Source organism: Halomonas sp. 5021 (genome assembly GCF_036663435.1).
Lineage (GTDB): Bacteria > Pseudomonadota > Gammaproteobacteria > Pseudomonadales > Halomonadaceae > Vreelandella > Vreelandella janggokensis.
The window spans coordinates 1-228,805 of the sequence record NZ_JAXOVU010000004.1 but is presented as its reverse complement, the minus strand read 5'-3'; the positions used below and the strand labels follow the sequence as shown (position 1 = coordinate 228,805).

The window sequence follows — 228,805 nt, the reverse complement described above, 5'->3', positions numbered from 1 at the left end:
TTTCCGTGCGTGAAATCCGCCGAACGGTCAACAGCGCCCCTGCCGTTAACAAGGCGCTAAGCGCGCCCAGCGCATAGCCGGCCACCTGGCCATGCGCCCCATCCTTGCCCAACCCAGGCAGCACCAATACCGCCATTCCGCTGAGCGCTAATACAATCGCCCCTGCTCGATAGAGCGAAAACCGCTCACCCAGCAGCAATATCCCGCCTACCGCCATGAACACTGGTGTCAGTTGAGCGAGCAGCGTGGCCTCGGCAACCGGCAATATCGCGACCGCCGCAAAGGAGGCGAACATGGCCGCCGCTCCCAACCCCGAGCGCAGAGCATGACCCAGCGGACGACGCGTTGCCAGGCCACGAGGGAATTCATGGCGCAAGGCCAGAAACACCACGATCGGCAACAACGCAAACAGCGAGCGAAAAAACACCGACTGGCCGACCGGCACAGCATCGCTGACCGCCTTGATGCTTACCAGCATGCCGGTAAACAGAAGACCTGACAGGACCCTGAGCAAAATCCCTGTTACGGGCCTATCCTGAAGGTTATCCATGATGCGCAGCACTCCCCATACAGCAAAAACCCCCGGCGGACCGAGGGTTTTTGCGCTTAACAGCCGACGGTTGGCTATCTCCCCAACATTACGGCTTCATCTCTTCAAAAAACTTCTTCACGCTGTCGAAGAAGCCGGTTTTCTTGGGTGAATGGTGGCTGTTGCTTCCGTCCAGGCTTTCCTGGAACTGGCGCAGCAGGTTCTTTTGTTCCTCGCTGAGCTTGACGGGCGTTTCCACCACGACTTTGCACAGCAGGTCGCCAGGGACGCCGCCGCGAACCGGCTTGACGCCCTTGCCCTTGAGCCGGAACATCTTGCCGGTTTGGGTTTCCGGCGGAATCTTCAGCTTCACTCGACCATCGAGTGTCGGCACTTCCAGCTCACCGCCCAATGCTGCATCGACGAAATTGATCGGCACGTCACATTGCAGGTGCTTGCCATCACGCTGGAAGATATGGTGCGGCTTGATGGCCACCTGGACGTACAGGTCGCCTGGCGGGCCGCCATTGATGCCGCTTTCGCCTTCCGCGTTCAGGCGGATACGGTCGCCGGTATCCACACCCGGCGGGATTTTCACCGACAGTGTCCGGGTCTCGCGCACGCGCCCTTCGCCGTTACACTTGTGACACGGCACCTTGATGTGCTGGCCTGAGCCATGGCAGGTCGGGCAGGTTTGCTGAACCGCAAAAAAGCCCTGCTGCATACGCACCTGGCCGTGGCCATGGCAGGTGGGGCAGGTATCTTTGCTTGACCCCGGTTCAGCACCGCCGCCGTCACAACGGTCACATTCAATATGGCGCGGCACACGGATATCAACCGTGGTACCGGAGACCGCATTTTCCAGGTCCAACTCCAGGTTATAGCGCAGGTCAGAACCGCGCGCCGGGGCATTGGGACCACGACGACGCCCGCCGCCACCGCCGAAAATATCGCCAAACACATCGCCGAAAATGTCGCTGAAATCGCCAGCGCCACCGCCGCCGAAACCACCGCCACCAAAGCCACCGCCCTGGCCATCGACACCGGCATGACCAAACTGGTCGTAGGCCGCACGTTTTTCGCTATCGGTCAGGACTTCGTAGGCTTCTGACACTTCGCGGAATTTTTCCGCGGCAGTATCGTCTTCCGGGTTGCGGTCGGGGTGATATTTTTGCGCAAGGCGACGGTAGGCCTTCTTGATCTCTTTCTGATCGGCCCCTTTGTCGACACCCAGGATTTCATAATAATCGCGTTGGGACATGGGTCCTACGCCTCTTGGTTAGCTACGCATTCAACTGCACATTTAACTATGTGTTAACGACAGAGTATTTAAGACACAGTATTTAACGACACATTAAGCTTTTTGCGTCTTTGACGTGGAAACAGCAACGCGGGAGTTGCCTCCCGCGTCGCCGCCTACCTCGTCAGAAAGAGCGCTTACTGCTTTTTCTGATCGTCGTTGACTTCTTCATACTCGGCGTCGACCACGTCTTCATCGGGCTTGGCGTTGCCCTGCTCGGCACCTTCCTCACCCGGCTGCTCGGCGCCTTCAGCCTGCTCGGCGTACATCTTCTGTGCCAGCTGGCCAGACGCTTCAGTGAGTGCGTCGAGTTTCTGCTGGATCAGCTCCTGGTCATCGCCTTTGGTAGCTTCTTCCAGCTCGGTGATCGCGGTTTCGATGGATTGCTTCTCGTCATCGGTCGCCTTGTCACCAGCTTCTTCCAGCGTCTTGCGGGTGGCGTGGATCATGCCGTCCGCCTGATTACGCAACTGCACCAGCGCCTCGAACTTCTTGTCTTCGTCGGCGTGGGCTTCGGCGTCGCGTACCATCTGCTCGATCTCGTCTTCGGTCAGGCCGCTGGACGCCTTGATGACGATCGACTGTTCTTTGCCGGTCGCCTTGTCTTTCGCGGAGACGTTCAGGATACCGTTGGCATCCAGGTCGAAGGCCACTTCGATCTGCGGCACGCCGCGCGGCGCCGGCGGAATATCGGCAAGGTCGAAGCGACCCAGCGACTTGTTCTGCGACACTTGCTTGCGCTCACCCTGGACGGCGTGGATGGTCACTGCCGTCTGGTTGTCATCCGCCGTGGAGAAGGTTTGCGTCTTCTTGGTCGGGATGGTGGTGTTTTTCTCGATCAGCGGCGTCATCACGCCACCCAGGGTTTCGATGCCCAGGGTCAGCGGCGTTACATCGAGGAGCAGCACGTCTTTCACGTCGCCACCCAGAACGCCGCCCTGAATTGCGGCACCCACGGCCACGGCTTCGTCCGGGTTGACGTCTTTACGTGCATCCTTGCCGAAGAACTCAGCGGCTTTTTGCTGAACCAGCGGCATGCGCGTCTGACCACCGACCAGGATAACGTCGTCGATCTCGGAGGCCGACAGGCCGGCATCTTTCAGCGCCATCTTGCAGGGTTCCATCGAGCGCTGCACCAGATCGTCTACCAGCGACTCCAGCTTGGCGCGGGTCACTTTCACGTTCAGGTGCTTCGGACCGGTGTTATCGGCCGTGATATAGGGCAGATTGACATCAGTCTGCTGGGCGCTGGAAAGTTCGATTTTGGCCTTCTCGGCGGCTTCTTTCAGACGCTGCATGGCCAGGTTATCGCCTGACAGGTCAATACCGCTGTCCGACTTGAACTGGTCAACCAGATAGTTGATCAGCGCCAGATCGAAGTCTTCACCACCCAGGAAGGTGTCACCGTTGGTGGCCAACACTTCAAACTGGGTTTCGCCGTCGACATCGGCGACTTCGATGATCGAAATATCAAAGGTACCGCCGCCCAGGTCGTATACCGCGATGGTTTTATCACCGCGTGACTTGTCCATGCCATAGGCAAGCGCCGCTGCGGTCGGCTCGTTGATGATACGCTTGACATCCAGACCGGCGATGCGCCCTGCATCTTTAGTGGCTTGGCGCTGGCTGTCATTGAAGTAAGCCGGCACGGTGATGACCGCTTCGGTGACGGTTTCACCAAGGTAGTCTTCTGCCGTCTTCTTCATTTTCTTGAGCACTTCCGCGCTCACCTGCGGCGGTGCCATTTTCTGGCCTTTCACTTCTACCCAGGCATCACCGTTATCGGCTTCGGTGATCTTGTACGGCACCATCTTGATATCTTTCTGAACAACGTCGTCTTTGAAACGACGGCCAATCAGGCGCTTGATAGCGTAAAGCGTATTTTCAGGATTGGTCACCGCCTGGCGCTTGGCGGCCTGACCGACGAGCGTCTCACCGTCTTCGGTGTACGCAATGATGGACGGCGTCGTACGGCCGCCTTCTGCGTTTTCAATGACTTTTGCACTGTCGCCATCGAGCACCGATACACAGGAGTTTGTGGTGCCCAAATCAATACCAATAATGCGTCCCATAATAAGAACCTCGTATTCGGTTGTTTCAATACATCAAACTGGTTGCGGGATTTCCCGCGGGGTTGCCCCTTTATCTGGGGGCCACCTGAGACTTTTCAAGGCCCTTTTTAGGCCTTTACTGCGTTATGACTCACTCGCTTTCTGACTGACCACGACCATGGCCGGGCGGACCAGGCGTCCATTCAGCAAGTAACCCTTCTGCATGACCTCCATGACCGTATTTGGCTCCTGCTCAGGGTTCGGCACCATCGCCATGGCTTCGTGGACCTGTGGGTCAAACGGCTCGCCCTGGGGATCGATGCTTTCAACGCCAAACTTGCTCAGCACATCCAGCTGCATCTTCAGGGTCATCGAGACCCCTTCGCGATGAACCTCGGAGGCGTCTTCCTGCATCGACTCAAGCGCTTTTTCCAGGCTGTCGATGACCGGCAGAAGCTCTTTAACAAACTTCTCCAAGGCGAATTTGCGCGCCTTTTCAGCCTCATGCTCCGCCCGGCGGCGCACGTTTTGCGCTTCGGCGGCTTCTCTTAGCGACTGATCCTGGGCTTCTGCCAGACGCTGCTCCAGATCCTGCACCTTGGCGGCCAGCGCATCGACTTCAGCCTCATCCTCGACACGATCGACGACGGTTTCATCGTCATTGACAAGGCCTTCCAGTTCGCCTTCAACCAGGCGATCTTCAGCTTCTTGCTCCGGCGTCTCTGCTTCCTGCTCGTGGCGAGCCAGTTCGTCGTCCATCGGGGTTTGCGGTTCTTTTGCCATGCCTAGCTCCTGCAACGTTCGAGAGGCGTGCGATACGCCCAAATAATAAATAGCAACGTAAATTGGCTCTGCACCGTATATGGGGACCATAAAAGCCATCTCAAGTGGGCATTGAAGCGTGTTTTCGACTACTGTATAAAACAACAATATTCAGACGCATTGACTACGCTCGTTCCGCTGCGCCTCAGGAGGCCCTCATGTTGACTCAGCTTGCCATTCGAGATTACGCGATCGTTGAGCACCTGGAACTCGACCTGACCCATGGCATGACCGCCATTACCGGCGAGACCGGGGCCGGCAAATCGATTCTGCTCGGCGCACTGGGCCTTTGCCTGGGCGAACGCGCCGACGCAGGCAGCGTGCGCCATGGCAGCGAACGCACTGACCTCTCAGCGCGTTTTGATATTCAGCATTTGCCCGCGGCAAGCGAGTGGCTTAGCAGCCGCGAACTGCCCAGTGACGAATGCCTGTTAAGGCGGGTGGTAACGGCAAGCGGGCGCTCCAAAGCATGGATCAACGGACAACCGGCCACGATCAGCGACCTCAAAGCGCTTGGGGAACACCTGGTGCAGATTCACGGCCAGCACGCCCACCAGGCGCTGATGCGCGAAGAAACCCATCTCGCACTACTCGACGATTATGCGGGCCTTCGCGACACCGCCCAGCAGCTGGCTGAGACGTACCGTGACTGGCGCAGCGCCAACCGTCGCCTCAAGCAGCGCAAGGAAGCCGGCAGCGAGGTAGAAGCCAAGCGACAGCTGCTGCGCTATCAGGTGGAGGAGCTCGATCAGTTGGGCCTTGCTGAAGGCGAACTGCAAACCCTTGAAGAAGAACAACACTCCCTGGCCCACGCCGATGAAACACTCCGCGAAACGCAGTTTGCTGCTGACTGCTGCGCCAGCGACGAGGGCGGGGCACTATCGTTGCTCAACCAGGCTTATACACATTTAAGCGCCTTGCCGGGCAGCGATAAGGGCACGTTATTTAACACTCTGGCGATGCTCAGCGACGCGCGCATTCAGGTCGAAGAGGCCGCCAGCGAGCTCAACCGCCTCGCCAGCACCACCGAACTCGACCCCGAGCGCCTGGCGTGGGTGGAAGAGCGTTTAGCGGACGTGCACCGTATTGCCCGCAAGCACCATGTGGCACCCGAAGAGGTTTGTGCACTGCATGCGGAGTTGAGCCGGGAAGTGGCCGAACTGGATAACAGCGAGAACGACATCGAGGCCTTGGGTGCCCAGGTAGCGGAACTTCGCGAGCGCTATCGACGTGACGCCAAGCACCTGAGCGAGGGACGCCAGAAAGCCGCCGTCCGTTTGGGGAAGGAGGTCCAGCAGCAGCTAAGTTTCCTGGCCATGGGCAAGGCACGCTTTGAAGTGGAGGTCACGCCCAGGGATACACCGGCGGCGGAAGGCGTCGATCAGGTTCACTTTTTAATCAGCGCCAACCCCGGACAGCCCGCCAGACCGCTCACCAAAGTTGCCTCTGGCGGTGAGCTTTCGCGCATCAGCCTGGCTATCCAGGTCGTCGCCGCGTCTCACTCAACCATACCAAGCCTGGTGTTTGATGAAGTCGACGTCGGGGTTTCCGGTGCCACTGCAGAGATTGTCGGCCAGCTGCTCCGCAAGCTGGGCGAAAACGGCCAGGTAATGACGGTCACCCACCTGCCTCAGGTGGCCGCCCAGGCTCACCAGCACCTGCACATTGAGAAACACGCCCGGCGCGATACCACCCTGACGCACATGGCCCTGCTGGATGAACAGGGCAGAGTCAGCGAGCTGGCCCGCATGCTGGGCGGCATCAAACTCTCGGACCAAACCCTGGCCCATGCCCGTGAAATGCTCAATGCCAGCCAGCGCCAGCCCCACTGACGATGGCGGGTCGAAGGGCTGCTGGGCAACCGTGTATTTCAAGCGCGCAATAAAACGCCCCTAGGCCGCCTGGTATTTAAGCCAGGCAGCCTAGAGGCATTAGGGCGTGCATCAAAGCCTGAGCTAGGGTTAGCCCCTATTTCTTATTAGTCGGCCCGCTGTCCTGGCGTGTTACGTCCGATCCTCGGGGGCGCACGTATAACACCAACGCATGGTCAACTAATTCATAGCCGTGCTCTTCAGCGATTTCTTGCTGGCGTCGCTCAATGATCTCGTCAACGAACTCAACGATTTCACCGCTTTCCAGACACACCATGTGGTCATGGTGATCTTCTTGCGTCATCTCGAATACCGCGTGGCCGCCATCGAAATTATGACGAATAACGAGGCCCGCCGACTCGAACTGAGTCAGCACACGGTAGACAGTTGCCAGCCCCACATCTTCGCCCGCATCTATCAGTGTTTTATACACTTCTTCTGCGCTAAGGTGGTGCTGACCCGATGCAGTTTCGAGAATCTGCAGGATTTTGACGCGCGGCAGGGTCACTTTCAGCCCGGCTTTACGTAATTCATGGTTCTTATCGGCCATGGTTGCTCTTCGCAGTAACAGGTTAGGTCGGGTATGATCGACCGAAACCACGATAGTGAAGAATAGGCTCAAATGCAAAAATTGACTCGAATCATTACGCTTTCCGTCTCCATTGCCGTGATCAGCGGCTGTAGCTACGTTGGCGTGTATAAACGCGACATCCCGCAAGGCAACCTGGTCACCGAGGAAATGGTCGACCAACTGCAACCGGGGATGACCCAGGAACAGGTGACCTATGTGATGGGCCGCCCACTGCTTGAAGCGCCCTTTGATGCTCGCGAGTGGGATTACGTGTTCCGGCTCGACAAAGCTTACGCAGGGGTTGAACAGCGGCGTGTCACGCTGACATTTGATGACCAGGGGCGGCTTGCCAATATCGATCAGGAAGGCGATTTATCTGAGGACCTACCTCTGGAGGCCGACACCACTAGCGGGCCGGCACCGGACATCACCGATCCCACTGAAGCGATCCCTAACGAGCCGAGGCAAAACACAACGCCCAATACCACCAATTGATGACGCGAGTCGTCGTCTTAATCGGCGCTCCCGCTCGCCTGGCGTTTTGCACGTTCACGGCGAGCGGCCTTGGGGTCAATCAGCAATGGCCGGTAAACCTCAACCCGATCGCCAGGGGCGACTTCATACCGCGATGGATCGCGTAGCGCCTGACCGAAGATGCCCAACGGCGCGTTTGCAAACGTTTCAGGGGCCAGCTCGGGGAACAGGTGGGGCAAATCTGCCAGGGCGACAGCTTCACGCGCCGTCGTCCCCGGCGGCACGCTCAGTGCAACCAGGCGCTGCTTGTGCGGAAGACCAAACGCCACCTCGATGGCAACGGCGTCATCGGCCATGGATCTCGTCGGCGCGGCGGGTAAAAGCCTCCACTAACTGCCCGGCAATCTGCTGGAACAACCTGCCGAATGCCATGCCCAACAGTCGGTTGGCAAATTCGAATTCCATGTCCAGGCTCACCTTGCACGCACCATCACCCATCGGAATGAATTGCCAGCGCCCTTTCAAACGTTTGAAAGGACCGCTAACCAAGGACATTTCAATACGTTCGGGAGCAAATAGGTCGTTGCGGGTAGTGATCGATTGCTCAACGCCGGCGCGCCCCAGGGTCATTTCGCCGATCAAATGATCGGCGTCGTGCTCGAGCAGACGCGCACGCCGACAACCCGGCAAGAACTCTGGATAGCGTTCGAAGTCGTTGACCAGATCGAACATTTGTTTCGGGGTGTGCCGCACCAAGGCGGAACGATTGACGGTTGGCATTGACCTCTCCGCTGACTTCACAGTGCCCAAGGCGTATCATGGGACCATAGTTAAGACCTTGAATGGTATCATGCCTCCCCACATAACGAAGGGGGTGTCACAGACAGATCGAATATGAGGTTTCATGGCCACGAAAAAAGGTAAGAGCAAAGGCCCTACCAGCAACGTTATTGCCCAGAACAAGAAGGCACGCTTTGAGTATCATATCAATGAAACCTTCGAAGCGGGTTTATCGCTGGCAGGATGGGAAGTCAAAAGCCTTCGCGCAGGCAAAGGACAGTTAACAGACACGTATATTTTAATTCGCAATGGCGAAGCGTGGCTGCTGGGTAGCCATATCATGCCGCTGAACACCGCGAGCACCCATGAAATCGCCGACCCTACGCGGACGCGAAAATTGCTCCTGCATCGCAAAGAAATCGCCAAGATATTCTCTGTGACTCAGGATAAGGGCCACACCTGCGTCCCCCTGAAGCTTTACTGGAAGCGCAACAAGGTGAAGTGCGAACTCGCCCTGGTCACCGGCAAGAAAATCCACGACAAGCGGGCCACCGAGAAGGACCGCGACTGGAATCGTCAAAAAGGTAGAATCATGCGGGAACATAACAAGGCATAGCTGGTCAATTTCGGGTGAGCACGTTAGAATGCTCAGGTAACTAAGGGGGCGACATGGTTTCGACGCCGGTGACAAACCCTGCGGTGCATGCCGAGAGTGTGATGTATCTCGTAAATACCACATCACGAAAAATAGTCGCAAACGACGAAAACTATGCTCAGGGCGCGCTAGCAGCGTAAGCTGGTAGCTTCTTGTCCGGCCCCAAGGCGATGTGCCTGTCCATCGCTGAGGGGATACGAGCTAAAGCTGATAGGACCGCGGTTGGCGGTGTCTTCTCGTCAATCGTTAAACTTTAGAAGACTCGCAAGGCTGAATCCTGATCGTCGGAGTCAGCCGAGTTAAAGCAAAAGACGAAATCTAAGCATGTAGAGCCAATGGGCGAGTGCTGGCGGACGCGGGTTCAATTCCCGCCGCCTCCACCAGACACCCCTTCAAATCAAGCACCTACGGGTGCTTTTTTTGTGTCTGTACGCCTTGCATCACATCAACCCGTGTCATTAGCGTGGGCAGCTCAAGTCGCCTTCTTCGCAATGCGCATGCTCCCGTAGCCTCTCCGTGCGCCGCTTTGTCAGCGTGGCAAGGCATCCGTTACGGACCATGGGTTGTGCGCTGCCACCTTCTACGCCGCTGCTCTCGAGCGCGCATTCGGCATCGCGAAAGCTGATCCAGGCCCGCTGGGCTTTTCGCAGTTGTTCGAGCGTTGCTGGACTTGCCTCCAGTTTGCGGACAAGCGACTGATACGCGTCGTTAAGCTCATCATCGGCTGATTGATACGCCTGCGCAGAACATTCCGTTAGTGCTAACTGGGTGCTCGCGTTGTCGCACCCCGTATCTGCGGTTACCACACTACTCGAGGCCAAAAGCCCGACCCCCAGCAAGCGTGAAAATGAAGCCATTGCGATTGATAAAGGCCAATAGGGCGTCATGGGTCGACTCTTCACTGTTTTGTTTCACCCCATACAAGCAAAGCGCCGGCATTTCTGCCAGCGCTTTTTCACAATGCCGAACCTACCAGAAAGCAGGAGGTCCGTCTCGACCATCAATATCAGTGCGCCAGCATTTCATCGACGATCTCATCACCATCCAGCGCCGAAGGATAGTACGTCGGCCAGTTAGTGACCTCTTCCAGCAGCGCTTCGCGACCGTCGCCCCAGTAGAGGTGGAAATGGGACGCATCGGTGGGATAGATGCTGTGATCGCTAAACTGGATATATTGCGGCAGGTCATCAGATGCCTCTTCAAGCTCGAAGATAAAGCGGACACCCCGGTTGCCGGCCTCGTAGGTCAATATCTCATAGCCATCATATTGATATTCTCCCGTACGCTGCTCTCCGTCCTCATGGAAAGTGACGTTTTGCCCGTCGATCACGATACGGTTCACGTCCGTTTGATACCCCGTCTCATAATACGCCTTGTACTCTTCAGCCGTTTTATCGCCTTCCGAGGCTTTATAGGCAAATACCTCGTCCAACGTACCGTCTTCCAGGTATGGGTAGACGGACTGCCAGTCACCCTCCCAGTCTGAAAGAGGGCGAGCCTTTACTTGCTCGTCGTCAAAGTAGCCTGCATAGATATCGCTGTCATGGCTGTGGTCGTGGTCGTGGTCGTGGTCGTGGTCGTGGTCGTGGTCGTGGTCGTGGTCGTGGTCGTGGTCGTGGTCGTGAGCATGGTCATGATCGTGCGAATGGTCATGGTCATTGGCCTGCACACTTTGAACACCCGTAATCAGCAAAGCACTTAGCGCAACGGCACTCGCTTTTTGACGATATGTCATCAACATGTCGATATATTTCCTCTGCAAAATCACAAGACTGGAATGTCGAAACAAAAGATAAGTTATAACATAACAAACGTCAATGATCCGTACGACCTTGTCGCCCTCAAAAATGCTAGGCGGAAACCGATACTCTCCGCTATGTTATGCCAACGCCTGATGCTTGCGGGCCAACACCGAAGGGAAAACGCAACATGCTACATGCTTTAAGCTTATTGGTGGGTATAGGCTTTTTGACCCTGGGCGGAGAAGCCTTGATACGCGGTGCCGTGGCAGGCGCGCGACGAGTAGGCGTCTCTCCCCTTTTGACCGGGTTGGTGGTCGTGGGGTTTGGCACCTCAGCTCCCGAGTTGGTGGTATCGATACACGCGGCCATCAACCAACAGCCCGATATTGCCGTGGGCAATATCGTCGGCAGCAATATCGGTAATATCTTATTGATTCTGGGTTTATGTGCTGTCATTTGCCCGATGACCGTTCAACCCAAGGCGCTTAGCCGAGACGGGGTCGTAATGGTCGCGGCGAGCGTGTTGTTTATTGGCTTGGCGTGGGGGGGTGCCCTGGGACGCTTTGATGCCGCCCTTTTCCTGGCTGGATTGATCAGCTATCTCGTTTGGGCATACCTCAGCGAACAACAGCAGACAATTCCTGCTGCCCAGATGCACGCCTCAGAAGCGGATGAGCTGAACGCACTGCCCAGAACGTCTTTAGGGATTATCATTGCACTGATGCTGGGTCTTGGCTTACTGATCGGCGGTTCCCAGTTATTACTCTATGGTGCGATTGGGCTGGCCAACGCCATGGGCATTTCAGAAGCGGTGATTGGCTTGACCATTGTGGCCGTAGGCACATCGCTACCGGAAATGGCCGTGTCGGTTATCGCCGCTTTACGGCGTCATGCCGATGTTGCCGTAGGCAACATTCTGGGCAGCAATATCTTTAATATTCTCGGTATTTTAGGTATTTCGGCGTTTTTACAACCTCTGCCCATCGCAGCACGCGTGACCATGTTCGATCAGTGGGTGATGCTGGGCGCTGCGGGCTTATTGGTGTTTTTTCTGTATACCGGTATGCGGCTATCGCGTCTTGAGGGTGCTTTATTATTAGCAGGCTACATTATATATTTGGCTTTAAGCTTTACAATAATCAATGCTGTCTAATAAGCAAGATTCACCAAATGACCATTACCTAAAAGGTTAATTTGCTAAAAAATGATCTTTAACGGTTAAGCACCGTAATATTCATTCGCTTTTATTACATATTGCAATGCAGTACAGGCTGATAGACTAACGCGGCTTACAAATCCTCCTATAATCCTAATGAAAGGAAACGCGTCGTCATGCCTTTTTTTCGCCCCTCCTGCCAGCCACGATTCGATCGTCGCTGGCTTTTTTTGTTGGCAGCCCTGCTGCTGGTTTTTAGCCCCGCCGTTCTAGCCGTTACGGGTGAGCTGGACCTGACCCAATCGGTGGTCGGCTTTTTTGCATTGGGTATTTTTGTCCTGGCCTATGCATTGGTCATGGCAGAAGAAAAGATACACATGCGCAAGTCCAAACCCGTGCTGGTCGCCGCCGGTATTATCTGGAGCCTCATCGGCTGGGTGTATGTCCAAAACGGCATGTCGGAGGCATCTGAGCACGCCTTCCGCGTGACGCTCTTGGAGTTCACCGAGCTGATGCTGTTCTTGCTGGTGGCCATGACGTATATCAACGCCCTGGAAGAACGCCGGGTATTTGATGCGCTACGTTCCTGGATGCTGCGCAAAGGGTTCAATTACCGTTCGCTCTTCTGGTTAACGGGTGGACTTGCCTTCATTCTATCGCCGATTGCCGACAACCTGACCACGGCCCTGCTGATGTGTGCGGTGGTTACCAAAGTCGCCGAGGGTGATAAGCGCTTTATCAACGTTGCGTGTATCAATATCGTGGTGGCCGCCAACGCGGGGGGTGCCTTCAGTCCTTTCGGTGATATTACGACGCTAATGGTCTGGCAAGCGGGTATTGTGCCGTTCCAGGACTTCTTTATTCTGTTCGTTCCGGCGCTGGTCAATTTCCTGATTCCTGCCGTGATCATGAGTTTTTTCATTCCCAACAAGAAGCCGGAAAGCGTACAAGAAGACGTCTGGATGAAGCGCGGTGCCCGGCGCATTGTGGCGCTTTTCTTACTGACGATCACCACCGCCGTACTTTGCCATACGCTACTGCACCTGCCCCCGGTGCTGGGCATGATGACGGGTCTCGGCTATCTGCAGTTCTTTGGCTATTACCTGCGCCGCAGCCTGCCGCGCTCATTGGAGCGCAAGCGCGAGCGCTACAGCCGTCGTGGCGACAACAAGAAGCTGGAGCAGCTAGGTAGCGTCGTGCCGTTCGATGTCTTCAACCGGGTGGCGCGCGCCGAGTGGGATACGCTGCTGTTTTTCTACGGCGTGGTGATGTGTGTTGGCGGGCTGGGCTTTATGGGCTACCTCGGCTTGCTCTCGGAAGCGCTATATCTCGGCTGGAACCCCACAGCGGCCAATATTGTGCTCGGCATCGTCTCCGCCGTGGTCGATAATATTCCCGTGATGTTTGCCGTCCTGACCATGGAACCCGATATGTCACATGGGCACTGGTTGCTCATCACCCTCACCGCCGGGGTCGGCGGCAGCTTGTTATCGATTGGTTCCGCGGCAGGTGTGGCGGTCATGGGCCAGGCACGTGGCGCCTATACCTTCCTGGGCCACTTGAAGTGGTCGCCGGTCATTCTGCTGGGTTACGCTGCCAGTATCCTGGTTCATATGTGGCTGAATGCGGAGAGCTTTGCCTTGTTTGGCTAGCCCTACCAGGCGTTTTTGATTCATGCCCTGCCGCTCTTAGCGGCGGGGCTTTTTTTCATCAAACAGGTCATCAATGGGCTTGGGATGATCCAGCAAATAGCCTTGATAGCGATAGCAGCCATGGCCTTTTAACCAATCCAACTGTGCCTGGGTTTCCACGCCTTCGGCCACTACCACCAACCCCAAGCTGACAGCCAGAAGAATGATCGTATCGACAATCGCGGCGTCGGCCTTATCCGTCAGCAACTCACGGATAAACGATTGATCGATCTTTAGCTCATCGAGAGGCAGCCGCTTTAGATAGCTAAGGGACGAATACCCAGTACCAAAATCATCCAAGGCAAAGCGAACGCCCTGTTCTCGCAACTTGAGCATGGTGTGACGCACACGGGTCGGCTCGCGCATCAGTAGACTTTCGGTGACTTCCAACACCAATCGATTAGCAGGTGCTTGCGTCTGCTTGAGGCGATTTTCCACGAGATTGATAAAGTCGGGCTGCTGGAACTGAACCGAACTGACGTTGACCGAAATCGTCAGCGGTGCGTAGGCGGTTTGCCGCGACCACCGGGCAAGTTGCTGGCAAGCCTGGGTCAACACCCAGTCGCCAATCGGAATAATCAGGCCGCTTTCTTCAGCTAGCGGAATGAATTCGGCGGGCGAAACCCAGCCACGTGTCGGGTGATACCAGCGGAGTAACGCTTCGACGCCGGTCGTGACGCCCTTGTGGTTCACCTGAATCTGGTAATGCAGCTGTAGCTCATGGCGAGCCAGGGCATGGTGGAGGTCGGCTTCCAGATTCGCCCGCTCCAGCACGCTGGCCTGCATATCGGGGTTGAAAAAGCGCAGCGTATTGCCGCCCGACGCCTTGGCCTGCTGAAGCGCCATGTCCGCCTGCTGAAGGACGGCATCAAGCGAACTCGATTCGCCGCTAAAAAGTGCCAACCCTACGCTTGCGCTAATGGGCAATGAGCGGCTATTGCGTAATTCGTGAACTTTCATCATCAGCTGTCGCGCGATGCGCTCGGCCTTTGCGGCAGCCTCCTCCTGCTGGGGGTCCAACTGGTTGACCAGCACCACGAATTCATCACTACTGAAGCGCGCCAAAATGGCATCTTTTTCCAACGCCTGGCGGAGTTGTTCAGCCACATTGATCAACAGCTGGTCGCCGCTGGCGTGCCCTTGCAGATCGTTGACCAACCGGAAATTATCGAGGTCAACGACCATCAGCACACCGAACTGCTTGCTCTGCCCGTCTTCCTCTATGGTAGTGGCCAGGGACTCCATCAGCAGACGTCGGTTAGGCAGGCCCGTCAAGGCATCGTAATACGCCAGATAATGCGTATGGGACTGCATCTCCAGATACTCGGTCAATTCGGTCGAGATCCCACACAAGGAAGGTGGCTTACCCGGCGTTAACGTCAGCGGCATCTTGATCGACAAGAAGGTTCTTACCCGGTCGTCGTGCCTGAGGACATTGCTTTCTTCCAAGGTGACTTTTTCACCCGACGCCAATACGCGGCGGTCTACCTGGACAATTTCGGCAGCCGTCGCAGGGTCAAAAAAAACGTCGTCGCGCTGCCCTATCACTGCCTCTGCGGGACGACCAAAAAGCTCGCAAATGCGATGATTGACATACTGGTATGTCAGGTCAGGCGATTTGATGTAGATATACGCATCCACGGTATCCAGAATCGTGCTCAGCATGGCCTCATTGGTTGCCAGCCGTACCCGCTGCCTGGCCACACGCCGTTTCAATAAAAGGTTCACCAGCAGCGCCACGACCAGTGAACCAATCAATGCTGCCACTCCCCAGCGCAGCCACTTGGAGGTCTCGGGTGGACTGGGTGCTCCCGCCTGCCAGGCTTGAAGCGTGGCAAAATAAAACGAATCTGTATCCGCTTTCCAGCGCATCAGATAGTTATCAAGGCGCTCAATTACCGTTTGGGGAAGCGATGGTGACGCTGCAAAATAAAGCTGGACGGGCTGAAACATCAATGGGGTATCAACAAGTCCTGCCTCAGCCGCGCGCCACTCGCCAAACTGACGATTCGCTGCAGCGGCGTCAGCCTCACCGCTGGCAACTTTTGCAAAGCCTTCTTCAAAATTCGGAACGTTGATCCAGTCAACCGGTATATCAAAGCGTTGGGTAAGCGCTAATAGATGGTCTTGTTGAATTGACCCATCGACCACCGTCACGCGCTGTTCGGCTAAATCCACCACCGCCTCTATCGATAGCCCTTCCCGCTGGTAAATTTGTGACCAGCTGTGCAGTGCGGGTTCGCTATGAAAACTGAATCGTTCGGCCCTTGCCTCGCTCCATGCCACATCGGGTAACAGATCGATATCACCGCGTTCAAGAAGCGACAGGCAACGTTGCCATTCACAAGCAATCGGCTCGACCTGCCAGGCTTCACGCTCGGCAATGGCCGATAGCAGATCGCCAAAAATACCATCCAGGTCCTGCTGGTCATTCAGAAACAGTTTAGGCGGGTTGTGATAAACACCGACACGCAGAGACTCATCTGCCATTAGCGCAGAGGTTATCAGCAAGCTGCTAAGCGCGAGGACCGCTCGGCCGATGCAATAATCTCGTAACAGGCTCACGTTGGGGCCTAACCGGGTTGCCGTCAACGTTACCATGATGTTGCTTACGCCCCGGGCATGGTGAGCGGGCCTGCGCGCTCAACAACACGCTGCCAGGCTGAGTCAGCTTCAACGCGCTCGACGAAGCGTGCAATTGCCGGGTACGTCGACAAGGAATGTGTTGCTGCTACCGCCTGAAGGGGGAAGCTCATCTGCACATCCGCCCCACTCGGCCACGGGCTTGCAAAATGCTCGTGTGACGCCAGGTAGTCATCAATAAAGCGCAGGTGCTGATTGATTTGCGGATGCAAGAAAGTGCGGTTAACTGTCTGAGTAATGCCATTGGCGACCGGCTTGACCAACCATGGCGCGCGCTTGGGAAGTTGTCCGAACACCAATTGCATGACCAGCAGTGGCATCAAGGAGCCTTCGGCATAGTGCAACCAGTAACGATAATCGACCCAGTCATTGGCATTATCGCTATTTGGCTGGCAGCGGCCGTTGCCATAGCGCTGTAATAGATAATCGATGATCGCGCCGGACTCGGCAACCGTCAGCTCACCGTCTGTGATCACTGGCGACTTACCCAGCGGATGTACTTCCTTGAGCGATGCGGGGGCCTGCTGAGTGGAAGCGTCACGTTGATAAACGACGATCTCGTAGTCCAACCCAAGCGTTTCGAGGAGCCACAAAATACGGTGTGAGCGGGACTTTTCCAGATGGTGAACGTGGATCATAGTCACTCCATGGGCAATTGAGCACGCCAGCCATGGACTGGCGCCCGTCTTCCTTTCACTGTGCCCATTCAGCATAGCAGCGTTGGCCGCGTAGAAGAAAACCTCTCCATGACCCGGCAGCCAACGCTAACGTTAACTTAGGTAGTTCGTTCAGAAAGGCGCCGCAGGAGAACGTCCAATGGTGACACCTTACCTTCAAGCCAAGGCGCCAATAACCGCATCGAGAGTGGAATAAATACGAACACCATGATCGGCGTCAGCATCAGCGTGCTGACCATAACCCGTGGAAACATCGGCCAACTGGCGAACGTACTACCGAATAGCCAATGGAAAAGCAGCGACACAGGAAAAAAGGCGAGCCACACGGCCACGGCCTGCTTCCAGCGGGGCGGCGCTGGCGAGTTTGCCTGGAACCAGGCATCGAGACCAACAGCGCGATGCTCATGCGGGGCATCAAACAGGCCCTGGCCACGGGCCAGCCAGGCACGCCGGGAAGCCGAATGTTCCCAGGCAGCCAGTGTCTCGGCACTGCTGAAACGAAATATAATCTGATATTCATCATCGTCGGCGGGCGGTGCCAACACCCCGGACCCCAGATAACCGGGGAAGTCCGCGGCCAGATGGCGGCCTTCATTCAACCAGCGGGTGAAATGCGGATAACGCTCTTTGGCGACGCGACGCGCCACCATCAAGGTGACTGGTGAGGCAGACATGGTATATCTCCTGATAGCTCAGCAGCCGTCGCCGGATAGGCAGGCTGCCAACGTTCCCGGCGGGTAAGCCAGGACGTTCATTGAAGCGATCATTATAGCCTAGTCTGTTGCCTTTTGGTGGCCAGGACCCGCGGGGAGAACTTAACGGCTCGCCAGAGGGTGACGGCGTTCACCCCGCTGATACGCCCGCACATGCTGATAAATGTCAATGGCACTGCGCAACGCCTGTGCTTCATTGCGGTCAAGCTTCACCATCGAAGCTCCTTCACGGCCGTCGGTGCTCACCAGAGCCGCTACGTCCTCGCGGTGGCGCGTCAACACATGTTCAAGGTGCATGCGCACAAGACGGACTTCCAGACGGAAAGCGTCCTGCTGTTCTTTGCGCCGCATAATCTCCAATGGATCAGTGGCGGCCTCCATGATGCTTTCCAGGGTATTGTTGACCAGCTTTTCGGCCATATTGAGGTTGGGAACCACCTCGTAGACGACCTCATGTAGTGACACGTCAGATTTAGTATCGGGCATATGAACTCAACAGATACCAAGCGGATGAATACTTATAAATCGGCCTGTCTCAGAAAACTTTAGTCGATAGTGACCGTAAACGCCGTCGTGGGTCATGACACGACGCAGCGCTTCTGCCGGGAACACCACCCGTCGGCCGTCAAGGCTGTACGTATAGACCTGGGCTATGCGCCCCTCGTAGTGCGCCAGGCACGCCTCATAGGAGAGGTTAATCACCACATCAATCGTCTGCATCGCCTGTTTTCCTCGCCTCTGAGGCTCACTCGTCCAACGTTAACTTGCACGACCGACTTGCCTCACCGATACTTTACGATACTTCTTTATTTTCATGGAGCGCTTGCCATGACAATCGCCGTGCTGGGAGCTGCCTCTCTATCCGCTTGGGCATCACCCACGTTTAATGCAGGTTCGGCCAAGGTCACAACGGCTGAGCCCAAAGCGGCTAACGCGTCATCTGCAGAGCCAGAAGCCTCATCCGACGAAGTCTCATCCGACAATGCGACCAGCGGCGAGTCTGCGGGCCCAAAGCGCGCCGACGGTACGCCGATGGCCCCAGAAGAAATTGAACAGTTGGAGCAGCTCAAGCAGACCGACCGCGCCGTCAGGCAACACGAGATGGCTCACCAGACGGTTGGCGGTGCTTATGCGGGCGGGGCAAGCTACGATTACGAGGTAGGCCCTGACGGCCAGCGCTACGCTGTTGCTGGCGAGGTATCGATCAATTACGGCCCGGTGCCCAACGACCCCAAGGCCACCATCGAGAAAATGCAAACCGTGATTGCCGCCGCGCTGGCTCCCGCCGATCCTTCGCCAAAGGATTATCAGGTCGCCGCCCAGGCCAGGCAATACCTGCTTGAAGCCAAGCTTGAAGCGGCCATGCAGACAAGCGAAATGGCCCAGGCACGCGCCAGCGCCGAAGGTAAATCACCGACCAGCGATGCAATGACTGACAGTGCACTGAACCCCAGTAATGCGCCAAGCGCCGCTTAAGCCCTACGCCTGACTGTTAATGTATCTTTCCAAGCGCGTTCCAATCGGCTCGTCTCGGCCACGCGGCTAGCCATTGTGGCAATTCAGTCGCAGGCATGGGGCGTGCGATACCGTAACCTTGTGCCAACTCACAGCCCAGGGCGATCAGCGCTTTTGCATGCCCCAGCGTCTCAACCCCTTCCGCCAGCATCGGCCGCTGAAAGCGGTTTGCCATATAGATCACGCTTTCCACAATCGCCATGTCGTCCGCATCGCTTAACATATCGCGGACAAAGCTCTGGTCGATCTTGATCAGGTTCACCGGCAGTTGGCGCAAGTGGGTTAGTGATGAGAAGCCGGTACCAAAATCATCAATCGCAAAGTTGACCCCCAAGGCCTGGCATTTCGCCATGGTGTTCAACGCCGCTTGAATGTCATGCATCGCCGCGCTTTCAAGCACTTCGAGCTTGAGCATGGCCGGTGGCACACTGGGGTAACACGCTAACAACTCACCAAGGCGCTGGCTGAAGTTGTCCAGAAGCAAGTGCGAGGGGCTGATATTGACGTTGACGGGCAGCGAAATTCCCGCCGCTTTCCACTTCACCAGTTGGCGCATCGCCTCTTTCAACACCCACTCACCCAGGTCAACCTCAAGCGGCGTCGCCTCAATAGTGGGCAGAAACTGGCTGGGTGCCAGCAGTCCTCTTTCGGGGTGCTGCCATCGAATCAGGGCTTCCACCCCCACGACCTGCCCGGAACGCATATCGACTTGCGGCTGGTAATAAAGCCGCAGCTCATCGTTTGCCAATGCGTCCACAAAGCGCTGGCGTTGCTCGTGGCGGACCTGCAGCAGACGGTCATGGTTCGGATCAAAGACATGGAAGTTATCACGCCCCCGCTGCTTGGCCCGGTACATCGCCTGATGGGCATGGCGTAACAAGCCATCGCCCTGCGCCGGGTCGTTAGGATAAAACGTCACCCCCAGACTGACCGTCAGGTGGACCGTATGTCCTTCAATGAAAAGCGGTCTCCGAATGGAGGCCAGCAGCTTTTCGAGGAATACGTCGTCCACACCATGATGGAGCAGCAGCACAAACTCATCACCGCCTACCCGAGCCAGCACATCGTCGCCAAACAGCAGATGACTGATACGCTGCGCAAAGCTCGAGAGCAGCGCGTCGCCCACGCTGGAGCCAAGACGGTCGTTGATGGCTTTAAAAAGGTCGATATCCAGGGAACATACCGCCAGCGACTGCTGCTTGTTTTCAGCGTGCTGTATGGATTCCTGGATAAGCTGTGTCAGCAGTTGCAGGTTGGGCAGTCCCGTCAATGCATCAAAGTACACTTCCCGGTTAAGATGCCGCGCATGGGCAGGAATCGCGGATAGATCCGCCAGTACGATCACATGGTGATCAACGTTACCCTCGGCGTCGCGCACCCGATTGATCGACATCATGCCGGGATAAAACTGACCGTCGTGGCTACAGTAACTCACCTGACTTTTACTACGATCACGAAGATGAAGCTCTTCACGCATCAACCGGGTGGTGCGGCTATCGTCCAACGGCAGAATACTGAATGCCTCGGGCGTCTTGCCCTCCACAGCGTCCAGCATGCAGCCGGTCAGTTCACTGAAGGCCGGATTGACATCGATCACGCGGTTTTCTGCGTCGGTTATAATTATGGCCTCGTTGGCATGCAGGAAAGCCGCTTGGGCGGGTCCTAGGGCGGGCAGGCGAGTAGCGCCCGAGTCGTCGGGCTCATCGGCTTCGCCTGGGGATAGCGATAAAGCATGGGAATGAGGCAAAGACTGCGCCTTTGGCGTCGTGAAAGACTGGCTCATACGTCCCAGCGCTCCTCAATTTATAATAGTCGTCAATGTATTTTTAGCTGCGTCAGAGGCCTCCCCATACACAGCAGGTTCATTATATCATTACCTACTGTTAAACCCTGCGCGACACGACAATCGTCGCTAATCAACGCATTACAAAACGCCAGGCACTGTCCTTCAGTCACAGTTCATATCAAGAGGGCGCTCCAGTCAGCGCCCTCTATGGTTTATATCGGCCTAACTAAGCATAACTTGATGGCTGTCGCGCACCTGATACGTATTCATTCTTCGGGTCATATCATCAGCCTGCTCATCCAGCGAACGACTGGCCGCCGCGACTTCTTCCACCAAGGAAGCATTTTGCTGAGTGACGTCCTCCAGTTGAACCATGGCCCGATTAATTTCCTCAATGCCCGATGATTGCTCATGGGTCGCCGAGGCCATCTCATCCATCAAGCCCGCCATCTGCTTAACGCGCTGGGCGATACGTTCCAGCGTATTGTTGGTCGATGTTACCAGGGTTTCGCCCTCGGCAATCTTGTTCACGTTGTTATCGACCAGTTGACGAATCTGGCTCGCTTCGTCAGCGCTCCGGCTGGCCAGCTTGCGTACTTCATCGGCCACCACCGCGAAACCACGCCCATGTTCACCCGCTCGCGCGGCCTCAACCGAGGCATTCAGCGCCAGCAAGTTGGTCTGGAAAGCAATATTGTCAATCGTCGCGACAATGCTGGTGACTTGTTCATTGGCTTGCTGAATGAGCTGCATGGCTTGCTGGGCTTGCGACGCCACATGAGTCGCCTCTTTGGCTTCCTCGGCCACTTCGCCAGTCATCTTCTGAGCCTGTTGGGCGTTGTCAGAGCTCTGGCGGACCGTCGCTGTGATCTGCTCCATACTCGACGCGGTCTGTACCAGCGAAGCAGACTGCTCTTCCGTCCGCTGAGCAAGGTCCTGGTTTCCTTGCGCGATCTGATTGCTGGCCACCGCCACCGACTGTGCGTTGTGTTTGATCTCAGCCACCAGGTTCTCAGTTACCGCCGACGATTCATTGAAGGCGCGATACAGCTGCGATAATTCATCGCTACCCGGCACTTTCAAACGCTGGGTCAGATCGTTACCGCGCGTCTCAATGCTGGACAGTGCCAGATGCAGCGGTTGCGTAATTGCCCGTACAATCAATGCGGCAACGCCTATCGCCACCATACTGGCCACCAGCGCAATCCCCGCATATTGCCAGAGCGCCTGCTGAGCTTCCTGACGCAACGCGGCTGTTTGAGTCACTATCGAATCCGCCACCTGGTCTTCTAATGCCTTCAAACGGCCGATCTTCACTGTCTGCCATTCGAACCATTCCTCTGGGTCCACGCCGTAGCCGCCCTCGCTGGCTTGGCTGATGGCAAGTTCGCGCCGCTCCAGAAGTCGCTCGATCTCCGCACCGCTTAGCGCTTGAGCAAGCTGTTCGCGACTTGCTTCACTGGTCAGGACCCGAAAGCTATCCAAAAAGGCCTGTTCCTCGCCGAGCAGTGATAAAAAGCGTCGCAACATCTCGGCTGACATGCCATCCGCAGCAAACGCATTCGACAGCAGCGCCCGTTCGATACCGGCCAGGTCCTTGGCTTCCAATAGCTGATAATAAGCGCTCAGTTGGCGGGTGATATCACCTTCCTGAGTGAGATGCGCCAACGTACCTACAAACGCCATCAGTTGGCCGTTAATGCCGGTATAGTGACCAAGCGCCTCCCCCATCGTCACCTCCAGGTCATCAACGCGATCGCGAAGCGCCGGCTGGCGTTGCCAACGTTCATCAATCTCGCGCAGTTGCTGCTGGACGGAGAGCGTCAGCTGCGATTGATCCAGGGAAGCCCGCTCGTTATGAAACGCCTCGGCGGCCTCATCGGTATTGGGTCGCTGCTGGCGAAGCCGGTTGCCAAACGCGTCACCCTCGCTGCCTAAAAATCCAGCCGTCATCCCACGCTCTAACTGCATCTGATGAACAACATCACCGGCACGCTGAGCAAGCTCAGTCATTGCATGGAGGCGGTCAAACTCCTGCAGCGAAGTACGACGTTCCATGATCCCCTGAATGGCAAACCAGGCCAACGCGAGCAACGGCAATAGCAACACGCAGGCGAATTTGAGCCGCATCGGCATGCGGTTAACGATAGTTTTCATTGCTTAGCCTCAAACTGATAGCGTCGTTAGTGAGGTAAGCGGCATGCTCGCGTTTTTGTTATCGCGTCGTGTAACGCTTTGAACTGAGTGTGCCGCATCATGTCACGTAGTTAAATACGCTTAATGCTCATGGATTAGGTAGGTAGTCAAAACGAAGCATATTATAGGGAGCTGGAATGCACGCTAATTGACCCAGGTCATGAAACCAAAGAGTTATTAGACACGTTCAAACCTATCGTGGGGCGCTCACGGAGCGGGGCTTGCGGCACCCAGAAAGCGTTGCTGCCAGTAGTCGATATCCAGCGGCACGCTCACCACTTCACGGCCGCTGCCGGGGGCGTGAATCATCTGCCCCTGCCCGCGGTAAATGCCCACGTGAGTGGCTTTCTGGCGTGAACCAAAAAACAGCAGATCACCCGGGCGCGGAGCATTCGCCGTTGGCAGTTGGCGAAACTGCTGGTCGGCGGTACGAGGCACACGGATCCCCGCCGCTTGATAGACCATCTCGACCAGTCCGGAGCAGTCCAGACCGTCGGGTGAGTTACCGCCAAAGCGGTAGGGAGTGCCCAGCGCTTGCTGGGCATGGGAAAGAATCAACGCACGCTCCATGGACAAGCCCTCAGCCTCGTCAAGGCGTTCATTCAGGTCTGTCTTGTGACTGGCGCAGCCTGACACCATCATGAGGATTAAAAAACCTACAATAGGCACGCTGCGCGCGAAGGGCATGGAGGCATCTCTACTTTGACCGGTTAGTCTATAGCATGGCGCAAAGATCGAGACGCTGCCAAATCGATTAGATAATCGCGTGGCGTACCCGGGCAGATATCCACTCCGACACCAGTACGGTGGCAAAGATCATGACGAAAATCACGCTGACCTGATCCCAGGCAAGGCTGTTGATCGAAGCGTTCAACTGCAAACCGATACCGCCCGCCCCCACCAGGCCCAGCACAGTCGATTCGCGGATATTGATATCCCAACGGTAAACGCTGATACCGGCAAATGCTGGCATGACCTGGGGCAACACACCATAGTTCATTACCTGCATACGGCTCGCACCGGTCGCGCTGATCGCCTCGACCGGCGTGGGATGAATCTCTTCGATGGATTCGTAGAGCAGCTTACCCACAAAGCCGATGGAACGCAGAGCGATGGCAATAATCCCTGCCAGCACGCCGGGACCCAGGATGGTGACCAGCAACATTGCCCAGATCAGCGAGTTGATCGAGCGTGACGACACAATCACCACCAACGCGGCGCTGCGTATAAGCGGATGCGGTGTCGTATTGCGAGCCGCCAGAAACGCCACTGGAAAGGCCATGACAATGCCCAGCGCCGTGCCCAGGGTGGCAATGTTCAGGGTGTCCCACATGGGCTTCCATAGCACATTGGCATAGCCCCACTCGGGTGGGGTCATGCGGCTGATCAGATCGGCTCCCTGGCGGCCAGCGTCGTCGACGAACACCCACATGGTATTGTCGGAAATCAGCTTCCAGCAGAGCAGAAACAGGCTGACCCCTGCCAGCCAGGCCAGGTACTGGAGCCATTGCACGCGGGTCGTACGCCGCCGCCAGACCGGCTGACCCTGAGATGAGGTGGAAACGGGCATTCAACTACTCCACAAAGTATCGATTCAGAAAAGACTAATTCAGGGGTTACTGGGTCCAGCGACGGACATGACTAGAGGCGTACTCGCACAGCAATACGATGGCGATGATGATCAGCAGGATCGCCGCTGAGGTATCGTATTCGTAGCGGCTCAGCGAGGTGTTCAAGGTGGCGCCGATACCGCCTGCCCCGACAATCCCGATTACCGAAGATTCGCGGAAGTTGATATCCAGGCGGTACATGGAAAGCCCGATCAAACGTGGCATGACCTGGGGTTGAATCGCGTGATTCATGGTTTGCCACCAGTTGGCGCCCGTGGCGCGCACTGCCTCAACCTGACGCCAGTCCAGGTCCTCGATGTCTTCGGCCAGCAGCTTGGCCATGAAACCAATCGTCGCAAACGCCAGGGTGATCATGCCGGCAAAAGGCCCAAAGCCGAACATCACCACGAACAGGATGGCGATGATGACCTCCTGAAAAGTGCGCGACACCGCAATGATCGCCCGGCAGACTGTGTAAATCGGCAATGGCGCAATATTGCGCGCGCCCCCCAACCCGACGGGTATCGCCAGCAGCACCCCAATCACCGTGGAGGTCAGCGTCATGGTCAAGCTTTCCAGCAAACCCGCAACGATATCGTCGTAACGGCTGACAAAATCGGGCTGCATAAACGCGCCCAGAAAATTCACCGCACGGCCCGCCCCCTCAGCCACGCGCTCCCAGTCCACCTCTACCGAGGCGAGCGCCAACACAAGATACACCCCCACTCCGAGGACAATGCCCCAGCGCAATCGCGGGCTTGCGATCAGTGGAAGCCGGCGCCACTCGCCGCGGTGTGCCGCTTGCTGGCGCGCCGTCAACATCTCGGCCTGCTCGCTCATCGTGCGCCTCCGACGGCCATTGCGGGGGCCGCGCTGTACGAGGCTGTATCGGGCGGGTCATCGCTAACCTCGTCATCCATTGGTTCGGGCGTGGTATCCCAGTCCTCCTCGCCGTAGATCGTAGTGAGAATCTCGCTGGTGAGCTCACTGGGGTCACCGTCAAAGACGATTTCCCCCGCCCGCAGTCCGACGATGCGGTCGGCAAACTGCTTCGCCAGCGCCACATCATGGATATTGATAATCGCCGCCAGGTCACGCTCGGCACACAGCTCACGAATCAAGCGCATGATTTGGCGAGAGGTTTTCGGGTCAAGGCTGGCGGTGGGTTCATCGACCAACAGCAGCTTGGGGCTCTGCAACAGGGCCCGGGCGATCCCCACACGCTGACGCTGACCGCCCGATAGCGCATCGGCACGCTTATCGATGGCGTGCGTCAAGCCAACCCGCTCCAACAGCCGAAACGCTTCCACGACCGCTTCCTGAGGGTAGCGGCGCAGAAAGCTGCGCCAGAAACCCACGTAACCCAACTGACCTGAGAGCACGTTTTCCATCACGGTGAGTCGATCAACCAGGGCATACTCCTGGAAAATCATGCCCATGGAACGCCGCGCATGGCGCAGCTTGTGGCCGGAAAGCTTGGTAATTTCGGTATTTTCCAGGCGAATGCTGCCCTGGGTAGGCTCCACCAGCCGGTTAACACAGCGAATCAGGGTGCTTTTACCGGCGCCGGATGGCCCGATCAGCGCCATCACCTGTCCCTTGGGCAGGGTTAACTCTATATTGGCCAGCGCCCGATCGCCGGTGGGGTAGCGCTTGGCTACGCCGCTTAGTGTCAACATTTTCCACCTCAAACATATAAAGAAACGGCCAGAAAGGGGAGCCTTCCTGGCCGGTTAACAACGTCCACCTGGCGATCAGTCGCAGTCGTAGGTCACCCCATTGGCATCAGCGATGGTGCGAATCACTTCCCAGTTATCCTGATAGGTAATGGGGATAAACTGGGCTTCGCCGGAGTTGGAGAATTCTTCCTCCAGGGCGGTGCCTTCCCAGTCATAGCTGAAGAAGGCGTCCTGAATGTCCTGCGCCAGTTCGGGTGCCAGGTTATGGGCCGTACCGTAGGCAGTGGTCGGGAACGTTTGCGAGGTATAAATGACATCGTAATCACCTTCTTCCACGACGCCACGCGACAGCATCCGACGCGCTACCGAGTTGGCGATGGCCGCGGCCTCATAGTCTTCGTTGACCACGCCTAGAACAGAGTTGTCATGTGAACCCGAGAACGCTGTCTCAAAATCTTCTCCCGCTTCCATGCCGTATTCGGAACGCAGTAGCGCTGAAGGCGCACGGAAGCCCGAGTTGGACGTCTCGGAGGTGAATGCCAGTTGGCGGCCCTGCAAATCTTCAACGGACTCAATACCGCTACCCGGGTAGGTGATAATTTCCATTTCATAGCCAAAGCTGCCGTCCTCGGCGGCCATCATGGCAAACGGACGGAAACCACCGCAGTTGACCGCTACTGGCACACCACCCGTATTAAAACCGGCGACGTGCAAACGGCCCGCACGCATGGCTTCCTGCTGGGCAGCGTTGGACTGTACCGGGAAGAACTGCACCTCTTTACCTGTGGCGTCACTCAAATGATCCAGGAAGTCAGACCAGACATCGGCATAGACAGCGGGATCTTCGACCGGCGTATAGGCAAACACCAGCGTGTCCGGGTCTACCCACTGGGCGTCATCGCTGGGGACATCTGCCATCAGATCGCCGTCCGCATCCTGATAGCGGCTGGAAAGATCGGCCTGAACCGCCACGGCTGAAAAGGCAAAGGCACTGGCAACGGCGGCGCTAATGAGGGTACGAGGAAGAGATAACGTCTGCATGGATCACCTGATGCGTTGTTAGAAGACACAACGATACTGACGCGCTCAGATGACAGGGGCGGGACATTCAGATGACCCATTGGTGACGTTTTGACGACCGTAATGTGTCATTACGCTTTCAAGCTGGCAGCGTTGCGGCTACGTCGCTCGACAAACAGGCTGTTGCCAGGAATTTTTTTGGCCTGTTGCTTTAACTCCGAGAGTTCGGCAGCGACATCCAGGGCCTTACAGTCGGCGACGGGTGGAATCGGCTTGACGGCAATCGAGACGCTGACAAACGGAAAGAAGCTGATTGTCCCCTGCCGGTTTTCGATGTGGATTCCGCCACGCTTGCGGTCGTCCTCTTCATAAAATCCCGGCGCCATCAGCTCCATATGATGCAGGATCTGCTGGCAGGCTTTTTCCCAATGCGCCAACGGCAGTAGCAGCATGAAATCATCCCCGCCGATATGGCCGATGAAGCCACCGACGCTATCGGCCTGAGCCTCCAGCAGCCGGGATAACGCAATGATCATGTGATCGCCCCGGGCATAGCCGTAGGCGTCGTTAAAAGCCTTGAAATTATCCAGGTCGACGTAAGCAGCGGCCACCCCCTCACCGGCATTCAGGTAGCGGCCAAGGGTTTCATTGATCAGGATATTGCCCGGCAACCCGGTAAGCGGGTTGGCATGGCGCGCCTGGCGAACCTGGATGGCAGTAATTTCACGCAGCAAGTCGACAATATTGCCCATGCCCAGGTAGTGGCTATTTTCATCGACAATCACAAAGTCTTCCTGCTCGATATCGCGGCTATCCGTCAGTTGCTGACTCAATATATCCAGCGGGGTACTGGCATTAGTGATCAATGACTTGGTATCGGCGACATCCAGCACGCACCGCTTGGCATAAAGCGCATGGCTGTAGGGGTTGGTAAACAAGGTGAGAAACGCATTACGGCGCACCACGGCCACTGGCCTGCCGTCATCGACCACCGCTACGCAGCGAAGACTCGACTGCTGTCGAAAGCGCTCGGCCAGCGTAAGAACAGCACAGCTAGGGGTGACCGCTTCAATCGCCTGACAGATCGAACGGGCCGTTCGTCCCGCTGGGTTTGCCAGCGGTTTAGCGGCAGGCAGCCGCATATGTAGCTGAAGCGGAGGCTCCGCGCTGGGTCTGGCAAAATAAAACCCTTGCAGCAAGGCCAGGCCACGATCGAGCTCCCACAGGCACAGGTGCTCAGCGGCGGTTTCAACGCCCTCCGCTATCAATTGGCAGTCCAGACTACGCGCAACATCCAGAATAGAGCGTAGAAACTCGCGCTTGGCGGGCTCATGATCGATGCCCGAAATAAAGTGGCGATCCAGTTTGACGAAGTCCGGGCGCAGTTCCGACCAGTGGCGCAGGCTTGAGTGGCCCGCGCCGAGATCATCCAAGGCCACTTGAAAGCCCATGTCGCGATAGTGATCCACTGCCTGGCGCATCAACTGGTAATCATGAATGGGCACGTGCTCGGTGAGTTCGATCACTACGCGCTCTGGAGGAAGGCCGCTTTCGCGAATAAAGCCTAGCGTCAATCCTTCGCGAAAATCACGTTCCAGGATGGTGAGCGGCATGACGTTCAGAAATAGTAGACTAGGCAGCTCGAGTTCGGCAAAGCGTCGTATGGCCAAGCGACGGCAAAGCAGGTCCAACTCAACCAGAAGCCCTGCCTGAGTGGCGACTTCAAACAACCGCAGCGGCGAATAAAGCGGAGAAGAGCGAGGCCCACGAACCAGTGCCTCGTACCCATAGATGGCTTGCTGGCTGGCATCCACAATGGGCTGAAAAAGGACCTGCAAGTCTTCTGTATGAATGATGCGATTGAGCCATTGCGCTTCTTGTGCGGTCATTGCCTGTTCGTCACATTAAATAACAATCGGATATCCCTAGCGTTTTTATCCATGAGATAAGCTTGGGCCAATACCGTGACGAAATGATGACAGACGCTATAACTCCTAACGCGCCGGTATATCGGGCGGTGGAAAACAGGCTTCTCCTCCGCTGGCGTCCAACTGGCGAATGTCGACCGGGCAGCCGTGTTCGTCGAGGGTCACCAGCCCGATACCGCTGGCGTTCCAGAGGCGTTCACCAGCACTTGCACGGTCGGGATCACGGGGGTGAACACTCAGCTTGCGGCGCTTGGTAAACCAGTTGAGCGGTGACCAGGGGGCATACAGCCAGCGATTGAGCCGGTCAAAGGTGTCCAACAGCGAATCAGGAAAGGTATTTTTGACCCCGCTGGAAGTGATCTGCCATAGCCTGGGCGCATGCTTGCGGTGACGCACCACGATGTCGTAGGCAAAGGAGTAGTGCACATCGCCGGACAGGATCACGTAGTTGCCGGGCGTTTTGGAATGCTGCCAAATCTGCAATAGTACGTTCGCAGCCCCGCGATGCGCCATCCAGTTTTCGGCGTCGACCATCAGCGGTTTGCCAGCCAGGGTAAACAGCTTCTGGATACCTTCGATCAGCTTGACGCCAAACATCGGCGCGGGTGAAATGATCACTGCGCTGGGCGCCCCGATCAACGCCTGCTGCATTTCAATCAACGCCTCCCAGTCCATCAACCCGGAAGGACGCTGCGGGTGTCGCTCGTTACGCCAGCGGCGCGTACGGGTGTCCAGCACGATCAATGGCGGTTCGCCGGAGACCTGAAACGCCCACCCCTGAAACGCCAGCAGGCGGTCAATCAGGCCGTCTTGCGCCACGTTGGCGAGATAGCCGGTGCTGTCTACCGACTCGAGCATCGCCTTGGTCTCGTCAATCAGCGGGTTGAGCTTTTCAGGCGCGTTACCCCACCCCTGACAAAGCAGGTAAGCGATCAAGGCATTGCCGATAATCTGCTTCGAGAACGGGTGACCGTAGGCACTTTGCTCCCATTCAGCGGTCAGATTCCAGTCGTCGGTTACATCATGATCGTCGAAGATCATCAGACTGGGCAAATGCGCCATGGCGCGCGCACACTGAGGCAAACCCGCCACAAACGCCTCGATCACGCCCTGCTCCTGCTGATAAAGCGCGTCGTCCTTGTCACCCAGTGACGGCTGAGAGGGCGCAATAACCTGCCATGCCACGGGCGACCAAACCAGGCAATACATGGCCAACATTTCGCCCAGCGTCATCAGATGATTCTGCGCATTGGCCGAGGTAAAGACGGGCTTTTTCACGCCGCCAAAAAAGCGTTCGCGAAGCGCCACGTTGCTGGTGGTATCCGGTAGTAACTGGCTGCGCTGATAGTAGCTGTCGGGGGACGTATAGAGCGCCTGGCTGTCACTGATGGTCGCCCCTTCCAGATACTCATCGACCAACCCCAGGCGTTCCGTCAGGGCATGAATCGCGCGCAGCATCGGCCCTGCCACGTCATCCACATACACCTGATCGCCGGTCATCAGCAGCCAAGCGGGCCATTCGCCTGGCGTCGTCTGACGCTCGGCCAACCATTGGTCAGCACGCACCAGACCGTCGGCGCTATCATGGTGGGGCTTGCGGCAGGAGCCGTGCATCAAGCGATGATGGCGCGAGGCAATCACAAACCCCGGGTAGTCCTGGCCGTCGTAGCATAACCACGGCGCCCACTCAGGAAGTGACTGGTAACCACCATCGCGCTGCTGCACTTTCAGGTCATAGGCAATGCGCTCATCGCGGGGCAAGGGGCTCGCCAACGGCACGTCGATCAAATGGATAAACGCATGTTGCCCGACAGGCAGGCATTGCTGATAAGCCGCGAGCGGATACGTCTGTGCTCGCGGCCCGTCGGGATGCAGCACCAGGGACATGGTGAGCGGCCGCGACGTCAGGCACCACATCACCCACCGTGAAGGGGTGATGCGGCGCAGAATGGGGCCAACCAATACATCCGGGAGGACTGCCGCGTGGTGGTTCATGGATCGCTCCTTGCCTGTTCGGTGTTCGTGACGCGTTTTCAGCGCCTATCCGGGCGACGAATCACGACGACGGGTAGCGTGATGGTGACCGCCAACCCGCCCAAAGCGGCCCGCTCAAGTTGCATATCGCCACGATACAGAGCGACCAGATCAGCAACGATAGAAAGCCCCAAACCACTTCCCGAACGTTTCTCATCCAGCCGTTTGCCCCGCTGCAGCGCTGCCTGGCAATCAGCAGGGGACATTCCGGGGCCATCGTCGCTGACACACAGCTGGAGGTGTTCGCCGTGTGCCTCCAGGGTCAGAATAACCTCGCCCTTCGCCCAACGCAGAGCGTTATCCAGAATATTGCCGACAATCTCCTGGGCATCCTGGGCATCCATGTGCGCTTGCATATCGCGCGGCAGGGTATGCTCAAGGTGGATATCGCGGCGCTGGGCCAGCCTTGCCAGTCCGTTTATCAGCGGCGCCAGGGCTTCATTGAGCGACACGGGCGCCACCCTGCCGCCCTCACCGGCCGCCGAGGCGCGTGCCAGATGGTGGCGCACGGCGCTGTCGATGCGCGTCAACTCCGCTTCCCAGGCGCTCTGCTGCTCGGCCGGTGCCTGACGGGCCAGCAGACGCATCACACTGAGCGGCGTCTTCAGCGCGTGGGCCAGATTGCCAGCGGCATGGCGGCCACGTTCTATCAAGCGTTGGTCACGGGCCAGTACGGCGTTCATGGTGGAGGCCAGGCCGGCCAACTCATCGGGCAGCCGGGTATCCAACTGCTGCGCCTCGCCGTTTTCCACCTCGAGCAAGTTGGCTCGCATACGCCGCAACGGCGCCAACCCCCAGCGAATCTGTAGCGCCAGCACCGCCAACAGCAGCGTGCCCAAGCCGACTAAACCGCCCCATAACCACTGCTGAAACTGGCGCACATTGTCCATCAATGCCTGGTTTTCAGCCGCAACGCTGATATGCAGCGGCTGCTCGAGCGGTGCCAGCTGTATATCGCGCTCAACCAGGCGCAGCGAGCTTGCCCGGGGACCGTTCACGGTTCGGGCAATGAGCGTGTTGCCGTCATGGGTCGGCAGGCGCTGATCCCATAGCGAGCGCGAGGTGAGCGTGTGCTGCTGACCGCCGGTCATCTGCCAATACCAGCCGGAGTAAACCTGATCGAAACGCGGATCACCCAGATCGCGATCAAAGATCAGTCGCTGCTCGACACGGTCAAAGGCGACCCCGGCGATGACCACATTGAGCAAGGCTTCCAGGCGATCATCGAAGGCCTGCGTCGCCGACTCACGGTAGTGATGGGACAGCAAGAACCCCGCTAAAGGCAGCCCGACGATGACGATCACCAGGGTCGCCACTAATAGACGGCTGGCGATTGAGCGACGCGCAATGCGGCCCTGCCAATATGGCCAGGGCATCATCCCGCCGCCGGCTGCTCGGCCAACAGGCGGTAGCCCTGGCCGCGCTGGGTGACAATACGCCATGCGCCCAACTTGCGTCGTAATCGGCTGACCTGAACATCAATGACGTTGGAATCGGGTTCATGGTCACGGTCGTAGACGTGTTCGGACAGCTCGGTGCGGCTCACCACCCGGGGCGCGGCGTGCATCAAATAGCTCAACAGTCGCGTTTCCTGGGCGGTCAGCGATACGGGGCGGCCCGCTAGCGCCACGTGCTGGGTATGGGTATCCAGGCTTAACTCTCCCATCCTGAGCACCGGGTGCGCGTGCCCGTGGCTGCGACGAACCAGCGCACGCAGGCGAAACAGGACTTCAGCGGATTCAAACGGCTTGGTGACATAGTCGTCGGCGCCAGCGGAAAAACCGGCCGCTTTATCGGCCCAACGTTCACGCGCGGTTAAAATCAGTACCGGCAGATCAATGCCGTCTTCGCGCCATGCCGCCAGCCAACGGATGCCGTCACCGTCGGGCAGTCCAACGTCCAGAATCAAGCTGTCGTACGCTTCGGTGCGCACCAGAAAGTCGGCTTCCTGACCGTTGAACGCATGCTCTACCAGCCAGTCACCATCGCGTAATGCCTGGCCCAGTTCGCGGGCTAACGCCTGGTCATCCTCTACCAACAAACACTTCATCGGCTCACCACTGTTTCTGCCTTCTATTCCGTGCGGCGCATGTCGTTGATCCTGACGCCTTCCATCTCCATAAGCTGCCCGGTCTGACCATCAAATTCAAACTCTACCACCTGGTTTTGCGGACCCAGCAGCTTGATTTCATACTCGACGTAGCTACCTTCACGCTCGACCTCAACTTCCAGTACCTCGCCGATATAATGAGCCTCCAACCAGTCGAGAATGGTTTCCAGAGATACCACCTCACCCTCGCTGACCTCCCCGTGAAGCGTCTCCCACGAGGAATCAGAAGACGCCTGCCCCGTGACCAGGCCAAGCACCATTATCCCCACCAGCATCATGCGGCGCAGTGCAGGCGGCGTATCACGGCATGGCCGCGTTGTCAGGAGGGAGGTCACATGTTTCATTGTCACACCATGCCAAAGTCAACATGAACGCTAGGTGAACCGCTTTGTCAGCTTAAGGAAAGCATAGTGGGGGTATAACGTCACTGTCGCATTCGCCGAATGCCGTTTACCACCTCGAATGGAAAGAAGGAATTAACCATGAATACGATGAAAAAAATGCTGATCATCCCGGGCTCTGCGTTACTGCTTACAGCAGCGGTGGGCACAGCCCAGGCGGACTCTCTGGCGATGGACCGGATTGACGATGTGCTGACCCACGCCAATGATTATGGCTTTACGCATTTTGAAGAAGTCAGCATCAATAGTCGTGGCCGCGCAGAAGTCGAAGGCTGGCTCGACGATGAGTGGTACGCCGATGTCAGCTTTTCAATCGATGACGGCGAAACGCTGGAAGAAAAACGCGAACGGCTAATTACCGGTGCCTGGGGCATGAGCGAAGACGATATTCGCCAGGCGCTGAACGTCGCCAGCCAGGAAGGTATGGTCGAGTTTGAGGACATGGATATCGACGAAAGCGGCGTTATCGAGATTGAAGGGCGCGATGAAAACGGTCGTGAACTGGAAATCAGCGTGCGCCAGGGCTCCTACGATATCACCCAGATGGACCGCGACTGATCGTTAACTGTGTCGCTTCACGGGCTTCCAGCGGGGAGCCCGTTTGCGTTCTAGGCCCCTGCCACAGATTAATGCCTGATGACATACCTGCAGAGACGGCCTCTTCCATATCAGCAGTAAGCGTGTTACCAACGGCCGTGATAATGACGCTTTATACCCCCGCTTGCCCTGGGAATTCTGCCATGATCAGCCATTGCCTGAACGCCAGACCACGCCAGCCCGAGAACAACGCTTGAAGCCGCCTAACTACCTGGAAGGTGTGACGTCGGCACATAATGAGGCAATATTGCGTGACCTCGCCTGGCTGGTCGTGACACCGGATATCGTGGCGTTCCCGCCCTCCAGTCCATTTTCAGGCCGCCCTAGCCAGTCCGAGCTGGGGCTGAGTGACGCCCTGGAAGCCTGGCTGAATGGTTTGGCAATCCCTGAGCTGGCCCGCCATGGCCGCCAGTCGAGCCGCATGGGGCACTATCACGAACAGCTATGGCATTGGCTGCTGGACCGCGCGCCCAATACGCGCCTGCTGGCTCATAACGTGCGGATTACCCGCAAGCGCATTACCTTGGGCGAGCTGGACATGCTCTACCGCAGGCGGGATCAACCTGCTCCGGTGCATCTGGAAGTGGCGATCAAGTTTTATCTCGGGTTACCTGAAGGGCCTGGAGAAGCCACCAGCCAGAGCCGCTGGATAGGCCCGGGCGGTCTGGACAGCCTGGCTCTGAAATACTGCCATTTGCAGCGTCATCAGTTGCCACTTTCTTCCACAATACCCGCACAGGAAACACTCGGCCATTGGCTAGCCCCTCGGGATACAGGATATACAGAAACAGGCCTGGGCGGGCAGCTCACCCAGCGGCTGGCCATGCCGGGCGTGCTGTTTTATCCATGGCACGCGCCCATGCCATCGCCTGAGGGTGCCACTACTGCACACCGCAGAGGACGCTGGTGCCACGTCAGCGACTGGCCAGCGCTTGCCTCTACCCTACCCGCTGATTTTCTGGTGACCTGGCTCGAAAAACCGCACTGGTTGGCGCCGCCAACGTTTGACGCCTTCAAACCAGCGTCAGAATCACTGATACCGCTATTGGCGATGGCCCGGTATCAGCCGCAGCAGGTCATGATGTATCTGCCGTCAAACCAGCGCTGCGAGCGGCTGTTTATCGTGCCCGACAACTGGCCGCGTCAGGTACCTTTGCCACCGCGTTTGCAACCGCGTTAAACCACCACCAGATTATCGCGGTGAATCAACTCGTGAGCCTCCACGTAGCCAAGGATGGCTTCAATTTGATGGCTTGGTTTACCCGCTAGCTGACGGGCTTCGTCGGCTCCGTAGTTGACCAAGCCTTTCGCCACGGTTGTGCCTTGCTCATCGACACAGGCCACCATATCGCCGCGCTTGAAGCTGCCCTGGACGGTGCGCACGCCAACGGCCAGCAGGCTGGAGCCTTTATCGCGCAGTACCTTGACGGCGCCAGGGTCCAGCACCAGCGTGCCGCGCACCTGGAGTTGTCCCGCCAACCAGCGTTTACGTGCTGCGATGGGGGCTTGCTCCGGGCGCAGCAACGTGCCCAGCGCCTCGCCCGCCATAACCCGGGTAATGACATCGGGCTGCCGACCACTGGCGATTACCGTGACCGCACCGGATCGGGCCGCCAATTGAGCGGCGCGCACCTTGGTGGTCATGCCGCCCCGCCCCAGCGACCCGCCACTACCCGCAACGGCCGCCAGGCGCGGGTCGTCGGCCCGGGCCTCGCCAATCAGCTGTGCGGTGGGGACGTGGCGGGGATCAGCGTCGAACAAGCCTTCCTGGTCAGTCAGCAGCAGCAGGGCATCGGCTTCGAGCAGGTTGGCGACCAGGGCGCCCAGGGTGTCGTTATCGCCAAAGCGAATCTCATCGGTGACCACGGTGTCGTTTTCGTTCACCACCGGGACGACGCGCATTTCCACCAGGGTGCGCAATGCGGATAGAGCGTTCAGGTAGCGCTTGCGGTTGGAAAGGTCGTCGTGGGTCAGCAGGATCTGCGCGGTCAGCACACCGTGGCGGGCGAAGTGCTGCTCGTAACACTGGGTCAGACCGTTTTGCCCCACCGCCGCCGCGGCCTGGAGTTCGTGCACCGCGCTGGGGCGGGCCTGCCAGCCAAGGCGCACCATGCCCGCCGCGACGGCACCCGATGACACCAGGACGACCTCGATGCCCCGCTGGTGCAGGGCCGCAACTTGATCGACCCAACGGCCAATCGCCACTTCATCCAGGCCACGACCGTCATTGGTCAGCAGCGCGCTGCCCAGCTTGACCACGACGCGGCGAGCCCTGCTCAACGCCGCTCTACCCAGCACCGACTCATTGCTTGCCACGTCGCTCTTCTCCCTTTTGGCCAACCCTGCGCCTTTAGCCCTCAAGGCGCGTATTCGACATCCACATCGTAATCATCATCATCGAAGTCGTCGTCATCTTCGTCGTCGCGTTTGCGCTTGCGGCCGAGTCGCGCTTCGGTGCGGGCCACGGACTCTTCCTCCATGCGCCGACGCATTTCCTGCTCCCGGGCATGGGCTTCCTCGTCTTCGTGTTCCAGGCGCTGCTGTTCGGTGAGCCAACGATAGGCCGCCTGCACCAGTTTGTCGGTGCCGTCGCTGCTGATCGCCGAAATGCGGAACACCGGCCCTTGCCAGTTCAGCGCATCGATAATCGCCTGGGCGCGCGCCTCGCGCTCTTCTTCATGCAGCAGGTCGAACTTGTTCAGGACCAGCCAGCGGGGGCGCTCGGAAAGCGCCGGTGAGAACTGGCCCAGTTCGTGTACGATCGCTTTGGCCGCCTCGACCGGGTCAGATTCATCGAACGGCGCCACGTCGACCACATGAAACAGCAGCCTTGTACGGGTCAGGTGCTTCAAAAAGCGCAACCCAAGCCCCGCGCCATCGGACGCGCCTTCGATCAGGCCCGGCACGTCGGCCATGACGAAGTGCTCGTGCATGCCCAGCTTCACCACGCCCAGGTTGGGCACCAGGGTGGTAAAGGGGTAGTTGGCCACCTTGGGCTTGGCTGCCGATACGGAGCGAATCAGCGTCGACTTGCCCGCATTGGGCATGCCCAGCAACCCCACATCCGCCATGACTTTCATTTCAAAGCGCAGGTTGCGGCGATCCCCCTCGGTGCCCGGTGTGGTCCGCCGGGGCGCACGGTTGGTGGACGACTTGAAGTGGATATTACCCAACCCACGGCGACCGCCTTCGGCGACCAGCACGACCTGACCGATCTCGGTCACATCGGCAATCACTTCGAGGGTATCCTCGTCGATCACCGTCGTTCCCACGGGCACTTTGACGTGCAGGTCTTCACCGGCCTTGCCGCTCATCTGGCGGCCCATACCGCCCTGACCGTTTTCGGCTTTGTAGAAGCGCTGGTACTTGAAGTCGATCAGCGTATTCAGCGCATCGTCACCAATCAGGTAAACGCTGCCGCCGTGGCCGCCGTCGCCACCATCAGGGCCGCCTTTGGGCACGTATTTTTCGCGGCGAAAGCTGAGACAGCCATTGCCGCCTTTTCCCGCCTCAACAATGATGGAGGCTTCATCGACGAACTGCATTGGTTTCTCCCGGCCGCTTTCGCCGCCCTCATATGCGTTACGTTTTCCAATCTTTGATTCCACCAACATGATGGAAAAGTGTATTGGAAAAGGGGTTAACCGACAAAAAAGCCCCGCCATGGCGGGGCTTTTTTCTCGCAACGCTTTGTCGACGTTACGAGCGCAACGCTAGCCGTTTACTCAGAAACGATGCTAACAAACTTGCGGTTGTGCGGACCTTTGGTCTCGAACTTCACAAAGCCTTCGTTCAGAGCGAAGAGCGTGTGGTCACGACCCAGGCCAACGCCGGTGCCGGCGTGGAAACGCGTGCCGCGCTGACGAACAATGATGCTGCCTGCGCTCGCTGCCTGGCCACCAAAGAGTTTCACACCTAAGCGTTTGGACTCGGAATCGCGACCGTTACGCGTGGAGCCGGCTGCCTTTTTATGTGCCATTGCAAAATCCTCCTAAAGGGGAATTGGCCGCTTACGCGGAAATTCCGGTAATTTTGACTTCAGTAAACCACTGGCGGTGGCCCTGGCGCTTCATGCTGTGCTTACGGCGACGGAACTTGATGATCGTCACCTTATCACCGCGGCCGTGGGAAACCACCTCGGCAGACACTTTCGCACCGCCGACCAGCGGTGCGCCGACATTGACGTCGTCACCGTCGGCTACCAGCAGCACTTGGTCAAACTCGATCGTCTCGCCAGTGGCGACTTCGATCTTTTCAAGCTTGAGGGTCTGGCCTTCCTGAACGCGGTACTGCTTGCCACCGCTTTTAATAACTGCGTACATGTCTCTCTCCGGACGTCAATATTGCCGCTTTGATCACCGAAAACGGCGCTCATCAAAAATCGCTCTTGTCGACCTGCGGCGAGTGGCGCCCCTTTTGGCAGCCATCTGACAGGGAGCATGATGAGTGGGTCGCGGATTATAACGATGATTGCGTTTTGCTACAAGGCCTATTGCGCCATTACAGATGATAGGGTATCACACACCCGCAGGCGCCTTGACGCCTAACGGAGAGCCCCATAGCATGACCTCAACTTAGCGCGGCATATGCCGCCTCCATCTGCCGCGACGAACATTCCATGACCGCTAACGTCTCATCAGTCCAGCCTGCCAGCTCCACGCCCTCACCGCTGCACGCCGTGGTGGCGGATGACTTCGATGCCGTTAACCGGACCATCGTCGCCCAGCTCAATTCCAAGGTACCGCTGGTCGAAACCATCGGCCAGTACATCACCGAGAGTGGCGGCAAGCGCTTACGGCCACTGCTGGCGTTGCTGGCGGCACGCTCACTGGGTTACACCGGCGATAAGCATATCCCGCTGGCCACGCTGATCGAGTTCATGCACACCTCGACGCTGCTGCACGACGACGTGGTCGATGAGTCTCACATGCGGCGGGGCAAGAAAACCGCCAACGACGCCTGGGGCAATGCGCCATCCGTACTCGTTGGCGACTTCCTATACGCGCGCTCGTTTCAGATGATGGTCGACGTCGGCTCGATGCGCATCATGGCGATTCTTTCCGGTGCCACCTGCGTCATCGCCGAAGGCGAAGTTCAGCAGCTGACCAATATCGGCAATCCCAGCGTTTCAGAAGACGACTACTTCGATACGATTCTCGGCAAGACCGCCATGCTGTTCGAAGCCGCTTCCCACAGCGGCGCGGTGCTTGCTGAAGCGACCCCCGATCAGGAACAGGCGCTGCAGCACTACGGGCGTTATCTGGGATTGGCGTTTCAACTGATTGATGACCTGCTGGATTACCAGGGCGACGCCGAGGCCATGGGCAAGAATGTCGGCGACGACCTGGCCGAAGGCAAACCGACCCTGCCGCTGATCCGTGCCATGGAACAAGGCACCCCCGAACAGGCCAAGCTGATTCGCCAGGTCATCCGCCAGGGCGGGCTCGAGCAACTCGACGCGGTACTCGACATTGTTCACGCGACCGGCGCTCTGACCTACACCCGTACGCGGGCCGAAGAAATGGCCGATAAAGCCCTTTCCCAGCTTGACGCTCTGCCCCCCAGCCCCTATCGCGACACGATGGCAGAGCTCGCTCGCCTGGCGGTTGACCGGCAAACATAATTGCGTTTTCAGCCCTGGCAAGACTTGAAAAAAACCGCCTGGCTACGTATTATGCCTCTCCGTTGTCGCACCATACGGCAACGCATCGGAATATAGCTCAGCTTGGTAGAGCGCTGCCTTCGGGAGGCAGAGGTCGTAGGTTCGAATCCTGCTATTCCGACCAAATATGCTAGAAAAAACGGCCACTTAGCTCTTAGAGCAAGTGGCCGTTTTTTGTTTCTGGATTTCTAGGTAGCAAATAGGTAGCAAGCGACGGTATTGGAGCAAGCTATTCAGTCAGTCGCAACCATTAGCCCGACGAACCATGCTCAACACTGAGGACATTGAACTTGAAGGCGCCTTTCAATTAATCAACAAATTCGAGAGAAGGGCAGATCTTAAAGCCGGAAAGGAATTCATAGAACACCTGACTATCACCGCTACAGAATGTGCCTAATGTATGATAAGAATTTAGAAAAACGAAAAAGGCCCAAGGAACATACTTGGGCCTTTAAATTAGCAAATCTAAAACTTTTCTTCGAGCAGCTCTTTACGCTGTGCCTTGATGAAACGCTTAGTATCTTCACCAGCGCGACGGGCAGCGCTCAAGAACTCGCCAGTCGTGGCGCGCTTGGCGCGGCCATCAGGGCCGATCTCGACCACGCTGTCTGCAGATCGCACCGTCGCAACAGCTCTAGTCGTGGCTTCACCTGCCACCACACGGCCGGAACCTTTAACGACTCGTACCATGAGCACCTCTTTTTCTCGGGCTATCCTTAGAGAATGCCACGTGTTGCCGCAAGGGGGCACCACTTTCGATATCCATTAACATTCTCTGCCAGCATAGACGATAGAGCAACTGTAGGAAAGGCGTCAGCTCATGAAGAAACATTAGCGCCTTATCCTCATTCGCGATCATTCCTGGTTCATTGCACGAGATTGAAAGAACTGCGCTGATCTGGCTCGTGTCATGATGTGCCACGTCGGGCGCAAAATTTGGCCCTCTTAAGGGAATTGCCATCGAACATCGAAGCTCGGGATGCTCGACATAAAATTGTTTGATTTTATCTATGGCATCAGGAGGATAGGGAAGTTTTTGTGAATCCTGTACTGCATCCTCCACGAGGATCATCGCTTCGTACTGCACCGCCATCGGCACGCCAGGATGGTTATGTTTCCCGCCTTCTCCACTGTCGTCAAAATAGCCATAGCAAAGGGGATGAAGACCTACACCCTCAACCCGGTTACCTACTTCATTTGATGTCGTGGTCAGGTTAAGATCTTGAACCATAAGCCCCTGAACTGCGGAAAAGAAAGGTTTTGGCTGCTTAGTATGTGCAAGTTCCTTAGCTCCCTTCCAATAGAACTCCGGATCGGCCTGTCCTTTTTCTGAATTCACGACCCAATAAACTGTAGCCGTATAAAGCTGGTCTCTGCTATCCGGCGGCTGAAACAACAATACTAGATTTAGAATCGTATCAAGCAATCGTCGTGAGGCTTCATGAATAGCCTCACGCTGGTCGTCCAGAGAGGCATCTTCCTGTTGTACACCCTGGATACCGTATAGTAGCGGATCGACTTCATATGACATGCGTTCGTATAGCTTTGAAGCCCGGGCCAGAAAATTTTTCGGCGGCATTACAGAAACCATCTGGCGTAGATGCTCAATCCGAGTATTTAGTTCTCGCTTTGCTAGACTATCTGCGCGAAGCCTATGGAATTCTCGAATAAAAAGAATGAGCACAAAACATAGGAATGCCAACCAGAATGTGAGGGCATTGCGGTGCATGCTTTCGTAACCATCATCCCACGGAGCGTAGCCTGACGAAACTCCATTCCATGCCGTGACTGGCCACGACCCATGTATCTCTGCGTAGAAAACAGTTGCCATAAGACCGATGATGACGGTGCCGATCACGGTAATAGCGCTACCCATGGCGCCTGCCCAAAACTTGATCCATAAGCGAACAAAACAGGTACTAGCAACTTTACTGCCAGCGATCCTCAGTACATTTGTGATTCTGTCTGGTATGTCCACGCTTCACCTCATAAACAGGGGCAGCACAGTCCAATGTGCTTGGGGGCTGGCACATAGACGCGGATAAAAAGTGATTTAAATTTCGCAGATTGCCATTTGCCAAGAAATTCTTTTATGCCGAATAGCTAGCATTCACCACATCAAGTCTATCGTTCAGCGGCAGCACCAGACCTTCTAAAAGTCCTAAACAACGCACGCAATCCGTATAAAAAACCGATAAATAGGACGCTTGCCAAATAACGAATACAAAAATCAAAAATGGCGTATTTAGTGCCATTTAAAGCGATAAATACAGCCGTCCCTAACAAAGCACAATAAACAGAAAAAATTAAAATGTGCGATGGACGCCGCGAACGATAGAACCCTACGATTGCAGGAACTAAAAACTCAATTGAAAGCATTGTCCCTACCATTTGGCCAAGCAATGCTGCAAGCCCATGCATCAACTGAAAATTGGTCAAAATCTCCCCCTCCTATTTCCACATTATTTTGCAGTTCATAACTGTCGTTTATCGTTTACTGTACGATCACTCAAATATAATTATCCTCTTTGCCAAAACCACAAGGAGCATATAAATGAACCGAAAGCTCACCATAAAGCAAAATGCATTCGTAGCCTACGCATCCAAAGGTGTGTCCCGGACACAGGCCGCACGGCTCGCGGGATTTTCAGCACCGGCCGTTGAAGCGTTCCGACTAATGAAACTACCCCATGTCGTTAAAGCTTTACATGAGCAACGCGATGCTGCAATCAAAGGCGATCTTGCCTCAATGGCAGTACAGACCATGCGCGACCTCATGAACCCTGCAACGCCCGCCGCTACTCGCTTTAATGCGGCCCGCTGGATTTTGGATCAGGCAGGACACAAAGCGCAGGGAGCAGTCCCAGATGAAAGCCGGTCGCTGGAAGAAATGAGCTCTGAGGAATTGTCCCAAGCCGTAGCGAGCGGTATGCAAGCGCTTCGAGAATTAGCAGTTCAAATGGAAGGCCACTATATGGTGGATGGCCAAGCAAAGCCATTGTGCGACATTGGCCACAAGGTGCCGTATGAAGTGGAACCAGGCACCGACTTCCTTCAGTGATGGATGTGCAAAAGCTACCGATTTCGGCCATGCACGGTCGAACTGCGCTGCGAAACCCAAGTTGGGCTAGCTACAGCGCTGAACCACGTTAGGGGAAGGTATGAAACAAGTATGTAACATGCTGTTAGCTAGTAGAGTCTAGTAACACCCCTTTGGTTTTGTGTCTAGGCGGTGGGATCCGCCCCTGGGGGTAGGCCCGGCCATAGGCGCTAAACGTGAATCTAGGTACCACCATAAATTTTCCAATCAGAAACTCCATACCCTAGCTTTTGGTGTGGTCAGCCGACACGGCTATACTGCTAATGACTCCCCACCATGTAGGAGCCCCCATGAGGCGCATTGGAGACCGCTATCAATATGACCATCCCAGTCAGAAGGAGCCTTACCACTGGCTAACATACCTAGCAATGCTATTCGTTGCTTTTGCCCTGGCGGTCACCATGCCCTTCCCATGGAACCCATGGATTACTTTCTGGGCGATACTGGTTATAGGTGCGGTTGAGCGCCTTGTACTGCGCGGCAAAAGCCAATAGGGGCTCATTGAGGTGAGGCTCGACACTCATTCACAAGGTCGAATCTATGTGGTGTTCTGAAGGGACTAGCATCAGCCTGCGGAGGACCAAGGCTAACCTGCCCCTTGCGGTAGCCACGGTTGCTGGTTCGCGAAGTTCGGCGAGTATGTACGGGGAATTTTCGCTTGGGTCATCTTTACTTCGGTTCTCGCTGATACACTCGCCAAACCCCTGACAGTCCTCCATATGTGGTTCTCAGCTCAGCCAATCGTCATCCAGTAGATCCTCACTAAAGTGTTCAATCTGCACTCTGTTATCTGTGGCGTGCCTGACTAAGTTATCCGGGCGATTCAGCAGCCTCCCAGTCTTTACTTCCCCCAGGGGGTCGGATTTATCCGTCACACCGTCACAATCCCCGTTATGTTTGGCGTGGCGGCGATTCGTATCCGTCACACCTGGGTTTAGTGTGACGGATGGCTGCTCGCTAAAAACCGCGCGGTTAGTGGAATGTGACGGTGTGACGGCTGAAATGGGGGATTCTGAAGACAGATATCGTACGAAAGCGTCACGGAAATCAGCAAGTGTGTACCCCTTAGCGGTTTCATCTCCTATGCGGATACTCTTCGACTTGATGCCAAATTCAGCGAGCTTATTAGCCAGTTGGCGCGCGTCGATAGGCTTTCCTCGGCTCCACGTATTCCAAGGGGCCTCGCTCTGTTCCCATAGTGCCGGTAGCAGAACAGAAGTGAATAGGCGGTCGACATTCCGATCATCGAAAGCCGTCTTGATATCTTTCAACAGCTCAGTTGCGATGTCATATGTTTGCGCCTCGTTATCTGCAGGAGTTATCACAGTGGCCACCCGGTTGACTCGTTCGGGCCACTCACCGCCAATGGCCTCGGCCACCTGCTGCAAAGGCTCCCAGTTGTCTGCGGCACGATTGCTGAGACTAGGCACCGGCGCTGGGCGAGCGGCTGCCACCGTGGGCGCCAGATCCTCGTGTAGCCTGGCGAGCTGGCGTCGTAGCCGATCACGAAGTTCAGGCGGCATGAAGCGGAGGTTCGCAACCGTCTCTAGTGGTCTTTTTCGGCGTAACTCCATACGTATAGAACGGCTCGCTAGAGTGCTGGCGAGCGACCCAATCCCGCATAGCGCCTTGGCACCCCATGTGGAAAAGGGCGTTGGTTCGTAGTCATCGCCCACTACCCGAACAATTTGGCCGTTGCGGCGGTGTCCCGAATTAAGTACGCCACGGGCATCCTCGTTGTCGCGCAAGAAGCTGTCGACTTCGTCCACCAGCAAAGTAGGTCGCCACTTATCCATCGACCGGAACAATGCAGCAGCGCTAATACCGTCACACTTGAGCGGTTGGAAAGCATACATCTCGATGTACTCCAGCAGCGTGCTCTTGCCGCAGTTCGGAAGCGGCGCAGTGATGTTGGCGATTGGCGCCACGTGAACCTCCTCGATGAACCAAGTGAATGTGATCCACAGCGCGGCGGCATCGGCTGTCTCTGGCTCGCACACCACGTATTGCCGCAGGGTGTCGGATAACTCCCGCACCAGGGCGGCCCCGTCGACGGAATCGGGCCAGGGCTCGACAAGGGGGAACAAGGCATTGCCTTCCTCGCTCGCCTGATTACTGGTCAGCTTATCCAACTCGCCAATCTGAACTTTTGCCGCCTTCGCTGCGGCTCTGACACGCTGCCAATCGGCGGGACGTCCCTGACGAATGGCCATGATGTCGGTGAGGACATGCTTTTCAAACAGGGCGCCAGGGTCCTCCTTTGCCTTAGCAAGGGCGGACTCGACACGCTCCATGCGTTCCTCGCACTGAACAGCTCCGTAAGCTAAATCAGACTGAGGATCATTGTCGGGAAGCCCCCGAGCCTCAGCAGCTGTCCAGGCGCTGTTGAGCGTGTCGCGGATCTCGTTTAAGGGCAGACTTGCGCCCTTACCGGCACGTAAAAGCGCATCCCTGGCCTCCTGCTCTTCCAAAAGACCTCCTTTGACTAGCCCGAACACGCCATAAGCCTCTCGGTTGAGAGTGTGATTCCTCTCGCCTTGCGGGGCTGTCGTGCATGTGTAGACCGCGTGCTCAAGAGCGCGTAGAGCGTAAGGATGGGCGACAGGACTCCTTAGTTGTACTGGGGCGTCGGTTACGGACTCTATCTGCGCCAGGTGGGGCTTTAGGAAATCACGGATTGCATCACCCGAAAGACGCTTCCCCTCGTCGAGTACCCGAGTCGTGAACGGCTCACCCTTGCGATGGATGAAGCCCGGCAGTCGCATCACTCGGGGAAGGTCACAGACGTGAGTATCACTGCTCAGCAAGCGTGCAAGTCTTTGCTGGAGAGGCTTGAACTCGTCCATTGCCAGCTCGCCGGCTGCCCAAGTCAGCCAGTAGGCATGGTACTTACCGGGTGACGACTCGACCGTGATGGTCGGCTGGAAGTCCTCCGGCAGGGCGGCCAACTGGTGCTTAGGGTCCACCGCCGGGTCGTCGAAGTCGGCGAAAACCCCGCGAACGGCGGTCACATTGTTGGCCTTGCGGCCTAGGCCATCAGTGGCGTTTACACAGAGGAAAACGCCAGCACCCTCCTTGTTGAGCGCGACCAAACGATCGCCATACTCTTCGAGCGTGCCTTGGTAGACAGATATCAGATCAGAACGCTTGCGCTGACTGTCGTCAAAGGTCTGGAAAGTAGCGTTCGCCCCTGGTGCCAGAAGGTCGAGAAAACGGGCGGCCTCTGCCAAATCCACTTTATTAACGTCTGGTTTGGCAGTGGTAGCTTGATGGGTATGGATTATCCCTCTGGGTGCCTGCCTATCCCCCAGGATGGGCATTCTCATTTTCCTATCCATGCTATTTCCTCGCCTTAGCCGTTGCCTTCCTCGCTATTCGCCGGGCCTTGTCAGCCTGGCGGCGCAAGCGGCGATTTCCGCGGTGCAGCTCTCTCATAACGTGTACATCACTGATCGGGCGCTCACTCGGCCAGGTTTTCAACTCGGCTATTGCCGAGTCGCGGGTAGTTGCGGAGCTGCTCCGGCTTTTCCATCGACTCATGCCCGGACCTCCTTGGCAGTGGTATGCAAGAGGTGGCTACGCGCCATGGAGACCTCGGCGGTAGAGCCGAAGCGGTCAGCGTCGGCCATCCAATCCAGCACATCCTTCAAGCGATAGCGCACGGTGCGCCCCCGCTTGATGAAATGTGGCGCTGGTCGGCCGAGCAACTGACCCGTGCACCTGGCCTTTCTTCCGGTGGTGGGCTGGGCAGGGATCAAGTAAGGGAAGACTGCCATCTCAGGCAGTTCTATCAGGGCTGGATCGAAACCATTGCGGTAACGCGAAAGTGCATTGTCGAGGATGTTACTGGGATCATGTAGCTGGGTTGGCATCTGAGCGACTCCTTGTTGAAGGGTGTCGCATCAGGATGGTGAAAATCAGATCAGGATGGGTCCAATTGGGCTGGATCTCAGTCCGGGTTGGCTTTCTGGACTGACTGGAGTTGATCGAAAAGTGGACCCAGTGTGCTGCGGCTAGCTGGCGCCCTGATATTATTTATCTTGCAATCATCAAGCAACTCATCGGCCAGCGGGAAGGGCTGCTCTATTTCTCGACACCCATACTGCAAAGCCAACAGCGTCGCTATGATCTTTTGATAAGTGGCCTCACGTTTGGGATGAAGGTCCTCACCACCAAGTCCGCCATGCCCCTTTGTATATGTACGAATCTCTTCAGGGATGTCTTTATCGGTAATTCCAAGTTTGAGCAGCCAAGCACGCAGGTCGGACTTTTCTATCCATGCCTGAAATGGGCTGTCTAAGTCCACGCCAATTGGCGAAGCGCCGAGGATCATTCCGAGGCAAGCATCACAGTCTTCCGCTGACCAGTTATCTAGGTCCGTTGCCAGCCACTCATCGTAGGTCTTCGGCCAGCCATCTGGGATAGAGTTTTTTTCAGAAGGCATCGTCTCTTTTCGTGCAAGCAACTCGCCCGACGCTATTGCCAGCTTGATTTTCTGCCACCAGTTATCAAAGTCGGGGCTAAGGCTTTCATTGGATCGCATGGTGATTTCGTCCGGCCGAATACCGGCCAACAGAGCGGCTGCGTCTCTGCTCTCTAGCCAAGTTGAACCAAGCCAAGGTGATAGTGCCATGTGCTACTCCGTGCGTAATCCAGAAAATGGTGAAGGGTTGGCAGGTGTACGACCCTAGCCAGCCGAGTGGGTCAAGCCCACGGTTTTTTGCATTAACACTATCTGACCAATGTAAGCGGGGTGTGATTACTGGCTGTAGCGTCGTGACTTGGCCCCTGCTTGGCGAAGATTTCGACGGCGTCGCGCTTGTGGTCGGGGGCCAAATGGGCGTAGTGGGCAATTGTTGTCTGAATGTCTGAGTGAGCCATCAGCTTAGAGACGGTCAGTAGGTCGATGCCAGCCATCACAAGTTGGGATGCGAAGTTATGGCGTAGGGTGTAGAGCACCAAATCGTCGGGCAGTCCGCCCAGCTTGCGAACAGTCGCCCACGGCTTCTGCATTGCTGTCGGGCTCATTCGCTTGCCGTTGCGCGGTGACGGAAAAACCAGCCCGGTCTTTGGCTCGCCTTCCTGTCGGTGCCAAGCCTTGAGCACATCCACAGCAGCGCTAGACAGCGGAAAGGTCATCGGCTCGGTGTAGTGGTGCGCAGTCTTCTCAATCACCTTGCGGATGGTGCGGAATTCTAGATTAACGTTATCCCAGCGCAGACCGAATAAATCGCCTGGCCGGAAGCCAGTGAAGTACATCGTCAGAACCCAAGGCGCGACGTGATCCACATAGGCGACCCCATCCAGGTCGAAAAGGTGTGCCTTGCCATGGGCGCGACTGCTGCGACGCTGGGCTCGCTTGGCATCTTGATACGCCCCCAAACCGGCAAAAAGCGCTTCAACTTCATCGGTCTCTAAATAGCGCCGTTGCGACGCTTGCTCAGCCATCGCCTCCTCGCTCATGGCTGGCCTTTGTAGGCTGACACGCGTCAGGGGATTGGTAGGCACCACATTTCTGTCAGCAGCATGTGCCAGCATCGTCTTGAGTGCGCCGAGGTGGCGCTTGCTGGTGGTGTACGCCTCGCACCTGGCCTCACGTTCGCCCTGCCAGCGCTCAATGTCACCGCGAGTAATCTCACTCATCGGCTTTTGAAGCCAGCCTTCGAATGCGTGCTTGATACGCCGAATAGTGGCATCGCCATCTTTCTTTCGTCGCTGAGCCACAGCATAAGGACCATCCAGGTAAGCGCCGACGGTTTGCTGCTGCTGGCGCTCCTCCTCGGCCTTAGCCTCCTCCATTACTGCACGGGGGTCGCCACCTTGCGCAACGATAGCTAGCGCATTAGTGGCATCTTTGCGGGCCTGAGCGGCTGTCAACGGGGCGCCGTAGCGACCTAGCGTCAGAATACGCTGTTTACCGGTCTTAGTGCGGTAATAGAGACGAAAGGTAAGGCCACGCTTGCCGGGCCGAACATGGAAACCAGGTAGCTCGGTGTCGAAGATACTATCAGGCGGTGGCGTCTTGGATAGCTGCTCCATCGCCTTGGTTGTGAGCTTCAGCTTGCCATTTCCGGCCATGAAAGGCTCCGTTTTCTAGGTAGCAAATAGGTAGCAAATTCAGGATATAACAGGGGCAGGCGAGCAACAAGCAGCAAACCAAATAACTCCACTATCTTTATGTTTTTACTAATATAATTTGCGACCGGTGTTTCTGTTAATTTCTGCAGAAGTTTTAGGTTAACGCCTTCGGGAGGCAGAGGTCGTAGGTTCGAATCCTGCTATTCCGACCAAAGATTTCCATGAAAACGGCCACTTAGCTATTACAGCAAGTGGCCGTTTTTTGTTGGCGTGCAGGGTAGCGAACCGCCTATTTGGGGAGGTGCGCGTCACCCCGGCGGGTGAATCAACCCCACAACGCTGACCAGAATCAGCACGGCCCCCAACACACGAAAGAACAGCCCGGTGTCTGCTTTGAGCATATAGCGGTGGGCCTTCTCGCCGAGCAAATGGCCAATAAAAGCGCAGGGCAGCAGCCACAGCTGGTGAATCAGTTGCAGGTCGACGCCTGCGATGACGAACGACACCATCTTGATCACCACCAGGATAAACCACAGCACAAAGAGGGTATCCCGCAGCTGTTCCTTGGCGACGTGAGTAGCAAACACCGCCACGATCAGCGGCGCACCGATCAGTGAGGTACCGCTGACATAGCCGCCCAGCGCCAGCAGCACATAGTCCACATATTTGTTCTTGCTCTTGAACGGCTTGTTAAGCACGTAGCCAATGGCATAGATGATCACGATGCCGAAGATGATGCTGGTCATCACGTTAGCCGGCAGCGTCAACAGCCCCACCACCCCGATGAGCTTGGGGATAATCATGATCTTCAAGGCCTTGGCCAGGTAGCCCCAATCGATATTACTCTCCGGCGCGGTGCCTGCTGCCCCCTCTTGCTGCACTTGACGATGCCCACGCCAGGCGATCCAACTGGAGAAAATCAGCAGGTGAATGGCAATAATCGGCAGGAAGACCAGCGGCTCGTTCACCACCAAAAGCAGAAATGGCAGCGCCAGCACGGCACCGCCGAAACCCAGACTCGTCCTGACAAAACCGCTCCAGGCAAAAATTAGCCCGATCAATGCATACTGATACCAGAGTAGATCCGTCATGGGTTCGCCTAACCATCGTCGTTTTTGAAAGCCGTTATGGGGCATCGTTATTGAGAAAAGGTCTCCACCGTCCACCAGGAGGGCAGCAGCGCACGTACATTAGCTTGCGCGAAACGATCATCCATTAATACCACAACGCCTTCATCATCTGGACTGCGAATCACCCGGCCAGCGGCCTGCACCACTTTGATCATGCCGGGAATACGGTAGGTGTAGTCGTCACCCTGGCCAAAGCGCGCGCCCAAACGCGCTTTCAGCGCTTCGTTGAAGTCGTTAAACGGCGGCAGGCCCAGGGTCGCAATAAAGGCGCCAATCAGCCGGTCGCCGGGCAGGTCGATGCCCTCCGCGAAGGCACCGCCCAGCACCGCAAAGCCGATGCCTTTTCCACCGGGGGTAAAGCGCGCCAGAAACGCCTCGCGTTCGGCCTCAGGCATCCCGCGGGTTTGGCTAAACACGGGCACATCCGGGTGCGCTTCGCGAAAGCGTGCCAGCGCTGCCGCCAGGTAGGCAAAGCTGCTGAAGAACGCCAGGTAGTGGCCTGGCCTGCGCTGATACTGCTGCGCCATGGTGGCGACGATGGGCTCGATGGAGGCGTCCCGGTCACGAAAACGGGTGGAAATATCGCGTCTTATGCGTACCTCAAGCTGGCGGGCGGCAAACGGCGATGCCACTTCGCGCCAGACGGTCTTTTCCGGCAAGCCGAGAAGGTCTCGATAGTAGTGACCAGGGGTGAGCGTTGCCGAGAACAGCACCACTGAGTGCGCGGCGTTAAAGCGCGGGGCCAGAAAATCGGCAGGTATCAGGTTGCGGAGTCCCAGCACCGCCCGCCCTCGCCCATAGCGGGTAAGATCACACAGCGAGTGCTCGCCAAAACGCTCCGCAAGGCGGCAGAACGCCAGCGCTTCGAACAGCTGTTCCTGGAGTTCCAGACTGGCGTCTTCAGGGTGCTCACCCAGGTGATCGGTCACCGAAGCCCCCGCCTGCTGAGCGGCGGCCACCAGCTTGTCAGGCAGCGTCGTGAGCAGCCGATAGGCTGGCTTACCCAGTTCGCCTACCGCATCCAGCCCCGCATCTTTCAGTGACTTGTCATTAAGCGATGAGTCTTTAAACAATGCCTGCCACTGGCGGGCTAAACGATTCAAAGGCCGTGAAAGCGCTGTCGGCGCGGCACGGCGCAACCGGTTAAGGCGCTGCTGGTCGAGTTCGGCGCTGTACATGCCGCGGGCGCGCTCCACCAGGTTATGCGCTTCGTCGACCAGTACGCCCGTTCGCCAGTCGTTAGCCTGGGCCAGGCCGTGCAGCAGCGCGTGGCTGTCGAACCAGTGATTAACGTCGCCGACCACCACATCTGTCCAGCGCGCCAGTTCCTGGCCCAAGTAGTAGGGGCATACATCATGGGCCAGCGCCACTTCCCGCAGCGCGTCGCGATCCAGCCACGCTTGCTCGACTGCCGCTTGTCGCGCCGCAGGCAGGCGGTCGTAAAAGCCCGCCGCCAACGGGCACGACTCGCCGTGGCAGGCGCGGTCAGGGTATTCGCAGGCCTTGTCCCGGGCCACCAGTTCCAGGACCCGCAGCGGCTGGGCTTCCTCGCCCTGGCCAGCGCGCAGCGTGGCGAGCGCATCCAGCGCCAAACGGCGGCCGGGGGTCTTCATGGTCAGAAAGGCGATGCGGTCGAGTTGCTGACGCGGCATGGCCGAGAGCATGGGGAACAGCGTTGCCACGGTCTTGCCAATGCCCGTGGGTGCCTGAACGAGCAGGCAGCGCCCGGTGCCGGTGGCTTTATAGACGTCTTCAGCGAGCTCGCGCTGGCCGGGACGAAACGTGCTGTGAGGAAAACGTAGCGTTTGCAGGCGGCTGTCGCGGCGCTGGCGATGGTCGGCCTCCTGCTGCGCCCAGGCGAGAAAGCGTTGGCACTGGGCGGTAAAAAACGCCTGCAACTCGCTAGCGGACGCCTCCTGGTTAAGCAAGGTCTCCTGGCCACTGGCGATTTCCAGGTACACCAGCGTCAAGGTGATGTGCTCCAGGCCGCGCTCTTTGCAGAGCAGCGCGCCGTAGACTTTCACCTGCGCCCAGTGCAGCGCGCGCTGATTATCGGCCATGCGCTCCAGGCTGCCGCGGTGGGTTTTGACTTCTTCCAGGCGGTTGGCCGCAGGGTCAAAACCATCGGCGCGGCCTGTCACCGTCAGCCCCTCAAAGGTGCCTGACAGCGGCAGTTCGGCGATATAGTCGACCCCGCGGCGGCTGGCCACCAGCGTATGCCCTTGCATGCCTTCCTGGGCACTGGGCGCAGGGGTAAAGCGGTGGTCGAGATCGCCTTCGCGGGCGGTGAAATCGCAGAGCGCCCGCACCGCCACCCGATAGGTCGCGCTCATGGCATTGGCTCGGCGCTATCCGCCCAGCGGACGTAACATACCGCAACGGGGACCTCGTGACGGTGAAAGAAGGTCAGCCAGCGACGCTGATTATCCTGCAGCCGGTCGCCGGGGCCTTTGACTTCGATCATCCGGTAGCGCGGCGTGCCCGCGGGTGCATCGGGCATCAACTGAATCAGGTCAGGCAGCCCGGCGCGGTTGGCTTTTAAGTCACCCAGCAAGCGCTCGAAACAGGCCCGTAGATGCTCTGCGGGGATACACTCAAGCGCCAGCTCGACAAGCGCCTCATCGACAATTGGCCAGTGGACAAAGGGCGATGCCAGACCAAATTTCTCCCACCAGGTCGCCTGAATCACCTCGCGGTAGCCGCCATCTTCCAGCCGCGCCAGGCAGGCACCGAAGGCATCACGCCGCCGCGCCACAAAATCGTCGCGGTATAAATCCGCGGGGCCGTTATGAAAGGGATGAAAGAAGGCGCCGGGCAACGGTGCAAATATAGCGGACCAGCAGAGCAGGCCAAACAGCCCGGTGATCAGACTGTTTTCCACATAGTAGACCGGTGCCTGGGGCTCGCTAAGTGCTTGAGCCACAGCGCGCTCCACACCTTGTGGCCCGGGCAATACTAGATCCCAACGCTCATGGGCGGGCTCTGGCTCACTCGGTACAACAGGCATTTTAAGCCGCCGCTGCAAACGGGGCAGCAGCCGTGCCAGAGCTTGATGTTCGGTCTCGTTAGGGCTGCTATCCAACGCCTGGGTCGCCCGTTCAAAAGCCGCTTGATGTTCTCCCGCTCGCTCCAACACACGTAGCTGTCGAATGCGCGCTTCGCTACTGTCTGCATCGCCATAGAGTGTCAGCGCAAGCGCAGAGTCACCGCTGCGCTCAGCCTCGCGGCCCAGTTGCAGCAGTAACCGAGCACGCCGCGTGGCCAACCAGCGGTTATCCGAGGTCGATGGTACTTCACGGTAAAGATCAGCGGGCAATTCGCCCTCATCAAGACGTTGGCGCAAATGATGGAGCACCAGGTAGGTATCCACTTCATGACGCGATTGGAAAGCGCGGGAGTGTGACGTGAACGGCACAACCTCAAAATGCTGGAGGCCGAGCTCCGTCAACACGAACTCAGCCCAGTCCTGGCGCAGGTTACCAAAGAACATCAGCCGCAGACGGTCGCAGGTTTCCATGACCGTTAGCCGCAGAACTGTATCGTTTGCCCCGGGCCACCACTGGCATAACCGCTTGGGTTCATTGAACGCGCTTGCAAGCGTGTCGTAGAGCACGGTTTTGGCGCTAGAGACACTGACCCCGGCTGCGCGTATCTCCGCTGCCAACGCCTGGCGCAGTTCGGCCAAGCGTAGCTGGTGAAACACCTCATCGACACTAAGCGCCGGGTCGCTATCGACCCAACCTAGCGACATCAAGGGCGCCACCGCCGTTGCGCTGTCGCCGATCTCGGCATAGCTGAGTTTGCCAAGCCGGAACAGCTCGCCCTTGCGCATCACCATGCGCACCAGCAGCGCCTGGGATGATCGCGGCAAGTTCTCGAATTGAACCAGGAAATCGCGCTCATCTGCCGAAAGCAGGTCAGCATGGCGCTCCCCCACCCAATCCAGAACGAAGCAGAAGTTCGTCAGGTAGTAGAAAGGGTCATCGAGGGAGGCGGTCGGCGTCGCGAATGCACTGTTCATTCATCCATTGTAACAGCGCGGCGGTTTCGCCGTCATGGCGTATGGGAGCGTGTTTTACCCAACCCGGTGCTGCTTGAGCACGGTGAGGCTTCGCTCTTCTTCGCTTTGCGGTTGCGATGGTGCTTGGCGGGTGCCGACAAGCACATACCACTCCGCCTCACTCAGATAGCCTTCGCACCAGCGACCCAGATCGGCGGCACAATCCTCTCGAGTGAGCTCTCCCGCACGATAGTCATTGGCCAGGAGTAACAAGCTCTGGCGTGCCGCGCGCGCGCGTGCATCGCCACCGTGCACCTTGGAGAGCGGGCAGCGCCTATCGTAGGCAGCGTTGGTCAAGGCATTTAACCAACGCTCCAGCTCATGTGCTTGAATACCGCCGTAAACGGCCACGCGCGAACTCCCTGCCCTGTATAAAGGGCGATAGACTGCCCGAATTGGCCTCGAGTGTCATCTTTTGATGTCTTAACTTATTCCCTGTTTAAAGCCTTGTAGCACATTGACGACATTGATACCAATGTCGTCCACGGCATAGCCGCCTTCCATAAGCAACACCGTTGGCAGGCCAGCTTGTGTAAGTCGTTGTCCCAACAAGCTAAAGTCGCCGCTTGTGAAGGTAAAAGCGCTGATGGGATCACCTTCGAAGATATCCACGCCCAGCGAGACGATCAGCATGTCGCATTGTGCCTCCTTGATCCTGGCAAGGGCGTTATCCAGCGTGGCCATCCAGGTATCAACGGTCGTACCCGGCGGGAGGGGGTAATTGGTGTTGAAACCTTCCCCGCTGCCCCGCCCCGTTTCATCCGCATAGCCTGAATAGTAAGGAAAGGTTACCTCGGGGTCGCCGTGTAGTGAGATAAACAGCACGTCATCGCGCTCGTAGAAGATCTGCTGGGTGCCATTCCCGTGGTGAAAATCCACGTCCAGTATCGCGACGCGGCGCTTGCCCGATGCCAGCGCTCGCTGCGCGGCGATCGCGGCATTATTGAAAAAGCAGTAGCCGCCAAACTGGTCAAAAGCGGCATGGTGCCCCGGCGGCCGACACAGGCCAAAACTGGTCTCGCCCGTCGCCAGCGTCTGTTCAACAGCCCCCAGCGCCACATCTTTACTGGCCATCGCGGCTTCAAAGGTACCTTCGCTAATCGAGGTTTCCGCCGCCAGGGCGTAATAGCCCAGCTTGGCGCTTACCACCCGGGGTATACGGTCACCACGCAAGGTTCGCGCAGGCCAGATATTGGGAATTGCCTCCCCCTCGTGCCCGGCGGCTACCCATTCGTGCCAGCAGTCTGCCAGGAAATTGACGTAGTCAGCATCGTGCACTGCCAGCACCGGCTCCAGGCCGAAGGCGCGCGGCTCGAAAAGCTCGCCCACCGCCGCCTGCTGGAGTTGCTTCAACACCAGATCAACGCGCTCGGGGCATTCGAAGGGAGCGACCAGCACGCCATCATGAAGCTCCGTTCGCGCCTGTCTCAGGCGGGTCTTGTCTGAATAAAAAATATGCATGGTGTCTCCTGCCATCGGCAACGGGGCTGGGCTCGCCCAGGCTGATGCCCAGGCGCGCTTCTGCTGCGCCGACTGACGCTTGAGTTGGTATTCGGCACGGCTGGCGCTAGCCCGGTCGGGGAACGGCTGCGCGCCCAGCAGGGCCACGGGCGGGTTCGCACGGGTAAAGCGCGCACCTTTACCTGAGGCGTGGGCGCGGTAACGCTTGGCCAAATTATTGGTGATGCCCACGTAAGTGCCCCGCTGGCATTCAAGCAAGTAAAGATACCAACGGTCGCGCCCAGGCGCCGTCACGCTATTGACGGACTGGGTCACCGCTGGCTCCTGACGCTTGGCTGCTCGTTGAGCGAATCGATGAACGCGACCAAGCTCGTCAACGGCATGGGCCTCGCCAAGCCAAAGCCCTGAAAGACATCGCAATGATAGTCCAGCAGTTGGCGATGCTGATCAGACGTTTCAACACCTTCCGCAACGACGTCCAGCCCAAGGTGGTGGGCCATGGAAATAATGCCTTTAACAATGGCGCTGTCGGCCTCGCTTTGATGCAGTTCGTGTATAAAACTGCGGTCGATTTTCACCGTATTCACCGGCAGGTGCTTCAAGTAACTGAGGCTTGAAAAGCCTGTGCCAAAATCATCGATGGAGACCCGAATGTCCATATCGCGCAACGCACGCAAGGTATCGATGGCGACCTCGGTATTCTCCATCAGAATCCCTTCGGTGATCTCCAGCGCCAACTGCTGTGGCGGCAACCCGGTGTCCGAAAGCGTCTGTTGTAGCGTGGCGAGAAAATTTGAGCGCTGAAATTGGAGCGGCGATAAATTCACTGCCACCGCCAGATTCCCCCGCCCTTGCTGGGCCAGGGCTTGCATATCACGGCAGGCGCGGTTCAGCACCCACTCACTGATCGGCATGATCTGGCCGGTGGCTTCCGCCAATGGAATAAAACGCGCCGGCGAGATAAATCCTTTTGTCGGGTGCGGCCAACGCAGCAAGGCCTCAACGCTGACGAGCTGGCCGTTGCGGTTAAGCAGCGGCTGATAATACAGTTCAAACGCCTGGCTCTCGATGGCCTCCTGCAGCTCGTTGCGCAACACCAGTCGCTCGCTGGCGGTATCGTTAAATACCTCCGAAAACCATTGATACGCATTACGTCCCCGCTGTTTGGCTTTATACATCGCCATGTCGGCCCGCTGGATCAGCATTTGCGGCTCCAGCAAAGCCTCCTCACTGATGGCAATGCCCACGCTCGCGGTCAGATATAGCTCGTGCTCCTCGATATAATAAGGACGCGACAGCGCTACCAGCAGGTGCTCGGCAATCTCCACCACATCGGCTTCGTCGTGAACCCTTGGGTGCAGAATGACGAACTCATCGCCACCCAAGCGCGCTACCAGGTGGTGTTCGTCTACCGCACCGAGCAGTCGCTGGGCCACCTCTTCAAGCACCCTGTCGCCCACGGCGTGCCCCAGGTTGTCGTTGATCGGTTTGAAGTCATCCAGGTCGACAAACAGCACCGCAACGCGCTGTTGCTGCGATTGAGCTTTGGTAAAGGCATCACTCAGCGTTTCTTCAAACAGTGCTCGGTTGGGCAATTGGGTCAGGTCATCGTGGGTCGCGTGATAGGCCAGCCGCGCTTCGAAGGCCTTGTGTTTGGAGATGTCGTGCTGCACGCCCACGAAGTGGGTCAACTGTGCATCGGGGCTGCGTACCGGGGCGATGTAAAGATCATTCCAGAACAGGCTGCCGTCTTTGCGATAATTGCGTAGGGTCACATGGACATCACGCTGTTCGCTTAGCCGCTGACGGATTTTCTCAACAGCATCTGAGTCAGTACCCTCGCCTTGCAGAAAACGGCAGTTGCGGCCCAATATTTCCGCCTGCTCATAGCCCGTCATCTCGGTAAAGGCCTGATTAGCATAGACAATCGGCAGCCCCGGCTGCGTAGCATCGGCGATGACCACCCCATTAACGCTGGCTTCCACGCTGCGCTCGAGGGTGCGCAGCCGAGACTCCTGCTGCCGCTTATCGGTAACTTCCTGAGCAATCCCATAAAGCCCCTGAATGTCGCCGTCGACCACGATGGGCAGGTTGATCAGGTCCATGATATGCGGCTCGCCTGCGCGATCACGGATAACTAACTCATAGCGGATAATACTGCCCTGCATGACGGATTGGTAACGCTGGTTGACTGAATCGATATCCTCGTCGTAGATAAAACAGTTGAAGTGGCTACCGACAATCTCATCAACGGCGTAGCCACTAATCGTCGCGCAAGTGGCATTGGCCGTCGTAAAACGGCCTTGCTCATCAAGTGAGAAAACCGCATCCGGGTGGTGGGTGAACAATGAGCGGTAGCGCTGCTCGCTTTCCTCGAGCGAGCGCCGAACCTGAAAACGCTCAACCGCCAGCGCCATTAAGCCAGCCGCCTTGTCGATCAGCAAATTATCGTGCTCGGTAGGCACCCGCGGTCGGTGGGAATAGGTGGCAAACGTCCCCAGCAGTTGCCCATTGCTCCCCATCACCGGACTCGACCAACATGCGGCCAATCCCGCTTGTCGGGCAACATTGTGATACCCATTCCAATGCTGATCATTGGCAATGCACTCACTGATCACCTGGCGACGCTGGTAAGCCGCGCGACCGCATGCGCCCATCAAAGGGCCAATGGCCACCAGATTGACCGCTTCAAGGTATACGTCGGGCAACCGCTTACCCGCCGCCAGCGTCAGGTGAGTCTTCGCTTTATTCGCCAGCATGATCGAACATAACGAACCGGGCAGTTGGCGCTCAAGCAACTGGCAGAGGCTTTCCAGAATGTCCTCCAGAGGCGCTTCCTGGGCGATCATCCGCTGAATATGCTGCTGGTCCTCAAGGGTTTGACGTGCCTCCGCCAGCTCTTTTGCCCTGGCGATACTGGCGACCACCAAACCGATGCAAAAGGCCAACAAACCACTCAGCATCAGCCCCACCATGGCGACCACCACGGGGACAAAGCCCGCCAGATACCAGTTGTAATGGCTGCCCGACAACGCCTCAAGGCGCAGGTTGATCCCCCCGGGCAAGCCTGCATTGCGCTTCGCCAATATACGCCCTGGGTGTAGCGCGCTATCTGTCTGAGCGCCAGGCGGCTGTAGCATCAGCAGACGGGTACCGCTACGGCTCATGTTGACCTGAAAGGGGCCCAGCTCAAGACGCAAGTCATAATTGAACAGCACGGCCAGATCGAGGCTTGCCACAAGCCGCTGATCCCGCTGGGCGAGCGGCATCGCCACAAACGCCAGGCTCGGCGTGTATGGATCAGAGATCACCACCCAGGGCCGGTCGAAGGGCACCGATAACCACTCGGGCACCGATGGCTTGTTGAGCTGCTGCCGAAGCCACTTCTCGCTGCCGGATGTTCGGGAATGAAACCAGATGGGGTTCAAGCGCTCATCGACCAGGGCGATCGCCTGCAGGCTGGGGGTATCACGCAGATAGCTTTCACCGTCCAGCGTCAGCAGATCGCGATCAAAGTTGTCTGGCGCGGCGTTGATGCGCTCGGCCATACGCTGCAACAGCTGCAGCCGCGATTTGACCGCCTTTTCGGCGTTTAACTGCACATTATCCAGCAGATACCCGGCCTGCTGTTGCGTATCGTTGAACTGCTGCAGGCTGAGCATTCCCCAGGCCGCCGCACTGGCGGCTACTCCGGTCAGGCACGCCAGTGCGGTGGTGCGCGTCAGGTTGAGCGGCCCGGGCGAACGGCGCAGGTAAACCCCCACCATGGCGGTTCCCAGCAGGAGTGTGAATACCACTACCGCCACCGGGGACGACGAAAACATCGGATCGTCCAGCTCGATGCCCGCCCATAACCTGACCAGCATCAGCCCACCAAATAGCCACTGGCCAAGCCCACTGAATAACCAGAGTAACCGACGCCTGTCCGTTGACTGGCCGCACCACAGCGCCAACCCCACCACCAGCAACATCACCGCGCCAATACTGGTCATTCGCGCCTGACCGGTTAACCATGAAGGATCAACGGGGGAAGCAAGGACGTTATGGGCAAGGGTGTATAGCGCCAGCCCCGTTAGCGCCAGGGCGCAGAACCATCGCATGCGCTGCCACCCTTGCAGGATGGCGAACACGCCGACACTCGCCAGGGAGGTAGCGATCGCTGCATCGGGCACCAGTGCGACGGCAAACAATGAGTGGGATTCGGACAGCCCAAATAGGCTGCCGACCACGCCCATGAGCACCAGTGTGGCGACGGTCATTAACAGCAGCGTATCTAACGCAAGGGTCCGCGCGTTGATGGGCACGAAGGCAGTTTCTCCTGGTTAGTCTCTAATACCACTTCACACTGGCTAACGTGAGAAGGCTAGTTCCTCGGTCAACGATTGAATCCGTTCCTCAACAGCCTATACTGCCGCGTGCTGGCATGGATCAACTCACTTTCCTGTCAGTTATTACACTGTATCGACAGCATGCCGACTTACGTTAGGCGCTCTCCTTCAACGGTTAACCAACCACCGCTGCCGAGCAACGGAATTACCTCACGATGAACGGGGCGTAAGGTTAAGTGTACTTCATCACCCCCCCTTGTGGTCATCATGCGAAAGACGATATACGTTTTGTCTAGGGGATAGACGACAAATTAGGTATAGTGGTAGCGCACTAACATCAGACTGACGGAGTACGAATCACGATCGATCATTCTTTCCAAATTGCAGGAGGTTCTCCCTATGAAGGTTTACAAACCCGAGTGGCAGTGCACGTTTAGCGTAAACGAAGGCGCGGAAGAATCAGCTAGCTGGAAAGAGAGAATCGCGTGGCGTCTCAGAGGGGTTGCGGATCGGTTAGAGGGCGGCGGTCGTACGGTAAAGATTGACTATCGCGTGACGCCAGCCATTAGCCAGCACGAAGTTGATACCTGCATGGGTAAAGGCTTTGAAGTGACCCAGCGCTTGCTGTCCCAACTGGCACAACAACAAGCCTGCGAAGATGTAATGCGCCATGCCAAAGCTGAGCTATTCGTAGAAGATCACCAGCATTGATGCGGTAGTCATTGTCCCGCCCGATACCGGGTGGGACACTTGCCAATTTCACTCGTTACGCCCCGACGTTTGCCGCAACACCTCTGTCATTTTGTCCAAAAACACCGTGCACGCTTCCAACTGACTGCGCTCAACATACTCATCCGGTTGATGCGCCTGGGCAATGCTGCCTGGCCCCAGAATGATCGTCTGTAAGCCCTGCCCCTGAAATTGCCCGGCCTCGGTCGCATAGGCCACCGCGTGGTCGCAGCATCCTGCTGGCAAATGGTCTTTCGCCAAGCGTAGGACGCGGTCATTATCACGATCCGCCAACCCCGGGACTGTCACATTCAGCGCCTCGGTCGTGATCTCAACATGCTTCCCTCTGGCCTGCATTTGATCGCTTAACTGGGCGCAAAACGCCTCATAGCGAGCATATACCTCGTCGAACGTATCCGTCGGCAAATGGCGAATTTCCCACTCGAACTGGCACTCCCGGGCCATGATATTGATCGCTGTACCGCCTTTGATTTTACCGACGTGCAGACTGGTATGGGGCACGTTGAAGGCCTCATCGACACGGCCCTCTTCCACCAGCGCGGCCATGGTGTCTTCGATAAAGGTCACCAGTCTTGCCGCGACGTGAATCGCCGAGGTGCCCTGATTGACCTGGCTGCTGTGGGCCTCGCGCCCGGTAACGGTGGTGCGCAGGTTGGTCGCACCTTTTTGCGCCACGACCGGCTGCATGCTGGTCGGCTCGCCGACAATCACATGCGCGGTGGTCGAGTAATGCTCATAGAATCGCCGAATCAGATCCGGCGCGCCCACACAGCCGATTTCTTCATCGTAGGAAAACCCCAGATAAACTGGTTGCTTGAGTGGCGCGTTCACCCACTCGGGCACGTTGGCCAGGACGCAGGCAAGAAAGCCTTTCATGTCGCAGGTGCCACGCCCGTATAACCGGCCATCACCGCCATCGCGCAGGGTGAAAGGGTCACTCGACCAGGGCTGACCCGCCACCGGCACCACATCGGTATGCCCGGAAAGCATGACACCGCCCGGCGCATCAGGGCCGATACGGGCAATCAAGTTGGCTTTATTGCCACACGGGCTCATTACCCGCTCGGCTTCAACACCATGGGAAGCCAGGTAGTCTTCCACATAGCGGACCAGCGCCAGGTTGGATTCGCTCGAGGTGGTATCAAACGCCACCAACCTTGCTAACAGTCGCTCCGCGTCGCTCATTATTGCCCTTCCTGTCATTGGCCATCTTGTCTGCCAGACTATCACCCCGCCCACCGGCCGCCTACATCGGCAAGTTGTCATGGGGAGTTCATCTGGCGTTCACCTGAACGTCATCTGCACTTTCTACAGTCTAGGCATCCAGAAAACTATGTATCCAAAAAACCTTAACAAACGCAGGGTACTGCCTGATTCATTTCAGGCCCACAAGGAGCTTCTGTATGTCTCGTTTTACACTGCATGCGCTTGCCGTAGGGGTGGCAACGGCCAGCCTCAGCCTGTCTGCCCAGGCGGCAACAGAGATTAGCTGGTGGCACGCCATGGGCGGCCAACTGGGCGAAATTCTCGAAGAGATGACCCAGGACTTTAACGAGTCCCAGGATGATTATCATGTAACCCCCAGCTACCGTGGCACCTACACCGAAACGATGACGGGCGCTATCGCCGCCTTCCGCGCCAATGAGCAACCGCATATCCTGCAGGTCTTTGAAGTCGGTACCGGAACCATGATGAACGCCGAAGGCGCCATTTACCCAGTGTACGAGTTGATGGAAGCGCATGGCCGCGCTTTCGATAACGATGTCTTCCTGCCCGCGGTGGTGGGTTACTACACCGACACCAACGGCAATATGCTGTCGTTCCCGTTCAACTCCTCTACGCCCATCATGTACTACAACCGCGACATGTTTGAAGAAGCGGGCCTGGATCCCGAACAGCCCCCCCAAACATGGCAAGAAGTGGCCGACTTTTCACGTCAGATCGTCGACGCTGGTGCGGCCAGCTGCGGTTTTACCACCTCCTGGCCTAGCTGGGTAATGCTGGAAAACTTCTCCGCTTGGCATAATGTGCCGCTAGGTACGCTGGAAAACGGTTTTGGCGGCCTGGAAACCGAGCTTACCTTCAACAATGAGCTGGTTGCTCGTCATTGGGACAACCTCCACGACTGGCAGGAAGAAGGTGTCTTTAAATGGGGCGGCCCCAGTTCCGGCCCCGACTCGGAGCCGCTTTTCTACTCCCGGGACTGCGCGATTTTCTTCGGCTCTTCTGCTTCACGGGCAGATGTCGCCGCCAATTCAGAATTTGACGTCGGCTTTGGCATGCAGCCCTACTACGATGACGTAGACGGCGCACCACAAAACTCGATTATCGGTGGCGCAACGCTATGGGCACTGCAGGGCCACAGCGAAGAAGAATACGCAGCCGTTGCAGCTTTCTTTGAGTACCTATCCCAGCCAGAGGTGCAGGCAGACTGGCACCAGCAAACCGGTTACCTGCCGATCACGCAAGCAGCGTGGGATCTGAGTCAAGAGCAGGGCTATTACGAAGAGAACCCGGGGGCGGATATTTCGCTTGAGCAGATGACCCTCAACGAGCCGACCGAAAACTCCAAAGGCCTACGCTTTGGTAACTTTGTGCAGATTCGCGACATTATCTCCGAGGAAATGGAAGCCGTGATGACTGGCGATAAATCCGGCCAGGAAGCGGCGGACGATGCCGTGGAACGCGGCAATGTTCTGCTGCGGGACTTCGAAGCGGCCAACCAGTAACCAGGCACTAACCTCGCCGCTTACCCAAGGGTAGGCGGCGCTTTCGTTTCGGCTGTGTTCAAGAGCTTGCCATGCAAACAAAACGCATGACCTTTCCAGGGCGTTGGCTGCCTTTCGCCCTGCTGGCCCCCCAGGTGATCATCACGCTGATTTTCTTTATCTGGCCGGCGGGTCAGGCCCTGTATCAATCACTCCTGCGCGAAGATGCCTTTGGGTTACGCTCGACTTTTGTGGGGCTCGAAAATTTTGCCCGCCTGTTCCGCGACGGCAGCTATCTTAATTCGCTGTCGGTGACGGTGGTGTTCGCCGTGGGCACCACGCTGTTGTCCATGTCGGTAGCGCTGCTGCTGGCCAGCACCGTCAACCGGATGATTCGTTCGCGCAGCACCTATACCACGCTGTTGGTGTGGCCCTACGCCATTGCCCCCGCCCTGGCGGGCGTTTTGTGGTGGTTTATCTTCAACCCCTCCATCGGCATCGTGCCCTACATGCTGGAAATGGTCGGCTACCAGTGGAACCACCGCAACTCGGGCGGCGACGCCATGCTGCTGGTGATTCTCGCCGCCGCCTGGAAGCAGGTCTCCTATAACTTCCTGTTCTTCCTGGCGGGCATGCAGTCCATTCCGCAATCGCTGATCGAAGCAGCCGCCATTGACGGCGCAAGCCCTATCAAACGCTTCTGGACGATCATCTTCCCGCTGCTGTCGCCCACGACTTTCTTCCTGATGGTCGTCAACGTGGTGTATGCCATGTTCGACACCTTTGGGATTATCCACGCCACCACCGAAGGCGGGCCGGCACAGGCCACCAACATCCTGGTTTATAAAGTGTATGCCGACGGCTTCGTGGGGCTGAACCTGGGGTCTTCGGCCGCTCAGTCGGTGATTCTGATGGTCATTGTGGTCGCGCTGACCGTGATCCAGTTCCGCTTTATCGAGCGGCGCGTTAACTACTAACGGACGGCCTGCGAATCCGGCCTTGTTGGAGTCTTGTAATGGTTGAAAACCGACCCTGGGCCAATTGCTTTGCCCATACTGTGTTGATCATCGGCGTGGCACTGGTGGTTTTCCCCGTCTATATCGCCATTGTGGCATCGACCCAGGCACCTGATGAGCTACTGCGCGGCACCCTGCCGTTGCTACCTGGCAGCCATGGGATCGAAAACTATACCCAAATGTGGCAATCCGGCGTTTCGTCGACCAACTCTCCAACCGCCGCGCTGATGCTCTGGAACAGCTTTGTAATGGCCATGGCGATCACCGTGGGCAAGCTGTTTATTTCGCTTTTATCCGCTTTTGCCATCGTCTATTTCCGTTTCCGCTTCCGGATGTTTTTCTTCTGGCTGATCTTCGTCACCCTGATGCTGCCCGTGGAAGTACGCATTATTCCGACGTATCAGGTAGTGGCCGACCTCAGTATGCTCAACAGCTTCGCCGGCCTGTCGATTCCGCTGATTGCCTCGGCCACCGCAACCTTCCTGTTTCGCCAGTTCTTCATGACCGTTCCCGAAGAAATGCTCGAGGCCGCCCGGGTCGATGGCGCCGGGCCTATGAAGTTCTTCAAGGACATCCTGATGCCACTTTCGGTGACCAATATCGCTGCGCTGTTCGTGATCATGTTTATCTACGGCTGGAACCAGTACCTGTGGCCGCTACTGATCACCACTGACCCCGACTACACCACTATCGTCATGGGTATTCAGCGCATGACCTCGGAGGAGAACCCCCAGTGGCACTTGATAATGGCGGCGGTGGTCATGGCCGCGCTGCCGCCGGTGTTAGTCATTCTGTTTATGCAACGCCTGTTTGTGAAAGGCCTGACCGAGACGGAGAAGTAAGATGGCCAGCATTACCCTGGAAGGGCTGAAGAAAACCTATAGCGGCGATGTGCACGCCGTCAAAGGCATCGACCTACACATCGAAGATGGTGAATTTGTAGTGCTCGTGGGGCCCTCCGGCTGCGGCAAATCCACGCTGCTGCGCATGGTGGCGGGGCTTGAAACCATCACCGAGGGCACTCTCAAAATCGGCGAGCGAGTGGTGAACACGCTCGAACCCGCCGAACGCGACATCGCCATGGTGTTTCAGAACTACGCGCTCTACCCGCATATGACGGTGTACAACAACCTCGCCTACGGCCTGAAGAACCGGGGCTTTAAAAAAGACGACATAGAAAAACGCGTCTGGGTTGCCGCCCAAATGCTCGAGATCGAGGCGTTTCTGGATCGCAAACCACGCAAGCTATCCGGCGGCCAGCGCCAGCGGGTGGCAATGGGCCGCGCCCTGGTCCGCGACCCCGCCGCGTTCCTGTTCGACGAGCCACTCTCGAACCTGGACGCCAAGCTGCGCGTGCAGATGCGGGTGGAAATCAAGCAGCTCCAGCGGCGCCTCAAGACCACCAGCCTGTACGTGACCCACGACCAACTGGAAGCCATGACCCTGGGTGACCGCCTGGTGGTGCTGAACGCCGGGCAGATCGAGCAGGTGGGCACGCCCATGGAGATCTACGCCCGCCCCGCCACCATGTTTGTGGCCGGGTTTATCGGCTCCCCCGCCATGAACATGCTGCCGGTGGACTACCTGAAGGCTAAAGGTGGCAACGGCCTGCTGGATAACCTGCCAGAAGGCACCGATATCGTCGGCATTCGCCCGGATGATATGCACTTAACGCCGCCCACAGCGCCTCACCTAACCATCGACTCAACGCTTGCGCTGTTTGAGGCCGCCGGAGCCGAAAGCCACCTGTATGCGAACCTTGCCGACAGTGACCAGCCCATGGTCATCCGCGTCTCCGGCCAGCCGCCAGTGGCCGAGGGCGAAACCCTTCGGTTCTACGTGCCCCGCGACGCGCTGCACCCTTTTGACAGTGCCACGGGGCAGCGCACGTCATCACCAGGGGAGTGACTCGCCGTTGCTGTGCCAAAACCCGCCGCTGTTATCGAGGGTCAATTCCTCAATCCGCGCGGCAATACCCAGCGCGGCATCCTGCGGGCTGATAAACCCGCCAAAATTCACCATGCGCGTTTGCACATAGCCGGGGTGCAGTTGGGCCACGGCAATGCCGCGGGGTTTTAAATCCATCGCCAGCGATTTGCCAAAGGCGTTGAGCGCCGCCTTGGACGCACGGTACCCATAACGACCGCCCGAGTCGTTATCCGCGATGGAGCCCATGCGACTGGTGATATTGGCGATCTTGCTGCCCTGCTTGAGCAACGGCAGCAGCGCTTCGGCCACCCGCAGCGGCGCGTAGGCGTTGATTTCCATCTGCTCGCGGATACTGTCGAAATCAAGACTGCCCAGGGATTCATCGCGCAGCAACCCGGCATTGTTGATCAGCAAGTCCAGCGACTGGCCCTTCAGGGTCTCGGCAAGGCTTATGACATCATCAGTCTGAGTGACATCAGTCGACTCGATCACCTGATCCGCCACGCGGTCCAGCGCGTCGGATGACTGCCGGCAAACGCCGATAACGCGATAGTCTTCATCAAAATAGTGCTCTGCCAGCGCCAGCCCGACACCCCGGTTGGCCCCCGTGATTAACACCGTTGATTTCATCTGTAACTCCCCATTTTTGGAGCATGCATCACGGCTACATCGTACATCCTTGCACAACCCTTAGGCGGGCCTCCTTTAAACGCTGACAGACGCCTTGCTGTCATCGCTTATTCACCTGCCTGTCTTAGGCATGTCATCCCTGTCGTCCAAACTGCTCTGTAAATAGACAAGAGGGCGGATCGCACATGCGGCTTTGCATCGTCAGCGAAACATGGGCACCGGAAATCAATGGTGTCGCACACACCTTGAGTCGGCTTAGCCGCGAGCTTGACCGCCATCAGGTTCTTATTGATGTGATTCGGCCAAAGCCCCCGCTTGCCGCCAAGGCAACTCACGCACGGGCCGAGCTACAGGTACCGCGCTTTGCCATCCCGGGCTACCGCGACGTTCAGGTAGGCTTTTGTCGCCCCGCGACTTTGCGCAAGTTCTGGAAAGAGCAGCGCCCCGATGTGGTTTACCTGGCCACCCAAGGCCCGCTGGGCTGGTCGGCACGCTTGGCAGCACGGCAGATGGGCATTCCGCTGGTGGCGGGCTGGCACACCAATTTCGATCATTACTGTGGCGATTACGGCGTTCCCTGGCTCGCCTCGGCCACCCGCCGCTATTTGCGTTATTTCCATAACGGTTGCGGGTTAACCCTGGTGCCTACCCAACTGCAGGCCAGTCAACTTCGCCAGCAAGGCATCCACGACGTCGCGGTGATGTCACGCGGCATCGATGGTGAGCGTTTTTCCCCTGCCCACCGCGACCCTGAATTACGTCGTGCCTGGGGCGTTAACGACCATCAGCCGGTGGCGCTTTATGTCGGGCGGCTCGCCGCCGAAAAAAACCTCGCGTTGCTACAGGAAACCTATCACGCCATGCGCAACGTCCGCCCGGACATGGCCCACGTTATCGTGGGCGATGGCCCGGCAAAGGCCCAGCTTGAAAGCGCGCTCCCGGATGTCCATTTTACCGGTTTTATTGATCCCGACGCGCTTGCCCGGCATTACGCAAGCGCCGACCTGTTCATCTTCCCCTCGCTTTCCGAAACCTGGGGCAACGTGGTCAGTGAGGCCATGGCCAGCGGGCTCGCCGTGGTGGCCTATCGGCACGCGGCCAGCGCCGAGCTGATCCAGAGCGGCTACAACGGCATTACCGTGCCCATCAACGACTCGGCGGCCTTTAGTCAGGCGGCGGTGACCCTCTGCCAACACCCGGCGGACTATGCCAAGTACAGCCGCCTCGCCCGGCTGAAAGCCCTTGAGCAAAGCTGGGCGGGCATTGCCCGGCAGTTTCTTGATTATCTTCAAAAGGCCCAGGAGGCTTATCATGCGACCCCGCCCCCTCGTCGTATTCGATCGTCTTGATTTGCTGGAATGGCAGTTTTGCCAGCGCGTATCGCGCCTATCGCTCTACCGGCCCTGGCGCATGACACTCCAGGCTGCCAGCCGGTTGGGTGATTGGCCGGTCTGGGTGCTACTGATCCTAGCGCAACCCTGGCTGCAGCCTGACGGCGCCTGGCGAGTGCTGCAGTACACCCTGATTGCCAGCGTCGCCATCGCCATTTACCGGCTGGTGAAAACCCGCCTGTGCCGTGAGCGGCCGTATATCACTTATCGCAGCGGTATTCAGTGCAATGCACCGGCCCGGGATCGCTATAGCTTTCCCAGCGGGCATACCATGCACGCCGTGATGTTCAGCGTGCTGGTCGCCGCCCACACGCCGTGGTTACTGCCAGTGGTCATTCCCCTGTCGGTACTGATTGCGATATCCCGGGTGGGCCTGGGCCTGCACTACACAAGCGATGTGATTGCCGGCGCCGCCATGGGCTATGGCTTTGCGCTGCTCAGCCTTTACCTGATGGGCTAGTCGGGGAGCGATAAGGCATCGATTAGACGCAAAAAAACCACCTCGCCGGAACAAGGTGGTAATTTCGCATCGTCGTCATTCCATGACACTGATGTTTAGCGCCTCCTTATGCTAAAACGGAGAGTGCCCATTCCTTTGAATGTTCCATTCATTATCACTCGGGCTTCCTGCCTTCCTTTTACTGCCGTGACACTCCCCTGACCCGCTTTACCTTTCTACTGCTTACCTTTCTACTGCTTACCTCTCTGCTACTTTTCCTTCCAACCTATTACCTTTTGACTGACCAGCTTCCCATTACCTTCCAACACGAGATCAACCTTTCCTACGTAACGACTTTACCTGCATAACAACGTTTCTGAACCCAATGATTTGACCTTTGTGACCGTGACTTTAATCAATGCGAATAAACAAGCTTCCTTATCATTTCGCATACACACCTAATGAGGCAGGCATCAGGCCAACTTCGCTTAAAAAAATTAAAAAACCAATTAAAACAATATCTTAAATAAATGCCAAAGGGTTCATTTGCGGCGACGACGGCACACAAAAAATGTGGCGTAATGACACATGCGACAAAATAGCATGGTGATTAGGATAAAGAGGTACATACTGCCAGTGTCGCTAAATGGCTAACGTTTGCTAGTCTAGCTAATACCCCCTTGAAGGGGGTGACCACCTGAAAGGAAGCTTCTATGAAACGCATGACAGCTCTTGGCATTCTTAGCATCACCATCTTACTGTTAGTGAGCGGTTGCAATACCATTCGCGGGGCGGGTGAAGACATCGAGCAAGGTGGAGAAGCTATTCAACAATCAGCGAGTTAACGACATTATGCTAACGGTCTACCTATCACATGGCTTGGAAAGCGGCCCCGGCGCATTGAAAATGCAGGCGCTGAAAGGCATTGCCGAAAAGCTCGACGACTGCGAGGCCGTCGTGATGGATTATCGAGACCAACCCGACCCCCAGCAACGCCTAAAGCATCTTTTGGCGACGCTGTCGGCGCGGGGTGACAACCCTGAGTGCTGCGTCTTTGCCGGCTCAAGCCTGGGTGGCTGGCTAAGTGCAGCGGTCAGTTCACAGCAGCCCGTACTGGGCTGCTTTTTATTGGCCCCGGCCATTGGTCTACCGCATTATCCGGAAACCGCCCCCACGCTCCAAGCCAGTTGCACTCACGTGATTCACGGCTGGCAGGATGACGTGATTCCCCCTCGCCCGGTCATTGACTGGGCCGAACGGCAGCGCCTGTCGTTGCGCATGCTGGACGACGATCACCGCCTCCACGAAAGCCTTGACACCTTGCTCAGCGACTTTGACGCCTTCCTGATGCGATGCAGCGCCGTCCTGCACGCCAGTACAATCGCCTGTTCACGCCGCTAGCCGCTAAAGGTAAGGAGTAAAGGTGTCGCAGCATTAGACAAACACTCTCCAAGGGTGTACAAACAATGTACACACAGAAGGAGAGCGTCCATGTTTGGCCTTTTCAAGCGCGACCCCAAAAAGAAGCTACAGCAAGACTACGAACGCAAGCTGCAAGCCGCCATGGAGGCATCACGCAACGGTGACATGCGGGCAAATGCCACCTTGACGGAGGAAGCCGATGCGCTGCTCGCTGAAATAGAACGCCTGAAACAAGAAGGCAAGTAACGTAAGCTCATTGCGGCTTGCGCTACTCGTCCGCCGCCAGCGCAGGCAGCAGCGTTTTCAGTTTGCGGGTCAACGTATTGCGCCCCCAGCCCAGTAATTCTGCGGCCTCGCCCTTACGCCCGCCGGTGTGCTTGAGCGCGGTTTCTATCAAGATGCGTTCGAAATCCGGCACGGCCTCTTCCAGCAAATGGGTGTGGCCTTCTGCCAGGGCGTGATCCGCCCAATCGCGAAAAGCGCTCCGCCAGTCACCGTGGGCACTTGACTCAGAGGCGCTGGGTGCGCGCAATTCCGCGGGCAAATCTTCTACCAGCACTTCACGTCCCGAGGCCATCACCGTCAGCCAGCGGCAGATGTTTTCTAACTGGCGAACATTGCCCGGCCAGGGCAGGCGGGTCAGATGTGCTTCCGCTTCGGGGGTCAGCACTTTCACATCCGTGGACAACTCTTTGGCCGCCTCGGCCAGAAAGTGACTCGTCAGCCTGGGGATATCCTCACGGCGCTCGGCCAGCTTCGGCAAGTGGATGCGAATGACGTTCAGGCGATGAAACAAGTCTTCCCGGAAGCGCCCATCGTCGACCAGTGATTCAAGGTTCTGGTGGGTGGCCGCGATAATCCGCACGTCGACTTTTGTCGGCGTATGCCCCCCCACGCGATAGAACTCGCCGTCGGCCAGTACGCGCAGCAACCGCGTCTGGGTTTCAGCCGGCATATCGCCAATTTCATCCAGAAACAGCGTGCCGCCATTGGCCTGCTCAAAGCGCCCCTGACGCTGTGAAGTGGCACCGGTAAAGGCCCCTTTCTCATGGCCGAACAGCTCGGACTCGATCAAGTCCCGCGGAATCGCCGCCATGTTCAGCGCAATGAACGGCTTGCCCTGGCGCGGGCTGTGCTGATGTAGCGCCTCGGCAACACGTTCTTTACCGGTGCCCGACTCGCCATTGATCAGCACGGTAATATGCGAATGAGACAAACGCCCGATCGCCCGGAAAACCTCCTGCATGGCAGGGGCTTCACCGATAATTTCCGCGTTGAGTCCCTCCGGCACCGTGACCGGGCGCTGACGTTCGCGCGCATGGGCAATGGCACGACGCACCAGCGCCAGCGCCTCATCCACGTCAAACGGCTTGGGGAGATATTCGAAGGCGCCGCCTTGATAAGACGCCACGGCGCTGTCCAGGTCCGAATGCGCGGTCATCACGATCACCGGCAAATCGGGGTGGGCCTCGCGTACCCGGGCCATCAGGTCCAGGCCATCAATTCCCGGCATGCGAATATCGGTAACCAGGACATCCGGCGGACTCTCGAGCAAGCGGGAAAGGGCCGTGTCGGCACGCTCGATACATTCAACCTCGAGATCGGGTTGCGCCAGCGCACGTTCAAGTACCCAGCGAATCGCACGGTCATCGTCAACAATGACGACCCGCGCAACATCATTACGGGCAGGCTCTGTCATGACGCTTCTCCGGTGACATTAATAACCAAGGGAATCAATAAACGAAATTCGGTGCGCCCTGGGCGTGAGTCGCATTCGATCAGTCCTTGATGTTGGTGCAAAATTGATTGGGCGATCGACAGTCCAAGCCCGCTGCCTTCGGCACGGCCCGAGACCATCGGATAAAACAGGGTTTCTTGCAGGGAGCCGGGAATGCCGGGGCCATTGTCGATAATGCCCACCTCGCTGACCAGGCGGTGCCGCTCGGCGCCCAACGTAAACTGGCGGCGCGCACGGGTGCGCAGCGCCAGCGTCGGTGTCGGCGTCTCGGCATCGCCCATGGCCTGAACCGCATTGCGGGCCACATTCAGCACCGCCTGGATCATCTGCGCTTCATCGCCGAACAGGTCCGGCAGGCTGGGATCGTAATCCCGTTGAATATCGACCCACGGGTGCTCAGCGATCAGCAATGAACGCACACGTTCGAGCACCTTGTGAATATTGACCGGCTCGTGTTTGACGATGTAATTGGGCCCCAGCATGGAATCCACCATGTCCCGTAGCCGGTCAACTTCTTCGACGATGATATGGGTAAATTCACGCAGCGCCGGGTTATCCAGATCGCGTTCAAGCAACTGCGCCGCGCCACGAATACCACCCAACGGGTTTTTGACTTCGTGAGCAAGGCCGCGCGCCAGCACCTTGATAGTTTCCTGGCGGGTGGTGAGCGCCTCCTCGCGGGAAATCTGCATCAGCCGGTCGCGGGGCTCGACCTCCAGCAACAGTTCCGTGTCGGACAGGGGGGTTACCGTATAGTCGACGGTGAGCGGATCGCGATTCAGCGGCGTAATGCGCGCCTCACGCTGGGTAAAGGGATGAAACGCATCGCGGGCTTTGGCCAACACCTCATCGATGCTTTCATCACCGCCCAGCATCTCGTCCAGGCTCATTCCCCGCACACGGCTGAGGCTAACGGCAAACAACGCCTCTGCGGCAGGATTCATCCAGCACACATTGAGGCGGCCGTCCAGCAGCAGCACCGCCGTGGTGAGGTGTTCAAGTAAACGCTGGTGCATGGTGGTGTCTTGCAAAGTCGCCTCGTCCATTATCTTGGGTCAGCCTTCCGCTGGAAAGATGTAGAGAGAACTGCAAAAAGCGCGCCAAATGGGCCAGCGTGCTGATTTGCACGGCACTTGCGCCGTGTGGCGGTGCATGGCGAGTCGTTTTAGCGCAGGTCATCGACGCTTCCAGCGACCACATGCACCATAATGGCGCATTGGCGCTATTCTGCCACCACAATCGTCACCGTGTTTGTGCGGTGCTGCCGTCGCCCATGGCTATCCAATAGCTCAGCCTGAAGCCGATGCCGACCGGCGGGCAAGTTTGCCAACCAGAACACATCGCTGTGCAGCGCCGACTGGCTAAGCTTGCCATTCACCCGCAGCTGTACCCGATGATCATCACGTAACCGGGGGCTAATACTCAGCATTACCGGCGTGTCGGCACCCACCTCGGCGCCATCGCTTGGCGAGCGAATCTGGAAGCGGTCGTAAGGCATGAAGGGCTGGCCAGGTGAGGTGGCCGGTGGCTCATCGAACCTCTCGGCGTATTCGCTTGGCAATCCAGGCAACGGCGCCAGCTCAAGCGCTTCCCCACCCTCGCTCGGGGTGTCGGAAAAGGTGACATTGCCGTGTTCATCGACCACTCGATAGACGGTTGATGATGCAGCCGTAACATCCACCCATACGGCCAGCACCAGACCAAGGCCGATGCCCCAGCCTTTGGTCCGCGCCATTAACACCTTGCGCAACATGCGTCCCCCTCAACTAAAAAACCCCGCCGTGGCGGGGTTTAGGATCATCTGCACCACATAGGTGAGATTAGCCGCTGTTGTTAGCAGCTATAATACATATCAAACTCGACCGGATGCGTGGTCATGCGGATCCGCTCCACGTCTTCCATCTTGAGTTCGATGTAGGCATCGATCATTTCGTCGGTGAACACGCCACCTTCGGTCAGGAAGGCCCGGTCGGTGTCCAGCGCTTCCAGCGCCTGATCCAGGCTGCTTGCCACGGTGGGTACCGACTTGCCTTCTTCCGGCGGCAGGTCGTACAAGTTCTTGTCCATGGCGTCGCCAGGGTGAATCTTGTTCTTGATGCCGTCGATACCGGCCATCAGCATCGCCGCAAAAGCCAGGTACGGGTTGGCCGTCGGGTCAGGGAAGCGGGTTTCAACACGCTTGCCTTTCGGGCTGGCCGTGTACGGAATACGAATGGATGCCGAACGGTTACGGGCACTGTAAGCCAGCATGACCGGTGCCTCGAAACCCGGTACCAGGCGCTTGTACGAGTTGGTAGAAGCGTTGGTGAAGGCGTTCAGGGCACGGGCGTGCTTGATGATGCCGCCAATATAGTAAAGCGCCATTTCGGAGAGACCCGCGTACTCGTCGCCTGCGAACTGGTTGGTACCGTCCTTCCAGAACGACTGGTGAACGTGCATGCCCGAACCGTTATCACCCACCAGCGGCTTCGGCATGAAGGTTGCCGTTTTGCCGTAGGCATGCGCCACGTTGTGGATCACATACTTCATTTCCTGAACTTCGTCGGCTTTCTTCACCAGCGTGTTGAACTTCACACCGATTTCGTTCTGACCAGCGTTGGAAACTTCGTGGTGGTGAACTTCTACCGACTGGCCGATCGCTTCCAGGGTGTTACACATGGCACCACGGATATCGTGGAAGCTGTCGACCGGTGGAACCGGGAAGTAGCCGCCTTTAACACGCGGACGGTGGCCCAGATTGCCACCTTCTACCTGGCTGTCCGTGGCCCATGCACCTTCTTCAGACGTGATCTTGTACATGGCGCCCTGGATGTCGGATTTCCAGTGGACTTCGTCAAAGATGAAAAACTCGGGCTCAGGACCGAAGAAAGCCGTGTCGCCAAGACCGGTTGACTGCAGGTACGCCTCGGCGCGCTTGGCAATGGAGCGTGGGTCACGGTCATAGCCCTGCATGGTGGCCGGCTCGATAATGTCACAGCGCAATACCAGCGTGGCATCTTCAGTGAAGGGATCGAGATAGGCAGTGCCATCTTCGGGGCGCAGAATCATGTCGGATTCGTTGATGCCCTTCCAGCCGTTGATGGACGAACCATCAAACATCTGACCGTTTTCGAAAAACTCTTCGTCCACATCGCGGGCAGGCACGGTCACGTGCTGCTCTTTACCGCGGGTGTCGGTGAAACGCAGGTCTACCCACTTAACATCATGCTCTTCAATTAGCGCGAGAGTCTTGGCTGACATAGTGTCCTCCGGTATGAGCGTGGCTTAAAGCTAATGACAGTAAGCTACCAATAAATGTTGTTCGACATGTCGCGTGCATCATGGCACGCCTGCCTTGCTTATTCACTCAACGTTTGTCCGTTGCCATCAACAGAACGTCTAGCGATAGAAACCGGCTAATGTTGTAGCACGCCGCCAGGCGATTTGCCTATGACCTACTAGCCGCTACCGCAAATAATGCAGGTTGCGTGCCAATCTTGCACCAATATGGCATAAAATAATGGCAAATAGTTGTTTTTAAATGACTTTAAAAATCACTCTGGTGCCACTTCATGTTGCATATCAGGCATAAACGTCCATTCAAAACCCGATGCCGCCAACTATTGCACCACAAATAAGCAAGAACGGACTTAATTGCACCATAGAGGTGCACTCGATATTACAGCCAAATCCACCCGCTTAATTTACTTGCGCGCCAAACGGTAGAGACTATAGTAAACTTTTATACACAATCAGTTACAATAAGCAAAAACCAGACACATAGACCGGAGGGCAACCCATGAAGTCGGTCTGCTTTATTATCGACACCAGCGTAACGGGTGCCCAACTGCCCCGCCATTTACGCAACATTCACCTAGCAGCCGCCGACCATCCCGCTTTCACACTGCAGATAACCAGTTTGCTCCGTGACCCCCGGTTAACCCTGATGGAGCAACGCTTCGCTGCCCACTGCACCACCCTGCCGGGCACCGCGCTGGGTGCGCGGCTGAACCATGCGGCCGCCACCAGTCAGGCCGAATGGCTGGTGTTTGCCATCCACGCCAAGGCCCTGCCGGTGACCCTCTGGGTGGCAATGTTTCCCATGCTGGATAGCTACGGCGTGGATGCCGTCGCGCTCGGCCCCAGTGAGCCCACCTTTCCCGCACGCCTGTTACAACGCTTTTTAGCCTCAGCGCTACAATCGCCGCCCTACATAGCGGTTCGACGGACGTGGTTGGAGCGCCTGGGCGGCTTCGACCCCGACCTTGACCGCAGCGCCCTGCACGACTTCCTGCAACGACTGCATGCCTGCCCCACCCGCATTCATACGTTGACCAACGACAATGCCACCACCTCGCCAGGGGCTGCCTAGTGCAAGGCCACATTCAGTTTCTTGCCAAACATCATCGCCCCGATTCTGGATGTATTGACCACCTTGCTTAGCACGATACAACCCGTCATGCTCACCAACGCAAGCATTACGGCGTAAACCACGATGGGCAGCGATAAAGGCGCGATGATCAGGTCGGTGGCGATGAAAAACATCGGATGCGCCAGATAGATGCCAAACGAATACACATTGATCTGGCGGACCCAATTCGGTGCCGTATAGCCCTTGAGCTGACGTGTGGCGCAGAGCGTAAACAACACAAAGAACGGAATGACCCAGACCTCTTTTGATGTAAAGGCCGGCAGGTGGGCAAGTGTTGCCACACCAAGCCCAAGTACAAACAGGCCCAGGCAGGCCGGGTGGGCCAGATACTTCATCCACTGCGGTCGCTGGGCTTTGATGCCATTAGGGGCCAGCGGGTAGTAACGCACGAGCACCAACGCCAGGAAAAACAGGTAAAGCCAGCCCAGCGGCGCCACCCAGAGCAGATACCCCGGCGGATTGACGCCCTGCCAGTACGCCGTTCCCCAGTAGGCCATGCTGATCAGGCAGGATAGCCACAACCACGGTACCGGGTTGACTCGCCAGAGGCGCAAGCGGGTAAACAGCCAATAACCGACATAAAACTGCATCGCAATGATCAGGAAGTAACCGTGCCAGCCGGCATAAACAAAATACTCAACGGCATTGGCCCAGAAGTTGACCGGGTCACCTTCTGCCCCCCTTTTCGCCCACTCCGCCGTTGAATAGATAAATCCATAAACGAAATACGGCAGCATGACGTATTTGACCCGCTGGCGTATGAACCCTTCAGGCACCGCTTTATCGTAGCGAACGGCAAAGACGAACACCGAAATAAACAGGAAAATCGGCGTCCCCAATACCAGGGGGATACGCATGAAATCAGTAACGAGGTTGTCGACGTACTTGTTGACCTGGTCCATCAAGTGGAATAAAAAAACGGCTATACAGCCGTAAGCTCTAAGCCAAAAGATTTCTTCCACTTTCTGCATGAACCCTCCCGCCACGTTGTGTTGCGCGACGCCGACGCATTAGCGTCTTGAACATCCCACCCCGTGAGTTGTCCGACCCCGTTAGAACACGAGAATTCCCGACAGACGAGGTGCTCATGAGGAAACGCCCACTTTGGCGGCTCGGGTTCATCAGCCTGTTTGGTTTACTCGCGGGGCTGTTGGCGGCCACTTCAACCGCCCTCGCCAGCAGTGTGGAGCGACACCATTTCGATTCGCCGACGTTGGGCAACCCCTACCCCTACACGGTTTACCTGCCTGATGGCTATGCTGAAAACAGCAACACCGTCTACCCTGTGGTTTACCTCCTGCACGGCTCGTTTGGTAACGAACGCGACTGGCTGGCCAAGGGCAATTTGCAGCAGACCGCTGACCGGTTGATTCGTGCCGGGCACATTCCGCCCAGCGTCTTCATCATGCCCGGCAGCCGCAGCTGGTGGGTCGATGGCCATAACGAAGCGGCCCGCAGTGCCTTTTTCAACGACCTCATGCCCCATGTGGAAAACCACTACCGTGTAGGCGACGAGCGCTCGATGCGCGGCGTGGGTGGGCTCTCGGCCGGCGGTTTTGGCGCGATTAACTTCGCCCTGGAGCGCCCCGACCTTTTCGCGGCCGTCGCCGCGCTCAGTCCCGCGAGCTATGTGCCTTTTCCACCCAACAACTCCTCTGCCAACCGTCACCCTGCCTTTCTTGACGAGCAGGGCGAGTTCGACCGCCAGCTTTGGCAGCAGTTGAACTACACCGCGCACCTTGAAGATTACCGCATCAAAGTGACGCCTCGCCCCTTGGAAGAGCATAGCGACGTGCCCCACGTTCCCATGTATATCAGCGCAGGGCGCAGTGATGTATATGACGCCGAGTTTCACGCCCGGCAACTGCGCCAGGCCATGGAAAAGATTCAACCTACCTCAGTGCATATGGACCTTTACCCCGGCGGCCATACCTGGAGAGTCTGGCGGGCCAGTCTGCCCGCAGCGCTTAACTTCATGTTTCAACACGTCGGACAGCCTAACCAGGGCGAAAGTAGCGAATAAGTAAGCTACGCTAATATAACGATATTTATCTTTGTTGCTTGCAACGCACCACGAAGAAGGAGTTTTCTATGCATCGGCACATTGAATGGGATATGCCAGGCAGCGCCAGCGTTGCGCACCATTACGCCCAGGATCCCAACCACGACGCCAGACCGCATACCGGTGATATCATCTCCGCCCGCTACCAGGGCTGTTCGGTTCGAGTCGACGTGCAAAGCTACCAGGAAGACGAAGCGGTAAGCATCGGCCCGGTGGTAGCGATCATTGGCCCCCAGGGCCAGCGCCTGGACAGCCACGGCAAGCTCCACAAAGGCGACATCGTCCGCCTCCCTGACGACAAGCGTGCCATGGAGCCGAGTCCTGAGGAGTGAGTTTTATTCCTTGGTAGACTGCCTGGGCTGCAGCGAACGGTACGGTCGAGTCGATGGACCGCTTCTTCCATTTCTGAGCTGCCTGGGCGGCAGCTAACGAGTTGGGCTGTCGGGTCGACTGTTCAGTGAATTTCTGAGCTGCCTGCACGGCAGCGAACCCCTCATCATCGCCGAAGCGGCTGGTGCCCTCTTTCTGAGCTGCCTGCACGGCAGCGAACGATAACCGGCGACGATCCACCCGACACGCTCATTTCTGAGCTGCCTGCACGGCAGCGAACGTGATTTCGTAGAATCTCACCGTGTTAGTTGTTTTCTGATCTGCCTGCACGGCAGCGAACAAGAACCTGTCCCGCTCACCGGTTTTGATCTCTTTCTGAGCTGCCTGCACGGCAGCGAACCAAGCCGCCGCAGCCTTCTATAACCAGTTCCTTTTCTGAGCTGCCTGCACGGCAGCGAACCTCCAGTTGAACTGGCGACCTGCTTGGCGGAATTTCTGAGCTGCCTGCACGGCAGCGAACGTAGTGATACAGCGGCTCGTTCTTACCGACACTTTCTGAGCTGCCTGCACGGCAGCGAACCCGATGGTCGGCGCGCGATCCTGGTGCTACGTTTTCTGAGCTGCCTGCACGGCAGCGAACGACAACTCGGGCGATTACGTTGATCGCTTCGATTTCTGAGCTGCCTGCACGGCAGCGAACATATCGGGGTGTTGTGCCGAGATGCGCTCAAATTTCTGAGCTGCCTGCACGGCAGCGAACTTTTGTTAGTCCAGCACAGTGGGCGAGACTTCTTTTCTGAGCTGCCTGCACGGCAGCGAACCGTGGTGTCCTTGATATCGAAACCGGCAGCCTTTTCTGAGCTGCCTGCACGGCAGCGAACGTCCTCGCCATCGCCTCGCTGTTTTCTGCCTTTTTCTGAGCTGCCTGCACGGCAGCGAACGTCGCGGAAAAATTCGCTTTTGTGCTCGCTTATTTCTGAGCTGCCTGCACGACAGCGAACATTACGATTGGGCATGTCTCAAGAGGCTATTGTTTCTGAGCTGCCTGCACGGCAGCGAACTGGCAAGGCGGCTGCGGCGGCCGCCGGTAATGTTTCTGAGCTGCCTGCACGGCAGCGAACGACAAGCTGACCAGGTTTATCGATTACTTTGTTTTCTGAGCTGCCTGCACGGCAGCGAACGCTTCAAGCGCTGTCTGTAGCCCGCCGTTTTTGTTTCTGAGCTGCCTGCACGGCAGCGAACCCCAGCCGCTTCTAAAAACGCCAGCTGCTCCATTTCTGAGCTGCCTGCACGGCAGCGAACTTCACACCGTTATAGAGCTTAAAACGCCGTGGTTTCTGAGCTGCCTGCACGGCAGCGAACCGGCAAATTCCCAAGCCGCCTAGCGTCACAGATTTCTGAGCTGCCTGCACGGCAGCGAACAGCGGACACAAGCCACTGCTTCAACTCTATCTTTTCTGAGCTGCCTGCACGGCAGCGAACATTGCACTCTCACGTAGCAGTAACGAGCATGATTTCTGAGCTGCCTGCACGGCAGCGAACCAAGCCCCATACTGCCAAGGGCTTCTCATTCTTTTTCTGAGCTGCCTGCACGGCAGCGAACCGTTGCTGGAGAGCTATTACACGGCTGGCGCTTTTCTGAGCTGCCTGCACGGCAGCGAACTACGGCGTCGTACATGGCCAGCAGGTCATCGATTTCTGAGCTGCCTGCACGGCAGCGAACCACGGCGGTGACCATTTCGGCGACCATTTCGTTTTCTGAGCTGCCTGCACGGCAGCGAACCTTGAAAGTGGCAGCTATACCCTTTTCGTAATTTTCTGAGCTGCCTGCACGGCAGCGAACTGATTGCGAGTCGAACGTTTGCCATGCGCTGATTTCTGAGCTGCCTGCACGGCAGCGAACTCGATCAGCTTGGCGGTCATGCTGTTGTTGCTTTTCTGAGCTGCCTGCACGGCAGCGAACCAGATGCGCCACCATCAACTGATAGGCGTACTTTTCTGAGCTGCCTGCACGGCAGCGAACCCACTACTGACGTTGTTACGTTTCCGATTGAATTTCTGAGCTGCCTGCACGGCAGCGAACATCAGGCGGGCGACGTCGTGCTGCATGATGCTTTTCTGAGCTGCCTGCACGGCAGCGAACACCAGCTAGACGCATGGCGCGACGAAGCGCGCTTTCTGAGCTGCCTGCACGGCAGCGAACGAACTGGATAGACGAAATCGAGTATTGGGGATTTTCTGAGCTGCCTGCACGGCAGCGAACTTGTCGGCGGCGGCGGGTCAGGATCTTCGTATTTTCTGAGCTGCCTGCACGGCAGCGAACTGCTATACGACGGCACCGACGAGCTGCGCGAATTTCTGAGCTGCCTGCACGGCAGCGAACGAAGTCAGGGAGAAGCGAGGCCCGCAGGTGGATTTCTGAGCTGCCTGCACGGCAGCGAACTAATCGTAGACTGAGCGCGCAAACTTGCCCATTTTCTGAGCTGCCTGCACGGCAGCGAACGGTAGTTGATAACCAAGTCTCTGCTTGATCGATTTCTGAGCTGCCTGCACGGCAGCGAACGCCTCGGCGTAGAGCTTGAGTGGATCGACTTTTTTCTGAGCTGCCTGCACGGCAGCGAACGGTCAAAGCTACGAAACCCGCGACGCGCTCAGTTTCTGAGCTGCCTGCACGGCAGCGAACAGATCGGCGCACGCAGTCAACTGGAAGCCATCTTTCTGAGCTGCCTGGGCGGCAGCTAACAGGATGGGCTGCCCCCGGTGGGGATGGTGTGTTTTCTGAGCTGCCTGGGCGGCAGCTAACTGCCTGGGCGGCAGCTAACATAGCCCTCACCAATTAGCGCATGCTGATTCCTTTCTGAGCTGCCTGGGCGGCAGCTAACGAACGCCCGCCAGAACCGCTGGCTAGGCTCGGTTTCTGAGCTGCCTGGGCGGCAGCTAACATGATCGATGAGCTCCTGGTGCGCTTCCTTTTTTTCTGAGCTGCCTGGGCGGCAGCTAACCTGATCCCGGCGCTGGAACGCCAAGGCATGATTTTCTGAGCTGCCTGGGCGGCAGCTAACAGCTGGATACGGCTGGGCGCGACGGCGCAGGATTTCTGAGCTGCCTGGGCGGCAGCTAACATGGTCGGCGTCGATGAAATCAAAGGCCAGAATTTCTGAGCTGCCTGGGCGGCAGCTAACAGACGGGAAGCTTTGCCCGGATGGGCATTGGCTTTCTGAGCTGCCTGGGCGGCAGCTAACTCCTTCATCCACTCTTTAGGGATTGTCTTATCTTTCTGAGCTGCCTGGGCGGCAGCTAACCCGAAAGAGCCAGCGGACATTTACACGCTTATTTTCTGAGCTGCCTGGGCGGCAGCTAACTGTTCGAGCAGGCCGCCCAGCAAGCCGACGACTTTCTGAGCTGCCTGGGCGGCAGCTAACGGTCAGCTCATCGTTAATAACCATCTTCATTATTTCTGAGCTGCCTGGGCGGCAGCTAACGGAGGTGACCTATGGATAAGGCCGATATTGCATTTCTGAGCTGCCTGGGCGGCAGCTAACGTTGAGCTCAAAGGCAGCTACTGGGATTTGGCTTTCTGAGCTGCCTGGGCGGCAGCTAACGATAGCATTACGTCAATCGACAACGGTGTGGTTTTCTGAGCTGCCTGGGCGGCAGCTAACTGCTGTAGTAATCCGGCCATGAGGATCTCCTATTTCTGAGCTGCCTGGGCGGCAGCTAACGCCCTCAAGAAGCGCCCACGCGCGGCCATTGATTTCTGAGCTGCCTGGGCGGCAGCTAACCGCCCTGTGAAGACGTCGCATGTCCGCATCGTTTTCTGAGCTGCCTGGGCGGCAGCTAACCTGGAAATATGACCGTTACTGTAACGCTGGATTTTCTGAGCTGCCTGGGCGGCAGCTAACCGGAGACACGCTTATGGGAGCGCTTTGTGTATTTTCTGAGCTGCCTGGGCGGCAGCTAACGCGTTGGCCGTTTCGAGTGCGCGGCGCGTTTCTTTCTGAGCTGCCTGGGCGGCAGCTAACATTCGGCGCGTTTGCCGCCACACCGTGACGCTTTTCTGAGCTGCCTGGGCGGCAGCTAACCTGGGCATCTTTGCCGTGGGGCTTGCCGTGCTTTTCTGAGCTGCCTGGGCGGCAGCTAACGCTTCGTCATGCTCTTGCGTGGTCGCTTCTACTTTCTGAGCTGCCTGGGCGGCAGCTAACACTTATGGCGCGTCACCTTGGCATCGCTAGACTTTCTGAGCTGCCTGGGCGGCAGCTAACGTGGATTACAACGGTATCTATCAGCCGTTTGTTTTCTGAGCTGCCTGGGCGGCAGCTAACTGGTGGTGTGTCCGACATGTTAGACCCTGACTTTTCTGAGCTGCCTGGGCGGCAGCTAACGGGTGTGATCGGGGCATGATGTGGCTTTCGTATTTCTGAGCTGCCTGGGCGGCAGCTAACTTCCAGCCATTCAAGCAGGTCAGCCGCCTCACTTTCTGAGCTGCCTGGGCGGCAGCTAACGTACTGTCGGGCAATCGCACTGCATCATCCCTTTTCTGAGCTGCCTGGGCGGCAGCTAACTTTATGCTTTAGCAATTCGTGCATGTCATCGTTTTCTGAGCTGCCTGGGCGGCAGCTAACTTTCACGGCAATAAAAAAGACCCCTCGGCAAATTTCTGAGCTGCCTGGGCGGCAGCTAACGCCCTGATGACATCGTGCTGACGATTGCCGCTTTTCTGAGCTGCCTGGGCGGCAGCTAACTAGGGATATTTGAGTCAATCACTAACTACCCTTTTCTGAGCTGCCTGGGCGGCAGCTAACGTTGGATTGCTGCCCATGACGCGGCTCATCTGTTTCTGAGCTGCCTGGGCGGCAGCTAACTGGTCAAGACCGCTCAGCGGGTTCGCCCGCGTTTCTGAGCTGCCTGGGCAGCAGCTAACGTGCCGCTTGAGCCGGTAACGGAACGTTTTTTTTTCTGAGCTGCCTGGGCGGCAGCTAACTAGGCTTTGGCGTTGCCAGGGTTTCCCTTGATTTTCTGAGCTGCCTGGGCGGCAGCTAACTCAAAGCTGAGGCAGGCCCGCGAGCGCTTGCATTTCTGAGCTGCCTGGGCGGCAGCTAACTGGTTTTCACGGTGGTCATAGTCATGCTCCTGTTTCTGAGCTGCCTGGGCGGCAGCTAACTGAGCGGCTAGATGGATGCACTGTGTACGTGTTTTCTGAGCTGCCTGGGCGGCAGCTAACCTGATGCTCGTTTAGCTCTTCTACGGCCTTCTTTTCTGAGCTGCCTGGGCGGCAGCTAACGGCTTACGATCTCGAGTTTGGCGTCAGCTTCATTTCTGAGCTGCCTGGGCGGCAGCTAACAACGTGATGACGGCGTTCAAGCTGCAGGCGTCTTTCTGAGCTGCCTGGGCGGCAGCTAACCGACCCGTTTAGGATTGACGACTTCGCAGATGTTTCTGAGCTGCCTGGGCGGCAGCTAACTTCCCGCCCTTTTGCCAGTGCGACGCCTGCCATTTCTGAGCTGCCTGGGCGGCAGCTAACTCGAGGCTGGCGATGAGCCGGAACCGGAAGAATTTCTGAGCTGCCTGGGCGGCAGCTAACTGCCGTGCCTGATGAGGCCGCCGGCAGCGACTTTTCTGAGCTGCCTGGGCGGCAGCTAACCCTGTGCCTGTTATTTACGGCCGCGTGCGGGTTTTCTGAGCTGCCTGGGCGGCAGCTAACGGAACGGCTATGCTTTTAGTAGCGCTGTTAATTTTCTGAGCTGCCTGGGCGGCAGCTAACCTGACGCTGAGCTCGGCCCAAAAAAGCACGATTTTCTGAGCTGCCTGGGCGGCAGCTAACGCGCGGCTAATCCGCGAATGCACCCAGCGCTTTTTCTGAGCTGCCTGGGCGGCAGCTAACTTATGAAAATAACGCAACGCTTACGGCTTTGTTTTCTGAGCTGCCTGGGCGGCAGCTAACTCTTCCTTTCCACCATAATCCGCATGGCGAGGTTTCTGAGCTGCCTGGGCGGCAGCTAACCTGCCCAGGAATGAGCGTCACGCCCATGGCCTTTTCTGAGCTGCCTGGGCGGCAGCTAACTTCCCCTGTGACGGGTTGGTGTCACCCTCGCCTTTCTGAGCTGCCTGGGCGGCAGCTAACCCAAGGACTGCCCCATGACCAAGACTGCCAAGTTTCTGAGCTGCCTGGGCGGCAGCTAACAAGCCCAGCAGGCGGCTGAAATGGCCCAGCAGTTTCTGAGCTGCCTGGGCGGCAGCTAACAACACGCTGGGCAACAAAACGCAACAAATGGTTTTCTGAGCTGCCTGGGCGGCAGCTAACACAAACAAGAAGCAGATTCAGAAGTGGCTTGATTTCTGAGCTGCCTGGGCGGCAGCTAACTGGTAGCGTTGCCGCTTCGATTCCATGGGTCATTTCTGAGCTGCCTGGGCGGCAGCTAACGCGGCTACGTCAATCACTCGTCTGATCGTGGCTTTCTGAGCTGCCTGGGCGGCAGCTAACATCGGCAAGCACTACAAGATGTTCACGGACAATTTCTGAGCTGCCTGGGCGGCAGCTAACTAAGGGGATGGTGATGCGATATATCTCGGCAATTTCTGAGCTGCCTGGGCGGCAGCTAACTGCGAAAAGTCCAGTGAGGGCTCGTCTGTGGTTTTCTGAGCTGCCTGGGCGGCAGCTAACGAGATCAAGGCAGCGTCGGAGCGCACCCACGATTTCTGAGCTGCCTGGGCGGCAGCTAACATCGTCACCACAGAGCACCAGTTGCGCATTCGTTTCTGAGCTGCCTGGGCGGCAGCTAACGCCCAGTCTCGCACGTGGCCTCGCTTGATCTCTTTCTGAGCTGCCTGGGCGGCAGCTAACTAAGTAGTATTTCTTTCAATGTGTCGTCTTCTTTTCTGAGCTGCCTGGGCGGCAGCTAACCCAATGATGTATTTCTTCCGTCCGCGGCCGTATTTCTGAGCTGCCTGGGCGGCAGCTAACGTTTGTGCGCTGCTGCGCTGCGCTTGATTGCTTTTCTGAGCTGCCTGGGCGGCAGCTAACTATTGATTGACCTACTTATTGAGCGGTCAGAAGTTTCTGAGCTGCCTGGGCGGCAGCTAACTAGAGCTTATCAAAATTAATGTGCTGATTGTTAAAGAGCTTTGGCCGAAAAAAGCGGTATCACCCTTTTTTGAGCGATACCGCTAAGTGATTGATTATTGGTATCCTATTCTCATGGTGAAAAAAAGGGTCAAAACCAGGGCACCGTAGCGTTAGGACTTAATCCGTAATGGCTAAACGTGCCCTCCGTTGCAGAAGCGGCCGGTTTGCCATGTTCAATAAACAGGCTGAAACGCTGCTGAGTGGAGCGGCTATTGATCTGTACAAAAGGAAGCTCAATACGCTGTTCAGCCAACTTGGCGTAAATTTGCCGCGCTTCGTCTTCCGAGATGTCATGCCGCTTGGCGTAGCGTTTGGCTCGGCTTGGGCTTCCCGTATTGAACTGCTTACGCGCCACGTTGATATGCTTAGCACTAGCAGGCACCGTAAGCACGTCGCTAACCTGGGTGTGATCGCGCATGCCGATTAGCCAATTTGCACTCATTAGCTGCTGCAAACGCGCTTGCGTGCCATGCAAGCGAAGGTGATTACCCAGTGTGCGGGCGCGTACACCGTGCTTATGGTCAGGGAAGCTAACGCCTACATCTTCGGCCTGTAAATCAAACAGCGCCCGGTGCAGCTTGTTATAAAGCGCGCCCATTAACATTGCTGGAGCAAAGTCAGGGTCGGGCCTTAAACGAATGTCGATATAGTGATCCATGGTTTACCCCGCTTCGCCGAATACACCGCCGCGAATCAGGGTCGCCATTACAAAGTGCTGGTCTTCCTTCGTAGGCACTTTATCCTTGATCATCCAGTTATCTAACAGAGAGTAGAAATCGGCCTTCTGCTTAGGCTGGCGGTACGCTTTACCCTGGGTAGTCACCGAACCATAAGGTTCCACGGCAATAGGCCCAAGGTCCTCATCGTTCTCATTGGGGTACCAAGTATCAATGGTGCGAATGGCGTTACCTAGTTTCTGCGAGTGAATACCGGCAATCTTGCTGACATGATAAAGCGTTTTACTCTTATCCCCCCGACCCCGCTCGAGAATCAATTCTTGCGAAGGGAACACCTCCTGGCCGCTACCCACGCGCGCATAGGCGACCACTTCAAGCAGCAGGTGCTGTTCACCCGCCAACGCGGAGGCGATAACACCGGAGAGCTCTTTAAGCTCGGTGGTGTCTTCAAAGGCTCGCAACGAGAGCGAAAGAGCATCAAATGTCCACTCTTTGGTAGCTTTGCCCTTTTCCAGTTGGCGAACACTGACCTCTACCTGTTCTGCCCCCATGCGATTGCGCCACAGGAAGCGGCCATTGGCGAGGTTATTGGCATAGCGATGCGCCAGCTCGCCGAAGCCCTGTACTTGTTTATACTCGGCAACCGCCTGTTCCAGCTTGGCTTGGTACTCAGCGTTATTACAAGCAGAGGGCGTTCCGGCACCAGCCAAAACGCGCAGCGTAAAACGGGCGACCAAGGTGTCGGCATTGTGGGGCAGCGTGGCGACATCAACCGTTTGCAGGTTGGGATTTTCAATCTGAGCATCCAGCTTGGCCGGGTCTTGGTCTTTGGCTTTCAGGCGGTTGGAAATGGTGCCACGCACCGATTTTTCGCGTACTTCTACCGGCTGCCACTGCTGATTATCTTGCCTTTTTTCCCAATTGCTGGCGTAAAGCAGCGCATCGGAAGGGTCAAGTTTGCGCTCAAAGGCGAGGACGGAAGCGGTTTTAAGGGTATCGTTTTTAGCCATGATAAAGCTCCTTGTTTACTGTGCTGAGGCGCGAAGGTGGTAATCGTTATTGAGTCGGTAGAGTCCCGCTTCTTCGTCGTTGTCAACGTACCAAAGCAGGTCTTCAGGTTGCTTCATGCGGTGCGGGCTGACCCATTCACCAATGGAGTAAAGGCTTTCAACAAAGCGAAACGGAGTCTTGGCATCGCGAGCATTGGCCACTTCACCAGGATTAAAAAGATCGGAAATGGCGCCATAACCCACGGGGATAGGCACCAGCCAGCCGCGATAGGGGCGCTGCACCTGCCAAACAGACTTCTCGTTGGATTCACCTTCATTTTCCAGGGCGCAATAGTGGTTGAGCCGTGAAAGGTCTAACCACGCATCCATCAAACTGGCTTCCGGATTTTGCTGTTGCAGCGTTTGGTGATGTTCGATGAGGTAGTCATCGCGCAGGGTTAGCGCAAAGCCCGGCAGCCAGCGGCGCTTTAGGCGGGCGAACTGCTTTTGCCGTTTTTCTTCATCGTCATCAAGCGTGACACATTGTGGGCGTTGCTTGTGGCTTGGCACGGCGCGGTTAGGAATGACGCTGCCACCGGCAATACGCATACCCGCAACGATCTCACCGATTTGATGGGCAATATCTTCATGCTCACTTTCTGTAGCAGCACTATCCATTGAGAAGATCAGAGTGATATCAAGATGAACGCGCCCTTCCTCCACAATCGCTGCTGTACCACCCGATTTATCTACCGGGTTGCGGGTGAGATGAAAGCCCCGAATGTAACCGCCCTCAGTGGCTTGGGCTTCAAAGTCGTGGCAAATAACCCCAACACGGCCTAATGAAACGGGAAGACTCGAATCTGCTAACTTCCTCTCCAGAGCATGCATCAAACCTACAAAAGCACTCATGGCGGGAAAGCCCCAGGTCATTGGGCTGGAAATCGCGTTGGCGTTTTGCACCCGCAGGCGCGGCAGGACTAGGAAGTTTTTCACTTCACTCATCGTCATCACCTCCTGGCAGGTTGTGTAAGGCTTCCATTAGGCTTTCCATCCATCGACAGTCACGATCCTCCAGGCGTTGATGGGTAGCATCTTTCGCCAATGTTTTCTGCCAGTGACGAAATTCCACATCGCCTAATGGGAGCTTTTCACCCAACGCTGCGTTGAGCCAGTTAGCAAAACGGTGGCGAATCTCTTCTGCCCACTCCACGCTGTTTCGAGCTTCACGAAAAGGAATATCCTCTTCAGCGCGGCCAGGATCTAGCCAGAAGGCTTCTTCAGCGACCAATTCACATTTTTCATCGTCGCTCCAACCCGCAGGTAGGCTATGCATCTGCATGGCAAACAGCGCCAGCTCATCCATCAGCATGGCCGTGTAGTCATCGCGCAGGTCTCGGGTGTGCATATCCGTGGAGGGATCGGTCTCCAGAAAGCGCTTGAAGTCTTTAACAAGGGAGCGCACTTCTGACCGGCTGCCAAATACACCGGGGTGAGAAAACACAGAGGCTACTTTTAGCGGCGGGCGAATATCACGCACATTCCAGCTAGGCGGAAGCGATGCCAATAAATAGTTGTTACCACCCCGCTCGCTATTAAGTTGCGAGATATTTTGCGGCTTGGTGCCGCCCATTTTTTGTACGGCCAGGTCAGGGTAGCTGTGTACAGGTTGTTCAGCGTATTTGCCTTCCCGCTTGGCTTTACGTGCTTCTTTGGCGTCTTCGCTAAAGCGGTCATAGTTAATGGTTTGGAATACGCGATGGGCCAGCGAGGTGGCATAGAGCGGTGCTAGCAGATGGAAATTCTCAGCATCATTTTCCACGTCTGCGGCATCATCCCCCACCAGCCAATAGAGCTGTTTGCCCCGGGTATGTGAGGCGTGCTCACCGCGCGGCTCGGTAATCGCCGCAAAGGCGCTGATCCATGCATGGGCTTGTTCGGGATTGTCGTTTAACGCTTTGGCAAAATCGCTGTCATCTTCTAGCGCACGCTCAAGCAGCGACTTTCCCTCGAATTGCAGCTTCAAGAATTTATACACATCCAGGGCTGCGGCGTTCCCTACAACATCCCCCGCAAAATCGGCAGGTAGTACATGACTGCCAACAAGGTTGTGGGTATGTAGTGATTCAGGTGGAGCGTAAAGGTTGGAGCCTTTGGCATCGGGGTGAATAGGCTTGAGGGAGTGGGTAACGACTTGCAGTTGGCCTACGCGGCGTGCCGCATCGTTGATCCAGGTATCGAATTCGAACTGCTCAACCAGTGCATGGTATTTCGGATCATCGGGAGCTAGCTTTTCCGCCTTGGTATCGAAGCGCTCTCTTAAGAAGGCTTCAATCCCAGAGCGAATTTCCGCTGCTCTGCTATTATCTGCCATACGTTTTCCCTTTGGTTATCACACTCTTTTGGCATAAAACTGATGATAAATCACAGCGACCACATCTTTAGTATTCTTTGGTCTGAAGAAGATCAGCAATTTGTTGGCCTATGCTCTGATTTCCCCAGTCTTGCCTGGCTTGCGAATGACAGCGCTGAGGCTCTTGCTGGCATACAAGCACTTGCACGTGAAACGCTCGCAGATATTAACGAGCATGCTTAACGTCATTTGCTCCGCCAAAACCCCAACACCGGGTGATACCCCCACCGCTGATTTCTAGCCGAGGCCGTGACCGTGCCGAAGGTACGAGCAGCACGATCCAGGGAGATATCCAGGTCTTCAGCCAAGACAGCCAGTGCGGTTAAATAGTCGCTGGCGCCCCAGGGTTGAATTCGTTCACCCTGCTCTTTTGTCAGGTCTACCCGCACCAGCAGGCTCTCTTCTACCGGCACATAGAGCTTTTCACCCCGCCTTGCGCCATCGTCTACGCGGTGCAGTGTCCAGGTTTCGCCGCCCTCATCGGGCAGCAGCGCTAGGGTTATTTCAGGTTCGAGCTGCTGGCGAAATGGATCACGCTGAATCAATACCCCGGTTAAATGCAGTTGCGGCATCACATGCCAGCTATAGGCACCCAATGGCGGCGGCTTGGGTGCTTTACCAATTCTTATCTCTTTTTTAGTTAACGGCTCGGCGGGCTGTTCAATCATTAACTGGTGCAGCCGCTCATGCTCCAAATCGACGAGGCTTTCACTGGCGCGTAGCGTTCCCCGCGCCAGCACGCGGGGTCGCGCGTCGATGACCTTGTACTCATCTTCCGTTAACAACTCATTAAGTGAGTGGCTACTCAGCCGCCAATTGGCGTCTGTTTCAAAGCCAGGTTTATGGAATGCTGGTTTTCCAGGCTGCTCAAAATGTTTGAGATTAGTATCGAGCAGTAAAATATTAGGCGAGTCACATGCCTGTTCGCGGTGGCGGCGCACCCGGCCTGCGAGCTGGATGATTGAGCGCATGGAAGAAGGCTCGACTATCGCCCAATCGTAATCGTGGTCGCGGCCCACTTCAGTGACCGGCGAGCCGAGCACGATAAACAGGTGGTCTTGTTCGTCGCTGCTATCCAGCAGGCGGCGGATATCCGGCTGCTGGAAAATACGTTCGGGCACGGCCCGTTGCAGCGTTTTATCCAACCGGCGCTCGATCTCCGAACGCATCACCAGTGGGTGGCGGGAGTGGTAAACGCAGAGGTGAATGCGCACACCTTCTGGCGCCCCCTGCTGAAACAGCGCCCTGGCGACATCCACCAAGGGATCGATATTGGCCATTCGAACCAAGCCAAAACTCACGCGTTTGCTGGTGTGGGGGTCAACGGAATGATGCTGCTGGTGCAGCGCCAACGCGTGCTCGCGTAACAGCGCTGCAACTGCGGGCCTTATTTCTTCCGGCCGTTTGCCCAACGCTGGCAACGCTAAAATATCGCCACGGCGGCGCACCGGGCTAGTCGATAGGCGTTCTAACCGACGCTTGGCAAAAGCATGATGTGCGGTCTTGAAGGTCTCGCTACTGGCGCAGTTTTCATGCTGACGGTCGTGCTCGTCGAACCAGGCGCAGCAGATATCCACCGCCAACCCCGGCTCGCCTCGGTGGCGCTGAAAAGCTTCGCGGCCGCTTCGGTAGGCTTCATACAACCCTTCGACCAATGCGGGTGGCAAAGTGGCCGATGACAGCAGCACCCTCGATCCCAGCAGCCCCGCCCAATTTACCAATCGAGTAAGCGCAGGCAGGTCGTTGATATCAAAATCGTCGATCTCATCCAGCACTAAGTCGCTGCTCATTAGGCGCAGCATGGGCACGATTTGACGCCCGCCCCGGGTGCTCTCCGTGGCAGGCACAAGATGGTCTACGGTACATACCAAAATGGGGGCGGCGATCAGCGCGCGGGTGCCCGGCTCATCGCTCAAACGGCGCAGTACCGGGTGGCTATCAAAATTGCCGTCAAACACCACGTGGGCATCTTCTTCAATCAGTGCCTGTTTGGATGCTGAGCCGCTGGCTTCGACTTCTTGCTCGTAGTGCTCAAACAAGGCTTTATTGGCGCTGCCACCCACGCGCACGGCGAGTTCGTCTTCGCCCAGATGCAGACGGTCACGTAATGCTTGGCCAGTTTGCAGAGTGAGGGTGCGCAGCCCCAGTGCAATGCTAAAGCGCGCGCCCTGCTGTGGGTCGGCCAGCGCGTACATAATGCGGCCATTCGCTAAGGTTTTGCCGCAGCCAGTGGACGCCATATTGATGCCAAAAAAGCCCTGGCGCTGGCTACACTCCCTAAGTGATTGGGCCAGATCAAAGGCTTTATCCTGCCAGCGAAACCGTGGGTGGCTGCTGCGTTTTCGGAAGCCTTTATGGCGCGCTAGACGGGGTAAGTGACTGTCTACACTGGGCAGCGCACGGGCGACCGCGGCGGCATGTTTTTCAACCCCCAGAATATGCTCATCCAACGGCTGATTGGGCTTACCGGTTTTGCGCACGGTATTGGCAATTAGCGGGTAGTTGGGCTCGCCGCGAACGCGATGCTGAAGGTCTTCAAGGCTGGAGTAGTGGTGGTCGGCCAGCATTAAGCTAAGCCGGGCTAAGTGCATAACGTAGCGGCTTTCCAACAAGTGCCCGCCATTTTGCAGTCGCGCCTGTAACCGCGTGGCAAGCTTTTTGGCACGATCACGCCAACGTGGGGTGCTAACGGGCAATCCGGCCTTGAACCGCCAATAAGGCGCGATGCGTTTCGGGTCTTGCGTCTCAGGAATCTCGTTCCACTCGGCATGAATGGAAGCAAACAATCCTCCCAGTTGTTCCGCCTGAAGTGGTGCGTTTCCTCTGCCCCAGCGCCTTTCATTTTCGCCATCTTTCTCCGGCGGTTTTAAAGGTAGCCGGTGGTGGCTAAGCACTAGCCAACCCAGCGCGGCAGCCAGCGGGGGTAAGCGACTAAAAACCGCTGAGGTGGTGGCATCTATCCCGTCGCGCTCTAATCCTTCCAACCAGTCCTGCTCTTGGTAGTCACCTTCGACCAGACGCGCCAGCCAGGTAGCGTCGTCGTCACTTCCCACAAATGCTTGGAAAAGGCGAAGCGATATCCATTCATGGCGGTACAAGTTGCGGCCTTCCAGTTTGCCTTGAAGCCGCTGCTGAAAGGCGTCGCAAGCTTTGCCCAGGTCGTGCAGTAGCGCTGCCAGGGCGGTGAGCAGAAGAATGTCTTCACCGCTGTGCCAGTCATTTTCATCCCGGCTGCGCAGGATATCGCGGGCGGTGGTATTGGTCGGCACCGCACCATTGAGATTGAACTGGGCGGCATCCCCCACCACCCACATCAACTCACTATGATCGTGGCCACGAATCCAATGGCAGGCAACGGCGGTGTTCTTACGAGCGGTTTTGCGTAGCAGCTTACGCAGCGTCTCCAGCCCTGCCTGGGTGATCGGTGTTTGCCAGGTACGGTCGCCGCGGCGTTCGGCAAACTGATCAAGAACGCGCCGGGTTTGTTTGAGAGCATTTTTATTGCACTGGGAAATTAGCAGCACATTCATGCGTCGCCACTCCCTAACTCCTGGGCGACTTCCTTGAGCGTATCGATCATAAAGTCGAGAGACTCGGTGCGGGTTAAGCGCTCGATACAGGCTTGGCGAAACTCCTGCTCCTCATCACCGCGCATGGCGGAAATAAACGCCTGCGGCAGAATCACCGCGTCTTTCACTAAGTCCGCCACATCAAAAACTAGGCCGCCTCGGCGGGTTTTGCCGTGGAGTACCGCCAGGCCGTGAGGGATGCCCAACACCCAGGTGGCCGTCGCCGCGAGGCCATAGGCAAGATAGTTGCCGTGATCGAGAAAGCGGTTGGCAGGGTCGGTGCCGGTACCGCGTTTGGCTCGGGTGAACTCGCCATAGTCGACAGCGTTTACCGCTAGCTTAAACAACGTCTTGGTTAAACGCGCCTCCAGGGTCAGCAGGTCGATAGTGCTGGGAGCTTTGTTGATTGCTTCACGGTGGTGGCCCAGTGATCTATGCAGGTGCTCGGTGGCAATACTAAAGCCTGCGTCTTTCATCACGCGGCTTGTCCACAGCGCTTCGATACGGGCGAGTCGCGCCTGCTGAAACGCCCGGGCAGCATCCAGGCGTTTTACATCATCAAACCAGAAGCGTACCCAGTACTGAAGGTACTCAGTGGGCCGGTACTCGCTTTGCGGCGTTAACCAAGCGACATCCACGTCAACTTCATTGGCAGCAAATAGTGGCGTACCGCCGCCACCACAAAACCCGACGAGTACACCTGCTTTGGCCAGCTCGCGCATCGCCGCCTGGGTAATCGAGGTGCCGGTGCCAAGCAGTATCGAGGTGGTGTTGGCGATGGGGATATTCCAGTAGCGGGATTTGCTACCCTCATCGGTGACATATTCCACCCGACCTCCATTCACCAACACCCGGCAGTGCTGCAGGTAATAGAGGTTAGCGCGCTTGGAGTGAAGAATGGTTTTTAGGTCATTGGGCGACAAGTCATCCATGCGGCGCTCCTGATTCTCGTTTCATTCATCTAATCATTCTTTATAACGAAACACCATTGACCTTCGTCATGCATCGCTAACTCCAAATCCAGCCTCGCCTCATTTGATGGCATCGCGGCATGATTAGCGTTGCCCTGTGCCGCTGAGCGCGTAAAATAAATGGCAAATTTTTGGCTTTGCCATCGTTATGTTATAACCTATTCGATTATTTACGAGGTCGGCTTTAATGAGTGAGCATTCGCATCGCCACAACAGGGAAGGCCCTTGTCATTTTTCGCTGATGTCGCTGTCGGCGGTACGGCGGTTGCTGTCGGTAACGGTACCGCTGCTGGTGCTTTGGTTGATGGTGCTGTGGGCCAACGGGTGGACATCATGAGTCAGCGCTCACTATCACGCCTGCAACTACACAACCTGCATTTGGCTCAGGGGCACCGCACGGTGCTTGAGCATGTGGAAGGCGACTTTCAGCCTGGCGCGATTACTGCCTTGATTGGGGCTAATGGCTCGGGCAAAAGCACGCTGATTCAAGCCATCATGGGGGAGCTACGCCCGATCAGCGGCAAGGTGGTGTGCACCGTGCCGAAAGAACGCCGGGCCTGGCTGCCCCAGCAGCTGGCGTTGGATCTGACCTTTCCGATGAGCGTGGAAGAGCTGGTCATGACCGGCAGCTGGCCGAGCCATGGGGCGCTGAAAGGCTACTGTGCGTCGCATTACCGCAAGGGCCGCGAGATCATGGCGCGGCTGGGCATTTCTCATCTGGCGCACCGCCCGCTGGGCGAGCTTTCCGGCGGCCAGCGCCAGCGCGCCTTGATTGGCCGTACCCTGATGCAGGAAGCCGAGCTGTTACTACTCGACGAGCCGTTTGCCAACGTGGATAGCGAGACGGTGGATATCCTGATCCGCATTTTGCGCCAGATGGCCGATGACGGGGCCACCCTGATTCTGGTGCTGCACGATATGGACCACCTGCGCCGCCTGGCCGACGAGGTATTGATGCTCAATGGCGGTCACGGTCGCTGGGTATCGCCCGGCGCCCTGACGCACCAACACGCCCCGGCAGAAGTGGTGCCGTTCACCGTGGGAGGTCGACATGCTGGCTCTGCTTGATGCCTGGATTATCGCGCCTTTCGATTACGGCTTTATGCGCCGCGCGGTGGTCGGCGGTCTGGCGCTGTCACTGGCGGCACCTACGCTGGGGGTGTTCCTGGTACTACGTGGCATGAGCCTGATTGGCGATGCCATGGCCCACGCGATTCTGCCGGGGGTGGCGCTGGGCTTTCTGCTGGCCGGGTTTTCGCTGCCGGTGATGAGCATCGGCGGCGTGCTGTTTGGTGTCATGGTGGCATTGCTTGCCGGGGCCGTGTCCAAAATGGGCGGCCAGCGCGAAGACGCTGCCATGGCCAGCTTTTTCATTATTTCGCTGGCGGCGGGCGTTATGCTGATTTCGATCGGCGGTAGCAGTGTCGACCTCACCCACGTGCTGTTCGGCTCCATTCTGGCGATCAACTCCACCGCACTGCTACTGATCGCCGGGATGAGCACGCTGATCGTGCTGACTCTGGCGGTGATTTTCCGCGCCCTGGTAGTGGAATGCCTGGACCCGCTGTTCCTGCGCGGCCAGAGCCGCCGAAGCGGCTGGGTACACAGCGTGTTTCTGGGCCTGCTGGTGCTCAACCTGACCGCCGGGTTTCAGACCCTGGGGACACTGATGGCAGTAGGCTTGATGATGCTGCCCGCCACCTCGGCACGGTTTTGGAGCAAGCGCCTGGAGGGGTTGATCGGCATTGCCGTGTCGCTTGCCATGATTTCCAGTACCGGCGGGCTACTGCTGTCGTTCCATCTCGATATTCCGTCCGGGCCGAGCATCATTCTGCTGGCCGGCATTGGCTATCTGCTCTCTGCCCTTTTCGGTCGCTATCACAGCTTGGCAGCCCGCTGGCGGCGCAAAACCGCGCCCCTCTCGGCCGAGCCAAGCGCTTGATCATCGGGCCTTGCCCGTTCACCTTTACAAGGAGCCTTTATGTCGCCGTTACCTTTCTCCCGCTGGCTGGTTGGCGTGTCTGCGCTGCTGGCGCTACCCGCCGCCATGGCGTCTGAACGCGTGCAAGTGGTCACCAGCTTTTCGATTCTTGCCGACATGGTCGAGCAGGTCGGCGGCGAGCACGTGGACGTGACCTCGCTGGTCGGCCCAGACGGTGATGCGCACATGTATAGCCCGAGCCCGGGTGACGCGCGAGCGCTGGCCGATGCGGACCTGGTGGTGTTCAACGGGCTACTGTTTGAAGGCTGGATGGAGCGCTTGATCGACGCCAGCGATTACACCGGCGCGTTGGTCACCGCGACCCAAGGCATCAAGCCACTGGCCCAGGCAGGTCAAGATGATCACGACGAGCATGAGCACGATGAGCATGGCCACGACGAACATGGTCATGATGCTCAGGACCACGATGGCCCCGGCGAGAACGCCGAACACGCCCATGGCGATGACGACCCCCACGCCTGGCAGGATCTGGCCCGTGCGGAAACCTACGTCGAGAACATCCGCGATGGATTGATCGAAGCCGATGGCGACAATCGCGAGGCTTATCAGGCCAATGCCGAGCGCTATCTGACCGATATCCGAACGGCTGATGAAGAAATCCGCGCGCTGATCGAAGAAATTCCTGATTCTACCAGCGTGATTACCGGCCACGATTCGTTTGGCTACTTTGCCAATGCCTACGGCGTGCGTTTCCTGTCACCGGTAGGGCTGTCCACGGAAGCCGACCCGAGCGGCGCCAGCATGGCCGAGCTCATCGATGTTATTGAAGAAGAGAACGTCGAGGCGCTGTTCCACGAAAACATGACCAATCAGTCGGTACTTGATCAGTTAGCGGAAGAAACCGGTCTGAGCGTGGCTGGCACACTATACGCCGATGCGCTGAGCAGCGAGGGCGAAGCAAGTACTTACTTAGGCATGATGCGTCACAATGCCAAAACGCTCCACGATGCGTTAGCCAAACCCGGTCATGAAGAGACTGACCACGAAGATCACGGTCATTCTCACGACCACAGCGAGCATAGCCACTAATCGAGCCGGACCTAAAAGCGCTGCTCAGGCCTTGGCTGCCTTGAGCAGCCATGCTCGGAAACACGTCATGGCGTGGGTTTCGGTGCGTGTCTGCAGGCGCGTCAGCCAGTAGCCGCCCAAACTGACGGCGGTGTTAAACGGCTGTACCAGTGCGCCACTGCTCAGTTGACGGGGGAACATCAAGGGTGGCGCCAACGCCATTCCCGCCCCTTGCAAGGCCGCTTCCACCATGGCGATGGATGAGTCGAAAACGATGCTTTTCGACATCGGATAGCTGCTGGGCAACCCCGCCGCCAATAGCCACTCGGTCCACTCATCAGCGCGATAGGAACGTAGCCATGTCTCGCCCAGCACATCGGCTGGCGTGTTGAGCCGGGCAGCAATCTCTGGAATGCACATTACCGATAGCGACGCTGGCATCAAGGGCTGCGCGGCGGTACCGTGCCAAGCCCCGCTACCAAAGCGGATCGCAAAGTCGAGGCCCTCGGCGGCCAGCTCGGCGCGATTGTTATGAGTGGAAAGGCGCAGGTCGATAAACGGGTACTGCTGCTGAAAATCATCCAGACGTGGCAATAGCCAGCCGACGGCAAAGGTCCCCACTACGCCCACATGTATCACTTCCCGGTAACCGCTCTCGCCTATCCGGTCCAGGGTATGCCCCATCTGGTCAAAGGCACTGTTCAGCACCGGCAACAAGCGCTCGCCTTCTTGCGTCAACATCAGCCCTCGGGGCAGACGTTTAAATAGCGGTACCTTCAAATGACTTTCAAGCAGCTTGACCTGGTGGCTAACGGCCGCCTGGGTAACACAGAGCTCATCCGCTGCCTGGGTAAAACTCAAATGCCGCGCCGACGCCTCAAAGGCACGCAACGCGTTTAGCGGCAGATAAGAACGCGCCATCCAGACCCCCTAATTTTTCTAATGGCTTAGGCAAAATATCGCTGTTTGTCGTACTCACCCGCTCACCCTATATTAGCGACTTTCACGCTCGCACCGCCGGGCGATTGCGCCCGGCCAACTGACACTCACCTTGTTTCACCACTGCAACAGGAGCCATGTATGTGCAGGATGTTAGCAGCAAAAACCGGCCTTATCATGACAGGTTCTCTTCTGATTGGCAGCACTGCCTGGGCATTGGAAGACGCTGATAACGCAAACATCGAGGCGCTGGTCAACGACACGATCGCTCCGCTCATGGCCGAGTATCGTATTCCCGGGATGTCCGTTGCGCTGAGCATCAACGGCCAGCCGTATTACTTTAATTATGGCGTTGCCGACCTGGAAGCAGAAACGCCGGTCACCGAAGAGACGCTGTTCGAGCTTGGGTCCATCAGCAAGGTGTTCACCGCTACGCTTGCGGCTTATGCGGCATCCAATGGCGACCTGTCGCTTACTGATTCGGCCAGCCAGCACTTGCCGGCCCTTGAAGGCAGCGCTTTCGATGAGATCACCCTGCTGGAACTGGGTACCTACACGGCAGGTGAGCTGCCTCTCCAGTTTCCGGAAGCGGTGCAAGATGAAGCGGCGATGGTGGACTATTATCGCCAGTGGCAGCCTGAATCACCGCCCGGTAGCCACCGGCTCTACTCCAACCCGAGTATGGGCCTGTTCGGTTATCTTGCCGCGCAACGCCTTGGCAAGCGGTTCGAGACGCTGATGCAGGAAGACCTGCTCACACCGTTGGGCCTTGAGAACAGCTATTACCAGGTACCTGACCCGCAACAGCCGCATTACGCCTACGGTTACTCTCAAGACGACGAGCCGATCAGGGTGAACCCGGGCATGCTGGATGCCCAGGCCTACGGTTTGAAATCGACCGCGGCAGACGTACTGGCGTTTGTAGAAGCGAATATGGACGGTGCCGGGCTTGATGGATCACTCAGCCAGGCCATGGCGACTACGCGCGCCGGTTACTTTGAAGTCGGCAACATGACCCAGGGGCTGGGCTGGGAAAGCTACCCCTACCCGGTCCCCCTTGATAAGCTTGTCCAGGGCAACTCGCTTGAGATGATACTCGACGCCAACCCCGTCAGCCGCTTAAGCCCACCACAGCCCCCCAGGCAGCAGGCGCTCTACAACAAGACGGGCTCCACCAATGGCTTTGGCGGCTATGTGGTCTTTGTGCCCAGCGAGCAGATCGGTATCGTGATGCTGGCAAACCGTAATTACCCCAATCAGGCGCGCATCAAGGTGGCTCATCAACTCCTTACCGCGTTGACCGACGGGCACTGAGTACAGGAACAGTGTCAGCGAAAGTTGCATTTTTCGCTGTCGATAAGGAGACTAGCACCACTTCCTTTGCCTGCAAGAGTCAGCCCCATGCGTTTAAACGCCGACTTTACCCGCTTTGCCTGTGTGACACCGGAAGATTACCGCTGGGTGGCCTCGCCCAGTGCTGGCGTCGAACGGATGATGCTTGACCGTATTGGCGACGAAGTCGCGCGCGCCACCAGCCTCGTGCGATACGCGCCGAATAGCCAGTTTGACCCGCATATCCACGGTGGTGGCGAAGAGATTTTAGTGCTGGAGGGTGTGTTTGCCGACGAGTATGGTCGCTATGCCGCCGGTAGCTACTTGAGAAACCCCATCGGTACCGCCCACACGCCGCAAATTGGCGATGAGGGCGCGTTGATACTGGTCAAGCTGCACCAGTTCGACCAGAACGATGAGCTACAGCTTGCCGTCCCCGCCCACCGCCTGCCCTGGCAGCCGGACCGTCGCCCCGGCATCAGCTACAAGATGCTGCACACCTTCAAACAGGAGCGGGTCAGCCTGGAACACTGGGAGGCTGGCCAGGCCATTGAGTATCCGGTGCTGACCGGCGGGCTGGAGTTTTTCGTGCTGGAGGGCGCCTTGAGCGACGGCGACCGGGAATACACCGCTGGTAGCTGGTGCCGCTACCCCAGCGGCATGGCGCTGACCCTCACTGCCGGGAAAAATGGCGTGCAGATGTACCTCAAGCGCGGCCACCTACCGCCGGTGCAGGACGATTCAGCCTAGGGCCAGAAAGGGCAGCAGCGTTAACGCCACCAGCAATACGATGGCCACGCCCACCAGCGTGATTTGCACGGGGTGGGCACTAAAACGCTGCCATAAGGTGGGCGCATCACCCCGTGCGAGGGCTTCGTTGTGTTCTTGCCTGGCCCGCGCCTGGCGCTCGGCCTGATACTCGGCCAGTAGCGCGTTGGCATCCTCAAGTTGACTTAGGTCACGCAGCCAGATGGCATCCACGCCCAACCGGAAGAAACCAGCCTGTGTCTCGTAAGTATCCAGGCCATGGGCATCGAGCAACTGGCGGACTTCCATGGCCTCTTCGTCGGTCACATGGCACAGGCGAAACAGCAAATGCGCCATGCTAATCGCCCTTGCCGGCCATCAGATCCGCTTGAATCACTTCAATCCAGTAGCCATCGGGGTCTTTGACGAAAATCACGTCTTGCATCTTGCCCTGATCGGCACGCTTGACAAAGGTGACGTCGTGCTCGTCGAACCACGCCTGGGCCGCCGCCAGATCGGGCACGCTAAAGCAGATATGACCAAACCCCTGGGGCTCGGCGTTGCCATCGTGGTAGGCAAAGCCGTCCTGGTTTTCTGTGCCCCAGTTGTGGGTCAGCTCTAAAAGCCCCTTTTGACTAAACGTCCAGGCGGTTCTTGCCTGCGTCTCTTCAGGGACCTGATCACCGTCTTCCAGATTGGCCAGAAAGTAGAGTGAAAATTGCATTTCTTCAAAATCAAGTCGACGCATCACTTGCATACCAAACACCTGTGAATAAAACGCCAGCGCACGCTCGGGGTCCTTGACCCGCAACATGGTGTGGTTCAAACGGAATCCCTGGGTTTGCTTGGGCGTCGGGGCAACCCCTGGATGCTGCTCACCTTGAAATGACATGCACTATCTCCTTTGACGTTTCGGTTACTTTGTACAAGGCTGTAGAGTCCTGGCTGGCAGTCTTCAGCAACTGTCTGTACCAACTATCTGTTACCAACAGCCTTTACCAACCATCGTGACTCGCCCTCATGGCGCACCAGAATGATCGTTGTCTGTCATTTCATCATGAGGGCAGTCTGACAAAATACCAGTCCTTGCGCTAAGGAGGCCTTATGGCCCGCGATCTCAATGTCCTGGGTGAACCGCTCACCCCGTGCTGCCATGACCCCAAAACCGGCTTTTACCGCGATGGATTCTGTCGCGTGGGGGCGGATGATATGGGCGTCCACTCTGTGTGCGCCATGCTGACGGAGGAGTTTCTGGCCTTTTCACTGGCACAAGGTAACGACCTGGTAACGCCGCGGCCTGAATTTGGCTTTCCTGGCCTGCGGCCCGGTGACCGTTGGTGCCTGTGCGCATCACGCTGGCTGGAAGCCGCCGAGGTGGGCTTGGCGCCCCCTGTCGTCTTATCCGCCACTAACCAGAAAACCCTCGACATCATCGGCCTCGAAACCTTGCGCCAACACGCCCTGGATGCCGTGCATTGATAGGGTTGCGTCTTGGATATTCTGTGCAAACATCCTACACTTCCATTATAAATTTTATACACCCCATCAGTTGATCCCCACCGGAAGGGTATCCAACAGGAGTAGGTCATGACCTCGATCGATATGACCCTTGGCGATCACATCACCTTGAAGCAGCTTTCCCAGGCGCTCCGCAACGGCTTCTCGCCGATTGTGGAAGTTGAATCAATGGATGGCATCTATAAGGTGCGCTTTCACCATGCCAACGGGGTTTCTGATTTATCCAATGCCCAAGGGCACGTCAGCACCTTCCTGGGCACTGGCGAAATCCGCGATACTCTGGGTGAATTGGGCTTGACCCATGGCGTGCTTACCTTTGCCGATCAGTGTGGCGACGAAATGATCGGTGTTGAGGGGAAAGCCATGACGCCCGATGAAATGCTCACCTACGGAACACGCATCTCGTTTCGTTAAACGAGCCTATCCAACGCTTTACAGACCCACCTAAGGCACGGATAGTATGATCACGACAGGGGCGCTCGTCACTGAACGGGCTGAGAAGCACCCTTATAACCTGAACCGGCTAATACCGGCGTAGGGAGTCGTGGTGCCCTGTCACCACCTCCCTGCCGGGAGGATTTCATGACCACATTTGGCGACAGCTTGATGACGCTGCGCGATACCACCCCGCTTATTCACTGCATCACCAATTATGTCGCGATGAACAGCACCGCCAATCTGCTGCTGGCCACCGGGGCGTCACCTGCCATGCTGCATGCCACCCAGGAAGTCGCTGAGTTCGCCGCGCTTGCCGATGCACTGTCGGTCAACATCGGGACGCTTTCATCACCCTGGGCGGAGGCCATGCTGCTTGCCGCGCGCACGGCTCGCGAGAACAGCACGCCCTGGGTACTGGATCCCGTCGCCGTCGGTGCGACCCGTTATCGCCAGACGGTCTGCGCCGACCTGTTGGCCCTTAAGCCCAGCGTCATCCGTGGCAACGCCTCTGAAATACTGTCGCTCAATGGGCTGGCCCACCAGGGCAGGGGGGTTGATGCCACCGCGTCTACCGACGATGCCATAACGGCCGCCATGGCACTTGCCGAGCGGCAACAGTGTATTGTGGCCATGACCGGTGAGCGGGACAGGGTCACCGACGGACGAGTCTGCTACTCGATCAATGGCGGCCACCCTTTGATGCCCCGCGTCACGACCTTGGGCTGTGGGCTTAGCGCCCTGGTCGCCGCGTTTGTCGCCACCAATCCGGACGCGCCGCTGAATGCCAGCAGTGCCGCCGTGGCGTGCTTTGCGGCAGCCGGGGAGCGTGCTGGCAAGGCTGCCAGGGGGCCCGGCAGCTTTTACGTTGCCTTGTTGGACGCGCTTTACCAACTGACACCTGATGAGCTTAACCGCTTTGCCCAGCGGGAGGTCAGCGATGCCCTTTGATCTGTCGCTCTATCTGGTCACCGACGCGACCCTTTGCCAGCACCATGGTCTTGAGCATACCGTCAGCGAGGCGGTCCGCGGCGGCGTCAGCATGGTGCAACTGCGCGACAAACAGGCAAGCGATGCACAGATGATCGACCAGGCACGACGTTTGAAAGCCCTGCTGGCAGGCACTGGGGTGGCGTTGATCATCAACGACCGCCTTGAGGTGGCACTTGCCAGTCAGGCCGATGGGCTGCATGTGGGTCAGAGCGATGCGACGGTTCGCCAGGCCCGGGCTGCGATGGGGCCAAAGGCCATATTGGGGCTCTCGATCAACACCGTTGAGCAACTGCATGACGCGCCCATTGATCAGCTTGACTACGTCGGCATCGGGCCGATCTTTGCCACCCCCAGCAAAGCGGATCACGCCCAACCGATTGGCTTTGGCGGTCTCGCCTCCTTGATCAAGGATTGCCCGATACCCAGCGTGGCCATCGGCGGGCTGAATGCCAGCCACGTGAGCGCAATACGGAGGGCAGGCGCTGACGGGCTAGCGGTCATCTCGGCGATTTGCGGGCAGCCCGACCCTGAGGCAGCGGCTCGCGCCTTCCGGCGTTAAGAGTCGGTACTAGGCCGTTGGGCGCCGCTTTAACGTCGTTCGACGGTCGTGATAGGCAATCGCCAGGCCGCTCGCCATGATCAAGGCACTGCCCACCCATACCCAGAGGTCCGGCAGTTCGCCCCAGAACCACCAACCGAGCAGCACTGCCCAGAGCATGGCGGTGTAATCAAACGGGGCGGCTATCGCCGCGGGAGCGAAGCGAAATGCCAGGGTAATAAACGCCGTCGCACCTACCCCCAGAACGCCAGACGCCAAAAAGCCCAGCCAGTGCCAGGGCAGCGGCGTCTGCCAAACCCAAGGCAAGGTCAGCCCCGTCACCACCAAGGGCACAGAGGTCATGTAGAAAAGCATCGCCCAAAGGTGCTCACGGCCCCCGTAGCGGCGTGCGGTAATCATCATCAGGGCATAGAACAGCGCCGCTCCCACCAACACCACGGCGCCCAGTTGAAAGGCATCACTGTTAGGGCGAACAATAATCAGCACTCCGACAAACCCCACCAGTGAGGCAATAAGCACCGGAGGTTCAATACGTTCTCCCAGCAACGGCACCGACAGCACGGTGACAAACAGCGGCGCGACAAAGGCTATCGCCGTGGCTTCAGCCAGCGGTAATAGCGTCAAACCCCATACGAAACAGACCATGGTAGCGGTATAGATCAAGCCGCGTAGCAGGTGCACCCCCGGTCGCCGGGTCCGTAACTTGCGCAAGCCGCCAGCAAAGTGGGCAAGCAGGGCAATCAGCGGTAGCGAGATCAGCGCCCTAAAGAAGATGATCTGCAGTGGTGAGTGCACCTCGCCTAGCCACTTGGAGACGGCGTCCCCCAGTGCCAGGAACAGCACCCCCGTACACATGCAAAGTATGCCTTTCAGCGACGTCGTCACCGCCGTCTCCTTTTATTCCCTAGCTCGAATTGATGACCTGAAAAGTAAAAACCCCGCCAAAGAGCCTTTGGCAGGGTTTTGGGCTCTTTTCAATGCTACAGGCTGGCGTTAACGACCATACAGTCCATTCCCCGCGAGCGCAGCTGTTCGCATGCCTGATGTGCCTGTTGTTCTTCCAGCGCCATCAGCCGGGCACGAAATATCGGGTTCTGACCTACGGAGGTGTCGTCTATCGCCACTTGACCATCGAGGTCACGTGGCAAGTACGCGGCAGCTTCACGTGCATAGCGCTGGGCTTGATCTTCCTGACTGAAAGCGCCTACTTGAATACCCCAGCCACCTGCGGCACGAGATGCCATAGCACGCTCGCGGTCGATAAAGGCCTGCAAGGGATCCGTTTGTGGTTCTGGAGCTTGTGCTGCCACGCCCGGCGGTTCAAATGGCGCCGTTTCAGGCGAGTAAGACGCGACGACGGGTGAAGATTCGACCGGTGCGGGTGTTGGCGTCGGCGACGGCGCGGGCGTATGAGAAGGAGCTGGGGAAAAGGCCATGTATTCTTCAGAAAATTCAAGGTCGGCCAACCAGTTCGACTTATCTAGGAGGGCTGCCCGGGCAAAGCCCCGATCCAGCAGATTTGCCATGTGCTTATCCCGGGACTGAGCGGTAAATCCGCCCATCACAATAGCCATCAAGCGCCGGTCACCGCGCTTGGCCGTGGTAATCACGTTGAAGCCTGAAGCACGTATAAAACCGGTTTTCAAGCCATCGGCCCCGGGGTAGTCACGTACCAGTCGGTTGTGACTGGTGTGCCGAGTGCCGCGGTAAGTGAACGCCTGAAGACCAAAATAGTGATAGTACTCGGGGAAATCCCGCATTACACGTACCGCAAGGGTGACCATGTCGCGCGCCGTGGTGACCTGCCGATCATCGGGAAGCCCCGAGGCATTGCGGAAGGTGGTATGGCGCATTCCCAGTTCGCGGGCTTTTTCCGTCATCAACTGGGCAAAGCGACGTTCGCTACCCCCCAACGCCTCTGCCATGACGACCGCTACGTCATTGGCCGAGCGGACAGCGAGCGCACGAATTGCTTCATCGACCAGAATCGAGCTGCCGGGGGAAAGCCATAACTTTGTTGCAGGCATGGACGCCGCCTGGGACGACACCGGCAGCGGTTGGTCCAGCTGCAATCGCCCTTCTTCTAGCGCTTCAAAGGCCAGATAGAGGGTCATGACCTTGGTCAGCGAGGCAGGGTAACGGCGAGCATCCGCATTTTCCGAATACAGTACTTCACCTTGATCAAGGTCGACGACCATCCCCGCATAGCGTGGGTTAGCCGCTTGCAGGGGTAGAGCCATGACAATGAACAATACCCCTATCAACAACGATACTGCTCTGATGGATACGGCTCGCCGACATTGTCTCGCTATCATACGTCCCCCTGACATTTTGTTTTATAACAGCGCCGTGATAGTGGCCTTAACTTCAGGCTAATGCATTGAGTATATACGTTGAACTGGCTAATCGGCACCATAAAAAAACCGACCCACAAGGGGTCGGTTTTGGCGTTGACGAGGTGTAGCAAAAGGGAATTACTCTTCTGCAACGGCCTCTTCAACCACCGGACGATCGACAAGCTCAACGAATGCCATGGGCGCATTGTCGCCGGTACGATAACCGCACTTGAGAATACGGACATAACCGCCCGGACGCTCGGCGTAACGCGGACCCAACTCGTTGAACAGTTTGCCGACGGCTTCTTTGGAGCGCGTGCGGGCAAATGCCAAACGGCGGTTGGCAACGCTATCCTGCTTAGACAAGGTGATCAGCGGCTCAATGACGCGACGCAGCTCCTTGGCTTTGGGCAGGGTTGTCTTGATAACTTCATGTTCGACCAGCGAGACAGACATGTTCTTGAACATGGCCTGCCGATGCGAGCTGGTACGATTCAGATGACGACCACTCTTACGATGACGCATGGTTGTAATTCCTTACCAAACTGGGACTCGAGTCGACACTCACGCGGAGGCCTTGTCGTCCTTCAGGCTAGCCGGCGGCCAATTTTCCAACCGCATGCCGAGGGACAAGCCGCGCGCCGCCAATACATCCTTGATTTCATTCAAGGACTTTTTACCGAGGTTCGGGGTCTTCAACAGCTCAACTTCAGTGCGCTGAATCAGATCACCGATATAATAGATATTCTCGGCTTTCAGGCAGTTCGCGCTGCGAACGGTCAACTCAAGATCGTCTACGGGGCGCAATAGGATCGGATCAACGTGATCCTCTTCCTCTTCGACTTCCTGCTCTTTATCTGCTTCCAGGTCGACGAAGGCGGCCAGCTGCTCTTGCAGGATGGTCGCACTGCGGCGGATAGCCTCTTCCGGATCCAGAGTACCGTCGGTTTCCAGATCGATAATCAGCTTATCGAGGTCGGTCCGCTGTTCGACACGAGCAGCTTCGACCGCGTAGGAAACTCGGCGGACAGGGCTGAAGGTAGCATCCAGCTGCAGGCGGCCAATGGCACGAGACTCTTCATCAGAGCCACGAGCGTCAGCCGGTTCGTAGCCACGACCCAGTGCTACCTTAAGCTGAATCTTCAGCTCGGCACCTTCATTGACGTGTGCAATGACGTGGTCCGGGTTGACGATTTCGACGCTATGATCAAGTGCAATGTCGCCAGCGGTGACGACGGCTGGGCCCTGCTTGTTCAGCGAGAGCACCGCCTCATCGCGGCTGTGCATCTTGATCGCAACATCTTTCAAGTTCAGGAGGATTTCAATGACATCTTCCTGCACCCCTTCGAGAGCACTATATTCGTGCTCGACACCCGCAATCTCAGCCTCTACCACGGCACAGCCGGGCATGGATGAAAGCAGAATGCGACGCAGTGCATTCCCCAGGGTGTGGCCAAAGCCGCGCTCGAACGGTTCGAGTACGATCTTGGCATGATGTGCGCTGATTTCTTCGACCTTGATGTCACGAGGACGGAGAAACTCTGTCACTGAACGCTGCATATGAACACCTTTCAGGCTGCCAAACGGATACTTGGTACTCGGTACGACCTGGTGCTGGCCTTAAACCGGCACCAGGTCGACAAGAAACAGAAAACTGCTTACTTGGAGTACAGCTCGACGATCAGGTTTTCGTTGATGTCGGCAGACAGGTCACCGCGTTCAGGCAGAGCCTTGAAAGTGCCTTCCATCTTCTTGGCGTCGGTTTCGATCCACGCCACATCACCACGGTTGGCCGCAATGGACAACGCGTTTTGAATGCGAGCCTGGTTCTTCGCCTTTTCGCGAATGGAAACAACGTCGCCCGGCTTCACTTGATAGGAAGCTATGTTAACGCTGCGACCGTTCACGCTAATCGCCTTGTGGCTGACCAGCTGACGCGCTTCAGAGCGAGTCGAGCCGAAGCCCATACGGTAGACGACGTTATCCAGTCGGGATTCGAGCAACTGCAACAATACTTCACCGGTCGCGCCTTTCAGGCGAGCGGCTTCTTTGTAGTAGTTACGGAACTGTTTTTCGAGTACGCCGTACATACGACGTACTTTTTGCTTCTCGCGAAGCTGCAAGCCGTAGTCTGAAAGACGTTGACGGCGCTGGCCGTGTACACCCGGAATCTGCTCGGATTTACACTTTTTCTCGAAGGGAGTCACACCACTCTTCAAAAAGAGGTCGGTGCCTTCACGACGAGACAGTTTGCACTTCGGTCCAATATAACGAGCCATGAATCTGTCTCCTTAAACGCGGCGTTTCTTCGGCGGACGGCAGCCATTATGGGGGATGGGCGTCGCGTCGATAATGCTTTGCACGCGGAAGCCGGCGGCATTCAGTGCGCGCACGGCGGATTCACGACCGGGACCTGGGCCTTTGACCAGCACGTCTACGTTTTTCACACCATACTCGGCTGCAGCAGTTGCTGCACGTTCACTTGCCACTTGAGCAGCGAACGGGGTGCTCTTGCGAGAACCACGAAAACCCGAACCACCGGCAGTCGCCCATGACAGAGCGTTGCCCTGGCGGTCTGTGATCGTCACGATCGTGTTGTTAAAAGAGGCATGGATATGCGCTACGGCATCCACTACCTGCTTTTTAACCTTTTTACGGTTACTACGCGGGTTAGCCATGTTGATGTCTATTCCTGTCTTTACGCCAGAACGTGCGTGTTATTTGCGGATCGGCTTACGCGGGCCCTTACGGGTACGCGCGTTAGTCTTAGTCCGCTGACCACGCAGCGGAAGACTACGACGATGACGCAGACCACGGAAACAACCTAAGTCCATGAGACGCTTAATGTTAAGCGTGACATCACGACGAAGGTCGCCCTCTACGGTGTACTTACCAACTTCAGAACGCAGGGTGTCGACTTCTTCAGAAGACAGGTCCTGGATCTTGGCAGTCGGCGCGATACCGGCAGCAACACAGATGTGCTCTGCACGTGTACGGCCAATCCCGAAGATATAGGTCAGCGAGATCGCCGCATGCTTGTTGTCCGGGATATTGACGCCTGCAATACGGGCCATCAGCTTACTCCGAAATTTGAGCGGCTTGCTCGTTAATCATCTTTAAAAGGCGCAACAGCATACCCCCTTTGTACACCCGAAGGCAAGGGGTATGCCGGCACCCGCTTAATACAGACCAGGAAATTAACCCTGGCGCTGCTTGTGCCGCGGTTCGATGCAGATGACGCGGACTGCGCCATTGCGACGAATAATCTTGCAGTTACGGCACATTTTCTTTACGGAAGCTCGAACTTTCATCGTTCTCTCCAATACGGACGGCAGGCGCCTTAGCGCATGATGCCGCCACTACCGTAGCCTTTCAGGTTGGACTTCTTCATCACTGAGTCATATTGATGCGACATGAGATGCGATTGCACCTGGGCCATGAAGTCCATGATAACCACGACCACGATCAGAAGCGAGGTACCACCAAAGAAGAACGGTACGTTCCACGCTACGATCAGGAACTGGGGCATCAGGGAAACCGCAGTGATGTACAAGGCACCAAACAACGTTAAACGCGTCATGACCTTGTCAATATAGCGAGCGGTCTGCTCGCCAGGACGAATACCCGGCAGGAATGCACCTGACTTTTTCAGATTGTCAGCTACGTCCTTGGGGTTGAAGACCAGCGCTGTGTAAAAGAAGCAGAAGAATACCACTGCCGCCCCAAAAAGCAAGATGTAAAGCGGTTGGCCGGGACCTAATGCTTGCGAGGCACGCTGCAACCACTCCATGCCATCACCTGAACCCACCCATTGGCCGATTGAAGCCGGGAAGAGCAGGATACTGGAGGCGAAAATGGCTGGAATGACCCCCGCCATGTTCACTTTCAATGGCAGGTAGCTGCTTTGCCCTGCATACATCTTGTTGCCGACTTGGCGCCGCGGGTAATTCACTTTAAGGCGGCGTTGACCGCGTTCAATGAACACCACGAACGCAACAGTCGCGATACCCAGTGCCGATAGCGCTAACAGTGGCAGTACGTTCCAGGCCCCTTCGTTGCGAGCCAATTCAAACGCCTGACCTGCCGCACTGGGCAGCCCAGCCACAATACCGGCAAAGATCAGCAACGAAATACCGTTGCCAATGCCTTTCTCGGTAATTTGCTCACCTAGCCACATCATGAATACCGCACCCGATACGAACGTAATCACGGCGGTAAAATAGAAGCTGAAGTCAGCGGTGTACGCGATACCCTGGCTAGCCAGACCGACAGACATACCGACAGCCTGAATAAACGCCAGTAGCACCGTACCGTAGCGGGTGTACTGGCTAATCTTGCGGCGGCCGGCCTCACCTTCCTTCTTGAGCTGTTCAAGATGGGGAGAGACCGCAGTCATCAGCTGCATGATAATCGACGCCGAAATATAGGGCATTATGCCCAGGGCGAGGACACTCATGCGCTCCAGCGCACCACCCGAGAACATGTTGAACATGCCCAGAATGGTGCCCTGTTGCTCCCTGAACAAGGCAGCAAGCTGGTCAGGATTGATACCGGGAACGGGAATGTGGGCACCAATACGGTACACCACGATGGCGAGGAGCACGAAGCGCAAACGCGCCCACAGTTCACTCAGACCGCTGCCCATCGCCGGCATGTTTCCTGACTTGGCCATTTAGTCCTCTACCTTGCCGCCAGCGGCTTCGATCGCTTCACGGGCACCTTTGGTGACCTTGATGCCGCGAACGGTAACCGCTTTTTTCAGTTCGCCAGAAAGGATGATCTTCGCGTGTAGCGTTGCATCCTTCAGCACGTTTGCCTGCTTCAGCGTCTCGAGTGTCACCTCTTCGCCGGCCACTTGGGCCAGCTCAGCCAGGCGAACCTCTTCCGAGACCATCGACTTGGCCGAGGTGAAACCAAATTTCGGCAGGCGACGCTGCAACGGCATCTGACCGCCTTCGAAACCTGGCTTGACGCTGCCACCGCTGCGTGCTTTCTGACCTTTGTGGCCTCGGCCACCGGTCTTGCCCAGACCGGAACCGATACCACGACCAACGCGCTTTGCAGCGTGTTTAGAGCCCGCTGCCGGGCTCAAGGTATTGAGTTTCATGGATTACTCTCCCTCAACGCGCACAAGGTAGTTAACCTTGTGGATCATGCCGCGTACGGCAGGGGTGTCTTCCAGCTCAACCGAATGACCGATGCGACGCAGACCCAGGCCGTTGATAGTCGCCTTGTGCCTGGGCTGAACGCCGATGGTGCTGCGGATCTGGGTAACCTTGATCGTTGCTGCCATGGTGCCTTACCCCGTGATCGCTTCGACAGACAGGCCGCGCTTGGCGGCCACGTCATCCGGTGCTTGCATGGAAGCGAGACCTTTAACAGTCGCTCGCACCACGTTAACCGGGTTAGTGGAACCGTAGCACTTGGCCAGTACGTCATGGACACCAGCGAGCTCCAATACAGAGCGCATGGCGCCACCGGCGATAATGCCGGTACCTTCAGAGGCTGGCTGCATGTATACCTTGGAAGCACCGTGACGGGCTTTAACCGGGTATTGCAGCGTATGGCCTGAAAGGTTGACCTTGACCATGTTGCGACGAGCTTGGTCCATGGCTTTCTGAATCGCGATCGGCACTTCACGCGCCTTACCACGACCGAAACCAACACGACCTTTACCATCACCAACGACGGTCAGTGCGGTGAAGCCGAAAATACGACCACCTTTGACCACCTTGGCGACGCGGTTGACCTGCACAAGTTTTTCCTGCAGATCACCGCTTTGCTGTTCGTTCTTCGCCATCGTAAAAACCCTTTAGAATTCCAGGCCGCCTTCACGCGCGGCGTCGGCCAGAGCCTTGACGCGACCGTGATACTTAAAGCCAGCACGGTCGAAGGCCACCTGGGTGATGCCTGCTTCTTTAGCGCGTTCGGCAATCAGTTCGCCGACTTTCGTAGCGGCTTCCGAGTTACCAGTCGCACCCTCGCGCAGTGCTTTGTCCAGCGTAGATGCGCTAGCCAACACTTTGCCACCATCCGGCGAGATAATCTGCGCATAGATGTGACGCGGGGTACGGTTGACGCACAGGCGATACACGCCCAGCTCGCGGATCTTGGCGCGAGCGCGGCGGGCACGACGGAGACGAGATTCTTTCTTCGCGTTCATAACCCTGCCTTACTTCTTCTTGGCTTCTTTGCGACGCACCTGCTCGTCGGCGTACCGAACACCCTTGCCTTTATACGGCTCGGGGGGACGGAAGGCGCGGATTTCCGCGGCGCACTGACCGAGCTGCTGCTTGTCCGCGCTTTTCAGCACGATCACGGTGTTTTTCGGCGTTTCCGCTGAGACACCTTCAGGCAGTTCGTAGTCGACCGGGTGCGAGAAGCCCAGTGAAAGATTGAGCGTCTGGCCCTTAACTTGGGCACGATAACCGACGCCAACAATTTCGAGAGTTCGTGTAAAACCCTCGGATACGCCCGTCACCAGGTTCTGAACCAAGGCGCGGGTTGTACCGGCCATTGCCCAGCTCTTGGCAGATTCACTCGGGGCGAAGGTCAGCTGGCCATCTTCTTGAGCCACTACCACATCGTGGTGAATGGTCATTGACAGCGTGCCCTGGCCGCCCTTGGCGGTCAGCTGGTCGGCATCGATTTTGATCTCAACGCCGGCAGGCACTTTAACCGGATATTTCGCTATGCGGGACATTCCAGCCTCCTAGAATACGGTGCAGATGACTTCGCCACCAACACCCGCCTGGCGAGCAGCACGATCGGTCATCACCCCATTGGAGGTGGTAACGATCGCAATACCCAGACCGTCGGCGACCTTAGGCAGGTTGTCCTTGCCCATGTAACGGCGCAAAGACGGCTTGGAAACCCGCTGGATATGGTCGATAACCGGCTTGCCCTCAAAGTACTTGAGAGTCACGGTTAATTCGGGCTTGGTGCTTTCAGCCACCGTGAAATCGGTGATGTAGCCCTCTTCTTTCAGCACGCGGGCCACTTCCACTTTCAACTTGGAAGACGGCATGGTGACCGTCTCCTTGGTGGCCATCTGCGCATTGCGGATACGGGTAAACATATCCGCCAGAGTGTCTTGCATGCTCATTTAATGTGCGCTCCTGATGATTCTACGTGGCGTTACCAACTGGACTTTTTCAGACCAGGAACGTCGCCACGCATGGCGGCTTCACGCAGCTTGTTACGGCCGAGGCCGAACTTGTTGTAAAAACCGTGCGGACGGCCTGTGACACGGCAGCGATTACGCTGACGTACCGGGCTTGAGTCGCGCGGCAGTTGCTGCAGCTTCAGCGTCGCCTCGAAGCGATCTTCCTCAGAAGCGTTCACATCTACGATGATTGCCTTGAGCTCAGCGCGCTTGGCCGCATACTTCTCGACCAGCTTGGTGCGCTTTAGCTCACGCTCTACCATGCTTTTTTTAGCCATGATCCAACCCTTATTTCTTGAACGGGAAGTTCAGCGCGGTTAGTAGCGCGCGACCTTCCTCGTCGGTGTTGGCGGTAGTGGTGATAGTGACGTCCAACCCACGGATACGATCGATCTTATCATACTCGATCTCCGGGAAGATGATCTGTTCACGCACACCCATGGAGTAGTTGCCGCGACCGTCGAAGGACTTCGGGTTGAGACCACGGAAGTCACGCACGCGAGGAATCGCGATGTTGACCAGACGGTCCAGAAAGTCCCACATACGCTCAGCGCGCAGTGTTACCTTGATACCGATCGGCCAACCTTCACGCACCTTGAAGCCCGCGATGGACTTGCGTGCCTTGGTCACCAGCGGCTTTTGACCGGACAACATCTCCAGGTCGCCGATGGCATTGTCGATCAGCTTTTTATCGCTGACCGCATCGCCGATACCCATATTAAGCGTCACTTTCGTGATGCGGGGTACCTGCATTACGTTGGCGTAGCTGAACTGCTCTTTGAGCTGTGCTACGACCTCGTTTTGATAACGTTCTTTCAAGTTCGCCATTTTGCTACCCGACTCGCGTTAGGCGTCGATCTGCGTCTGCGTCGACTTGTAGATACGTACCTTGGTACCGTCTTCCTTCACTTGGAAGCCGACGCGATCCGCCTTACCGGTCTCCGAATTGAAGATGGCTACGTTGGACGCGTGAATCGGAGCCTCACGCTCGACGATACCGCCCTGATTTCCCGCCATGGGATTTGGCTTGGTGTGACGTTTAATCATATTCACACCGGACACCAAGAAACGGTTTTCTAGTACCCGCTTAACGGTGCCACGCTTGCCCTTATCCTTCCCGGCGATGACGATGACTTCATCGTCACGTTTGATTTTTTGCATATCCGCCTCGCTCCTTACAGCACTTCAGGCGCTAAGGAAATGATCTTCATGAACTTCTCGTTACGAAGCTCACGAGTGACCGGCCCGAAAATACGAGTACCGACTGGCTGTTCGTTGGTGTTATTCAACAAAACCGCCGCATTTCCATCGAAACGGATCAGCGAACCGTCGTTACGACGGACGCCACTACGGGTCCGGACCACAACCGCTTTCATGACCTGGCCTTTCTTGACCTTGCCACGCGGAATGGCTTCCTTCACCGTTACCTTGATGATGTCACCAATGCGAGCGTAACGACGGTGTGACCCGCCCAACACCTTGATGCACTGCACCCGGCGCGCTCCGCTGTTGTCGGCGACATCCAGCATTGTCTGAGTCTGAATCATCGGTTTTCTCCAAACCTAATCTGACTGCACTGGTTAAGCAGGTTCATGGGTTACCCCTTGGCCTGCTCGACCACCTCGATTAGCGCCCAGGCTTTCTTCTTGGAAAGCGGACGGCACTCCTCAATGGAAACCGTATCGCCTGCCTTAGCCTGGTTCGCCTCATCATGGGCGTGCAGCTTGGTGGAGCGCTTAACGTATTTTCCGTAGATCGGGTGACGCTCACGACGCTCGATCATTACGACGATGGACTTATCCATCTTGTCGCTCACCACCTTGCCGGTGAGCGTACGTGCTTTTTTCTCTTCGGCCATCTCAGTCACCTGCCTTCTCGTTGAGCACAGTCTTCACACGGGCAATATCCCGACGGACCTGCTTGAGCAGATGAGTCTGGCTCAGTTGGCCGGTGGCCTTCTGCATGCGCAGGTTGAACTGCTCGCGGAGGAGTTCGAGGAGCTGCTCATGGAGCTCTCCTGCGGACTTTTCACGAATTTCCTGGGCTTTCATCACATCACCGTCCGTTTCGCAAAGGTGGTGGATATGGGCATTTTCTGTGCGGCAAGCTCAAACGCTTCACGAGCGAGCTCTTCAGGCACACCTTCGATTTCATACAGGACCCGACCCGGCTGGATCTGGGCTACCCAGTATTCGACGGAGCCTTTACCTTTACCCATACGAACTTCGAGCGGCTTTTTGGAAATCGGCTTGTCAGGGAAAACGCGGATCCAAATCTTACCGCCACGTTTAACGTGACGTGTGATCGCACGACGGCCGGCTTCGATCTGGCGCGCAGTAACGCGACCACGACCGGTAGCTTTCAGACCGTACTCCCCGAAGCTGATCTTGCTTCCGCGATGCGCCAGGCCACGGTTGCGGCCTTTCTGCATCTTGCGGAATTTCATACGCTTGGGCTGTAACATCGACTCGCTCTCCCCTTACCTGGAACCTTTCTTCTTGGGCGCGTTGCCGGAAGGCTGCTGTTGCTTAGCCTTGGCACGAACTTCCTCGATACCGCCGAGGATTTCACCCTTGAAGATCCACACTTTGACGCCGATAACGCCATAGGTGGTGTGAGCTTCGTAAGTGGCGTAGTCAATGTCCGCACGCAACGTATGCAACGGAACACGACCTTCGCGGTACCATTCGGTACGTGCGATTTCAGCACCACCCAGACGACCTGACAGCTGAATCTTGATGCCGCCAGCGCCAAGACGCATGGCATTTTGCACCGCGCGCTTCATGGCACGACGGAACATCACACGACGCTCAAGCTGGCCCGCTACGTTAGCAGCGACGAGCTTGGCATCCAGCTCCGGCTTGCGAACTTCTTCGATGTTCACGTGAACAGGAACACCCATCAACTCGGTGAGATCGCGACGCAGACGGTCGACATCTTCACCTTTTTTACCAATCACGATACCCGGACGGGCAGTGTGAATGGTGATGCGGGCGTTGTTCGCCGGACGCTCGATGTGAATACGGCTAACGGAGGCGTTTTTGAGACGCTGCTCCAGGAAGCTTCGCACTTCGAGATCGTTATTGAGCTTATCGGCATATGCGCCGCGCTCGGCATACCAGACAGAAGCATGGTCTTTGACGATGCCCAGTCGAATGCCTGTTGGATTGACTTTCTGACCCATCGGTCGACTCCTACTTCTCGGCTACCTTGACGGTGATGTGGCAGGTGCGCTTCAAGATACGATCCGCCCGCCCCTTGGCGCGCGGCTTGATACGCTTGAGCGTCATGCCCTCATCGACGCAGATGGTCGAGACACGCAGCTCGTCAATGTCCATGCCGTTATTTTCTTCCGCGTTTGCAATAGCGGACTGAAGCACTTTCTTGACCAGTTGGGCAGCCTTCTTCGGTGAGAAGGTCAGCAGGTCGAGTGCCTCGGCGACAGGTTTACCGCGCACCTGATCAGCCACCAAACGGGCCTTCTGGGCGGATAATCCGGCGCCACGCAGCTTAGCTGTGACTTCCATCTCTCAATCCTCTTTGGCTTACCGTTTGGCTTTCTTGTCCGCCACGTGCCCGCGATAAGTGCGAGTGGCAGCGAATTCGCCTAGCTTGTGACCAACCATTTCCTCGGAGACGTGCACCGGGACGTGTTGGCGACCATTATGGACTGCGATGGTCAGACCCACCATGTTTGGCAGGATCATCGAACGACGCGACCAGGTCTTGATCGGTTTGCGATCGTTCTTTTCCACTGCAGCCTCTACCTTCTTCAAAAGATGAAGGTCAATGAAAGGACCTTTCTTTAGTGAACGTGGCACAGCCGTTACCTCTTAATGTCTTGGCAATTTAGATCAGCTACGAGCCTTGCGGCGACGTACGATCAGCTTGTCGGTGCGCTTGTTCTTACGCGTCTTATAACCCTTGGTCGGCACACCCCATGGAGTGACCGGGTTACGACCACCGCTGGTGCGGCCTTCACCACCACCGTGCGGGTGATCCACCGGGTTCATTGCGACACCGCGAACAGTCGGACGCACACCTCTCCAGCGCTTCGCACCGGCCTTGCCAAGTTGACGCAGGCTGTGCTCGGAGTTGCTCACTTCGCCCAGGGTCGCACGGCACTCAGCCAGCACCTTGCGCATCTCGCCGGAGCGAAGACGCAGGGTGGCGTAGTTGCCTTCACGCGCAACCAGCTGAGCGCTAGTACCGGCACTGCGAGCAATCTGCGCGCCTTTACCCGGCTTCAGTTCGATACCGTGAACGGTCGAACCCAGCGGAATGTTGCGCAGCGGCAAGGCATTGCCTTTCTTGATGGGCGCGTTGACACCAGATTCCAGCACGTCACCCGCGCTGACACCTTTCGGTGCGATGATGTAACGACGCTCGCCATCGGCGTATTTCAGCAGCGCAATGTGCGCACTGCGGTTCGGGTCGTGCTCCAGGCGCTCAACGGTGGCCGGAATGCCATCCTTGGTGCGCTTGAAGTCGATCAGCCGATAGTGATGACGGTGACCACCGCCCACGTGGCGGGTGGTGATGCGACCGTAGTTGTTACGGCCGCCGGACTTGGACTGTTTTTCCAAAAGCGGTGCATAGGCACGGCCTTTGTACAGTTCCTCGCCAACGATCTTGACGACGTGGCGACGACCGGCGGATGTGGGTTTGGTCTTGACGATTGCCATTATCCGTACTCCTGCCCTTATTCGGCGCCAGAGAAGTCTTCGAGCGTTTCACCCGCAGCGAGGGTTACATACGCTTTACGGTAACCCTTACGCAAGCCAACGCCGTTTGCAGTACGCTTGGTTTTACCCTTCACGTTCAGTACCTGAACGCTACCGACCTTCTTGCCGAAAAGTATTTCCACGGCCTTCTTGATCTCGGGCTTGGTAGCATCGGTTGCCACCTTAAAAACGTACTGGTTGCGCTCGGCAGCCATCGCGGCCTTCTCGGTCACGTGCGGTCCAAGCAGAACCTTGAATACGCGTTCCTGGTTCATGCCAGCTTCTCCTCGAATTTACGCAGGGCGGAGACGGTGACCAGGACCTTATCAAAGGCAACCAGGCTCACCGGGTCAGCGGCCGCAACATCCACCACATCAACGTGAGGAAGGTTGCGCGCGGCTAGATAGAGCTTTTCGTCAACGTCTTCGGTGACGATCAACACTTTCTCAAGGTTGAGCTCTTTCAGCTTGGCAGCGACCTGCTTGGTTTTCGGCGCTTCAACGTTGAACTCTTCAACCACGACCAGGCGCTCTTGACGTACCAGCTCTGACAAGATGGAGCGCATCGCGGCGCGATACATCTTGCGGTTCACCTTCTGGGTATAGTCTTGCGGACGCGCCGCGAAGGTGACACCGCCGCTACGCCAGATTGGCGAACGGATGGTACCGGCACGAGCACGGCCAGTCCCTTTCTGACGCCACGGCTTTTTACCACCACCGCGAACATCGGAACGGTTCTTTTGAGCGCGGGTGCCCTGACGACCACCAGCCAAATAGGCAGTGACGACCTGGTGAACCAGCGCTTCGTTGAATTCTTTGCCAAAGGTGGCGTCGGCTACTTCAACGGTACCCGCGCCTGCAGCAAGATTCAGATTCATTGGTAATTATCCCCTTCAGCCTGCTTTAACGGCGCTGCGAACGATAACGTCACTACCGGTTGCACCCGGCACGGCGCCCTTGATCAGCAGCAGGTTACGCTCGGCGTCGACACGGACGATCTCTAGGCTCTGTACGGTGCAACGGGCGTTACCCATTTGACCGGCCATCTTTTTGCCTTTGAAAACGCGACCCGGGGTCTGACACATACCGATAGAACCCGGCGCGCGATGCGACAGCGAGTTACCATGGCTGTTGTCTTGGGTACGGAAGTTCCAGCGCTTAACGGCACCCTGGAAACCTTTACCCTTGGAGGTACCGGTCACATCGATCATCTGACCAGCTTCGAAGAGGGATACGGTGAGTTCGCCGCCGACTTCAGGAGCTTCTTCGCCATCTTCCAGACGAAACTCCATCAGTGAACGACCAGCCTCAACACCCGCCTTGGCAAATTGACCCGCCTGGGCTTTGCTGAGGTGTTTGGCCTTGCGAGAGCCGGTTGTTACCTGAACCGCCGCGTAACCGTCAGACTCGACAGATTTAACGCGTGTAACACGGTTAGGATCAACCTCAATAACGGTTACGGGCACTGATGCACCGTCTTCGGTAAAGACACGAGTCATCCCGGCCTTTTTACCGACTAAACCGATAGTCATTCTCAGTTCTCCTATAGTGTACGGGGCTATCACCCGCTATGGCTGCCCTTTCCAGAGCATTCCACTAGCACATTGTGTGGCGTCTCACGACGCGGCGGCTGCTGCTCAAGGTTATTTCGTAATGAGCGCTGGGCCGCAAGTGTCTAGTGTGATTAGTCGAGCTTGATTTGCACGTCTACGCCAGCGGCGAGATCGAGCTTCATCAGCGCATCAACGGTTTTCTCGGTCGGCTCAACAATGTCGAGCACACGCTTGTGCGTACGAATCTCATACTGGTCACGCGCGTCCTTGTTGACGTGCGGCGAGATCAGAATGGTGTAGCGCTCGCGGTTGGTTGGCAGCGGAATCGGACCACGAACCTGAGCACCAGTACGCTTAGCGGTTTCAACAATCTCCGCTGTGGACTGATCGATCAGGCGATGGTCGAACGCTTTCAACCGAATGCGAATCTTTTGGTTCTGCATTTGCCCTAAACTCCAATGGATGTCGACGGCGCGAGCCGTCTACCCACGCATTCAAAGGATGCGCATTATAGGCACGCCAAAAGCCCATGTCAAACATTTGCTAGAGGTGCGCAGAAAAGGGGGCTCAAACGAGCCCCCTTTCACATTCAGCGAATCAACTTACTGAATGATTTTGGCCACAACGCCAGCGCCAACGGTACGGCCGCCTTCACGAATCGCGAAGCGCAAACCTTCGTCCATGGCGATAGGAGCGATCAGGGTGACAACCATTTTCACGTTGTCGCCCGGCATGACCATCTCAACGCCTTCCGGCAGTTCACAAGTACCGGTGACGTCAGTGGTACGGAAGTAGAACTGCGGACGGTAGCCCTTGAAGAAAGGCGTGTGACGACCACCTTCTTCTTTGGACAGTACGTAGACTTCTGCTTCAAAGACGGTGTGCGGGGTGATGGTGCCGGTTTTCGCCAGAACCTGACCACGCTCAACGTCATCACGCTTGGTACCACGCAGCAGGGCGCCAACGTTCTCGCCTGCACGACCTTCGTCGAGCAGCTTACGGAACATTTCAACGCCGGTAACGACCGTCTTGGTCGTGTCCCGCATACCGACGATTTCAACTTCTTCGCCCGCCTTGATGATGCCGCGCTCTACACGACCGGTAACAACAGTACCACGGCCAGAGATAGAGAATACGTCCTCGATCGGCATCAGGAACGGCTGATCGATGGCACGCTCAGGCTCCGGAATGTACTCATCCAACGCCTTGATCAGGTTGGCAACGGCAGTCGTACCCATGCCGTTGTCGTCCTTGCCTTCCAGAGCCATCAACGCAGAACCAGTGATGATCGGCGTGTCGTCACCCGGGAAATCGTACTGGTCGAGAAGTTCACGAACTTCCATTTCAACCAGCTCGAGCAGCTCTTCGTCATCGACCATGTCCGCCTTGTTCAGGAACACAACGATGAACGGAACGCCTACCTGGCGAGACAGCAGGATGTGCTCACGCGTTTGCGGCATCGGGCCGTCGGCGGCAGAACATACCAGGATTGCGCCGTCCATCTGCGCAGCACCGGTGATCATGTTCTTGACGTAGTCGGCGTGCCCCGGGCAGTCAACGTGTGCGTAGTGACGCGTCTCGGACTGGTACTCCACGTGAGACGTCGCGATGGTGATACCGCGCTCACGCTCTTCCGGCGCGTTATCGATGGCGTCGAACTCACTCCAGTCACCACCGAATACTTCAGCGGAAACGCGGGTCAAGGCCGCAGTCAGAGTCGTTTTACCGTGGTCGACGTGACCAATGGTGCCGACGTTGATATGCGGTTTGGAACGTTCAAATTTTTCCTTAGCCACTGCTATAACCTCTTTACGTTAGCTAACGGTTAACCGTTTTGGTTGATGACGGCTTCAACGACGCTGGAGGGCGCCTCCTCGTACTTCGCGAACTCCATAGAGTAGCTCGCACGGCCCTGGGTTTGCGAGCGGAGATCGGTTGCATAACCGAACATCTCACCCAGCGGCACCGTTGCACGAATGATTTTACCAGACGAGGAATCATCCATGCCCTGGACCAGGCCGCGACGACGGTTCAGGTCGCCCATGACGTCACCCATAAACTCTTCGGGGGTCACGACTTCGACCTTCATCACCGGCTCCAGCAGCACGGCCTTGGCTTTCCTGGCACCTTCTTTCACTGCCATAGAAGAAGCAATCTTGAACGCAGTCTCGTTGGAGTCCACGTCGTGATAGGAGCCATCAAACAGCGTCACTTTAACGTCAATCATCGGGTAACCCGCAATGACGCCATTTTTCAGCTGCTCGTATGCCCCTTTCTCTACTGCCGGGATGTATTCCTTGGGAACCACACCACCGACGATTTCCGAGTTGAATTTGAAGAAGATTTCATCATCCCCTTCGCCTTTCTCCTCGTAGGTCAACGGCTCGATACGCATGATAACGTGACCGTATTGACCACGACCGCCAGACTGGCGTACGAACTTGCCTTCCTGCTCGACGCTGCCGCGAATCGTTTCACGGTAGGCCACCTGCGGCTTACCGATATTAGCTTCTACCTTGAACTCGCGACGCATACGGTCGACAAGAATATCGAGGTGAAGCTCGCCCATTCCCGAAATGATAGTCTGACCAGTCTCTTCGTCGGTTTTCACCTGGAAGGACGGGTCTTCCTGGGCCAATTTACCCAGAGCAACACCCATCTTTTCCTGGTCAGCCTTGGACTTCGGCTCAACCGCTACCGAGATAACCGGGTCGGGGAATTCCATACGCTCAAGCACGATCTTGTGATTGATATCACACAGGGTGTCCCCGGTGGTGACATCTTTCAGACCGATACAAGCCGCGATATCGCCCGCGCGTACTTCCTTGATTTCTTCGCGCGAATTCGAGTGCATCTGAACGATACGTCCAACACGCTCTTTCTTGCTCTTGACCGAGTTATAGACGCCATCACCAGAATTCAAAACGCCCGAGTAGACGCGAATAAACGTCAGGGTACCCACAAAGGGGTCGGTGGCAATCTTGAACGCCAAGGCAGCAAACGGCTGATTATCGTCCGCTTCACGGGTATCGATAGTACCGTCTTTATCATCAAGCTCGCCTTCGATCGCCTTGACTTCAGTCGGCGACGGCATGTACTCGATGACGCAGTCCAGCACTGCTTGGACGCCCTTGTTCTTGAAGGCGGAACCGCAGGTGATGAGGACGATTTCGTTAGCCAGGGTGCGCGCACGCAGACCTGCCTTGATCTCTTCGATGGTCAACTCACCACCTTCGAGATACTTTTCCATCAACTCATCAGAACCTTCTGCCGCGGCTTCGACCATCTGCTCGCGGTAGGTTTCTGCCGTTTCGACCAGCTCTTCGGGAATATCAACCAGGTCATAATTCATGCCCAGGTTCTCTTCGTCCCAAAGGATGCCCTTCATCTGGATCAGGTCGATGACGCCCTTGAAGTTCTCTTCCGTGCCCCAGTTGATCTGGATGGGCACGGCATTGGCACCCAGGCGCTCTTTCAACTGGTCGACGACCATGAAGTAGTCGGCACCGGTCCGGTCCATCTTGTTGACGAAGACCATGCGCGGCACTTCGTACTTGTTGGCCTGGCGCCATACTGTCTCGGTCTGCGGCTGAACGCCGGAAGAACCGCACAGTACGACAACCGCCCCATCAAGTACGCGCAGGGAACGCTCAACTTCGATGGTGAAGTCAACGTGCCCCGGTGTGTCGATGATGTTGATGCGGTGCTCAGGAAACTGCTTACTCATGCCCTGCCAGAAACAGGTCGTAGCAGCTGAGGTGATAGTAATACCACGCTCCTGCTCCTGCTCCATCCAGTCCATGGTCGCCGCACCGTCATGCACCTCACCCACTTTGTGGGAAAGGCCGGTGTAGAACAGTACACGCTCAGTCGTCGTGGTTTTACCCGCGTCGACGTGAGCGACGATACCGATATTACGGTAACGATTTAGTGGAGTCTTGCGTGCCACGGTGGAACTCCCGTTTGTTGGCGATGCTCGTGAATCTGGAGGTGCGTTTTTTGCTTATGCCACCGCCGCCATCAATCATGATAGCGGCGGCGTCTTGCAACTGACGCTCACTGATCTCGACACGGCGCAGTAGCAAAAAAGCATCCCCAGAAAACGCCGAATTTAAAAAACGCTGATGCTAAAAGCGCCGATCTTAAAAACGGTAGTGCGAGAAGGCCTTGTTGGCTTCTGCCATACGATGCACGTCTTCGCGCTTCTTGACGGCAGAACCCTTGCCTTCAGCGGCATCCAGCATTTCGCCTGCAAGACGCTGAACCATCGTTTTCTCACCGCGACGACGCGCCGCGTCAACCAGCCAGCGCATGGCGAGCGCTTGGCGACGTGACGGACGAACTTCAACCGGCACCTGATAAGTCGCACCACCGACACGGCGCGACTTTACCTCGACCATCGGCTGGATAGCTTCCAGCGCCTTGTCGAAGATCTCCAGCGGCTCTTCTTTACTACGCTCGGCAACCTTGTCCAACGCACCATAAACGATGCGCTCAGCTATGGACTTCTTGCCGCTGAACATCAGGTGGTTCATGAACTTCGCCAGGCGCTCACTTCCGAACTTGGGATCCGGCAGGATTTCGCGCTTAGCTACAACTCTTCTTCTAGGCATGATAAGCCCTCAATTTAAGGATCCTTCAGGTAAACTCGGAACTCACACAAGCGATTTCGCGAAGTGCCGCCCGACCTTACTCTTATCAGACCATCATATGCGTGATAAACATCTCGTACGGACGCCGCTTACGCGACGCAGCACCGAATTAGGACTTCGGACGCTTGGTACCGTACTTGGAACGACCCTGCTTCCGATTCTGTACGCCAGAGGTGTCAAGGGCGCCGCGAACGGTGTGATAACGCACACCGGGCAAGTCCTTCACACGACCGCCACGAATCAGCACAACAGAGTGCTCCTGGAGGTTGTGACCTTCACCACCGATATAGGAAGCCACTTCGAAGCCGTTGGTAAGGCGCACACGGCAAACCTTACGCAGGGCCGAGTTGGGCTTCTTCGGGGTGGTGGTGTAAACGCGCGTACATACGCCGCGCTTTTGCGGACAAGCCTGAAGCGCGGGCACGTCACTCTTGGTGACGGGGCGCTTACGCGGCTTGCGCACTAGCTGATTAATCGTTGCCATGGTGTTTAGCTGACTCCAATGGTTGCCTGGCCTTCCAGCGGATGCGGGCGTACCCACCCCACTGTTAAAGGCTGCGCATTCTAAAGGCTGACCCTAGCCGACGTCAAGTCCTGCCGGTCGCTAAACCGACAGGACCATGATGCCAAAGGGTCAGGTCTCAATGTTAGAGCTCGTCGTCGGAATCCAATGCGGTCAACTGAGCTCCCAGCTCCTGCTCTACCTCGGTCGCCGAGGGATTGTACAGGCGCTCGACGTCTTCGCGTTTGCGGCGACGTTCCGCGTGGTGAGTCAGACCGGTACCTGCCGGAATCAGACGACCCACTACGACGTTTTCTTTCAGGCCGCGCAGATAATCGCGCTTGCCGGTTACCGCTGCTTCGGTCAATACACGGGTCGTTTCCTGGAACGATGCCGCCGAAATGAACGATTCGGTCGCCAGACTGGCCTTGGTGATACCCAGCAACAAGCGCTGATACTTGGCGGGGAATTTGCCTTCCTTCTCAAGTACTGCGTTCTGCTCCAGCACCCGCACTAGCTCTGCCTGATCGCCAGTGATGAAGTCAGAATCGCCAGAGTCGGTGATTTCCACCTTGCGCAGCATCTGACGCACAATCACTTCGATGTGCTTGTCGTCGATACCGACGCCCTGCAGGCGGTAAACATCCTGAACTTCGGCGGCGATGTACTTGGCAAGCTCGGCGACGCCCAGCAGACGCAGGATATCGTGAGGATTGCTCGGCCCGTCGGAAATCACCTCGCCTTTCTCGACGGTCTCGCCCTCAAACACGGCAATCTGGCGCCACTTGGGAATCAGCGCTTCAAACGGATCACCGGATTCCGGCGTGATCGTGAGGCGACGCTTGCCTTTGGTCTCTTTACCGAAGCTGACCACACCGCTGATCTCGGCCAGGATTGAGGGTTCTTTCGGCTTACGCGCTTCGAACAAGTCAGCCACGCGTGGCAGACCACCGGTGATGTCTTTGTTACCGGACGCCTCGACCGGAATACGGGCAACCACTTCACCCACACCGATCGCCGCACCGTCATCAACGGAAATAATCGATTTACCCGGCAGCAGGTATTGCACTGGGGTATTCGCCCCGGAGACCGAAACGTACTCGCCAGCGGTATCCTTGAGCATGACCATCGGGCGCTTGTCACGACCGGCCATGGGACGTGCAGCAGCTTCGATAACCTCGATGGACGATAGGCCCGTCATCTCGTCGACGGTACGGTGCATGGTGACACCCTCGTCGAGATCGATGAACTGCGCCTTACCTTCCACTTCGGCAACGATCGGGTGAGTGTGCGGATCCCACTTGGCGACCGTTGCACCGGCATCGACGACATCGCCGTCACGCACGGAAAGCTCTGCACCGTAGGGTAGCTTGTAGTACTCACGCTCGCGACCATGGTCGTCAGCAACGGCCAGGGCGCTGGAGCGGGATACCACGACCAGCTTGCCGTCGGCACGCTCAACGTGCTTGATGTTGTGCAGGCGCACCTTGCCGCCGTGCTTGACCTGGACGCTGTCCACTGCCGATGTCCGCGAAGCCGCACCACCGATGTGGAAGGTCCGCATGGTCAGCTGGGTACCCGGTTCACCGATGGACTGAGCGGCGATGACGCCGACAGATTCACCGATGTTGACCTGATGACCGCGAGCCAGGTCACGACCGTAGCAGGCAGAGCACACGCCATGCGGCGTATCACAGGTAATCGTCGAACGAACGATAATTTCGTCAACGCCCATGGTGTCCAGCGACGCGCACCATTTTTCATCGAGCAGCGTACCGCGCGGGATAAGGACTTCATCCGTTCCAGGATCGACTACGTCCTGAGCTACCACTCGACCCAACACACGCTGGGACAACGGTACGATGATGTCGCCGCCTTCGATGATCGGGTGCAACGTCAGGCCGTTTTCGGTACCGCAATCGGACTCGGTAATCACCAGATCCTGTGCGACATCGACCAGACGACGGGTCAGGTAACCGGAGTTGGCCGTCTTCAGGGCCGTATCCGCGAGACCTTTCCTCGCGCCGTGGGTCGAGATGAAGTACTGCAGTACGTTCAGGCCTTCACGGAAGTTGGCGACGATCGGTGTTTCGATGATCGAGCCGTCCGGCTTGGCCATCAGACCACGCATACCCGCCAGCTGGCGGATCTGGGCGGCGGAGCCACGTGCACCGGAGTCGGCCATGATGAAGACGCTGTTGAACGAATCCTGTTCGACTTCGTTGCCATCGCGATCAACCACCGTCTCTTTCGAGATACCGGTCATCATCGCCTTGGCGACTTTGTCATTGGCCTTGGACCAGATGTCGATAACCTTGTTGTACTTCTCGCCCGCTGTTACCAAGCCAGAAGAGAACTGGTCTTCGATTTCCTTAACTTCCGCCTCGGCAGCGTCGACAATTTCTGTCTTCGCTTCGGGAATGACAAAGTCGTTGACGCCGATAGAGGCCCCGGACATCGTCGCCAGACGGAAGCCGGTGTACATCAACTGGTCAGCGAAGATGACGGTCGGCTTGAGGCCGGCGCGACGGTACACTTCATTGATCAGGCTGGAGATCGCCTTTTTCTTCATCGGCTGATCGATCAGCTCGAACGGCACCCCTTCCGGCAGGATGCGGAACAGCAGTGCCCGACCCACCGTGGTGTCGTAGATACGGCGGTGATGAGAACGATCCCCGGTCTCTTCGTCAACATCCACTTCGTCCAGGCGCACTTTCACCCGCGCGTGCAGCGATACCGTCTGGGTACCGAAGGCGCGCTCGACCTCATCGAGGCCGGAAAAGATCATGCCTTCGCCTTTATCGTTGATTCTTTCCCGGGTCATGTAGTAAAGACCCAGAACAACGTCCTGCGACGGCACAATGATCGGCTCGCCGTTGGCGGGCGACAGCACGTTGTTGGTCGCCATCATCAATGCACGGGCTTCGAGTTGGGCTTCCAGGGTCAGCGGTACGTGTACCGCCATCTGGTCACCATCAAAGTCGGCATTGTAGGCAGCACACACCAGCGGGTGCAGTTGGATGGCCTTACCTTCGATCAGCAGCGGTTCAAACGCCTGGATACCCAGACGGTGCAGCGTCGGTGCGCGGTTAAGCATGACCGGATGCTCGCGGATAACGTCGGCGAGGATATCCCACACTTCCGGCAGTTCGCGCTCGACCATCTTCTTGGCCGCTTTGATCGTTGACGCGTAGTCAAGCGACTGAAGCTTGGAGTAGATAAACGGCTTGAACAGCTCCAATGCCATCTTCTTGGGCAGACCGCACTGGTGCAGACGCAGCGTCGGACCCACGGTAATCACCGAACGGCCCGAGTAGTCGACGCGCTTACCCAGCAGGTTCTGGCGGAAACGGCCTTGCTTGCCTTTGATCATGTCGGCGAGCGATTTCAGCGGACGCTTGTTGGTACCGGTAATCGCACGGCCGCGGCGGCCGTTATCCAACAATGCATCGACCGCTTCCTGGAGCATGCGCTTCTCGTTGCGCACGATGATGTCCGGCGCATTGAGATCGAGCAGCCGCTTGAGGCGGTTGTTACGGTTGATCACTCGACGGTAAAGGTCGTTGAGATCCGAGGTCGCGAAGCGGCCACCGTCGAGCGGCACCAACGGACGCAAGTCCGGCGGCAGCACGGGCAGCACTTCCATGACCATCCACGCCGGCGCGTTGCCGGAGTGGTAGAAGGCTTCCAGCAACTTCAGACGCTTGGAGAGCTTCTTGATCTTGGTTTCAGAGTTGGTCTGCGGAATTTCTTCGCGCAGATGATTGATCTCTTCTTCCAGATCGATGTCCTTGAGCAGCTCCTGGACGGCTTCGGCACCCATACGGGCATCGAAATCGTCGCCGAACTCTTCCAGCGCTTCGAAATACTGCTCGTCGTTCAGCAGCTGACCGCGCTCCAGCGTGGTCATGCCCGGATCGATGACGACAAAGCTTTCAAAGTACAGCACGCGCTCGATATCACGCAGGGTCATATCGAGGAACATGCCGATGCGCGACGGCAGTGATTTCAGGAACCAGATATGAGCCACCGGGGAGGCGAGCTCAATGTGCCCCATACGCTCACGACGCACGGCGGCCTTGGTCACTTCAACACCGCACTTCTCGCAGATAATACCGCGGTGCTTCATGCGCTTATACTTGCCGCACAGACACTCGTAGTCCTTGACCGGGCCGAAGATCTTGGCGCAGAACAGACCATCCCGCTCCGGCTTGAAGGTCCGGTAGTTGATGGTCTCGGGCTTCTTCACCTCGCCGAAAGACCAGGAGCGAATCATGTCCGGCGACGCCAGGGTAATCTTGATCGCGTCAAACTCTTCGGACTGAGATTGCGATTTGAGTACTTTCACCAAATCTTTCATGGGACGGCTCCTAGCTCTCTAACTCGATATCGATGCCCAGCGAGCGGATTTCCTTCACGAGTACGTTGAAGGATTCCGGCATGCCTGCCTGCATGGTGTGGTCGCCATCCACGATGTTCTTATACATCTTGGTGCGTCCTTCGACGTCGTCCGATTTGACGGTGAGCATCTCTTGCAGCGTGTAGGCCGCGCCATAAGCTTCCAGCGCCCACACTTCCATCTCACCAAAGCGCTGACCACCGAACTGCGCTTTACCGCCCAGCGGCTGCTGGGTGACGAGCGAGTAAGAACCGGTAGAACGCGCATGCATCTTATCGTCGACCAAGTGGTTCAGCTTGAGCATGTACATGTAGCCAACGGTAACAGGGCGGTCAAAGGCATCACCGCTACGTCCGTCGTACAATGTCATCTGACCCGACTCGGGAATGTCCGCCAGCTTGAGCAGGTGCTTGATTTCGTGCTCTTGAGCACCGTCAAACACCGGCGTTGCCATGGGCACGCCCGCCTTGAGGTTTTTCGCCAGCGCAATGACTTCGTCATCACTCAGCGAATCGATGTCTTCGACCCGCGTGCCTGGCGTGTTGTATACCTGCCCCAGGAAGTCGCGGATCTCGGCCACTTGCTGTTCACGGGCATCGCGCAACATGGCTTCGATCTTGACGCCTAGACCACGCGCCGCCATGCCCAGGTGGGTTTCGAGAATCTGACCCACGTTCATCCGCGACGGTACACCCAAGGGGTTCAGCACTACGTCAACCGGCTCGCCTTGCTCGTCGAACGGCATGTCTTCGATGGGCATGATCGCCGAGATAACACCCTTGTTACCGTGGCGGCCAGCCATCTTGTCGCCCGGCTGAATGCGGCGCTTGACGGCCATGTAAACCTTGACGATCTTGAGCACGCCCGGTGCAAGATCATCGCCCTGGGTCAGCTTGCGCTTCTTGTCTTCAAAGCGCTCGTCCATTTCTTTGCGGCGATTTTCCAACTGCTCATCGGCCTGGGCCAGCAGCTCGTTAACGCTCTCATCCTGCATGCGTAACTTGAACCACTGCTGACGAGGCAGCTCGTCAAGGTACGCCGCATCAAGGGTATCGCCTTTCTTGAGGTTCGGGCCACCGTTAACCACCTGGCCTTCCAGGGTCCGCTTGAGACGCTCGAAGGTTGCGTCTTCAGCGATACGATAGGTTTCCTGCAGGTCCTTGCGTACCTCATCCAGCTGCATTTGCTCGATCGCAAGCGCCCTGGAGTCTTTCTCGACGCCGTCACGGGTAAACACCTGAACGTCGATAACGGTGCCTTTCATGCCGGTGGGGGCACGTAGCGAGGTGTCTTTTACGTCAGACGCTTTCTCGCCGAAGATGGCACGTAGCAGCTTTTCTTCCGGCGTCAGCTGGGTTTCGCCTTTGGGCGTTACCTTACCGACCAGGATGTCGCCCGGGCCCACTTCGGCACCAATGTAGACAACACCGGCATCGTCCAGTTTGCCAAGCGCCGACTCACCGACGTTGGGGATATCCGACGTAATCTCTTCCGGGCCCAACTTGGTGTCGCGCGATACGCTGGTCAGTTCCTGGATGTGAATGGTGGTGAAACGGTCTTCTTGGGCCGCCCGCTCGGAAAGCAGGATGGAATCCTCGAAGTTGTAGCCGTTCCAGGGCATGAAAGCGATGCGCATGTTCTGACCCAGCGCCAGATCGCCCATGTCCACCGACGGGCCGTCGGCGAGGATATCGCCACGCGCCACGTCGTCACCAGGCCGCACGATGGGGCGCTGGTTCATGCAGGTATTCTGGTTCGAACGGGTGTACTTGGTCAGATTGTAGATATCGACCCCGGCTTCCCCGCCGATGATCTCGTCCTCATTGACCCTTACTACCACACGACGTGCATCAACGGAGTCAATCACCCCGCCACGACGAGCTACGGCACAGACACCGGAGTCACGGGCAACGAAGCGCTCCATGCCGGTACCCACCAGTGGCTTCTCGGCACGCAGTGTAGGCACCGCCTGACGCTGCATGTTGGAACCCATCAAGGCACGGTTGGCATCATCGTGCTCAAGGAACGGAATCAATGCCGCTGCCACCGATACCACCTGGCGCGGCGAGACATCCATCAGCGTGACCTGCTCAGGGCGCATGAAGGTGGTTTCGCCCTTGTGACGGGCCTGCACCAAATCGTCGCTCAGCTTGCCGGACTCATCCACGGCCGCTGATGCCTGGGCAATAACATAGTCACCTTCTTCGATTGCCGAGAGGTGAACAATATCGTCGGTCAACTGACGGTTCACTACCTTGCGATAAGGCGTTTCCAGGAAACCGTAGCTGTTGGTGTGGCTGTAGGTGGCCAGCGAGTTGATCAGGCCGATGTTCGGGCCTTCCGGCGTTTCGATCGGGCACAGGCGACCATAGTGCGTGGCGTGTACGTCGCGCACTTCGAAGCCGGCACGCTCACGGGTCAAACCACCCGGGCCGAGCGCTGAAACACGGCGCTTGTGAGTCACCTCGGAAAGCGGGTTGTTCTGGTCCATGAACTGCGAGAGCTGGCTAGAGCCAAAGAACTCTTTCACCGCCGCTGCCACCGGCTTGGCGTTGATCAGGTCTTGCGGCATCAGGCCTTCACTTTCCGCCATGGAAAGACGCTCTTTCACCGCGCGCTCAACGCGCACCAGACCGACACGGAACTGGTTTTCGGCCATTTCTCCAACGCAGCGAATACGGCGGTTACCCAGGTGATCGATATCGTCAACGTCGCCAAAGCCGTTGCGGATGTTGATCAGCTCACGGAGGACGTCGAGGATGTCTTTACGATCCAGGATGCCGGAACCGGTATCGCCTTCGCTGCGTAAGCGACGATTGAACTTCATGCGACCCACGCCCGACAGGTCGTAGCGGTCCTCAGTGAAGAACAGATTGTGGAACAGCGTCTCGGCGGCTTCCTTGGTAGGCGGCTCACCGGGGCGCATCATGCGGTAGATTTCCACCAGCGCTTCGAGCTGCGACCCTGTAGTGTCCAGTTTCAGCGTGTCGGAAATAAACGAACCACAGTCCAGGTCGTTGGTATACAGCGTTTCAATCCGCTTGATACCGCCCTTGGCCATGGCTTCCAGCACGTCCGGAGTAATCTCGGTATTACACGGGCAGATCAGCTCGCCAGTCTTGCTGTCGATCTGGTCCTTGGCCAGGGTTTTGCCGAACAGGTACTCCATTGGCACATCCAGGCGCTCAAGCCCGGCTTTTTCGAGCTGGCGGATATGCTTCTGGGTAATCCGGCGACCTTCTTCAACGATGGTCTCTCCGTTGCCATCCTTGATATCGAAGGTGGCCGTTTCGCCGCGCAGACGCGACGGCACCAGTTCCACTGAAAAACCAGACTTTTCAACGTGGAAAACGCTGGTTTCAAAGAATTCGTCGAGAATCTCTTCCGCACTCATGCCCAGCGCACGCATCAACACCGTGGCCGGCAGTTTACGGCGGCGGTCAATACGCACAAAGACGTTGTCTTTGGGATCGAATTCGAAGTCCAGCCAGGAACCACGGTAAGGAATCACTCGGGCGGAATAGAGCAACTTACCGGATGAGTGACTCTTGCCTTTGTCGTGATCGAAGAAAACACCGGGTGAGCGGTGGAGCTGGGACACAATGACCCGCTCGGTACCGTTGATCACAAAAGTACCGTTCTCCGTCATCAGGGGGATTTCCCCCATGTAGACTTCTTGCTCTTTGATATCTTTGATTGCTTTATTCGAGGAATCGCGATCATAAATGATCAAGCGAACCTTGACGCGCAGCGGTGCGGAATACGTGACTCCGCGCAGCTGGCACTCCTTAACATCGAACGCCGGCGTACCGAACCGGTAGCTGACATACTCAAGCGCCGCATTACCGGAGAAGCTCTCAATCGGAAACACGGACTTGAACGCCGCGTGCAGGCCGATCTCGTGCCGCTCGTCGGGCGAACGATCTTGCTGGAGGAAGTCGTAATAGGAATCAAGCTGGATGGCCAGCAAGTAAGGCACATCCATCACTTGTGGCAGTTTGCCGAAATCCTTGCGGATGCGTTTTTTCTCAGTATATGAGTAAGCCATCTGTATTCCCCAGCTTGTTCACCATGGGTGACCGATGCGTGGTCATCTGCCCTGCGGCCGTGTCAGACGCGAACAGCAAGCTCCTGATCGGGTAGCTCGCCGTCGAAAATCTTGATCGATAACAGTCTTGCGATAACCGTACTACAACGATTCTGCTTCACCGTTCAGTTACAACAGAAAAAGGCCGGCAGCGGGAGTTCCCGCCGCCAGCCGTGGAAGCTTACGCAGCGCGTAAAGCCATCGGCACAAGAATTACTTGAGCTCGACGCTTGCGCCCGCTTCTTCCAGCTTCGTCTTAGCTGTTTCAGCGTCTTCCTTGGCCATGCCTTCTTTGATGGTCGCCGGTGCGCCGTCAACGGCACCCTTAGCTTCCTTAAGGCCAAGACCGGTGATCTCACGTACCGCTTTGATGACGTTAACTTTCTTGTCACCAGCAGAGGTCAGCACCAGGTCAAATTCGGTCTGCTCTTCTTCAACAGCCGCTTCGCCGCCACCAGGGCCAGCCACAACAGCTGCCGCGGCAGTAACGCCGAATTTTTCTTCCATTGCTTCGATCAGCTCGACAACTTCCATGACGGACATGTCGGCTACAGCATTGATGATATCGTCTTTGGTCAGTGCCATTGTTTCATTCCTAACTTTGCGGGAGTCTCGGTTTGCCGACGACTCGGGATTCATTGCTCGGTTCAAGCAGCCTCAGGTTGCGCAGAAAAAGCGTTTAAGCCGCTTCTTCTTTCTGGTCGCGCAGGGCAGCCAGTGTGCGAACCAGCTTGCCAGCGGAGGCTTCTTTCATTACCGACATCAGCTTGGCAATTGCTTCATCGTAAGTCGGCAGGGTTGCCAGACGGTCGATGTCAGCAGCCGGAATCAGCTCACCTTCGTAGGCCAGCGCTTTGACTTCGAAGTCTTTGTCGTCTTTGGCAAACTCTTTGAACAAACGAGCGGCAGCGCCCGGATGATCAGTCGAGAAGGCCAACAGAGTTGGACCCACGAAGCTCTCGGTCAGGCATTCCCACTGGGTGCCTTCGAGGGCGCGACGCGCCAGGGTGTTGCGGACAACACGCAGCTGGACGCCATTCTCACGTGCCTGCTTACGCAGATCGGTCATCTTGCTGACCGTCACACCGCGAGAATCGGCAACTACGACGGAGAGTGCGTCCTTGGCCGCTTCACTGACCTCGGCAACAATCGCTTTCTTGCCTTCAAGTGCTAGTGGCACAGTGATCACTCCTTCGTGCCGAAACCTGTTATAAGTCTCGGTGGTTACCATCTCTTCCAGGTGATCAGTCGATCAACGCTGGAAGCCTTAGGGATGGTGCTCACCAGAAAGCGGTTAGCTAAAAAGCGTTACCAACTGGCGGCCACACCATCTGCGCAGGCGCTTTGAGCAATTAAGCCACACTTTTCAGCATCTACTGCATACATCCAAAGTGCGGCACCTGCGGTCTTTGACGGTGCCCCGGCATGACCGAGGGACCGCAAAGTTATTGCTCGGTTGTTGCTAAAACCTCACGAACACCCGCTTATACGTAAGCAGAATGATCGATAGTCAAACCCGGGCCCATGGTAGTAGACAGGGTGACTTTCTTAAAGTAGATACCTTTCGACGTACTCGGCTTGAGACGCTTCAGGTCAGCGACAAGCGCTTCAACGTTGCCGTTGATAGACGCCGCATCGAAGTCCACTTTACCAACTGTCGTGTGGATGATGCCGTTCTTGTCGGTACGGAAGCGCACCTGACCCGCCTTGGCATTTTTAACCGCCGTCGCCACATCGGGCGTAACGGTGCCAACTTTCGGGTTAGGCATCAGGCCGCGCGGCCCCAGAATCTGGCCCAGCTGACCAACAACGCGCATGGCGTCCGGAGAGGCGATAACGACGTCAAAATCCATCACGCCTTTCTTGACCTGTTCGGCCAGATCGTCCATGCCCACAATGTCCGCGCCTGCTTCTTTAGCGGCATCGGCATTGGCACCCTGGGTAAAGACCGCAACGCGCACATCTTTGCCCGTGCCGTTAGGCATGACAGTAGCGCCACGCACTACCTGGTCTGATTTACGCGGGTCAACACCCAGGTTGATCGCCACGTCGACAGACTCCTTGAACTTGACCGTCGACAGCTCGGAGAGAAGAGCGACAGCTTCTTCAAGGGAATAGACCTTGTTGGTGTCGACCTTTTCACGAATCTGCTTGGCACGCTTGGTAAGTTTCGCCATGATTAGAGACCCTCCACGTTGAGGCCCATGCTACGGGCACTACCCGCGATGGTGCGGACCGCTGCGTCCATGTCAGCCGCTGTCAAATCCGGCTCTTTGGTTGTGGCGATCTCTTCAAGCTGTTCGCGTGTCACCGTACCGACCTTCTTCTTGTTCGGCTCGCCTGAACCCGACTTGATGCCGGCTGCTTTCTTCAGCAGCACAGCCGCCGGCGGCGTCTTGGTGATGAACGAGAAGCTGCGGTCAGAGTAGACCGTAATCACGACAGGCGTCGGCAGACCAGGCTCGATATCCTGAGTCTCTGCGTTGAACGCCTTACAGAATTCCATGATGTTCACGCCGTGCTGACCCAGTGCCGGGCCGACGGGCGGACTTGGATTGGCTTTACCTGCAGCAACCTGCAGCTTGATGTAAGCCTGTACTTTCTTGGCCATCGTTTTACTCCAGTTGGGTGATAACGCCTTTCGGCTCCCCGGTAACAGCCAGATGACGACATCGTCACCTGACACGAATCAAATCAAGACATGGCGCAGCACGAACGCCTGACGGGACACACCCGCCAGGGTATCGACTGCTATTCTTTCTCTACCTGCGCGAACTCGAGTTCGACAGGCGTTGCACGCCCGAAGATCAGCACACTGACCTGCAGACGGCTCTTCTCGTAATTGACTTCTTCCACAACGCCGTTGAAATCAGCAAAGGGACCGTCAACCACACGAACAGACTGGCCCGGTTCAAACATGTGCTTGGGCCGTGGCCTGTCGGTGCCGTCTTTGACACGACGCAGAATGGCATCAGCCTCCCGCGTGGTAATGGGCGCTGGCTTTTCCTTGGTACCGCCAATAAACCCCATTACACGGGGCGTTTCGTTTACCAGGTGCCAGGTATCGTCGGCCATTTCCATTTCGACAAGCACATAGCCGGGGTAGAACTTGCGCTCGCTCTTGCGACGCTTGCCGTCACGCATTTCAACGACTTCTTCAGTCGGCACCAGAATCTCGCCAAAACGATCTTCCACGCCGTACATCTTGACGCGCTCAATCAAGGAGCGCATCACGTGCTTCTCAAAGCCGGAATAGGCGTGAACGACGTACCAACGTTTGGACATGCAAGCTCCTAACCAATAACGCCGGACATCGCCCAGCCAAGAAGAGTGTCAATCAACCAGAGCATCAACCCAACCACCAGCACAGCAACAAGCACAATCGCCGTGGTTTGAATGGTTTCAGGGCGAGTTGGCCATACAACGCGCTGAATCTCTTTCTTAGCGCTTATTGCCAGCTCTACCAACTCACGCCCCTTGGTCGTGGTAAGTGCCAGCAGACCAGCTGCGACACACAACACCACGACGCCCAGCACGCGGTAGATCAGGCCAATATCGGCAAAATAGGTATTACCTACAACGGCAACGACAAGCAACGCAATGACTGCAGCCCACTTGAGCCCGTCATGGCGCGACTGTTGCACCTCAGCGCCATGTTTTACAGAACTCGGCTTCATAAAAACGAGACTCCTCAGGGTGCAGCAAGCGACAAAGGAATTCTTGAAAAAGACATACCAATCTGGGGAAGATTGGCAGGCCAGGAGGGAATCGAACCCCCAACCTGCGGTTTTGGAGACCGCTGCTCTGCCAATTGAGCTACTGGCCTATATCAATATTTACGTAGACAAGCTCTCCAGCCTACGCAACAGCGGGCGTCATAATAGCGGACAAAAAGCCGCTTGACAACCCTTGCTCACGCCAACCACTTTCATCAAGCAACTGGCGGCAGCGACAAAAAAAAGCGAGCATCGCTCGCTTTTTTGAATATGGAGCTCATGGACGGATTTGAACCGTCGACCTCACCCTTACCAAGGGTGTGCTCTACCCCTGAGCTACATGAGCCAAGCACCTATACAACTCAGTACCTAACTGGAGCGGGCGGCGGGAATCGAACCCGCACCATCAGCTTGGAAGGCTGAGGTTCTACCATTGAACTACGCCCGCGCAACTTGCTTCAGAATGATCATCCGCAGCGCGCCTAGTCGTGATATTGCCCGCTTCCGGCTTTCATTCTACGGCATCGACACTTGTCGCTGACGCTTGAAACTGGTGGAGAGGGAAGGATTCGAACCTTCGAAGCTTTCGCGGCAGATTTACAGTCTGCTCCCTTTGGCCACTCGGGAACCTCTCCAACTAAGGCGGCACATTATGCCAAGCTCCAAAGCCATGTCAAGCTCACTTTGACCTTCAGTGACCGCAACAACCTTTGGCTTCAACAACATAGGATTTATTACCCTATACTTGCTGGCCGCATGCCTTGGAACGCGCTGCATTCTGTCAAAGCAGCATGGAGAATGCAAGGCCCGCACGAATTTTTTCCAATGATACCGGCTCCGGAACACGCGGGGCGCCCGCCATCTTACCCGCGCGTTCGGCAAAGGTGAGCGGGAAACGCGCTTCAAGCCCGCCATAGACCATATCAGGCCACACCGCGTGGGGCACCTGCACCCCCCGCGAGACCACGCGGGCGTCGCCACCCGTCAGCAGCATTGGCAGGGCCACGCCTTCCTGATCGCACACCTCGCTGTAGATGCGGTTAATGGCACTCACTGCCGCCATGTAAATGCCATGGTTCACAGCGTCGACCGTTCGCCGCCCTGGCTCCAGCAGAGCGTCCGCTTCGCTTTCCGGGTCAATGGCCACGTTCCGCGTTCCCAGCTTCAGGCTTTCCTTCATCAGGCGCAGCCCGGGTACAATAAAGCCACCCAGGTGCTGTCCGCCTGGCAGCACGAAGTCGATAGTGATGGCACTACCACAGTCTACCGCACAGCAGCCACCCGCGAGCTGATAGCCCGCCAGCGCACCCAGCCAACGGTCGACACCTAATCTTTCGGGCTCTTCGTAGCCGTTGACCACGCCCAGTGCTTCGGCAGTTGAACGGGCAACATGGACATTCCGCACCCGCCGACGCAGCAGCCCCACGGTCTCCTCTAGTACGGCCGCCCGGGCAACACTGGAAATGCGCACAGCTTCGACCACGTCGAGGTCGGGTATATCAGCCCCGGGCCGCCATTCCTCACGTGTCCACACAGCGCCCCGTGACCGTATCTCACTGCTGTCAGCGTCTTTCAGGCGCCACTTGGACAAGGTATTGCCAATATCTAGATCTAGAATCATAAGCGCCTACGTACGCTGATTTCACCGCCCGACAAGCGCTTTGACTGCCCTGATGCCGTTACCCACAGGCTGCCGCTATCGTCCACATCGCACGCGACAGCCTCGTAAACCTGACTACCCTGAGTGACGCGAATGGGCTGGTCAGCATAAGCATGCCGCTCATTCCAGGCCGCGCGCCAGGATGCAAACCCTTGTTGTTCAAACCCCGCCAGCATGGCGAGCAGCCCCGCCACAACATCCGCTGCCAGCTGGTTACGGGAAAGCGACGGCAAGTCATCAAACAGTGCCGCTACCGGCTGTTCAATGGCGTCACGCATTGCTTCGGGCAGCGAGAGGTTCATACCCATGCCTATCACGACCTCGCACGGGCCGGCCGCGTCCCCGGTCACTTCCACCAATATACCCGCCAGCTTGCCCAACTCATCGCTGTCGCGCTCGGGCAGTAAAATATCATTGGGCCATTTCAGCCGAGGGGCGACACCATGCTGTTCAAGCACCTGGGCAACTACCACGCCAACGGCCAGGCTCAAGCCTTCCAGGGCATTGACACCCGCTTCAAAGCGCCAGCCAACCGAGAGCATCAGGCTTTGCCCCCAGGGCGTTGTCCATACCCGCCCTCGTCGACCACGCCCCGCCGTTTGCAGCTCGACCAGACACACCTCTGCGTGGCCAGCCCCCTGCTCAAACCGCTCACGCAGGTAGGCATTGCTCGAAGGCAGTTGGTCTTCGACAAACAGGCGGGCAAGGTGATGGCGAGCCGAGGCGGGAAGGCGCTCCACGATTTTTGCTCCGACAAGCGGCTCCAACGGCTGGGCGAGGCGATAGCCGCGCCCCTTGACCGCCACCAGCGACACGCCGAGCGCCTCTAACTTTTTCAGCTGCTTCCAGACGGCAGCGCGTGAAACGCCTAGCGCCTCGCCCAATTGTTCACCGGAATGAACCTCGCCATCACTTAGCAGCCGCATCAGGTTGCCGATGCTCATGTCCTTGCCCCATCTGGGAAAACGTCTATCTTACCGGATGCGCCAGCAGCGCGAAAACTACTGCCCAAAGTTAATCTATTGATGCCTTGCACAATACAGTGCTGGTAGTAGACCGCACCGAGACCCTATAATGCCGCCCTATTTTTCTAGCAGGATCGCGTCGTGATCGAGAATCTTCGCAACATTGCCATTATCGCCCACGTTGACCACGGTAAAACTACCCTGGTCGATAAACTTTTGAGCCAGTCCGGCACGCTCGACCGCAAAGCCGAAGGGCAAGAGCGGATCATGGACTCCAATGACCAGGAAAAGGAGCGTGGCATCACCATCCTGGCCAAAAATACGGCGATCAAGTGGCAGGACGGCAACGGCACTGACTACCACATCAATATCGTGGACACGCCCGGACACGCCGATTTCGGCGGTGAGGTCGAGCGCGTCATGTCGATGGTGGACTCGGTATTGCTACTCGTTGACGCCGTTGATGGCCCGATGCCGCAGACCCGCTTTGTTACCCAGAAAGCGTTTGACCGTGGCCTGAAGCCTATCGTCGTGGTCAACAAGATTGACCGCCCCGGCGCGCGCCCCGACTGGGTGATCGACCAGATCTTTGATCTGTTTGATAACCTGGGCGCTTCCGACGACCAGCTCGACTTCCCGATTATCTATTGCTCTGCCTTGAACGGCATTGCCGGCCCCGACCCGGAAGAGCTGGCAGACGACATGTCCCCCATGTTCCAGTCGATTGTCGATATCGTCGAGCCGCCCAAGGTCGAGAGTGACGGACCGTTCCAGATGCAGATTTCAGCACTGGACTACAACAGCTACGTCGGCGTCATCGGCCTCGGCCGCATCAGCCGCGGCAGCGTCAAGCCGAACCAGCAGATTACCGTGGTAACCAAGGAAGGCCAGTCACGCAAGGGCAAGATCGGCCAGGTAATGACCCATATGGGCCTCGATCGCGTACAGACCGACGAAGCCACTGCAGGCGATATCATCTGCATCACCGGCATCGAGAATCTGGCGATTTCCGACACCCTGTGCGACGTGAACGCCGTCGAAGCGCTGCCGCCGTTGACCGTTGACGAGCCGACAGTCTCGATGACCTTCCAGGTCAACGACTCGCCGTTTGCTGGTAAAGACGGCAAGTTCGTGACCAGCCGCAATATCAAGGACCGCCTGGAACAGGAACTCATCCACAACGTGGCGCTGCGCGTTGAACAAGGCGAAACGCCGGAGAAATTCAAGGTCTCCGGGCGTGGCGAACTGCACCTGTCCGTATTGATCGAATCCATGCGTCGTGAAGGCTTTGAGCTGGCCGTTGGCCGCCCCGAGGTGATCATCCGTGAAATCGACGGCGAACAGCAGGAGCCCTACGAAGAAGTCATCATCGACTGCGAGGAGCAGCACCAGGGCGCCATCATGGAAGAGCTTGGCTACCGCAAGGGTGAAATGACCAACATGAATCCGGACGGCAAGGGTCGCGTTCGCCTGGACTTCATCATCCCGGCGCGTGGCCTGATCGGCTTCCGCGGTCAGTTTTTGACCCTGACCTCGGGCACCGGCATCCTGACCAGCCGCTTTGACCACTACGGCCCGCTGAAGCCGGACGCCTCGATCGAGCGTCGTAACGGCGTCATGGTGTCGATGGTCGATGGCAAGGCACTGGCCTATGCGCTTTACACCCTTCAGGAACGCGGCAAGCTGATCGTCGACCACGCCACCGAAGTCTACGAAGGTATGCTGATCGGCATCAACAACCGTGCCAACGACATGGTGGTCAACCCGACCAAGGGTAAAAAGCTCGATAACATGCGCTCAACAGGTAACGATGAAAATATCGTGCTGACGCCGCCGATCAACTTCACCCTGGAGCAGGCCATCGAGTTCCTTGACTCCGACGAGCTGGTGGAAGTAACGCCGAACCATATTCGTCTGCGCAAGAAGCTGCTCAAGGAAAACGAGCGCAAACGCTCCAGCAAGAAGTAAGTTCTCGAAGCCCGCTTAGCAGCGGGCTTTTTTTTGCCTGCCACACCCCTGACATGTTGACCACGCACGTTTGCCAAGGGGTTCCCCCAACGCAACCTTAACGGTTACTCGCTGGAAAGCCGCTGCGGTGTAGCGCAAAGTAGCGGTATCCCCGACACGGGAAATCATTTTATTATCGAATTCATACAAACGTTTTGATCATCACTGCCGTCAAGGAAACCCATGACCCCGCTTATCGAGGTTCAACAGGTCAACAAGGCCTTTGGTGGCCTGCAGGTCATCAACGACTGTTCTATCCACGTCGAGAAAGGCTCGATTACCGGCATGATCGGCCCTAACGGCGCGGGCAAGTCGACGTTATTCAACTTGATGGCCGGCGCGTTACAGCCCGACAGCGGGCGTATCCTGCTGGAAGGCGACGATATTACCGCGCTCAGCGCGGATCAGCGCTTTCATAAAGGCCTGCTGCGCACCTTCCAGATTGCCCATGAGTTCACCCACATGAGTGCTCTGGAAAACCTGATGATGGTCCCCCCGGCGCAGGCCGGGGAAAACCTGTTCACGACCTGGTTCAAACCCGGTCTGGTGCGCCGCGAGGAAGCCGAAGTGCGCCGACGCGCGCTTGAGGTGATCGACTTTATCGGCCTTCACCATGTGCGCAATGAGCTGGCTGGCAACCTGTCCGGCGGCCAGAAGAAACTGCTGGAACTGGGCCGCACGATGATGACCAACGCCAAGATCGTGCTGCTCGATGAAATCGCCGCTGGCGTCAACCGTACCCTGCTCGGCGACCTGATAGGCAATATCGAACGACTCAATCGCGAAATGGGCTATACCTTCCTGGTTATCGAACACGACATGGACATGATCGCCCGGCTTTGCGATCCGGTCATCGTGCTTGCCCAGGGTCAGGTCATGGTTGAAGGTCACATCCAGGATATCCAGAACAATCCCGAGGTCATTGAGGCCTATTTCGGTGCCGGAGCAGCGTGACGGATGAAGGCGCCGAGCTTATTTAAATGCCACAAGCAATCAGTTGGCAATCAACAAGAGACTTTTCCACCATGCCTTTAATCGAAGCGCGCGACGTTTATGGCGGCTATGGCGGCATGAATATCCTCAATGGGGTGGACATGTCCCTGGAAGCTGACGAAGTCGGGGTGATTGTAGGACCGAACGGGGCGGGTAAATCGACGCTGCTGAAAGCGATCTTCGGGCTTCTGCACGTCAATCAGGGTGACATTCTGCTCCATGGCAAGCCCATCCAAAATTTACCCCCCCACCAGTTGGTTGAGCGCGGTATGGGCTTTGTCCCTCAGGAAAAGAACGTTTTCCCGAGCCTCACCGTGCAGGAAAACCTGGAGATGGGAGCCTTTCTGAAGCCGCAGAACGTGAAACGCATGCTGGGTCAGGTTTACGAGTTCTTTCCGCCCCTGCAGGAAAAGCGTCATCAGCCGGCGGGGGAGCTATCCGGAGGGCAGCGCCAGATGGTCGCCATGGGCCGCGCGCTCATGGCCGAACCCAGCTTGCTGCTGCTCGATGAACCCACCGCCGGGCTTTCCCCGCTCTACATGAACGAGATTTTTGACCGCGTTAAGCATATCAACGCGGCTGGGGTAGGCATTCTGATGGTCGAACAAAACGCCAAGCAAGCACTGGCCATTGCCGATAAGGGCTTTGTGTTGGCAGCAGGCCAAAACCGCTTCACCGATACCGGCGCGGCACTGCTTGCCGACCCGGACGTGGCAAAAAGCTTTTTGGGCGGATAGTCCAGGGGACAATAACGTGAATGAACTGGTTTTCTTTGTTAACAACGTCGTGATCGCCGGTAGCGTGACGGGCGCCATCTACGCCATTGGGGCGATCGGCGTCACGTTGATTTTCAGCATCATGCGCTTTGCTCATTTTGCCCACGCCGACGTGATGACCTTTGGCGCCTTCATGGTGTTGCTGCTCACCACCGCATTTCCTGGCGTCGGCATCAGCATCGGCGTACCCACGGCAATCGTCATGTTGCCTATTGCCATGCTGCTGACCGCCTTCCTGGCAGTGGGTATTGATAAAGCGTTTTACAAGCCGCTGCGCGCTCACGGGGTGAAGCCCATTGTCATGGTCATCGCCTCGCTGGGGGTCACCTTGATTCTACAGGGCCTGATTCGCTTGTTCTCAGGGACAGGCGGCCAAGGCTTGTACGTTGACGATCGCAAGGCGATTTTTCGCATGCTGCCGTTTGAAAACGTTCGTGTACCGATCGTGATTACCGAGCCGCAAATTTATCTATTCGTGATCACCCTGGTGGCGGTGATCGCCCTGCACCTGTTTTTAAGCCGCTCGCGGCTCGGTAAAGCCATGCGGGCAATGTCTGACAACCCCGAACTGGCCCAGGCTTCGGGCATCAACACCAACACCATCGTCGCCGTCACCTGGGTGATTGCCGGCGGGCTTGCCGCCATTGCCGGCACGCTGCTGTCGCTGGACGTGACGTTCAAGCCCGACCTGAGTTTCTTCCTGCTGCTACCCATTTTCGCCGCCGCCATCGTTGGCGGCGTCGGCCACCCCTATGGCGCGGTCGCCGGGGGCTTCGTGGTCGCTTTTGCTGAAACCCTGGCGGTGTTCAACTGGGCCGTGTTGCTGCGCCCCTTCCGCGATAGCCTGCCCACCTGGCTCGAGCTGCCGTCCAACTTAGCCTTCGTGGGGACCGAATATAAAATCGTCGTGCCGTTTTTCATTCTGGTCGCCATCCTCGTTTGGCGACCCACCGGCATCTTTAAAGGCAAGGTGATCTGATGGCTGATAATAACTACACCCCGCAGGATGCAACGCCCAAGGCGTCGCGGCTGCCGCTACGCGAACTTTGCCTGTTCGGCGCACTACTGTTGACCATTGTCGGCGTTTATGCAGCGATGGGGGCCGCCTACAGTACCCGCATGCTGGTCGAAGCGGCGTGTTACGCCGTGCTGGCGCTGGGGCTGACCATTCAATGGGGCTATGCGGGCCAATTCAATGCTGGTGTCATGGGTTTTGTCGCCTTGGGCGGTGTCAGCGCCATGTTGTTCAGCGTGCCGGTCAACGACGCTTTCTGGAACAGCGAACTGCCTGCCGAGCTTGGCAAGGTATTGCTGTATGCCATTGGGGCCACACTGCTGGTCGTGGCCGCCACCAAGCTCACCCGGCTGGGCGTTCCCAAACGGGTGCGTACCGTATTCGCTGTGCTGCTCGCCATCGTTCTGTATATGGTGGTCATCAGTTTGTTGCGCGACGTCACCGCGGATATTGAGTCCCAGGCAGACTTCGTCGGCGGGCTTGGCTTGCCGCCCTGGCTCGGCTGGATCTTTGGCGGTGCGCTGGCAGGCGTCGTGGGCTACTTCATCGGCCATGTTTGCCTTGGCCTGCGCAGCGACTATCTGGCCATCGCCACACTGGGTATCGCCGAGATCATCAAGGCATTCCTGAAAAATTCAGACTGGCTGACCCGCGGCACCGCGACGGTTTCGCCACTGCCCTGGCCAACGCCCGGGCCGGCAGAATTGGGGTTTACCCTTTCCCGGGCGATATACCTGTCGCTGACGGCGGTGATCATTGCCGGGATCTTCTTTCTGCTCCATCAGGCTTACCATGCCCCCTGGGGGCGTATGATCCGCGCCATTCGCGACAACGAGATATCGTCGGCGGCCATGGGCAAGGATATCAACAAGCGGCGCCTCGAGATTTTCGTCCTCGGCTGTATCCTGATGGGCATCGGCGGCGGGATGCTAGCCAGCTTCAACAGCTTGTTTGACCCCAACGGTTACCTGCCGCTCAACCATACCTTTCTGGTTCTGGTCATGGTGATTCTGGGTGGACCAGGCAACAATCTGGGCACCATTTTTGGCGCCGTCGCCGTATATATCATCTGGATCATGTCGGAACCACTGGCGCTGTACCTGATGGACCTCGCCGTGGCTTTCGGTAACGTTGCCTTCGACTGGCAGGCCCCTGCCAACATCGACAGTCGCGCCCTCCAGGCAAGGGTCTTGGTGATTGGTGTACTGGTAACGCTGGTATTGCGCTTCGCGCCTAAGGGACTGCTGCCAGAGCGCGTCAAGTACCACGACTGAACAAAAAACCGCCCCAGCGACTGGCCGGGGCGGTGGATGTGGCTCAGTTGACGCCGCTGACTGCTAGTCGGCGAGTTCGCCTACCCGTTTGAACTCGCCGTCTTCAACGGTCATTTCCACAACGATACCGGGCACGTCGCCGCTTTCGTTGAACTCATGGCTGCCTGAAGCACCTTCGTAGTTAATCTCTTCTCCCTGGGCAATCAGCTCCACGGCCTTCTCCCACTCGCCGGGCAAAATGGTTTCACCGGGTGCTGTCGCCACCGAGCGCAATGCCTCTGATAACCCTTCACGCTCGGCGTTACCGTTCTGCTCAATGGCCAGTGCCACCAGAAACGCTGCATCATAGGCCTGGGCGGCAAATACCGCTTCAGGGTCGATTCCTTCAGCTTCGGCGGCTTCAATGAAGATATCCGTGCCGGGCAGTGCCGGGCTACCTGGGCGGGTTGCGATCATGCCCTCAAGCACACCAGCGCCTACGGCTTCGACGAGGCTGTTGCCCACCATGCCGTCAGCACCGACGTACTGGGTGAATACACCGCTTTCTGCCGCCTGGCGCAGCACGGTCTGGCCCGATGTATCAGCATAGGCCAGTACCACTAACGTTTGTACACCGGTCGACGACAATATGCCCAGTTCAGAGCGGTAGTCGGCACGATTGTCTTCGTGGGCGAGGCTTTCCACCACGCTACCACCTTCCGCTTCAAAGGTGGTGGTAAAGGCGTCGGATAGCCCCTGTCCATAGTCGTTATTGACGAAGGTCACGGCGACTTCTTCGATGCCTTTATCGATCAGAAGCTTAGCCAGCATTTCGCCCTGGAAGGCATCAGAAGGCACAGTGCGGAACACCAGATCATTATCGTCAAGCTCGGAGACCGCCGGCGCGGTAGAAGCGGGGGATACCATGAGCACACCGCCGGGGATCGCTGCATTATTGGCCGCGGCAATGGTGGCACCGGTACACAGCGCACCGACGATGGCGGTGACATCTTCGGAATTGACCATACGGTCCGCCGAATTCGAGGCGGCCGATGCATCAGAACAGGTGGTATCGCCCGACGGCATTTCCAGCGTCTGGCCGCCCAGAAGACCGCCCTGTTCATTGATCTGCTTGACCGCCAACTGCGCACCGTCAAAGATTGGCGGTGTCAGGCTCTCGATCCCCCCGGTAAAGCCCCCCAAAAAGCCCACCTTGACCTGAGCCTGGGCCGCACCTGCCAATGCCAGTGAAGAAACGGCCACGGCCGTGGCAATTATGCGTTTATTCATCATGTTATCAATCGCTCCCTGTAGGATTTAGCGCCCCATCGTCTCGCGCTGGGGTCTGCTCTTAATCTGGAACTGGAACGCTAAAAATACAAGCAACGTTTTCCAACGCTAGCCGTCGCGATCATCCTTGACGCGCTCAGCCCAGCGCTTGCGAGCCAGGTTGCGTCGATAAAGCCGCATCAGTGCAATCGTCAGCGCCGTCGCCAGCATGGCAGCCAACACGACGCCCTGCCAGGGACGGGCCGCGTTACCCATTACCGTCTCCAACGTGATAATCAGTGTCAGGCCAATTGCCTGGGAGCCGATCGCTAGCGCGCGCAGCCTATCAAAAGCGGGTGGGGGCATAACGTCTCCGTAATTTTCAACTCGCATGATATGGTGCATCAGTGTAACTGCTAAACGGGAAAACCATGAACGCCATCACCCTTGGCCCGCTGCTGATTTCGCTGCCCCGCCTTTACGCCATTGCCTGCGCGCTGGCATTGCTGGTCAGCACGCGCTATTTGCTGGGGCTGCCCCACCGCCGCCACCAACGCTGGTTTTTGGGTCTTTTGGTCATCTGGCTGATCGCGGCTCGCTTCGGTCATGTCGCCCTGCATATCGAAAGCTACAGTACCGCCCCACTGGAGACACTTAAGCTCTGGAAACCTGGTTACCAAGGACTTTGGGGCATGGCAGCAGGCCTGTTGTGGACAATCTGGTCGCTGCGCTCACGGCTGATTGCCATGGGCGGCGCCATGGCGCTGCTGATCGGGGCCTCAAGCCTGTGGCTGGTGCTGGTAACGCTTGCCCCGCTGGGCAGCGACATGAGTTTGAAAAGCCTGCCCGACATTACCCTGGAAGATATTGATGGCACCCCGGTGCATCTTCCCTCCTTGGCGGACGACCACGACAGGGTCATCGTCAATCTTTGGGCCACCTGGTGCCCGCCTTGCCTACGCGAAATGCCGCTGCTTGAAGATGCCGACCAGCGCGAAGGCGTCGCTGTCGTGGTCGCCAACCAGGGCGAGGACCTGCTGCCCATTGTGCGCTACCTGGATGAACAATCGCTGCGCTTTCGCTACGCCCTTCGCGACCCCAACCAAATGCTGATGTCGCTCGTCGAGGCCCCCGGGTTACCCACGACGGTGTTGTTCGACGGCGACGGCAACACCCTGGATATTCATGTGGGCGAACTCACCCAGGCCCATCTGGACCGTTGGCTCGAAGATTGACGACGATACACCTTAATCCCCCAGCGCCTTTGCGTTAGAATCCCTCGCCCTGTTTGTAGCCGGTCATCGTGACCGGCCACGTACGCCCCGTTTCGCAGACTTCCTTGAGGCATCATGAGCGATTTTTCCCCCGGCCAACGCTGGATTAGTGACGGAGAAGCCGAGCTTGGGCTCGGTACCGTGCTTAACTGCGACACCCGTAGCGTTACCATCTTGTTCAGTGCCAGCCAGGAAACACGCACCTACAATACCCGCCAGGCCCCGCTGACCCGCGTCATGTTCGGCACCGGCGACCGCATCCAGTCGGCTGATGGCTGGCAGATGATCGTCGATGACAGCCAAACGTCTAACGGCTTGATCACCTATACAGGCGAAGACAACCAGGGACAACGGCGCGAACTGCCGGAAGCCAAGCTCGCCGACACCATGCAGTTCGATCAGGCTCGCGACCGGCTGCTTACCGGCCAGGTAGACCGCAACGACTGGTTCGACCTGCGCTTTCGCACCCTGCATCACCACCAGCGTATCGAACAGCACAGCGCGCTGGGCTTTGCCGGGCCGCGAATCGACCTGGTGCCACACCAGCTGTATATTGCCGATGAAGTCGCCCGGCGCCATGCGCCGCGCGTCCTGCTGGCAGACGAAGTCGGGCTCGGCAAAACCATTGAAGCGGGGCTGATATTGCACCGCCTGCTGCTGACCGGACGCGCCGAGCGAGCCCTGATTCTGGTGCCGGATAGCCTGACCCATCAGTGGCTGGTCGAGTTGCTGCGCCGCTTCTCGCTCAACGTTACCCTGTTGGATGAGACCCAGAGTCAGGCTCACGGCAGCGCCAACCCGTTTGAAAGCGCTCAGCTGGTACTGGCAAGCCAGGGCTGGCTGTTTGCCAATACCCACCGCCAGGAACAGGCGCTGGCCAGCCACTTTGACCTGCTGATTGTTGACGAAGCCCACCATCTTGACTGGAGCAGCGAGGGTAGCGGCCCCGGCTATCAGTGCGTCGAGCAGCTGGCAAGCGATATCCCCAGCCTGTTGCTGCTCACCGCCACGCCCGAGCAGATGGGCATAGAAAGCCACTTTGCCCGTTTGCGGCTGCTCGATCCAGAACGCTACCACGACCTGGCGCGCTTCAAAGACGAAGAACGTCACTACGGTGAAGTGGCCAGCGCCATTGAAGCGCTCGAGGCATTACCCGACACGCCTGACGCCCGTGTCCACGTCGACGCCGTGGCCGACGACCGCGATAGCCGGGCCCTGCTTGCCACCCTGTGCAATCCTGAGGCCAGCACCGACCAGCAGGACGCTGCCCGCGCCCAACTGCGCGACGCCCTGCTTGACCGCCACGGCACCGGGCGGGTGATGTTTCGCAATAGCCGCCGCCATGTGGGCGGTTTCCCCGAGCGCCGCCTGCACCTTGACGCGCTGGCATTGCCGTCGGCCTATCGCCGCATGCAGCGACGCCTGGAACGCGACGACGACTACCTCGACGAACTGCTGATCGAGACCGGCATGGATCATCCGGACGTGCTGATCTATCCGGATGCCGCTTACCGCGAGTTGAGTAACGATCCGCTTCACGGCGAACCCTGGTGGCATATCGACCCGCGGGTTAACTGGCTGCTGGAAAAACTCAGCGACGACAGCGCCGCCGGTTTTGCCAACGATAAGGTGTTGGTGATTGCCCATCACCGCGACACCGCTGAAGGCCTGGCCGAAGGTCTCCGCGTGCTGGGTGGCTACCATGCCCCGGTGTTTCACGAGGGCCTGTCGCTGGTCGAACGCGACCGTGCCGCCGCGGCGTTTGCCGATGAAGAAGACGGCTGCCAGGTGCTGGTGTGCTCTGAAATCGGCTCCGAAGGGCGCAACTTCCAGTTCTGCCGTCACCTGGTCATGTTTGACATGCCCCAGCATCCCGACCAGTTAGAACAACGCATTGGCCGCCTTGACAGGATCGGCCAGCGCCACGCGATCGAGATGCACATACCGACGTTTACCGGCAGTCCCGGCGAACGCCTGATGCGCTGGTATCACGAAGGCATGGATGCCTTCAGCGCGCCCCACGGTATTGGCAGTGACCTGTTTGACGCCTTTGGCGATGCCCTGGCCGATGCACTGCTCGACGACGAGATGCTGGATGAAATCATCAGCGAGACCCGTGAGCTGTTTGTCGCCAAATTAGCCGAGCGGGATGCAGGCCGTAACCGCCTGCTGGAGCTCAATGCCTGCCGCCCTGTGCGCGCCCAGCAGGTGGTCGAAGCCGTGCGCGAGCTGGACGACGACAGCGCCCTGCCGCGCTACGTAGAGCGCGCGTTGGATGTGTTTGGCGTGGATAGCCAGGAGATCGGCAACGGGCTGCTACACCTCCAGCCGGGACAGCACATGCTGGACGGCCTGCCTGGGCTGGTAAAAGGCGAAGAAGGGTTTTCGGCTACCTTTGATCGCCATCAGGCACTCGCCCGCGATGACGTTCAGCGGCTTTCCTGGGAACACCCGCTGCTGCGCGAAATGATGGGGCGCATCATTGACGGCACCATGGGTAACACGGCACTGGCATTGCTGGGTCACCCGGCAATCCCCAGCGGCCGACTGATGACCGAGCTGATATTCCGCACCCATTGCCCAGCGCCCACATCGCTGCACCTGAACCGGTTTCTGCCGCCGACGGCCGTCCGCGTATTGCTTGACGAGTCGGGGGCCAACCTGACCGACAAGATTTCCTTCACCGGGCTGGGTAAAAACCTGCAGAAGGTCAATAAATCCATGGCACGGGACCTGATCAAGCGCCATCACGACGCGCTTCGCGGGTTGCTCAGACAGGGGGAAGGGGAAGCCGAACGCGAACTCCCCAGCATCGTTGAAGCCGCCGAGGCACGCATGCGCACCCAGTTGGACGCAGAACTTGCCCGTCTGGGGGCGCTGGCGGAACACAACCCGTCAGTGCGCAGCGAGGAGCTCGACGCCCTAAAAAAGGAACGCCAAGCCCTCAGTGACGCGATTGAAAACACCCGTCTGCGGCTGGACGCCGTGCGGGTGATTATCACCGTTGACCCCAATGCCTAAGCACTCCGCTCAGGCGAAAGGATAGCGGCGAGCGCCTTTTCCAGCGTGGGGTATTGAAAGCGAAACCCCGCTGCCTCAAGGCGCTCGGGGCGCATATCGGCACCGGTCAGCAGCAGCTGAGACATCTCACCCAACCCCGCTTTCAACACGCAGGCGGGCACCGGCAATACCGCCGGGCGGTGCAGTTGCCTGGCCAGTGTCCGGGTAAACTCGGCATTGGTCACAGGATGCGGCGCACTGCCGTTGAAGGCGCCGGATAGCGAGGCATCATTGAGCAGGAACATGATCGCCTCGACCAGGTCGTCGCGATGGATCCAGGGCATGAACTGCCTGCCATCGCCAAAACGGCCCCCCAGCCCCAGCTTGAACGGCGGTAGCATCTTTTGCAGGGTGCCGCCGCCCGTCCCCAATACCAGCCCGATACGTAAAATCGCCAGGCGCACGCCCATGTTCTCAATGGGCTTCGCCGCGGCTTCCCATTCCGCGCATAGCCGGTGGGCAAACTCATCGTGGGGCGAGGTGTCTTCGGTGACGCGCTTATCGCCTTGATCACCGTAATAGCCCATCGCGGAACCACTGATCAGCACCTTGGGCAGCGGCTGGCCGTTCTCGCCCAGCTGCTCGCAAAGCGAGACGAGTTGCTCGGTCATCTCGATCCTCGAGCGAGTCAGCCGCTTTTTCTGGCTGTCGCTCCAGCGCTTGGCCGCAATTGACTCCCCCGCCAGGTTAACCAGTGCATCCGGCGGGCTATCGATGAACGCCTGGGCGCTGTCACGGATGTCACATTCGCGGGGAAGACGCTCGCGTACTTTATGGGGCGTACGGGAAACCACCAGCACCTCATGTCCCTGCGCTATCAACGCCGGACAGAGTCGCTGGCCGACAAAACCACTGCCGCCGGTCACTAGTACACGCATGGTGTTTCTCCCTTTTGATGTCGACGAGCGAGCTACGCTCTTGAAGGTTTACATTTCGGCTTATCTATACAAAACTATTACACATAGAATGATTCGTACATTAATATATGCCCATTATTGACATTGCGTCGGGCAAATTACCCATCAGGTCACCATGACAACCGTCACCTCTGCTCCTCTCTCGAACGTCGCCGTTGTCGGTGCCGGCATGGCGGGCCTGGCCTGCGCCAACCGCTTGGCGGAACACGGCGTGGCGGTGACGGTATTTGATAAAGCGCGCGGCCCGGGCGGTCGCATGTCGACCAAGCGCCTTGACCAGGCGCAGCTTGATCTGGGCGCCCAGGCATTTACCGTCCGCGATCCAGCCTTCAGGGACGCCGTTGCCGACTGGCTTTCGTCAGGCCTCGTTGCGCCTTGGCCGATCGTCAGCTATCAGGCTAGTTCAAGCGGCTGGCAACTGCATCATGACCCCCACACCCGCTACACCGGCGTGCCCCGCATGAGCGCGGTTACCCGCCACCTGGCAGATAGGTTCCAGACGTATCCCCAAACGGCGCTGCACCTGGCGACACGCATCGAGGCGTTGCAACGCTCACCCAACGGCTGGCAGCTTCAAGATGCACAGGGGCGTGGTTACGGGCCGTTCGACCACGTCGTCTTGACCACTCCACCGCCACAGGCATTACCACTAGTGGCGCCCTGGGAGACGACACTGGCTGAGGCATGCCGGGCGCGTGACCAGCGCAGTTGCTGGGCGGCCTGGGCGGTGCTGGATGCCACCCTGCCCACTCCGCCAGGCGGTCAGAGTGACTGGCAGATGGCCCGTATTGACCACCCTGCGCTGCGCCTGGTGTCGCGCAATCAGACCAAACCGGGCCGCGAGCGGCAGCCTGAAAGCCTCAGCCTGATGGCGCACCTGGACTGGAGCGAGACCCACCTGGAAGACGATCCACAAGCGGTTGCCGCGTTACTGTGGGCGGCCTTTACTGCATCGTTTCCGGCAGGCACGCCGTTACCGTTGCGGGTTACCAGCAGCGCACACCGTTGGCGTTATGCTCAGCCAAGCACTGCCGATGACCAGCTATACCTATACAGCGACAGCGGCCTGGCTATGTGCGGTGACAGTTTCACGGCCAGCCGTGTGGAATCGGCATGGGTCTCTGGAACGCAATCAGCCCAGGCGTTAATAGATCGGTCGGTACATAACAGAGCCTCATCATCACACTCCAACAAGTGAATCCAAAGGTTGTACCTTGAGGCTACAAGTTGTACAAAGGAACGTTAGTTATTCAAGATTGTTGATCGGTTAATTAGATATTAGGTAATTGCTATGGATAGCAAACCACATCGCCCGCCGCAGCAAACCACGATAGGCCCATGCGGCTTGGCTCCGCAGACAACGAAGAGGCAATGGCGCCCATGAATAATAAGGCGACCCACCCACCCGATACCCCACTTTATCCTATTCGGGAAGTTTCCCGTCTGACGGGCGTAAACTCGGTTACCCTGCGCGCCTGGGAGCGACGTTACGGTTTGATATGCCCCAAACGCACCCCCAAGGGCCACCGGCTGTATGCCCAGGACGACATCACACGCATCGAGCGCATTCTTCAGTGGCTCAACCGCGGCGTTCCGGTCAGCCAGGTCGCGGACCTGCTCGACCAACCCGACACCGTTGAGGCCCCGGTGCCCGATGCCGGCGATTGGGTAAGCCAGCGTCAGCAGTTGCAGGCGGTCATCGAAGCGCTGGATCTACCCAAACTGGAAGCCTTCTACCACCAGAGCCTGGCCCTCTATCCGCTGAGTACCGCTATCAACGAACTGTGGCAGCCGGTGGTGCTGACGCTGGAAGCCAAGTGGGCAGTGCAGCCTGATGCCCTTGTCCGCCGCACCTTCGAAGCCTTCCTGCGCAGTCAGGTGGGAATTCGCCTGCATTATGCCAACCAAGCCACCCGCGGCCCGTTGATCCTGCTTAATGTCATGCCCGACGACCCAGGCCCCCTGTGGGTTCTGATGGCAGCGTTGATGGCCAGCGAACAGGGTTACCGTGTGCAGCTGCTGGATCACTCCTTGCCGCTTGAAGACCTACCCCAAGCCGTTGCCCGCCTGCATTCTTCGATGGTGCTGCTGTCCAGCGGCCAGCGGGAAGACGACCACTATATTCGCCAGTCGCTGCCGGATGCCGCCGCCACGTTAAATGTGCCCATCGGCGTCTGCGGTGAAGTCGCCCGCCTGCGCGACGCCGACTTGCGCGACACCTCCGTGCATATGCTGGGCGATGACCTCCCTCAAGCCATCGCCCGCTTGCGCCCGTTGCTGCGCGAATCAGGCGTCCTTTGACAAACTGAGTGACACCGCCGCTGCGGCGGTGGCTACCCGCTTGACCATCGCCCTGCAGGAGTTTCCATGTCTCGACAGTTGGTTTGGCTGCGTAGTGACCTGCGCATCCACGATAACACCGCGCTTGCCGCCGCCGCTGCAAAAGGGCCGGTCGTTGCCGTGTTTCTTCGCTCAGTGGCCCAGTGGCAGGCGCATGGCCATGGTATTAACAAGATCGACTTCTGGGCACGTGGCGTTACTGCCCTCAAAGAGGCACTCGATGGACTGAATATTCCGCTCCTGCACCGGGATATCGCATCGTTTGACGATGCTCCCGCCACCTTGCTGGAGATTGCCCGCCAGCACCGGATTGAGCAGTTGCATTTCAACATCGAGTACCCCCTCAACGAACGGCGCCGCGACCAGGCGGTCATGGAGGCCTTCAAGCAGGCAGGAATTGACGCGCACGGACATCATGATGCGGTGGCCTTTGCCCCCGGGACGTTGCTGACCGGCAAGGGCGACTATTACGGCGTATTCACGCCGTTTGCCAAGGCCTGGCACAAGCAGATCACGGCAGACCAGTTGACACTGCGCGACACCCCGGACACCCAATCGCCGCTGAGTATCGAGAGCGACCCCTTGCCTACGCTGGCAGACGTCAATGGCTCCCCCGTTGATGCACACCAGTGGCCTGCAGGAGAGCACGCCGCCAGTGACCGCCTGGAGCGCTTCTTACGCTTCCGCGGCCACCACTACAGCGATCAGCGGGACTTCCCAAAGGTGCGCGGCACCAGCGAGCTTTCGCCCTATCTGGCGCTGGGAATGATTTCTTATCGTCAATGCATGCAAGCCGTCATGAGCGAGAATGGCGGACATTTGGCCGATGGCGATAAAGGCCTGACCGCCTGGGTAAGCGAGCTTATCTGGCGGGAATTTTACCAGCACGTGGCCGTCGGCTTTCCTCAGGTATGCCGCCACCAGCCGTTTCAGGCCCACACTCGTAAACTTGCCTGGCGCGACGACCCCGACGCCTTTAGTGCCTGGTGCGAAGGACGCACCGGCTACCCGCTGGTAGACGCCGCCATGCGCCAGCTCGTCGCCACCGGCTGGATGCATAATCGGTTGCGAATGGTGACGGCGATGTTCCTGAGCAAACACTTGTTGATCGACTGGCGGCAGGGTGAAGCGTTTTTTCTGCATCATCTGATCGATGGCGAATTTTGCGCCAATAACGGCGGCTGGCAGTGGGCGGCCTCAACGGGTACCGACGCGGCCCCGTATTTCCGAATCTTCAATCCCACCACGCAATCCACGCGCTTTGACCCCCACGGCGAGTTTATTGCCTACTGGTTGCCCGAGTTTGCCACTTTGCCAGCCAAAGCCCGCCATGCACCGCCACGCGACTTGTTGACCCAGTTGGACTACCCCGCCCCCGTTGTCGACCACAAGGCAGCACGTCAACGGGCACTCGATGCCTTCAAGGCGCTGTCAGACTGATACCGGCCCGCTAACCGCCTAACGACTTCAGGAGTCTTCATGTCACAGGACAAGGCAGTGGAAGATTTTTGCGCCTTTTTCAACAAACTTGACAATACCTGTACAGAAAAGCTGTACGAAGTATATACTGACGATATAATTTTCACTGACCCGCTGCATAACGTTGAAGGTCGCCCCGCGCTGTCGCGCTATTTTGCCGCGATGTATGAAAACGTCGAGCATTGCCAATTCGTTTATCACACGCGCCAGCGCCAGGGCAGTCAGGTATTTGTCACCTGGACCATGACATTCGTGCATCCAAAGCTGTCAGGGGGACGTACGATCAAGGTAGAGGGATGCAGTGCGTTGACATTTGCTGACGACGGACGTGTAGCGCGACACAGAGACTACTTTGACGCCGGGGCGATGCTCTATGAGCACCTTCCGGTAATGGGGCGGGTAATTCGCTGGTTAAAGCATCGTCTTGATTAATCATTACGTTGCCTGGGGCACCTGACCGAGGTGCCCACAGGGTGTAACAGGAGAGGTTCGATGAGCACATGGACAACCCCCCAGCGTATCTGGCTGACGGGTGCGACCTCGGGGATTGGCGAAGCCTTGGCCAGAAAGCTTATTGCCCAGGGTCATCAGGTCGTAATCAGCGCCCGCAACCACGAGGCGCTGGAAGCGCTGTGCCAGGACCACCCCAACGCCCACCCGCTGCCGCTCGACGTCAGCGACCGCCATGCGGTGTTGGCGGCGGGCCAGCAGATCGGCGAACTGTTGGGCGCCCTGGACCTCGTTCTGCTCAACGCAGGCACCTGTGAATATCTCGATGCCCAGCAGTTTGACATGGACCTGATCGAACGTGTTTTCACCCCCAACCTGTTTGGCACCCTGTATGGCGTCGAGGCGGCCCTCCCCTTACTGCGTGCCGCCCGCCAGGAAGGCAAACCCGCCCGGCTTGCGGCCACTTCGAGCGCTTCTGCCTACCTGCCGTTACCCCGGGCTGAAGCCTATGGCGCCTCCAAGGCGGCCGTCAGCTATTTCCTGGAATCGCTGCGCCTTGACCTTGACCAGGAAGGCATCGACGTCAGCCTGATTCACCCAGGCTTCGTCAAGACGCCGCTGACCGATCGCAATGACTTCCCCATGCCCATGCAGGTCAGCGCCGACACCGCCGCCGAGGCCATTATCAACGGCCTGGTCAAAGGCCATCTGGATATTCATTTTCCGCGCCGCTTTACCTATCTGGTCAAGTTTCTCGGCATCCTGCCGCCAGCCCTGCGTCGCCGGATCGGCCTGCGCATGACCCGGCAAGAGGCTTCCTGATGAGCAACACGGCGTCTCAACGCATTGCCATTATCGGCAGCGGCATCAGCGGCATGGCGGCCGGATGGTACCTATCTGCCCAGCACGAGGTCACGCTGTTCGAAGCCGACGCGCGCCTGGGCGGGCATACCGCGACCATGGATGTCGAGGTAGGCAGTCGCCCTTACGCCATCGACACCGGCTTCATCGTCTTCAACGACTGGACCTATCCGCATTTTCAGCGCCTGCTGGATGCCCTGGATGTTCCCAGCCAGGCCACCGAAATGAGTTTTTCGGTACACGAGACCAGCGTTGACTTTGAATACAACGGCCACACCTTGACCTCGCTGTTTGCCCAACGCCGAAACCTGCTGAATCCAGCTTTTTATCGCTTACTCGGCGATATCATGCGCTTCAACAAGCAGGCCACTGCGGACCTGGAGAACGGTCGGCTTGCTCAGGACATGACGCTTGGCGACTATCTGGACCGTCACGGCTACGGCCAGGCCTTCCAGCGGCGCTACCTGCTGCCCATGGGTGCGGCCATCTGGTCGGCGAGCATTGGCGACTTGCGATCCTTTCCGCTGACCTTTTTTGTCCGTTTTTTCCGCAACCACGGGCTTCTATCGGTCAACCACCGTCCCCAGTGGTACACCTTGGTGGGCGGTTCACGCCGCTACATTCCACGATTGACCGCGCCCTATGCGGACCGTATTCATCTGAACACCCCGGTTTCCGGCATTACCCGCACGGATACCGGGGTGATGATCACCACTGCTCAAGGCACCCAACGCTTTGATCAGGTCGTACTGGCATGCCACGCCGATCAGGCCCTGGCCATGCTGGACGACCCGACCGAGGCTGAAAGTGAGATTCTCGGCGCAATGCCTTATCAGGACAACGAGGTGGTACTACACACTGATACGTCGCTGTTACCGCGTCGGCAACGCGCCTGGGCCAGCTGGAATTACCGCCTCGACGGTCGCGGCGCCGATGAGCGGGTCTCGGTCACCTACAACATGAACATTCTCCAGCGGCTGGACGCGGACACCACGTTCTGCGTCACCCTCAACGATTCAGACAGCATTGACCCCGCCAAGGTGCTGGGTCGCTACACCTACGCTCACCCGCAGTTCACCCTGGCGGGGCACGCCGCTCAGCAGCGTCACGACGAGATTTCATCCCCCGCCCGACGTACGCACTTCTGCGGTGCCTACTGGCGCAACGGCTTTCATGAAGACGGCGTCTGGAGCGCCCTGCGTGTTGCCCGCTCGCTGGGTTGTGACGAAGCATACACCCCGTTTACCACCCCCACGGCGCTGCCTACCACGGAACTGTTTGACGCCCACCAGGGGAGTGACGCGGGATGATAACGACGCCACATTCACGGGTGTATCGCGGCACCCTGCGCCACCGACGTTTCTCGCCTCATGCCCACCGTTTTGATTACCAGCTATGGATGGCCTGGCTGGACCTGGACGAGTTGCCGACGCTGTTTGACGGTGTGCCGGGGTTCAGCGCTAGAGGCGCGGCGCTGGCTCGCTTTCGCCGCGAAGATTATCTCGGCCCGACGGATCGCCCGCTGGCCACCGCCGTGCGCGAGGAGCTGACACGCCAGCTGGGCAGCGCTCCTGAGGGCCGAATCTGCGTGTTGACGCAACTGCGAACGCTGGGCGCCATGTTCAATCCTATCTCGATGTATTACGCCTATGACCGGCAAGGCCAACTGTCAGCGGTGCTTGGCGAAGTCACCAATATGCCCTGGCGTGAGCGCACCTGTTATGCCTGCCGTGTCGATAGCCACCGCCACAGCCACCACGCAACCTTCGCTAAAGCCATGCACGTCTCACCCTTTAACCCCATGGACATGACTTATCGATGGCGATTTAACACACCGGGCGACCAGTTATTACTGCACATGGAAAACTGGCAGGCCGGGCAGCGTCATTTCGACGCCACCTTGACCCTGGAGGCGGCACCCGCCACCGCCAGGGTATTGCTGACCACTTTGGCGCGCCAGCCATGGATAAGTCTGAAAACCATCACCGGCATTCATTTTGAGGCGCTTCGGCTGTGGTTGAAGCGCAACCCTGTCTATAACCATCCCAAGCGCAAGGAGACCTCGAAATGACGACCCTGCGTTCCACGCCGCCTGACATTCAACCCGCCCCCCAGGGGCGTGTCACCCGCTGGCTGAAAAAGCGGTTGATCACACAGCTGGACACCTTTACCGGCGGGCACATCACCCTGATTGAAGGCAACCAATGTCACCATCTGGGCCAGGGTGGCGAGCTTCACGTCACCGTCGTCGTCCGCCACGCACGCGCCTGGAAGCGGCTGGCTTTCGGCGGCACCGTGGGCGCCGCCGAGGCGTACATGGATAACGACTGGGACGCCGATGACCTGGTCGCCCTGGTGCGCCTGTTTGCCATTAACCTGGATCAGGTCAACGGGCATCTCGAGAACGGCAGCGCGCGCATGGCACGCTGGCTGATGGGCCTGGTGCATCGTTTTCAGCGCAACAGCCTGACCGGTTCCAAGCGCAATATCGCCGCGCACTATGATATTGGCAACGACCTGTTTGCCACCTTTCTCGACAAGCACCACTGGATGTACTCCAGCGCCGTTTTTCCCTATCCGGATGCCAGTCTGGAAGAGGCCTCGACCTACAAGCTGGATGTCATGCTCGACAAGCTCGACGTGCAACCCGAGCACCATTTGCTGGAAATCGGCACGGGCTGGGGCGGGCTGGCCATCCATGCGGCCAAGACCCGCGGCTGCCGTGTGACGACAACCACCATTTCCGAAGAACAGTACGCCTATACCGCAAACCGCATTAAGGAAGAAGGCCTGGAGGCACGCGTTACACTGCTGAAACAGGACTATCGCGAACTGACCGGACGCTTTGACCGGCTGATTTCCGTCGAGATGATTGAAGCCGTCGGCCATCAGTACCTGGATACCTACCTGCACAAGGTCGACAGCCTGTTGACCGACGACGGTCAAGCCATGCTCCAGGCAATTACCATCCGCGACCAGCGCTTTGATGGTGCCAAGCGGGATATGGACTTCATCAAGCGGTATATTTTCCCCGGTGGCTTTTTACCTTCCCACCACGCCATTGCCAACAGCTTGATGCGCAAGACCTCGCTCAACATGGTTGCGCTCGATGAAATTGGCCAGCATTACGCGCGCACCCTGCGCGAATGGCGGCACCGCTTCGAGGCCCATCTGGAACATATTCAAGCGCTGGGTTATGACGAGCGCTTTATTCGCATGTGGCGTTATTATCTCTGTTACTGCGAAGGCGGTTTCCTTGAGCGTTCGATTGGCACCTGCCACCTGCTGCTGGCCAAGCCTGCTGCCAAACCGGCGCCCTTGACCGGAGGGTTGTAATGCTTGCACGGCGGCGCTTGATGGCGGTGCTCGTCAATGCCCTCGGCTTTGAAGTGATCTGGACGCTATGCGTGCTTGGAGGCTCCTGGGTCGCAGCGATCGCTGGCAGCACCTGGATTGCACTGCATTTAAGGTATGTCGGTAAACCGGGCGAATGGCGCCTGGTGGCGGGCTTTGCCTTGTTAGGGCTCGCAGTCGACGGCGGCTTACAGCTGGCAGGGGGGCTGATATTTGGCGATCAACGGCTCATTGCCGGCTTGCTGCCATTATGGCTATGGATGCTCTGGCCACTGTTTGCCACCCTGGTGCATCATTCGCTTGCCTGGCTATGGCGATGGCCCTGGCTGGCAGCAGCGCTGGGTGCGCTGGGCGGGCCACTATCGTATTTTGCGGGCGCCGCCCTCACCGATGTCACCCTGGCGCCTTGGCTGCTACCCGCCCAGGCGCTGGTATGGGCACTCCTCTGCCTGGGGGTTTGCCGCTATTATCGGCGCTGGCAATATCGCCATGCTGCCACTGCAGTTCGCTAAGGACCCGCTTTCGCCATGCTGCCGGTGCGTGACTTTGCAGGCTGTGACTGGGGGAGCAAACGTTGCTCCAGTTCGTGTGCGGGTTGAGGACGGGCGAAATAAAACCCTTGCACCATATGGCAGCCCGCATCAACCAGGAAATCACACTGTTCTTTGGTTTCGACGCCTTCAGCAATCACATCAAGCTCCAGCCCCTTGGCCATCGACAGGACCGCCTTCACAATGGCGGCATCGGCCTGATCACCGGGCAGCTCCCGGATGAAAGCGCGGTCGAGTTTTATCTTGTCCACCGGCAAGCGCTTCAAGTAGCCAAGCGACGAATAGCCGGTACCGAAGTCATCAATCGCAATAGCATAGCCTTGGGCGCGTAGCGCTTTCAGGCGCGGCCCCATATCTCCCGCGCGCTCGTCCAGAAGAACCGATTCGGTTAGCTCCAGACCGATGTGACCAGGCGTTATCCGGTAGCGTTTCAGGCAGGTGGCCAGTTGGGTTTCCAGATCGCCATGAAAGAGTTGCAGCGCCGAGATGTTGACCCACATGGTCAGCGTCGGCATGCCATTATTGGCCCAGTGCGCCTGCTGGGCGCAAGCCTTTTCAATCACCCAGCTACCCAGTTCGGCCATCAGGCCGTGGCGCTCGGCCAAGGGAATGAATTCACCGGGCGATATCATTCCATCGCGAGGGTGCTGCCAGCGCAGCAGCGCCTCCATCCCAAGCAGCTCGCCCGTACCAGGGTGGTGCTGGGTCTGAAAGTACAGTTCCAGTTGGTCTCCCGAGACGAGGGCGGCGCGCAGGTCGCTAACCAGCGCCAATTGCGGATTGTCCTGCTTGTCCAGGGCAGGGCGAAAACGCAGACTGTGGTTACGCCCAAGCCGCTTGGCGTTGTATAACGCCGACTCCAGCCGTTGAAACAGCACGCCTGAGTCACGACCATCTTCTGGCGCTCGACAGCTGCCGATGGTCAAACCCAGACGCAACGACTGCTCTAGAATCTCAAACGGATTGCTCATGTGGTCGCGTAAGTTAGCGACCCACTTATCGTGATCATCATAGGTCGTGGTGCGAATGACCATGAATTCATCGCCGCCTAGACGTCCGACGACGCTACCTGCCATATAACTCGTCAACCGCTGAGCAAAGCGCGCCAGCAAACGATCACCCTGCTCAACGCCCATGCTGTCGTTCACCGATTTCAGGCCATCAATATCGATCAGCGCAATATCCAGGCTTTCCCCCGCGCGTACACCGCGCAGGCGTGATTCCATCAGGTCGTGCAGGCGCCGCCGGTTAGGTAGCCCGGTCAGCGGGTCTTCATAGCCAATGCGACGCAGGTCGCGCTCACGGGCTTTCTGGGCGGAAATATCGGCAAAAAGGCTAATGAAATGGGTTATCTTGCCGCGTTTATCGGTGATGGCACGCACCTTGAGCCACTCGGGGTATTCATCGCCGTGCTTGCGCCGGTTCCACATCTCGCCTTCCCAGCGCCCGGTGCTTTTCAGTGTGCTCCAGAAATGCTGGTAAAACGTTTTGTCGTGCCTCGGGGCTGCCAGCGTTTCGAGCTTCAGCCCCAGAATTTCATGGCTTTCATAGCCGGTAATTTCAGTAAACGCAGGGTTAACCGCAATGACACGATTCTCAATGTCACTGATGACCATCGCATCATTGGCGAGACCGATCGCATCCTGCGATAGGCGCAACCTTAGGCGCTGGTGACCAACCTGACGCCATGCATCCCAAAGCCCGAGCGCCACCATCGATGCCGCGACCATGCGCAGCGCGACATCCGGAATCCAGATGCAGGCGGGTAATGCCACCAGCGCTGTCCAGACTAAGGGACGATTAAGGGAAACGGGAAGCCACATGCTTGTTCACGATATCCTATAAAAACGGGCTCAGAGCTACTCCCAAAAAGAATTAGATCGACGTCATACCGTCGCCTGACAAGCGACTGAACGCCAATCTTACGTCAATAAGCCGTTTAATGTGCAAAACCAATCATTCGACTCTACACTATTTGCCTCATTATACTTTCGGCCGCTAATAAAAAATCTGTAGGGCACACCAATAATAGGCCCGTTACGTGCATTCAGCGGTTTCGGGAAGTAGACTAGGCGCAACCTTTTACCCTGATACTCGGAACGATTCAGTGACCAAGCAACATTCCTTTGATCGCGATGAACTGCTGGCCTGCTCGCGCGGCGAACTTTTTGGCCCGGGCAATGCCCAACTGCCAGCACCCAACATGCTGATGCTTGACCGCATCACGCACATTCACGAAGCAGGCGGCGAGTACAATAAAGGCGAGCTGATTGCCGAATTGGATATCACACCCGACCTGTGGTTTTTTGATTGCCATTTTCCCGGTGACCCGGTCATGCCAGGCTGCCTTGGGCTTGATGCCATGTGGCAGTTGGTTGGCTTCTACCTGGGCTGGCTAGGCCACCCCGGCCGCGGTCGCGCACTCGGCTGCGGCGAAGTGAAGTTCAGCGGCCAGATACTTCCCGACGCGCAAAAAGTAACTTATCGTATCAACATGAAGCGTATTATTACTCGTCGGCTGATTCTGGGCATGGCCGACGGCACCGTCTCAGTAGACGGTCGTGACATCTATCAGGCTAATGATTTGCGCGTTGGCCTATTCACCTCCACTGCGAATTTTTAACAGGAGGCTCCCATGCGACGAGTGGTAGTCACCGGCCTTGGCATTGTGTCGTGCCTGGGCAACGACCAACAACAGGTTCTTGAGGCGCTCAGAAGTGGCCGTAGCGGCATTCGCTTCAAAGAAGACTATGCTGAACGTGGCTTTCGCAGCCAGGTTGCAGGCAGCGTTGATATTGACCTTGAATCGCTCATTGACCGCAAACTGCTGCGCTTTATGGGCGATGCAGCGGCTTATGCGTATATTTCCATGACACAGGCCATCGAAGACGCCGGCCTCCCTGATGACCAGGTATCCAACGAGCGAACCGGTCTGATTGCAGGTTCTGGCGGCGCCTCGAGCGCCAACCAGGTTGAAGCCGCTGACGTGCTGCGCGAAAAAGGTTTGCGCCGTGTGGGCCCCTACCGCGTTACCCGCACAATGGGCAGTACCGTGTCGGCCTGCTTGGCAACGCCGTTCAAGATCAAGGGCGTCAACTATTCGATTTCGTCGGCTTGTGCGACATCGGCGCACTGCATTGGCAGCGCCATGGAGCAGATCCAGCTCGGCAAGCAGGACGTGGTCTTTGCTGGCGGTGGCGAAGAGGAACACTGGACACTGTCCTGCCTGTTCGACGCCATGGGCGCTCTTTCCACTCACTATAACGCGTCGCCCGACAAGGCATCGCGTCCTTATGACCAAGCTCGTGACGGCTTTGTGATCGCTGGCGGCGGCGGCATGCTGGTGCTCGAAGAACTGGAGCACGCCAAGGCACGCGGCGCCAAGATTTACGGTGAGTTGGTAGGCTATGGCGCCACGTCTGACGGCTACGACATGGTGGCACCTTCCGGCGAAGGGGCGACTCGCTGTATGCGCCAAGCCATGGCGACCGTTGAGGGTGATATTGATTATATCAATACCCACGGCACATCAACGCCGGTGGGCGATGTGGCCGAGCTCAAAGCGGTTCGCGAAGTATTTGGCAATTCAACACCGGCGATGAGCTCGACCAAATCGCTGACTGGCCATTCACTGGGCGCGACCGGCGTGCAGGAAGCCGTCTACTCGCTGCTTATGATGCAGCATGGCTTTGTGGCCGCCTCGGCCAACGTGGAACAGCTCGACGAGCAGGCCGACGGTTTCGATATCGTCACCGAACGTCGCGACGGCGTAACGATCGACCGCGTCTTGTCCAACAGCTTTGGCTTTGGCGGCACCAATGCCTGCCTGGTGTTCCAGCGCTACGCCGAGTAATCTGCGGCTAGTCTCTGGTAAGCACCATGAAAACGCCCCCTGTGGAATCCACAGGGGGCGTTTTTTATGCTCAGCACATAAGCGCGTTATTGCGGCCTTGGCACATCCGATATATCGATCAGTTGGGTCTCTATCCACGCCTCGACATCAGCCAGTACCTCATCCGAGGTTCGCCCCGCGGTTTCGATCGGCTCGCCAATACGCACCCGCAGCACGCCCGGACGCTTGACCCAATGGCGCCCTGGCCAACGCTCTCCCGCATTATGGGCCACGGGGATGACCGGCACCCCTGCACGACAGGCAACCACGCTACCGCTTTTGTTGTAACGCCTGCGCTCCCCCGGCTCAACCCGGGTGCCTTCAGGGAAAATCAGCACCGAAAGCCCCGTGTTCAGCCGCGAGACGCCCTGGCTCAGCACCTGTTTGATAGCCCGTGCCGGTTTGGAACGGTCCAGGCTGATCGGGTGTAGCAGACGCAAGCCCCAGCCAAAGATGGGTAGGCGCAGTAATTCTCGCTTCAACACGGTACAAACAGGCGGTTTCATCACCTGCAGAAAAACCGTTTCCCACTCGCTCTGGTGGTTTGCCTGAATCACACAGGGCCCGTCAGGCAGGTGATGCGCGCCTTGAATGTCGTAACGCACACCACAGGCGATGCGGAACCAGAACATCAGAAAATAATTATATAAATTGAGCAGGCGATAGCGCCCGGCCAGAGGTAAAAAAGGCGCGATCGGCAGAAACAATACGCCAATCACCAACAAAGCGGCAAAATATCCCGCGTAAAATACCACGCTGCGAACCACTTGCTTCAAGACGACGCTCCTGTGCCGTCGACACCCTTTTGATCACGCGTTAAACACCAGGCATCGAGCATGCGCCCAACCTCCAAACGCCACGGCTTTTGATGGACACCAAACACGTTGAGCACGCGGCGGCAATTCAGCACGCGCCGCAGTTTGGCATCGTGATGATGCTTCAATGCCTTGACGTCGCCTAATGTCACTTGCTCGCCACGACCTTCAAGGTGGGTCAACAACTGGGTTCTTACCATGGAGGTAAAGGTAAAAGCGCTCACCGGCTCAGTGCCTGCCAGGTGATAGGCGCCCCAGGCGTTCGCCCCGCAGGACTGCTGCTGGAGCATGCCGATCAGTGCGAGAGCCACGGCATCTGCCGAGGTAGGGCAGAAGATGACGTCTTCCGCCGCGCGCACGCTGTCACCCATGACCAGGCTGTCCAACAGTTCATTGAGCCACGCATGACTGCCCTCAAGGGCAAACAGCGGCCCCAGACGAACAATCAGATGGCGCGCGTAATCAGCCCGGATACGATTGCCGGTTTGCACCAGACGGCGCAGGCTCTCATCACGAGGTGCCGGAACGACATGCTCATCGATGGCGACGTCGAAACCGTCTTCGTAGAGCTGATCAGACACACACCAGACGAGCGCCACGTCTTCTGCGCGGCAGGCCTCAAGGCAGGCCTCAACGGCGTCGGCGTGCTCCATAACGGCGGCGGGAGCCATGTTCAAGGGGTGCGCCAGAGGCGGCATAATCACTGCATCCGGCGACACCTCGCGCAGGCGCTCGGCGCTCACTCGCGTCGTTGGCTCAATCACCAGCTCAGTATCTGAGCGGCGATTGGTTTCGCGCGCCAGCGCCAGACTCAAGCAGTGTCCCGCATCGAGTATCAAAAGCTTCAAGACGGCCTGTCTCCCTTAACCATCACTCGCGTCATTGAACGTCACTTAGAACGGAATCTCATCGTCGAAATCATCGAAATTGCCGGGGTCAGGGGCGCCATACTGGTTGTTTTGCTGGCCTTGGGGCGGTGCGGGCTGGTTTTGCTGGGGCGCTCGCTGCGGCTGGTTAGCGCCTTGTCCGCCGTATTGGTCACCCTGAGGCGGCTGGGGTTGGCCACCCTGCCCACCTTGCGCATAGTTATTGGGCGCCCCGCCGCCCTGGTAATCACCGCCGCGGGAATCAAGCATCTGCATGTCATTGGCAACGATTTCAGTGCTGTAGCGGTCCTGACCATTCTGGTCCTGCCATTTGCGGGTTTGCAAACGACCTTCGATGTAAACCTTGGAGCCTTTCTTGAGGTATTGCTGGGCAATTTCGGCGGTTTTGTTGAACATCACCACCCGGTGCCACTCGGTGCGCTCCTGGCGCTGGCCACTCTGGCGATCCATCCAGGTATCAGTGGTGGCCAGATTAAGATTGGCAACCGCTGTCCCGGAGGGCGTGAACCGTACCTCAGGATCCTGTCCGAGGTTGCCGATCAAGATAACCTTGTTAATGCCGCGAGCCATAAGGCGCTCCTTTCAATTGATATCGATAAACGTCGACAGCGTCCCAGCGACGCACTATTACCCCGCCCCTCTTACGATTTCGGGGGTGTTACCAGCTTAGCAAGCGCTGCTTGATCAAGCTGCTGTCGATTGACCTTCAAATACGCTAGCCGCTCTTCGGGCACAACCATGACATCCTCGACGCCTGCCACGCCCGCCAGGTGATCAAGCAGCACGTCCATAGTATCGCCCTCGGTGTCACCCAGTGCCACCACCTCACTGCTCAACGGCGGTGGCGATGGCATATTCAGCATCGCGACCCACCATAATAGCGCCAGCAGCGCACAGCCGAGAAATACTGCGTCCAGACCGCCGACCGTTGCCAGCACGCCCCCCAGGGTACCGCCGAGAAATGCCCCCAGGAATTGGCTGGTGGAATAGACACCCATGGCAGTCCCCTTCGCCCCGGCCGGTGCGAGCTTGCTGAGCATCGAGGGAAGGGTCGCTTCCAGCAGGTTAAAGCCGGTAAAGAAAATAAACAGCCATGGAAATAACCAATAGCCTTCAGAAACGGGCAGTCCCAACCCCGCCAGGCTGACCGCAATGGCGCCTATCGCCAGCAAACAGATCCGCGTCATGCGCTGGTGCTTCTCGGCCATGATCATCAGCGGCAGCATGGCGATAAACGAAAGCCCCATGATCGCCAGGTAGGCCAGACCATGATGCGCCGCACTGATACCCGCCTCAATCAAGCGAAACGGCACGGCCACAAAAATCGCCATCAGCACAAAGTGCAGTGCAAAAATCGACACGTCGAGTCGCCAGAGCTCCGGGCGTGACAACACGCTTCTCAACTGCCGACGATCCATGCCCACATCGCGGTGCTGGACACGGCGCGGCGCGGGAGGCACCCAGCGCCAAAGTACCATCAAGCCCAGCAGCGTCAGCAGCACCGTCATCCAGAACACACCGGCAAGCCCTGCCCACGCCGCCAGCCAGGGCCCAATCACCATGGCCAGCGCAAATGCCACGCCAATCGATAAGCCAATCGTTGCCATCGCCGCGGTACGCACCTGCTCGCGGGTCTGGTCCGCGAGCAGCGCCATGATAGCCGCGGCCACCGCACCACTGCCCTGCAAGGCACGACCGCCAATCATTGCACCGATGGAATCAGCGAGCGCCGCCACCACACTGCCCAGGGCAAACAGTACCAGGCCGAAGGCAATCACGCGTTTGCGGCCAATCCGGTCAGACCATAAACCAAAGGGGATTTGCAGCAGCGCCTGGGTCAGTCCATAGATCCCTAGCGCCACCCCCACCAGCAGCGGCGTCGAACCTGCCAGACCGTCGGCATACAGCGCCAACACGGGCAGCACCATGAAAAGCCCCAACATACGAGACGCGTATAGACCCGCCAGGCCGCTGATGGCACGGCGTTCAGAGGCCAGTAACAGTGCAGACACCTTGCGCATAAAACCCTTGGGGTGGTCCTTGGGGTGATGATCGTCGATGGTAAATGCCCATAGGGGCTTGGATAGCCGCCCATTCTAGCGCGTTGGGTGATTCAGCGAAACGCCATCAACCCGATGCCAAGTGAAACCGCTTTGCCGGGAGGGCACAGAGAAACGTATAATCACGCTTTTGCCGCGCGATTCGAGGTGTTGATGGACAGCATTCTGGTCAGGGGTGCCCGCACCCACAACCTCAAGCAGATCGATGTGGAACTGCCCCGCAATAAGTTGATCGTGATTACCGGCCTTTCCGGTTCGGGTAAATCATCGCTGGCGTTCGACACCCTTTACGCCGAGGGGCAGCGCCGCTATGTGGAGTCGCTCTCCACCTACGCGCGCCAGTTCCTGTCGATGATGGAAAAGCCCGATGTAGATCACATCGAAGGGCTGTCACCTGCGATCTCCATTGAGCAGAAGTCCACCTCGCACAACCCGCGTTCGACGGTTGGCACGATTACCGAAATTTACGACTACCTGCGCCTGCTGTTTGCCCGTGCGGGCACGCCACGCTGCCCCGAGCACGGTGAGGATCTGGAAGCCCAGACGATTTCGCAGATGGTCGACCAGGTAATGAACCTCACCGAAGGCACCAAGCTGATGCTGCTTGCCCCGGTGGTCAAAGGCCGTAAAGGCGAGCATTTGCAGCTGCTGGCAGAGTTGCGCGCTCAGGGCTTTGTGCGCGCGTTGATCGATGGCCAGGTGCTGGAACTGGACGACATCGCTCCGCTGGACAAGCGCAAAAAACACGACATCAGCGTGGTGGTCGACCGTTTCAAGGTGCGTAACGACCTCGCTCAACGCCTGGCCGAATCCTTTGAGACCGCGCTGAACCTGGCCGACGGCACCGCCATGATCCACTTCATGGACGGTGGCCACGAGGATATCGCCTTCTCGTCGCGCTTTGCCTGCCCGGTGTGCGGCTACTCGCTGGCAGAGCTCGAACCGCGCATGTTCTCGTTCAATAATCCGGCCGGTGCCTGCCCCACCTGCGACGGGCTGGGTGTCCAGCAGTACTTCGACCCGGCCAAACTGATCAGCCACCCTGAGCTGTCCTTGGCGGAAGGTGTCATCAAGGGCTGGGACCGGCGCAATATCTACTACTTCACCCAACTTCAGGCGTTGGCCAAACACTATCGCTTTGAACTGGAAACGCCCTGGAATGAACTTGCTCGCCACGAGCAGGAGATTATTCTCAACGGCAGCGGCGATGAAACCATTCCGTTTGTCTATGTGGGTGATCGCGGCCGCAAAGTGACCCGCGAACATGCGTTTGAGGGCGTACTGCCCAACATGCAGCGCCGCTACCGGGAAACCGAATCCAACATGGTCCGCGACGACCTGGCCAAGTATATCGCGGTACAGCCCTGCGCGACCTGTAGCGGCTCTCGTCTGCGTAAAGAATCACGCCATGTGTATGTCGACGACCGCAACATTGCCGATATGGTGCATTTGCCCATTGGCGACGCGTGGCGCTACTTTGCCAACCTGAGCCTGCCGGGACGCAAGGGTGAGATCGCCGACAAGATCGTTCATGAAATTCATGCACGGCTGGAGTTTCTGGTCAATGTGGGCCTAGATTACCTTAACCTGGAACGCAGCGCCGACACCCTCTCCGGCGGCGAGGCACAGCGCATTCGCTTGGCCAGCCAGATTGGCGCAGGCCTGGTCGGGGTGATGTATATTCTCGATGAGCCTTCCATCGGGTTGCATCAACGCGACAACGACCGGCTTTTAAAGACCCTGGAGCGACTGCGCGACCTGGGCAACACCGTGATCGTGGTCGAGCACGACGAAGATGCCATCCGCGCCGCCGACCACGTGCTGGATATCGGGCCCGGAGCTGGCGTCCACGGTGGCGAAATTGTCGCCCAGGGGACCCCGCAAGACGTCATGGACAACCCCAAGTCGCTGACCGGCCAGTACCTTTCCGGCACGCGGGAAATCGCCGTACCGCCCTACCGCATTCCCGGCAATCCGGAAAAGCAGCTCATCGTGCACGGCGCCACCGGCAACAACCTTCAGGACGTGTCGCTCTCGCTGCCGCTGGGGCTATTTGTCGCCATTACGGGCGTGTCTGGCTCGGGTAAATCAACCTTGATCAACGGCACCCTGATGCCCATCGCCGCCCGGGAATTGAATCGCGCCACCTCACTTACCCCTGCGCCTTATCAGAAAATCGAAGGGCTCGATCAGTTGGATAAAGTGATCGATATCGACCAGAGTCCGATTGGGCGCACGCCGCGCTCCAACCCGGCCACCTATACCGGCATTTTCACGCCTATCCGCGAACTGTTTGCCGGCACCCAGGAAGCCCGTTCGCGGGGCTACAAGCCCGGCCGGTTCAGCTTTAACGTCAAGGGCGGGCGCTGCGAGGCCTGTCAGGGCGAAGGCATGATCAAGGTCGAGATGCACTTCCTGCCCGACATCTATGTGCCCTGCGACGTGTGCAAGGGCAAGCGCTATAACCGTGAAACGCTGGATATTCATTACAAGGGCAAAACTATCCACGAAGTGCTGGCCATGACGGTGGAAGATGCCCTGGAATTCTTCAGCCCGGTGCCGGCCATTGCCCGCCGCCTGCAAACCCTGCTCGACGTGGGCCTGTCCTATATTCGCCTGGGGCAAAGTGCGACCACGCTTTCCGGTGGTGAAGCTCAACGAATCAAGCTCGCCCGCGAGCTGGCCAAACGTGATACCGGCAAAACGCTATATATCCTCGATGAGCCGACCACCGGCCTGCACTTTGAGGATATTCGCCAACTGCTGACGGTACTTCACCGCCTGCGCGATCACGGCAACACCATCGTGGTGATCGAGCATAACCTGGATGTGATCAAGACCGCCGACTGGATTATCGACCTGGGGCCTGAGGGAGGCTCGGGAGGTGGCCGAATCATCGCTGAAGGCACGCCGGAGCAGGTCGTCAAACAATCGACATCGCATACCGGACGCTTCCTGGCACCGTTACTGAAACGCCAACAGCCCGCGTCCGCCTGATGGTCAACCATGGTGGGCTTGCGCGCGCTGCTGCCACGCTGCGAGACTCATACGCTAAGCATTTTTAATCGGCGTCGTTTATAGTAGCGATCGATTGGATCATCGATTTTGTGCGAACATCATTTAAGGGGTCGTTAGCCGTGGGCCAAGAAAAAAGCTGCATCATTAAGCATTTCAGCCACTACTCCTCGCTTAGTGAAGACGAAAAGCAACTGCTCATCTCGCTGGAGGATAGTCCCACCGACATCAAGGCAGGCACGCTACTCTGGGAGATAGGCGACCCGGCCAATGAGTTCTGTACCCTGAAAAGCGGCTGGGCTTACTCGTATCGCCATCTGGAGAACGGCGACCGCCAGATACTGGAAGTCTTTTTGCCAGGCGATATCATTGGACTGCGTGAGTTTGCCTTTAATCAGCGTCTCGAGAACGTGCGCATGATCAACGACGGGGTTATCTGCCATTTTCCCCATCGCCGCATGCTCGAGCTATTTCGCCAGTCGCTACCGTTAACCTCGGTCATGTTCGCCATCGGCAGTCGTCAGCAAGCATTACTAACCGAACGGCTAGTCAACATTGCCCGGCGCAGCGCCCGCCAGAAAATGGCTCATTTTCTTCATGAAATGTATTTACGGCTGCGCCAGACAAACGACGATATCAGTGGCCAGTTCCGCTTACCGCTTTCCCAGGAGCAGTTGGCCGATATACTGGGTTTGAGCCCGGTCCACGTCAGCCGAACGTTCAGCGCCCTCAGCGAGGATGGGCTGGTCTTCCGCGACCGCCATAACGTCACGATCCCGGACCTGGACGCCCTCTCGGTAGAAGGCGAGTTTGACGACGCCTACCTGACCGATAATGTGCGCCCACTGTTTGATGCCGCGGGCTAGACCCTACCTCCTCGTCTCCCCAACAAGCAAAAAACGCCGCGGGCTGACTAAGCTCGCGGCGTTTCTCATACGGCGATGCCGCTTATTAGCCGCACTTAGACCAGCCACACCCCGCGTAACAGGTCGGGCAGCCATCCATCATGATCAGCTCACCGCGGCATTCCGGGCAGTGGCCGACGACCGCCGGTCCGCTGGCCTGGTCAGTGGTCGACGCCGCCTGACCGATGGGCTCGACCGCCCCGCTGCCGGCCTCGTCGGGGGTATCATCCACGGGGGGCTGCCAGGCGTGGCCGTGCTGCATACGATGCGCGTACCGCTCCACCAGGCTTTCCACCGGCACCTGGTTGCCGTCCTGATCCAGAAAGCCCCGGCGATACAGAATCTGCTGGATCGACCAGGCAATAGCGGCCACTTCGGAATCGTGGAACATGGGTTTGTTCCAGCGGTTCATGCCACAACGCACCAGCCCCTTATCCCAGGCAACCTTGCGTAGGTCCGCGACCGCCTGGGTGACATAGCCGCCCCGCGCCGCCAGTGACAGGCTACGCATGGTAGCCGTAATCCATTGGTGTTCGCTGGAAAGCTGCCCGGAAGGGAAGAAAAACTCCACCGGCCGCTCGATGACCACGCGTTTGCCGCCGACCACGCCTTCCACCGGCATGAAGGACACCAGTAGATAAACTTTTTTGCGGCCTTCAGCGCCCACGTAGGAAATCTTTTCCGAGACGGCCTCCAGCGTGCCTTCCGGGCGCGACGGAATGCGCACCGTCAGCGGGTCTTCCTCGGGCAGAGTTGGGTTGGGCGCCGTCGGCTCCTGCTGTTTGATACGGTAACCGACGATCTTTGAGGTAATTTCAACAGTCATAACGTTCTCCACTTAGCAAAGGTGTGCATTGGCTGTGCGTGATGGGCCGCGTCCAGGCATCACCATTTGCCGTAAGTGCCTTCTTTCAAGCCATCAAACAGGTTGGCGGCATTGTGCTCTTCACCGTCGTAGATCACTTTTTCATCGCCGGCCAGTTCGAGGGTTTCACCGTTCTCGAGCTCAAATACATAGGTAGTGTTTTTCAGGTCATCCTCACGCACCAGCACGCCCTGGAAGGCTTCCGGGTTAAAGCGGAAGGTCGTGCAGCCTTTCAGGCGGCTTTCATAAGCCTGTAGATACAGGTCTTGGAACTGTTCGAACGGAAATTCGGTGGGCACGTTAACCGTTTTGGAAATCGCCGAGTCGATCCATTGCTGGGCCGCCGCCTGCACCGCGACATGCTGCTCGGGGGTGACGGCATCAGCCGTAATGAAGTAGTCAGGGAGGTCACTGTCCACCGCATCAGCAGCAATAAAGTGGCGATAGGCTGCCAGCTCGAAGGACACAACTTCGACCTGCTCTTTGGTTTTCTTGCCAGACTGGATGATATTGCGGAAATAACGGTGCGAGAACGACGGCTCGATGCCGTTGGAGGCGTTGTTACCCATCGATAGCGAAATCGTGCCGGTCGGCGCGATAGAGCTGTGATGGGTAAAGCGAGCACCGTGTTCCGCAAGCTGCGCCACCAGTTCGGGTTCCAGCTCAGCCACCTTGTTCATGTACTGGCTGTAGCGGGCATGGAGAATGCGACCGGGCACCTTATCGCCCACTTCATAGCCGTCTTTGGCAAGCTGAGGACGCTCACGCATCATCTTCGGCGTGATCACGTGCTCTTCGGCAAGTACCGGCGCCATGCCTTTCTCTTGGGAAAGCTCTAGCGCCTGCTTCCAGCCTTCTAGTGCCAGGTGACGACTGACTTCTTCCGTGAAGGCCAGCGACGCCTGTGAGCCATAGGGGATCTTGAGCATGGTCAACGTCGAGCCCAGGCCCAGAAACCCCATGCCATGGCGACGCTTGGCTTCGATTTCGCGCTGCTGCTGGGGCAGCGGCAAGCCGGCAATCTCGACCACGTTATCCAGCATGCGGGTGAAGATCGCCACCACCTTGCGGTAGCGATCCCAATCAAAGCGCGGCTGGTCACTGAACGGTTCAATCACGAACTGGGTCAGGTTGACCGAGCCCAGTAGGCAAGCGCCTTCCGGCGGCAGCGGCTGCTCACCGCAGGGGTTGGTGGCGCGGATATCTTCGCAGAACCAGTTATTGTTCATGCGGTTCACCTGATCAATCAGGATGAACCCAGGCTCGGCATAGTCGTAGGTCGAGGACATGATGGTGTCCCACAGTTCCCGCGCCTTGATCACCTCGACAATGCGGCAGGCCACACGGCCTTCATCGTCGACCGTGTAGCCGTCTTCAACTACCGGCCAGTCACGGTAGATGATGTCCTCGGCGCTGACGTCTTCTTTCTCGCCGGGGTGGAGCGGGAAGGCCAGCGGCCAGTCCGTGTTATGCTTGACGGCCTCCATGAACTCGTCGGTAATCAACAGGCTAAGGTTAAACTGACGCAGCCGCCCCGCTTCGCGCTTGGCCTGGATAAACTCACGCACATCGGGGTGGCCAACATCGAAGGTGCCCATCTGGGCGCCTCGGCGGCCGCCCGCCGAGGCGACGGTAAAGCACATCTTGTCGTAGATATCCATGAACGCCAGGGGGCCGTTGGTGCCCGCACCTGCACCAAACACAAAGGCGCCCTTGTGGCGCAGCGTGGAGAAGTCGTAGCCGATACCGGCGCCGGACTTGAGCGTCATCCCTGCGTCCACCACGGAATCCAGAATATCGCGCATCGAATCGCGGATGGTGCGCGACACGGTGCAGTTGATCAGACTTACCGCGGGCTTATAGGCGTCAGCCCCGGCATTGGAGAGAATACGACCTGCAGGAACCGCACCATTTTCCAGCGCCCAACGGAATTTGGGCAGCCACTCTTGCGCCTTGTCACCTTCTACATCCGCCAAGGCTTTCGCTACACGCTCGAAGGTCGCGCCCAGGTCCTGATCCACCGGTTGGCTATGGCGATCCTTCAGACGATACTTGGCATCCCAAATTTCCCGCGACGGCGCCTGCAGCGGGACATCGTTAGAGGTGTTCATAGCCTGGGTAGCAGTACTCATGTCGCGAAACTCCTTAGCGGCGGTGAAAATAGCACTTGGTCAAAGCGATTATACGAGGCAACCGGATGAAGTATAGCCCTGACTTTCCACTATATCGGCTGCTTTTTGATATTTTTTCTACCATATATAGAAAAATCAGCGCGTTAGCCTTTTGTCCCCGAGCATCAGACGATAGGCTAAGGGTTTTCCAGATGATGGGCCTGCTCATGCCGTTAATATCGCGTTTTCAATCCGCACTTGCTTACCCTGCACTTGGCGCGGCATTGGTGTTATCGCTGCCATCGGCTCATGCCGTGTCGTTTAACGTCGAAGACGACCAAACCCATGAGCATTGGCAGTCGATGTCATTGACCCTCGGTGACGAGCGGCATTTTCGTGCCGTGGAAGCGCACAGCTATTCGGATGCCACCTTGAGTATCAATGCCACCCAGGGCGTGTGCGACTTACCCTGGCTGGAGATGCGTGTCGAGCTGGAGGCCGCTCAGGGCGAAAGCCAAGCGGTTAATCAGGTGCCTGCGCGGCTACGCGTCGATGAGCGAGAGCGCATTCACAGCGTCGCCGAATTTATCACCGAGCGTGGCGATAACGGCTTTTATGCCCACTTTTATCTCAACGATATCGATCAATTGATCGCCGACATGAGTGTTGGTGAACAGGTCTTCCTGGGTTTTGATCAGGGAGATGAAGACCCCTGGTACATGATATTCAGCCTGGAGGGCGCGGGAGAGGCACTGGCAAGGATGCAGCGCCTGTGCCGGGATGCGTCTTAGCGGGGGTTACTCCTGGATTGGCGGTTGCCTGAGTACCAGTTCGACACGACGGTTGGCCGCCCGCCCCTGCGCCGTTGCATTACTTGCGATCGGCTGGGTATCGGCATAGCCAACGGCGCGCATGCGATCAACCTCGAGCCCCTGGCTATCCAGGTGGCGGACCACTGCGATCGCCCGTGCTGCTGATAGCTCCCAGTTGGAAGGAAAGCGCGAGGTCGCGATGGGCACGTTATCGGTATGGCCTTCGATCGATACCTGTCCATCAAAGGCGCTGAGCACCTCGACAAGACTTTCGACAAGGTCACGGCCCTGCCCGGTGAGTTGCGCCCGGCCGCTATCGAACAACAGGTTGTCGTTGATGCGCAGCGTCACCCCTTCCCGCCCCTGGGAGACATCCACCCCGGGGATACTGACACCCTCAAAGCGTGGCTTAAGGCCGCTATGACGGGGCTCGATCCCGGCCGCCAGGGACGCCAGAGGCAGGTCGGCAATCGCGCCGGGAGATGCTTCAACGACGCTGGCTTGCGATCCGGCATCGTTACCGCCGGGTGGCGCCAGCGAGAGCAGCAAGACAAACAAGGTCAGCAACAGCGTCAATACATCCAGATAGCTGGTCATCCAGCCATCGTCGCCACTGTCCTTGGGCAGTGGCGCTTCCAATGTATGGCGGGTATCCCGGTCCAACATGCCGACTACCCCTTGGCGGGGGCGCTATTCGAGGCGCGCGGCTTCTTGACCTCCGGCTCGCGGATTTCGTCATGGTAATTGGCGACAAAGGAATTGAGCGTTTCTTCAATAAAGGAAGGTAACCGCCGCTTGGTAATCAGGGAGATCCCTTCCAGCACCATGTTCATGGTGATCAGGCGCTCCTCGGTGCGTCGCTCGAGCTTTACCGCGATAGGCTTGAACACCAGATTGGCCAGCAGGATACCGTAGAAGGTGGTCAGCAGCGCCACCGCCATGCGCGGGCCGATCACATCAAGATTGCCGGCGTCCATGACTTCCAGCATATTGACCAGTCCCACCAGGGTGCCAATCATGCCGAAAGCGGGCGCATAAGTGGCCATGGTGCGGAATATCTGGGCTTCCGCATGCTCACGCGCCTTCAGCCGCGCAATACGCCAGCGCAACATATCGAAGATTTCGTCTTCTTTGGTGTTGGCGATCACCAGTTGAATGCCGGTCCGCAAAAACGGATTACGGGTGTTTTCGAGCTCTCGTTCAACAGCGCGGACATCGCCCTTGAACCACAGCCGGGACATGGCCACCAACTCGTTGATATCATCACGCACGTAGGTGTTTTCGCGCCGGAAGACCAGCCCGACCAGACGCACCACCCGCAGCACTTCCTTGAGGGGATAGCTGATAAAGGTAGCGGCAAGTGTGCCCGTGACCACGATGGCGAGCCCGGGCAGGTTGAGGAAGCTATCCGGCGATTCGGCGGTGAAAAACAGGACGCTTACCAGCAACAGGATGCTGGCGAAAATACCGATCAGCGTCGATGGGTTCATGTCGTGCTCCTTAAAGCAATATAACGGGGCTTATCAGCACCGAGCGCTAAAACGTCAGCCAATCGCCGTTGCCCTGGCAGTGACGTCAAAAGACCCTAAACCGAGTCGTTTAACTTGGCGCGCAGACGGCTGACTGCCTGACTATGCAACTGGGAAACGCGTGACTCCGTGACGCCGAGAACAGCGCCCACTTCTTTCAGGTTGAGCTCTTCCTGGTAATACAGCGCCATGAGCAACTTTTCACGCTCGGGCAGGGCCTCAATGGCCGCCACCAGGGTTTCCCGCTGCTGGGCATCGAGCAAGTGGTCAAACGGCGAACTCACGGTTTCGCGATTATGCGGTTCGCTGCCATCCGCCACCAGCTCTTCAAAGGGCAGCAACTGCCCGCTATTGGTATCGTGCAATAGCTGCTGATAGTCGCCCAGCGGCATCTCCATGGCGTCAGCGATTTCCGTTTCTTCGGGGGGACGCCCAAGCGACTGCTCCAAACGCCTGACGGTTTCATCAACGGCCCGCGCCGAACGACGGACGCTGCGAGGCAGCCAATCACGGGTACGCAATTCGTCCACCATCGCCCCGCGTATGCGCTGACTGGCAAACGTCGCAAAGGTGGCCCCCTGAGTGGCATCGAAACGTCCCAGAGCTTCCAGTAGCCCCATCATGCCTGCCTGGATTAAGTCATCCAGCTCTATGCTGGCCGGCAACCTGACCTGAAGCGTCAAGGCCTGACGTCTCACCAGTGGCATATACTCCGTCATCAGCTCACTTTGTTTGATCCTGCCTTGTGCTGTGTACATCCTATTGCCTCGCGGCTAAACCACCTGTGCTCACTGGTAATTCACTATCATCTGCAACCCTTTAACGCTAACGGGACGCTGCCCTGGGGTTAGCGCAAATTGAAAATGCAGGGGCGTTGTCGCACTTATGCCTGATAAAGCACGGGTCTCCCCACGCATGCCCGATAATGACACACAGCGCTCGGGGTGGCATAACCATGCCTGTAGCGCTGCCCCGGGCGCGTGTTGGTACTGCCACTGGACTCGCTCGATGACCGCCGCTGGCGTGGTAGCGCCCGCTGGAGGACGAACCGGTTCACTGCGACTGGCGCGGTCGCTCATGGTCACCATGAGCCCCGGCACATGTGTCACCCAGCTGCTGGACGCTCCCTGAGCAAACGAACCGAGTCCCAAGGCTAGTACCAAAATGCTAATCGCATGACGCCAATAGCCTAGCATGCATCGTTCCTTCTCATGAGCGGATTAACCCCGATTATTAGACGCTTTACCGGCGTTAGCTGCCATTAGCGGGCCAGCAATAGCAATTCAGTGTCAAGATAGTGGCCGGCCGCTTGCTGCAGGTTGGCCAATAGGCCTTGCCTGGGCAGGTGAGGCTCGTGCAGTGCCAACAAGCGTTGCGGGCCGTTATGCTGCCGCAGCTGTTTCAATAGCTGGTACATACGCCCAAATGCATCGGCATCGCTGCTGACCCACAACGCCCAGCGACGATGTTGCTGACTGAGCGTCGCCAGTTCTGGCTCATCCGGCATCACGATCCGAATATCCCAGTCGGCCGGATCCCCGGCCCAGGCTCGCCCTAGCGCGGCCCACTGGCCCAGGCGCGCGCTGACCTTGCGCACCTCTACCGGCCCATCACCTGATAGCCCGGTGACCATTAACGGCGTTTTAGGCTTAGGCGGTGTGACAGGCGGCTCCATGGCCGCCGCGCTGGGCACCACGGGTGAGCGGTAGGCCATCGGCCCGGATGATTCCGTTGCCTCGGGAGGCGCTTCATCGCCCCGCTGCTGACGCTGCAGATCCGCCCACTTGCGCAGCCCAGAAGCTTGGTCTTGTGCGCTCATGCTAGGCCCTCACGATTAACACCGCCCAGTTGGCGGATCGCATCACGGGCCATAAAGGCGTATACCAGCGCATCCAGCAATGCCGTATCCCGCCGACGGCGACGGCTGCTTAGCAGGTTCAGCACATCACCGTGCAATGCACCGGCGGCCTCGTCCTCGGCGCAATCAAGGTGCCCGGCAATGGCGGCAATGCCACTGGCCATCAACAGGCGCACTTCAGGGCTTACGTCGCCACTATCGGCGTCTTTGAGCTGCTGCCAGGCACGCCGTGTCAGCGCCGCAAGGCTTTCACTCTGCAGTTGGGTCACCAGCAGGCTCAGCACCTCATTGCCCAATCGCGCGGGGGTGAGCCAGTAACGGCGGGTGACCACTTTGGCGCTTTCGGGGTCACGGACTTCGCCATACCACGCCAGCAGCGCCCGCCCCTCTTTGTCGGTAACTTCGGCATAGGCCGTCCACAGCGCCATCGGCTGGCCACGGAAGCGCACATTGACGCGGTGATTGAGCGTACTCTCGGCAAACAGCTGGCGCAGCGCATAGCGTTCACCGTGCAAGTTTACCCTGAGTGCCGGGGGTGCCAAGCTGACCCAGGTCAGGTATTGGCGCTCTAACCAGGTCAACGCCTCGCTATCGGGTAATGACGGCAGCAGGTGCACGGCGACGCCATCGCGCTCGCTAAAGGTGGTCATGCGCGGTTGCCAGCCAGCGGGCTGGCGGTGCTGAAGCCAGGGTAGCGCCATCCAGGCGCCCTCGGCATCCAGTCCTATATCCGGCATCGCCCAATCGCAGCCGCGTTCATTGCGGCGGGGCGACCAGGCCATGCCCAGCATGTGTTGGGGCGGTGGGTACCCTTCCAGAAGCTCGTCCAGACGCTGATCCTGCAACACGCTGGGCAGGTTAGCGATATCCCAGACGCCTTCGAGACGCTCAAAGCCCACCATGCGCTCGCGCAGACGCGCAAACAGCGACGACAGACGGCGCCCCTGGCCCAGCACATCCCGTGACCAGCGGGGCATGCTGAGCGGTGCGGCGGATGGAGATCCACTGCCTGACCCGGCCGCGTCGGTATTCAGCGCCTGATCGACCAGGGTAGCCGGGTCCGCCACCGCCATATCTTCGGGGACCTGCTGACCATAGGAACCAAACAGCACGCGCATGCCATGGCGCATGACAATATCCAGGATAGGGGCCAAACGTCCCGCTTCGTCCTGCTTGGTGATGATGCAGTCATCCAGTTCAGCACCTGCCGCACGGGCAGCCTGGCGATAGCGCATCACCACTTCTTCCAACGTTTCCGGTTGGCTGGCGGCATTCAGCAGCAGTACCAACCTGACGTTGGAGCGACCACCCTGCAAGTGAGCGATCTGCTCGATGACCCGCTGGTCGCGCTGGCTCATGCCCACGGTATCGATGATGACCCACTGTTTGCCCTGCAGACGATTCAGCAGGTCGTCGATGGGTTGCTCCGCATCCAGCGCGTACATCGGGATATCCAGCAGGCGCGCGTAGATGCGCAGTTGCTCATGAGCGCCGATACGGAAGCTGTCGGTGGTCACCAGGGCGACGGGACGGGTCCCATGGCGCATGACAAAGCGAGCCGCGAGCTTGGCGGTAGTGGTCGTCTTGCCAACCCCGGTGGGCCCAACCAGGGCGACAATGCCCGTTTGATCGAAAAATTCGGGCTCATCCTGGAGCACGGCCAGTCGTGCCATCAGGCGCTCACGCAACCAAGGCAGTGCCTGCTCGCTGTCCGCACTTTGCGCCGACAGGAAGCCCGGCAGGTCCATCAGGATGTCGTCGGCAAGCTCGCGGCTGAAACCAACACCGCAAAGCAGCTGTCGCCAACGCTCTGTCCCGCTGGCGGTCGAGGCAGTGGGTGTTGTGCTACGGTCGGTGTGTTGGGAAGCAAGCAGCGAGCGCATATCCTGCATTTCGCGCAGTAAGCGCTCACTCATCGACTCCAGCGGATCCTTCGGCGCAGCCGGTGGCTCGTTGGCGGGAGGGGGCGAAGGCTCGAAATGATCAACGGCTTCGTCGGCCATGGCGAGAATTTCAACGCCGCCCTCAGTGCGCCGGTTCGCGACAATCAACGCGTCGTCACCCAGCGCTTCACGCACCTGGCGCATCACATCGCGACTGTTGGCGCCCACGAAACGTCTAACACTCATGTATTACCCCTGGCCGTGAGTCAAATAGTGACGCTGGCATCAGCGGCCCCCTACCACAGTGGTTACCCGCAGCGTGCGGTCATCGGGTATCTCAGCCTGGGACAGGACGGCCATATGGCGCAAGCGACGGCGCAAGAACCGCGACAACACCGCACGCAGGGAATGCTGAACCACCAGTACCGGCGGCTCGCCACTGCTTTCGTGGCGCTCCAGTGCCTGCTGGGCCTGGGTCATTAGCGTTTCGGCAAGCCCCGGCTCCATCGCCCCGTTGCCGTTCATCGCCTGCACCAGCACCTGCTCTAGCTGAGCATCCAGCCCCATCACGTTCAAGGTATCCTGACCGGCAAACCACTGCTGGGTAATCGCCCGGCCCAGGGCCACACGAACCAGAGCCGTCAGCTCGTTGGCGTCCTGCTGCTGGCTGGCGTACTCAGCCAGGGTATCAAGGATGGTGCGCATGTCGCGAATCGACACGTCTTCATCCAGCAGGTTCTGCAGGATACGCTGCAGCACCGTGAGCGAAATGGCCTTGGGTACGACTTCTTCCACCAGCGACTTCTGCTCGCTGCCCAGCTTGTCCAGCAGTTTCTGAACTTCCTGGCGGCCGAGCATTTCCGGCGAGTGGCGGTGCAATAGGTGATTGAGATGCGTCGCGATCACTGTGCTGGCGTCGACGACCGTGTAGCCGTAGACCTGGGCATGCTCTCGCTGGCTGGACTCAATCCACACCGCGGGCAAGCCAAAGGCAGGATCTTCGGTTGGCGTGCCTTGCAGTTCCCCGGACACCTGACCCGGGTTAATCGCCAGCCACTTGCCCGGATAGGCCTCGGCACGGCCAATTTCGGCGCCTTTCATTGACAGCACATAAGCGTTTGGCGACAGCTCCAGGTTGTCGCGTATATGCACTACCGGCGGCAGAAAGCCGACCTCCTGGGCAAACTTTTTACGAACGCTTTTAATCCGCGCCAACAACTCGCCTTTTTGTCGTGAATCGACTAGTGGAATCAGACGATGACCGACTTCCAGGCCGAGCGTATCGACCAGTTGGACATCTTCCCAGCTGGCCTCAGGCGCCTCCTGGGTCGGCGGTGGTGCGGCGGAGATTTCCTCCTTGACCAGCGCCTGCTCCTGGCGGCGCATGATGAACCAGGCCAGCCCGGCAAGCAGCAGGGTAAACAGCAGGAAAACCATGTTGGGCATGCCCGGCACAATACCTAGCAGGCCCATGACCATCGCTGCCAGGATCATCACCTGGGGGTTGATGAACAACTGGCTGATCATCTGCTGACCAACATCCTGGTCGGTATTGACCCGCGATACCGTCACACCGGCGGCCGTCGAAATAACCAGGGCGGGAATTTGCGCCACCAGGCCATCCCCGATGGCCAGCAACATATAGCTGCGACCGGCATCGCCGAAGCTCATATCGTGCTGCAGCATGCCAATCATCAGGCCGCCAATGATGTTAACGACCATGATCACCAGGCCCGCGACGGCATCGCCACGTACGAACTTGCTGGCACCATCCATCGACCCGTAAAAGTCGGCTTCCTGGGCGATTTCCGCACGCCGGTTCTTGGCGTCTTCCTCGCCAATCAGCCCTGCATTGAGGTCAGCATCGATTGCCATCTGCTTGCCAGGCATGGCGTCCAGCGTGAAGCGAGCACCCACTTCGGCGATACGCCCTGCACCTTTGGTGATAACCATGAAGTTGATGATCACCAGAATCAAAAAGACCACCAAACCCACGGCAAAATTACCACCGACCAGAAACGCCCCAAAAGCCTCGATCACCTTGCCGGCAGCGGCACCGCCCTGGTGCCCTTCCATCAGCACCACGCGGGTTGACGCCACGTTCAACGACAAACGCAGCAGCGTCGTAAACAGCAGCACGGCGGGGAAGGCGGCAAAGTCGAGGGGTTTTTGGGCGAACATGCTGACCATCAGCACCATGACGGCCATGGCGATATTGAAGGTAAACAGCAAATCCAGCGCAAACGGCGGCATGGGCACGATCATCATGCCCAGAATCATCAGGATCAGCAGTGGCCCGGCGAGCAACTGGACTTTTACGTCGCTCACCCAGTCACGCCGACTCATTAGTTGGGTAAAGCCTTTCATGTTTGGGCCTCATCGCCACCGGCGCCACGCCCGGGGGTTTCCATTTCCGGGGGCACCGGCAGATTATCGGGGGTAGGCGGCACTTCGCCTCCTTGTTGCGCTACATTTTTCAAGCGATATGCCCAGGCCATGACCTCGGCCACGGCCGTATATAGATTCGCCGGTATTTCGGCGTCCAGATCGACGTGATGATACAGCGCCCGCGCCAGCGGTGCTGCTTCTAACCGTGGCACTTCCGCTTCATTGGCAATTTCACGGATGCGTTCGGCCACCGCATCAGTGCCTTTAGCCACCAGGCGTGGCGCCCCCATCTGCCCCTCTTGATACGACAGCGCCACTGCGTAGTGGGTCGGGTTGGTAATGATGACGTCCGCCTCCGGCACCTTGCTCATCATACGGCCGCGCGCCATGGCCTGCTGCTGCTGGCGAATCCGGGCCTTCACCTGAGGGTCGCCTTCTGATTCCTTGTGCTCGCGCTTGACTTCTTCCTGGCTCATGCGCAATTTCTTGGCATTACTCCACAGCTGGAAGGGCACATCAATCAAAATCACCACGATCAACGCCAGGATCATCAATCCCGCTGCCTGGGCCGCCATGGTCAAGGCGCTGGCCAACGCTTGCTGAATAGGCTGGTTCATCAGTGACATGAACTTGCCCATATTAAGGTATAAAAATGCCGCACCTACGCTACCGACCAGCAGTGTCTTGGCAATCGCCTTGGCCAGCTCGATCAATGCTTGGGTAGCGAAGATGCGCTTCATCCCGGATAGCGGATTCAGCTTGGACAGTTTCGGCTGCATCGACTTTCCTGAAATCAAAAAACCGCCCAGCAGCGCAGGTGACACCAGCGCGATCAATGTCAGCAGTAAAAACAGCGGCATCATTGCAAACAGAGTGCGCCTGCCGAGATCGATGGCATGGGTCACCATCGGCATACCTTCCATGGCGTGGCGGCGCTCGAATAGAAAAGCCTGCTCCATCACCATGCCAAGCTGATTGTAGAGCATTTGTCCCATGGTCCAGAGGCCAATCACCCCGCCCAAGAGCACCAGAAAGGTGGTCAGCTCCCGCGAGCGGGGCACCTGCCCTTCTTCACGCGCCTTTTCCAGCCGTCGGGGCGTGGCCTCTTCGGTCTTTTCCTGGTCGCTGTCGTCTTCTGCCATGCGGTCATCCGGCCAGGTAATGTATCGCGGCTAAACACGAAAAGCCGCCCCTAAGGACGGCTGAGCGAAACGTCGTGTAACCCGAGCAAGGGTTCAAACCGTGCGCTAGAAGCCCAATTCGTCCAATAGATCGTCGACCTGATCTTGCCCGGTCACGATATCAGGTGCATTGTCCTTCACTTGAGGCCCATTCAAAAGCTCTTCGTTACGCCGTGCATTCTCGTTTTTCCACTGATCTTCGGCCTTGCGTTGCATCGTTTCTCGTGCCTGGGCCTCCGGAACGTTGTCAATGAGCACCTGAACCAGCTGATGTTCAATCTCGCGAATGACGTCCATCATCTTCTTGATGACCTGACCGGTAAGGTCCTGGAAATCCTGTGCCATCATGATTTCCATCAACTCTTTATTGGTCGCCGCCGCCATATCCGGCACGCTCCCCAGATAGCCACGCGTATCTTTGACCAGCGCTTTGGCTTCGTCCAACTCCTTTGGCGCTTCAAACCACTCTGCCCAACGCTTATCCAACGCCTCAGCCTGATCGCTAAGCTGATCCTGAAGCGGTTGGGCCCGGTCAATCGCATTCAGCGAGCGATCTGCCGCCTGCTCGGTCATGGTGGCGACGTAATGCAAACGGTCGCGTGCATCGGGTATCGCTTCAGCCGCTCGCTCGATTTCCTTATCCAGCCCCAGCTCACGCATGTTTTCCCTCAACATGCGGGTCAGTTTGCCAACGCGATGAATAAGATCTTCGGCGGCCTCTTCGGACAGTTGGGTAGAACCGGACTGCTCATTCTGGCTCATGGTGCTCTCTCCTCGTAATCCCGGCCCGCAGGCCTTGCCGCGTTACTTACCCAATTTGTCAAAGATCTTATTGAGCTTTTCTTCCAGCGTCGCGGCTGTAAACGGCTTCACAACATAGCCGTTGGCGCCCGCCTGAGCCGCCGCAATGATGTTTTCTTTCTTGGCTTCCGCCGTCACCATTAACACCGGCAACTCTTTGAGGGCGTCATCCTGACGGATTTCCTTGAGCATCTCCAGGCCATCCAGATTGGGCATGTTCCAATCAGAGACCACAAACTCAAAATTGCCTGCACGTAGCTTGTTCAAGGCATCCTGCCCATCCTCTGCCTCTTCTACGTTGGTAAAACCGAGTTCTTTCAACAAGCTGCGTACAATACGGCGCATCGTGGGGAAGTCATCCACCACCAAAAAGCTCATGTTCTTATCTGCCATGGGTCATCCTCTATCAGTTGGGGCTGGTTAAAATTCTTCCCAGTCGTCGTGTCCGCTGGTTGATGGCACTGAACGGCTAGGCGGAGTCGATGGTGTTTTGGCGGCTGGCGCGGCCACCGCTTTAGGCACTGAGCCTGCACTTGCCTGACGTGACGGCTGCTGATGAGCCACCTGCATGCCCACCAGTTTAAATACCGCCACCGCTTCTTCAAGGCGGTTGGCCTGCTCTTCCAATGACGACGCGGCGGCGGTGGCCTGTTGCACCAAGGAGGCATTCTGCTGGGTCACCTGGTCCATCTGGCCGACCGCTTGACTGACTTGTTCGATGCCGTCGCTCTGCTCCTGGGACGCAGCTGAGATTTCATCCATGATGTCGGTGACACGGCGTACAGACGTCACTACATCGGACATGGTTGTGCCTGCCTGTTCAACGAGGGTAGAGCCTTGCTGGATCTGAGTCACCGAGTCATCAATCAGCGCTTTGATCTCCTTGGCGGCATCAGCACTTCGGCTGGCGAGGTTGCGCACTTCCCCGGCTACGACAGCAAAGCCTCGGCCTTGCTCACCGGCACGGGCTGCTTCAACCGACGCATTGAGGGCCAGGATATTGGTTTGAAAGGCGATCGAGTCGATCACGCTGGTAATATCCGAGACTTTTTGCGAACTGCTGGAAATACCGTGCATGGTGGTCACCACCTGCTGCACCACGTCGCCGCCACGCTCAGCCGTGGACGATGCATCCGCTGCCAGCGTGCTTGCCTGGCGTGCATTGTCGGCATTCTGCTTCACCGTCGCCGTCATCTCTTCCATGCTGGAGGCAGTCTCTTCGATAGAGGCCGCCTGCTGCTCGGTACGCGATGAAAGGTCGGCATTGCCGCTGGCAATTTCGCGGGTACCGTGGTGAATTTCACGGCTGCCATCACGCACCCGCGCGACGATATCGTTGAGGCTGCCCTGCATCCGCTGCATCGCGGTATAAAGCTGGCCAATTTCGTTTTTGCCGCCGCTGGGGATCGCTGTGGTGAGATCTGCATCGGCAATGGTATCGAGCATCTGCACAGCTTCTTTGAGAGGCCGAATCACCACGCTGCGCAAGCCTGCATAAATCAAGAACAACAGAAGAAGCGTTACAGCAAAGATGATCCACTCAATAAAACTGTAGAACTGGTTAATGTCGTCCAGCTCCCGCTGGAGGGCATCGCCTCGCTCGCCAGCATAGCGCACGAATTCAGTCAACAATTCTTCCTGACGCTCTGCTGTTGGGGCCAACTCATCACGAATCGCATTGAAGCCGGTTGTATCCATCTGGTCCAGCGCTTCTATCTGCTGGTACGTCAGATCAAACACCGCTTCAAAAACCGTTTCGATCTCGCTACCCAGCGCATCTCCGACGTCTGTACGCGGTACGGAAGCAAAGTTGTTAAAACGTGCTTCAGCCCGACTCAGTTGGTCCTCGGCGGCTTCCAGGCGAGCCGTCGCTTCGCGGTTGCGTCCCAGCAGAAATTGGTTGGAGGCCACCTCCAGTTCAACCAAGGCGCCGCTCCACAGCGCATCGGCGCGGTTTAGTTCATTCAGTTGCTCCACATTTATCCGCTCAAGCGTGGTTAATGTATCGTCCATAGCCTGTTCGGCAAGTCGACTCATTAACACATTGCTGACAATGGCCAGCAAGAATAACAACAGCGCCACGATCACCGCGACGTTAACACTTAAATTGCGTAATGCTCGGTTCATTGGGTTCCCTTACAGCCAAGGATGACTCATTCTTGTCGTTATACCCGCTGTGCCCGCCCCGACGCGGCAATCAGCGACATTAATTTCTCTGGAATCTCATCCAGCGCCGTGACATCAGCGGCCGCGCCCATGGCAACTGCTTCTCGGGGCATACCATAGACAACACAGCTTTCCTCGTTCTGAGCAATGGTGGCTGATCCAGCCTGACGCATTTCCAGCAGCCCGGCGGCTCCATCTTTGCCCATGCCGGTAAGAATCACGCCAATGGCGTTTTTGCCGGCCTGGTCGGCGGCAGAGTGAAATAGCACATCCACCGAGGGGCGGTGGCGATTGACCGGTGGTCCGTCGTCAAGCCGGGCGACGTAGTTGGCACCGCTGCGCGCCAGTTTGAGGTGCTGGTCTCCGGGGGCAATATAGGCGTGGCCGGGCAGCACACGCTCGCCGTCGGTGGCTTCCTTGACGGTAATGCGACATAGCCGGTCCAGCCGCTCCGCAAACGAACGCGTAAACCCACCCGGCATGTGCTGGGTAATTAAAATCGCCGGCGCGTTGGCGGGTAGCGGTTCGAGCACTGCCCTGATTGCTTCGGTACCGCCAGTGGAAGCGCCGATAATAATCAGCTTCTCACTCGATACCATGGGCGCTTTGAGTTGGGCAGGCGGCGGGGTATTTTTATGCCGCGCCTGGCGAGGGCGAGAACGCGCCGCCGCACGCAGTTTTTCGGCAATCTCGTTGGCGTAATCCATCATCCCGCTGCGAATACCCAAACTGGGCTTGGCAACAAAGTCCAGCGCCCCAAGCTCCAACGCCCGTAGGGTGATTTCCGAACCGCTTTGGGTCAGTGACGATACCATCAATACCGGCATCGGACGCAGACGCATCAGGCGCTCGAGAAAGTCCAGCCCGTCCATGCGCGGCATTTCAACATCAAGCGTCAGGACATCCGGATTATGCTGCTTGATAAGGTCGCGGGCGGCAATCGGATCAGGCGCTACCGCCACGACTTCCATATCGGGTTGGGTATTGATAATTTCCGTCAACAGGTCGCGAATCAGCGCCGAGTCGTCAACACATAACACTTTTATTTTGGCTGCACTCAAAGCACGCCTCCTTATCCGTCAAGCCGTTTGCCGCACTAAGGCACGTTGGCGTTTTATTTGTTTGCCAGGGTATAAACTGTTTGCCCACGTAGCTTGAAAGCATCGCTGATGTAGGAAAAATTCTCCGAGTGACCGGCAAACAGAAGGCCGTCGGGCTTGAGCAGGGGCGCGAAACGTTTAAGAATTTTTGCCTGGGTGTCTTTATCAAAATAAATCATGATATTCCGGCAAAAGATCACGTCAAAAGGGCCTTTGACAGGCCACTGGGGCGCCAGCAGGTTCATGGGCATAAACTCGACCAGCGAAGATACTTCAGGTCGCACGCGGGCCAACCCGAGATGGTTGCCGGTGCCCTTCTGGAAGAAACGCTTTACCCGCGCCTCTTCAAGCTTGCGCACCTGTTCCTGGGGATAGACGCCCTTACGCGCTTTGTTCAGGGCGTCAGTGTCAATATCCGTCGCGATGACGCTGGACTGGGAAGCTCGTCCGCCCAGCGTTTCGAGCAGCGTCATGGCAATCGAGTAAGGCTCTTCACCGGTGGACGCAGCCGAACACCACACCGATACAGGCCCCTGCTTGTCCTTTATATGCTCAGCCAGCAGCGGAAAGTGGTGGGCCTCACGGAAAAAGGCCGTGAGGTTGGTGGTTAGCGCATTGGTAAACGCTTCCCACTCTTTAGCATCCGGCTGACGCTCAAGGCGCGCGAGGTAGTCGCCAAACCGAGTCATCCCGTGGTGACGTAACCGTTTCGCTAAACGGCTATAGACCATTTCGCGCTTGTGCTCGGCCAGCACAATGCCTGCGCGCTGATAAATCAACTCACGTACACGGGTAAAATCGGCATCCGTCAGTTCCAGGTCGCGCTCGATCTGGCTGCCGGATGCCCATTGGCCGATGTCGACTCGTTCACGTTGCTCGGTCAAAATATGCGCCACTCCTCTACAAAGCCTTGACCCGCCTACTTGTCAGCCAACGGGGGTTGCACGACACGGTGAGTCTGAAACACAACCGACTGCTGGCACCAGAGGCACACCGCCTGATAGAGCGGCATGCCTCTGGTCGAAGTGCTATTGACTCCAGCTTTTATACTATCGGCTTGAAACCCGCTGACTTGAGCGCGTTTGCAGTACGTCTTTAGTGTTTAAAACGCTTCCCATTCATCCGCTGTTGCTGCTGAAGCTGGCGCGGCAGGACGGGGGGACTGAGCGGGCAGCGAAGTGGCTGCGCGTGGCTTGCTTGCGGAAGCCGTCTGCGACTCGGCAACACGAAAACGTTCAACGGCTTCGCGCAGTCGCCCGGCTTCGTCTTCCAACTCGTTCGCACTGAAGGCGGCTTGTTGCACCAACTCGGCATTTTGCTGAACCACTTGATCCATTTGCGCCACGGCCTGGTTAACCTGACCGATACCATTGCTCTGCTCTTCGGAAGCAGCCGCAATTTCGTCCATGATGTCGCTGACCCGCTGCACGGCGGCCACCAGGTTCTGCATTGTCTTACCGGCCTGATTGACCCGCTCAGTACCAACATCGACTTTGCTCAACGAGGTGTCGATCAGGGTTCGAATATCCTTAGCCGCACTGGCGCTTCGGCTGGCGAGACTGCGAACTTCCTGTGCAACCACCGCAAACCCTCTACCATGCTCGCCAGCCCGCGCCGCTTCTACGGACGCGTTTAGCGCCAGAATATTCGTCTGGAAGGCGATATTATCAATAAGGGTAATGATATCGGCGACCTGGTGCGAGCTGGCGCTGATGTCCTGCATGGTATCGACGATCTCGCCAACTTCTTCGCCGCTGCGCCGTGCCGTCAGGGTGGCATTTTCCGCCAGTTGACTTGCCTGGCGGGCGTTATCCGCATTATGGCCAACGGTTGAGGCAAGCTGCTCCATGCTGGAAGCAGTTTCCTCCAATGAGGACGCCTGTTGCTCAGTGCGTGATGAAAGATCGTTGTTGCCACTGGCGATCTGTTGCGAGCGCTCAAAAATTGACGCACCACTGGTACGGACGACACCCACCGTTTGCGACAGCGACGCTTGCATATGGGCCATCGCAACGTAAAGACGACCAATTTCGTTATTACCAGGCGCGGTAATCTGCTGGTTTAAGTCGCCTTTTGCCATGCGTTCGAAGTAACCCACCAGATTGTCCAAAGGACGCAGCACATTCGCTGCCACCCCCCAAACCACTGCCACTACCGTGGTGAGCGTCACCAGCACCACGGCTAGGAGACTCCAGCGTATTTGCTCGGCGAACGCTGTAAACGCCTGCTGCTGGGAGGCTAGATCGCTACTGTTTTGCACGATATCTGCCCCATGATGGAGAGCATAAAGGCCGATACCACACGCCACCAGCACCATCGTCGACAGCGTCACCAGCACCAGTCCCCAACTCAGCCGGACGGTCATGTTATTCATTACTTGCCGTATCACCTGCCCCACCTACCGCACTCCTTATCGCCAGAAGCGCCCCCTCACTCCATTGCGGTGAGGGCGCTGACCGCATGATCCCTGGACACTCTTCCCTGTGCGTCAACTTTCTTTAACTCTGGCTGGCGCCGTCCACCAAGGCCATCTCTTCGCTGGTAAGCAGTTTGTCGATATCGACGATCACCAGCATGCGATCGTCAAGGCTGCCGAGTCCGCTAAGGAAATCGGAAGACAGAGTGACGCCAAACTCGGGGGCAGGCTTGATCTGGTCGGGCGTCAGCGTCATGACATCGGATACGCCGTCAACCACAATACCCACAATCCGGTCAGCCACGTTGACAACGATCACCACGGTTTGGCCGCCGTACTCGACATTTTCGAGGTGGAACTTGATGCGCAGGTCGACGATCGGCACGATCACGCCGCGCAAGTTGGTCACCCCTTTAATGAAGTCAGGTGCGTTGGCAATGCGCGTTACGTTCTCGTAGCCGCGAATTTCCTGAACTTTCAGAATATCGATGGCGTACTCTTCGTCACCTAGCGAGAACACCAGAAATTCGCTGTTATCCGCTTCAGTCGCGAGGACCGCCCTATCGTTTGCTTGGCTCATGACGGTTCAGACTCCTTGTAAAAAGACATGGTTTGCGTTTTGGCTGGTTTTGCAGCCTCTTTTTTTGCCCGGCTCAGTCGATGCAAGCCGGAAATATCCAGAATCAGGGCTACGCTACCGTCGCCAAGAATGGTGGCCGCAGAGATGCCAGGCACTTTGCGGTAGTTATCTTCCAGGTTCTTGACCACTACCTGCTGCTGGCCAACCAGCTCATCGACCAGCATGGCATAGCGACGTCCCTCACCTTGCACAATCACCGCAATGCTTTTGGTCGGGTCGGTAATGGCATTTTCGACGTCCATCACTTCGTGAATGGCGATCACCGGCAGGTATTCGTCGCGCACCTTGAGGACGACGTCGTCACCCGCCATGGCATACATGTCATCTTTATTGGGCTGCAAAGACTCCAACACGGTGGAAAGCGGCAGGATAAAGGTTTCCCCCCCCACTTTAATCGACATGCCGTCCAGAATGGCCAGTGTCAGGGGTAACACGATACTCGTGACGGTGCCCTCACCTTTTTTGGATTGGATCTCGACACGCCCACCCATGCCCTGGATGTTGCGTTTCACCACGTCCATACCGACGCCACGCCCCGATACATCGGTGACTTCGTTGGCGGTGGAGAAACCCGGTGCGAAAATCAGCTGATAAACCTCTTCATCCGACATTGTGTCGGATACATTCAGGCCGTTTTCCTTGGCTTTGGCAAGCAGGCGGTCGCGATCAAGGCCAGCGCCGTCGTCACGCACTTCAATCAGGATGTTGCCGCCCTGATGGCGGGCAGCCAGGGTCAGCTTGCCGGTGCGCGGTTTGCCGATCGACTCGCGCACATCGGGCATTTCAATGCCATGATCAAGGCTGTTGCGTACCAGGTGGGTTAACGGATCGGTAATTCGTTCTACCAGGCTTTTATCCAGTTCGGTGGATTTGCCTTCGGTGACAAGCTCGATCTCCTTGCCCAGCTTACCGGCGGTATCGCGTACGACCCTTGGGAAACGGCTAAACACAAACTCCATGGGAATCATGCGGATCGACATGACCGATTCCTGCAGGTCCCGGGCATTGCGCTGTAACAGGCTCATGCCGCTTTGCAGCGAACTGTTGACACCCGACTGCTCACCCAGGTCGCTGACCGTTTGATCGAGCATCGACTGGGTGATGATCAGCTCACCAACGAGATTGATAATCTGATCGACCTTGTCCACCGATACACGTATCGACGAGGACTCGGAGGCCGCTTTCTTCGCTTTGCCCTTGGCCTGCCCATCGCCAGCCTCGGTCTTGGCAGGTGCCGGCGGCGACGCTTTTTGTTCAGTTGCTGGTGCCGACGTTTCTTGCTCGGTGGGTGGCTTGGCTTCAGGCTGCCCTGCTGACGCGTCTGCTTTCACCTCGCCAGTTGCAACCGGCTGGATATCAATTTGGTCGGGCTCGATAATAAAGCACATGACCGCTTCAATATCGTCAGCGCTTACGCTACCACTGAGCACGACTTCGTAGCGCTTATCGTCGCCCGACTGGGACTCGATATCGCCTAGTTGCTCCAGCTCTTCAACCAGCAGTAGGCGATCCTTGTCATCCACATTGATCAGCGCCACTTTCAACTGGCCAGTGCTGTTCGCCTGTGGTGCTTCATCTGCAGACAAACCGTCAGCGGATGCCTCTTCGGTTGACGCCGCCGGAGTGCTCGCCGACGATGTTGTTTCAGCAGGCGCTTCGAGGGACTGACCAATCTCTTCAAGGGCTATCTGCTGTAACGTTTGGCAAATTCGTTCATACGTTTCCTGGTCAGGCTCTTCCTCGTTGCGATAGGCATTTAATTGCTCGTGCATAATGTCTTTGGCCTCTAAAAATGTATCAACGAGGTCAGCCCGCAGCGCTAGCTCCCCTTTACGCGCGTAATCCAGAAGATTTTCCATGATGTGCGTGGTGTTTTGCAGAACGCCAAATCCGAAAGTGCCTGCGCCACCTTTAATCGAATGTGCGGCACGAAAAATAGCGTCGAGCTGCTCGCTGTCAGGATTATCCACATCAATCTCTAGCAGATGCTGCTCCATATCCGCGAGCAGCTCTTCTGCCTCTTCAAAAAAGGTGTCAAAAAAATCGGCTATATCCATGCACCATCCCCTACCTTCACGTCAAAGTGTTAGCACAAGCGCAGCGTTATTCGGCGCTCGTTGTCTCTTGTTCTAAGTCTGGCTGTTCTGGGTCTATCGCTTGCTCTGGGTTTTCCGCTGGAGTCGCCTCTTCAGGTACACCAATTGCGTCTTCCGCAGTTTCTGATAGCACCGTGGAAACATCGGTTTCCATCACCACCGGATTGCGAATGGCCTCGGCAATTTCGGGTAACAACACGATCAACTCAATGCGTCGATTGATCGGGTCGTCGGGTGCAGTGTCGGGCAGCAGCACCCGGTCTGCATAGCCGGAAACACGCAACAGTTGACCCGGATCAAGTCCTCCCGCAACCAACTCTCGGCGGGAGGCGTTGGCCCGGTCATTCGACAGCTCCCAATTGCTATAGCCTCGATAGCCACCGGCATAAGGCACGTTATCCGTGTGCCCCCCGATACTCAGGTCGTTGGGCAGCTCATTGAGCAGCGGCGCAATGGTTCGCAGCAGATTACGCATATAGGGTGCCACCTGGTCGCTGCCCAACTCGAACATGGGTCGCTGCTCGGTATCCAGCACCTGAATACGCAGGCCTTCGCGAGTCAGGTCAAAACGCAGCTGTGAGCGCAACTCGCGTAGTTCAGGATCGAGCTCAATCGCGCGCTCGATACGCTCCTGGACATCCATGAAAAAGCGTCGCTCCTGCTCGCTAGGCCGCGTTGCCTGCTTTAAATCAATGCGTGCGCGTTCACCATCGCTGTGCGTTGGATCAGGGCCGCCGCCAGGAATCGCACTCGTACTTCCGGAGCGGTCACCACCGGTAATAGCGGTCGTCAAGGGTGTACTGAAATATTCAGCGACGCCTTGGCGCTCTTCCTCGCTGGACACGCTGAGTATCCATAGCACCAGAAACAGCGCCATCAGTGCAGTCATGAAATCGGCGAGGGCTATTTTCCATGCGCCACCGTGGTGCGCATGCACGACTTTCTTGCGCCGAATAATGATCGGCCGCTTATCTCCCGCCGCACTCATGCACTACCAGCCTTTTTCGCGTCGCGTACGTAGTCTTCCAGCTCGTTGAAGGTAGGACGCTCAGTGCTGTGCAGCGCCTTCCTGCCAAATTCCACCGCCAGCTGAGGGGCATAGCCATGCAGGCTTGCCAGAAGCGTCACGCGAACACACTGGAGCATTTTTTCCGCTTCTTTCGCCTGCCGATCGATCGTGCTGGCTACCGGGTTGATAAACCCGTAACCCAGCAGAATCCCAAGGAAGGTACCCACCAGCGCTTGGGCGATCATCTCCCCCATCTGCTCTGGGCCGGCATCAGCATAAGTCAGCGCTTTCACCACGCCCATTACCGCCGCCACGATGCCAAAGGCAGGCATCGCATCGCCGACCTTGGAAATCGCGTCGATAGGGATGTGAGCTTCCTGTTCGAAGGCCTCAATTTCATGCAGCATCAGCTCATCAATCTCCATGGGCTCCATGCCGCCGCTGACCATCAGGCGCAGATAATCGGTAAGGAAGTTCATGATATGAGGATCTGCCAACACCGTAGGGTGCTCTTGAAACAGCGGGCTTTCCTGGGGGTTATCGATATCTCGCTCTATCCCCAGCATGCCTTCACGACGAACCTTGGAAAGCAGCTTGTACTGCAGCGCCATCAACTCCATGTACATGGCTTTGTTGTACTTTTTCGTGCGCTTCAGCTTGGGCATGATTTTGAAGGTGGCCTTGATCGCTTTGCCGTTGTTGGCAGCAAGAAAAGCCCCTACCCCGGCACCTCCGATCATCAACAACTCAAGCGGCTGAAACAGGGGACCCATGCTGCCCCCCGCCAGCACGTAGCCACCAAATACCGACAGTAATACGACGATGTAACCTAAGAGGATCAGCACAGGCAGTGTCCTTCACTATTTCAATGGTCTATAACGGAACCAACGGCGACCCGTTACGTCAAAAAATCACGTTATGTTTGATGCCGATTTACACATCTGCCGCGTTTTGCCGGCCCGGGAGGGCGGTTGGCAAATGCCGCAGACATAGTCGTGCATCGGGTTATGAGCGTGAGCAACAAAACGACCTCCGCAACGGGTACACGGCGTCAGCTGGAGCAAGTCGCTCTCAAAAAAACGTACCAGCGTCCAGGCGCGCGTCAGCCCCAACACCGGCTCTACGCCCTCAACATCAATCTGTTCGCCGTATAGCCGATAGGCCTTCACGAAGGCATCAATCCGCTCACAGTCAGCTTCTTCCACCAAGCTGGTATAAATGTTGTAAAATAAAGAGGAGTGGATATTGGGCAGCCAGGTAATGAACCAGTCGGTTGAAAACGGCAGCATGCCTTTTGGCGGCGACATCCCTCTTACCTCTTTGTACAGCTTGATGAGACGTGTGCGACTTAGCTCTGTCTCCGTCTCCAATACCTGCAGCCTTGCCCCAAGTTCAATCAGCTCAATAGCGAGCTGCACCTGGTGCATTTCGTCTACCAAGCTTTTTTGACTCACGTGCTGTCCTCCGGCGGCATCGACTCGTACTCCTCACCAGCCAGCAGCAGTGACGCATGCAGGCTTGCGAGGCCTTGATCACGCGGATTGGCTGTCACCTGCTTCAATCGCTCGACGCTTGCCTGACCGAACCGGCAAATCAACTGGTTGGTCCGCGACAGCTTCGTCAGCTGCCGAGCATTGAGCGATAGGATAAGATCCGCCACCTCACCGTCGATTTTCAGACGGAACATTGCGGCCTCACGGTCTTCACTCAACAAGCGCTGTGCGAGCAGCAAGTACGCTAAATTGATTTCTTGTATTTCATCGAGAAAGCTGGTTTGACTCATAGTGGCCTATCGGACGAAACTGACGCCTCTATTAGGGTGGTAATGGCGCCATGAGTGATTTTTTCATACTGACCCAAACTTCATGGTTGCATACCACGTTTACATTGGCTACTCAGCCTTCTCACGCTTGTGTAGCCCAGCCTCCGACAATTCAAATACCCATACCAACAGTTCAGCAATCACCTGATACAGGTTGGCAGGAATCTCTGCATCCAAATCCAGTTGCATCAATAGCGCGACAAGCTCCGGCGCATCATGCACATAAATGCCCTGACGCTGTGCCTCGGCCATGATGCGTTCGGCCAGATCGCCATAGCCCTTGGCCACTACCCGTGGCGCTCGTTCATGATCCTGATAAGCCAACGCCACCGCTTGACGCCGCGATTCATCCGAAGACATCCGGGGCCTCCTCGACGTAGCGTGCACGCACCTGAACCTTGCGCAGATCCAGCGCCTCCAGACGCGACTCAAGCGCAGGAACGCCGGCCTCAAGGCGTTGATGCACTTGCGCTTCACTGGCGGTTAAGTCGATGTTCAAGACACCTCGATAGAGTCGCAGTGACACGCTAAAAGCACCAAAACCAGGCACATCAAGCTGCATATCGGACTGCCAGCTATCATCAGACGACCGCTGCTCTTCGCCGTCTTCCTGATGCTGCCCACGTGTCGGCAGATTAATCGCCAGCGCCATGAAAATACCCGCCCACACGTCACCTTCCCACCGGATCGTGGGTGTCACCAGCATTTCAAGCTGTTGACGCACCAAGCTTTGCAGACTTTCATGCACCACTTCGCGTGGCTGGCGATTGGGCATGACATCCAGGGTGGTGTCGCGGGCCAAACGCGCATCAATGTTCGCTTGTGGCGACTCTTTCGCATGGGGGGCGAGTTCAGCCGTGTTAAATGTTCCTGGACTGCCCACCGGCGACTGAATCGTAGCGGGTGTGTTAACCACCGGGGCACGCGCCGCCGCAGATTCACTGGCTGCAGGTATTAACGATGTGTTGGGTAGGATAGCGGCGTTACCCGGCGGCGGTGGCGCTACCAGCAATGGCGAGGTGGCGCCGGGCACCATACCGGATGACGATATTCCACTCCCACCACCTTGCGGCACCAGACCTGCACCCAGCGCTGTCGACGCCAAAGGCGTTGGTACCGAGGCGCGCGGACCAGGCTGCATTTGCGGCTCTCTCAATAGCTGCTGCCGATTGGCCTCACCTTGAAACCAGCGTTTGAGATGTGCCTCGTAAAACAGGCCACTGTCCCGCACGCTGGCTTCAAGCCGCGCCGCCAACTGTGTCGATGATGGTGACTCGGCCGCATTCATCAACGGCGCTTCGGCACGCATGACGGTGGGTGGCGCGGGAAAGCGAAGCAATACATCCGCAATACTGCGTGCCGCTGGGCTAAAGTGGGTCTGAGTTGAGCCAGGCGGCAATGCCTGAGCATCACCTCGCTGAGGCTGTCGCCCGCCGTCAAGCTGAGACGGCAAACCCCTCATATCCCGTAGTGCTGTATCACGCAGCGCTGTAGAAGCAGGGTCACGTCCATCCAGCCGCGCATCCCCCATCAGGGCGCGCGGGCCTTCACCCGGCACTACCGGTTTAATCGGCTGATCCATTAACCGCTGGTTCGACACATCGCCCCGGCGCCCCAGCACCTGATGAAGCAGGGTATCGATCAGCGGATTAATGGTACTCACGACGACCTCGGCGCCTGGTCATCATTACCGCCAAGCTCATTACCACCTGCCTGCTGTGGCGCATAGGCACGGTGTAAATTGCGCTGACGTTGAGACACATTGATTAACCGCCCCAACTCATCACGACGGGCAATAAGCTGCCGACGGATCTCCACGTCCTGCTCCAGAATCGCTTCCAGCAGCTCTGCTTTACGCTGCTGCGCAGCAGACTCGAGCGTCACCGAGGAGTCCAGCTCGCGCAACTTTTCAACCAGCAGGACATAGTGAGTCCGCTGATCGATCAACTCTGCCCACTGATCATTATCGGCCAGTTCGTGCATATACATAACGCTGTCGAGTAGCGCTGTATAGGTATCAATGAGCGTCTGTTGCGCGTCATCTCGCGTCGTGGTGGAAGCCGCCATTAGTGCCTCATGCAGATTGCTGTTGGCCAATTTCGCGCCATGCAGAGGCAATATCCTCAAGCAGCCGCTCGGCTTCGTCCAAGCTCGCTTCGTCATTGCGCAAATTAGCTGTCAACAACAGGCGTGCAATATAGTTGTACAAAGCGCCTAGTTGCTCTGCAATATCGCCGCCCTGCTCGCGATCAAGTGCCGCCGCCAGGCCATTGTTGACGATATCAAGCGCTTTCGAAATGGACCGCCCTTTCTCAGCCGAGTTACCCGCCTGCATATGGATACGGGCGGCGCGAATGGCGGCTTGCGCACCATCAAAAAGCATAACGATCAGCTGATGGGGATCAGCCGACATCACGCCGCTTTCAACGCCAACCCTTGCATACGCATTGGCTCCTCGGCCATAGGCGGCTGCACCGCGCGAGTACGTCATACGTGCTACTCCTCATCCCGTGGCGACCGGATGCGGCCAGCCACTAAGCAAATTACCGGCAAGCATCAAGCATATCGCTGGGAATGCCTGCCTTAATTGATTATCGGCGAGCGCCAAAGCGACTTTAGTGCTTCAAGGTGTTTTTCTTTGTCTGGCGCTTGTAAGCCCTCTGTCAGCGCCATGGCTATGTCGAGACGGCCACTTCGCTCACCGGACGCCCCAGCTTCTCGACAACATTACCGCGTATTGTCTCACCCAGGTTATCGCGCATCGGTGCATTCGCTGACGTCGCCAGCTGAACCTCCGTGAGATCACCCTCCTCATCAATACGCAATACCCACGCCAGCTGCTCACTGGAAAAGCGCACCAAGGCGCCAACCGGCAAGGACTTAAAGTGCCCCACATAACGCTTGATCCAGTGTGGGTCAAACTGTTGGGAATGGGTCAACAGATGGCGGTAAATTTGCTGTGCCGTTTTCGCGGGACGATCACTTCGGTCGCGCCGCAGGGCTTCCGCGACATCCACAATGGCGCTGGCCTTGGCAAGCTCGTTCAACGATTCTCCCGACACACCGTCTGGATAGCCGCTACCGTCCATGCGCTCGTTGATACCGCCGATCACGGCAGACGCAACACTCTGAGACAGCCACTGGCAACTCTCCAATCGCTCTAACACAAGCGAAACGTGTTCGCTCAATGCCTGGCGATGCGTCGCCTCGAAGTGAGCCGCCTTGAACAACACCTGAGGCACCAGCGCCTTTCCCAGATCATGAACCAGGCCGCTTGCCACGACCGCTTTGCGCACATCGCGGGGCATACCAGCGCCTACCAAATCCAGCAAGTGAACCGCCACGGCAATACCATGGCGAACCAGCAGCGGCTCGGGCGACAGACACCGACAAGCGAAAAGCAGCGATTCACGATCCTCTTCATGCAGCCCCATCAACCGGTCGGCGTATAAGGAAAGCTGGCGCGAGTCGATATCGCTTCCTTGCTGCAGCGACAGCATTTGCCCATCCAGGAAAGCGGCAACCTTGACCAGGCGGCGAGCCATGGGCGTGGCATAGCGCTTTACGTCGCGTCGCCCGACATGCTCACCGGCACCCACTCGCCCAGCTGGCGAGGTAAACAAGGGCGATGGCTGGCGCCCCTCACGATCCTCTTTGGCATAACGGGCCGACTCGCGCTCGATTTCACATACGAAATACCAGACCTGACGCTCCTGATCGGCACTGCATGAACCGAAATAAAACCCGACGCGCAGCAAATTTCGCTCCGGGTCCGGGCGCTGATGGCGAGCCAAGGCCTGAATCTCAAAGTGCGTCCCATCGGGAAATTCAAAGGCAATATCCAATGGCCCCTCAGCGGTTGACAGCATGCCGCTTGCCGTCATTGGCAGCTCCAACTGGCAACCCTGCTGGGATAAGTCGCGCAGCTCGCCATGAATAGCCTCCTGGCCTGGCATGCTGACGTTGGCGGCCACGGGCATGCCAATGCGTAGCTCAGCGCGAAAAGCCTCACGCCGCTGAAGTACGTCCAGATACGACGGATAATCACTGCAGCACAGAAAACGCCCACCAGAACGGCGAGTTTCGGTCAACGATAGCAACGGTGTGCGCAGCACCTTACCTTGCGTTTCCCCCACCAGATAAAACGCCTCACCCTGCTGAAGACGACCGAGCAGGTAATCTACCGACGAAAGATCCAATACCAGGGTTTCGCCCTTGTGCTGCTCCATCAGCACGACCGGTTCCGGTCGCCTATCATCACCCTCCAAGCAAAGCGACGCGCCGCCGCTTTCCACCAATGTATCCAACAGCGACGCCACCGCTACCGGGTTTGCAACTCGCTCATATTCTTCCTCAAGGGCCACCATGCTCTCCTTACCTCTCCCATTGCCTCAGCGGATTATGCGCAAAGCGCTACACAATACCAGAAGCTGACGACAACAAGGATGCGCCACCCTTCGATGCAAGGTTTCGCTTAGCGACTATCCTAAACGCGACTATGCTAAACAGGGTGACAAAGTTAACTTATCCACCAATACTGCTTTGCCGACACTAAAGTTATCGTTAGCAGGGCCGATCAACATAGCGTAAGTATTAGATGCAAGAGCCTAAAAGTCGCTCCAATAAGGCCTCATGCCAGAAGAACTTATCAACCAGCGCTGGCCATTGGGGGCAGGTACAAAAAACAGGGGAATACGCACCATGAACTCATCCAGCATTGACGCAATCAACCTCGCTCAGACGACTCAGTTGAATATGCTGTCGCCGCGCCAGCGTCTTGACGACGCATTAGAGGTCCTTTCTGCCCCCGGAAGCCAGCTGAGCGAGAACCAGCAGGCTGAACCCACTGCCGGGGAGCTCGTTGAACCCATCCAGCGCATTAATGAAGTGATGCGAGAGCGGGGGATAGAATTTGAAATCAGCGAAGATTTGTCGCGGGTCATCACTCGTGTGGTTGATCGTGATTCGGGTGACGTTATTCGACAGATTCCTGCCGAGGAAGTTATCCGCATTGCCGAACAGCTACAGGAAATGCGCGGCCGGTTCATCTCGCTGGAAGCTTGAACCACTGACACAAAAACCCGCTACTAACAGACCGCAATCAACAGAGGTAGCACAAACAGTTAGTGCGTTACGGGGTTACACCTGCATATTCATAACATCCCGGTAGGCTGACACCAGGCGATTGCGCACCTGTAACCCCATCTGAGAGGCAACACTCGCCTTCTGCATATCAATCATGACATCCGCCAATTCGAGGTTGGGGTCCCCCGCCTGAAACGCCTTCGCCTTGTTGTTGGCATCCAGCTTTAGCTGATTGATGCGCTGAATGGACGCCTGCAGCTCACCGCCAAAACTGCCATGCCCTGCCGACTGGACAAGTGCACCACTTTGCATTGGCTGATTTGCCGCCTGGCTGGCCAACCCCTGCATCTGCTGCAGCGTTGCCTGTATTGCAGGAGTACTCATGTTATCGCCTCAAGCAGTAAAATGGCTGAACGTACGAAGCCTATCACCAGTATGACAAAGCTCATACGGACAATTACGTACAAAAAGCCAAGCTTTTCGTTCCTTTATGGTTGCCCAGCCACCGGATAATGGCGTTCATCATAATTACGCCTCATCTTTTCGGCGGATAACCGCGATTGACGGAATTTAGCCTATGCCTTCTATGGTGATGTGCCTGGGCAGCTACCTGTTTTGCTTGTCCCAAGGGAGGGATTCATGAGCGAAGCGGGTGCTGCGGCGGGCCGTCAGACGAACACTACCACGCCCTCAGCTCGTGACGGCGCAGGTAATGATAATACGAAAACTTCCTTTGCTGACCGCGTGCTGTCTCAGTTGCGCGGCAATCCGCTTGTCGCTCTGCTGGTGGCTGGCGCCGCGACCATTGCCGTGATTGCCGTCCTGATGATGTGGGCAAGCAGTCCCGACTATCGCGTGCTGTACAACAATCTTGATGAGGCGGACGGCGGCCGCATTATTACCGAACTTGATGGTCGCGGCGTGCCTTATCGCTTCAGCGACAACGGTCAGGCGTTGATGGTTCCCGGCGATCAGGTGCACTCTCTGCGCCTCTATCTTGCTGAGCAGGGCCTCCCACAGGGGGGGAATGTTGGCCTGGAACTCATGGACAACCAGGCGTTCGGGATCAGTCAGTTCGCCGAGCAGGTCAATTATCAACGGGGACTGGAAGGTGAGCTAAGCCGTTCCATTGAGTCATTAGGGCCTGTAGAAGGCGTTCGTGTTCACCTATCGATGGCCAAGCCCTCGGTGTTTATTCGCGATCGAGAGCCCGCGAAAGCCTCGGTGGTACTGACCCTGTTGCCCGGGCGCGTACTTGGCGATGGCCAGGTTAGCGCCATTGTTCACATGGTATCGAGCAGCGTGCCTGAGCTGGCGCCCGAAGATGTCTCCGTGGTCAACCAAAATGGCCGCTTACTGTCGGCAGACGTCGGCGGCAATAATGACCTTGATGGTAGCCAACTGGAATATCTGGCTGAGGTCGAGCGTTCTTATCAGCGGCGTATCGAGAACATCCTCACACCGATTCTCGGCGAAGAAAACGTGCGCGCTCAGGTAGCCGCTCAGGTGGACTTCTCCCAGCGGGAAGAAACGTCTGAACGCTACGGCCCCAATCAACCGCCTAACGAAGCCGCCGTTCGCAGCCGCCAGTTAAGCCTGTCGTATGACGGTGAAAACCTACTGAGCTCCGGCATCCCTGGCGCACTCAGCAACACCCCGCCTGGAACAGCGCCCTCCCCCATCAATCAGCCTGATGAGGACGGTGAAGGTGACGAAGACGGCGAAGAAGCCCCTGAAGATGCCCTTCGCAACCTGCAGCAAGACGATGTCGTCAATTACGAAGTTGACCGCAGTATTGAGCACGTTCAACACCGGCTGGGTCGCGTTGAGCGCCTGACGGCCGCGGTTGTCGTGAACTACCGTGAAACCATCAACGAAGAAGGTGAGCCAGAGCAGGTGCCTCTCTCGAACGAGGAAGTGCAACAGATCGAGCGCCTGGTGCGCCGGTCGATGGGCTTCTCTGAAGCGCGCGGTGACGCAATCGATGTGGTCAACACCCCGTTTGTCGATATGGAAGAGGACACCCGTGAAACGCCCGAGTGGTGGCAGCGTCAGGGGACTCTTGAGCTGGCAGCGCAGCTGGGCCGTTACCTGCTCGTCGCGCTTGCCGCGCTGCTGCTGTACCTGCTGATACTAAGACCGCTCATCAAGCGCTATACCGAATCGCCTGTCATGTCGACAGCCACGCCTGGCGCAGGCGTTCAGGCTCGGGTTGGGGATGATGAAGATGAGTCGGTAGAAAACGAAGAAGACGCCGACGAGACATACCAAAAGCCGAAACGCCGGCGCAAGACATCGCTGTACGAGCACAACCTCAACGACCTGCGCGAAATGGCGCAAGAGGATCCCCGCATGGTAGCGATGATCGTGCGCAGCTGGATGAATGCCAATGAGTAATGTAGTTGCCAATATGGGCGGCGCCCGCAAGAGCGCCATCCTGTTACTCGCCCTGGACGAGGACAGCGCCGCTGAAGTGTTCAAGTACATGAACGCCTCGGAAGTCCAGGAAATCAGTATGGAAATGACCCGCCTTCAGCAAGTCTCCCACGACGACATGAAAGCGGTGCTTGAGGCATTCCATAAAGAGACGGAAGAGTTTGTCGCGCTCAACCTTAACTCCAGCGAGCATATTCGCTCGGTGCTTACCAAGGCGCTGGGCAGCGACCGCGCGTCCAGCCTGATTGAAGACATCCTGGAAAGCAGCGCTGAGACCTCCGGGATCGACTCGCTCAACCTGATGGAAGCCTCGATGGTCGCCGAGCTCATCCGCGATGAGCACCCGCAGATCATTGCCACCATCCTGGTCCATCTGGATCGTCACCAGGCGTCAGATGTGCTTGAACTGTTTGAAGAGAAACAGCGCAACGACGTGGTATTACGTATCGCCACCTTCAGTGGCGTTCAGCCCGCCGCCCTGCAGGAGTTGACCGAGGTCCTCTCCAGCATGCTCGATGGCCAGAACCTCAAGCGCAGCAAAATGGGTGGCGTAAGAACGGCAGCGGAAATTCTCAACCTGATGAATTCGTCTCAGGAAGAAACGGCGATCGAAACCGTACGTTCCCACAGCGAAGATCTGGCACAAAAAATTATCGACGAGATGTTCCTGTTCGAGAACTTGCTCGACCTGGACAACCGCGCGATCCAGATGGTCCTGCAGGAAGTCGAGACCAATTCGCTGGTGATCGCCCTCAAGGGCGCCCAGGACGCCCTGGTGGACAAGTTCCTGCGCAATATGTCTCAACGTGCTGCTGACCTGGTCCGCGAGGACATGGAAGCCCGCGGGCCCATTCGCGTGTCTCAGGTTGAAGCCGAGCAGAAGACGGTTCTTCAGGTAGTGCGCCGCCTGGCGGATTCGGGTGAAATCGTCCTGGCAGGAGGAGATGATGAATATGTCTGAGACCCAATCGCCGCAGTTCGATCGTCACCAACAGTGGCGGCGCTGGCAGATGGATGAGCTCCTCCGCCCGGCCGGCGCTGGCGAACATGAGACCTCAGCGTCGGCATCGTCCCACCAGCGTAAGATCGACGCCGCTCAGAAAGCCGCCAAGGAGGCACAGCGGCGCGAAGAACAGGCGCGCCAGGCAGAATACGACAAACTACGCGAGCAAGCCGAAGCTGACGGTTACCAGGCTGGCCTCGCTCGCGGTCATGAAGAGGGCTTTGCAAAAGGCCTTGAGGAAGGCCGCCAGCAGGCCGAGCAGGAACTCGCTCAGCGAATAAAAGACACCTTGACTCCGCTTGGCAACCTTGCCAAGCAGTTTTCGGACGCACTCACGCAAATTGACGACGCCATTGCCCATGATCTGGTGGCGTTGGCCACCACAACAGGCAAACAGCTTGCTGCCGAGGCACTGAATGAAACGCCCGAGCGTATATTGACACTGGTACGCGAGCTACTGCATACCGACCCCCCGCTTGTCGGCCAACAGCGGCTGTGGCTAAACCCTGATGACCACGCGATTGTCGCAGAGCACCTCGGGGTTGAGCTTGAAGCCGCCAACTGGAAACTCCAGCCCGATGATCAACTGGCCCGAGGCGGATGCCGGGTGACCAGCGCTCAAGGCGAGCTCGATGCCACCTTCGAGAGCCGCTGGCAAGCCGTGCAAGCCCAGGAGCGCAAGCGCCAATCCAATCCACCCAAGTCGTCGACGTCGTCATAGGGGCTGCCATGACCACTGCTTGTCCTCACCAATTCCGCTGGCAAAAAGCCATCCGCCGCACCACGCAGCGGGTTGGTTCTTTACCGCGTGTGGGCACCAGTGGTCGCGTCATACGGGCAACCGGCATGGTCGTCGAAGTGGTCGGGCTTCGCGTTGCGGTCGGCAGCGCCTGCAAAATCGAACTACCGAAAAGTGATGCGCATCTTGACCAACCTTATGCCGAAGCGGAGGTTGTCGGGTTCGCCGGGGATAAGCTCTACCTGATGCCTCTTGAGCAAATCTCAGGCCTGATGCCCGGCGCCCGCGTATCACCGCTGAGCGACGGAAGCGGCCACAGTGCAAGGCGCTTTCCCATCGGCGAGGAGCTGCTGGGTCGCGTACTTGACGGCAATGGCAATCCGCTTGATGACCGTGAGCATCTGGACGACACTGCCCGCGCCACCCTCGATACGCCACCGCTGAACCCTCTATCCCGGGCGCCCATCGAGTCTCAGATCGATGTCGGCATTCGCTCGATAAACGCACTGCTGAGCGTCGGCCGGGGTCAGCGCATGGGGCTTTTCGCCGGGTCAGGGGTCGGCAAATCGGTGCTTTTGGGCATGATGGCACGCTATACCAAGGCGGATGTCATTGTCGTAGGCCTTATCGGCGAGCGTGGCCGAGAGGTGCAGGATTTCATCGACAATATTCTCGGCCCCGAAGGCCGTCGCCGCGCCGTGGTCGTTGCCGCACCGGCTGATACGTCGCCCCTGCAGCGCCTCCAGGGGGCCGCCTACGCCACGCGGCTGGCCGAAGGGTTTCGCGATGAAGGCCGCGACGTTCTACTGATCATGGATTCCTTGACGCGCTTTGCCATGGCCCAGCGCGAGATCGCCCTTGCCATTGGCGAACCTCCGGCCACCAAGGGATATCCGCCGTCGGTCTTTGCCAAGCTGCCTAGCCTGGTCGAGCGCGCAGGTAATGCGGAACGGGGCGGCGGCTCGATTACCGCGTTTTACACTGTCTTGACCGAGGGTGATGATCAACAGGATCCGATCGCGGATTCCGCTCGGGCGATCCTCGATGGTCATATTGTCCTTTCGCGTACGTTAGCCGAAGCAGGCCACTACCCGGCTATCGATATTGAAGCCTCCATCAGCCGCGCCATGACCGCGATCACCGACGAAGCTCAACAACGTCAGTCACGTGTTTTCAAGCAGTACTTCTCGCGTTATCAGCGTAATCGCGACCTGATTAGCGTGGGCGCCTACTCGCCCGGTCACGACCCGCAGCTTGATGAGGCGGTGAAGCGTTTTCCAGAACTTGAGCACTTTCTACAGCAGAATATTAACGAAAGCGCCACCATCGACGCTTCCCGACAAGCCCTGAATGCCCTGGTTGGAGAGTCCGCATGAGCCGAACGCAGCTGGAGATGCTTGCCGATTTAGCCCGTGAAGCCCGCGACCAGGCGGGTATTGCCCTCGCCCAGGAGCGACAGGGGGAACAACAGACAACCGCTCAATTGAATTCGCTAAAGCGCTATCGCGCAGAGTACGCCGAGCGTTTGCAGCAGGCGATGCGCGAAGGAATTGATCCGGCCACGATGTACAACTACCAGCAATTTCTTGGCTCGCTGGATGCTGCATTGGATCGCGCTCGCCATACGCTGGCGGCACAGCAAAAACGCGTGGAAAAACGTCAACAACATTGGCAACAAGAGCAGCGTAAGCTGTCTTCCTACGATACACTGACCTCACGACGGCTAGTGGAAGAACACCGACGCCTTGAGCGTTATGAACAGAAAACCAATGACGATTTGGTGACTAGCCGTTTGGCTCGCCAACGTAATGAGACGCCGCAGTAGCGGTGCCGGGGAACTGAGCATGAATATTCACCAGTTGCTATCAACGACGCAAGGTCAAGCGACCAGCAGCCAGCAAGGCAACGCGACAACAGCTGACAGTGCGCGTGGATTTTTTCAGCAAGCGCTTTCCCAGGCGTCTGCTTCGCCTCATCAACGCCTTGCCAGTGCACAGGTTACCTCCCCCTTAAACCAGGCAGGCAATAGCCCGATGGATAATGGTCAGCCTACAGAGGCAACATCGCTGTCGGCCTGGCTGGAATCACTTGGTTTAGATATTAGCCCTGAGGCCCTGGAGGCACTGGTGGCACGCTTTGCCTCGGACGGTGGCGAGTCAATGCCTGAGGAAATGACCCGCCTTGATGCTTCCGAGAGCCTGGATAACGCCACACTTGATGAAATTGCCCAGCGCCTCGCGCTAATGGCAAACTTCAGTAATACCGCCAGCGAGTCCCAACAGCTCCCGGGCAACAATGGAGCGGCACCCACCGCCACTGAGCTTGCCGAACAGCTAGGCATTGAGGAAGGTGAAGCAGAGCAATTGGTGAGCCTGCTCAGCGCCTTTTCTGCTTCTCAGGGCCAGACAGCCAATACCCGGCCATCCGGTGCATCGCGAGGACTGAGCGATATCGCACAGTCACTAGGTACTTCGCCTCAAACGGCTGACGCGAGCAAGGGCTCGCGAGCGGAGAGCCTATTAAGCCAGGTCGACGCACGGTCAGCCTCTCGTCAAGGTCCGGAAACCTGGGTGAATGCGCTCGACACCTCAGGACGCGCGGCTGACGGAGCTGTCAAAGCCAATCTGGTTCTGCCCACAACGTCCTCGGAAACACTGCTCAACACCCTGTCGTCGAATAACGCCGCGCAATCCAGCGGACAGGCGTCCGCACAAGCGACTAGCGTTCAGCCAACACCGACGAACAGCCTGGGTAGCGCTGCCAACCCGGCACCTGCCGCGGTCAACACCCCGGTGACCAGCCCCGCCTGGCCGCAGCAACTAGGTCAGCAGCTCGTCCAGTTCGCCCAGCGAGGGGGAGACCAGCTTGTGCAAATGCAACTACATCCCGCCGAGTTGGGCGCCCTCTCCATCTCCTTGAAGTTTGGCGAACAAGGCGCCCAGGCACACTTTTTATCCAGCCACGCTCAGGTTCGCCAGGTCATCGAGCAGGCCATCCCCCAGTTGCGTGAGGCGCTGGCCGAGCAGGGTATTTCGCTTGGCGAAACCTCGGTTGGCGAGCAGCGCGAATCAAGCGAGCAGGGTTTTGCACAGCAGCAGGCTAGCCCGGGTGGTCAACCTGGCACTGAAGGGGGCGAGGAAGGTAGCGGCTTGGCACCAACTACCCTTAATGCGCCCATCACAATGGATGGCAGGGTTGATCTGTACGCTTAACCGGATAATTCGCCAGGACAACACGTCTTCCGTGACCACTCAAATGGCACTTGGAAGCTAAGCCAAAAGATAGGCTTGCCAAGCGAGCCTGTTCATTTCATCACTAGCATGCGCTTTAGGCATAATGCCACGTTAACGCCACGCATGGAGATTACGGGAACGACCAATGGCTGAATCAAGCGGCGGACCAAAAAAACTACTTTGGGTCATGATCATTTTAGTACTGCTCTCCTCTGCCGGTGCAGCAGCCGCCATTTATATGGTGCTGGATGAGCGTGATGATGATAATCCGGAAGCCCCCTCCGAGGAGGTTGTAGAGTCAAAGCCACCGGTATTTCTGACCATCGAGCCCTTCACCGTTAATCTGGCTGATGATCGTCATGGTACACGCTTGTTATATGCGGGCATTACGCTTCGCGTGGAAGATGAAGCTACCCGGGAGTTACTGGAAACCCATATGCCACAGGTACGCAGTCGGTTACTGACGGTATTATCGGGTCAGGAGGCCGGCCAGTTGACATCCTCAGAAGGCAAGCAGCAACTAGCCGCCGCCATCAATGAAAGGCTGAGCGAGCCTTTCGACGAGAACCAGCCACCGCCTGAGCTGCGTGAAGTGCTGTTTACTGAATTCATTGTGCAATAATTTCGGGAACTGGAGCCGTTCATGTCGCAGGACGATCTACTGTCCCAGGAAGAAATTGACGCCCTGCTGAAAGGGGTCAGTGGTGATGACGAGTCATCAGCTTCCTCGGCCCAGTCGCAGGATGAATCAAGGATACGGCCTTACGATCCATCCACGCAGCATCGCGTTATTCGCGAGCGACTGCATGCTCTGGACTTCATTAATGAGCGCTTTGCACGTTACTTCCGTACCGGCTTATTCAACTTGCTCCGGCGCAGCGCTGACATAACGGTTGAATCGGTTCGTTACCAGAGCTTTAGCGATTTTTCGCGCAATGTGCCCGTGCCAACCAACCTGAACATCGTCTCGATGCGCCCGCTACGTGGCTCTGGCCTGATCGTATTTCCGCCTAATTTGGTTTTCATGGTGGTCGATAACCTGTTTGGCGGCGACGGACGCTTTGTCACAAAATCGGACGGGCGCGAGTTTACCAATACCGAGCAGCGTATCATCCACCGACTGCTAGGCTTGGCCATTGATGCCTATCAAGAAGCCTGGAAAGTCGTTTATCCGCTGGACATCAGTTTCTTGCGCTCGGAAGTACAGTCAAAATTTGCCAACATTACCAACTCACCCAATGAAATCGTGGTGAACACGAAATTCAATATCGAGGTGGGCAACCTGTCGAGCAATTTTCAGGTCTGCATGCCTTACGCCATGATCGAACCGCTACGCGATCTTCTGGCGAACCCGATCAACGATAGTAACCACGATCAGGACGGCACCTGGTCGCGCCGGATGGCAAGTGAGTTACGCGAGTCGGAAATCGAGTTAGTGGCTGAGTTTGCACAAATACCCAGCCGTATTTCCCATGTCATGGGACTCAAGAAAGGCGACGTACTGCCGTTGGAAATTCCCTCTACGGTTACCGCCAACGTTGATGGCGTACCCGTGATGGAGTGCGAGTACGGTAGCCAGCGTCAGCAGCGTGCCTTGCGTGTCAAGCGCTTGATTGATCACGCCGCCATGAACAATGTACCGTCCAACGACTTTGCCAAAGGGTCGACGCGACAGAAAGCCAAGGAATCTAAAGCATGACGGATCCTAAGAAACCCGATCAGAACATCTCTGACGACGACTGGGCATCTGCCATGTCGGAACAGGAGCAGGAAGAAACCGCTGCCTCATCCGAGGCCGCTGACGGGGAGGATGAAGATCCCTGGGCAGCGGCGATGGCAGAACAGCAAGCCGTCGAAGAAGAAGCCTCAGCAGAAGAAGAAAGCGCAGCCGATGAAGTGCCCGCAAGCGAAGCCAAGGCGGCCAGCGACGATGTTTTTCGTCCGCTGACCCAGGAAGGTGGCGCCACGCCTTCGCGCGATCTCGAAATGATCATGGATATTCCAGTCAAGCTGACCGTTGAGCTGGGGCGTACGAAGCTGACCATCAAACAGCTGCTTGAACTGGCGCAAGGGTCGGTGATCGAACTCGACGGGCTCGCCGGTGAGCCCATGGATATCCTGATTAACGGCTATCTGGTGGCTCAAGGGGAAGTCGTTGTTATCGAAGACAAGTATGGCATCCGTATCACCGAAATCATTACGCCGTCTGAGCGCATTCACAAACTGAACCGATGAGCAGTGAAGCCGCTTCAATACAAAATGGGTCGCTCGACGCACTAAGTAGCGGTGGAGATTCCTTGATTGGCATGGCCATGCTGGGCAAGACAGCCGCGGCGCTGGCGCTGGTCATTGCGATCATTTTGCTGTGCACTGCATTGCTCAAGCGCCTCGGCAATGCCAAACGCGCTGGCGGACAGCTTCAGCTGATTAGCAGTATTGCTGTAGGTAATCGTGAACGCGTGGTCATCGTGCAGGTTGAGGATACGTGGTTGGTGTTAGGCGTCGGTAGTGGGCGAATTAACAAACTACACGAGCGACCGGCACCAGCCACACCGCCAGCTGAGACACCTCAGGCACCATCTAGCTTTGCCAAGCGATTTGCCCAGGCACTTGCACACAATGTGACCCAAAAGCGCCGCGGCCAAACGCCCTCACCGACCTCTGATACAGACCGAACCCCATGAGGATTGAAACCTTGCGTCAGCCGCATTATCAGCGGTGGCGGTGGCTCATTGTTATTGGCTTACTGCTGTGCCTCTTGCCGGTCATCGGTTATGCGCAAGAGCTGCCCGGTATCACGACCCAGCCGCTTGAAGATGGCGGCCAGCAGTGGTCGGTTTCTCTACAAACGCTGTTATTTCTAAGTTCGCTGGCGTTTCTGCCCTCCATGCTGCTCATGATGACCAGCTTTACGCGCATCATCATTGTGCTGAGCTTGCTGCGCACGGCCATGGGCACCCAGGCGACACCACCCAACCAAGTACTACTGGGCATCGCGCTGTTCTTGACGTTTTTCATCATGTCGCCGGTGTTGGCCCAGGTCTATGACACTGCCTGGGTGCCGTTAAGCGAAGAAACCATCAACTTTGAAGAGTTTTTGCGCCTTGCGCAGGTGCCGTTTCGTGAGTTCATGCTGGCCCAGACCCGCGAGCCCGACTTGGCCCTCTTCGTTCGCCTGGCGGACGTCGGCCCTATGCAGGGACCTGACGATTTGCCAATGCGCGTTTTACTGCCGGCATTTGTTACCAGCGAGCTTAAAACCGCTTTTCAAATCGGCTTTACGATTTTTATTCCTTTCTTGATTATCGATCTGGTCGTGGCGAGTACGTTGATGGCACTGGGCATGATGATGGTTCCGCCGATCACCATTTCGTTGCCATTCAAGCTGATGCTATTTGTTCTGGTCGATGGCTGGCAGCTGATTGTCGGATCGTTGGCTGAAAGCTTCTACATGATATAGCCGTCATTACGACGATGGAGGCCGAATGACCCCTGAAATGGTCATGACGATTGCGTATCAAGGCATGCGAGTAACGCTGTTTCTCGCAGGCCCCATGTTGCTTGCTGCCCTATTTACCGGCTTGATCATCAGCCTTTTTCAAGCCGCGACGCAAATCAATGAGATGACGCTGACGTTCATCCCCAAAATTCTGGCGGTTTTTGCCGTCCTGGTGCTGGCGGGCCCATGGCTTCTTGGGCTGATCACCGATTTTACCCATCGCTTATTCACCAATATTCCCAGCATGGTGATGTAAGCCAATGGTTGAGGTCACCTTTGCCCAGCTACAGGCATGGCTGGTGGCGTTTATCTGGCCGTTTGCCCGCATTACCGCCTTCATGGCGGCTTCACCTCTGTGGGGTCATTCCAGTGTACCCAACCAGGCCAAGGTAGGCCTCGCGGCGGTCGTTGCGGTGGTGATCGCTCCGATCCTCCCTCCCATGCCAGACGTACCGCTGATGTCCTGGTCTGGCGCCGGCATCATGGTCGAGCAAATCCTCATTGGCATCGCTATCGGCTTGGTCATGCACATTGTATTCGCCGTGGTTCAAGCCGCCGGGGAATTTATCGGCCTGCAGATGGGGTTGGCATTCGCTAGCTTTTTTGATGCCGCCAGTGGTACCAACATCATGGTCTTATCGCGGATTTTATATATGGTCACGCTGTTGATGTTTCTTGCTCTGAATGGCCATCTGATGGTGCTGGAAACGCTGGTGATGAGCTTTCAGAGTCTGCCCATAGGCATCGGCACGCTTAATCCCAACGCCTTCGAACTAATGGCCCGCTACGCGGGCACCATATTTGCCTCAGGGATGCTGCTGGCCCTGCCACTGGTCGGCTCACTGCTGGTCATTAATCTGGCGCTGGGAATTCTGAACCGATCCGCTCCGCAATTGACGGTGTTCAATATCGGTTTCCCGACGTCATTGACGGTAGGACTCCTGCTGATGATGGTGCTGATGACGGATCTTGAGCGCTTTTTACAACGTATTTTCAGCCAGGGGATCGACTTCATGCAGGGTTTGATCGACACCCTCGCACCGTTATCTTGAACTTTTAATAAACGGCTCGCACCATGCAAAAAGCCCCTTGCCATCAATGACAAAGGGCTTTTAATTAACGTCAACAGAATTTCTGTCGCTCAATTTTCCGGGTTTACGTTACAGGTAGTCAAACAGCGACATACCCTTCACATCAACAAAGGCTTTTTGAGAAGCCTGCAGGCCTACCTGGCGTAAACTATATTCAGAGATTGCTTCGTTATAGTCGAGGTCGACCAGATCAGACAATGTCTGTTCATAGTTGAGGCTACGGTTATTGCCCACCGCGTCAATCACATCGAGCTCGTTGAGGCGTGCGCCTGCTGATGCGCGCACGGTTAGAACGTTATCCAGCGCATTGTCCAGGTCACGCATCGAGGTATTGAGCGTGTTGCGCAGATCAGCCTTGTCCGCGTCGTCCTGAACGGGGTTTTCAAGCACACGAATCGCTTCTTCCATGGTGCGGAACAGGTTCGCTTCGCGTTGATCGCTACCCGCCTGGGCTACCAGGATTTCATCCCCCACCGCTGGCTCGCCTTCCAGGTCAACATTTACCCCGCCGAAAGAAACATTCATACCTGGAATGTAGGCTTGATCGGTAAAATCACCATTATTATCGGGATCGTAGGCAACCCAGTTTTCGCTGCCCTCGTCATAGGTCTCAATGCTATAAGTAGGGTTGTTCCCAGCATCCTCATCGAACTGAATGCGATAGCTATCACCATAGCCGTCGTCATTGACATCGCTGACCTGTGGACCGCCAAACGTCACATTGCCAGCATTATCGCTATCCGCTTCAGCCACGTAGCCTGCACTGCTGGGTACGCTTTTGAAAATTGATTCACCATTTTCAGTGACCGGCATCAGGCGTGATGCATCGACGCGCTGTTCACGCGTATTGCTGTCACCTTTATATTCCACATTGCCATCGGCATTTTTGACAAATGGCGGGTTGCTATCATTATAGCCGCCAAACAGATAGCGCCCGTTACCGTCGGTGGCATTGGCCTGGCCCAGCATGGTTTCGTAGACGCCTTTTAGCTCGCTGGCGATCGAATCGCGGTCGACGTTGCTGAGCGTGTCGCTGGATGCCTGGATCAGCAACGTCTTGGCGCTGGTCACGGCGTCGCTGACGCTGTTCAGAATGCTTTCCGTCTGGGCAAGCGAGTTACGCGCTGAGGTTCGGGAATCGGCGTATTGCTCGGTGACCGCCTTGGCCTGGTCAACACCAACGGCGCGCGAGGCTGCCTGAGGGTCGTCGGAAGGATTCACGACGCGACGACCACTTGCAATCTGCTGACTGACTTTCAAAAAATCGCTTTGCTGGCGATTCATTGACGCCGTGCTTTGGTCAAACATGGTAACGCTGCTAATACGCATGACTGTCTATCCTCGAATTAACCGCGTAGATTCAGAATGGTGTCCATTATCGTGCCGGCCGTGTCAATAACGCGGGCGTTGGCCTGATAGAACTGCTGATAGCGGATCAAGTTGGCGGCTTCCTCATCCAGGTTGACCCCTGATTCGGACTGCTGCACCGCGGTTAACTGATCGGTAAGCCCTTGCCGTGCATCCAGGTTCACCTCGGTAATATTGGTACGATTACCCACATCGCTGACCATCGAGCCATAAGCCCCACTCACCGTAGCGCTTCCACCAACGACATTCTGGCTTTGCAGGTCCTGCATGGCCAAGGCATTGCGATTATCACCGGTATTGGCGTCGCTTAAGCTAATCGCGAATGTTGCGGTTTCGCCTGTCTCGGGCAGCTGGTTAATCGTGAACGCAACCCCATCAATCTCGATGCGGTCTCCTTCGGTCAAGGTGTCAGCCCCTGGATTGAAAGCCTCGCCATTAACAGTCAGCGTCGCTGTCGCTGGTGCAGTACCACTGACGGTACCTGTATCGTCAACGTCGAAGGAGTAGCCATCTTCAACCGATAAGGCATCGTCGGCCATGCTGATATCGCCTACATCCAAATCACCTTCAAACTCGGCGAAGCTGCCCGCCGCAATCTTGTCAAGATCGCTGATATTGGCTTCCATACCAGCACCGGCACGGCGTACTGGTTGGATTTCAAACTGATCACCCTCGGCGACAGGTGTCCCGCTGTTAAACGAAAGCGTCACGCCACCAAAGGTAATTTCACCCGAACCGGTGGTAGCATCCCAATTGGATTGATCCACATAGGTGGGACTGTCAGGATCAGCGCTATCCAGCACTTGGCCGTTGTCGTTTCGCGTCACGACAGGCTCGAGGCTTGCGTCAAACGAAACGGTATAATCCGTGGCACGCAGCCTGTCGACCGTCTGCAGGTCAAAATCTGCCGATGACAGCAGGTCAGGGTCGCTGTTGCTTTCGTACCCGTAGCCCTGGGGCGAACGAATCTTGAATAAATCCCCGCCCTGGTCGCCGTTAAGATCAACCCCTTGACGATGCTGATCGTTGACGGCCATGGAAAGCGAAGCAGCCAGCTGGCCAATCTGGTTTTGAGTCTTGTCGAGCGCTTCTTCACGGAAGGTCATCAAACCACCAAGAGAACCGCCGGAAACAGTGGCTTCATCCAGCTGGGTCAGGTTGCCGCCACCGTCGCGGTAACCGATCACGGTCCGCTGCGGATCGTAGTCAGCTTCCATGGTTTCCAGTTGAAAAGAATTGGTGCCGGTAACCAATGGCTGACCATTGGGTAAGCTGACGTTGTAGGTCTTGCCATCCTGAATATTCAGGCGCAGGTCCATTCGCTCGTTAAGGTCGGAGACGAGCTTATCCCGCTGGTTGAGAAGGCTGTTGGGAGCTTCCCCCGTACGAGCCCGGGCAAGGGCAATCTCTTTATTGAGGCCGGCCACTTGCTCGGTGGTGTTATTGATCTGGGTAACTTCGTCTTTCAGTTGACTGTTGATATTGGTCTGCATGTCCTGCAAGTAGCTATCGAACGAGCGGAACTGGGCGCTTAACGTTTCAGCGTTACCTAGCACCCCTTGTCGAGCCGCCGGATCAGACGGCGCGCTGGCCAGATCTTCCATCGCCGAGAAGAAGTCCTGCATCAACGGGGATAGACCCGCCTCGCGGTCGGCCAGCAGATTATCGATCTGGCTGACCTGATTGTAATAGGTCTCCAACGCACTCGACTGGGTTTTGGCACTGTTGAGCTGTTCCGCCACGTACTGATTGAACTGGCGTTCGATATCGTTGACCTGAACACCTGATATCCCCGCGCTGCTCTCACCCAGTTTGGTGATTTCACGGTTGTAACCAGGGGTGTACACGTTGCTGATATTGTTGCTGGTCGTGTTCAGCGCGTTTTGCGCCGCGTTCAAGCCGCTTAGCCCAACAGAAAACATGCTCATGGTTCGATTCCTTTAGCCGATATTTCTATGATCGGCAGCGCGGTACAAAACTTGAATGATGATCTAACGTGAATCCGCCAGGAAGTCACCGGCATCCGGCATTGGCCCCAGGGTGTCCATCACGCTCACCAGCTTTTCAGCATAGCGGGGGTCCGTTGCATAACCGCCACGCTGCAACTCACGCGCCGCCAGTTCGGCTGACGGCGCCTGTGTCACGCCCGCGTAGCGAGGGTTGTTGCCAATCAGGTTGGCATAGTCGGTAAACGCATGCTCATAGGAATCATAAACACGGAAGGTATCAACAATTTTCTGGCGACGCCCATCTATGTATTCATGCGTCACAACATCCGTTGTGTCGCCATCCCAATGCCCGCCAGCCTTGATGCCAAAGACGTTATGACTATTCCTGCCATTCTGAGTGGCAATTTCATGCTGTCCCCAGCCTGTTTCCAGCGCGGCTTGGGCCAGGATCAATTCAGCGGGAACCCCAGTGGTACGGCTAGCGGCTTGAGCTGAAGGGGCCAATGTGCTCATAAACTGATCAACGTGGGGCAATTGCCCTGTTGCTTGACGCTGGGCCTCGGGCTGCACAGGGGCTACTTCCCCTCTCTGGCCCTGACGTACAGCATCCAACTCAGCCAAGAAGTGACTTTCCGAGCTCGCTTCGGGAACGCGCTCGTCACCAGGATTAAGCGGGCTGTCCAGAACCCGAGGCGTACCTCTTGGAATACCCGCGATCAATGCCTGCATTTGTTGATCACTGGTGGAGGATGTTCCTCCCCCTTTAGCTACCAGGCCTTCCCGCTCCAACTGCTGAACAAGTGCATCCGCAAGTCCAACGCCTCGTGAAGCAATCACCTGTGACCATTGCTGGTCCAGCATCTTTTGGTAGCTATCGGTCGCACTACTGTCCATCAGGCCAGACGTCGGGATCGCATCGCGCATGCTTTTCATCATCATCTGCACGAATAACGCTTCAAACTGTTGAGCGGCTGACTGTACGCCAGCTTCCGGATCCATCTTCGCCGTGTGCTGCATCCGCTGAAAGCCTTGTACATCAAGCGCAAATTGACTGCTCATATCAGTGGCATTCATCAGATGATCTCCAGCTCTGCACGTAGCGATCCCGAGGCCCTTAATGCTTCAAGAATCGACATCAAGTCCTGAGGGGTGGCGCCGAGGGCATTGAGTGCGTTGACAACTTCATTCAGGTCTGCCCCCTCGACCACCTGCAGGAAGGCTTCCTGCTGCTCAATGTCGATATCGGTATCGGGCACCACCGCTGTTTCCCCTTCGCCGAAGGGATTGGGCTGGCTGACGCCAAACTGGGTATCGATCATGATCGAGAGATTGCCGTGGGCGACAGCCGCTTGACGCAGCGTGACCGCGCTGTTCATGACCACCGAGCCGGTCCGCGCATTGAGGACGACACGCGCAGGCGCCTCCATCGGGGTCACATTCACGTTCTCAACCCGGGCCATAAAGTTGACGCGCTCGTTATCGTCGACTGGGCCGTCTAGGGCGATCACCCGACCATTGCGGCCGTAGGCGACCGACCGACCAAATTCGTTGTTGATGGCGGTTACCATGCGCTGGACGGTGCCAAAATCAGCGTCATCCAGCTGTAGCTCCAGCATACCGCCATTGCTACCCAAATTGAGCGGCACTTCCTGCTCGACCAGACCGCCGTTGGGAATTCTGCCCGTTGCCTGCTGGTTGATCTGTACGCTACTCCCTCCGGCTTGTGCCCCTGCACCGCCAACCAGCATATTCCCTTGGGCAATGGCATAGGTATCGCCATCGGCGCCTTTCATTGGCGTCATCAAAAGGGTGCCGCCGCGTAGACTCCGCGCGTTGGCTATGGACGAAACCACGACATCCAGCCGCTGACCCGGTCGGGAAAACGGCGGCAGGTCGGCTGTCACCATCACTGCGGCAACGTTACGCAGCTGTAAGTTGGTGCCAGAAGGGACCGTCACGCCCAATTGCGACAGCATGTTGGTCAAACTCTGGCTGGTAAACGGTGCCTGGGTCGTCTGGTCACCAGTGTTGTCCAGCCCCACCACTAACCCGTAACCTACAAGCTGGTTATCCCGCACACCGGCGAAGCTCGCCAGTTCGCGAATACGCTCTGCTTGAACAGGCATGGCCAGTAGGCAAACCAGCCCCATGATACCAAGTTGCCAGATCCGTTTTCCCAGCGCGTGAGGCGTTATACGTTGCATGTGATTGACCCGCATATTGTCGACCGTCGTGTCAGGCGCGATTAGAAAGGCGAAACGTTGAGGAAGAAGCGCTGCAGCCAGCCCATGTGTTGCGCTTCGTTAATGTAACCATCCCCCACATACTCAATCCGCGCGTCGGCGACCTGGGTAGAAGGAACGGTATTTTGCCCGCTGACGGTACGAGGGTTCACCACACCCGAGAAGCGAATAAACTCGGTACCCTGATTGATGGCAATCTGTTTCTCACCGCGTACGCGCAAGTTACCGTTGTTCATGACTTCCAGTACCGAGACAGTGATGGTGCCGGTGAATGAGTTATTGGCCTGAGAGCCTCCTCCGCCTGAAAAGTCGCTTTCACCATCAACCTCAAAACCATACTCGGCCAGTGTTTCCAGGGCATCCGGTAGTGCACCAAACTCCAGACTCGCACTGCCATCGCGATCGGCATTGGACGCCGAGTTTTTGCTGGCACTGACCTCTTCATCAAGAATAATGGTCAGAATATCGCCAACGGACCTTGGGCGGCGGTCTTCAAATAACGGCTGGTACCCCCGCCGCGCCTGGTAGATAGAGCCATTGGGAACCGGCGGGGGGCGATCGACAATATTGATCTGTTCCTGTTCGCCCACCACCGACGCCCTGGGTATTTGAGCACAGCCAGCGACCACCAGCAGAAAGAACGCCAGCCCTGCCAGCGCAATGCTTCGCAAACTACAATGTCGTTCCAGCATGAACCCAACCTGTCAGTAAACGTCGTTACAGCTGACCCAAACGCGCCAACATTTCATCGCTGGTCGAAATGGCCTGGCTATTGATTTCGTAAGCGCGCTGGGTCTGGATCATGCTGACCATTTCTTCGACCACATTGACGTTCGACGTCTCTACGTAACCTTGAAACAGGCGCCCAGCGCCGTTCATGCCCGGCATATTCTGATTAGGCACACCGGAAGAACCTGTTTCCTGATAGAGATTGCCACCCATGCTTTGCAGACCAGCGGGGTTAATGAAGGTGGCGACGTTAATCTGCCCAATCTCATTGGCCTGGTTGTCCCCCGGCTGGCGTACGCTAACCGTACCGTCTTCGCCCACATTCACCGAGAGCGCGTTTTCCGGTATAAAAATCGCAGGTTCAATGGGGTAGCCATTGGCCGTGACCATCTGGCCATTTTCATTCAGTTGAAAGCTGCCATCACGCGTATAAGCGGTATTGCCATCGGGCAAAAGCACCTGGAAGAAACCATCCCCATTGATCGCCAGGTCGCGGGAGTTTTCGGTTTGCTCCAGGCCACCCTGAGTGTGCAAGCGCTCTGTGGCGACCGCACGCACACCGGTCCCGACCTGCATACCAGATGGCAGGCGATCCTGTACATTATTCTGTGCACCTGGCTGGCGCATATTTTGGTATAGAAGATCTTCAAATACCGGGCGTGAGCGCTTGAAGCCATTGGTGCTGACGTTGGCCAGGTTATTGGAAATCACATCCAGCTTGGTTTGCTGAGATTCCAGACCGGTTTTGGCCGTCCACAAAGACGAAATCATAAAAAAACCCTCTTGGCTGACAACAGTTTATCAGCCCTGAATCGATAACATGCTGTTGGCGCGCTGTGCGTTTTCGTCCGCCGAGCTCAGCATTTTCATTTGCATATCGTAGCGGCGCGCCGCGTCAATCATTGTCACCATGGCGTCAACCGCGCTGACGTTACTACCTTCCAGTGCGCCACTGACCAGTGTCGCGTCTTCATCGGCTGCTAGTGCCCCCGGCTCGCCTTCTTCATTCGGGGGGGCGCGGAAGAGTCCGTCTTCACCGCGGGTGAGTTCACCCTCTTCTGGCGTCACTAGCTTGATGCGACCGACATTCACCAGGGCTTCTGGACCCTCGCCCTGGGGAATCGCACTGATGGTGCCATCGGCACCAATGGATATTTGCGCCCCCTGAGGTAGCGCGATAGGGCCTCCGTCACCCACCACCGGCCGACCAACGCTCATCAAGATACCGTCGTTGTCGACCTGGAGGTCTCCACGCCGCGTATAGGTTTCAACGCCTTCGCCGTCCTGCACGGCCATCCAGGCATCCCCCTGCATGGCGACGTCAAGCGTGCGGCCCGTAAAATCAACGGGCCCCTGAGAATAGTCGGTACCTGGTGTGGTGGTCACGGCAGACGTGCGGGTAGGCAGCAAGGCGTCACCTTCCACAGGCACAGAGCGCGCAGCCTGCAGTTGGGCGCGGAAACCCGATGTGGCAACGTTCGCCAGGTTATTACTCACCACCGACTGCTGGTCCATCGTATGCTTGGCGCCGCTCATGGCGGTATACAGCATTCTATCCACGACCTTGCTCCCTTAAATTCCGTCAGCCGTTACAGGTTGATGATGGTCTGCAGCAACTCATCTTGCGTACTGATGGTCTGAGAGTTGGCCTGGTAGGCACGCTGGGCGACAATCATGTCGACCAGTTCGGCGGCCATGTCCACATTGGAGGTCTCAACTGCGCCAGGTTCGATCAGACCGCGCTGGCCAGTGCCCGGCGCACCCACCAATTCCTGGCCGGAAGAGCCCGTAGCGGTCCACAGATTTTCGCCATTGGGGCTCAAACCTTCAGGATTACGGAAACTCACCAGAGCAACCTGGCCAGCCGCGCGCGATTCCTCGTTGGAGTAGTTGCGCATGATCGAACCGTCATCTTCGATGGTCACACCCACCAGCGAGCCGGATGTGTAGCCATTCTGAGACAAGTCATTAATCGTAGAACTATTGGCAAACTGTGTCGTATTAGCAAAGTCGACTTCAATCGTTTGAGTACTTAAGACGTTACCGTCAAATTCGTTAGTTGCCGCATTGCCATCGGCATCTAGAACAGCAACGCCAACGTCGTTCAAATCAAGATCAAAAGGCGTGAAGGTGTTATTCAATCGGCCATCTGAGGTGAAGCCAAAGTCGGCTGTATCAGCAACATCAGTAAAGCCGTAATTAGGTGCTCCTTGCGGTCCACCTGACATACGGGCATCGACCTGCCACTCATTAGCAGCGGTCTTAGTGAAGTACATGGTCAAGTTTCGCGCATTACCCTGCGAATCGAAAATGGTCCCGTTTGTGGAATAAGAGTACTGGCTGGAATCCAAACCGTTAGCAATATTTGCCGCAGTCGCGTCCGCATCAATCCCCGAAGTTGTGTCACCTGGAGTGTTATAGACAGTAAAGGGGGGATTACCACCCGCATCTACCAATACTTCTTCTTCAGCATCCAGATTAAGGGAAACATCCAGCTCAGTGGTGGCACTTGCTGCAATATCTCCAGCATCAACGCTAAGCGCTTCAACGTCACCGCCGCCCTGGATATTGCCCTGATCATCCGCCGGGTAACCCATGATCTGTGCGCCCTGGGCGTTTACCAGGTCGCCGTTGGCCGTCATGGTCAGTTGGCCATTGCGCGAGTAGCCGATTTCGCCGTTGGGCTGCTGAAAGCGGAAGAAGCCTTCGCCAGCAATCGCCAGGTCCATATTGCGGTTCGATGATTCGATATTGCCCTGGTTGAAATTCTGCAGCACGGAAGAGGTTCGTGTACCCAGGCCAATGCGCGACTCAGCGTACACATCGGCGAACTGTACGCTCGAGCTCTTGAAGCCGACCGTTTGAGAGTTGGCGATATTATTTCCGACGGCACCCAGCTTGTCTTGCTGGGCATTCAGGCCACTTAACGCTTGTGAAAAACTCATGATAGTCCCCTGCTAAATCGATCAATAAGTAATGGTTCAGAGAATTTGTTTGACTTGATCAAGTGTCACTTGGCCGTATACAGCACCGAGGTCAAGGCGAACTTCTTCACCCGATTCGGCGGGCGTCACACCCTGAACAAGCGCATAATTGAGCGCTTTGGATTCAAGTGCTTCCCCTTCGGCATTGGTCGCTTTAAAGCTGACGTTGTACGACCCCTCAGCGACGGCAGCTCCGTCATTATTCAGGCCACCCCAGCTGAACGACTCGACGCCCGCACTAACACCCTCAATGTTCTTGGTATAGACGACTTCACCGGCATTACTGGTCACGGTAATCTCGACATTATCCGCTGGCTTATCCAGCTCGATACCAAACGGGGTGGCATAGCTGTTGCCGTCTTCATCAGTGTTGACCTTTACCTGGTTACCCGGTACCAGCACGGCATTACCGATTAACCCGGAGGCTTGTAACATTTGAGAAGCATCCATCTGCTTGGTAATGCCACTGAGGGTATCGTTCAACTCCTCAATGCCGCTGACCGTATTGATCTGAGCCAGTTGGGACGTCATCTCCGCATTTTCCATCGGATTCATCGGGTCCTGATTTTCCAACTGGGTAATCAGCAGGGTCATGAAACTCTCACGCAGCTCCGCCGACTGACTGGCCGGCATTCCGCTAGAGCCACCGCCGTTGACATTGCTAAGTACACTTGTATCGATATTCATGGTTTACCCTTCACCCAGCGAGAGTGTTTGCATCATCATCTGTTTACTGGTGTTAAAGACCTCGACGTTGGCTTGATAAGAGCGTGAGGCTGAAATCATGTTGACCATCTCATGAACCGGTTCAACATTGGGCTTGGCGACGTAGCCATCCTCGTCTGCAGCGGGGTGGTTGGGCATGTACTCAAGCCGTAGTGGCGAATCATCCTCCACGACCTCAGTGACACGCACGCCCCCCACGCCATAGCGTGAATTATTGGCTTGGGATTCGAACATGACCTGCTTGGCCCGATACGTCTCGCCGTCTGGACCTGCCACGCTATCGGCATTGGCCATGTTGCTGGCGGTGACATTCATGCGCTGCGACTGAGCACTCATGGCGGAACCTGCGATATCAAACGCAGAAAACATTGACATAACTACCTCCTAACCGGTTCGGGCCAGTTTATTCTGGCTGCATGGCCGTTTTTAGCCCTTGAATCCGGCTATTCATTATCGTGAGAGCTGCTTGATAGCGAACTGCATTGTCGGCGAATTGCGAACGCTCACGGTCCATTTCAACGGTATTGCCGTCCAGGCTGGGCTGGCTTGGGGTCCGGTAAAGCAGATCCGCATTATTACCGGCCCTTCGTGCAGGCCCTTCGCCGGCCAGATGACGATCCGAGGTCCGCGACAACGCCAGGCCCCCGCCATCATTGCCCTGTGCACGCTGACCGCCGTCAACGGCTTTTTTCAATTCGCTGGCAAAGTCGATATCCCTGGCTTTGTAATTCGGGGTATCGGCATTGGCAATATTCGCCGCAAGCACTTCATGCCGCGCCTGACGCAGCCCCAGCGCCTGCTGGTGGTAATTCAAAGAAGCTTCTAATTGGTCGATCATGCCAACCCTCGCTTACTGAGAGGCAAAATAGGATTTGTTGATGATGGAGAATACGCCGACGCCTGTCAGCCTAAAGCATGAAACAACCTTCGTTTCACCCAGCATTTCTCGTGATAACCATCGGGCTTTTTCGTTAGAATCATGGTTAACTTATATCTGCCTCTTTCGTTGAGCACCCGCCTCCATGCGTCAATTGTCGCTTAATTCTGTACCAATCCCTTTGCTACGTTGGGTGTATCGTCTGCTTGTGGTCAGCCTGCCGGCATTGGCGGCCCTGCCTTTCGCCAACGCGTCAGATACCAAGCATGACGCGCTAATGGAAAGCGTGCATCAGTTCCTCTATAGAGAAACACAGGCGCTGGGTAACGAAGTGGTTATCAATCTGCGCCCCCCTTCTCCCCACCTTTCCGCCTGCAACAACCCCGACCCGTTCTTGACCAACCCGAATGAGGCGCCACTTGGACGCGTTTCCGTGGGGGTTCGTTGCGGCACCGATAGCCAGCAAGTTCGCTATCTGCAGGCAGAAATCGACGTCATCGGCAGTTACACGATTGCCGCTGTCAACATCGAACGCGGCCGTCAAATCACTCCTGACATGCTGGGCGAAAAAACCGGCAATCTAGGCGACTTACCCTCACGAGCTATCACTCAACCCGATGACATCGTGGGTAAGGTCGCCCGCCAACCAATCGCTAGCGGGACAACGATTCAATCACATTTTATTCAGGCGCCTCTTCTCGTTGAACGAGGCCAGCGGGTTAAGGTCATAGCTGAAGGAGATTCTTTTCGGGTATCCCGCGAAGGGGAGGCTCTCAATAATGGCGCTATGGGCGAAGAAGTCAGAGTGCGCTTTGGTTCTCGCGAAGTGATGTCCGCGCGTGTGGTCGAGCGCGGAACTCTGATGGTCGATTTTTAATTAAATGGCTAAAGTTTCACCCAACGACGCCGATAGTCCACGTAACACGCGCATCGCGCTCTAAACGTTGACGATGAGGCACACAACGTGAAAATTGATAACGTCAATAATCAGCCACTTCGCTCCAATCATGCCCAGCAGCGTGATGAAACCCAGAAGGCGGCGAACTCAGCATCTACCATGTCAGGTGCTGAAGCAGAGGGCTCAACACGCATCAGCACGATGAGCGCCGACGAATCGCATGATATCGACAGCGCGAAGGTTGAAAGCATTCGTGATGCTATTCGTGATGGACGCCTGGAAATCCGGGCTGATCGTATTGCTGATGGCTTGATTGCCAATCTTCGAGAAACCCAGGAGTAATTTATGAGCCTCGCCAGCTTGTTGACCGATCAGCAGCAGCGCCTTGATGCGTTGATATCACTGCTGGGCAACGAGCAGACTCTGCTAACTCAGGGGGACATCGACGGCAATGCGCTGGCTGACGTTGCCCATCAAAAACAGCAATTGCTCACTGAGCTTGAGCGTATTGAAACCCTCCGGCGTAGCGTACAAAAACGCCTAGGGTACGAGGATGGTGCTCAAGGTGCCAAAGCTGCCGCTCGCGATGCTAGCTGCACTGACACATGGAGCCGCTTGCTCGAAAAAAGCGAACGTGCCGCCCGCATGAACGCTTTAACAGGTGAAATGCTTTCCCTTCGCATGAAGCATAATCAAAAGATGCTTGATTATATTCGGCAGATTGCTGAGAAGACGCTTTACAACCCGGATGGTCGTAATTCAGCCCAACCGGGTCGCATCAATGCTTCAGCTTGAACAATACTTGTATCAAGCGCTGCTAAAACTAGACAACCCCTCTGCAAGATACTTCAATAGGTAACATTACGTTCCCTTATGGAGTAGCTGCATGCTTCCTTTCCTACCCGAAAAGTTTACTGCTGTCGTTATCGGCGCCAATGGCGGTATTGGCAACGCCATCGTTAACACCTTGCTAGGCAATAGCCAGATAGGGCGTCTCATAGCGGTTAGCCGTGCACCTTTTCATTCAAATCACCCTGACGTGGAATCCGTGGTTGCTGATGTCTCGACATCATCTGGGCGTGAAGTCCTATCACAGCACCTGAATGGCCGACCTATACATCTTTTGTTTAATGCGATGGGGATACTTCACGACCAGGCAAGTGGTATCCAGCCTGAAAAACGGCTTGAACAGCTCAATGAAGACACCATAGCCCATGTCATGCACATTAACGCAGTGACACCAGCGCTTTTGCTCTCGTCACTAAAACCGTGTTTACAAGGTAAGCATCCTTCGATCATCGCCAGCCTGTCGGCTCGTGTAGGTTCAATTGGAGATAATGGCTACGGGGGCTGGTATAGCTATCGAGCCAGCAAGGCGGCTCACAACATGTTGATGAAAACAGCTGCCGTCGAGCTTTCACGTCTTAACAAGCAATCTATCGTGTTATGCCTTCACCCTGGCACTACCGACACAACGCTTTCAAAGCCCTTTCAAGCGCGTGTTCCCTCCGAAAAGTTATTTCACCCTGCCTTTGTTGCCGATCAATTGATCAGCGTAATAGCCAAGCGCACACCTGAGGACACCGGCAGCTTCTGGGACTGGGCTGGCGAACCTATTGAATGGTGATTGTTTATTTTTCTTTCACACAAACAAAAACCCCCGAGCACGATGTGCTCGGGGGTTTCTGCGGTATAGGTGCCTGACGACCGGGGCGGCTCTCCGCTACTCTCCATGGGGAGATCCCTAAAAACAAAGCCCCGACCAAATGGCCGGGGCTTCGTTAAATAAGTGCCTGACGATGACCTACTCTCGCATGGGGAGACCCCACACTACCATCGGCGCGAAGCGGTTTCACTGCTGAGTTC

Annotated in this window: 223 protein-coding genes, 5 tRNA genes, 1 rRNA gene, 1 other RNA gene, 1 pseudogene, 1 CRISPR repeat array and 1 riboswitch (1 of these 233 cut by a window edge); of the genes and pseudogenes, 75 read left to right on the top strand and 156 right to left on the bottom strand. The window is 57.4% G+C overall.

Features of this window, described 5'->3' with window-relative positions:
* From R3F64_RS09675 to grpE, 4 genes are all read right to left on the bottom strand, one after another.
* Positions 1–550: the 5' portion of a DMT family transporter gene (locus R3F64_RS09675; protein ID WP_085920325.1), read on the bottom strand. 350 nt of this gene lie to the left of the window's left edge; only the first 550 of its 900 coding nucleotides appear in the window; it begins with the start codon at positions 548–550; its stop codon lies beyond the left edge, outside the window.
* Between the two features lie 88 nt (positions 551–638).
* Positions 639–1,790 (bottom strand): molecular chaperone DnaJ, encoded by a 1,152-nt coding sequence (dnaJ, locus tag R3F64_RS09670; protein ID WP_085920326.1) that lies wholly within the window; start codon positions 1,788–1,790, stop codon positions 639–641.
* 176 nt (positions 1,791–1,966) lie between these two features.
* Complete coding sequence (gene dnaK, locus R3F64_RS09665; protein WP_085920327.1) at positions 1,967–3,901, bottom strand: molecular chaperone DnaK; 1,935 nt, start codon at positions 3,899–3,901, stop codon at positions 1,967–1,969.
* Positions 3,902–4,024: 123 nt separating this feature from the next.
* The gene (grpE, locus tag R3F64_RS09660; RefSeq protein ID WP_085920328.1) at positions 4,025–4,663 is read right to left on the bottom strand and encodes a nucleotide exchange factor GrpE; all 639 of its coding nucleotides are present in this window, start codon (positions 4,661–4,663) and stop codon (positions 4,025–4,027) included.
* Positions 4,664–4,860: 197 nt separating this feature from the next.
* Between grpE and recN the strand changes: the two genes are divergently transcribed.
* Positions 4,861–6,534, top strand: coding sequence for a DNA repair protein RecN (gene recN / locus R3F64_RS09655; RefSeq protein WP_332611140.1), 1,674 nt, complete (start codon positions 4,861–4,863; stop codon positions 6,532–6,534).
* 136 nt (positions 6,535–6,670) lie between these two features.
* Here recN and fur read toward each other — a convergent pair whose 3' ends face one another.
* A complete protein-coding gene (gene fur, locus R3F64_RS09650; RefSeq protein ID WP_066316169.1) occupies positions 6,671–7,123 on the bottom strand; it encodes a ferric iron uptake transcriptional regulator in 453 nt (150 codons plus the stop codon).
* Between the two features lie 72 nt (positions 7,124–7,195).
* Between fur and R3F64_RS09645 the strand changes: the two genes are divergently transcribed.
* On the top strand, positions 7,196–7,639 hold the full coding sequence (locus R3F64_RS09645) for an outer membrane protein assembly factor BamE (RefSeq protein ID WP_085920330.1): 444 nt from the start codon (positions 7,196–7,198) through the stop codon (positions 7,637–7,639).
* A 17-nt stretch (positions 7,640–7,656) separates the two neighbouring features.
* On the opposite strand, the gene R3F64_RS09640 is transcribed toward R3F64_RS09645, so the two are convergent.
* Both R3F64_RS09640 and R3F64_RS09635 read right to left on the bottom strand, forming a co-directional pair.
* On the bottom strand, positions 7,657–7,974 hold the full coding sequence (locus R3F64_RS09640) for an RnfH family protein (protein WP_199284502.1): 318 nt from the start codon (positions 7,972–7,974) through the stop codon (positions 7,657–7,659).
* Positions 7,964–8,398, bottom strand: a complete 435-nt coding sequence (locus R3F64_RS09635) for a type II toxin-antitoxin system RatA family toxin (RefSeq protein WP_085920332.1) — start codon at positions 8,396–8,398, stop codon at positions 7,964–7,966. Before R3F64_RS09635 ends, R3F64_RS09640 begins: the two co-directional genes overlap by 11 nt.
* 124 nt (positions 8,399–8,522) lie before the next feature.
* On the opposite strand from R3F64_RS09635, the gene smpB reads away from it, so the two are divergent.
* Positions 8,523–9,014 (top strand): SsrA-binding protein SmpB, encoded by a 492-nt coding sequence (smpB, locus tag R3F64_RS09630; protein ID WP_085920333.1) that lies wholly within the window; start codon positions 8,523–8,525, stop codon positions 9,012–9,014.
* Between the two features lie 44 nt (positions 9,015–9,058).
* Positions 9,059–9,436: a transfer-messenger RNA gene (gene ssrA / locus R3F64_RS09625) on the top strand.
* Positions 9,437–9,511: 75 nt separating this feature from the next.
* Here the strand turns inward: ssrA and R3F64_RS09620 are convergent.
* Both R3F64_RS09620 and R3F64_RS09615 read right to left on the bottom strand, forming a co-directional pair.
* Positions 9,512–9,940: a lysozyme inhibitor LprI family protein gene (locus R3F64_RS09620; protein ID WP_264825356.1), complete on the bottom strand. Its 429-nt coding sequence runs from the start codon at positions 9,938–9,940 to the stop codon at positions 9,512–9,514.
* A 119-nt stretch (positions 9,941–10,059) separates the two neighbouring features.
* Positions 10,060–10,794 carry a metal-binding protein ZinT gene (locus tag R3F64_RS09615; RefSeq protein ID WP_332611130.1) on the bottom strand — a complete coding sequence of 245 codons (735 nt, stop codon included), beginning with the start codon at positions 10,792–10,794 and terminating at the stop codon, positions 10,060–10,062.
* Positions 10,795–10,982: 188 nt separating this feature from the next.
* On the opposite strand from R3F64_RS09615, the gene R3F64_RS09610 reads away from it, so the two are divergent.
* Together R3F64_RS09610 and nhaD are read left to right on the top strand one after the other, a co-directional pair.
* Positions 10,983–11,948: a calcium/sodium antiporter gene (locus tag R3F64_RS09610; RefSeq protein WP_332611128.1), complete on the top strand. Its 966-nt coding sequence runs from the start codon at positions 10,983–10,985 to the stop codon at positions 11,946–11,948.
* A gap of 179 nt (positions 11,949–12,127) precedes the next feature.
* Entirely contained in the window at positions 12,128–13,603 is a 1,476-nt protein-coding gene (gene nhaD / locus R3F64_RS09605; protein WP_085917687.1) for a sodium:proton antiporter NhaD, read from the top strand.
* 36 nt (positions 13,604–13,639) lie between these two features.
* Here the strand turns inward: nhaD and R3F64_RS09600 are convergent, their stop codons facing one another.
* From R3F64_RS09600 to R3F64_RS09580, 5 genes are all read right to left on the bottom strand, one after another.
* On the bottom strand, positions 13,640–16,132 hold the full coding sequence (locus R3F64_RS09600; RefSeq protein ID WP_442908824.1) for an EAL domain-containing protein: 2,493 nt from the start codon (positions 16,130–16,132) through the stop codon (positions 13,640–13,642).
* A gap of 119 nt (positions 16,133–16,251) precedes the next feature.
* Positions 16,252–16,923: a glutathione S-transferase gene (locus R3F64_RS09595; RefSeq protein ID WP_332611124.1), complete on the bottom strand. Its 672-nt coding sequence runs from the start codon at positions 16,921–16,923 to the stop codon at positions 16,252–16,254.
* Between the two features lie 137 nt (positions 16,924–17,060).
* Positions 17,061–17,636 (bottom strand): antibiotic biosynthesis monooxygenase, encoded by a 576-nt coding sequence (locus tag R3F64_RS09590; RefSeq protein WP_085917685.1) that lies wholly within the window; start codon positions 17,634–17,636, stop codon positions 17,061–17,063.
* Positions 17,637–17,777: 141 nt separating this feature from the next.
* Entirely contained in the window at positions 17,778–18,161 is a 384-nt protein-coding gene (locus R3F64_RS09585) for a hypothetical protein (RefSeq protein ID WP_085917684.1), read from the bottom strand.
* A 6-nt stretch (positions 18,162–18,167) separates the two neighbouring features.
* Positions 18,168–18,395 carry a DUF2835 domain-containing protein gene (locus R3F64_RS09580; RefSeq protein WP_085917683.1) on the bottom strand — a complete coding sequence of 76 codons (228 nt, stop codon included), beginning with the start codon at positions 18,393–18,395 and terminating at the stop codon, positions 18,168–18,170.
* 108 nt (positions 18,396–18,503) lie between these two features.
* Between R3F64_RS09580 and R3F64_RS09575 the strand changes: the two genes are divergently transcribed.
* Entirely contained in the window at positions 18,504–19,151 is a 648-nt protein-coding gene (locus R3F64_RS09575) for a putative metalloprotease CJM1_0395 family protein (RefSeq protein WP_332611122.1), read from the top strand.
* 16 nt (positions 19,152–19,167) lie between these two features.
* On the opposite strand, the gene R3F64_RS09570 is transcribed toward R3F64_RS09575, so the two are convergent.
* The 12 genes from R3F64_RS09570 to R3F64_RS09515 all read right to left on the bottom strand — a co-directional run bounded on the left by R3F64_RS09570 (position 19,168) and on the right by R3F64_RS09515 (position 33,897).
* Positions 19,168–20,973, bottom strand: a complete 1,806-nt coding sequence (locus tag R3F64_RS09570; RefSeq protein WP_332611120.1) for a putative bifunctional diguanylate cyclase/phosphodiesterase — start codon at positions 20,971–20,973, stop codon at positions 19,168–19,170.
* A 225-nt stretch (positions 20,974–21,198) separates the two neighbouring features.
* Positions 21,199–23,133, bottom strand: coding sequence for a methyl-accepting chemotaxis protein (locus tag R3F64_RS09565; RefSeq protein WP_332611118.1), 1,935 nt, complete (start codon positions 23,131–23,133; stop codon positions 21,199–21,201).
* Positions 23,134–23,379: 246 nt separating this feature from the next.
* Entirely contained in the window at positions 23,380–23,859 is a 480-nt protein-coding gene (locus R3F64_RS09560) for a C40 family peptidase (protein ID WP_332611116.1), read from the bottom strand.
* Between the two features lie 67 nt (positions 23,860–23,926).
* On the bottom strand, positions 23,927–24,742 hold the full coding sequence (phnE, locus tag R3F64_RS09555) for a phosphonate ABC transporter, permease protein PhnE (protein WP_332611113.1): 816 nt from the start codon (positions 24,740–24,742) through the stop codon (positions 23,927–23,929).
* Positions 24,743–24,788: 46 nt separating this feature from the next.
* Complete coding sequence (phnE, locus tag R3F64_RS09550) at positions 24,789–25,622, bottom strand: phosphonate ABC transporter, permease protein PhnE (protein WP_332611111.1); 834 nt, start codon at positions 25,620–25,622, stop codon at positions 24,789–24,791.
* Positions 25,619–26,461 carry a phosphonate ABC transporter ATP-binding protein gene (gene phnC / locus R3F64_RS09545; protein ID WP_264825346.1) on the bottom strand — a complete coding sequence of 281 codons (843 nt, stop codon included), beginning with the start codon at positions 26,459–26,461 and terminating at the stop codon, positions 25,619–25,621. The genes phnE (R3F64_RS09550) and phnC overlap by 4 nt, the downstream gene beginning before the upstream one ends.
* A gap of 75 nt (positions 26,462–26,536) precedes the next feature.
* Complete coding sequence (gene phnD, locus R3F64_RS09540; RefSeq protein ID WP_085917675.1) at positions 26,537–27,502, bottom strand: phosphate/phosphite/phosphonate ABC transporter substrate-binding protein; 966 nt, start codon at positions 27,500–27,502, stop codon at positions 26,537–26,539.
* 110 nt (positions 27,503–27,612) lie between these two features.
* A complete protein-coding gene (locus tag R3F64_RS09535; RefSeq protein WP_264825345.1) occupies positions 27,613–29,370 on the bottom strand; it encodes a bifunctional diguanylate cyclase/phosphodiesterase in 1,758 nt (585 codons plus the stop codon).
* Between the two features lie 105 nt (positions 29,371–29,475).
* The gene (locus R3F64_RS09530; RefSeq protein ID WP_332611107.1) at positions 29,476–31,404 is read right to left on the bottom strand and encodes an alkaline phosphatase family protein; all 1,929 of its coding nucleotides are present in this window, start codon (positions 31,402–31,404) and stop codon (positions 29,476–29,478) included.
* A gap of 38 nt (positions 31,405–31,442) precedes the next feature.
* On the bottom strand, positions 31,443–32,822 hold the full coding sequence (locus tag R3F64_RS09525; RefSeq protein WP_332611105.1) for a sensor histidine kinase: 1,380 nt from the start codon (positions 32,820–32,822) through the stop codon (positions 31,443–31,445).
* Complete coding sequence (locus R3F64_RS09520) at positions 32,819–33,493, bottom strand: response regulator transcription factor (RefSeq protein WP_230447747.1); 675 nt, start codon at positions 33,491–33,493, stop codon at positions 32,819–32,821. Before R3F64_RS09520 ends, R3F64_RS09525 begins: the two co-directional genes overlap by 4 nt.
* Before the next feature lie 23 nt (positions 33,494–33,516).
* Positions 33,517–33,897 (bottom strand): PepSY domain-containing protein, encoded by a 381-nt coding sequence (locus R3F64_RS09515; RefSeq protein ID WP_139839341.1) that lies wholly within the window; start codon positions 33,895–33,897, stop codon positions 33,517–33,519.
* A 138-nt stretch (positions 33,898–34,035) separates the two neighbouring features.
* Between R3F64_RS09515 and R3F64_RS09510 the strand changes: the two genes are divergently transcribed.
* Positions 34,036–34,512, top strand: a complete 477-nt coding sequence (locus tag R3F64_RS09510) for a PepSY domain-containing protein (protein ID WP_085917671.1) — start codon at positions 34,036–34,038, stop codon at positions 34,510–34,512.
* Between the two features lie 232 nt (positions 34,513–34,744).
* On the top strand, positions 34,745–35,731 hold the full coding sequence (locus tag R3F64_RS09505) for a DUF1853 family protein (protein WP_332611187.1): 987 nt from the start codon (positions 34,745–34,747) through the stop codon (positions 35,729–35,731).
* Here the strand turns inward: R3F64_RS09505 and proB are convergent.
* From proB to rplU, 4 genes are all read right to left on the bottom strand, one after another.
* A complete protein-coding gene (gene proB / locus R3F64_RS09500) occupies positions 35,728–36,867 on the bottom strand; it encodes a glutamate 5-kinase (protein ID WP_199284488.1) in 1,140 nt (379 codons plus the stop codon). The genes R3F64_RS09505 and proB overlap by 4 nt on opposite strands.
* 41 nt (positions 36,868–36,908) lie before the next feature.
* Entirely contained in the window at positions 36,909–38,096 is a 1,188-nt protein-coding gene (cgtA, locus tag R3F64_RS09495; protein WP_066316227.1) for an Obg family GTPase CgtA, read from the bottom strand.
* 176 nt (positions 38,097–38,272) lie between these two features.
* Positions 38,273–38,530, bottom strand: coding sequence for a 50S ribosomal protein L27 (gene rpmA / locus R3F64_RS09490; protein WP_085917668.1), 258 nt, complete (start codon positions 38,528–38,530; stop codon positions 38,273–38,275).
* A 31-nt stretch (positions 38,531–38,561) separates the two neighbouring features.
* Complete coding sequence (gene rplU, locus R3F64_RS09485; RefSeq protein ID WP_027337601.1) at positions 38,562–38,873, bottom strand: 50S ribosomal protein L21; 312 nt, start codon at positions 38,871–38,873, stop codon at positions 38,562–38,564.
* Positions 38,874–39,169: 296 nt separating this feature from the next.
* Here rplU and ispB point away from each other — a divergent pair, with 296 nt between their 5' ends.
* The gene (gene ispB / locus R3F64_RS09480; RefSeq protein WP_085917667.1) at positions 39,170–40,174 is read left to right on the top strand and encodes an octaprenyl diphosphate synthase; all 1,005 of its coding nucleotides are present in this window, start codon (positions 39,170–39,172) and stop codon (positions 40,172–40,174) included.
* Positions 40,175–40,260: 86 nt separating this feature from the next.
* Positions 40,261–40,337 (top strand) — tRNA-Pro (locus R3F64_RS09475).
* A 341-nt stretch (positions 40,338–40,678) separates the two neighbouring features.
* Here R3F64_RS09475 and R3F64_RS09470 read toward each other — a convergent pair.
* The 3 genes from R3F64_RS09470 to R3F64_RS09460 form a co-directional block, all read right to left on the bottom strand.
* Entirely contained in the window at positions 40,679–40,903 is a 225-nt protein-coding gene (locus R3F64_RS09470; protein WP_332611094.1) for a hypothetical protein, read from the bottom strand.
* Positions 40,887–42,089, bottom strand: coding sequence for a hypothetical protein (locus R3F64_RS09465; protein WP_332611092.1), 1,203 nt, complete (start codon positions 42,087–42,089; stop codon positions 40,887–40,889). The genes R3F64_RS09470 and R3F64_RS09465 overlap by 17 nt, the downstream gene beginning before the upstream one ends.
* A gap of 248 nt (positions 42,090–42,337) precedes the next feature.
* A complete protein-coding gene (locus R3F64_RS09460; protein WP_332611091.1) occupies positions 42,338–42,652 on the bottom strand; it encodes a hypothetical protein in 315 nt (104 codons plus the stop codon).
* A 115-nt stretch (positions 42,653–42,767) separates the two neighbouring features.
* Between R3F64_RS09460 and R3F64_RS09455 the strand changes: the two genes are divergently transcribed.
* Both R3F64_RS09455 and R3F64_RS09450 read left to right on the top strand, forming a co-directional pair.
* Positions 42,768–43,274: a hypothetical protein gene (locus R3F64_RS09455; protein WP_332611089.1), complete on the top strand. Its 507-nt coding sequence runs from the start codon at positions 42,768–42,770 to the stop codon at positions 43,272–43,274.
* A 329-nt stretch (positions 43,275–43,603) separates the two neighbouring features.
* The gene (locus R3F64_RS09450) at positions 43,604–43,807 is read left to right on the top strand and encodes a hypothetical protein (RefSeq protein ID WP_332611087.1); all 204 of its coding nucleotides are present in this window, start codon (positions 43,604–43,606) and stop codon (positions 43,805–43,807) included.
* 234 nt (positions 43,808–44,041) lie between these two features.
* On the opposite strand, the gene R3F64_RS09445 is transcribed toward R3F64_RS09450, so the two are convergent.
* The 11 genes and pseudogenes from R3F64_RS09445 to R3F64_RS09395 all read right to left on the bottom strand — a co-directional run bounded on the left by R3F64_RS09445 (position 44,042) and on the right by R3F64_RS09395 (position 60,346).
* Positions 44,042–46,651 carry a DUF3631 domain-containing protein gene (locus tag R3F64_RS09445; protein ID WP_332611085.1) on the bottom strand — a complete coding sequence of 870 codons (2,610 nt, stop codon included), beginning with the start codon at positions 46,649–46,651 and terminating at the stop codon, positions 44,042–44,044.
* 198 nt (positions 46,652–46,849) lie between these two features.
* Positions 46,850–47,185, bottom strand: coding sequence for a hypothetical protein (locus tag R3F64_RS09440; RefSeq protein WP_332611084.1), 336 nt, complete (start codon positions 47,183–47,185; stop codon positions 46,850–46,852).
* 77 nt (positions 47,186–47,262) lie between these two features.
* Positions 47,263–47,946 carry a hypothetical protein gene (locus R3F64_RS09435; RefSeq protein WP_332611082.1) on the bottom strand — a complete coding sequence of 228 codons (684 nt, stop codon included), beginning with the start codon at positions 47,944–47,946 and terminating at the stop codon, positions 47,263–47,265.
* Between the two features lie 98 nt (positions 47,947–48,044).
* Positions 48,045–49,391: a site-specific integrase gene (locus tag R3F64_RS09430; protein WP_332611080.1), complete on the bottom strand. Its 1,347-nt coding sequence runs from the start codon at positions 49,389–49,391 to the stop codon at positions 48,045–48,047.
* 308 nt (positions 49,392–49,699) lie between these two features.
* Positions 49,700–50,482 (bottom strand): sulfite exporter TauE/SafE family protein, encoded by a 783-nt coding sequence (locus R3F64_RS09425; RefSeq protein ID WP_332611078.1) that lies wholly within the window; start codon positions 50,480–50,482, stop codon positions 49,700–49,702.
* Between the two features lie 47 nt (positions 50,483–50,529).
* Complete coding sequence (locus tag R3F64_RS09420; RefSeq protein ID WP_332611076.1) at positions 50,530–52,854, bottom strand: ATP-dependent DNA helicase; 2,325 nt, start codon at positions 52,852–52,854, stop codon at positions 50,530–50,532.
* Positions 52,851–54,542, bottom strand: coding sequence for a VRR-NUC domain-containing protein (locus tag R3F64_RS09415; protein ID WP_332611074.1), 1,692 nt, complete (start codon positions 54,540–54,542; stop codon positions 52,851–52,853). The genes R3F64_RS09420 and R3F64_RS09415 overlap by 4 nt, the downstream gene beginning before the upstream one ends.
* A gap of 54 nt (positions 54,543–54,596) precedes the next feature.
* Positions 54,597–54,932: a hypothetical protein gene (locus R3F64_RS09410; protein WP_085917664.1), complete on the bottom strand. Its 336-nt coding sequence runs from the start codon at positions 54,930–54,932 to the stop codon at positions 54,597–54,599.
* 72 nt (positions 54,933–55,004) lie between these two features.
* Positions 55,005–56,042 (bottom strand): histone deacetylase family protein, encoded by a 1,038-nt coding sequence (locus R3F64_RS09405; RefSeq protein ID WP_332611185.1) that lies wholly within the window; start codon positions 56,040–56,042, stop codon positions 55,005–55,007.
* Between the two features lie 69 nt (positions 56,043–56,111).
* Positions 56,112–56,336: pseudogene (locus R3F64_RS09400) on the bottom strand (GIY-YIG nuclease family protein); the annotation flags it as partial.
* A 17-nt stretch (positions 56,337–56,353) separates the two neighbouring features.
* Positions 56,354–60,346 carry an EAL domain-containing protein gene (locus R3F64_RS09395; RefSeq protein ID WP_332611071.1) on the bottom strand — a complete coding sequence of 1,331 codons (3,993 nt, stop codon included), beginning with the start codon at positions 60,344–60,346 and terminating at the stop codon, positions 56,354–56,356.
* Between the two features lie 423 nt (positions 60,347–60,769).
* Between R3F64_RS09395 and R3F64_RS09390 the strand changes: the two genes are divergently transcribed.
* Complete coding sequence (locus tag R3F64_RS09390; RefSeq protein WP_085917661.1) at positions 60,770–61,081, top strand: hypothetical protein; 312 nt, start codon at positions 60,770–60,772, stop codon at positions 61,079–61,081.
* Between the two features lie 48 nt (positions 61,082–61,129).
* On the opposite strand, the gene argE is transcribed toward R3F64_RS09390, so the two are convergent.
* Positions 61,130–62,305 (bottom strand): acetylornithine deacetylase, encoded by a 1,176-nt coding sequence (gene argE / locus R3F64_RS09385; protein ID WP_199284463.1) that lies wholly within the window; start codon positions 62,303–62,305, stop codon positions 61,130–61,132.
* A gap of 218 nt (positions 62,306–62,523) precedes the next feature.
* Between argE and ugpB the strand changes: the two genes are divergently transcribed.
* From ugpB to R3F64_RS09365, 4 genes are all read left to right on the top strand, one after another.
* Complete coding sequence (gene ugpB / locus R3F64_RS09380) at positions 62,524–63,849, top strand: sn-glycerol-3-phosphate ABC transporter substrate-binding protein UgpB (RefSeq protein WP_332611068.1); 1,326 nt, start codon at positions 62,524–62,526, stop codon at positions 63,847–63,849.
* A gap of 71 nt (positions 63,850–63,920) precedes the next feature.
* The gene (ugpA, locus tag R3F64_RS09375; protein WP_332611067.1) at positions 63,921–64,805 is read left to right on the top strand and encodes a sn-glycerol-3-phosphate ABC transporter permease UgpA; all 885 of its coding nucleotides are present in this window, start codon (positions 63,921–63,923) and stop codon (positions 64,803–64,805) included.
* A gap of 38 nt (positions 64,806–64,843) precedes the next feature.
* Positions 64,844–65,686: a sn-glycerol-3-phosphate ABC transporter permease UgpE gene (ugpE, locus tag R3F64_RS09370; protein ID WP_332611065.1), complete on the top strand. Its 843-nt coding sequence runs from the start codon at positions 64,844–64,846 to the stop codon at positions 65,684–65,686.
* A 1-nt stretch (position 65,687) separates the two neighbouring features.
* Positions 65,688–66,752, top strand: a complete 1,065-nt coding sequence (locus R3F64_RS09365; RefSeq protein WP_309782934.1) for a sn-glycerol-3-phosphate import ATP-binding protein UgpC — start codon at positions 65,688–65,690, stop codon at positions 66,750–66,752.
* On the opposite strand, the gene R3F64_RS09360 is transcribed toward R3F64_RS09365, so the two are convergent.
* A complete protein-coding gene (locus R3F64_RS09360; protein ID WP_264825333.1) occupies positions 66,738–67,403 on the bottom strand; it encodes an SDR family oxidoreductase in 666 nt (221 codons plus the stop codon). The two genes, R3F64_RS09365 and R3F64_RS09360, sit on opposite strands and share 15 nt — an antisense overlap.
* A 185-nt stretch (positions 67,404–67,588) precedes the next feature.
* Here R3F64_RS09360 and R3F64_RS09355 point away from each other — a divergent pair, with 185 nt between their 5' ends.
* The 5 genes from R3F64_RS09355 (at position 67,589) to R3F64_RS09335 (ending at position 70,901) form a co-directional block, all read left to right on the top strand.
* On the top strand, positions 67,589–68,752 hold the full coding sequence (locus R3F64_RS09355; RefSeq protein ID WP_264825332.1) for a glycosyltransferase family 4 protein: 1,164 nt from the start codon (positions 67,589–67,591) through the stop codon (positions 68,750–68,752).
* Positions 68,715–69,254 carry a phosphatase PAP2 family protein gene (locus tag R3F64_RS09350; RefSeq protein WP_264825331.1) on the top strand — a complete coding sequence of 180 codons (540 nt, stop codon included), beginning with the start codon at positions 68,715–68,717 and terminating at the stop codon, positions 69,252–69,254. Before R3F64_RS09355 ends, R3F64_RS09350 begins: the two co-directional genes overlap by 38 nt.
* A 692-nt stretch (positions 69,255–69,946) precedes the next feature.
* On the top strand, positions 69,947–70,078 hold the full coding sequence (locus R3F64_RS09345; RefSeq protein WP_085917652.1) for an entericidin A/B family lipoprotein: 132 nt from the start codon (positions 69,947–69,949) through the stop codon (positions 70,076–70,078).
* Positions 70,079–70,085: 7 nt separating this feature from the next.
* Positions 70,086–70,634, top strand: coding sequence for a YqiA/YcfP family alpha/beta fold hydrolase (locus tag R3F64_RS09340; protein WP_085917651.1), 549 nt, complete (start codon positions 70,086–70,088; stop codon positions 70,632–70,634).
* Between the two features lie 90 nt (positions 70,635–70,724).
* Positions 70,725–70,901 carry a DUF6435 family protein gene (locus R3F64_RS09335; protein ID WP_139839340.1) on the top strand — a complete coding sequence of 59 codons (177 nt, stop codon included), beginning with the start codon at positions 70,725–70,727 and terminating at the stop codon, positions 70,899–70,901.
* Between the two features lie 22 nt (positions 70,902–70,923).
* Here R3F64_RS09335 and ntrC read toward each other — a convergent pair whose 3' ends face one another.
* From ntrC to glnA, 4 genes are all read right to left on the bottom strand, one after another.
* Complete coding sequence (ntrC, locus tag R3F64_RS09330) at positions 70,924–72,354, bottom strand: nitrogen regulation protein NR(I) (RefSeq protein ID WP_085917650.1); 1,431 nt, start codon at positions 72,352–72,354, stop codon at positions 70,924–70,926.
* Positions 72,351–73,409, bottom strand: a complete 1,059-nt coding sequence (glnL, locus tag R3F64_RS09325) for a nitrogen regulation protein NR(II) (protein ID WP_085917702.1) — start codon at positions 73,407–73,409, stop codon at positions 72,351–72,353. Before glnL ends, ntrC begins: the two co-directional genes overlap by 4 nt.
* Before the next feature lie 206 nt (positions 73,410–73,615).
* Positions 73,616–74,146, bottom strand: coding sequence for a DUF4124 domain-containing protein (locus R3F64_RS09320; RefSeq protein WP_332611054.1), 531 nt, complete (start codon positions 74,144–74,146; stop codon positions 73,616–73,618).
* Between the two features lie 80 nt (positions 74,147–74,226).
* Positions 74,227–75,633, bottom strand: coding sequence for a glutamate--ammonia ligase (gene glnA, locus R3F64_RS09315; RefSeq protein ID WP_085917649.1), 1,407 nt, complete (start codon positions 75,631–75,633; stop codon positions 74,227–74,229).
* 538 nt (positions 75,634–76,171) lie between these two features.
* On the opposite strand from glnA, the gene R3F64_RS09310 reads away from it, so the two are divergent.
* Positions 76,172–76,744 carry a hypothetical protein gene (locus R3F64_RS09310; protein ID WP_332611052.1) on the top strand — a complete coding sequence of 191 codons (573 nt, stop codon included), beginning with the start codon at positions 76,172–76,174 and terminating at the stop codon, positions 76,742–76,744.
* Here R3F64_RS09310 and R3F64_RS09305 read toward each other — a convergent pair.
* Complete coding sequence (locus tag R3F64_RS09305; protein ID WP_332611050.1) at positions 76,741–77,775, bottom strand: acyltransferase family protein; 1,035 nt, start codon at positions 77,773–77,775, stop codon at positions 76,741–76,743. The two genes, R3F64_RS09310 and R3F64_RS09305, sit on opposite strands and share 4 nt — an antisense overlap.
* A gap of 116 nt (positions 77,776–77,891) precedes the next feature.
* Between R3F64_RS09305 and R3F64_RS09300 the strand changes: the two genes are divergently transcribed.
* Together R3F64_RS09300 and R3F64_RS09295 are read left to right on the top strand one after the other, a co-directional pair.
* Positions 77,892–78,827 (top strand): alpha/beta hydrolase, encoded by a 936-nt coding sequence (locus R3F64_RS09300; protein ID WP_268902101.1) that lies wholly within the window; start codon positions 77,892–77,894, stop codon positions 78,825–78,827.
* Positions 78,828–78,895: 68 nt separating this feature from the next.
* Positions 78,896–79,198: a hypothetical protein gene (locus tag R3F64_RS09295; protein WP_085917645.1), complete on the top strand. Its 303-nt coding sequence runs from the start codon at positions 78,896–78,898 to the stop codon at positions 79,196–79,198.
* A 70-nt stretch (positions 79,199–79,268) separates the two neighbouring features.
* Positions 79,269–86,278: a CRISPR direct-repeat array (repeat unit 28 nt; unit sequence TTTCTGAGCTGCCTGGGCGGCAGCTAAC).
* 129 nt (positions 86,279–86,407) lie between these two features.
* Here the strand turns inward: R3F64_RS09295 and cas6f are convergent.
* The 6 genes from cas6f to cas1f form a co-directional block, all read right to left on the bottom strand.
* Positions 86,408–86,977, bottom strand: coding sequence for a type I-F CRISPR-associated endoribonuclease Cas6/Csy4 (gene cas6f, locus R3F64_RS09290; protein WP_332611048.1), 570 nt, complete (start codon positions 86,975–86,977; stop codon positions 86,408–86,410).
* A 3-nt stretch (positions 86,978–86,980) separates the two neighbouring features.
* A complete protein-coding gene (gene csy3, locus R3F64_RS09285; RefSeq protein ID WP_332611046.1) occupies positions 86,981–88,006 on the bottom strand; it encodes a type I-F CRISPR-associated protein Csy3 in 1,026 nt (341 codons plus the stop codon).
* Between the two features lie 15 nt (positions 88,007–88,021).
* Positions 88,022–88,990 (bottom strand): type I-F CRISPR-associated protein Csy2, encoded by a 969-nt coding sequence (csy2, locus tag R3F64_RS09280; protein ID WP_332611044.1) that lies wholly within the window; start codon positions 88,988–88,990, stop codon positions 88,022–88,024.
* Positions 88,983–90,359, bottom strand: a complete 1,377-nt coding sequence (gene csy1 / locus R3F64_RS09275) for a type I-F CRISPR-associated protein Csy1 (RefSeq protein ID WP_085917641.1) — start codon at positions 90,357–90,359, stop codon at positions 88,983–88,985. Before csy1 ends, csy2 begins: the two co-directional genes overlap by 8 nt.
* A gap of 224 nt (positions 90,360–90,583) precedes the next feature.
* Positions 90,584–93,928: a type I-F CRISPR-associated helicase Cas3f gene (gene cas3f / locus R3F64_RS09270; RefSeq protein ID WP_085917639.1), complete on the bottom strand. Its 3,345-nt coding sequence runs from the start codon at positions 93,926–93,928 to the stop codon at positions 90,584–90,586.
* Positions 93,925–94,899 (bottom strand): type I-F CRISPR-associated endonuclease Cas1f, encoded by a 975-nt coding sequence (gene cas1f, locus R3F64_RS09265; RefSeq protein WP_332611041.1) that lies wholly within the window; start codon positions 94,897–94,899, stop codon positions 93,925–93,927. Before cas1f ends, cas3f begins: the two co-directional genes overlap by 4 nt.
* Before the next feature lie 226 nt (positions 94,900–95,125).
* Here cas1f and R3F64_RS09260 point away from each other — a divergent pair, with 226 nt between their 5' ends.
* The 4 genes from R3F64_RS09260 to R3F64_RS09245 are packed head-to-tail and all read left to right on the top strand — an operon-like array spanning position 95,126 to position 97,969.
* Positions 95,126–95,275: a hypothetical protein gene (locus tag R3F64_RS09260; protein WP_199284450.1), complete on the top strand. Its 150-nt coding sequence runs from the start codon at positions 95,126–95,128 to the stop codon at positions 95,273–95,275.
* Positions 95,272–96,006, top strand: coding sequence for a metal ABC transporter ATP-binding protein (locus R3F64_RS09255; RefSeq protein WP_085917637.1), 735 nt, complete (start codon positions 95,272–95,274; stop codon positions 96,004–96,006). Before R3F64_RS09260 ends, R3F64_RS09255 begins: the two co-directional genes overlap by 4 nt.
* On the top strand, positions 95,990–96,880 hold the full coding sequence (locus tag R3F64_RS09250) for a metal ABC transporter permease (RefSeq protein WP_085917636.1): 891 nt from the start codon (positions 95,990–95,992) through the stop codon (positions 96,878–96,880). Before R3F64_RS09255 ends, R3F64_RS09250 begins: the two co-directional genes overlap by 17 nt.
* Before the next feature lie 39 nt (positions 96,881–96,919).
* The gene (locus tag R3F64_RS09245) at positions 96,920–97,969 is read left to right on the top strand and encodes a metal ABC transporter solute-binding protein, Zn/Mn family (RefSeq protein WP_332611038.1); all 1,050 of its coding nucleotides are present in this window, start codon (positions 96,920–96,922) and stop codon (positions 97,967–97,969) included.
* A gap of 24 nt (positions 97,970–97,993) precedes the next feature.
* Here the strand turns inward: R3F64_RS09245 and R3F64_RS09240 are convergent, their stop codons facing one another.
* Positions 97,994–98,869, bottom strand: a complete 876-nt coding sequence (locus R3F64_RS09240) for a LysR family transcriptional regulator (RefSeq protein ID WP_332611037.1) — start codon at positions 98,867–98,869, stop codon at positions 97,994–97,996.
* A 168-nt stretch (positions 98,870–99,037) separates the two neighbouring features.
* On the opposite strand from R3F64_RS09240, the gene ampC reads away from it, so the two are divergent.
* Together ampC and R3F64_RS09230 are read left to right on the top strand one after the other, a co-directional pair.
* Entirely contained in the window at positions 99,038–100,201 is a 1,164-nt protein-coding gene (gene ampC, locus R3F64_RS09235; RefSeq protein ID WP_442908823.1) for a class C beta-lactamase, read from the top strand.
* Between the two features lie 87 nt (positions 100,202–100,288).
* Positions 100,289–100,969 (top strand): cupin domain-containing protein, encoded by a 681-nt coding sequence (locus tag R3F64_RS09230; RefSeq protein ID WP_332611034.1) that lies wholly within the window; start codon positions 100,289–100,291, stop codon positions 100,967–100,969.
* On the opposite strand, the gene R3F64_RS09225 is transcribed toward R3F64_RS09230, so the two are convergent.
* Together R3F64_RS09225 and gloA are read right to left on the bottom strand one after the other, a co-directional pair.
* On the bottom strand, positions 100,961–101,323 hold the full coding sequence (locus tag R3F64_RS09225) for a DUF6164 family protein (protein ID WP_332611032.1): 363 nt from the start codon (positions 101,321–101,323) through the stop codon (positions 100,961–100,963). The two genes, R3F64_RS09230 and R3F64_RS09225, sit on opposite strands and share 9 nt — an antisense overlap.
* A gap of 1 nt (position 101,324) precedes the next feature.
* The gene (gloA, locus tag R3F64_RS09220) at positions 101,325–101,858 is read right to left on the bottom strand and encodes a lactoylglutathione lyase (RefSeq protein WP_264825321.1); all 534 of its coding nucleotides are present in this window, start codon (positions 101,856–101,858) and stop codon (positions 101,325–101,327) included.
* Positions 101,859–102,070: 212 nt separating this feature from the next.
* Between gloA and R3F64_RS09215 the strand changes: the two genes are divergently transcribed.
* The 4 genes from R3F64_RS09215 (at position 102,071) to thiE (ending at position 104,471) form a co-directional block, all read left to right on the top strand.
* On the top strand, positions 102,071–102,445 hold the full coding sequence (locus R3F64_RS09215; RefSeq protein WP_085917629.1) for a DUF2237 family protein: 375 nt from the start codon (positions 102,071–102,073) through the stop codon (positions 102,443–102,445).
* A 108-nt stretch (positions 102,446–102,553) separates the two neighbouring features.
* A complete protein-coding gene (locus R3F64_RS09210) occupies positions 102,554–102,898 on the top strand; it encodes a hypothetical protein (protein WP_085917628.1) in 345 nt (114 codons plus the stop codon).
* 47 nt (positions 102,899–102,945) lie between these two features.
* Positions 102,946–103,042, top strand: a riboswitch (TPP riboswitch).
* A 24-nt stretch (positions 103,043–103,066) separates the two neighbouring features.
* Complete coding sequence (thiM, locus tag R3F64_RS09205) at positions 103,067–103,870, top strand: hydroxyethylthiazole kinase (RefSeq protein WP_332611028.1); 804 nt, start codon at positions 103,067–103,069, stop codon at positions 103,868–103,870.
* Positions 103,860–104,471 (top strand): thiamine phosphate synthase, encoded by a 612-nt coding sequence (gene thiE / locus R3F64_RS09200; protein ID WP_085917626.1) that lies wholly within the window; start codon positions 103,860–103,862, stop codon positions 104,469–104,471. Before thiM ends, thiE begins: the two co-directional genes overlap by 11 nt.
* Before the next feature lie 9 nt (positions 104,472–104,480).
* Here thiE and R3F64_RS09195 read toward each other — a convergent pair whose 3' ends face one another.
* The 48 genes from R3F64_RS09195 to R3F64_RS08960 all read right to left on the bottom strand — a co-directional run bounded on the left by R3F64_RS09195 (position 104,481) and on the right by R3F64_RS08960 (position 140,208).
* Entirely contained in the window at positions 104,481–105,356 is an 876-nt protein-coding gene (locus tag R3F64_RS09195) for a DMT family transporter (protein WP_254902841.1), read from the bottom strand.
* 95 nt (positions 105,357–105,451) lie between these two features.
* A complete protein-coding gene (locus R3F64_RS09190) occupies positions 105,452–106,711 on the bottom strand; it encodes a D-alanyl-D-alanine carboxypeptidase (RefSeq protein ID WP_254902840.1) in 1,260 nt (419 codons plus the stop codon).
* Positions 106,712–106,945: 234 nt separating this feature from the next.
* On the bottom strand, positions 106,946–107,332 hold the full coding sequence (gene rplQ / locus R3F64_RS09185) for a 50S ribosomal protein L17 (protein WP_074397824.1): 387 nt from the start codon (positions 107,330–107,332) through the stop codon (positions 106,946–106,948).
* 39 nt (positions 107,333–107,371) lie between these two features.
* Positions 107,372–108,367, bottom strand: a complete 996-nt coding sequence (locus tag R3F64_RS09180) for a DNA-directed RNA polymerase subunit alpha (protein WP_027337527.1) — start codon at positions 108,365–108,367, stop codon at positions 107,372–107,374.
* A gap of 98 nt (positions 108,368–108,465) precedes the next feature.
* Positions 108,466–109,086: a 30S ribosomal protein S4 gene (gene rpsD / locus R3F64_RS09175; RefSeq protein ID WP_085917623.1), complete on the bottom strand. Its 621-nt coding sequence runs from the start codon at positions 109,084–109,086 to the stop codon at positions 108,466–108,468.
* Positions 109,087–109,098: 12 nt separating this feature from the next.
* Positions 109,099–109,485 carry a 30S ribosomal protein S11 gene (rpsK, locus tag R3F64_RS09170; RefSeq protein ID WP_027337525.1) on the bottom strand — a complete coding sequence of 129 codons (387 nt, stop codon included), beginning with the start codon at positions 109,483–109,485 and terminating at the stop codon, positions 109,099–109,101.
* 39 nt (positions 109,486–109,524) lie between these two features.
* Positions 109,525–109,881: a 30S ribosomal protein S13 gene (gene rpsM / locus R3F64_RS09165; RefSeq protein WP_085917622.1), complete on the bottom strand. Its 357-nt coding sequence runs from the start codon at positions 109,879–109,881 to the stop codon at positions 109,525–109,527.
* A gap of 123 nt (positions 109,882–110,004) precedes the next feature.
* Positions 110,005–110,118 (bottom strand): 50S ribosomal protein L36, encoded by a 114-nt coding sequence (rpmJ, locus tag R3F64_RS09160; RefSeq protein ID WP_009099023.1) that lies wholly within the window; start codon positions 110,116–110,118, stop codon positions 110,005–110,007.
* A gap of 29 nt (positions 110,119–110,147) precedes the next feature.
* A complete protein-coding gene (gene secY, locus R3F64_RS09155) occupies positions 110,148–111,479 on the bottom strand; it encodes a preprotein translocase subunit SecY (RefSeq protein ID WP_085917621.1) in 1,332 nt (443 codons plus the stop codon).
* A complete protein-coding gene (rplO, locus tag R3F64_RS09150; RefSeq protein ID WP_066318535.1) occupies positions 111,480–111,914 on the bottom strand; it encodes a 50S ribosomal protein L15 in 435 nt (144 codons plus the stop codon).
* Between the two features lie 3 nt (positions 111,915–111,917).
* Complete coding sequence (gene rpmD, locus R3F64_RS09145; protein ID WP_066318538.1) at positions 111,918–112,100, bottom strand: 50S ribosomal protein L30; 183 nt, start codon at positions 112,098–112,100, stop codon at positions 111,918–111,920.
* Between the two features lie 6 nt (positions 112,101–112,106).
* Complete coding sequence (gene rpsE, locus R3F64_RS09140; protein ID WP_085917620.1) at positions 112,107–112,607, bottom strand: 30S ribosomal protein S5; 501 nt, start codon at positions 112,605–112,607, stop codon at positions 112,107–112,109.
* Positions 112,608–112,619: 12 nt separating this feature from the next.
* Complete coding sequence (gene rplR / locus R3F64_RS09135; RefSeq protein WP_066318549.1) at positions 112,620–112,970, bottom strand: 50S ribosomal protein L18; 351 nt, start codon at positions 112,968–112,970, stop codon at positions 112,620–112,622.
* A gap of 9 nt (positions 112,971–112,979) precedes the next feature.
* Positions 112,980–113,510 carry a 50S ribosomal protein L6 gene (gene rplF / locus R3F64_RS09130; protein ID WP_085917619.1) on the bottom strand — a complete coding sequence of 177 codons (531 nt, stop codon included), beginning with the start codon at positions 113,508–113,510 and terminating at the stop codon, positions 112,980–112,982.
* Positions 113,511–113,519: 9 nt separating this feature from the next.
* A complete protein-coding gene (gene rpsH, locus R3F64_RS09125; protein ID WP_085917618.1) occupies positions 113,520–113,912 on the bottom strand; it encodes a 30S ribosomal protein S8 in 393 nt (130 codons plus the stop codon).
* A 32-nt stretch (positions 113,913–113,944) separates the two neighbouring features.
* Positions 113,945–114,250, bottom strand: coding sequence for a 30S ribosomal protein S14 (gene rpsN, locus R3F64_RS09120; protein ID WP_066318556.1), 306 nt, complete (start codon positions 114,248–114,250; stop codon positions 113,945–113,947).
* Positions 114,251–114,260: 10 nt separating this feature from the next.
* Positions 114,261–114,800, bottom strand: coding sequence for a 50S ribosomal protein L5 (rplE, locus tag R3F64_RS09115; protein WP_085917617.1), 540 nt, complete (start codon positions 114,798–114,800; stop codon positions 114,261–114,263).
* A gap of 18 nt (positions 114,801–114,818) precedes the next feature.
* Positions 114,819–115,133, bottom strand: coding sequence for a 50S ribosomal protein L24 (rplX, locus tag R3F64_RS09110; RefSeq protein WP_007111996.1), 315 nt, complete (start codon positions 115,131–115,133; stop codon positions 114,819–114,821).
* 14 nt (positions 115,134–115,147) lie between these two features.
* Positions 115,148–115,519 (bottom strand): 50S ribosomal protein L14, encoded by a 372-nt coding sequence (rplN, locus tag R3F64_RS09105; RefSeq protein ID WP_066318559.1) that lies wholly within the window; start codon positions 115,517–115,519, stop codon positions 115,148–115,150.
* 50 nt (positions 115,520–115,569) lie between these two features.
* Positions 115,570–115,830, bottom strand: a complete 261-nt coding sequence (rpsQ, locus tag R3F64_RS09100; protein WP_066318561.1) for a 30S ribosomal protein S17 — start codon at positions 115,828–115,830, stop codon at positions 115,570–115,572.
* 1 nt (position 115,831) lies between these two features.
* On the bottom strand, positions 115,832–116,023 hold the full coding sequence (gene rpmC, locus R3F64_RS09095) for a 50S ribosomal protein L29 (protein ID WP_066318563.1): 192 nt from the start codon (positions 116,021–116,023) through the stop codon (positions 115,832–115,834).
* Positions 116,023–116,436 carry a 50S ribosomal protein L16 gene (gene rplP / locus R3F64_RS09090; protein ID WP_066318565.1) on the bottom strand — a complete coding sequence of 138 codons (414 nt, stop codon included), beginning with the start codon at positions 116,434–116,436 and terminating at the stop codon, positions 116,023–116,025. The genes rpmC and rplP overlap by 1 nt, the downstream gene beginning before the upstream one ends.
* Positions 116,437–116,451: 15 nt before the next feature.
* On the bottom strand, positions 116,452–117,156 hold the full coding sequence (gene rpsC / locus R3F64_RS09085) for a 30S ribosomal protein S3 (protein WP_066318566.1): 705 nt from the start codon (positions 117,154–117,156) through the stop codon (positions 116,452–116,454).
* Between the two features lie 10 nt (positions 117,157–117,166).
* Complete coding sequence (gene rplV, locus R3F64_RS09080) at positions 117,167–117,499, bottom strand: 50S ribosomal protein L22 (RefSeq protein ID WP_027337512.1); 333 nt, start codon at positions 117,497–117,499, stop codon at positions 117,167–117,169.
* A gap of 18 nt (positions 117,500–117,517) precedes the next feature.
* Complete coding sequence (rpsS, locus tag R3F64_RS09075; protein WP_027337511.1) at positions 117,518–117,793, bottom strand: 30S ribosomal protein S19; 276 nt, start codon at positions 117,791–117,793, stop codon at positions 117,518–117,520.
* A gap of 33 nt (positions 117,794–117,826) precedes the next feature.
* The gene (rplB, locus tag R3F64_RS09070; RefSeq protein WP_085917616.1) at positions 117,827–118,657 is read right to left on the bottom strand and encodes a 50S ribosomal protein L2; all 831 of its coding nucleotides are present in this window, start codon (positions 118,655–118,657) and stop codon (positions 117,827–117,829) included.
* A 17-nt stretch (positions 118,658–118,674) separates the two neighbouring features.
* A complete protein-coding gene (gene rplW / locus R3F64_RS09065) occupies positions 118,675–118,971 on the bottom strand; it encodes a 50S ribosomal protein L23 (RefSeq protein ID WP_199284443.1) in 297 nt (98 codons plus the stop codon).
* A complete protein-coding gene (gene rplD, locus R3F64_RS09060) occupies positions 118,968–119,573 on the bottom strand; it encodes a 50S ribosomal protein L4 (protein ID WP_066318576.1) in 606 nt (201 codons plus the stop codon). Before rplD ends, rplW begins: the two co-directional genes overlap by 4 nt.
* Positions 119,574–119,588: 15 nt before the next feature.
* The gene (gene rplC / locus R3F64_RS09055; protein WP_066318578.1) at positions 119,589–120,227 is read right to left on the bottom strand and encodes a 50S ribosomal protein L3; all 639 of its coding nucleotides are present in this window, start codon (positions 120,225–120,227) and stop codon (positions 119,589–119,591) included.
* A gap of 152 nt (positions 120,228–120,379) precedes the next feature.
* Positions 120,380–120,691 carry a 30S ribosomal protein S10 gene (gene rpsJ, locus R3F64_RS09050; RefSeq protein WP_009098983.1) on the bottom strand — a complete coding sequence of 104 codons (312 nt, stop codon included), beginning with the start codon at positions 120,689–120,691 and terminating at the stop codon, positions 120,380–120,382.
* 159 nt (positions 120,692–120,850) lie between these two features.
* Entirely contained in the window at positions 120,851–122,044 is a 1,194-nt protein-coding gene (gene tuf / locus R3F64_RS09045) for an elongation factor Tu (RefSeq protein WP_085917614.1), read from the bottom strand.
* Positions 122,045–122,073: 29 nt separating this feature from the next.
* Positions 122,074–124,197 (bottom strand): elongation factor G, encoded by a 2,124-nt coding sequence (gene fusA, locus R3F64_RS09040; protein WP_085917613.1) that lies wholly within the window; start codon positions 124,195–124,197, stop codon positions 122,074–122,076.
* Positions 124,198–124,390: 193 nt separating this feature from the next.
* Positions 124,391–124,861, bottom strand: a complete 471-nt coding sequence (gene rpsG / locus R3F64_RS09035; RefSeq protein WP_027337504.1) for a 30S ribosomal protein S7 — start codon at positions 124,859–124,861, stop codon at positions 124,391–124,393.
* A gap of 148 nt (positions 124,862–125,009) precedes the next feature.
* On the bottom strand, positions 125,010–125,384 hold the full coding sequence (rpsL, locus tag R3F64_RS09030; RefSeq protein WP_066318585.1) for a 30S ribosomal protein S12: 375 nt from the start codon (positions 125,382–125,384) through the stop codon (positions 125,010–125,012).
* A gap of 163 nt (positions 125,385–125,547) precedes the next feature.
* Complete coding sequence (gene rpoC / locus R3F64_RS09025; RefSeq protein WP_085917612.1) at positions 125,548–129,762, bottom strand: DNA-directed RNA polymerase subunit beta'; 4,215 nt, start codon at positions 129,760–129,762, stop codon at positions 125,548–125,550.
* A gap of 10 nt (positions 129,763–129,772) precedes the next feature.
* Positions 129,773–133,849 carry a DNA-directed RNA polymerase subunit beta gene (gene rpoB, locus R3F64_RS09020; protein WP_332611001.1) on the bottom strand — a complete coding sequence of 1,359 codons (4,077 nt, stop codon included), beginning with the start codon at positions 133,847–133,849 and terminating at the stop codon, positions 129,773–129,775.
* Between the two features lie 252 nt (positions 133,850–134,101).
* Positions 134,102–134,473: a 50S ribosomal protein L7/L12 gene (gene rplL, locus R3F64_RS09015; RefSeq protein WP_066318605.1), complete on the bottom strand. Its 372-nt coding sequence runs from the start codon at positions 134,471–134,473 to the stop codon at positions 134,102–134,104.
* Positions 134,474–134,567: 94 nt separating this feature from the next.
* Positions 134,568–135,068, bottom strand: a complete 501-nt coding sequence (gene rplJ, locus R3F64_RS09010; protein WP_066318608.1) for a 50S ribosomal protein L10 — start codon at positions 135,066–135,068, stop codon at positions 134,568–134,570.
* A 304-nt stretch (positions 135,069–135,372) separates the two neighbouring features.
* Positions 135,373–136,065 carry a 50S ribosomal protein L1 gene (gene rplA / locus R3F64_RS09005; RefSeq protein ID WP_066318611.1) on the bottom strand — a complete coding sequence of 231 codons (693 nt, stop codon included), beginning with the start codon at positions 136,063–136,065 and terminating at the stop codon, positions 135,373–135,375.
* Between the two features lie 2 nt (positions 136,066–136,067).
* Entirely contained in the window at positions 136,068–136,499 is a 432-nt protein-coding gene (gene rplK, locus R3F64_RS09000) for a 50S ribosomal protein L11 (protein ID WP_085917609.1), read from the bottom strand.
* Positions 136,500–136,639: 140 nt separating this feature from the next.
* The gene (nusG, locus tag R3F64_RS08995; RefSeq protein WP_066318615.1) at positions 136,640–137,173 is read right to left on the bottom strand and encodes a transcription termination/antitermination protein NusG; all 534 of its coding nucleotides are present in this window, start codon (positions 137,171–137,173) and stop codon (positions 136,640–136,642) included.
* 8 nt (positions 137,174–137,181) lie between these two features.
* On the bottom strand, positions 137,182–137,565 hold the full coding sequence (gene secE / locus R3F64_RS08990; protein WP_085917608.1) for a preprotein translocase subunit SecE: 384 nt from the start codon (positions 137,563–137,565) through the stop codon (positions 137,182–137,184).
* 73 nt (positions 137,566–137,638) lie between these two features.
* Positions 137,639–137,714, bottom strand: a tRNA-Trp gene (locus R3F64_RS08985).
* Positions 137,715–137,875: 161 nt separating this feature from the next.
* A tRNA-Thr gene (locus R3F64_RS08980) sits at positions 137,876–137,950 on the bottom strand.
* A gap of 28 nt (positions 137,951–137,978) precedes the next feature.
* Positions 137,979–138,052 (bottom strand) — tRNA-Gly (locus R3F64_RS08975).
* Between the two features lie 103 nt (positions 138,053–138,155).
* A tRNA-Tyr gene (locus R3F64_RS08970) sits at positions 138,156–138,239 on the bottom strand.
* Between the two features lie 146 nt (positions 138,240–138,385).
* Positions 138,386–139,225 (bottom strand): type III pantothenate kinase, encoded by an 840-nt coding sequence (locus R3F64_RS08965; protein ID WP_085917607.1) that lies wholly within the window; start codon positions 139,223–139,225, stop codon positions 138,386–138,388.
* Complete coding sequence (locus R3F64_RS08960) at positions 139,222–140,208, bottom strand: biotin--[acetyl-CoA-carboxylase] ligase (RefSeq protein ID WP_332610994.1); 987 nt, start codon at positions 140,206–140,208, stop codon at positions 139,222–139,224. The genes R3F64_RS08965 and R3F64_RS08960 overlap by 4 nt, the downstream gene beginning before the upstream one ends.
* 162 nt (positions 140,209–140,370) lie before the next feature.
* Between R3F64_RS08960 and typA the strand changes: the two genes are divergently transcribed.
* The 5 genes from typA (at position 140,371) to R3F64_RS08935 (ending at position 146,294) form a co-directional block, all read left to right on the top strand.
* Complete coding sequence (gene typA / locus R3F64_RS08955) at positions 140,371–142,197, top strand: translational GTPase TypA (protein WP_085917605.1); 1,827 nt, start codon at positions 140,371–140,373, stop codon at positions 142,195–142,197.
* A 222-nt stretch (positions 142,198–142,419) separates the two neighbouring features.
* Positions 142,420–143,190 carry an ABC transporter ATP-binding protein gene (locus R3F64_RS08950; protein ID WP_085917604.1) on the top strand — a complete coding sequence of 257 codons (771 nt, stop codon included), beginning with the start codon at positions 142,420–142,422 and terminating at the stop codon, positions 143,188–143,190.
* A gap of 71 nt (positions 143,191–143,261) precedes the next feature.
* A complete protein-coding gene (locus tag R3F64_RS08945) occupies positions 143,262–143,966 on the top strand; it encodes an ABC transporter ATP-binding protein (protein ID WP_085917603.1) in 705 nt (234 codons plus the stop codon).
* A gap of 16 nt (positions 143,967–143,982) precedes the next feature.
* Entirely contained in the window at positions 143,983–144,984 is a 1,002-nt protein-coding gene (locus tag R3F64_RS08940) for a branched-chain amino acid ABC transporter permease (RefSeq protein ID WP_085917602.1), read from the top strand.
* A complete protein-coding gene (locus R3F64_RS08935; protein ID WP_085917601.1) occupies positions 144,984–146,294 on the top strand; it encodes a branched-chain amino acid ABC transporter permease in 1,311 nt (436 codons plus the stop codon). Before R3F64_RS08940 ends, R3F64_RS08935 begins: the two co-directional genes overlap by 1 nt.
* Before the next feature lie 63 nt (positions 146,295–146,357).
* On the opposite strand, the gene R3F64_RS08930 is transcribed toward R3F64_RS08935, so the two are convergent.
* Positions 146,358–147,566 carry an ABC transporter substrate-binding protein gene (locus tag R3F64_RS08930; RefSeq protein WP_085917600.1) on the bottom strand — a complete coding sequence of 403 codons (1,209 nt, stop codon included), beginning with the start codon at positions 147,564–147,566 and terminating at the stop codon, positions 146,358–146,360.
* 105 nt (positions 147,567–147,671) lie between these two features.
* On the bottom strand, positions 147,672–147,908 hold the full coding sequence (locus R3F64_RS08925) for a hypothetical protein (RefSeq protein WP_199284438.1): 237 nt from the start codon (positions 147,906–147,908) through the stop codon (positions 147,672–147,674).
* A 65-nt stretch (positions 147,909–147,973) separates the two neighbouring features.
* Between R3F64_RS08925 and R3F64_RS08920 the strand changes: the two genes are divergently transcribed.
* A complete protein-coding gene (locus R3F64_RS08920; protein WP_085917598.1) occupies positions 147,974–148,777 on the top strand; it encodes a redoxin family protein in 804 nt (267 codons plus the stop codon).
* 114 nt (positions 148,778–148,891) lie between these two features.
* Positions 148,892–151,837 carry an RNA polymerase-associated protein RapA gene (gene rapA / locus R3F64_RS08915; protein ID WP_332610987.1) on the top strand — a complete coding sequence of 982 codons (2,946 nt, stop codon included), beginning with the start codon at positions 148,892–148,894 and terminating at the stop codon, positions 151,835–151,837.
* Here rapA and R3F64_RS08910 read toward each other — a convergent pair.
* Positions 151,834–152,754, bottom strand: coding sequence for a TIGR01777 family oxidoreductase (locus R3F64_RS08910; RefSeq protein WP_332610986.1), 921 nt, complete (start codon positions 152,752–152,754; stop codon positions 151,834–151,836). The genes rapA and R3F64_RS08910 overlap by 4 nt on opposite strands.
* 154 nt (positions 152,755–152,908) lie before the next feature.
* Between R3F64_RS08910 and R3F64_RS08905 the strand changes: the two genes are divergently transcribed.
* The 9 genes from R3F64_RS08905 (at position 152,909) to R3F64_RS08865 (ending at position 161,789) form a co-directional block, all read left to right on the top strand.
* Positions 152,909–153,991: an NAD(P)/FAD-dependent oxidoreductase gene (locus R3F64_RS08905; protein WP_332610984.1), complete on the top strand. Its 1,083-nt coding sequence runs from the start codon at positions 152,909–152,911 to the stop codon at positions 153,989–153,991.
* Positions 153,992–154,173: 182 nt separating this feature from the next.
* Positions 154,174–155,094 (top strand): MerR family transcriptional regulator, encoded by a 921-nt coding sequence (locus tag R3F64_RS08900; protein ID WP_176243627.1) that lies wholly within the window; start codon positions 154,174–154,176, stop codon positions 155,092–155,094.
* 66 nt (positions 155,095–155,160) lie between these two features.
* Positions 155,161–156,573, top strand: coding sequence for a deoxyribodipyrimidine photo-lyase (phrB, locus tag R3F64_RS08895; RefSeq protein ID WP_332610982.1), 1,413 nt, complete (start codon positions 155,161–155,163; stop codon positions 156,571–156,573).
* 39 nt (positions 156,574–156,612) lie between these two features.
* Positions 156,613–157,044 carry a nuclear transport factor 2 family protein gene (locus R3F64_RS08890; RefSeq protein ID WP_332610980.1) on the top strand — a complete coding sequence of 144 codons (432 nt, stop codon included), beginning with the start codon at positions 156,613–156,615 and terminating at the stop codon, positions 157,042–157,044.
* Positions 157,045–157,104: 60 nt separating this feature from the next.
* Complete coding sequence (locus tag R3F64_RS08885; protein WP_199284435.1) at positions 157,105–157,884, top strand: SDR family NAD(P)-dependent oxidoreductase; 780 nt, start codon at positions 157,105–157,107, stop codon at positions 157,882–157,884.
* The gene (locus R3F64_RS08880) at positions 157,884–159,233 is read left to right on the top strand and encodes an NAD(P)/FAD-dependent oxidoreductase (RefSeq protein WP_199284434.1); all 1,350 of its coding nucleotides are present in this window, start codon (positions 157,884–157,886) and stop codon (positions 159,231–159,233) included. The genes R3F64_RS08885 and R3F64_RS08880 overlap by 1 nt, the downstream gene beginning before the upstream one ends.
* Positions 159,230–159,994, top strand: a complete 765-nt coding sequence (locus R3F64_RS08875; RefSeq protein ID WP_264825304.1) for a DUF1365 domain-containing protein — start codon at positions 159,230–159,232, stop codon at positions 159,992–159,994. Before R3F64_RS08880 ends, R3F64_RS08875 begins: the two co-directional genes overlap by 4 nt.
* Complete coding sequence (locus tag R3F64_RS08870; protein WP_309782992.1) at positions 159,991–161,259, top strand: cyclopropane-fatty-acyl-phospholipid synthase family protein; 1,269 nt, start codon at positions 159,991–159,993, stop codon at positions 161,257–161,259. Before R3F64_RS08875 ends, R3F64_RS08870 begins: the two co-directional genes overlap by 4 nt.
* Positions 161,259–161,789 (top strand): DUF2878 family protein, encoded by a 531-nt coding sequence (locus R3F64_RS08865; RefSeq protein ID WP_199284433.1) that lies wholly within the window; start codon positions 161,259–161,261, stop codon positions 161,787–161,789. The genes R3F64_RS08870 and R3F64_RS08865 overlap by 1 nt, the downstream gene beginning before the upstream one ends.
* Here the strand turns inward: R3F64_RS08865 and R3F64_RS08860 are convergent.
* A complete protein-coding gene (locus R3F64_RS08860) occupies positions 161,786–163,651 on the bottom strand; it encodes a putative bifunctional diguanylate cyclase/phosphodiesterase (protein WP_085917587.1) in 1,866 nt (621 codons plus the stop codon). The two genes, R3F64_RS08865 and R3F64_RS08860, sit on opposite strands and share 4 nt — an antisense overlap.
* Positions 163,652–163,935: 284 nt before the next feature.
* Here R3F64_RS08860 and fabA point away from each other — a divergent pair, with 284 nt between their 5' ends.
* Positions 163,936–164,451, top strand: a complete 516-nt coding sequence (gene fabA, locus R3F64_RS08855; RefSeq protein ID WP_066319005.1) for a 3-hydroxyacyl-[acyl-carrier-protein] dehydratase FabA — start codon at positions 163,936–163,938, stop codon at positions 164,449–164,451.
* Positions 164,452–164,463: 12 nt separating this feature from the next.
* Positions 164,464–165,681, top strand: a complete 1,218-nt coding sequence (fabB, locus tag R3F64_RS08850; RefSeq protein WP_332610972.1) for a beta-ketoacyl-ACP synthase I — start codon at positions 164,464–164,466, stop codon at positions 165,679–165,681.
* Between the two features lie 86 nt (positions 165,682–165,767).
* On the opposite strand, the gene R3F64_RS08845 is transcribed toward fabB, so the two are convergent.
* The 4 genes from R3F64_RS08845 to R3F64_RS08830 all read right to left on the bottom strand — a co-directional run bounded on the left by R3F64_RS08845 (position 165,768) and on the right by R3F64_RS08830 (position 169,443).
* A complete protein-coding gene (locus tag R3F64_RS08845) occupies positions 165,768–166,496 on the bottom strand; it encodes a lysophospholipid acyltransferase family protein (RefSeq protein WP_085917585.1) in 729 nt (242 codons plus the stop codon).
* Positions 166,493–167,383 carry a sugar nucleotide-binding protein gene (locus tag R3F64_RS08840; RefSeq protein ID WP_199284432.1) on the bottom strand — a complete coding sequence of 297 codons (891 nt, stop codon included), beginning with the start codon at positions 167,381–167,383 and terminating at the stop codon, positions 166,493–166,495. Before R3F64_RS08840 ends, R3F64_RS08845 begins: the two co-directional genes overlap by 4 nt.
* A gap of 45 nt (positions 167,384–167,428) precedes the next feature.
* Positions 167,429–167,992, bottom strand: coding sequence for a single-stranded DNA-binding protein (gene ssb, locus R3F64_RS08835; RefSeq protein ID WP_066318997.1), 564 nt, complete (start codon positions 167,990–167,992; stop codon positions 167,429–167,431).
* Between the two features lie 71 nt (positions 167,993–168,063).
* Positions 168,064–169,443 (bottom strand): MFS transporter, encoded by a 1,380-nt coding sequence (locus R3F64_RS08830; RefSeq protein WP_332610968.1) that lies wholly within the window; start codon positions 169,441–169,443, stop codon positions 168,064–168,066.
* Positions 169,444–169,635: 192 nt separating this feature from the next.
* Here R3F64_RS08830 and uvrA point away from each other — a divergent pair, with 192 nt between their 5' ends.
* On the top strand, positions 169,636–172,479 hold the full coding sequence (uvrA, locus tag R3F64_RS08825; protein ID WP_332610966.1) for an excinuclease ABC subunit UvrA: 2,844 nt from the start codon (positions 169,636–169,638) through the stop codon (positions 172,477–172,479).
* Between the two features lie 140 nt (positions 172,480–172,619).
* Positions 172,620–173,363, top strand: a complete 744-nt coding sequence (locus R3F64_RS08820) for a Crp/Fnr family transcriptional regulator (RefSeq protein WP_085917581.1) — start codon at positions 172,620–172,622, stop codon at positions 173,361–173,363.
* 85 nt (positions 173,364–173,448) lie between these two features.
* On the opposite strand, the gene R3F64_RS08815 is transcribed toward R3F64_RS08820, so the two are convergent.
* Both R3F64_RS08815 and R3F64_RS08810 read right to left on the bottom strand, forming a co-directional pair.
* Positions 173,449–174,228 (bottom strand): ribonucleoside-diphosphate reductase, encoded by a 780-nt coding sequence (locus R3F64_RS08815; RefSeq protein WP_085917580.1) that lies wholly within the window; start codon positions 174,226–174,228, stop codon positions 173,449–173,451.
* Between the two features lie 59 nt (positions 174,229–174,287).
* Complete coding sequence (locus R3F64_RS08810) at positions 174,288–176,399, bottom strand: adenosylcobalamin-dependent ribonucleoside-diphosphate reductase (RefSeq protein WP_085917579.1); 2,112 nt, start codon at positions 176,397–176,399, stop codon at positions 174,288–174,290.
* A 206-nt stretch (positions 176,400–176,605) separates the two neighbouring features.
* Between R3F64_RS08810 and R3F64_RS08805 the strand changes: the two genes are divergently transcribed.
* Positions 176,606–177,169 carry a hypothetical protein gene (locus tag R3F64_RS08805; RefSeq protein WP_199285374.1) on the top strand — a complete coding sequence of 188 codons (564 nt, stop codon included), beginning with the start codon at positions 176,606–176,608 and terminating at the stop codon, positions 177,167–177,169.
* 6 nt (positions 177,170–177,175) lie between these two features.
* On the opposite strand, the gene R3F64_RS08800 is transcribed toward R3F64_RS08805, so the two are convergent.
* From R3F64_RS08800 to R3F64_RS08680, 25 genes are all read right to left on the bottom strand, one after another.
* On the bottom strand, positions 177,176–177,856 hold the full coding sequence (locus tag R3F64_RS08800; RefSeq protein WP_264825296.1) for an OmpA/MotB family protein: 681 nt from the start codon (positions 177,854–177,856) through the stop codon (positions 177,176–177,178).
* A gap of 5 nt (positions 177,857–177,861) precedes the next feature.
* A complete protein-coding gene (locus R3F64_RS08795) occupies positions 177,862–178,680 on the bottom strand; it encodes a motility protein A (protein WP_085917577.1) in 819 nt (272 codons plus the stop codon).
* A gap of 95 nt (positions 178,681–178,775) precedes the next feature.
* The gene (locus R3F64_RS08790) at positions 178,776–179,477 is read right to left on the bottom strand and encodes an RNA polymerase sigma factor FliA (RefSeq protein ID WP_085917576.1); all 702 of its coding nucleotides are present in this window, start codon (positions 179,475–179,477) and stop codon (positions 178,776–178,778) included.
* Between the two features lie 30 nt (positions 179,478–179,507).
* A complete protein-coding gene (locus tag R3F64_RS08785; RefSeq protein WP_332610956.1) occupies positions 179,508–179,915 on the bottom strand; it encodes a flagellar protein FlhE in 408 nt (135 codons plus the stop codon).
* Positions 179,916–179,980: 65 nt separating this feature from the next.
* Entirely contained in the window at positions 179,981–180,538 is a 558-nt protein-coding gene (locus R3F64_RS08780) for a hypothetical protein (RefSeq protein WP_085917574.1), read from the bottom strand.
* Positions 180,535–182,706, bottom strand: a complete 2,172-nt coding sequence (gene flhF / locus R3F64_RS08775) for a flagellar biosynthesis protein FlhF (RefSeq protein WP_253026281.1) — start codon at positions 182,704–182,706, stop codon at positions 180,535–180,537. The genes R3F64_RS08780 and flhF overlap by 4 nt, the downstream gene beginning before the upstream one ends.
* Before the next feature lie 39 nt (positions 182,707–182,745).
* The gene (flhA, locus tag R3F64_RS08770; RefSeq protein WP_085917572.1) at positions 182,746–184,827 is read right to left on the bottom strand and encodes a flagellar biosynthesis protein FlhA; all 2,082 of its coding nucleotides are present in this window, start codon (positions 184,825–184,827) and stop codon (positions 182,746–182,748) included.
* Positions 184,824–185,990, bottom strand: coding sequence for a flagellar biosynthesis protein FlhB (flhB, locus tag R3F64_RS08765; RefSeq protein ID WP_253026283.1), 1,167 nt, complete (start codon positions 185,988–185,990; stop codon positions 184,824–184,826). Before flhB ends, flhA begins: the two co-directional genes overlap by 4 nt.
* 105 nt (positions 185,991–186,095) lie before the next feature.
* Complete coding sequence (gene cheZ / locus R3F64_RS08760; RefSeq protein WP_085917570.1) at positions 186,096–186,791, bottom strand: protein phosphatase CheZ; 696 nt, start codon at positions 186,789–186,791, stop codon at positions 186,096–186,098.
* 42 nt (positions 186,792–186,833) lie between these two features.
* On the bottom strand, positions 186,834–187,223 hold the full coding sequence (cheY, locus tag R3F64_RS08755) for a chemotaxis response regulator CheY (RefSeq protein WP_085917569.1): 390 nt from the start codon (positions 187,221–187,223) through the stop codon (positions 186,834–186,836).
* Positions 187,224–187,250: 27 nt separating this feature from the next.
* The gene (locus R3F64_RS08750) at positions 187,251–188,957 is read right to left on the bottom strand and encodes a methyl-accepting chemotaxis protein (RefSeq protein ID WP_199284420.1); all 1,707 of its coding nucleotides are present in this window, start codon (positions 188,955–188,957) and stop codon (positions 187,251–187,253) included.
* A 38-nt stretch (positions 188,958–188,995) separates the two neighbouring features.
* Positions 188,996–190,057 (bottom strand): protein-glutamate methylesterase/protein-glutamine glutaminase, encoded by a 1,062-nt coding sequence (locus R3F64_RS08745; RefSeq protein ID WP_199284419.1) that lies wholly within the window; start codon positions 190,055–190,057, stop codon positions 188,996–188,998.
* Between the two features lie 53 nt (positions 190,058–190,110).
* Entirely contained in the window at positions 190,111–190,980 is an 870-nt protein-coding gene (locus tag R3F64_RS08740) for a CheR family methyltransferase (RefSeq protein ID WP_085917698.1), read from the bottom strand.
* Positions 190,981–191,198: 218 nt separating this feature from the next.
* On the bottom strand, positions 191,199–192,470 hold the full coding sequence (locus R3F64_RS08735) for a methyl-accepting chemotaxis protein (protein ID WP_253026285.1): 1,272 nt from the start codon (positions 192,468–192,470) through the stop codon (positions 191,199–191,201).
* Between the two features lie 124 nt (positions 192,471–192,594).
* Positions 192,595–193,092, bottom strand: a complete 498-nt coding sequence (cheW, locus tag R3F64_RS08730) for a chemotaxis protein CheW (RefSeq protein WP_066318954.1) — start codon at positions 193,090–193,092, stop codon at positions 192,595–192,597.
* The gene (cheA, locus tag R3F64_RS08725) at positions 193,089–195,209 is read right to left on the bottom strand and encodes a chemotaxis protein CheA (protein WP_332610948.1); all 2,121 of its coding nucleotides are present in this window, start codon (positions 195,207–195,209) and stop codon (positions 193,089–193,091) included. The genes cheW and cheA overlap by 4 nt, the downstream gene beginning before the upstream one ends.
* Positions 195,210–195,255: 46 nt before the next feature.
* Positions 195,256–196,236 carry a flagellar motor protein MotB gene (gene motB, locus R3F64_RS08720; protein ID WP_253026289.1) on the bottom strand — a complete coding sequence of 327 codons (981 nt, stop codon included), beginning with the start codon at positions 196,234–196,236 and terminating at the stop codon, positions 195,256–195,258.
* Positions 196,233–197,102: a flagellar motor stator protein MotA gene (gene motA, locus R3F64_RS08715; RefSeq protein WP_199284416.1), complete on the bottom strand. Its 870-nt coding sequence runs from the start codon at positions 197,100–197,102 to the stop codon at positions 196,233–196,235. Before motA ends, motB begins: the two co-directional genes overlap by 4 nt.
* Before the next feature lie 66 nt (positions 197,103–197,168).
* Positions 197,169–197,711: a flagellar transcriptional regulator FlhC gene (flhC, locus tag R3F64_RS08710; protein WP_199284415.1), complete on the bottom strand. Its 543-nt coding sequence runs from the start codon at positions 197,709–197,711 to the stop codon at positions 197,169–197,171.
* A complete protein-coding gene (gene flhD, locus R3F64_RS08705) occupies positions 197,708–198,040 on the bottom strand; it encodes a flagellar transcriptional regulator FlhD (RefSeq protein WP_085917562.1) in 333 nt (110 codons plus the stop codon). The genes flhC and flhD overlap by 4 nt, the downstream gene beginning before the upstream one ends.
* 108 nt (positions 198,041–198,148) lie before the next feature.
* The gene (locus R3F64_RS08700; protein WP_066318940.1) at positions 198,149–198,439 is read right to left on the bottom strand and encodes an EscU/YscU/HrcU family type III secretion system export apparatus switch protein; all 291 of its coding nucleotides are present in this window, start codon (positions 198,437–198,439) and stop codon (positions 198,149–198,151) included.
* A complete protein-coding gene (gene fliK / locus R3F64_RS08695; RefSeq protein ID WP_199284414.1) occupies positions 198,426–199,742 on the bottom strand; it encodes a flagellar hook-length control protein FliK in 1,317 nt (438 codons plus the stop codon). The genes R3F64_RS08700 and fliK overlap by 14 nt, the downstream gene beginning before the upstream one ends.
* Complete coding sequence (locus R3F64_RS08690; RefSeq protein ID WP_085917559.1) at positions 199,739–200,146, bottom strand: flagellar protein FliT; 408 nt, start codon at positions 200,144–200,146, stop codon at positions 199,739–199,741. The genes fliK and R3F64_RS08690 overlap by 4 nt, the downstream gene beginning before the upstream one ends.
* 7 nt (positions 200,147–200,153) lie before the next feature.
* Positions 200,154–200,570, bottom strand: coding sequence for a flagellar export chaperone FliS (fliS, locus tag R3F64_RS08685; protein ID WP_085917558.1), 417 nt, complete (start codon positions 200,568–200,570; stop codon positions 200,154–200,156).
* A gap of 184 nt (positions 200,571–200,754) precedes the next feature.
* The gene (locus tag R3F64_RS08680) at positions 200,755–202,446 is read right to left on the bottom strand and encodes an HD domain-containing phosphohydrolase (protein ID WP_085917557.1); all 1,692 of its coding nucleotides are present in this window, start codon (positions 202,444–202,446) and stop codon (positions 200,755–200,757) included.
* 334 nt (positions 202,447–202,780) lie between these two features.
* Between R3F64_RS08680 and R3F64_RS08675 the strand changes: the two genes are divergently transcribed.
* On the top strand, positions 202,781–203,143 hold the full coding sequence (locus tag R3F64_RS08675; protein ID WP_253026293.1) for a flagellar protein FlaG: 363 nt from the start codon (positions 202,781–202,783) through the stop codon (positions 203,141–203,143).
* A 75-nt stretch (positions 203,144–203,218) separates the two neighbouring features.
* Here the strand turns inward: R3F64_RS08675 and fliE are convergent, their stop codons facing one another.
* Positions 203,219–203,548, bottom strand: a complete 330-nt coding sequence (fliE, locus tag R3F64_RS08670) for a flagellar hook-basal body complex protein FliE (RefSeq protein WP_066318923.1) — start codon at positions 203,546–203,548, stop codon at positions 203,219–203,221.
* A gap of 255 nt (positions 203,549–203,803) precedes the next feature.
* Between fliE and fliF the strand changes: the two genes are divergently transcribed.
* The 13 genes from fliF to fliR all read left to right on the top strand — a co-directional run bounded on the left by fliF (position 203,804) and on the right by fliR (position 215,126).
* On the top strand, positions 203,804–205,561 hold the full coding sequence (gene fliF / locus R3F64_RS08665) for a flagellar basal-body MS-ring/collar protein FliF (RefSeq protein WP_085917555.1): 1,758 nt from the start codon (positions 203,804–203,806) through the stop codon (positions 205,559–205,561).
* The gene (gene fliG / locus R3F64_RS08660) at positions 205,554–206,561 is read left to right on the top strand and encodes a flagellar motor switch protein FliG (RefSeq protein WP_085917554.1); all 1,008 of its coding nucleotides are present in this window, start codon (positions 205,554–205,556) and stop codon (positions 206,559–206,561) included. Before fliF ends, fliG begins: the two co-directional genes overlap by 8 nt.
* Positions 206,548–207,324, top strand: a complete 777-nt coding sequence (locus R3F64_RS08655; RefSeq protein ID WP_332610943.1) for a flagellar assembly protein FliH — start codon at positions 206,548–206,550, stop codon at positions 207,322–207,324. Before fliG ends, R3F64_RS08655 begins: the two co-directional genes overlap by 14 nt.
* A gap of 8 nt (positions 207,325–207,332) precedes the next feature.
* A complete protein-coding gene (fliI, locus tag R3F64_RS08650; RefSeq protein WP_199284410.1) occupies positions 207,333–208,718 on the top strand; it encodes a flagellar protein export ATPase FliI in 1,386 nt (461 codons plus the stop codon).
* Complete coding sequence (gene fliJ / locus R3F64_RS08645; protein WP_199284409.1) at positions 208,715–209,167, top strand: flagellar export protein FliJ; 453 nt, start codon at positions 208,715–208,717, stop codon at positions 209,165–209,167. Before fliI ends, fliJ begins: the two co-directional genes overlap by 4 nt.
* 19 nt (positions 209,168–209,186) lie before the next feature.
* A complete protein-coding gene (locus R3F64_RS08640) occupies positions 209,187–210,554 on the top strand; it encodes a flagellar hook-length control protein FliK (RefSeq protein WP_253026297.1) in 1,368 nt (455 codons plus the stop codon).
* Between the two features lie 166 nt (positions 210,555–210,720).
* Positions 210,721–211,197, top strand: a complete 477-nt coding sequence (fliL, locus tag R3F64_RS08635; RefSeq protein ID WP_085917550.1) for a flagellar basal body-associated protein FliL — start codon at positions 210,721–210,723, stop codon at positions 211,195–211,197.
* 21 nt (positions 211,198–211,218) lie between these two features.
* Positions 211,219–212,274 (top strand): flagellar motor switch protein FliM, encoded by a 1,056-nt coding sequence (gene fliM / locus R3F64_RS08630; protein ID WP_085917549.1) that lies wholly within the window; start codon positions 211,219–211,221, stop codon positions 212,272–212,274.
* On the top strand, positions 212,271–212,810 hold the full coding sequence (gene fliN / locus R3F64_RS08625) for a flagellar motor switch protein FliN (RefSeq protein ID WP_253026299.1): 540 nt from the start codon (positions 212,271–212,273) through the stop codon (positions 212,808–212,810). The genes fliM and fliN overlap by 4 nt, the downstream gene beginning before the upstream one ends.
* Positions 212,811–212,881: 71 nt before the next feature.
* Positions 212,882–213,259, top strand: a complete 378-nt coding sequence (gene fliO, locus R3F64_RS08620; RefSeq protein ID WP_325073203.1) for a flagellar biosynthetic protein FliO — start codon at positions 212,882–212,884, stop codon at positions 213,257–213,259.
* 47 nt (positions 213,260–213,306) lie between these two features.
* Positions 213,307–214,035, top strand: a complete 729-nt coding sequence (fliP, locus tag R3F64_RS08615; RefSeq protein ID WP_139839345.1) for a flagellar type III secretion system pore protein FliP — start codon at positions 213,307–213,309, stop codon at positions 214,033–214,035.
* Positions 214,036–214,060: 25 nt separating this feature from the next.
* Positions 214,061–214,330, top strand: a complete 270-nt coding sequence (fliQ, locus tag R3F64_RS08610) for a flagellar biosynthesis protein FliQ (RefSeq protein ID WP_066318890.1) — start codon at positions 214,061–214,063, stop codon at positions 214,328–214,330.
* Positions 214,331–214,334: 4 nt separating this feature from the next.
* A complete protein-coding gene (gene fliR / locus R3F64_RS08605; protein ID WP_332610937.1) occupies positions 214,335–215,126 on the top strand; it encodes a flagellar biosynthetic protein FliR in 792 nt (263 codons plus the stop codon).
* A gap of 108 nt (positions 215,127–215,234) precedes the next feature.
* On the opposite strand, the gene flgL is transcribed toward fliR, so the two are convergent.
* The 11 genes from flgL to flgB all read right to left on the bottom strand — a co-directional run bounded on the left by flgL (position 215,235) and on the right by flgB (position 226,002).
* Positions 215,235–216,494 (bottom strand): flagellar hook-associated protein FlgL, encoded by a 1,260-nt coding sequence (flgL, locus tag R3F64_RS08600; RefSeq protein ID WP_332610935.1) that lies wholly within the window; start codon positions 216,492–216,494, stop codon positions 215,235–215,237.
* 17 nt (positions 216,495–216,511) lie between these two features.
* Positions 216,512–218,461, bottom strand: coding sequence for a flagellar hook-associated protein FlgK (gene flgK / locus R3F64_RS08595; protein WP_332610933.1), 1,950 nt, complete (start codon positions 218,459–218,461; stop codon positions 216,512–216,514).
* Positions 218,462–218,524: 63 nt separating this feature from the next.
* A complete protein-coding gene (gene flgJ, locus R3F64_RS08590) occupies positions 218,525–219,556 on the bottom strand; it encodes a flagellar assembly peptidoglycan hydrolase FlgJ (protein ID WP_199284406.1) in 1,032 nt (343 codons plus the stop codon).
* The gene (locus tag R3F64_RS08585) at positions 219,556–220,632 is read right to left on the bottom strand and encodes a flagellar basal body P-ring protein FlgI (RefSeq protein ID WP_176243626.1); all 1,077 of its coding nucleotides are present in this window, start codon (positions 220,630–220,632) and stop codon (positions 219,556–219,558) included. The genes flgJ and R3F64_RS08585 overlap by 1 nt, the downstream gene beginning before the upstream one ends.
* Before the next feature lie 95 nt (positions 220,633–220,727).
* Complete coding sequence (locus tag R3F64_RS08580; RefSeq protein ID WP_199284405.1) at positions 220,728–221,417, bottom strand: flagellar basal body L-ring protein FlgH; 690 nt, start codon at positions 221,415–221,417, stop codon at positions 220,728–220,730.
* 25 nt (positions 221,418–221,442) lie between these two features.
* A complete protein-coding gene (gene flgG, locus R3F64_RS08575) occupies positions 221,443–222,225 on the bottom strand; it encodes a flagellar basal-body rod protein FlgG (RefSeq protein ID WP_332610931.1) in 783 nt (260 codons plus the stop codon).
* Between the two features lie 30 nt (positions 222,226–222,255).
* Positions 222,256–223,014, bottom strand: coding sequence for a flagellar basal body rod protein FlgF (locus R3F64_RS08570; RefSeq protein WP_085917537.1), 759 nt, complete (start codon positions 223,012–223,014; stop codon positions 222,256–222,258).
* A gap of 29 nt (positions 223,015–223,043) precedes the next feature.
* Positions 223,044–224,399 (bottom strand): flagellar hook protein FlgE, encoded by a 1,356-nt coding sequence (gene flgE / locus R3F64_RS08565; RefSeq protein WP_264825272.1) that lies wholly within the window; start codon positions 224,397–224,399, stop codon positions 223,044–223,046.
* A 36-nt stretch (positions 224,400–224,435) separates the two neighbouring features.
* Positions 224,436–225,125, bottom strand: a complete 690-nt coding sequence (locus tag R3F64_RS08560) for a flagellar hook assembly protein FlgD (protein WP_085917535.1) — start codon at positions 225,123–225,125, stop codon at positions 224,436–224,438.
* Positions 225,126–225,128: 3 nt separating this feature from the next.
* Positions 225,129–225,539, bottom strand: a complete 411-nt coding sequence (gene flgC, locus R3F64_RS08555) for a flagellar basal body rod protein FlgC (protein WP_066318863.1) — start codon at positions 225,537–225,539, stop codon at positions 225,129–225,131.
* 28 nt (positions 225,540–225,567) lie between these two features.
* Complete coding sequence (gene flgB, locus R3F64_RS08550) at positions 225,568–226,002, bottom strand: flagellar basal body rod protein FlgB (RefSeq protein ID WP_332610925.1); 435 nt, start codon at positions 226,000–226,002, stop codon at positions 225,568–225,570.
* A 184-nt stretch (positions 226,003–226,186) separates the two neighbouring features.
* Between flgB and flgA the strand changes: the two genes are divergently transcribed.
* The 4 genes from flgA (at position 226,187) to R3F64_RS08530 (ending at position 228,566) form a co-directional block, all read left to right on the top strand.
* Positions 226,187–226,918 carry a flagellar basal body P-ring formation chaperone FlgA gene (flgA, locus tag R3F64_RS08545; protein WP_332610923.1) on the top strand — a complete coding sequence of 244 codons (732 nt, stop codon included), beginning with the start codon at positions 226,187–226,189 and terminating at the stop codon, positions 226,916–226,918.
* Positions 226,919–227,005: 87 nt separating this feature from the next.
* Positions 227,006–227,281, top strand: a complete 276-nt coding sequence (flgM, locus tag R3F64_RS08540; protein ID WP_199284399.1) for a flagellar biosynthesis anti-sigma factor FlgM — start codon at positions 227,006–227,008, stop codon at positions 227,279–227,281.
* Positions 227,282–227,284: 3 nt separating this feature from the next.
* A complete protein-coding gene (locus R3F64_RS08535; RefSeq protein WP_085917531.1) occupies positions 227,285–227,734 on the top strand; it encodes a flagella synthesis protein FlgN in 450 nt (149 codons plus the stop codon).
* Between the two features lie 91 nt (positions 227,735–227,825).
* Positions 227,826–228,566: an SDR family NAD(P)-dependent oxidoreductase gene (locus R3F64_RS08530; RefSeq protein ID WP_309783079.1), complete on the top strand. Its 741-nt coding sequence runs from the start codon at positions 227,826–227,828 to the stop codon at positions 228,564–228,566.
* A gap of 164 nt (positions 228,567–228,730) precedes the next feature.
* On the opposite strand, the gene rrf is transcribed toward R3F64_RS08530, so the two are convergent.
* A 5S ribosomal RNA gene (gene rrf / locus R3F64_RS19405) occupies positions 228,731–228,805 on the bottom strand; the annotation flags it as partial.

Coding starts and splice junctions, on each gene's coding strand:
- dnaJ (WP_085920326.1), bottom strand. CDS start 1,790: ATGTCCCAACGCGATTATTATGAAATCCTGGGTGTCGACAAAGGGGCC.
- dnaK (WP_085920327.1), bottom strand. CDS start 3,901: ATGGGACGCATTATTGGTATTGATTTGGGCACCACAAACTCCTGTGTA.
- grpE (WP_085920328.1), bottom strand. CDS start 4,663: ATGGCAAAAGAACCGCAAACCCCGATGGACGACGAACTGGCTCGCCAC.
- recN (WP_332611140.1), top strand. CDS start 4,861: ATGTTGACTCAGCTTGCCATTCGAGATTACGCGATCGTTGAGCACCTG.
- fur (WP_066316169.1), bottom strand. CDS start 7,123: ATGGCCGATAAGAACCATGAATTACGTAAAGCCGGGCTGAAAGTGACC.
- R3F64_RS09645 (WP_085920330.1), top strand. CDS start 7,196: ATGCAAAAATTGACTCGAATCATTACGCTTTCCGTCTCCATTGCCGTG.
- R3F64_RS09640 (WP_199284502.1), bottom strand. CDS start 7,974: ATGGCCGATGACGCCGTTGCCATCGAGGTGGCGTTTGGTCTTCCGCAC.
- R3F64_RS09635 (WP_085920332.1), bottom strand. CDS start 8,398: ATGCCAACCGTCAATCGTTCCGCCTTGGTGCGGCACACCCCGAAACAA.
- smpB (WP_085920333.1), top strand. CDS start 8,523: ATGGCCACGAAAAAAGGTAAGAGCAAAGGCCCTACCAGCAACGTTATT.
- R3F64_RS09620 (WP_264825356.1), bottom strand. CDS start 9,940: ATGACGCCCTATTGGCCTTTATCAATCGCAATGGCTTCATTTTCACGC.
- R3F64_RS09615 (WP_332611130.1), bottom strand. CDS start 10,794: ATGTTGATGACATATCGTCAAAAAGCGAGTGCCGTTGCGCTAAGTGCT.
- R3F64_RS09610 (WP_332611128.1), top strand. CDS start 10,983: ATGCTACATGCTTTAAGCTTATTGGTGGGTATAGGCTTTTTGACCCTG.
- nhaD (WP_085917687.1), top strand. CDS start 12,128: ATGCCTTTTTTTCGCCCCTCCTGCCAGCCACGATTCGATCGTCGCTGG.
- R3F64_RS09600 (WP_442908824.1), bottom strand. CDS start 16,132: ATGGCAGATGAGTCTCTGCGTGTCGGTGTTTATCACAACCCGCCTAAA.
- R3F64_RS09595 (WP_332611124.1), bottom strand. CDS start 16,923: ATGATCCACGTTCACCATCTGGAAAAGTCCCGCTCACACCGTATTTTG.
- R3F64_RS09590 (WP_085917685.1), bottom strand. CDS start 17,636: ATGTCTGCCTCACCAGTCACCTTGATGGTGGCGCGTCGCGTCGCCAAA.
- R3F64_RS09585 (WP_085917684.1), bottom strand. CDS start 18,161: ATGCCCGATACTAAATCTGACGTGTCACTACATGAGGTCGTCTACGAG.
- R3F64_RS09580 (WP_085917683.1), bottom strand. CDS start 18,395: ATGCAGACGATTGATGTGGTGATTAACCTCTCCTATGAGGCGTGCCTG.
- R3F64_RS09575 (WP_332611122.1), top strand. CDS start 18,504: ATGACAATCGCCGTGCTGGGAGCTGCCTCTCTATCCGCTTGGGCATCA.
- R3F64_RS09570 (WP_332611120.1), bottom strand. CDS start 20,973: ATGAGCCAGTCTTTCACGACGCCAAAGGCGCAGTCTTTGCCTCATTCC.
- R3F64_RS09565 (WP_332611118.1), bottom strand. CDS start 23,133: ATGAAAACTATCGTTAACCGCATGCCGATGCGGCTCAAATTCGCCTGC.
- R3F64_RS09560 (WP_332611116.1), bottom strand. CDS start 23,859: ATGCCCTTCGCGCGCAGCGTGCCTATTGTAGGTTTTTTAATCCTCATG.
- phnE (WP_332611113.1), bottom strand. CDS start 24,742: ATGCCCGTTTCCACCTCATCTCAGGGTCAGCCGGTCTGGCGGCGGCGT.
- phnE (WP_332611111.1), bottom strand. CDS start 25,622: ATGAGCGAGCAGGCCGAGATGTTGACGGCGCGCCAGCAAGCGGCACAC.
- phnC (WP_264825346.1), bottom strand. CDS start 26,461: ATGTTGACACTAAGCGGCGTAGCCAAGCGCTACCCCACCGGCGATCGG.
- phnD (WP_085917675.1), bottom strand. CDS start 27,502: ATGCAGACGTTATCTCTTCCTCGTACCCTCATTAGCGCCGCCGTTGCC.
- R3F64_RS09535 (WP_264825345.1), bottom strand. CDS start 29,370: ATGACCGCACAAGAAGCGCAATGGCTCAATCGCATCATTCATACAGAA.
- R3F64_RS09530 (WP_332611107.1), bottom strand. CDS start 31,404: ATGAACCACCACGCGGCAGTCCTCCCGGATGTATTGGTTGGCCCCATT.
- R3F64_RS09525 (WP_332611105.1), bottom strand. CDS start 32,822: ATGATGCCCTGGCCATATTGGCAGGGCCGCATTGCGCGTCGCTCAATC.
- R3F64_RS09520 (WP_230447747.1), bottom strand. CDS start 33,493: ATGAAGTGTTTGTTGGTAGAGGATGACCAGGCGTTAGCCCGCGAACTG.
- R3F64_RS09515 (WP_139839341.1), bottom strand. CDS start 33,897: ATGAAACATGTGACCTCCCTCCTGACAACGCGGCCATGCCGTGATACG.
- R3F64_RS09510 (WP_085917671.1), top strand. CDS start 34,036: ATGAATACGATGAAAAAAATGCTGATCATCCCGGGCTCTGCGTTACTG.
- cgtA (WP_066316227.1), bottom strand. CDS start 38,096: ATGCAGTTCGTCGATGAAGCCTCCATCATTGTTGAGGCGGGAAAAGGC.
- rpmA (WP_085917668.1), bottom strand. CDS start 38,530: ATGGCACATAAAAAGGCAGCCGGCTCCACGCGTAACGGTCGCGATTCC.
- rplU (WP_027337601.1), bottom strand. CDS start 38,873: ATGTACGCAGTTATTAAAAGCGGTGGCAAGCAGTACCGCGTTCAGGAA.
- ispB (WP_085917667.1), top strand. CDS start 39,170: ATGACCGCTAACGTCTCATCAGTCCAGCCTGCCAGCTCCACGCCCTCA.
- R3F64_RS09470 (WP_332611094.1), bottom strand. CDS start 40,903: ATGGTACGAGTCGTTAAAGGTTCCGGCCGTGTGGTGGCAGGTGAAGCC.
- R3F64_RS09465 (WP_332611092.1), bottom strand. CDS start 42,089: ATGGGTAGCGCTATTACCGTGATCGGCACCGTCATCATCGGTCTTATG.
- R3F64_RS09455 (WP_332611089.1), top strand. CDS start 42,768: ATGAACCGAAAGCTCACCATAAAGCAAAATGCATTCGTAGCCTACGCA.
- R3F64_RS09450 (WP_332611087.1), top strand. CDS start 43,604: ATGAGGCGCATTGGAGACCGCTATCAATATGACCATCCCAGTCAGAAG.
- R3F64_RS09445 (WP_332611085.1), bottom strand. CDS start 46,651: ATGGATAGGAAAATGAGAATGCCCATCCTGGGGGATAGGCAGGCACCC.
- R3F64_RS09440 (WP_332611084.1), bottom strand. CDS start 47,185: ATGCCAACCCAGCTACATGATCCCAGTAACATCCTCGACAATGCACTT.
- R3F64_RS09435 (WP_332611082.1), bottom strand. CDS start 47,946: ATGGCACTATCACCTTGGCTTGGTTCAACTTGGCTAGAGAGCAGAGAC.
- R3F64_RS09430 (WP_332611080.1), bottom strand. CDS start 49,391: ATGGCCGGAAATGGCAAGCTGAAGCTCACAACCAAGGCGATGGAGCAG.
- R3F64_RS09425 (WP_332611078.1), bottom strand. CDS start 50,482: ATGACGGATCTACTCTGGTATCAGTATGCATTGATCGGGCTAATTTTT.
- R3F64_RS09420 (WP_332611076.1), bottom strand. CDS start 52,854: ATGAGCGCGACCTATCGGGTGGCGGTGCGGGCGCTCTGCGATTTCACC.
- R3F64_RS09415 (WP_332611074.1), bottom strand. CDS start 54,542: ATGAACAGTGCATTCGCGACGCCGACCGCCTCCCTCGATGACCCTTTC.
- R3F64_RS09405 (WP_332611185.1), bottom strand. CDS start 56,042: ATGCATATTTTTTATTCAGACAAGACCCGCCTGAGACAGGCGCGAACG.
- R3F64_RS09390 (WP_085917661.1), top strand. CDS start 60,770: ATGAAGGTTTACAAACCCGAGTGGCAGTGCACGTTTAGCGTAAACGAA.
- argE (WP_199284463.1), bottom strand. CDS start 62,305: ATGAGCGACGCGGAGCGACTGTTAGCAAGGTTGGTGGCGTTTGATACC.
- ugpB (WP_332611068.1), top strand. CDS start 62,524: ATGTCTCGTTTTACACTGCATGCGCTTGCCGTAGGGGTGGCAACGGCC.
- ugpA (WP_332611067.1), top strand. CDS start 63,921: ATGCAAACAAAACGCATGACCTTTCCAGGGCGTTGGCTGCCTTTCGCC.
- ugpE (WP_332611065.1), top strand. CDS start 64,844: ATGGTTGAAAACCGACCCTGGGCCAATTGCTTTGCCCATACTGTGTTG.
- R3F64_RS09365 (WP_309782934.1), top strand. CDS start 65,688: ATGGCCAGCATTACCCTGGAAGGGCTGAAGAAAACCTATAGCGGCGAT.
- R3F64_RS09360 (WP_264825333.1), bottom strand. CDS start 67,403: ATGAAATCAACGGTGTTAATCACGGGGGCCAACCGGGGTGTCGGGCTG.
- R3F64_RS09355 (WP_264825332.1), top strand. CDS start 67,589: ATGCGGCTTTGCATCGTCAGCGAAACATGGGCACCGGAAATCAATGGT.
- R3F64_RS09350 (WP_264825331.1), top strand. CDS start 68,715: ATGCGACCCCGCCCCCTCGTCGTATTCGATCGTCTTGATTTGCTGGAA.
- R3F64_RS09345 (WP_085917652.1), top strand. CDS start 69,947: ATGAAACGCATGACAGCTCTTGGCATTCTTAGCATCACCATCTTACTG.
- R3F64_RS09340 (WP_085917651.1), top strand. CDS start 70,086: ATGCTAACGGTCTACCTATCACATGGCTTGGAAAGCGGCCCCGGCGCA.
- R3F64_RS09335 (WP_139839340.1), top strand. CDS start 70,725: ATGTTTGGCCTTTTCAAGCGCGACCCCAAAAAGAAGCTACAGCAAGAC.
- ntrC (WP_085917650.1), bottom strand. CDS start 72,354: ATGACAGAGCCTGCCCGTAATGATGTTGCGCGGGTCGTCATTGTTGAC.
- glnL (WP_085917702.1), bottom strand. CDS start 73,409: ATGCACCAGCGTTTACTTGAACACCTCACCACGGCGGTGCTGCTGCTG.
- R3F64_RS09320 (WP_332611054.1), bottom strand. CDS start 74,146: ATGTTGCGCAAGGTGTTAATGGCGCGGACCAAAGGCTGGGGCATCGGC.
- glnA (WP_085917649.1), bottom strand. CDS start 75,633: ATGTCAGCCAAGACTCTCGCGCTAATTGAAGAGCATGATGTTAAGTGG.
- R3F64_RS09310 (WP_332611052.1), top strand. CDS start 76,172: ATGAAGTCGGTCTGCTTTATTATCGACACCAGCGTAACGGGTGCCCAA.
- R3F64_RS09305 (WP_332611050.1), bottom strand. CDS start 77,775: ATGCAGAAAGTGGAAGAAATCTTTTGGCTTAGAGCTTACGGCTGTATA.
- R3F64_RS09300 (WP_268902101.1), top strand. CDS start 77,892: ATGAGGAAACGCCCACTTTGGCGGCTCGGGTTCATCAGCCTGTTTGGT.
- R3F64_RS09295 (WP_085917645.1), top strand. CDS start 78,896: ATGCATCGGCACATTGAATGGGATATGCCAGGCAGCGCCAGCGTTGCG.
- cas6f (WP_332611048.1), bottom strand. CDS start 86,977: ATGGATCACTATATCGACATTCGTTTAAGGCCCGACCCTGACTTTGCT.
- csy3 (WP_332611046.1), bottom strand. CDS start 88,006: ATGGCTAAAAACGATACCCTTAAAACCGCTTCCGTCCTCGCCTTTGAG.
- csy2 (WP_332611044.1), bottom strand. CDS start 88,990: ATGAGTGAAGTGAAAAACTTCCTAGTCCTGCCGCGCCTGCGGGTGCAA.
- csy1 (WP_085917641.1), bottom strand. CDS start 90,359: ATGGCAGATAATAGCAGAGCAGCGGAAATTCGCTCTGGGATTGAAGCC.
- cas3f (WP_085917639.1), bottom strand. CDS start 93,928: ATGAATGTGCTGCTAATTTCCCAGTGCAATAAAAATGCTCTCAAACAA.
- cas1f (WP_332611041.1), bottom strand. CDS start 94,899: ATGGATGACTTGTCGCCCAATGACCTAAAAACCATTCTTCACTCCAAG.
- R3F64_RS09260 (WP_199284450.1), top strand. CDS start 95,126: ATGAGTGAGCATTCGCATCGCCACAACAGGGAAGGCCCTTGTCATTTT.
- R3F64_RS09255 (WP_085917637.1), top strand. CDS start 95,272: ATGAGTCAGCGCTCACTATCACGCCTGCAACTACACAACCTGCATTTG.
- R3F64_RS09250 (WP_085917636.1), top strand. CDS start 95,990: ATGCTGGCTCTGCTTGATGCCTGGATTATCGCGCCTTTCGATTACGGC.
- R3F64_RS09245 (WP_332611038.1), top strand. CDS start 96,920: ATGTCGCCGTTACCTTTCTCCCGCTGGCTGGTTGGCGTGTCTGCGCTG.
- R3F64_RS09240 (WP_332611037.1), bottom strand. CDS start 98,869: ATGGCGCGTTCTTATCTGCCGCTAAACGCGTTGCGTGCCTTTGAGGCG.
- ampC (WP_442908823.1), top strand. CDS start 99,038: ATGTTAGCAGCAAAAACCGGCCTTATCATGACAGGTTCTCTTCTGATT.
- R3F64_RS09230 (WP_332611034.1), top strand. CDS start 100,289: ATGCGTTTAAACGCCGACTTTACCCGCTTTGCCTGTGTGACACCGGAA.
- R3F64_RS09225 (WP_332611032.1), bottom strand. CDS start 101,323: ATGGCGCATTTGCTGTTTCGCCTGTGCCATGTGACCGACGAAGAGGCC.
- gloA (WP_264825321.1), bottom strand. CDS start 101,858: ATGTCATTTCAAGGTGAGCAGCATCCAGGGGTTGCCCCGACGCCCAAG.
- R3F64_RS09215 (WP_085917629.1), top strand. CDS start 102,071: ATGGCCCGCGATCTCAATGTCCTGGGTGAACCGCTCACCCCGTGCTGC.
- R3F64_RS09210 (WP_085917628.1), top strand. CDS start 102,554: ATGACCTCGATCGATATGACCCTTGGCGATCACATCACCTTGAAGCAG.
- thiM (WP_332611028.1), top strand. CDS start 103,067: ATGACCACATTTGGCGACAGCTTGATGACGCTGCGCGATACCACCCCG.
- thiE (WP_085917626.1), top strand. CDS start 103,860: ATGCCCTTTGATCTGTCGCTCTATCTGGTCACCGACGCGACCCTTTGC.
- R3F64_RS09190 (WP_254902840.1), bottom strand. CDS start 106,711: ATGGCTCTACCCCTGCAAGCGGCTAACCCACGCTATGCGGGGATGGTC.
- rplQ (WP_074397824.1), bottom strand. CDS start 107,332: ATGCGTCATCGTAAGAGTGGTCGTCATCTGAATCGTACCAGCTCGCAT.
- R3F64_RS09180 (WP_027337527.1), bottom strand. CDS start 108,367: ATGCAGCGTTCAGTGACAGAGTTTCTCCGTCCTCGTGACATCAAGGTC.
- rpsD (WP_085917623.1), bottom strand. CDS start 109,086: ATGGCTCGTTATATTGGACCGAAGTGCAAACTGTCTCGTCGTGAAGGC.
- rpsK (WP_027337525.1), bottom strand. CDS start 109,485: ATGGCTAACCCGCGTAGTAACCGTAAAAAGGTTAAAAAGCAGGTAGTG.
- rpsM (WP_085917622.1), bottom strand. CDS start 109,881: ATGGCCCGTATTGCAGGCGTCAATATCCCGGACAACAAGCATGCGGCG.
- rpmJ (WP_009099023.1), bottom strand. CDS start 110,118: ATGAAAGTTCGAGCTTCCGTAAAGAAAATGTGCCGTAACTGCAAGATT.
- secY (WP_085917621.1), bottom strand. CDS start 111,479: ATGGCCAAGTCAGGAAACATGCCGGCGATGGGCAGCGGTCTGAGTGAA.
- rplO (WP_066318535.1), bottom strand. CDS start 111,914: ATGAAACTCAATACCTTGAGCCCGGCAGCGGGCTCTAAACACGCTGCA.
- rpmD (WP_066318538.1), bottom strand. CDS start 112,100: ATGGCAGCAACGATCAAGGTTACCCAGATCCGCAGCACCATCGGCGTT.
- rpsE (WP_085917620.1), bottom strand. CDS start 112,607: ATGGCGAAGAACGAACAGCAAAGCGGTGATCTGCAGGAAAAACTTGTG.
- rplR (WP_066318549.1), bottom strand. CDS start 112,970: ATGAACGCGAAGAAAGAATCTCGTCTCCGTCGTGCCCGCCGCGCTCGC.
- rplF (WP_085917619.1), bottom strand. CDS start 113,510: ATGTCCCGCATAGCGAAATATCCGGTTAAAGTGCCTGCCGGCGTTGAG.
- rpsH (WP_085917618.1), bottom strand. CDS start 113,912: ATGAGCATGCAAGACACTCTGGCGGATATGTTTACCCGTATCCGCAAT.
- rpsN (WP_066318556.1), bottom strand. CDS start 114,250: ATGGCTAAAAAAAGCATGGTAGAGCGTGAGCTAAAGCGCACCAAGCTG.
- rplE (WP_085917617.1), bottom strand. CDS start 114,800: ATGGCGAACTTGAAAGAACGTTATCAAAACGAGGTCGTAGCACAGCTC.
- rplX (WP_007111996.1), bottom strand. CDS start 115,133: ATGCAAAAAATCAAACGTGACGATGAAGTCATCGTCATCGCCGGGAAG.
- rplN (WP_066318559.1), bottom strand. CDS start 115,519: ATGATTCAGACTCAGACAATGCTGGATGTCGCCGACAACAGCGGAGCG.
- rpsQ (WP_066318561.1), bottom strand. CDS start 115,830: ATGGCCGAAGAGAAAAAAGCACGTACGCTCACCGGCAAGGTGGTGAGC.
- rpmC (WP_066318563.1), bottom strand. CDS start 116,023: ATGAAAGCCCAGGAAATTCGTGAAAAGTCCGCAGGAGAGCTCCATGAG.
- rplP (WP_066318565.1), bottom strand. CDS start 116,436: ATGTTACAGCCCAAGCGTATGAAATTCCGCAAGATGCAGAAAGGCCGC.
- rpsC (WP_066318566.1), bottom strand. CDS start 117,156: ATGGGTCAGAAAGTCAATCCAACAGGCATTCGACTGGGCATCGTCAAA.
- rplV (WP_027337512.1), bottom strand. CDS start 117,499: ATGGAAGTCACAGCTAAGCTGCGTGGCGCCGGATTATCCGCCCAGAAG.
- rplB (WP_085917616.1), bottom strand. CDS start 118,657: ATGGCAATCGTCAAGACCAAACCCACATCCGCCGGTCGTCGCCACGTC.
- rplW (WP_199284443.1), bottom strand. CDS start 118,971: ATGAACCAGGAACGCGTATTCAAGGTTCTGCTTGGACCGCACGTGACC.
- rplD (WP_066318576.1), bottom strand. CDS start 119,573: ATGAATCTGAATCTTGCTGCAGGCGCGGGTACCGTTGAAGTAGCCGAC.
- rplC (WP_066318578.1), bottom strand. CDS start 120,227: ATGACTATCGGTTTAGTCGGTAAAAAGGCCGGGATGACTCGTGTCTTT.
- rpsJ (WP_009098983.1), bottom strand. CDS start 120,691: ATGCAGAACCAAAAGATTCGCATTCGGTTGAAAGCGTTCGACCATCGC.
- rpsG (WP_027337504.1), bottom strand. CDS start 124,861: ATGCCTAGAAGAAGAGTTGTAGCTAAGCGCGAAATCCTGCCGGATCCC.
- rpsL (WP_066318585.1), bottom strand. CDS start 125,384: ATGGCAACGATTAATCAGCTAGTGCGCAAGCCGCGTAAGCGCCCCGTC.
- rpoC (WP_085917612.1), bottom strand. CDS start 129,762: ATGAAAGATTTGGTGAAAGTACTCAAATCGCAATCTCAGTCCGAAGAG.
- rpoB (WP_332611001.1), bottom strand. CDS start 133,849: ATGGCTTACTCATATACTGAGAAAAAACGCATCCGCAAGGATTTCGGC.
- rplL (WP_066318605.1), bottom strand. CDS start 134,473: ATGGCACTGACCAAAGACGATATCATCAATGCTGTAGCCGACATGTCC.
- rplA (WP_066318611.1), bottom strand. CDS start 136,065: ATGGCGAAACTTACCAAGCGTGCCAAGCAGATTCGTGAAAAGGTCGAC.
- rplK (WP_085917609.1), bottom strand. CDS start 136,499: ATGGCCAAGAAAGTACAGGCTTACATCAAGCTGCAGGTTGCTGCAGGT.
- nusG (WP_066318615.1), bottom strand. CDS start 137,173: ATGTCCAAACGTTGGTACGTCGTTCACGCCTATTCCGGCTTTGAGAAG.
- secE (WP_085917608.1), bottom strand. CDS start 137,565: ATGAAGCCGAGTTCTGTAAAACATGGCGCTGAGGTGCAACAGTCGCGC.
- R3F64_RS08965 (WP_085917607.1), bottom strand. CDS start 139,225: ATGATTCTAGATCTAGATATTGGCAATACCTTGTCCAAGTGGCGCCTG.
- R3F64_RS08960 (WP_332610994.1), bottom strand. CDS start 140,208: ATGAGCATCGGCAACCTGATGCGGCTGCTAAGTGATGGCGAGGTTCAT.
- R3F64_RS08950 (WP_085917604.1), top strand. CDS start 142,420: ATGACCCCGCTTATCGAGGTTCAACAGGTCAACAAGGCCTTTGGTGGC.
- R3F64_RS08945 (WP_085917603.1), top strand. CDS start 143,262: ATGCCTTTAATCGAAGCGCGCGACGTTTATGGCGGCTATGGCGGCATG.
- R3F64_RS08935 (WP_085917601.1), top strand. CDS start 144,984: ATGGCTGATAATAACTACACCCCGCAGGATGCAACGCCCAAGGCGTCG.
- R3F64_RS08930 (WP_085917600.1), bottom strand. CDS start 147,566: ATGATGAATAAACGCATAATTGCCACGGCCGTGGCCGTTTCTTCACTG.
- R3F64_RS08925 (WP_199284438.1), bottom strand. CDS start 147,908: ATGCCCCCACCCGCTTTTGATAGGCTGCGCGCGCTAGCGATCGGCTCC.
- R3F64_RS08920 (WP_085917598.1), top strand. CDS start 147,974: ATGAACGCCATCACCCTTGGCCCGCTGCTGATTTCGCTGCCCCGCCTT.
- rapA (WP_332610987.1), top strand. CDS start 148,892: ATGAGCGATTTTTCCCCCGGCCAACGCTGGATTAGTGACGGAGAAGCC.
- R3F64_RS08910 (WP_332610986.1), bottom strand. CDS start 152,754: ATGCGTGTACTAGTGACCGGCGGCAGTGGTTTTGTCGGCCAGCGACTC.
- R3F64_RS08905 (WP_332610984.1), top strand. CDS start 152,909: ATGACAACCGTCACCTCTGCTCCTCTCTCGAACGTCGCCGTTGTCGGT.
- R3F64_RS08900 (WP_176243627.1), top strand. CDS start 154,174: ATGAATAATAAGGCGACCCACCCACCCGATACCCCACTTTATCCTATT.
- phrB (WP_332610982.1), top strand. CDS start 155,161: ATGTCTCGACAGTTGGTTTGGCTGCGTAGTGACCTGCGCATCCACGAT.
- R3F64_RS08890 (WP_332610980.1), top strand. CDS start 156,613: ATGTCACAGGACAAGGCAGTGGAAGATTTTTGCGCCTTTTTCAACAAA.
- R3F64_RS08885 (WP_199284435.1), top strand. CDS start 157,105: ATGAGCACATGGACAACCCCCCAGCGTATCTGGCTGACGGGTGCGACC.
- R3F64_RS08880 (WP_199284434.1), top strand. CDS start 157,884: ATGAGCAACACGGCGTCTCAACGCATTGCCATTATCGGCAGCGGCATC.
- R3F64_RS08875 (WP_264825304.1), top strand. CDS start 159,230: ATGATAACGACGCCACATTCACGGGTGTATCGCGGCACCCTGCGCCAC.
- R3F64_RS08870 (WP_309782992.1), top strand. CDS start 159,991: ATGACGACCCTGCGTTCCACGCCGCCTGACATTCAACCCGCCCCCCAG.
- R3F64_RS08865 (WP_199284433.1), top strand. CDS start 161,259: ATGCTTGCACGGCGGCGCTTGATGGCGGTGCTCGTCAATGCCCTCGGC.
- R3F64_RS08860 (WP_085917587.1), bottom strand. CDS start 163,651: ATGTGGCTTCCCGTTTCCCTTAATCGTCCCTTAGTCTGGACAGCGCTG.
- fabB (WP_332610972.1), top strand. CDS start 164,464: ATGCGACGAGTGGTAGTCACCGGCCTTGGCATTGTGTCGTGCCTGGGC.
- ssb (WP_066318997.1), bottom strand. CDS start 167,992: ATGGCTCGCGGCATTAACAAGGTTATCTTGATCGGCAACCTCGGACAG.
- R3F64_RS08830 (WP_332610968.1), bottom strand. CDS start 169,443: ATGCGCAAGGTGTCTGCACTGTTACTGGCCTCTGAACGCCGTGCCATC.
- uvrA (WP_332610966.1), top strand. CDS start 169,636: ATGGACAGCATTCTGGTCAGGGGTGCCCGCACCCACAACCTCAAGCAG.
- R3F64_RS08815 (WP_085917580.1), bottom strand. CDS start 174,228: ATGACTGTTGAAATTACCTCAAAGATCGTCGGTTACCGTATCAAACAG.
- R3F64_RS08810 (WP_085917579.1), bottom strand. CDS start 176,399: ATGAGTACTGCTACCCAGGCTATGAACACCTCTAACGATGTCCCGCTG.
- R3F64_RS08805 (WP_199285374.1), top strand. CDS start 176,606: ATGCCGTTAATATCGCGTTTTCAATCCGCACTTGCTTACCCTGCACTT.
- R3F64_RS08800 (WP_264825296.1), bottom strand. CDS start 177,856: ATGTTGGACCGGGATACCCGCCATACATTGGAAGCGCCACTGCCCAAG.
- R3F64_RS08795 (WP_085917577.1), bottom strand. CDS start 178,680: ATGAACCCATCGACGCTGATCGGTATTTTCGCCAGCATCCTGTTGCTG.
- R3F64_RS08790 (WP_085917576.1), bottom strand. CDS start 179,477: ATGTACACAGCACAAGGCAGGATCAAACAAAGTGAGCTGATGACGGAG.
- R3F64_RS08785 (WP_332610956.1), bottom strand. CDS start 179,915: ATGCTAGGCTATTGGCGTCATGCGATTAGCATTTTGGTACTAGCCTTG.
- R3F64_RS08780 (WP_085917574.1), bottom strand. CDS start 180,538: ATGAGCGCACAAGACCAAGCTTCTGGGCTGCGCAAGTGGGCGGATCTG.
- flhF (WP_253026281.1), bottom strand. CDS start 182,706: ATGAGTGTTAGACGTTTCGTGGGCGCCAACAGTCGCGATGTGATGCGC.
- flhA (WP_085917572.1), bottom strand. CDS start 184,827: ATGAAAGGCTTTACCCAACTAATGAGTCGGCGTGACTGGGTGAGCGAC.
- flhB (WP_253026283.1), bottom strand. CDS start 185,990: ATGGCAGAAGACGACAGCGACCAGGAAAAGACCGAAGAGGCCACGCCC.
- cheZ (WP_085917570.1), bottom strand. CDS start 186,791: ATGAGCCAGAATGAGCAGTCCGGTTCTACCCAACTGTCCGAAGAGGCC.
- cheY (WP_085917569.1), bottom strand. CDS start 187,223: ATGGCAGATAAGAACATGAGCTTTTTGGTGGTGGATGACTTCCCCACG.
- R3F64_RS08750 (WP_199284420.1), bottom strand. CDS start 188,957: ATGAACCGAGCATTACGCAATTTAAGTGTTAACGTCGCGGTGATCGTG.
- R3F64_RS08735 (WP_253026285.1), bottom strand. CDS start 192,470: ATGAATAACATGACCGTCCGGCTGAGTTGGGGACTGGTGCTGGTGACG.
- cheW (WP_066318954.1), bottom strand. CDS start 193,092: ATGAGCCAAGCAAACGATAGGGCGGTCCTCGCGACTGAAGCGGATAAC.
- cheA (WP_332610948.1), bottom strand. CDS start 195,209: ATGGATATAGCCGATTTTTTTGACACCTTTTTTGAAGAGGCAGAAGAG.
- motB (WP_253026289.1), bottom strand. CDS start 196,236: ATGAGTGCGGCGGGAGATAAGCGGCCGATCATTATTCGGCGCAAGAAA.
- flhD (WP_085917562.1), bottom strand. CDS start 198,040: ATGAGTCAAACCAGCTTTCTCGATGAAATACAAGAAATCAATTTAGCG.
- R3F64_RS08700 (WP_066318940.1), bottom strand. CDS start 198,439: ATGTCTTCGGATGAATCGCGGCGTCAAGCGGTGGCGTTGGCTTATCAG.
- R3F64_RS08690 (WP_085917559.1), bottom strand. CDS start 200,146: ATGGCGGCTTCCACCACGACGCGAGATGACGCGCAACAGACGCTCATT.
- fliS (WP_085917558.1), bottom strand. CDS start 200,570: ATGACGTACTCGCGCGGTGCAGCCGCCTATGGCCGAGGAGCCAATGCG.
- R3F64_RS08680 (WP_085917557.1), bottom strand. CDS start 202,446: ATGGTGGCCCTTGAGGAAGAATATGAGCGAGTTGCAAACCCGGTAGCG.
- R3F64_RS08675 (WP_253026293.1), top strand. CDS start 202,781: ATGAACTCATCCAGCATTGACGCAATCAACCTCGCTCAGACGACTCAG.
- fliE (WP_066318923.1), bottom strand. CDS start 203,548: ATGAGTACTCCTGCAATACAGGCAACGCTGCAGCAGATGCAGGGGTTG.
- fliF (WP_085917555.1), top strand. CDS start 203,804: ATGAGCGAAGCGGGTGCTGCGGCGGGCCGTCAGACGAACACTACCACG.
- fliG (WP_085917554.1), top strand. CDS start 205,554: ATGAGTAATGTAGTTGCCAATATGGGCGGCGCCCGCAAGAGCGCCATC.
- R3F64_RS08655 (WP_332610943.1), top strand. CDS start 206,548: ATGAATATGTCTGAGACCCAATCGCCGCAGTTCGATCGTCACCAACAG.
- fliI (WP_199284410.1), top strand. CDS start 207,333: ATGACCACTGCTTGTCCTCACCAATTCCGCTGGCAAAAAGCCATCCGC.
- fliJ (WP_199284409.1), top strand. CDS start 208,715: ATGAGCCGAACGCAGCTGGAGATGCTTGCCGATTTAGCCCGTGAAGCC.
- R3F64_RS08640 (WP_253026297.1), top strand. CDS start 209,187: ATGAATATTCACCAGTTGCTATCAACGACGCAAGGTCAAGCGACCAGC.
- fliL (WP_085917550.1), top strand. CDS start 210,721: ATGGCTGAATCAAGCGGCGGACCAAAAAAACTACTTTGGGTCATGATC.
- fliM (WP_085917549.1), top strand. CDS start 211,219: ATGTCGCAGGACGATCTACTGTCCCAGGAAGAAATTGACGCCCTGCTG.
- fliN (WP_253026299.1), top strand. CDS start 212,271: ATGACGGATCCTAAGAAACCCGATCAGAACATCTCTGACGACGACTGG.
- fliO (WP_325073203.1), top strand. CDS start 212,882: ATGGCCATGCTGGGCAAGACAGCCGCGGCGCTGGCGCTGGTCATTGCG.
- fliQ (WP_066318890.1), top strand. CDS start 214,061: ATGACCCCTGAAATGGTCATGACGATTGCGTATCAAGGCATGCGAGTA.
- fliR (WP_332610937.1), top strand. CDS start 214,335: ATGGTTGAGGTCACCTTTGCCCAGCTACAGGCATGGCTGGTGGCGTTT.
- flgL (WP_332610935.1), bottom strand. CDS start 216,494: ATGCGTATTAGCAGCGTTACCATGTTTGACCAAAGCACGGCGTCAATG.
- flgK (WP_332610933.1), bottom strand. CDS start 218,461: ATGAGCATGTTTTCTGTTGGGCTAAGCGGCTTGAACGCGGCGCAAAAC.
- flgJ (WP_199284406.1), bottom strand. CDS start 219,556: ATGAATGCCACTGATATGAGCAGTCAATTTGCGCTTGATGTACAAGGC.
- R3F64_RS08585 (WP_176243626.1), bottom strand. CDS start 220,632: ATGGGGCTGGTTTGCCTACTGGCCATGCCTGTTCAAGCAGAGCGTATT.
- R3F64_RS08580 (WP_199284405.1), bottom strand. CDS start 221,417: ATGCTGGAACGACATTGTAGTTTGCGAAGCATTGCGCTGGCAGGGCTG.
- flgG (WP_332610931.1), bottom strand. CDS start 222,225: ATGATTTCGTCTTTGTGGACGGCCAAAACCGGTCTGGAATCTCAGCAA.
- flgE (WP_264825272.1), bottom strand. CDS start 224,399: ATGAGTTTTTCACAAGCGTTAAGTGGCCTGAATGCCCAGCAAGACAAG.
- R3F64_RS08560 (WP_085917535.1), bottom strand. CDS start 225,125: ATGAATATCGATACAAGTGTACTTAGCAATGTCAACGGCGGTGGCTCT.
- flgC (WP_066318863.1), bottom strand. CDS start 225,539: ATGTCAATGTTTTCTGCGTTTGATATCGCAGGTTCCGCCATGAGTGCT.
- flgB (WP_332610925.1), bottom strand. CDS start 226,002: ATGATCGACCAATTAGAAGCTTCTTTGAATTACCACCAGCAGGCGCTG.
- flgA (WP_332610923.1), top strand. CDS start 226,187: ATGCGTCAATTGTCGCTTAATTCTGTACCAATCCCTTTGCTACGTTGG.
- R3F64_RS08535 (WP_085917531.1), top strand. CDS start 227,285: ATGAGCCTCGCCAGCTTGTTGACCGATCAGCAGCAGCGCCTTGATGCG.
- R3F64_RS08530 (WP_309783079.1), top strand. CDS start 227,826: ATGCTTCCTTTCCTACCCGAAAAGTTTACTGCTGTCGTTATCGGCGCC.